The sequence below is a fragment of the Curtobacterium sp. MCLR17_058 genome (assembly GCF_003234705.2).
In the GTDB taxonomy this organism is placed as follows: Bacteria; Actinomycetota; Actinomycetes; order Actinomycetales; family Microbacteriaceae; genus Curtobacterium; species Curtobacterium flaccumfaciens.
The window spans coordinates 226624-450163 of sequence record NZ_CP126262.1; the positions used below are offsets into that span (position 1 = coordinate 226624).

The 223540-nt window shown below is 71.1% G+C and carries 225 protein-coding genes and 1 tRNA gene (2 of these 226 running past the window's edge); 137 read left to right on the forward strand and 89 right to left on the reverse strand.

Annotation, left to right across the window (positions count from 1 at the left end):
- The 6 genes from DEJ11_RS01140 to DEJ11_RS01165 all read left to right on the forward strand — a co-directional run.
- Positions 1–230: the final stretch of a HEAT repeat domain-containing protein gene (locus DEJ11_RS01140; protein ID WP_111103323.1), read on the forward strand. Its footprint begins 358 nt before the window's first position; only the last 230 of its 588 coding nucleotides appear in the window; its start codon lies off the left edge, out of view; it ends in the stop codon at positions 228–230.
- Positions 231–375: 145 nt separating this feature from the next.
- Positions 376–963, forward strand: coding sequence for a HEAT repeat domain-containing protein (locus DEJ11_RS01145; protein WP_111103323.1), 588 nt, complete (start codon positions 376–378; stop codon positions 961–963).
- A gap of 85 nt (positions 964–1048) precedes the next feature.
- Complete coding sequence (locus DEJ11_RS01150) at positions 1049–1525, forward strand: DUF4265 domain-containing protein (protein ID WP_171907792.1); 477 nt, start codon at positions 1049–1051, stop codon at positions 1523–1525.
- A gap of 28 nt (positions 1526–1553) precedes the next feature.
- A complete protein-coding gene (locus DEJ11_RS01155) occupies positions 1554–2009 on the forward strand; it encodes a hypothetical protein (RefSeq protein WP_111103325.1) in 456 nt (151 codons plus the stop codon).
- 54 nt (positions 2010–2063) lie between these two features.
- Complete coding sequence (locus DEJ11_RS01160) at positions 2064–2651, forward strand: HEAT repeat domain-containing protein (RefSeq protein WP_111103326.1); 588 nt, start codon at positions 2064–2066, stop codon at positions 2649–2651.
- A 32-nt stretch (positions 2652–2683) separates the two neighbouring features.
- Positions 2684–3145, forward strand: coding sequence for a DUF4265 domain-containing protein (locus DEJ11_RS01165; protein WP_181440813.1), 462 nt, complete (start codon positions 2684–2686; stop codon positions 3143–3145).
- Positions 3146–3253: 108 nt separating this feature from the next.
- On the opposite strand, the gene DEJ11_RS01170 is transcribed toward DEJ11_RS01165, so the two are convergent.
- Positions 3254–4075, reverse strand: coding sequence for an aldo/keto reductase (locus DEJ11_RS01170; protein WP_111103328.1), 822 nt, complete (start codon positions 4073–4075; stop codon positions 3254–3256).
- A gap of 89 nt (positions 4076–4164) precedes the next feature.
- Between DEJ11_RS01170 and DEJ11_RS01175 the strand changes: the two genes are divergently transcribed.
- Positions 4165–4896 carry an OBAP family protein gene (locus tag DEJ11_RS01175; RefSeq protein WP_111029083.1) on the forward strand — a complete coding sequence of 244 codons (732 nt, stop codon included), beginning with the start codon at positions 4165–4167 and terminating at the stop codon, positions 4894–4896.
- A gap of 61 nt (positions 4897–4957) precedes the next feature.
- On the opposite strand, the gene DEJ11_RS01180 is transcribed toward DEJ11_RS01175, so the two are convergent.
- Together DEJ11_RS01180 and DEJ11_RS01185 are read right to left on the reverse strand one after the other, a co-directional pair.
- Complete coding sequence (locus DEJ11_RS01180) at positions 4958–5419, reverse strand: DUF4383 domain-containing protein (RefSeq protein WP_111103329.1); 462 nt, start codon at positions 5417–5419, stop codon at positions 4958–4960.
- 78 nt (positions 5420–5497) lie between these two features.
- The gene (locus DEJ11_RS01185) at positions 5498–6130 is read right to left on the reverse strand and encodes a TetR family transcriptional regulator (protein ID WP_181440814.1); all 633 of its coding nucleotides are present in this window, start codon (positions 6128–6130) and stop codon (positions 5498–5500) included.
- Positions 6131–6197: 67 nt separating this feature from the next.
- Between DEJ11_RS01185 and DEJ11_RS01190 the strand changes: the two genes are divergently transcribed.
- A complete protein-coding gene (locus tag DEJ11_RS01190) occupies positions 6198–6833 on the forward strand; it encodes a GNAT family N-acetyltransferase (protein WP_258375349.1) in 636 nt (211 codons plus the stop codon).
- An 85-nt stretch (positions 6834–6918) separates the two neighbouring features.
- Positions 6919–7275, forward strand: a complete 357-nt coding sequence (locus DEJ11_RS01195; protein WP_027467232.1) for a VOC family protein — start codon at positions 6919–6921, stop codon at positions 7273–7275.
- An 84-nt stretch (positions 7276–7359) separates the two neighbouring features.
- Here the strand turns inward: DEJ11_RS01195 and DEJ11_RS01200 are convergent, their stop codons facing one another.
- A complete protein-coding gene (locus DEJ11_RS01200; protein ID WP_071245173.1) occupies positions 7360–8382 on the reverse strand; it encodes a LacI family DNA-binding transcriptional regulator in 1023 nt (340 codons plus the stop codon).
- A gap of 216 nt (positions 8383–8598) precedes the next feature.
- Between DEJ11_RS01200 and DEJ11_RS01205 the strand changes: the two genes are divergently transcribed.
- From DEJ11_RS01205 to DEJ11_RS01220, 4 genes are all read left to right on the forward strand, one after another.
- Positions 8599–10632, forward strand: a complete 2034-nt coding sequence (locus DEJ11_RS01205) for a beta-galactosidase (protein WP_111103332.1) — start codon at positions 8599–8601, stop codon at positions 10630–10632.
- Complete coding sequence (locus DEJ11_RS01210; RefSeq protein ID WP_027467229.1) at positions 10629–11543, forward strand: carbohydrate ABC transporter permease; 915 nt, start codon at positions 10629–10631, stop codon at positions 11541–11543. Before DEJ11_RS01205 ends, DEJ11_RS01210 begins: the two co-directional genes overlap by 4 nt.
- On the forward strand, positions 11540–12490 hold the full coding sequence (locus DEJ11_RS01215) for a carbohydrate ABC transporter permease (RefSeq protein WP_228516621.1): 951 nt from the start codon (positions 11540–11542) through the stop codon (positions 12488–12490). The genes DEJ11_RS01210 and DEJ11_RS01215 overlap by 4 nt, the downstream gene beginning before the upstream one ends.
- 62 nt (positions 12491–12552) lie before the next feature.
- Complete coding sequence (locus DEJ11_RS01220) at positions 12553–13890, forward strand: ABC transporter substrate-binding protein (protein WP_111054776.1); 1338 nt, start codon at positions 12553–12555, stop codon at positions 13888–13890.
- 102 nt (positions 13891–13992) lie between these two features.
- On the opposite strand, the gene DEJ11_RS01225 is transcribed toward DEJ11_RS01220, so the two are convergent.
- From DEJ11_RS01225 to aztB, 4 genes are read right to left on the reverse strand one after another with little or no spacing between them, the layout of a single operon-like run.
- Positions 13993–15171 (reverse strand): hypothetical protein, encoded by a 1179-nt coding sequence (locus tag DEJ11_RS01225; RefSeq protein WP_111054828.1) that lies wholly within the window; start codon positions 15169–15171, stop codon positions 13993–13995.
- A 26-nt stretch (positions 15172–15197) separates the two neighbouring features.
- Positions 15198–16100, reverse strand: coding sequence for a metal ABC transporter solute-binding protein, Zn/Mn family (locus DEJ11_RS01230; RefSeq protein ID WP_502866906.1), 903 nt, complete (start codon positions 16098–16100; stop codon positions 15198–15200).
- A complete protein-coding gene (locus DEJ11_RS01235) occupies positions 16097–17296 on the reverse strand; it encodes a YncE family protein (protein ID WP_111103333.1) in 1200 nt (399 codons plus the stop codon). The genes DEJ11_RS01230 and DEJ11_RS01235 overlap by 4 nt, the downstream gene beginning before the upstream one ends.
- Positions 17293–18186 (reverse strand): zinc ABC transporter permease AztB, encoded by an 894-nt coding sequence (gene aztB / locus DEJ11_RS01240; RefSeq protein ID WP_111103334.1) that lies wholly within the window; start codon positions 18184–18186, stop codon positions 17293–17295. Before aztB ends, DEJ11_RS01235 begins: the two co-directional genes overlap by 4 nt.
- A 50-nt stretch (positions 18187–18236) precedes the next feature.
- On the opposite strand from aztB, the gene DEJ11_RS01245 reads away from it, so the two are divergent.
- Together DEJ11_RS01245 and DEJ11_RS01250 are read left to right on the forward strand one after the other, a co-directional pair.
- Entirely contained in the window at positions 18237–18881 is a 645-nt protein-coding gene (locus DEJ11_RS01245) for an ATP-binding cassette domain-containing protein (protein ID WP_258375350.1), read from the forward strand.
- Positions 18882–18995: 114 nt separating this feature from the next.
- Positions 18996–20177 (forward strand): Fic family protein, encoded by a 1182-nt coding sequence (locus DEJ11_RS01250; RefSeq protein ID WP_258375351.1) that lies wholly within the window; start codon positions 18996–18998, stop codon positions 20175–20177.
- 15 nt (positions 20178–20192) lie between these two features.
- On the opposite strand, the gene DEJ11_RS01255 is transcribed toward DEJ11_RS01250, so the two are convergent.
- The 5 genes from DEJ11_RS01255 to DEJ11_RS01275 all read right to left on the reverse strand — a co-directional run bounded on the left by DEJ11_RS01255 (position 20193) and on the right by DEJ11_RS01275 (position 26508).
- Positions 20193–21425 carry an MFS transporter gene (locus DEJ11_RS01255; RefSeq protein WP_111103336.1) on the reverse strand — a complete coding sequence of 411 codons (1233 nt, stop codon included), beginning with the start codon at positions 21423–21425 and terminating at the stop codon, positions 20193–20195.
- Between the two features lie 7 nt (positions 21426–21432).
- Positions 21433–22863 (reverse strand): M20/M25/M40 family metallo-hydrolase, encoded by a 1431-nt coding sequence (locus tag DEJ11_RS01260; protein WP_111103337.1) that lies wholly within the window; start codon positions 22861–22863, stop codon positions 21433–21435.
- Positions 22864–23040: 177 nt separating this feature from the next.
- Positions 23041–23778, reverse strand: coding sequence for a copper homeostasis protein CutC (locus tag DEJ11_RS01265; protein WP_071245156.1), 738 nt, complete (start codon positions 23776–23778; stop codon positions 23041–23043).
- Positions 23775–25331 carry a M81 family metallopeptidase gene (locus DEJ11_RS01270; protein ID WP_111103338.1) on the reverse strand — a complete coding sequence of 519 codons (1557 nt, stop codon included), beginning with the start codon at positions 25329–25331 and terminating at the stop codon, positions 23775–23777. Before DEJ11_RS01270 ends, DEJ11_RS01265 begins: the two co-directional genes overlap by 4 nt.
- A complete protein-coding gene (locus DEJ11_RS01275; RefSeq protein WP_083404204.1) occupies positions 25324–26508 on the reverse strand; it encodes an ROK family protein in 1185 nt (394 codons plus the stop codon). The genes DEJ11_RS01270 and DEJ11_RS01275 overlap by 8 nt, the downstream gene beginning before the upstream one ends.
- Before the next feature lie 227 nt (positions 26509–26735).
- Here DEJ11_RS01275 and DEJ11_RS01280 point away from each other — a divergent pair, with 227 nt between their 5' ends.
- The 5 genes from DEJ11_RS01280 (at position 26736) to DEJ11_RS01300 (ending at position 33131) form a co-directional block, all read left to right on the forward strand.
- Positions 26736–28529 carry a peptide ABC transporter substrate-binding protein gene (locus DEJ11_RS01280; RefSeq protein ID WP_111103340.1) on the forward strand — a complete coding sequence of 598 codons (1794 nt, stop codon included), beginning with the start codon at positions 26736–26738 and terminating at the stop codon, positions 28527–28529.
- Between the two features lie 88 nt (positions 28530–28617).
- Entirely contained in the window at positions 28618–29577 is a 960-nt protein-coding gene (locus DEJ11_RS01285) for an ABC transporter permease (RefSeq protein WP_027467218.1), read from the forward strand.
- Between the two features lie 55 nt (positions 29578–29632).
- On the forward strand, positions 29633–30526 hold the full coding sequence (locus DEJ11_RS01290; protein ID WP_111039709.1) for an ABC transporter permease: 894 nt from the start codon (positions 29633–29635) through the stop codon (positions 30524–30526).
- Positions 30526–32211 (forward strand): dipeptide ABC transporter ATP-binding protein, encoded by a 1686-nt coding sequence (locus DEJ11_RS01295; RefSeq protein ID WP_111054782.1) that lies wholly within the window; start codon positions 30526–30528, stop codon positions 32209–32211. The genes DEJ11_RS01290 and DEJ11_RS01295 overlap by 1 nt, the downstream gene beginning before the upstream one ends.
- A complete protein-coding gene (locus DEJ11_RS01300) occupies positions 32208–33131 on the forward strand; it encodes an ROK family protein (protein WP_027467215.1) in 924 nt (307 codons plus the stop codon). The genes DEJ11_RS01295 and DEJ11_RS01300 overlap by 4 nt, the downstream gene beginning before the upstream one ends.
- A 15-nt stretch (positions 33132–33146) precedes the next feature.
- Here DEJ11_RS01300 and DEJ11_RS01305 read toward each other — a convergent pair whose 3' ends face one another.
- The gene (locus DEJ11_RS01305) at positions 33147–33869 is read right to left on the reverse strand and encodes a type 1 periplasmic-binding domain-containing protein (protein WP_111054783.1); all 723 of its coding nucleotides are present in this window, start codon (positions 33867–33869) and stop codon (positions 33147–33149) included.
- Positions 33870–33991: 122 nt separating this feature from the next.
- On the opposite strand from DEJ11_RS01305, the gene DEJ11_RS01310 reads away from it, so the two are divergent.
- From DEJ11_RS01310 to DEJ11_RS01325, 4 genes are all read left to right on the forward strand, one after another.
- Entirely contained in the window at positions 33992–35278 is a 1287-nt protein-coding gene (locus DEJ11_RS01310; RefSeq protein WP_111054784.1) for a HupE/UreJ family protein, read from the forward strand.
- Between the two features lie 138 nt (positions 35279–35416).
- Positions 35417–37549 (forward strand): Ig-like domain repeat protein, encoded by a 2133-nt coding sequence (locus DEJ11_RS01315; RefSeq protein WP_111028678.1) that lies wholly within the window; start codon positions 35417–35419, stop codon positions 37547–37549.
- Positions 37550–37926: 377 nt separating this feature from the next.
- Positions 37927–39141, forward strand: coding sequence for an ice-binding family protein (locus DEJ11_RS01320; RefSeq protein WP_239001383.1), 1215 nt, complete (start codon positions 37927–37929; stop codon positions 39139–39141).
- 206 nt (positions 39142–39347) lie between these two features.
- Positions 39348–42149, forward strand: a complete 2802-nt coding sequence (locus tag DEJ11_RS01325) for an alpha/beta hydrolase (protein WP_111103341.1) — start codon at positions 39348–39350, stop codon at positions 42147–42149.
- 33 nt (positions 42150–42182) lie between these two features.
- Here the strand turns inward: DEJ11_RS01325 and DEJ11_RS01330 are convergent, their stop codons facing one another.
- Positions 42183–42920: a GAF and ANTAR domain-containing protein gene (locus DEJ11_RS01330; protein WP_111054787.1), complete on the reverse strand. Its 738-nt coding sequence runs from the start codon at positions 42918–42920 to the stop codon at positions 42183–42185.
- Positions 42921–43086: 166 nt separating this feature from the next.
- Between DEJ11_RS01330 and DEJ11_RS01335 the strand changes: the two genes are divergently transcribed.
- Both DEJ11_RS01335 and DEJ11_RS01340 read left to right on the forward strand, forming a co-directional pair.
- A complete protein-coding gene (locus DEJ11_RS01335) occupies positions 43087–44238 on the forward strand; it encodes a fatty acid desaturase family protein (RefSeq protein WP_111054788.1) in 1152 nt (383 codons plus the stop codon).
- 10 nt (positions 44239–44248) lie between these two features.
- Positions 44249–45253, forward strand: coding sequence for a diacylglycerol/lipid kinase family protein (locus DEJ11_RS01340; protein WP_111054789.1), 1005 nt, complete (start codon positions 44249–44251; stop codon positions 45251–45253).
- Here the strand turns inward: DEJ11_RS01340 and DEJ11_RS01345 are convergent.
- Entirely contained in the window at positions 45250–45963 is a 714-nt protein-coding gene (locus tag DEJ11_RS01345; RefSeq protein WP_111047968.1) for a GAF and ANTAR domain-containing protein, read from the reverse strand. The genes DEJ11_RS01340 and DEJ11_RS01345 overlap by 4 nt on opposite strands.
- A 188-nt stretch (positions 45964–46151) precedes the next feature.
- Between DEJ11_RS01345 and DEJ11_RS01350 the strand changes: the two genes are divergently transcribed.
- The 6 genes from DEJ11_RS01350 (at position 46152) to DEJ11_RS01375 (ending at position 49814) form a co-directional block, all read left to right on the forward strand.
- Positions 46152–46883 (forward strand): S1 family peptidase, encoded by a 732-nt coding sequence (locus tag DEJ11_RS01350; RefSeq protein ID WP_084740785.1) that lies wholly within the window; start codon positions 46152–46154, stop codon positions 46881–46883.
- 145 nt (positions 46884–47028) lie between these two features.
- Positions 47029–47916 (forward strand): SDR family oxidoreductase, encoded by an 888-nt coding sequence (locus DEJ11_RS01355; protein WP_110858568.1) that lies wholly within the window; start codon positions 47029–47031, stop codon positions 47914–47916.
- A gap of 57 nt (positions 47917–47973) precedes the next feature.
- Positions 47974–48273, forward strand: coding sequence for a Dabb family protein (locus DEJ11_RS01360; RefSeq protein WP_181439011.1), 300 nt, complete (start codon positions 47974–47976; stop codon positions 48271–48273).
- Between the two features lie 207 nt (positions 48274–48480).
- The gene (locus DEJ11_RS01365; RefSeq protein ID WP_071404793.1) at positions 48481–48675 is read left to right on the forward strand and encodes a hypothetical protein; all 195 of its coding nucleotides are present in this window, start codon (positions 48481–48483) and stop codon (positions 48673–48675) included.
- Complete coding sequence (locus tag DEJ11_RS01370) at positions 48672–49352, forward strand: hypothetical protein (RefSeq protein ID WP_111054791.1); 681 nt, start codon at positions 48672–48674, stop codon at positions 49350–49352. The genes DEJ11_RS01365 and DEJ11_RS01370 overlap by 4 nt, the downstream gene beginning before the upstream one ends.
- A gap of 42 nt (positions 49353–49394) precedes the next feature.
- The gene (locus DEJ11_RS01375) at positions 49395–49814 is read left to right on the forward strand and encodes a RidA family protein (RefSeq protein WP_111103342.1); all 420 of its coding nucleotides are present in this window, start codon (positions 49395–49397) and stop codon (positions 49812–49814) included.
- 51 nt (positions 49815–49865) lie between these two features.
- On the opposite strand, the gene DEJ11_RS01380 is transcribed toward DEJ11_RS01375, so the two are convergent.
- From DEJ11_RS01380 to DEJ11_RS01390, 3 genes are all read right to left on the reverse strand, one after another.
- Complete coding sequence (locus DEJ11_RS01380; protein ID WP_258375353.1) at positions 49866–50366, reverse strand: hypothetical protein; 501 nt, start codon at positions 50364–50366, stop codon at positions 49866–49868.
- 20 nt (positions 50367–50386) lie between these two features.
- The gene (locus DEJ11_RS01385) at positions 50387–51184 is read right to left on the reverse strand and encodes an L-threonylcarbamoyladenylate synthase (protein ID WP_111103343.1); all 798 of its coding nucleotides are present in this window, start codon (positions 51182–51184) and stop codon (positions 50387–50389) included.
- A 187-nt stretch (positions 51185–51371) separates the two neighbouring features.
- Positions 51372–52886 carry a putative Ig domain-containing protein gene (locus DEJ11_RS01390; protein ID WP_111103344.1) on the reverse strand — a complete coding sequence of 505 codons (1515 nt, stop codon included), beginning with the start codon at positions 52884–52886 and terminating at the stop codon, positions 51372–51374.
- A gap of 211 nt (positions 52887–53097) precedes the next feature.
- Here DEJ11_RS01390 and DEJ11_RS01395 point away from each other — a divergent pair, with 211 nt between their 5' ends.
- Entirely contained in the window at positions 53098–53448 is a 351-nt protein-coding gene (locus DEJ11_RS01395) for a PadR family transcriptional regulator (RefSeq protein WP_071404801.1), read from the forward strand.
- Positions 53445–54392: a hypothetical protein gene (locus DEJ11_RS01400; protein WP_111103345.1), complete on the forward strand. Its 948-nt coding sequence runs from the start codon at positions 53445–53447 to the stop codon at positions 54390–54392. The genes DEJ11_RS01395 and DEJ11_RS01400 overlap by 4 nt, the downstream gene beginning before the upstream one ends.
- A 44-nt stretch (positions 54393–54436) precedes the next feature.
- Here DEJ11_RS01400 and DEJ11_RS01405 read toward each other — a convergent pair whose 3' ends face one another.
- Positions 54437–55279, reverse strand: a complete 843-nt coding sequence (locus DEJ11_RS01405) for a helix-turn-helix transcriptional regulator (protein WP_111103346.1) — start codon at positions 55277–55279, stop codon at positions 54437–54439.
- A gap of 101 nt (positions 55280–55380) precedes the next feature.
- On the opposite strand from DEJ11_RS01405, the gene DEJ11_RS01410 reads away from it, so the two are divergent.
- Positions 55381–56064 carry an SDR family NAD(P)-dependent oxidoreductase gene (locus DEJ11_RS01410; RefSeq protein WP_111103347.1) on the forward strand — a complete coding sequence of 228 codons (684 nt, stop codon included), beginning with the start codon at positions 55381–55383 and terminating at the stop codon, positions 56062–56064.
- Between the two features lie 66 nt (positions 56065–56130).
- Here the strand turns inward: DEJ11_RS01410 and poxB are convergent, their stop codons facing one another.
- A complete protein-coding gene (gene poxB, locus DEJ11_RS01415) occupies positions 56131–57855 on the reverse strand; it encodes a ubiquinone-dependent pyruvate dehydrogenase (RefSeq protein ID WP_111039725.1) in 1725 nt (574 codons plus the stop codon).
- Between the two features lie 98 nt (positions 57856–57953).
- Between poxB and DEJ11_RS01420 the strand changes: the two genes are divergently transcribed.
- Complete coding sequence (locus tag DEJ11_RS01420; RefSeq protein WP_181440815.1) at positions 57954–58661, forward strand: phosphatase PAP2 family protein; 708 nt, start codon at positions 57954–57956, stop codon at positions 58659–58661.
- Positions 58662–58798: 137 nt separating this feature from the next.
- Here the strand turns inward: DEJ11_RS01420 and DEJ11_RS01425 are convergent, their stop codons facing one another.
- Complete coding sequence (locus tag DEJ11_RS01425) at positions 58799–60052, reverse strand: multidrug effflux MFS transporter (protein WP_111103350.1); 1254 nt, start codon at positions 60050–60052, stop codon at positions 58799–58801.
- Between the two features lie 46 nt (positions 60053–60098).
- On the opposite strand from DEJ11_RS01425, the gene DEJ11_RS01430 reads away from it, so the two are divergent.
- Positions 60099–60539: a MarR family winged helix-turn-helix transcriptional regulator gene (locus DEJ11_RS01430; protein ID WP_216852147.1), complete on the forward strand. Its 441-nt coding sequence runs from the start codon at positions 60099–60101 to the stop codon at positions 60537–60539.
- Here the strand turns inward: DEJ11_RS01430 and soxR are convergent.
- The 3 genes from soxR to DEJ11_RS01445 form a co-directional block, all read right to left on the reverse strand.
- Entirely contained in the window at positions 60536–61048 is a 513-nt protein-coding gene (soxR, locus tag DEJ11_RS01435; RefSeq protein WP_111103352.1) for a redox-sensitive transcriptional activator SoxR, read from the reverse strand. The genes DEJ11_RS01430 and soxR overlap by 4 nt on opposite strands.
- Before the next feature lie 79 nt (positions 61049–61127).
- On the reverse strand, positions 61128–62174 hold the full coding sequence (locus tag DEJ11_RS01440; protein ID WP_258375355.1) for a YdcF family protein: 1047 nt from the start codon (positions 62172–62174) through the stop codon (positions 61128–61130).
- Positions 62175–62176: 2 nt separating this feature from the next.
- Entirely contained in the window at positions 62177–62632 is a 456-nt protein-coding gene (locus DEJ11_RS01445; RefSeq protein ID WP_196783353.1) for an iron chaperone, read from the reverse strand.
- A gap of 90 nt (positions 62633–62722) precedes the next feature.
- Here DEJ11_RS01445 and mgrA point away from each other — a divergent pair, with 90 nt between their 5' ends.
- Together mgrA and DEJ11_RS01455 are read left to right on the forward strand one after the other, a co-directional pair.
- Positions 62723–63766, forward strand: coding sequence for an L-glyceraldehyde 3-phosphate reductase (mgrA, locus tag DEJ11_RS01450; RefSeq protein ID WP_071245810.1), 1044 nt, complete (start codon positions 62723–62725; stop codon positions 63764–63766).
- Positions 63767–64326: 560 nt separating this feature from the next.
- A complete protein-coding gene (locus tag DEJ11_RS01455; RefSeq protein WP_111103354.1) occupies positions 64327–65568 on the forward strand; it encodes an MFS transporter in 1242 nt (413 codons plus the stop codon).
- 77 nt (positions 65569–65645) lie between these two features.
- Here DEJ11_RS01455 and mnhG read toward each other — a convergent pair whose 3' ends face one another.
- The 7 genes from mnhG to DEJ11_RS01490 all read right to left on the reverse strand — a co-directional run bounded on the left by mnhG (position 65646) and on the right by DEJ11_RS01490 (position 72773).
- Positions 65646–66002, reverse strand: coding sequence for a monovalent cation/H(+) antiporter subunit G (mnhG, locus tag DEJ11_RS01460; protein ID WP_071245814.1), 357 nt, complete (start codon positions 66000–66002; stop codon positions 65646–65648).
- Entirely contained in the window at positions 65999–66337 is a 339-nt protein-coding gene (locus DEJ11_RS01465) for an MrpF/PhaF family protein (protein WP_111103356.1), read from the reverse strand. Before DEJ11_RS01465 ends, mnhG begins: the two co-directional genes overlap by 4 nt.
- Positions 66334–66915: a Na+/H+ antiporter subunit E gene (locus tag DEJ11_RS01470; RefSeq protein WP_071404815.1), complete on the reverse strand. Its 582-nt coding sequence runs from the start codon at positions 66913–66915 to the stop codon at positions 66334–66336. Before DEJ11_RS01470 ends, DEJ11_RS01465 begins: the two co-directional genes overlap by 4 nt.
- Positions 66912–68603: a Na+/H+ antiporter subunit D gene (locus DEJ11_RS01475; protein ID WP_017887554.1), complete on the reverse strand. Its 1692-nt coding sequence runs from the start codon at positions 68601–68603 to the stop codon at positions 66912–66914. The genes DEJ11_RS01470 and DEJ11_RS01475 overlap by 4 nt, the downstream gene beginning before the upstream one ends.
- On the reverse strand, positions 68600–69010 hold the full coding sequence (locus tag DEJ11_RS01480) for a Na(+)/H(+) antiporter subunit C (RefSeq protein ID WP_110865552.1): 411 nt from the start codon (positions 69008–69010) through the stop codon (positions 68600–68602). The genes DEJ11_RS01475 and DEJ11_RS01480 overlap by 4 nt, the downstream gene beginning before the upstream one ends.
- Positions 69007–71919, reverse strand: a complete 2913-nt coding sequence (locus DEJ11_RS01485) for a Na+/H+ antiporter subunit A (RefSeq protein ID WP_111103357.1) — start codon at positions 71917–71919, stop codon at positions 69007–69009. Before DEJ11_RS01485 ends, DEJ11_RS01480 begins: the two co-directional genes overlap by 4 nt.
- A gap of 101 nt (positions 71920–72020) precedes the next feature.
- Positions 72021–72773: an SDR family NAD(P)-dependent oxidoreductase gene (locus DEJ11_RS01490; protein WP_111103359.1), complete on the reverse strand. Its 753-nt coding sequence runs from the start codon at positions 72771–72773 to the stop codon at positions 72021–72023.
- Positions 72774–72818: 45 nt separating this feature from the next.
- On the opposite strand from DEJ11_RS01490, the gene DEJ11_RS01495 reads away from it, so the two are divergent.
- The 6 genes from DEJ11_RS01495 to DEJ11_RS01520 all read left to right on the forward strand — a co-directional run bounded on the left by DEJ11_RS01495 (position 72819) and on the right by DEJ11_RS01520 (position 77958).
- The gene (locus tag DEJ11_RS01495) at positions 72819–73541 is read left to right on the forward strand and encodes an SDR family oxidoreductase (protein ID WP_111103361.1); all 723 of its coding nucleotides are present in this window, start codon (positions 72819–72821) and stop codon (positions 73539–73541) included.
- Positions 73538–74197: a FadR/GntR family transcriptional regulator gene (locus DEJ11_RS01500; protein ID WP_181440816.1), complete on the forward strand. Its 660-nt coding sequence runs from the start codon at positions 73538–73540 to the stop codon at positions 74195–74197. Before DEJ11_RS01495 ends, DEJ11_RS01500 begins: the two co-directional genes overlap by 4 nt.
- Before the next feature lie 67 nt (positions 74198–74264).
- Complete coding sequence (locus tag DEJ11_RS01505; RefSeq protein WP_111103365.1) at positions 74265–74885, forward strand: DedA family protein; 621 nt, start codon at positions 74265–74267, stop codon at positions 74883–74885.
- Positions 74886–74925: 40 nt separating this feature from the next.
- A complete protein-coding gene (locus DEJ11_RS01510) occupies positions 74926–75792 on the forward strand; it encodes an SMP-30/gluconolactonase/LRE family protein (protein WP_502866920.1) in 867 nt (288 codons plus the stop codon).
- A gap of 7 nt (positions 75793–75799) precedes the next feature.
- Positions 75800–76951 (forward strand): 23S rRNA (uracil(747)-C(5))-methyltransferase RlmC, encoded by a 1152-nt coding sequence (gene rlmC, locus DEJ11_RS01515; protein WP_111103367.1) that lies wholly within the window; start codon positions 75800–75802, stop codon positions 76949–76951.
- Between the two features lie 302 nt (positions 76952–77253).
- A complete protein-coding gene (locus DEJ11_RS01520; RefSeq protein WP_111032656.1) occupies positions 77254–77958 on the forward strand; it encodes a LysM peptidoglycan-binding domain-containing protein in 705 nt (234 codons plus the stop codon).
- 74 nt (positions 77959–78032) lie between these two features.
- Here the strand turns inward: DEJ11_RS01520 and DEJ11_RS01525 are convergent, their stop codons facing one another.
- Both DEJ11_RS01525 and DEJ11_RS01530 read right to left on the reverse strand, forming a co-directional pair.
- Positions 78033–79073, reverse strand: a complete 1041-nt coding sequence (locus DEJ11_RS01525; RefSeq protein ID WP_111103369.1) for an LCP family protein — start codon at positions 79071–79073, stop codon at positions 78033–78035.
- A 75-nt stretch (positions 79074–79148) separates the two neighbouring features.
- Complete coding sequence (locus DEJ11_RS01530) at positions 79149–79556, reverse strand: MarR family winged helix-turn-helix transcriptional regulator (protein ID WP_111103371.1); 408 nt, start codon at positions 79554–79556, stop codon at positions 79149–79151.
- A 77-nt stretch (positions 79557–79633) separates the two neighbouring features.
- On the opposite strand from DEJ11_RS01530, the gene DEJ11_RS01535 reads away from it, so the two are divergent.
- The 4 genes from DEJ11_RS01535 to DEJ11_RS01550 all read left to right on the forward strand — a co-directional run bounded on the left by DEJ11_RS01535 (position 79634) and on the right by DEJ11_RS01550 (position 84872).
- The gene (locus DEJ11_RS01535; RefSeq protein WP_111103372.1) at positions 79634–81748 is read left to right on the forward strand and encodes an MMPL family transporter; all 2115 of its coding nucleotides are present in this window, start codon (positions 79634–79636) and stop codon (positions 81746–81748) included.
- A 12-nt stretch (positions 81749–81760) separates the two neighbouring features.
- On the forward strand, positions 81761–82411 hold the full coding sequence (locus DEJ11_RS01540; RefSeq protein WP_111040062.1) for a GntR family transcriptional regulator: 651 nt from the start codon (positions 81761–81763) through the stop codon (positions 82409–82411).
- Between the two features lie 137 nt (positions 82412–82548).
- Entirely contained in the window at positions 82549–84051 is a 1503-nt protein-coding gene (locus DEJ11_RS01545; RefSeq protein ID WP_111103374.1) for an LCP family protein, read from the forward strand.
- Between the two features lie 38 nt (positions 84052–84089).
- Positions 84090–84872: an endonuclease/exonuclease/phosphatase family protein gene (locus DEJ11_RS01550; protein WP_111103375.1), complete on the forward strand. Its 783-nt coding sequence runs from the start codon at positions 84090–84092 to the stop codon at positions 84870–84872.
- Positions 84873–84878: 6 nt separating this feature from the next.
- Here the strand turns inward: DEJ11_RS01550 and DEJ11_RS01555 are convergent, their stop codons facing one another.
- Positions 84879–85619, reverse strand: coding sequence for a hypothetical protein (locus tag DEJ11_RS01555; protein ID WP_111103377.1), 741 nt, complete (start codon positions 85617–85619; stop codon positions 84879–84881).
- A 198-nt stretch (positions 85620–85817) separates the two neighbouring features.
- On the opposite strand from DEJ11_RS01555, the gene DEJ11_RS01560 reads away from it, so the two are divergent.
- Positions 85818–86744, forward strand: coding sequence for an SDR family oxidoreductase (locus tag DEJ11_RS01560; protein WP_111103379.1), 927 nt, complete (start codon positions 85818–85820; stop codon positions 86742–86744).
- Positions 86745–86842: 98 nt separating this feature from the next.
- Here DEJ11_RS01560 and DEJ11_RS01565 read toward each other — a convergent pair whose 3' ends face one another.
- Positions 86843–87160, reverse strand: coding sequence for a hypothetical protein (locus tag DEJ11_RS01565; RefSeq protein WP_027467174.1), 318 nt, complete (start codon positions 87158–87160; stop codon positions 86843–86845).
- Positions 87161–87329: 169 nt separating this feature from the next.
- Here DEJ11_RS01565 and DEJ11_RS01570 point away from each other — a divergent pair, with 169 nt between their 5' ends.
- Both DEJ11_RS01570 and DEJ11_RS01575 read left to right on the forward strand, forming a co-directional pair.
- Entirely contained in the window at positions 87330–88013 is a 684-nt protein-coding gene (locus tag DEJ11_RS01570) for a TetR/AcrR family transcriptional regulator (protein WP_027467173.1), read from the forward strand.
- Between the two features lie 91 nt (positions 88014–88104).
- A complete protein-coding gene (locus DEJ11_RS01575; RefSeq protein WP_027467172.1) occupies positions 88105–88299 on the forward strand; it encodes a DUF2795 domain-containing protein in 195 nt (64 codons plus the stop codon).
- A 103-nt stretch (positions 88300–88402) separates the two neighbouring features.
- On the opposite strand, the gene DEJ11_RS01580 is transcribed toward DEJ11_RS01575, so the two are convergent.
- From DEJ11_RS01580 to DEJ11_RS01590, 3 genes are all read right to left on the reverse strand, one after another.
- Positions 88403–89920, reverse strand: coding sequence for a threonine/serine exporter family protein (locus DEJ11_RS01580; protein WP_111040059.1), 1518 nt, complete (start codon positions 89918–89920; stop codon positions 88403–88405).
- A gap of 58 nt (positions 89921–89978) precedes the next feature.
- Complete coding sequence (locus tag DEJ11_RS01585) at positions 89979–90233, reverse strand: hypothetical protein (RefSeq protein WP_111047698.1); 255 nt, start codon at positions 90231–90233, stop codon at positions 89979–89981.
- Between the two features lie 113 nt (positions 90234–90346).
- Positions 90347–90787: an OsmC family peroxiredoxin gene (locus DEJ11_RS01590; RefSeq protein ID WP_027467170.1), complete on the reverse strand. Its 441-nt coding sequence runs from the start codon at positions 90785–90787 to the stop codon at positions 90347–90349.
- Between the two features lie 123 nt (positions 90788–90910).
- Here DEJ11_RS01590 and DEJ11_RS01595 point away from each other — a divergent pair, with 123 nt between their 5' ends.
- Both DEJ11_RS01595 and DEJ11_RS01600 read left to right on the forward strand, forming a co-directional pair.
- Positions 90911–91525, forward strand: coding sequence for a DUF805 domain-containing protein (locus DEJ11_RS01595; protein WP_111103381.1), 615 nt, complete (start codon positions 90911–90913; stop codon positions 91523–91525).
- Between the two features lie 22 nt (positions 91526–91547).
- Positions 91548–92591 (forward strand): NAD(P)-dependent alcohol dehydrogenase, encoded by a 1044-nt coding sequence (locus tag DEJ11_RS01600; RefSeq protein ID WP_111103383.1) that lies wholly within the window; start codon positions 91548–91550, stop codon positions 92589–92591.
- 457 nt (positions 92592–93048) lie between these two features.
- Here the strand turns inward: DEJ11_RS01600 and DEJ11_RS01605 are convergent, their stop codons facing one another.
- The 3 genes from DEJ11_RS01605 to DEJ11_RS01615 all read right to left on the reverse strand — a co-directional run bounded on the left by DEJ11_RS01605 (position 93049) and on the right by DEJ11_RS01615 (position 99349).
- On the reverse strand, positions 93049–94899 hold the full coding sequence (locus DEJ11_RS01605) for a UvrD-helicase domain-containing protein (RefSeq protein ID WP_258375358.1): 1851 nt from the start codon (positions 94897–94899) through the stop codon (positions 93049–93051).
- Positions 94836–97073, reverse strand: a complete 2238-nt coding sequence (locus DEJ11_RS01610; RefSeq protein WP_181440817.1) for an AAA family ATPase — start codon at positions 97071–97073, stop codon at positions 94836–94838. Before DEJ11_RS01610 ends, DEJ11_RS01605 begins: the two co-directional genes overlap by 64 nt.
- Positions 97074–97468: 395 nt before the next feature.
- The gene (locus tag DEJ11_RS01615; protein ID WP_111103389.1) at positions 97469–99349 is read right to left on the reverse strand and encodes a gamma-glutamyltransferase; all 1881 of its coding nucleotides are present in this window, start codon (positions 99347–99349) and stop codon (positions 97469–97471) included.
- Positions 99350–99509: 160 nt separating this feature from the next.
- Between DEJ11_RS01615 and DEJ11_RS01620 the strand changes: the two genes are divergently transcribed.
- From DEJ11_RS01620 to DEJ11_RS01680, 13 genes are all read left to right on the forward strand, one after another.
- On the forward strand, positions 99510–100706 hold the full coding sequence (locus tag DEJ11_RS01620; RefSeq protein WP_110865535.1) for a peptidoglycan DD-metalloendopeptidase family protein: 1197 nt from the start codon (positions 99510–99512) through the stop codon (positions 100704–100706).
- A 175-nt stretch (positions 100707–100881) separates the two neighbouring features.
- On the forward strand, positions 100882–101364 hold the full coding sequence (locus DEJ11_RS01625; protein WP_220038353.1) for a hypothetical protein: 483 nt from the start codon (positions 100882–100884) through the stop codon (positions 101362–101364).
- A gap of 26 nt (positions 101365–101390) precedes the next feature.
- Positions 101391–102194, forward strand: a complete 804-nt coding sequence (locus DEJ11_RS01630; RefSeq protein WP_111105233.1) for a sulfite exporter TauE/SafE family protein — start codon at positions 101391–101393, stop codon at positions 102192–102194.
- Positions 102191–102826, forward strand: a complete 636-nt coding sequence (locus DEJ11_RS01635) for a DNA alkylation repair protein (protein WP_181440208.1) — start codon at positions 102191–102193, stop codon at positions 102824–102826. The genes DEJ11_RS01630 and DEJ11_RS01635 overlap by 4 nt, the downstream gene beginning before the upstream one ends.
- Before the next feature lie 77 nt (positions 102827–102903).
- Entirely contained in the window at positions 102904–104424 is a 1521-nt protein-coding gene (locus DEJ11_RS01640; protein ID WP_111033973.1) for an MFS transporter, read from the forward strand.
- A complete protein-coding gene (locus DEJ11_RS01645) occupies positions 104414–105001 on the forward strand; it encodes a TetR/AcrR family transcriptional regulator (RefSeq protein WP_111105236.1) in 588 nt (195 codons plus the stop codon). The genes DEJ11_RS01640 and DEJ11_RS01645 overlap by 11 nt, the downstream gene beginning before the upstream one ends.
- 98 nt (positions 105002–105099) lie before the next feature.
- Positions 105100–106008, forward strand: coding sequence for an aminoglycoside phosphotransferase family protein (locus DEJ11_RS01650; RefSeq protein ID WP_111105231.1), 909 nt, complete (start codon positions 105100–105102; stop codon positions 106006–106008).
- Between the two features lie 145 nt (positions 106009–106153).
- Complete coding sequence (locus tag DEJ11_RS01655; RefSeq protein ID WP_111105230.1) at positions 106154–107347, forward strand: zinc-dependent alcohol dehydrogenase; 1194 nt, start codon at positions 106154–106156, stop codon at positions 107345–107347.
- Positions 107347–108459 carry an NAD-dependent epimerase/dehydratase family protein gene (locus DEJ11_RS01660; RefSeq protein WP_111105229.1) on the forward strand — a complete coding sequence of 371 codons (1113 nt, stop codon included), beginning with the start codon at positions 107347–107349 and terminating at the stop codon, positions 108457–108459. Before DEJ11_RS01655 ends, DEJ11_RS01660 begins: the two co-directional genes overlap by 1 nt.
- 233 nt (positions 108460–108692) lie before the next feature.
- Positions 108693–109049, forward strand: a complete 357-nt coding sequence (locus DEJ11_RS01665; RefSeq protein ID WP_071404844.1) for an SHOCT domain-containing protein — start codon at positions 108693–108695, stop codon at positions 109047–109049.
- Positions 109049–109300, forward strand: coding sequence for a hypothetical protein (locus DEJ11_RS01670; protein WP_111024922.1), 252 nt, complete (start codon positions 109049–109051; stop codon positions 109298–109300). The genes DEJ11_RS01665 and DEJ11_RS01670 overlap by 1 nt, the downstream gene beginning before the upstream one ends.
- Positions 109301–109309: 9 nt before the next feature.
- Positions 109310–109741, forward strand: coding sequence for a DUF6314 family protein (locus DEJ11_RS01675; protein ID WP_111055542.1), 432 nt, complete (start codon positions 109310–109312; stop codon positions 109739–109741).
- 34 nt (positions 109742–109775) lie between these two features.
- Positions 109776–110441, forward strand: a complete 666-nt coding sequence (locus tag DEJ11_RS01680; RefSeq protein WP_111105228.1) for a pentapeptide repeat-containing protein — start codon at positions 109776–109778, stop codon at positions 110439–110441.
- A gap of 60 nt (positions 110442–110501) precedes the next feature.
- On the opposite strand, the gene DEJ11_RS01685 is transcribed toward DEJ11_RS01680, so the two are convergent.
- Positions 110502–111515 carry an NAD(P)/FAD-dependent oxidoreductase gene (locus DEJ11_RS01685; protein ID WP_111105227.1) on the reverse strand — a complete coding sequence of 338 codons (1014 nt, stop codon included), beginning with the start codon at positions 111513–111515 and terminating at the stop codon, positions 110502–110504.
- Positions 111516–111573: 58 nt separating this feature from the next.
- Here DEJ11_RS01685 and DEJ11_RS01690 point away from each other — a divergent pair, with 58 nt between their 5' ends.
- Positions 111574–112191, forward strand: a complete 618-nt coding sequence (locus tag DEJ11_RS01690) for a helix-turn-helix domain-containing protein (RefSeq protein ID WP_111039782.1) — start codon at positions 111574–111576, stop codon at positions 112189–112191.
- A 9-nt stretch (positions 112192–112200) separates the two neighbouring features.
- Here DEJ11_RS01690 and DEJ11_RS01695 read toward each other — a convergent pair whose 3' ends face one another.
- Positions 112201–112845, reverse strand: a complete 645-nt coding sequence (locus tag DEJ11_RS01695; RefSeq protein ID WP_111105226.1) for a hypothetical protein — start codon at positions 112843–112845, stop codon at positions 112201–112203.
- Positions 112846–112957: 112 nt separating this feature from the next.
- On the reverse strand, positions 112958–113713 hold the full coding sequence (locus DEJ11_RS01700; protein WP_111105225.1) for a glycosyltransferase family 2 protein: 756 nt from the start codon (positions 113711–113713) through the stop codon (positions 112958–112960).
- A gap of 146 nt (positions 113714–113859) precedes the next feature.
- Between DEJ11_RS01700 and DEJ11_RS01705 the strand changes: the two genes are divergently transcribed.
- The 9 genes from DEJ11_RS01705 to DEJ11_RS01745 all read left to right on the forward strand — a co-directional run bounded on the left by DEJ11_RS01705 (position 113860) and on the right by DEJ11_RS01745 (position 120602).
- The gene (locus tag DEJ11_RS01705; RefSeq protein ID WP_111105224.1) at positions 113860–114699 is read left to right on the forward strand and encodes a hypothetical protein; all 840 of its coding nucleotides are present in this window, start codon (positions 113860–113862) and stop codon (positions 114697–114699) included.
- The gene (locus DEJ11_RS01710) at positions 114696–115139 is read left to right on the forward strand and encodes a phage holin family protein (protein WP_051597109.1); all 444 of its coding nucleotides are present in this window, start codon (positions 114696–114698) and stop codon (positions 115137–115139) included. Before DEJ11_RS01705 ends, DEJ11_RS01710 begins: the two co-directional genes overlap by 4 nt.
- Positions 115136–115708, forward strand: coding sequence for a DUF3618 domain-containing protein (locus DEJ11_RS01715; RefSeq protein WP_027467152.1), 573 nt, complete (start codon positions 115136–115138; stop codon positions 115706–115708). Before DEJ11_RS01710 ends, DEJ11_RS01715 begins: the two co-directional genes overlap by 4 nt.
- Before the next feature lie 79 nt (positions 115709–115787).
- Positions 115788–116213: a MarR family winged helix-turn-helix transcriptional regulator gene (locus tag DEJ11_RS01720; protein WP_111105223.1), complete on the forward strand. Its 426-nt coding sequence runs from the start codon at positions 115788–115790 to the stop codon at positions 116211–116213.
- 58 nt (positions 116214–116271) lie between these two features.
- On the forward strand, positions 116272–116913 hold the full coding sequence (locus tag DEJ11_RS01725) for an MBL fold metallo-hydrolase (protein ID WP_111105222.1): 642 nt from the start codon (positions 116272–116274) through the stop codon (positions 116911–116913).
- 54 nt (positions 116914–116967) lie between these two features.
- The gene (locus DEJ11_RS01730) at positions 116968–117657 is read left to right on the forward strand and encodes an HAD family hydrolase (protein WP_111039777.1); all 690 of its coding nucleotides are present in this window, start codon (positions 116968–116970) and stop codon (positions 117655–117657) included.
- A gap of 120 nt (positions 117658–117777) precedes the next feature.
- Positions 117778–118260 carry a GNAT family N-acetyltransferase gene (locus tag DEJ11_RS01735; RefSeq protein ID WP_258375572.1) on the forward strand — a complete coding sequence of 161 codons (483 nt, stop codon included), beginning with the start codon at positions 117778–117780 and terminating at the stop codon, positions 118258–118260.
- 51 nt (positions 118261–118311) lie between these two features.
- Positions 118312–118932, forward strand: a complete 621-nt coding sequence (locus DEJ11_RS01740) for a TetR/AcrR family transcriptional regulator (RefSeq protein WP_258375570.1) — start codon at positions 118312–118314, stop codon at positions 118930–118932.
- Positions 118929–120602 (forward strand): MDR family MFS transporter, encoded by a 1674-nt coding sequence (locus tag DEJ11_RS01745; protein WP_111092039.1) that lies wholly within the window; start codon positions 118929–118931, stop codon positions 120600–120602. Before DEJ11_RS01740 ends, DEJ11_RS01745 begins: the two co-directional genes overlap by 4 nt.
- Before the next feature lie 324 nt (positions 120603–120926).
- Here the strand turns inward: DEJ11_RS01745 and DEJ11_RS01750 are convergent, their stop codons facing one another.
- On the reverse strand, positions 120927–121925 hold the full coding sequence (locus DEJ11_RS01750; protein WP_258373941.1) for a LacI family DNA-binding transcriptional regulator: 999 nt from the start codon (positions 121923–121925) through the stop codon (positions 120927–120929).
- Between the two features lie 162 nt (positions 121926–122087).
- Between DEJ11_RS01750 and uriH the strand changes: the two genes are divergently transcribed.
- From uriH to DEJ11_RS01770, 4 genes are read left to right on the forward strand one after another with little or no spacing between them, the layout of a single operon-like run.
- Positions 122088–123119: a uridine-preferring nucleoside hydrolase UriH gene (gene uriH / locus DEJ11_RS01755; protein ID WP_071251777.1), complete on the forward strand. Its 1032-nt coding sequence runs from the start codon at positions 122088–122090 to the stop codon at positions 123117–123119.
- Between the two features lie 5 nt (positions 123120–123124).
- On the forward strand, positions 123125–124555 hold the full coding sequence (uriT, locus tag DEJ11_RS01760) for a uridine transporter UriT (RefSeq protein WP_111039774.1): 1431 nt from the start codon (positions 123125–123127) through the stop codon (positions 124553–124555).
- A complete protein-coding gene (locus tag DEJ11_RS01765; protein ID WP_111105221.1) occupies positions 124552–125412 on the forward strand; it encodes a ribokinase in 861 nt (286 codons plus the stop codon). The genes uriT and DEJ11_RS01765 overlap by 4 nt, the downstream gene beginning before the upstream one ends.
- Before the next feature lie 51 nt (positions 125413–125463).
- Complete coding sequence (locus tag DEJ11_RS01770) at positions 125464–126405, forward strand: Ppx/GppA family phosphatase (protein ID WP_042538327.1); 942 nt, start codon at positions 125464–125466, stop codon at positions 126403–126405.
- A 12-nt stretch (positions 126406–126417) separates the two neighbouring features.
- On the opposite strand, the gene DEJ11_RS01775 is transcribed toward DEJ11_RS01770, so the two are convergent.
- Entirely contained in the window at positions 126418–127050 is a 633-nt protein-coding gene (locus DEJ11_RS01775) for an antibiotic biosynthesis monooxygenase (protein WP_111105220.1), read from the reverse strand.
- Between the two features lie 142 nt (positions 127051–127192).
- On the opposite strand from DEJ11_RS01775, the gene DEJ11_RS01780 reads away from it, so the two are divergent.
- Complete coding sequence (locus tag DEJ11_RS01780; protein WP_111105219.1) at positions 127193–128002, forward strand: cupin domain-containing protein; 810 nt, start codon at positions 127193–127195, stop codon at positions 128000–128002.
- Between the two features lie 4 nt (positions 128003–128006).
- On the opposite strand, the gene ku is transcribed toward DEJ11_RS01780, so the two are convergent.
- Positions 128007–129017, reverse strand: coding sequence for a non-homologous end joining protein Ku (gene ku / locus DEJ11_RS01785; protein WP_111105218.1), 1011 nt, complete (start codon positions 129015–129017; stop codon positions 128007–128009).
- A 135-nt stretch (positions 129018–129152) separates the two neighbouring features.
- Between ku and DEJ11_RS01790 the strand changes: the two genes are divergently transcribed.
- The 3 genes from DEJ11_RS01790 to DEJ11_RS01800 all read left to right on the forward strand — a co-directional run bounded on the left by DEJ11_RS01790 (position 129153) and on the right by DEJ11_RS01800 (position 132888).
- Positions 129153–130043 carry an SDR family oxidoreductase gene (locus tag DEJ11_RS01790; RefSeq protein ID WP_111105217.1) on the forward strand — a complete coding sequence of 297 codons (891 nt, stop codon included), beginning with the start codon at positions 129153–129155 and terminating at the stop codon, positions 130041–130043.
- Entirely contained in the window at positions 130040–132574 is a 2535-nt protein-coding gene (locus DEJ11_RS01795) for an ATP-dependent DNA ligase (protein WP_111105216.1), read from the forward strand. Before DEJ11_RS01790 ends, DEJ11_RS01795 begins: the two co-directional genes overlap by 4 nt.
- A 158-nt stretch (positions 132575–132732) precedes the next feature.
- Complete coding sequence (locus tag DEJ11_RS01800) at positions 132733–132888, forward strand: hypothetical protein (protein ID WP_164941141.1); 156 nt, start codon at positions 132733–132735, stop codon at positions 132886–132888.
- Positions 132889–133182: 294 nt separating this feature from the next.
- Here the strand turns inward: DEJ11_RS01800 and DEJ11_RS01805 are convergent, their stop codons facing one another.
- The 6 genes from DEJ11_RS01805 to DEJ11_RS01830 all read right to left on the reverse strand — a co-directional run bounded on the left by DEJ11_RS01805 (position 133183) and on the right by DEJ11_RS01830 (position 138290).
- Positions 133183–133359, reverse strand: a complete 177-nt coding sequence (locus tag DEJ11_RS01805; protein WP_181440750.1) for a hypothetical protein — start codon at positions 133357–133359, stop codon at positions 133183–133185.
- Between the two features lie 10 nt (positions 133360–133369).
- Entirely contained in the window at positions 133370–134344 is a 975-nt protein-coding gene (locus tag DEJ11_RS01810; RefSeq protein WP_146248751.1) for a sugar phosphate isomerase/epimerase family protein, read from the reverse strand.
- A 153-nt stretch (positions 134345–134497) separates the two neighbouring features.
- Positions 134498–135181, reverse strand: coding sequence for a fumarylacetoacetate hydrolase family protein (locus DEJ11_RS01815; protein ID WP_111047861.1), 684 nt, complete (start codon positions 135179–135181; stop codon positions 134498–134500).
- Between the two features lie 33 nt (positions 135182–135214).
- Positions 135215–135430, reverse strand: coding sequence for a hypothetical protein (locus tag DEJ11_RS01820; RefSeq protein ID WP_111047860.1), 216 nt, complete (start codon positions 135428–135430; stop codon positions 135215–135217).
- Positions 135411–135740 (reverse strand): hypothetical protein, encoded by a 330-nt coding sequence (locus DEJ11_RS01825; RefSeq protein WP_111047859.1) that lies wholly within the window; start codon positions 135738–135740, stop codon positions 135411–135413. Before DEJ11_RS01825 ends, DEJ11_RS01820 begins: the two co-directional genes overlap by 20 nt.
- A 93-nt stretch (positions 135741–135833) precedes the next feature.
- Complete coding sequence (locus DEJ11_RS01830; RefSeq protein WP_111105214.1) at positions 135834–138290, reverse strand: phosphoketolase family protein; 2457 nt, start codon at positions 138288–138290, stop codon at positions 135834–135836.
- Positions 138291–138485: 195 nt separating this feature from the next.
- Here DEJ11_RS01830 and DEJ11_RS01835 point away from each other — a divergent pair, with 195 nt between their 5' ends.
- A complete protein-coding gene (locus tag DEJ11_RS01835) occupies positions 138486–139166 on the forward strand; it encodes a hypothetical protein (protein ID WP_071247112.1) in 681 nt (226 codons plus the stop codon).
- Between the two features lie 420 nt (positions 139167–139586).
- Here the strand turns inward: DEJ11_RS01835 and DEJ11_RS01840 are convergent, their stop codons facing one another.
- Both DEJ11_RS01840 and DEJ11_RS01845 read right to left on the reverse strand, forming a co-directional pair.
- Entirely contained in the window at positions 139587–140192 is a 606-nt protein-coding gene (locus tag DEJ11_RS01840; RefSeq protein WP_111105029.1) for a DnaJ family domain-containing protein, read from the reverse strand.
- Positions 140193–140238: 46 nt separating this feature from the next.
- A complete protein-coding gene (locus tag DEJ11_RS01845) occupies positions 140239–142059 on the reverse strand; it encodes a glycoside hydrolase family 15 protein (protein ID WP_111105027.1) in 1821 nt (606 codons plus the stop codon).
- A gap of 504 nt (positions 142060–142563) precedes the next feature.
- Here DEJ11_RS01845 and DEJ11_RS01850 point away from each other — a divergent pair.
- From DEJ11_RS01850 to DEJ11_RS01865, 4 genes are all read left to right on the forward strand, one after another.
- Complete coding sequence (locus DEJ11_RS01850) at positions 142564–143730, forward strand: RtcB family protein (protein ID WP_111105024.1); 1167 nt, start codon at positions 142564–142566, stop codon at positions 143728–143730.
- 127 nt (positions 143731–143857) lie between these two features.
- Positions 143858–144691 (forward strand): DUF1206 domain-containing protein, encoded by an 834-nt coding sequence (locus DEJ11_RS01855; RefSeq protein ID WP_111105022.1) that lies wholly within the window; start codon positions 143858–143860, stop codon positions 144689–144691.
- 162 nt (positions 144692–144853) lie between these two features.
- Entirely contained in the window at positions 144854–145729 is an 876-nt protein-coding gene (locus tag DEJ11_RS01860) for an SMP-30/gluconolactonase/LRE family protein (RefSeq protein ID WP_111105020.1), read from the forward strand.
- Between the two features lie 70 nt (positions 145730–145799).
- Positions 145800–146870 (forward strand): alpha/beta fold hydrolase, encoded by a 1071-nt coding sequence (locus DEJ11_RS01865; RefSeq protein ID WP_111039756.1) that lies wholly within the window; start codon positions 145800–145802, stop codon positions 146868–146870.
- Positions 146871–146990: 120 nt separating this feature from the next.
- Here DEJ11_RS01865 and DEJ11_RS01870 read toward each other — a convergent pair whose 3' ends face one another.
- The 5 genes from DEJ11_RS01870 to DEJ11_RS01890 all read right to left on the reverse strand — a co-directional run bounded on the left by DEJ11_RS01870 (position 146991) and on the right by DEJ11_RS01890 (position 150871).
- The gene (locus tag DEJ11_RS01870; protein ID WP_111024713.1) at positions 146991–148184 is read right to left on the reverse strand and encodes an NAD(P)/FAD-dependent oxidoreductase; all 1194 of its coding nucleotides are present in this window, start codon (positions 148182–148184) and stop codon (positions 146991–146993) included.
- A 31-nt stretch (positions 148185–148215) separates the two neighbouring features.
- Positions 148216–149016, reverse strand: a complete 801-nt coding sequence (locus DEJ11_RS01875) for an SDR family NAD(P)-dependent oxidoreductase (RefSeq protein WP_111046250.1) — start codon at positions 149014–149016, stop codon at positions 148216–148218.
- Between the two features lie 8 nt (positions 149017–149024).
- Entirely contained in the window at positions 149025–149531 is a 507-nt protein-coding gene (locus DEJ11_RS01880) for a Dps family protein (protein ID WP_071404882.1), read from the reverse strand.
- Positions 149532–149644: 113 nt separating this feature from the next.
- Positions 149645–150157, reverse strand: a complete 513-nt coding sequence (locus tag DEJ11_RS01885) for a MarR family winged helix-turn-helix transcriptional regulator (protein ID WP_111024711.1) — start codon at positions 150155–150157, stop codon at positions 149645–149647.
- Between the two features lie 147 nt (positions 150158–150304).
- Positions 150305–150871 (reverse strand): NADPH-dependent FMN reductase, encoded by a 567-nt coding sequence (locus tag DEJ11_RS01890; RefSeq protein ID WP_027464982.1) that lies wholly within the window; start codon positions 150869–150871, stop codon positions 150305–150307.
- 106 nt (positions 150872–150977) lie between these two features.
- On the opposite strand from DEJ11_RS01890, the gene DEJ11_RS01895 reads away from it, so the two are divergent.
- The 6 genes from DEJ11_RS01895 (at position 150978) to DEJ11_RS01920 (ending at position 157230) form a co-directional block, all read left to right on the forward strand.
- Positions 150978–152624 carry a glycoside hydrolase family 13 protein gene (locus DEJ11_RS01895; RefSeq protein ID WP_111105018.1) on the forward strand — a complete coding sequence of 549 codons (1647 nt, stop codon included), beginning with the start codon at positions 150978–150980 and terminating at the stop codon, positions 152622–152624.
- Positions 152625–152733: 109 nt separating this feature from the next.
- Positions 152734–154737, forward strand: coding sequence for a lectin-like domain-containing protein (locus DEJ11_RS01900; protein ID WP_111105017.1), 2004 nt, complete (start codon positions 152734–152736; stop codon positions 154735–154737).
- A 144-nt stretch (positions 154738–154881) separates the two neighbouring features.
- A complete protein-coding gene (locus DEJ11_RS01905) occupies positions 154882–155541 on the forward strand; it encodes a DUF308 domain-containing protein (protein WP_111105016.1) in 660 nt (219 codons plus the stop codon).
- A complete protein-coding gene (locus DEJ11_RS01910; protein ID WP_071404886.1) occupies positions 155538–155801 on the forward strand; it encodes a hypothetical protein in 264 nt (87 codons plus the stop codon). Before DEJ11_RS01905 ends, DEJ11_RS01910 begins: the two co-directional genes overlap by 4 nt.
- Before the next feature lie 135 nt (positions 155802–155936).
- Entirely contained in the window at positions 155937–156476 is a 540-nt protein-coding gene (locus tag DEJ11_RS01915; RefSeq protein WP_017886488.1) for an RNA polymerase sigma factor, read from the forward strand.
- Positions 156466–157230 carry a hypothetical protein gene (locus DEJ11_RS01920; protein ID WP_146250101.1) on the forward strand — a complete coding sequence of 255 codons (765 nt, stop codon included), beginning with the start codon at positions 156466–156468 and terminating at the stop codon, positions 157228–157230. Before DEJ11_RS01915 ends, DEJ11_RS01920 begins: the two co-directional genes overlap by 11 nt.
- Before the next feature lie 133 nt (positions 157231–157363).
- On the opposite strand, the gene DEJ11_RS01925 is transcribed toward DEJ11_RS01920, so the two are convergent.
- Positions 157364–158242, reverse strand: coding sequence for a LysR family transcriptional regulator (locus tag DEJ11_RS01925; protein WP_181440732.1), 879 nt, complete (start codon positions 158240–158242; stop codon positions 157364–157366).
- A gap of 81 nt (positions 158243–158323) precedes the next feature.
- Between DEJ11_RS01925 and DEJ11_RS01930 the strand changes: the two genes are divergently transcribed.
- Together DEJ11_RS01930 and DEJ11_RS01935 are read left to right on the forward strand one after the other, a co-directional pair.
- Positions 158324–159613 (forward strand): MFS transporter, encoded by a 1290-nt coding sequence (locus DEJ11_RS01930; protein WP_111105010.1) that lies wholly within the window; start codon positions 158324–158326, stop codon positions 159611–159613.
- Positions 159614–159733: 120 nt separating this feature from the next.
- Positions 159734–160339, forward strand: a complete 606-nt coding sequence (locus DEJ11_RS01935; protein WP_111105008.1) for a hypothetical protein — start codon at positions 159734–159736, stop codon at positions 160337–160339.
- Between the two features lie 101 nt (positions 160340–160440).
- Here the strand turns inward: DEJ11_RS01935 and DEJ11_RS01940 are convergent, their stop codons facing one another.
- On the reverse strand, positions 160441–161355 hold the full coding sequence (locus tag DEJ11_RS01940) for a cation diffusion facilitator family transporter (RefSeq protein WP_111046242.1): 915 nt from the start codon (positions 161353–161355) through the stop codon (positions 160441–160443).
- A gap of 47 nt (positions 161356–161402) precedes the next feature.
- Between DEJ11_RS01940 and DEJ11_RS01945 the strand changes: the two genes are divergently transcribed.
- A complete protein-coding gene (locus tag DEJ11_RS01945) occupies positions 161403–162071 on the forward strand; it encodes a DUF4166 domain-containing protein (RefSeq protein WP_111105006.1) in 669 nt (222 codons plus the stop codon).
- 1 nt (position 162072) lies between these two features.
- On the forward strand, positions 162073–163050 hold the full coding sequence (locus DEJ11_RS01950) for an epimerase (RefSeq protein WP_111105004.1): 978 nt from the start codon (positions 162073–162075) through the stop codon (positions 163048–163050).
- Here the strand turns inward: DEJ11_RS01950 and DEJ11_RS01955 are convergent.
- Positions 163019–164041, reverse strand: a complete 1023-nt coding sequence (locus DEJ11_RS01955) for an EamA family transporter (protein ID WP_258375537.1) — start codon at positions 164039–164041, stop codon at positions 163019–163021. The genes DEJ11_RS01950 and DEJ11_RS01955 overlap by 32 nt on opposite strands.
- A 72-nt stretch (positions 164042–164113) precedes the next feature.
- On the opposite strand from DEJ11_RS01955, the gene DEJ11_RS01960 reads away from it, so the two are divergent.
- Complete coding sequence (locus DEJ11_RS01960) at positions 164114–165028, forward strand: LysR family transcriptional regulator (RefSeq protein WP_017886480.1); 915 nt, start codon at positions 164114–164116, stop codon at positions 165026–165028.
- A 65-nt stretch (positions 165029–165093) separates the two neighbouring features.
- Here the strand turns inward: DEJ11_RS01960 and DEJ11_RS01965 are convergent, their stop codons facing one another.
- The 5 genes from DEJ11_RS01965 to DEJ11_RS01985 form a co-directional block, all read right to left on the reverse strand.
- The gene (locus tag DEJ11_RS01965) at positions 165094–165900 is read right to left on the reverse strand and encodes a L,D-transpeptidase family protein (protein WP_258375536.1); all 807 of its coding nucleotides are present in this window, start codon (positions 165898–165900) and stop codon (positions 165094–165096) included.
- A 2-nt stretch (positions 165901–165902) separates the two neighbouring features.
- Positions 165903–167132 (reverse strand): hypothetical protein, encoded by a 1230-nt coding sequence (locus DEJ11_RS01970; RefSeq protein WP_111104999.1) that lies wholly within the window; start codon positions 167130–167132, stop codon positions 165903–165905.
- A 150-nt stretch (positions 167133–167282) separates the two neighbouring features.
- Positions 167283–168668, reverse strand: coding sequence for an adenylosuccinate lyase (gene purB, locus DEJ11_RS01975; protein ID WP_111104997.1), 1386 nt, complete (start codon positions 168666–168668; stop codon positions 167283–167285).
- Positions 168665–169177: a low molecular weight protein-tyrosine-phosphatase gene (locus DEJ11_RS01980; RefSeq protein ID WP_017886476.1), complete on the reverse strand. Its 513-nt coding sequence runs from the start codon at positions 169175–169177 to the stop codon at positions 168665–168667. Before DEJ11_RS01980 ends, purB begins: the two co-directional genes overlap by 4 nt.
- Positions 169178–169224: 47 nt before the next feature.
- The gene (locus DEJ11_RS01985; RefSeq protein ID WP_027464967.1) at positions 169225–169623 is read right to left on the reverse strand and encodes a phage holin family protein; all 399 of its coding nucleotides are present in this window, start codon (positions 169621–169623) and stop codon (positions 169225–169227) included.
- 60 nt (positions 169624–169683) lie between these two features.
- Here DEJ11_RS01985 and DEJ11_RS01990 point away from each other — a divergent pair, with 60 nt between their 5' ends.
- From DEJ11_RS01990 to DEJ11_RS02010, 5 genes are all read left to right on the forward strand, one after another.
- The gene (locus tag DEJ11_RS01990) at positions 169684–170763 is read left to right on the forward strand and encodes a histidinol-phosphate transaminase (RefSeq protein ID WP_071404899.1); all 1080 of its coding nucleotides are present in this window, start codon (positions 169684–169686) and stop codon (positions 170761–170763) included.
- Positions 170764–170786: 23 nt separating this feature from the next.
- Positions 170787–171923: a thiamine pyrophosphate-dependent dehydrogenase E1 component subunit alpha gene (locus DEJ11_RS01995; RefSeq protein WP_071404900.1), complete on the forward strand. Its 1137-nt coding sequence runs from the start codon at positions 170787–170789 to the stop codon at positions 171921–171923.
- 86 nt (positions 171924–172009) lie between these two features.
- Complete coding sequence (locus DEJ11_RS02000; RefSeq protein WP_110864996.1) at positions 172010–172969, forward strand: alpha-ketoacid dehydrogenase subunit beta; 960 nt, start codon at positions 172010–172012, stop codon at positions 172967–172969.
- Positions 172970–173010: 41 nt separating this feature from the next.
- The gene (locus DEJ11_RS02005; protein ID WP_111104995.1) at positions 173011–174609 is read left to right on the forward strand and encodes a dihydrolipoamide acetyltransferase family protein; all 1599 of its coding nucleotides are present in this window, start codon (positions 173011–173013) and stop codon (positions 174607–174609) included.
- 139 nt (positions 174610–174748) lie between these two features.
- Positions 174749–175330 (forward strand): GNAT family N-acetyltransferase, encoded by a 582-nt coding sequence (locus DEJ11_RS02010; protein WP_111030920.1) that lies wholly within the window; start codon positions 174749–174751, stop codon positions 175328–175330.
- Positions 175331–175334: 4 nt separating this feature from the next.
- Here DEJ11_RS02010 and DEJ11_RS02015 read toward each other — a convergent pair whose 3' ends face one another.
- The 3 genes from DEJ11_RS02015 to DEJ11_RS02025 form a co-directional block, all read right to left on the reverse strand.
- Complete coding sequence (locus DEJ11_RS02015; protein WP_111104993.1) at positions 175335–175973, reverse strand: ABC transporter ATP-binding protein; 639 nt, start codon at positions 175971–175973, stop codon at positions 175335–175337.
- Entirely contained in the window at positions 175970–177997 is a 2028-nt protein-coding gene (locus DEJ11_RS02020) for a bacteriocin-associated integral membrane family protein (RefSeq protein WP_111104991.1), read from the reverse strand. Before DEJ11_RS02020 ends, DEJ11_RS02015 begins: the two co-directional genes overlap by 4 nt.
- A gap of 62 nt (positions 177998–178059) precedes the next feature.
- Entirely contained in the window at positions 178060–178452 is a 393-nt protein-coding gene (locus DEJ11_RS02025) for a lactococcin 972 family bacteriocin (protein ID WP_111104989.1), read from the reverse strand.
- Between the two features lie 206 nt (positions 178453–178658).
- Between DEJ11_RS02025 and DEJ11_RS02030 the strand changes: the two genes are divergently transcribed.
- Positions 178659–179393 (forward strand): GntR family transcriptional regulator, encoded by a 735-nt coding sequence (locus DEJ11_RS02030; protein ID WP_017886466.1) that lies wholly within the window; start codon positions 178659–178661, stop codon positions 179391–179393.
- A gap of 78 nt (positions 179394–179471) precedes the next feature.
- On the opposite strand, the gene DEJ11_RS02035 is transcribed toward DEJ11_RS02030, so the two are convergent.
- Positions 179472–179924: a PTS sugar transporter subunit IIA gene (locus tag DEJ11_RS02035; protein ID WP_111104986.1), complete on the reverse strand. Its 453-nt coding sequence runs from the start codon at positions 179922–179924 to the stop codon at positions 179472–179474.
- Positions 179921–180157 carry a PTS sugar transporter subunit IIB gene (locus DEJ11_RS02040; RefSeq protein WP_027464959.1) on the reverse strand — a complete coding sequence of 79 codons (237 nt, stop codon included), beginning with the start codon at positions 180155–180157 and terminating at the stop codon, positions 179921–179923. The genes DEJ11_RS02035 and DEJ11_RS02040 overlap by 4 nt, the downstream gene beginning before the upstream one ends.
- A gap of 178 nt (positions 180158–180335) precedes the next feature.
- On the opposite strand from DEJ11_RS02040, the gene DEJ11_RS02045 reads away from it, so the two are divergent.
- The 12 genes from DEJ11_RS02045 (at position 180336) to DEJ11_RS02100 (ending at position 190833) form a co-directional block, all read left to right on the forward strand.
- Positions 180336–181604 (forward strand): PTS transporter subunit EIIC, encoded by a 1269-nt coding sequence (locus tag DEJ11_RS02045; RefSeq protein ID WP_071246249.1) that lies wholly within the window; start codon positions 180336–180338, stop codon positions 181602–181604.
- 128 nt (positions 181605–181732) lie between these two features.
- A complete protein-coding gene (locus DEJ11_RS02050; RefSeq protein WP_071404907.1) occupies positions 181733–182644 on the forward strand; it encodes a metal ABC transporter solute-binding protein, Zn/Mn family in 912 nt (303 codons plus the stop codon).
- A gap of 47 nt (positions 182645–182691) precedes the next feature.
- Positions 182692–183537, forward strand: coding sequence for a metal ABC transporter ATP-binding protein (locus DEJ11_RS02055; protein WP_051596603.1), 846 nt, complete (start codon positions 182692–182694; stop codon positions 183535–183537).
- A complete protein-coding gene (locus tag DEJ11_RS02060; RefSeq protein WP_111104984.1) occupies positions 183537–184475 on the forward strand; it encodes a metal ABC transporter permease in 939 nt (312 codons plus the stop codon). The genes DEJ11_RS02055 and DEJ11_RS02060 overlap by 1 nt, the downstream gene beginning before the upstream one ends.
- The gene (locus tag DEJ11_RS02065; RefSeq protein WP_027464954.1) at positions 184472–184897 is read left to right on the forward strand and encodes a Fur family transcriptional regulator; all 426 of its coding nucleotides are present in this window, start codon (positions 184472–184474) and stop codon (positions 184895–184897) included. The genes DEJ11_RS02060 and DEJ11_RS02065 overlap by 4 nt, the downstream gene beginning before the upstream one ends.
- Positions 184898–184907: 10 nt before the next feature.
- Entirely contained in the window at positions 184908–185603 is a 696-nt protein-coding gene (locus DEJ11_RS02070; protein WP_111104982.1) for an alpha/beta fold hydrolase, read from the forward strand.
- Between the two features lie 400 nt (positions 185604–186003).
- A complete protein-coding gene (rpmB, locus tag DEJ11_RS02075) occupies positions 186004–186240 on the forward strand; it encodes a 50S ribosomal protein L28 (protein ID WP_027464952.1) in 237 nt (78 codons plus the stop codon).
- The gene (gene rpmG / locus DEJ11_RS02080) at positions 186240–186410 is read left to right on the forward strand and encodes a 50S ribosomal protein L33 (RefSeq protein ID WP_017886456.1); all 171 of its coding nucleotides are present in this window, start codon (positions 186240–186242) and stop codon (positions 186408–186410) included. Before rpmB ends, rpmG begins: the two co-directional genes overlap by 1 nt.
- Positions 186411–186412: 2 nt before the next feature.
- The gene (gene rpsN, locus DEJ11_RS02085; protein ID WP_017886455.1) at positions 186413–186718 is read left to right on the forward strand and encodes a 30S ribosomal protein S14; all 306 of its coding nucleotides are present in this window, start codon (positions 186413–186415) and stop codon (positions 186716–186718) included.
- A 290-nt stretch (positions 186719–187008) separates the two neighbouring features.
- Positions 187009–187296, forward strand: a complete 288-nt coding sequence (locus tag DEJ11_RS02090; protein WP_017886454.1) for an HU family DNA-binding protein — start codon at positions 187009–187011, stop codon at positions 187294–187296.
- A 163-nt stretch (positions 187297–187459) separates the two neighbouring features.
- On the forward strand, positions 187460–189502 hold the full coding sequence (locus DEJ11_RS02095; RefSeq protein WP_111104980.1) for a bifunctional copper resistance protein CopD/cytochrome c oxidase assembly protein: 2043 nt from the start codon (positions 187460–187462) through the stop codon (positions 189500–189502).
- Complete coding sequence (locus tag DEJ11_RS02100; protein ID WP_111104978.1) at positions 189499–190833, forward strand: ATP-dependent DNA helicase; 1335 nt, start codon at positions 189499–189501, stop codon at positions 190831–190833. The genes DEJ11_RS02095 and DEJ11_RS02100 overlap by 4 nt, the downstream gene beginning before the upstream one ends.
- A 322-nt stretch (positions 190834–191155) precedes the next feature.
- Here the strand turns inward: DEJ11_RS02100 and DEJ11_RS02105 are convergent, their stop codons facing one another.
- A complete protein-coding gene (locus tag DEJ11_RS02105) occupies positions 191156–191602 on the reverse strand; it encodes a DUF4383 domain-containing protein (protein WP_171907796.1) in 447 nt (148 codons plus the stop codon).
- A gap of 340 nt (positions 191603–191942) precedes the next feature.
- On the opposite strand from DEJ11_RS02105, the gene DEJ11_RS02110 reads away from it, so the two are divergent.
- Together DEJ11_RS02110 and DEJ11_RS02115 are read left to right on the forward strand one after the other, a co-directional pair.
- Positions 191943–192737, forward strand: coding sequence for a phosphatase PAP2 family protein (locus DEJ11_RS02110; protein ID WP_259488178.1), 795 nt, complete (start codon positions 191943–191945; stop codon positions 192735–192737).
- Between the two features lie 160 nt (positions 192738–192897).
- Positions 192898–194037 (forward strand): CE1758 family FMN-dependent luciferase-like monooxygenase, encoded by a 1140-nt coding sequence (locus DEJ11_RS02115; protein ID WP_111104709.1) that lies wholly within the window; start codon positions 192898–192900, stop codon positions 194035–194037.
- A 229-nt stretch (positions 194038–194266) separates the two neighbouring features.
- On the opposite strand, the gene DEJ11_RS02120 is transcribed toward DEJ11_RS02115, so the two are convergent.
- Positions 194267–194608, reverse strand: a complete 342-nt coding sequence (locus DEJ11_RS02120; protein WP_111046227.1) for a DMT family transporter — start codon at positions 194606–194608, stop codon at positions 194267–194269.
- A 1-nt stretch (position 194609) separates the two neighbouring features.
- Positions 194610–194924 carry a DMT family transporter gene (locus tag DEJ11_RS02125; RefSeq protein ID WP_027464946.1) on the reverse strand — a complete coding sequence of 105 codons (315 nt, stop codon included), beginning with the start codon at positions 194922–194924 and terminating at the stop codon, positions 194610–194612.
- 106 nt (positions 194925–195030) lie between these two features.
- Here DEJ11_RS02125 and DEJ11_RS02130 point away from each other — a divergent pair, with 106 nt between their 5' ends.
- The 4 genes from DEJ11_RS02130 to DEJ11_RS02145 are packed head-to-tail and all read left to right on the forward strand — an operon-like array spanning position 195031 to position 198906.
- A complete protein-coding gene (locus DEJ11_RS02130) occupies positions 195031–195609 on the forward strand; it encodes a TetR/AcrR family transcriptional regulator (protein WP_258375520.1) in 579 nt (192 codons plus the stop codon).
- A gap of 49 nt (positions 195610–195658) precedes the next feature.
- On the forward strand, positions 195659–196672 hold the full coding sequence (locus DEJ11_RS02135) for a permease (RefSeq protein ID WP_071246228.1): 1014 nt from the start codon (positions 195659–195661) through the stop codon (positions 196670–196672).
- Positions 196659–197480: a TIGR03943 family putative permease subunit gene (locus tag DEJ11_RS02140; protein ID WP_111104715.1), complete on the forward strand. Its 822-nt coding sequence runs from the start codon at positions 196659–196661 to the stop codon at positions 197478–197480. Before DEJ11_RS02135 ends, DEJ11_RS02140 begins: the two co-directional genes overlap by 14 nt.
- The gene (locus DEJ11_RS02145; RefSeq protein WP_111104718.1) at positions 197470–198906 is read left to right on the forward strand and encodes a hypothetical protein; all 1437 of its coding nucleotides are present in this window, start codon (positions 197470–197472) and stop codon (positions 198904–198906) included. The genes DEJ11_RS02140 and DEJ11_RS02145 overlap by 11 nt, the downstream gene beginning before the upstream one ends.
- A gap of 72 nt (positions 198907–198978) precedes the next feature.
- On the opposite strand, the gene DEJ11_RS02150 is transcribed toward DEJ11_RS02145, so the two are convergent.
- The 4 genes from DEJ11_RS02150 to DEJ11_RS02165 form a co-directional block, all read right to left on the reverse strand.
- Positions 198979–200025, reverse strand: coding sequence for an NAD(P)-dependent alcohol dehydrogenase (locus DEJ11_RS02150; RefSeq protein WP_071404920.1), 1047 nt, complete (start codon positions 200023–200025; stop codon positions 198979–198981).
- A gap of 135 nt (positions 200026–200160) precedes the next feature.
- Complete coding sequence (locus DEJ11_RS02155; RefSeq protein ID WP_111104721.1) at positions 200161–201240, reverse strand: glycerate kinase; 1080 nt, start codon at positions 201238–201240, stop codon at positions 200161–200163.
- 194 nt (positions 201241–201434) lie between these two features.
- Positions 201435–202571, reverse strand: coding sequence for an FAD-dependent oxidoreductase (locus DEJ11_RS02160; protein ID WP_111104724.1), 1137 nt, complete (start codon positions 202569–202571; stop codon positions 201435–201437).
- 22 nt (positions 202572–202593) lie between these two features.
- Positions 202594–202664 (reverse strand) — tRNA-Gly (locus tag DEJ11_RS02165).
- 195 nt (positions 202665–202859) lie between these two features.
- Between DEJ11_RS02165 and DEJ11_RS02170 the strand changes: the two genes are divergently transcribed.
- Together DEJ11_RS02170 and DEJ11_RS02175 are read left to right on the forward strand one after the other, a co-directional pair.
- Positions 202860–203969: a DUF6177 family protein gene (locus DEJ11_RS02170; RefSeq protein ID WP_071404923.1), complete on the forward strand. Its 1110-nt coding sequence runs from the start codon at positions 202860–202862 to the stop codon at positions 203967–203969.
- A gap of 25 nt (positions 203970–203994) precedes the next feature.
- A complete protein-coding gene (locus tag DEJ11_RS02175) occupies positions 203995–204306 on the forward strand; it encodes a hypothetical protein (RefSeq protein WP_146243392.1) in 312 nt (103 codons plus the stop codon).
- A gap of 36 nt (positions 204307–204342) precedes the next feature.
- Here the strand turns inward: DEJ11_RS02175 and DEJ11_RS02180 are convergent, their stop codons facing one another.
- Both DEJ11_RS02180 and DEJ11_RS02185 read right to left on the reverse strand, forming a co-directional pair.
- On the reverse strand, positions 204343–206388 hold the full coding sequence (locus tag DEJ11_RS02180; protein ID WP_111104727.1) for a bifunctional copper resistance protein CopD/cytochrome c oxidase assembly protein: 2046 nt from the start codon (positions 206386–206388) through the stop codon (positions 204343–204345).
- Positions 206389–206440: 52 nt separating this feature from the next.
- Positions 206441–207532 (reverse strand): GNAT family N-acetyltransferase, encoded by a 1092-nt coding sequence (locus DEJ11_RS02185; protein WP_111104730.1) that lies wholly within the window; start codon positions 207530–207532, stop codon positions 206441–206443.
- Between the two features lie 83 nt (positions 207533–207615).
- Between DEJ11_RS02185 and dcd the strand changes: the two genes are divergently transcribed.
- From dcd to DEJ11_RS02200, 3 genes are read left to right on the forward strand one after another with little or no spacing between them, the layout of a single operon-like run.
- Positions 207616–208203, forward strand: coding sequence for a dCTP deaminase (gene dcd, locus DEJ11_RS02190; RefSeq protein ID WP_111104733.1), 588 nt, complete (start codon positions 207616–207618; stop codon positions 208201–208203).
- Positions 208204–208257: 54 nt separating this feature from the next.
- A complete protein-coding gene (locus DEJ11_RS02195; protein WP_111029679.1) occupies positions 208258–208773 on the forward strand; it encodes a helix-turn-helix domain-containing protein in 516 nt (171 codons plus the stop codon).
- Positions 208770–209120 (forward strand): HepT-like ribonuclease domain-containing protein, encoded by a 351-nt coding sequence (locus DEJ11_RS02200; RefSeq protein WP_111033041.1) that lies wholly within the window; start codon positions 208770–208772, stop codon positions 209118–209120. Before DEJ11_RS02195 ends, DEJ11_RS02200 begins: the two co-directional genes overlap by 4 nt.
- A 177-nt stretch (positions 209121–209297) precedes the next feature.
- On the opposite strand, the gene DEJ11_RS02205 is transcribed toward DEJ11_RS02200, so the two are convergent.
- From DEJ11_RS02205 to idi, 6 genes are all read right to left on the reverse strand, one after another.
- Positions 209298–210401, reverse strand: coding sequence for a substrate-binding domain-containing protein (locus DEJ11_RS02205; protein ID WP_110864942.1), 1104 nt, complete (start codon positions 210399–210401; stop codon positions 209298–209300).
- Positions 210402–210462: 61 nt separating this feature from the next.
- Positions 210463–211755: a multiple monosaccharide ABC transporter permease gene (gene mmsB / locus DEJ11_RS02210; RefSeq protein ID WP_111022693.1), complete on the reverse strand. Its 1293-nt coding sequence runs from the start codon at positions 211753–211755 to the stop codon at positions 210463–210465.
- On the reverse strand, positions 211752–213275 hold the full coding sequence (gene mmsA / locus DEJ11_RS02215; protein ID WP_111104781.1) for a multiple monosaccharide ABC transporter ATP-binding protein: 1524 nt from the start codon (positions 213273–213275) through the stop codon (positions 211752–211754). Before mmsA ends, mmsB begins: the two co-directional genes overlap by 4 nt.
- An 848-nt stretch (positions 213276–214123) precedes the next feature.
- Complete coding sequence (locus DEJ11_RS02220; protein WP_017886425.1) at positions 214124–215143, reverse strand: LacI family DNA-binding transcriptional regulator; 1020 nt, start codon at positions 215141–215143, stop codon at positions 214124–214126.
- A gap of 116 nt (positions 215144–215259) precedes the next feature.
- On the reverse strand, positions 215260–216309 hold the full coding sequence (locus tag DEJ11_RS02225) for a magnesium and cobalt transport protein CorA (protein WP_111022694.1): 1050 nt from the start codon (positions 216307–216309) through the stop codon (positions 215260–215262).
- A gap of 245 nt (positions 216310–216554) precedes the next feature.
- Positions 216555–217097, reverse strand: coding sequence for an isopentenyl-diphosphate Delta-isomerase (idi, locus tag DEJ11_RS02230; RefSeq protein ID WP_110864939.1), 543 nt, complete (start codon positions 217095–217097; stop codon positions 216555–216557).
- 21 nt (positions 217098–217118) lie between these two features.
- Here idi and DEJ11_RS02235 point away from each other — a divergent pair, with 21 nt between their 5' ends.
- From DEJ11_RS02235 to DEJ11_RS02265, 7 genes are all read left to right on the forward strand, one after another.
- On the forward strand, positions 217119–218177 hold the full coding sequence (locus DEJ11_RS02235; protein ID WP_071404931.1) for a polyprenyl synthetase family protein: 1059 nt from the start codon (positions 217119–217121) through the stop codon (positions 218175–218177).
- Positions 218174–219112, forward strand: a complete 939-nt coding sequence (locus DEJ11_RS02240) for a phytoene/squalene synthase family protein (protein WP_111104736.1) — start codon at positions 218174–218176, stop codon at positions 219110–219112. Before DEJ11_RS02235 ends, DEJ11_RS02240 begins: the two co-directional genes overlap by 4 nt.
- Positions 219109–220749, forward strand: a complete 1641-nt coding sequence (gene crtI, locus DEJ11_RS02245; protein ID WP_111104739.1) for a phytoene desaturase family protein — start codon at positions 219109–219111, stop codon at positions 220747–220749. The genes DEJ11_RS02240 and crtI overlap by 4 nt, the downstream gene beginning before the upstream one ends.
- On the forward strand, positions 220749–221081 hold the full coding sequence (locus DEJ11_RS02250) for a lycopene cyclase domain-containing protein (RefSeq protein WP_027464925.1): 333 nt from the start codon (positions 220749–220751) through the stop codon (positions 221079–221081). Before crtI ends, DEJ11_RS02250 begins: the two co-directional genes overlap by 1 nt.
- Positions 221078–221512, forward strand: coding sequence for a lycopene cyclase domain-containing protein (locus DEJ11_RS02255; RefSeq protein WP_181440706.1), 435 nt, complete (start codon positions 221078–221080; stop codon positions 221510–221512). The genes DEJ11_RS02250 and DEJ11_RS02255 overlap by 4 nt, the downstream gene beginning before the upstream one ends.
- Positions 221509–222435 carry a prenyltransferase gene (locus tag DEJ11_RS02260; protein WP_071404934.1) on the forward strand — a complete coding sequence of 309 codons (927 nt, stop codon included), beginning with the start codon at positions 221509–221511 and terminating at the stop codon, positions 222433–222435. The genes DEJ11_RS02255 and DEJ11_RS02260 overlap by 4 nt, the downstream gene beginning before the upstream one ends.
- A gap of 73 nt (positions 222436–222508) precedes the next feature.
- Positions 222509–223540, forward strand: partial view of a Gfo/Idh/MocA family protein gene (locus DEJ11_RS02265; RefSeq protein ID WP_027464923.1) — the 5' portion only. 12 nt of this gene lie beyond the right edge of the window; 1032 of the gene's 1044 nt are visible here — the first part of the coding sequence; it begins with the start codon at positions 222509–222511; its stop codon lies beyond the right edge, outside the window.

Below are 223540 nucleotides of genomic sequence, written 5' to 3' on the forward strand. Positions count from 1 at the left end.
ACGGCGATGCTCGCCAGATGGTGGCCCTCGCGCTCGGGAAGTCGAAGCGGCCCGAAGCGGTCGATGTCCTCCTGCAACTCATGGACGACCACGACATCAGCGGGCATGCGGTGTTCGCGCTGAGCAAGCGGCCGAACCCGCGAGCGCGGGCGGCGTTCGAGGAGAAGTTGACCGACGATCGCCCGTGGGTGCGGAAGAAGGCTGCGCTCGGGCTGCGGAAGATCGGGTAGTTCTGACCCCGCTCGTTGCGGGAGACTCCTCTTCGCGTCGAGTCTCGTCGCGGAGTGCTTCCAGCAAGCCGAAGCGGCGTCGATCGACCTGCGGTGATCGAGACCAAGGAATGGCGCTCGACGCCATCACCCTCCCGAGGACCTGATGCCGTTCCCTCCAGAAGAAGCCGCCGAGCAGTCGGCGATCCTGGCCGACCTCCGAGCGCTGGGGTACGACTTCTCGAACCTGTCCGCCTTCGCTCAGTCGGGTATCCGGTACAAGGACGCGGTACCGACGCTGATCGAGTGGTTAGGGAAGGCGCGGACGCCGATGATGCAGCGGGCAGTCGCTCACACGCTGACGAACCCGTCGGCAAAGGGCACAGCCATGCCCGCGCTGGTCGAGGCGTTCCGGAACTTCACCGACGAAGCGGATACACGCTGGGCGGTGGGGGCCTCGATCGAATCAGCGTACGTGGACACGTACTTCGATGACGTGGCAGCGCTCGCGCTTGACCGGAAGTACGGCGATGCTCGCCAGATGGTGGCCCTCGCGCTCGGGAAGTCGAAGCGGCCCGAAGCGGTCGATGTCCTCCTGCAACTCATGGACGACCACGACATCAGCGGGCATGCGGTGTTCGCGCTGAGCAAGCGGCCGAACCCGCGAGCGCGGGCGGCGTTCGAGGAGAAGTTGACCGACGATCGCCCGTGGGTGCGGAAGAAGGCTGCGCTCGGGCTGCGGAAGATCGGGTGATACGGTCAGGCCGCGTGAAGCGGTCATCCATCCACGACGAGGGTCAGCGCCCGTGTGTTCGTGGCGTCTCGCTGGAGAAGGTCGCTTGACTGCACCCGATCCAGCTCGATGGGCGTTGCACCCGAACCCGGTGTGGGCTGGCCGAGTCGACTTCGTCGCGGACGCGACGATCGCTGAAGATCCGACGAGTCCTCTGCAGTTCGAGCAGCTCCTCTTCCGGGACCTCGGTGACGGCACCCACCAGCTCTGCTGCATCCCGTTCTTCACGTACGGCTGGTCGCTCGGTGACAGAGTGCGTCTCGAGGAGCGTGACGGAGTCGGTCCCACGCCGACTGCAGTTCTCGAACGAAGCGCATTCTGGGTTCTCCGAGCATTCGTTGAGCGTGATGACGCAGCCGCAGCACTCCTGGAGCTGTTGCAGCGAAATGACGCGCTCGTGGAAACGCGCGGGCGTCTGGTCGCGTTCGCGGTCGAGGGCACCCAGAGACTCGCTGCTGTTCGAGAAGCACTGGAAGCTCTGCAGCGTCCGGACTTTCTGTCCTACGAGACCGGCTGGCTCTGACCCGCCTCGTTGCAGGAGACTGCTCTTCGTGTCGATCTTCATGGAGGAGCGCTTCCGGCAAGCCGGAGCAGCGTCGATCGATCTGCGGGGCACGACGGTCTGGGCGATCCTCGACCTTCCGCCCGGGATCGCACGGGGACGGATCGTGTTCGAGGCGGCCCGTGGTGATCGAGACCAAGGAATGGCGCTCGACGCCAAGGGGGCGACGGTGACGATCAACCATCTGAGCGGGCGCGGGTTCCGGCTCTGGACGGATACGGCACCGCCGGTCATCGAGTTCGCGGTCTACGACCCGTCACGCCTCGAGCGGATGCGGGTGTGGAACGTCTGGCGCTCCCCGTACGGCTCGGAGGATGCATGGACGGGGAACTTCGGCATGATCGTCGAGCAGGAGGTCGACGCGATGGTCGTTCGGTGCAGCAACGGACTGGGCGACGTCGACTTCGAGGACTTCCGCTTCCGCATCGAGTTCTCGCATGCATGAGGCGGCACAGCCGTTCCTGAACCGAGCTCGCCGCCCTGCGCTCCGGAGGACCTGATGCCGTTCCCTCCAGAAGAAGCCGCCGAGCAGTCGGCGATCCTGGCGGACCTCCGAGCGCTGGGGTACGACTTCTCGAACCTGTCCGTCTTCGCCCAGGCCGGGATTCGTTACAAGGACGCGATCCCCCTGCTGATCGAGTGGCTGCGGAAGGCGCGGACGCCGGCCATGCAACAGGACCTCGCTCATGCGCTGTCGAACCCGTCGGCAAAGGGCACGGCCATGCCTGCGCTGGTCGAGGCGTTCCGGAACTTCACCGACGAAGCGGGTACGCGCTGGGCGGTGGGGGCCTCGATCGAATCAGCGTACGTGGACACGTACTTCGATGACGTGGCAGCGCTCGCGCTCGATCCTCAGTACGGAGGAGCACGGCAGATGGTGGCCCTCGCGCTGGGGAAGTCGAAGCGGCCCGAAGCGGTCGATGTCCTCCTGCAGCTCATGGACGACCACGACATCAGCGGGCATGCGGTGTTCGCGTTGAGCAAGCGGCCGAACCCGCGAGCGCGCGAGGCCTTCGAGGAGAAGTTGACCGACGACCGCCCCTGGGTGCGGAAGAAGGCTGCGCTCGGGCTGCGGAAGATCGGATGAAGCGCGCCGCGCTTGCGAAAGGAACCGTAGGAATGCCGGATGACACCGTCGTCACGCACGACAACCCAGTGCTCGGAGTCGAGAAGGTCGTCCGTGTGGAGCTCGATCCGTCGTGGGACCCGATCCGCTACGAAGACCTGACGATCATCGTCCTCGACGACGGCCGCAACGTCGTCAGCTGCGTCCCCTTGTTCGCGAAGGACGTCCATCTCGAAGACATCATCGACACGGTCGAGAACACTTCGACCGGACAGCTTGAGTACGGAGGTCGTGTCGAACGGGGACAGTCGTGGGTCTTCAGGATCAGCCCTCGTGATGCACGCGCCTTCCGCATCGCTCACGATGTCATCCACGAATTCGGCGGAGCCGTCGAGACGTGGGGCTCGATCACAGGAGTAGCGATCCGAGGGGATGCGGCCGCCGACCAGTTCGCGGACCGGTTGCAGCGGCTGGAAGACGACGGACTCATCGAGTACGACACCGCAGAGCGCTGAGCGGGAGGGCGCGCCACGGGCTGGCGAGCCCTTGAATCGGTGCAGGGACGCCGGACCGGAGGCGCGGTGCCAGCTGGCACCGCGCCTCCAGTCCGGGGTGGGGTCGCGTCAGCTCGCGGTGTCCTCGAGTGCGTCGAGTGCGGCCACGTCCTCGGCGGCGAGCACGAAGTTGACGTCGGCGTTCTCGGCGATGCGTGACGGGGTCGTGGACTTCGGCAGGGGCAGGACGTCCTTCTCGAGCAGGTAGCGGATCGCGACCTGGGCGACGGTCTTGTCGTACTTCGCCGCGATCTCGGCGATCTGCTCGTTCTCGAGCAGGCCTCCGGTGGCGAGCGGGGAGTAGCCCTCGGTCAGGATGTCGTGCTCGCGGTCGAAGGCGGTCGTCTCGTCCTGGGTGTTGCCGATGAACCAGCGGATCTGGTTGGCGTGCGGGACGACGTCCGTGCGTCCGAGCAGGTCCTCGAGGTCGGCGACGGCGAAGTTCGAGACGCCGATGCTCTTGGTGCGGCCGGCGTCGTAGAGCTCCTCGAAGACCTTCCAGACCTCGACGTTGCCGTCGCGGTGGTCGGAGCCCATGTCGCTCCAGGGCCACGGCGCGTGGATCAGGTACAGGTCGACGTGTCCGAGGTCGAGGTTGCGGCTCGACTCCTCGAAGGCGTCGCGGGCGCCCGAAGCCGTCTTGATCTCGGCCGGCAGCTTCGTGGTGATGAAGAGTTCGTCGCGGGGGATGCCGCTGTCGCGGACGGCCTCGCCGACGCTCGCCTCGTTGCCGTACGCCAGGGCGGTGTCGATGTGGCGGTAGCCGAGGTCGAGGGCGGTCTTCGTGGCGTCGTACGCGTCGGAGCCGGACGGGATCTGCCAGGTGCCGAAGCCGATCTTCGGGATGTGCAGACCGTTGGACAGGGTGAACGTGTCGATGAGTGCGGGCATGCAGCGGACAGTACGCCGCAACCGCACAGCGTTCCGAGGGGCTGCCGGGTTGCATGGCGCCCACCTCGAACGGACGGAAGGACGCCCCCATGCCCCTGAACCCCACCGTGCACGACCGGAAGACCGGTGTCACCCCGCCCGGAGCGGCCGGCGGCTTCGAGCTCGCCCTGCTCGACCGCGGCGCCGCCGTGCTGCAGACCTCGGCGCCGCTGCGGGGCTTCGACGTCTACGTGGTCGGGTTCCACTGCGTGAAGGGCGAGCCCGACGTGCAGATGGAGGCGCACCACTTCTGCAAGGTGGTGAACGCCGAGATGTTGCAGTGCGTGCTCTTCGACGGCAACACCGCCGACGCGAACCTGATCGGCATCGAGTACATCGTGTCCGAGCGGCTGTTCGACTCCCTGCCCGAGGACGAGCAGGCGTCGTGGCACCCGCACAACCACGAGGTGTTCTCCGGTGAACTCGTCGCTCCGGGCCTGCCGATCGCGGTGGAGACCGAGCTGATGGGGCACCTGGTGAACTCGTACGGCAAGACCTGGCACACCTGGCACAGCACCCCGATGGGCTCGCAGCCCGCACACGACCTGCCGATCGGCGATCCGATGCTCATGTGGTCGTTCAACCGCGAGGGCGAGGTGGACAGCGCGCTGCAGCAGGACCGGAACCAGGCGATGCGCACCGATCCGGAACCGCGCAAGGAGTCGCGGGCCAAGTACCTCGACCGCGCCCACCCGCAGCGCGGTGTCGGCACGATGCGCGACGCCTTCACGGGCACGACCCCGACCCCGGGTGTCGTCGACGCGGACGACGGACGCCCCTGACGACGGACGGGAGGCCCGTGGCGGTGTCGCCACGGGCCTCCCGTCCGTCATGTGGTGCGGTTCAGCGCGCGGTGCGCGTCCCGATCCGCGGCAGGACGAAGCCGAGCACGATCATCGCGACGGCCAGGAAGGCGTGCAGCACGTTGTCCGCGCTGTTCAGCGGCACGAAGTTCGCGCCACCGGCCATGCCCGCGGTGAAGAGCCCGTAGACGAAGAGCACCGCGTAGACGATGCCGCCGGCGACGAGGTACAGGCGTGCGGAGGCTGCACGGCGGGCGGCGAGCAGCCCGACGACGCCGAAGAGCAGGTGCACGATGTTGTGCAGGACGGACACCTGGAACAGGCCCAGGAGCAGGGCCATGGAGCCGTGGCCGGCCATGGACATCGAGCCCATGTCCATGGTGAGTCCGGGGATGAACCCGGCGATGCCGACGATCAGGAAGACGACACCGAAGACGAACGCGCCCCGCTGGGTCCACGTCGAACCGGAGGCGGTGCGTGCGGTTGCTGCGCTGCTGGTCATGATCAGCCCTCTTTTCTGTACGCGCCGCAGTGTGCGGCACACATGACATTCGGAGCGCTTCCCCGGTCGGTTTGCAGGTCAGTGCTCGGCGGTCTCGACGGCGGTCACCGCGGCGGTCAATCCGCGCACCAGCAACGCCCGCGATCGGGCGGTCGCGGTGCCGTCCGGATCGCTCCACGCGGCGCGGGCGAGCCCGTCCACCAGGGTGATCACGGCCTCGGCGACGACGGGCACCGGCTCGGACGGCGTCGCCCCGTGCCGTGCGGTCCAGCGGTCGATCCCGGCGACCACGCCGTCGCGCCAGAGCCGTCGTTCGGCGTCGAGCAGGTCCCCGTCGCCGTCCGGGGCGAGGGACGTCGCGCTCAGGGCCTCGAGCACCCGGAACCGCTCGGGCTCGCGCCGCACCAGGTCGAGGTACGCGGAGATCCCCGCCTCGAGCGCGGCGGCGAGGTCGGCGTGCTCGTCGGCGGCCGCGAGCACCGGCGGTAGGACCGCACGTGCCTGCCGTTCGAGCAGCGCGACGACCAGGTTGCGTCGAGCACCGAAGACGTAGTGCACGACACCGTGTGCGACGCCGGCTCGAGCGGCGACGGCCCGGGTGGTGAGGCCGCGCAGGCCGTCGTCCCGCACGACCAGAGCGGCGGCGTCGAGCAGTTCCGCACGCCGGTCCTGTCGGCTGCGGTACCCGCGCGTCTGCTGCTCGTCGGTCATCACAGGAAGCGTACGGGGCGCGTGCAGGACCGGCCGCGAAGATGAAGTCGGCCAAGTGGCCAAATCATTGAGCACCCGAGGAGTCAGCATAGAGACCGTCGTCCGAGCAGCAGGACCCGCCGAGCTCGAGGCGGCCGCGGCCGTCCTCGCCGAGGCCTTCGCCGACGACCCGGTGCTCGCCGAGTTCCGGCCACCGCGATCCGGCGAGAACCGCCCCGCTGTGCTGACCGGGCTGTTCGCCGCGCTCATCCGGTCGGTGCCGATGCCCGCGCGGCGGGTGGACGTCGCCACGATCGGTGACCGCGTGGTCGGCGCCGCCTTCTGGCAGGCACCCGGTCGGCAGCCCGGTGGCGTCCGCGCCTTCGTGCGGCAGGTGCCGGCGTTCCTCCGGACCCTGGGGCTCGGCGGGGCACTCCGCGCGGTGGCCCACCTGCGCCGCATGGAGCGCGCCCGACCGGTCGCCCCGCACTGGTACCTCGCCGAGATCGGGGTGTCGGCGTCAGCACGTGGTCGGGGCATCGGCGGACTGCTGCTCGGCCACGCACTCGAGCGCGCGGACCGGACGTCGGACGGCGCGTACCTGGAGTCCTCCACCCCGGTGAACCGCCGGCTGTACCGACGGCACGGGTTCGCGGACGGCGCGCCGATCGCGGGGTTCCGGGCGGCGACCCCGATCAGCATGTGGCGTCCGGCCGCCGGCTGACCCGACGCCGGGGGACACCGACCCTGTACCGGCGTGCACGAGCGCTGCCTACCGTCCACGGCACACCACGACGAGAGGAAACACCATGGCAAGTGGAGTCGCAGCAGTCTGGGTCCCGGTCAGCGACATGGAGCGCGCCGTCGCGTTCTACCGCGACACGCTCGGTCTCACCGTCAAGGACCAGTCCGACGACTGGAGCGAGATCGACGCCGGCGGCCTGATGATCGGCCTGAACGGGCGCGAGTCCGCCAGCCAGGCGAGCGACGGCGGCGCCGTCGTGTCGTTCCAGCCGGACGGCAGCATCGAGGACGAGGTCGCCGCGCTCAAGGAGCGCGGTGCGGACATCCAGGGCGAGATCAGCGAGCACCCGTGGGGCAAGATCATCCCCTTCAAGGACAGCGAGGGCAACGACCTGCAGCTCTACTCGCCGCCGCAGGGCTGACCCAGCGGGTGCGGGACGCACCCACGGACGGACGGGAGGCCCGTGGCGACGCCGCCACGGGCCTCCCGTCCGTCCTGCGGCCGGCTACGCGGACCCGCGCCAGACGACCTCCGTCGGCAACAGCAGACCGCGTGGACCGTCGTCGGTGCCGCCGATCTGCTCGAGCACCTGGTGCGCCGCCTGCTCGCCGAGCAGGCGCGCCGGCTGCCGCACCGTCGACAGCTGCGGGTCGCACCGCAGCGCCCAGGCGCTGTCGTCGAACCCGACCACGCCGACGTCACCCGGCACGCTCCGGCCGCTGCGCTGCAGGACGTCCATCGCGCCGGCGGCGACCGCGTCCGACGCGGCGAACACCCCGTCGATGTCCGGGGCCCGCTCGAGCAGCTCGCGCATGCCCTCGGCGCCGGCGGTGTAGCTGAACAGGGGGTTCCGGGCGACGAGGTCGGGGTCGAAGCGCTCGCCGAGTGCCGCGGTGAACCCCGCCAGACGGTCCTGGCCGGAGTCGCGGTCGAGCCCGGACGCGAGCATCCCGATCCGGCGTCGACCGGTGTCGACCAGCCGTCGGGTGATCTGCTCGGCGGCGGCGCGGTTGTCGATGCCGATGTACGAGATGTTCGCGGCGTCGGACGGGTGCCCGACGAAGCACGCGGGCATGCCGATCTCCTCGATCGCGCCGGTGATCGGGTCGCCGTCACGGGCGGACAGCACGATAGCGCCGTCGACGAAGCCGCCGCGCAGGTACTCGACCACGCGCTCGCTGTCGCGGGCGGAGTCGACCATGATCGTGACGAGCTGCTGGTCGGCGTCGGACAGCACGGCGTTCGTGCCGATCAGGATGTTGCCGATGTTGGGGTCGTCGAGCACCACGACCGAGGGTTCGTGGACGATGAGCGCGATCGCCCCGGACCGCCGGGTGACCAGGCTGCGGGCGGCGGCGCTGCGCACGTAGCCGACGCGTCGGACGGCGTCCTGCACGGCCTCGCGCGCCTTCGGTGACACGTACGGCTCGTCGTTGAGCACCCGTGAGACGGTGCCGCGGGACATCCCCGCTTCGTCGGCGACGTCCTGGATCGTGGCGCGCTGACGAGCGGATCGGACCTCGGACATGGGGCAACCATATCCGCCGCTGAGGAGCCCTCGGAACGCCTCGCAGTTGACAGGGTCCGGCCGCTGGTGTTTGATCTGGGAGCGCTCCCAGAAACATCCGGCCCCGATCGGCCGGTGCGGACTGGGAGCGCTCCCAGAACACTGGGTGGCCTTCGCCGTCGAAGGGGTCGCACGCGACCGAGGCGGCCGGGGTCGCCCCGATCAGCGAGGATCCCCGTGACGACCACCACCCTGCCGACGACCGCCACCGGCGCGCTCGGCCTCGGCTCGACGGGCCTCGCGTTCGGGTGCGACTACAACCCCGAGCAGTGGGACCCCGAGGTGTGGGTCGAGGACGTCCGGCTCATGCGCGAGGCCGGCGTGAACCTCGTCGCGATCAACGTCTTCGGCTGGTCGCACGTCGAACCGCGGCAGGGCGAGTACGACTTCGCTGCGCTCGACACCGTCATCGAGCTGCTGCACGGCGCGGGCATCGGGGTCGACCTGGGCACCGGCACCGCCTCGACCCCGCCGTGGCTCACCACCCGGTACCCCGAGGTCCTGCCCGTCGTCGCCGACGGCACCACCCGCTGGCCCGGCGGCCGCCAGGCGTTCTGCCCGAGCTCGCCGATCTACCGCGAGCACGCCCTCGCCCTGGTCCGCGCCACCGCCGAGCGCTACGGCGACCACCCCGCCGTGCGGCTCTGGCACGTGTCGAACGAACTCGGCTGCCACAACGCGCACTGCTACTGCGACGTCTCCGCCCAGGCGTTCCGCGGCTGGCTGCAGGCCCGGTACGGCACGGTCGACGCACTCAACGCCGCCTGGGGCACCTCGTTCTGGAGCCAGCGCTACTCCGCGTGGGAGCAGGTGCTGCCGCCCCGCGCGACGCTGTCGTTCACGAACCCGGCGCAGACCATCGACTTCGACCGGTTCTCGTCCGACGAACTCCTCGGCCACCACCGCGCCGAGGCCGCCGTCCTGCGCGAGCTGAGCGACAAGCCCGTCACGACGAACTTCATGGTCGCCGCGCACATCACGGCGCTCGACTACTGGTCGTGGGCCGGCGACATGGACGTCATCGCGAACGACCACTACCTGGACCACCGCCTGCCCCGGCCGCACGTCGAGCTCGCCTTCGCCGCCGACACCACCCGTGGCCTGGCCGGCGGCGCCCCCTGGCTGCTCATGGAGCACTCGACGGGCGCCGTCAACTGGCAGCCGCACAACGTCGCGAAGGCCCCGGGGGAGATGCTCCGGAACACCGCGGCGCACATCGCCCGCGGCGCCGACGGGGTCTGCTTCTTCCAGTGGCGCGCGTCCGTGCAGGGCAGCGAGAAGTTCCACTCCGCGCTGCTGCCGCACGCCGGGACCGAGTCGGGGACCTGGCACGACGTGGTCGCGCTCGGCGCCCTGGTCGAGCGGCTCGGCGAGCTGCGCGGCTCACGCGTGGTCGCCGACGTCGCGCTCGTCTTCAGCTGGGAGAACCAGTGGGCGGCCGACCTGGAGGCCCACCCCAGCACCGCGCTCCGCTACCTGGAGCAGGTCCACGCGTTCCACGCTGCGCTCTGGGACCTCGGCGTGACCGTCGACGTCGTCGCCCCCGGGGCACCGCTCGACGGGTACGCGCTCGTCGTCGTCCCCGAGCTGTACCTGGTCCGCGACGAGCACGCGGCCGTCATCGCCGACCACGTCGCCGGCGGCGGACACACGATCGTCAGCTGCTTCAGCGGCATCGTCGACGAGCGCGACCGCGTCCGCACCGGCGGCTACCCCGGCGCCTTCCGTGAGCTGCTCGGCGTGCGGGTGGACGAGTTCCTCCCGCTCGCCGCCGACGCCACGATCGCGCTGTCCGACGGCACGACCGGCAGCGTCTGGTCGGAGCCGGTCGAGCTGCGCGGTGCGACGAGCGTCGTCGACTACGCCGAGGGCTCGCTCGCCGGCCGTCCGGCCGTGACCCGCAACGAGCACGGCGCCGGGACCGCCTGGTACACGTCCACGGTGCTCGACGCCGGTGCGCTGGGCGGGTTCGTCCACCGCGTCCTCGACGAGGCCGGGGTGCGCGCCGACCCCGCCGTCCGCCCCGGACTCGAGGTCGTGCGTCGCCGGGACGACACCCACGAGTGGGTCTTCCTGCTGAACCACTCCGACCGCCCCGTCGAGCACCACGAGGTCGGCCACGAGCTCGTCGCCGACCGCCCCGTCACCGGGACCACCGCCATCGCCCCCGGCGGGACCCAGATCATCCGCACCGACAGGAACCGCTCATGACCACCACCGCACAGTCGCCCAGCGCGACCCGACGACGCCGGGGCGGCGGGTTCCGCTACCGCCGCGCCATCGCGATCTTCGTCCTGCCGTTCGCCGTCCTGTTCACGGCGTTCTACCTGGTCCCCATCCTCTACGCCGTGTGGGAGTCGCTGCAGAAGATCGAGCGGCAGGGCACGTTCGGCGCCCCGACGCAGGTGTTCGGCGGCCTGAGCCAGTACGCCCTGGTGTTCCAGGACGGCGAGTTCTGGAGCTCCGTGCTCCGCGTGCTGCTGTTCGGTGTCGTGCAGGTGCCGGTGATGCTCGGGCTCGCGCTCCTGTTCGCGCTGCTGCTCGACTCCCCGCTGCTGCGCGGCAAGCGGTTCTTCCGCCTGGCGTTCTTCGCGCCGTACGCGGTGCCCGGCGTCATCGCCGCGATCATGTGGGGCTACCTCTACGCCCCCGACCTGTCGCCGTTCTCCGCGGTGACCTCGCGGGTCGACCTGCTCGGCGGCAGCACCGTGCTGTGGGCCGTGGCCAACGTCGTGACCTGGGTCTACGTCGGCTACAACATGCTCATCATCTACTCGTCGCTCCTCGCGATCCCCGCCGAGGTGTACGAGGCGGCGAAGCTCGACGGTGCGTCCCAGCTCCGGATCGCCCTGTCGATCAAGATCCCGCTCGTGGTGCCGGCCATCGTCCTCACCGCGGTGTTCTCCGTCATCGGCACCCTGCAGCTGCTGACCGAGCCGACCGTGTTCCGCCAGTTCACCTCGACCATCTCGTCGACGTTCACGCCGAACATGCTCGTCTACTCGACGTCCTCGGTGCCGAACTTCAACCTCGCCGCGGCGTTCTCGGTCGTGCTCGCCGTCGCCACGTTCGTCCTGTCGATCGGGTTCCTCCGACTGACCCAGCGGAAGGCCGCCGAATGACCGTCAACGCCCCGTCCCAAGGTGACCTCGTCCGCGACGTCGGCCGACCACTCGAGCCGAACCGGGCCTCCCGTCCGCACCAGCGCGGAGCGCGTGGTCCCCGTGAGAGCGTCATCTCGCGCAGCGCCGCGATGATCGTGATGGGGGTCTTCACCCTCTACTTCCTGCTGCCGATCTTCTGGCTGCTGGTCTCGTCCACCAAGACCGCCGCGAACTTCAACTCGACGTTCTCGCTGTGGTTCAGCGCCACCTCGGTGCAGGACTTCTTCGGCAACCTCGTCGAGCTGTTCACGCGGCAGGACGGCATCTACCTGCGCTGGCTGCTGAACAGCATCGCCTACGCCGGGGTGGCCGGCCTGCTCGGTACCGTGCTCTCCGCGATGTGCGGGTACGCCCTGGCCAAGTACCGGTTCCGCGGCCGCGAGGTCCTGTTCAACGTGTTCCTCGGCGGCGTGCTCGTGCCGGCGACCGCCCTGGCCCTGCCGCTGTTCCTCATCTTCAGCCAGGTCGACCTGACCGACACGTTCTGGTCGGTGTTCCTGCCGAGCATCGTCAGCCCGTTCGGCGTCTACCTGTCACGGCTGTTCGCGGCGTCGAGCGTGCCGGACGAGATCATCGAAGCGGCCCGCATCGACGGCTCCGGCGAGGTCCGCACGTTCTTCACCGTGGCCGTCCGACTGATGTCGCCCGCGCTCGTGACGATCTTCCTGTTCCAGTTCGTCGCCGTGTGGAACAACTTCTTCCTGCCGCTCGTGATGCTCCGCGACTCGTCGCTGTTCCCCGTCACCCTCGGCCTCTACACGTGGAACTCGAGCGTGAACCAGTACCCGGACCTGCGCACCCTCGTGCTCATCGGGTCGTTCGTCTCGATCATCCCGCTGCTCATCGCCTTCCTGAGCCTGCAGCGCTTCTGGCGCTCCGGCCTGGGCTCCGGCGGCCTGAAGTAGCCCCTCGACCCGCACCCCTTCCCGCACCAGCTCTCCCCACACCACATCCGAACGGAAACAGCATGAAGACAACGAAGTTCCTCAGCGTCGCCGCGATCGCCGTGGCCGCCACCGTGGCCCTCGCCGGCTGCAGCACCGGTGGCAGCAGCAGCGGCGGTGGATCCGACACCGCCGCCGCCAGCTGCAAGCCCTCGGACGGCAAGGTCACCCTCGACTTCACGACCTGGGTGCCGAACATGGACAAGGTCGTCGCGATCTGGAACAAGGCCAACCCGGACATCCAGGTCAAGGTCTCGATCGTCGCGAACGGCAACAGCGGCACCTACCAGAACTTCTTCAACCAGCTGAAGGCCAAGCAGGCGCCGGACATCGGCCAGGTCGAGTACGACACCCTGCCGGCGTTCCGCGTGCAGGGCGGCCTCGAGGACATCGGCGCGTGCGCCGGCATCAGCGACGCGAAGAAGGACTTCTCCGACGGCCTGTGGAACCAGGTCACCTTCGGCGAAGGGAAGTCGGTCTACGCCGTGCCGCAGGACTCCGGTCCGATGGCGCTGTACTACCGCAAGGACCTGTTCGAGAAGGCCGGCCTCGACGCCCCGAAGACGTGGGAGGAGTACGCCGAGGACGCCGTCAAGATCAAGAAGCTCGGCGGCAACATCACCAACTTCGCCAAGGGTGACGTCAACCAGTTCGCCGGGCTCGTCTCGCAGGCCGGCGGCCAGTGGTTCGAGAACTCCGGCCAGGACTGGAAGGTCAACCTGGACGACGCCGCGTCGAAGAAGGTCGCCGACTACTGGCAGGACCTGATCGACAAGAAGCTCGTCAACACCCTGCCGAGCTTCACCGACCAATGGAACAACGCCTACGACAGCGGCAAGGACTGGACCTGGGTCTCCGCGGTCTGGGGTGCGAACACCATCTCGAGCGGTGCGCCGTCGACCTCGGGCAAGTGGGCCGTCGCTCCGATGCCGCAGTGGAAGTCCGGCGAGACCAAGTCGGCCGCCTGGGGCGGTTCGTCGAACGTCGTCTTCGCGGGCAGCAAGCACCCTGCCGAGGCGTCGAAGTTCCTGGTCTGGCTGAACACCTCGACCGAGGCGCTCTCCGCACTGAACAAGGAGGCCAACCTGTACCCGGCCTCGACCACCGGCGCCGACCTGCCGGCCCTGACCGAGGGGCTCGACTTCTACGGTGGCCAGAAGATCTACGAGGAGTTCGCCACCGCGGCGAAGGACATCCAGCCCTTCACCTGGGGTCCGACGATGACGCAGACCTACTCGGACGTCTCCGACGGCTTCGGGCAGGCGGCGTCCGGCTCGGGCACCCTGAGCGAGGCGCTCGAGTCCGGGCAGTCGAAGACCATCGCGGCGCTCAAGGCGCAGTCGATCCCGGTCAAGGGCTGACGGACGGCGGCTGACGTCGCGCGGTCCACGCGTTGACGACGGACAGGAGGCCCGTGGCGGGATCGCCACGGGCCTCCTGTCCGTCTCGGGTCGTTTCCAGCCCTACGCGACCGCGATCTCGTTGGGCACGCCCGGCAGCTCGTCGCTCGAGGCGATGACCTTGCCGGTGGTCAGGTCGACGGCGTGGATCTTCTGCTCGGCGGGGTCGGTGACGTAGGCGATGTCACCCTCGACCTTCAGGGCCGGGTGGGCGTCCTGCCACTCGGTCGGGCCCTCCCACGCGTCGATCACCGGGTACGACTCCAGCTGCTCGCCGGTGGTCTCGTCGAAGGTGTGCAGGGCACCGTCGTCGCCGAGCACGACGGCCTCGTCACCGGGGCCGCGGGCGAGGTCGCGGAACGTGAAGCCGACGCCGTCGGGCATGTCCGCGACCGTGTACTTCCCCGAAGCCGCGTCGATCAGGGCGATCTGGTCGAGCAGGTACCCCTCGCTGTCGGGGTCGTCGTTGTAGTCGCCGACGGCGACGGACGAGTCATCGGTGGTGAACAGGTTGCCGGTGCGGCCGTACTCGGTCGGGGCGTCGATCTTCTCGAACGCGCCGTCCTGGTAGACCAGGGCGCCGTCGGTGCAGCCGAACACCGCGACCTCACCCTTGACCGCACCCTCGCCGTGCACGTCGGGGCACTCCTCGGACCGGGTGATCTCCGTGCCGTCGGCGTCCAGGGCGCGCACGCCGGAGCGGCTCTCCTCGGTGCCGATGGTCGTCAGGAGCGTGCCGTCCTCGAGCTCGATCGCGACGCCGTGGTGGGCGGCCTCGGACTTCGTCGTCTCGACCTCGGGCAGGTCGGCTCCGTCGAGCTCGGTGTGGTCGAACGTCGTCACGTCGCCGGTGCCGTCGGCGAACAGGGCGGTGCGGTCGCCGTGGACGACCGCGTGGCCACCGGTGTCGGCGGGGAAGACCGCGTCGGTCAGGGCCGGCTCGGCCTGGGTGTCGAGGACCCGGAAGCCCTCGGGCACGGTGACGAGCACGTGGCGTCCGTCGCCGGCGGGGTTGACCCGGGTGAAGCCGTCGATCGCGTCGTCGGCCACCACCTGCAGGTCCTGGTCGAGGACGAGCAGGCCGCCGTCGTAGGTGAGGGTGATGCGGGTCCCGTCGGCCTTCGGGGTCGCAGCGGTGTCGGACCCGGCGTCGGTGTTCGTGGCGCACCCGGTCAGGGCCAGGGCGGCCGCGCCGAGCAGGGCGGCGGGCCACGCGGCCCGGAGCGTCTTCGTGTTCGTCATGTCGCTCACTGTATTGATTCTCATTCTCAATTACCAGTCGACAGGCCGTCGACGATGGCCTCGGTGTTCGAGCGCATCATGCCGAGGTAGGTGGAGGCGTCGCCGTCCTCCGTGAGGGACTCCGTCGCCAGCGGTCGGATCTCGACGTGCAGGTCGACCTCTTCCGCGAGTACCTCGGCCAGTCGCGCGGGCTGCGAGGCGTCGGCGAAGATCGTCCGGACCCCCGCCTCGTCGATGGCGTCGGCCAGGTCGCGCAGGTCGGCGGCGCTCGGAGAGGCCAGGGTGGTCCCGCTCGGGATCACCGCCCCGACGACCCGGAACCCGTAGTGGTCGGCCAGGTACCCGAACACGTGGTGGTTCGTGACGAGCGCCCGGCGTTCCTCGGGCACGGTCCGGAACGCGGTCGTCATCGTGTCGTCCAGGTCGCGGAGCTCGTCCAGGTAGGCATCGGTGCCGGTCGGCTCGATGCCGGCGTCGCGCAGGTCCTGGTCGAGGGCCTCGACCACGTCGACCATCCGGGCGGGGTCGGTCCAGAAGTGCGGGTCGGGGCCGCTGTCGTCCTCGGTGGTCCACTCCAGCGGATCGAACGCGTCCCCGGCGGTGGAGACCGGCACGCCGTCCGCGGCCGCCGCCGCGACGTGACGGGCGACCCCTTCTTCGAGCCCGAGCCCGTTCTCGACCACCAGGTCGGCGCTCCGCAGTCGTGCGGCTTCCTGCGCGGAGACCTCGAACGAGTGGGGGTCGGCGCCCGGGGGCATGAGGACCATGACGTCGGCCTGGTCCCCGACGACTTCGCTGACGACGTCGCCGAGGATGTTCGTCGTCACCGCGACGAGGGGTCGGTCGGAGCCGGCGGTGGTGCAACCCGTGGCGACGAGGGCGACGATCGCGGCGACGAGACCCGCGGTCAGGGCCCTGGTGCCGGTCACAGTCCGACCTCGGCGAAGGCGACGGGGGCGACGGGGAGTTCGATCGTGCGGGCGACCCGGGCGCCGTCGGCGTAGTCGATCTCGTGCACGGTGCCGTCCGCGGGATCGGCCAGGTAGGCGCGCTGGGCGTCGAGCTGCAGCATCGGCGCGGGGTCGTCTGCGCCGATGTCGATGAGCGCCGTCGTCGTGGACACCTTCCCCGTCGAGGCGGTCACGACGACCACCCGCCCGGAGTCGTCGACCCCGACGACGTGCTCGTCCTCGTCGTCCACCGCGACCACGGCGCGCAGGGGCCGTTCGGTCGGCACGAGCCGCCAGGAGCGCTCGCGCACGTCGAGCAGCCAGAACCCGGTGGTGCCGGCCAGTCCGGCGACGGTGGGCCGTCCGGCGCGGGCGGCGAAGGCGGTCGGACGCTCGGCGCCGTCGGGCAGGTCGACGAACGAGGTCTCGCCGGCGTCGTCCACCACGACCGCTCCGTCGGCGCAGCCCACGACGGCACCGGCGCGGGTGACGATCCCGCCGGCGGGGTCGGTGCAGGTCTGCGCGGTGTCGGCGGCGTCGGTCGCCTCGCCGTCCGCGTCGAGCACGCGGACCGTGTCGCCGTCGGCCGCCACGAGCTGCTCGCCCATCGGCAGCAGGACGCTCGCGTCGATCCGGGCGGTCTCGTCGACCTTGCCCTGGCCCAGTGCCTCGCGGTCGAGCACGACGGCCTCGGCGCGGTCCGGCCAGGTGATCGTCGTCATGGTCTCGGACGAGTGCACCTCGACCCGGCCACCGCCGTCGATCGTGCCGACGACCCGGGGCTCGGCTGCGTAGTAGTGCGTGTGGTCGCCGTGGTCGACGGTCCAGGACCCGCCGTCGACGATCGTCGTGCGGTCGGCATCGCTCGTCACGAGGAACCGGCCGTCGGTCGCCGAGTGCTCCGGTGCGTTCACGTCGTCGAGTTCGGTGGTCTCCTCGGTGAGCAGGTCGTGCAGCGCGGTCGCGCCGGTCGCCGACACGGCCAGGAGGCGCACCTGGGGTTCCTGGGACTCGCTCGCGCCCGCCACGTAACCGTGGGGACGGGCGGTGCCGGTCGAGCTGTCGGCCGACGGGGCGCCCGGGGAACAGGCGGTGACGGTGAGGGCCAGGCCGGTGGCGAGGCCGATGGTGGACAGGAGGCGCGCGGGGGCGCGGCTGGTGGTCGAGTGCTTCATGCTCCCTCTCGAGACGGTGCGGCGGATCGTGGTGCCGCCGGCGCGGCCGCGCGCGCCGGTGTCGGGATCGGGGTGCGCCGCAGGACGACGGCGGCCAGGGCGCGTGAGACCACGACGCTGGCGACGGCGACCGCGGCGATGCTCGCGCCGGCGGCGGTGCCGGCATGCCAGGAGACGAGCAGCCCGACGAGGACGGCGGCGGCACCGATGCCGGCGCCGAGGAGCATCGTCGAGGCCACGTGCCGGGTCCAGGCGCGGGCGGCGGCCGCCGGCGCGAGCAGCAGGCCCACGACCAGCAGGGTGCCGACGGCCCGGTACGAGGCGACGACCGCCAGGGTGACGAGCCCGATGAGCACGACTTCGGCCAGTCGTGGGTGCAGTCCGAGCGTCGTGGCCTTGCGGGTGTCGAACGCCAGTGCGGTGAAGGGCCGGTGGAACGCCACGGCGACGGCCAGGGCCACGGCTGCGGCGATCGCGAGGCCGCCGACGTCGGCCCGGGTGACGGCGAGGACGTCGCCGAACAGGATCGCGGTGACGTCGGTGGCGAACGACCGCGAGGACGACACGATGATCACGCCGAGTGCGAGCATCCCGACGAAGAGCAGGCCGATCGAGGTGTCGTACGACAGTCGTGCACGACGACGCAGTGCCCCGACGCCGAGCACCATCACGCCCGCGCTCACCGCGGCACCGAGCACCGGCGGGATCCCGGTGAGGGTGGCGATCGCGACGCCGGGCAGCATGCCGTGCGAGAGCGCCTCGCCCAGGAACGCCATGCCCCGGACCAGCACCCAGGTGCCGACCACGGCGCAGAGGACCGCCGCCAGGGAGCCGCCGACCAGGGCGCGCACCATGAAGTCGACGGAGAACGGATCGGTCAGCCAGGTCACGGTCCGAGACGCTACATGAAAACGAGTATCGATACTGATAGCGTGCTCAGGTGCCTGCGACCGAGCCGACCGACCCCGCCGAGCCCCGATCTCCCGTCCACCTGGACCGGGTGACGGCCGTCCTCGGCGACCGGACCGTCCTCGACATGCTCGATGTGACGTTCCCCGCCGGGGTCGTGACCGCGCTCACCGGACCGAACGGCTCCGGCAAGTCGACGCTGCTCGACGTGGTCGCCGACGTCGTGCGGCCGACCGCCGGGCGGGTGACGGGCCTCCCGTTCGACGGTGTCGCCTACGTGACCCAGTCCGTGCCGCCGACCACGCTCCCGCTCACCGTCCGCGCGGCCGTCACGATGGGGCGGTGGCGGCACCGCGCGTGGTGGCGGCCGCTCGGACGCGTCGACCGAGCGGTCGTCGACGCGCAGCTCGAGCGGATGGCGATCACGGAGCTCGCCGACCGGCCGATCGAGGAGCTCTCGGGCGGGCAGCGGCAGCGCACGCTCGTCGCGCTCGGGCTGGCGCAGCGTGCCGGGGTGCTGCTGGTGGACGAACCGACCGCCGGCGTGGACGCCGAATCAGCGGCGCTCGTGGTGGCGGCGCTCGCCGACGAGGCCGCGGCCGGCGTCGTGGTCGTGCACGCGGCCCACGACCCGGCCGCGATCGCCGTAGCCGACCGCATCGTCACCCTGACCTGACCCTGCCCGCGGGGGCGTGACGGTGTCGATCTCAGAATGCGGGCGCCAGATTTTCTGAGATGATGGCTTATGTCAGAAAATCTGACGGACCGAGTCTGGCTTCAGGGAGTGATCGTGACCACGTGGCCCGCGCTGCAGTACGAGGAACTCGACTGGGAGCGCCGCGACGCCGAGTACGGTCCGCGGGCGGCTCGACGCGGCACGGTTCGGGAATCGTACGCTGCAGCGGTTCCGCCCGCGATCACGGGACTCCCGATCGAGCTGAGCGACGACGTGGCGACCCTCGTTGACGAAGCCTCGACCGCGCTCGTGCGGTTCGACAGTGAACTCGGTGGTGAGGTGGCTTCGTTCGCCTCGCTCCTGCTGCGCTCGGAAGCAGCAGCGTCGTCGCAGATCGAGCACCTCACGGCGAGCGCTCGGCAGGTGTTCGCCGCCGAGATCGGTGCCCCCGGCAAGCGCAACGCAACCGCGATCGTCTCGAACACGCGTGCGATGCGGACCGCGATCGAACTGTCCGATCAATTGACCTCCGACACCGTGCTCGCGATGCACGAGGTCCTGCTCGAACACGACCCCCATCACGATGCTGGAGCGTTCCGGCGTGAACCCGTGTGGATCGGCACCGATGGTCGCAGCCCGGTCGGAGCCGACTTCGTCGCCCCGGCATGGGAACGGGTTCCGGGACTGGTCGACGACGTCATGGCCTTCGCGCGGCGACTGGACCTGCCTCGGCTGGCGCAGGTTGCCGTGGCCCACGCGCAGTTCGAGACCATCCACCCGTTCACCGACGGGAACGGTCGCACCGGGCGTGCACTGTTGCAGGCCATGCTGCGGTCGAACGAGTTGACGCGCAACGTGACGGTCCCGGTCTCAGCAGGCCTCCTGATCGACACTGCGGGCTACGTCGAGGCGCTGACGGCGTACCGCCGTGGCGATGTCGAACCGATCATCCGGCGGGTGGCCGAAGCCGCGTTCGCCGCGATCGGGAACGCGACGGAGCTCGTCGAGGACATCCGCAGGATCCGGAGGAGCTGGCAGGACCGGATCGAGGCTCGACGAGACTCCGGCGTCTGGGACGCGCTCGACGTGGTCGCACGGCAGCCCGTGTTGAACGCGACGGTGCTCGCCGCCGAGATGGGTGTCGTGACGAGGAACGTGTACCCGCACCTCCAGAAGCTCGTCGACGCCGGCATCCTGCTGTCGAAGAACGAGTACCGGCACGGCGTCCTGTACCGCAACGACGAAGTGCTCTCGGCGCTCGACGAGTTCGCCGCGCGGTCCGGTCGCCGGGGCTGACGCGGGCTCAGGCGGTCAGGGGCAGGCGACGGCCACCGGGCCGGTCGGCGTCGGGTCGGCCGCGACCGGCTCGACCGCCAGCACGGCGCTCGACTTCCGCAGCCCCATCGCGACGAGCACCACGGCACCGACGATCGCGACCCCGCCCGCCAGCCAGAAGTCGGCAGCCAGACCGAACGACGACACCGCGGCCCCACCGAGCACCGAACCGGCGGCGATCGCGAGCTGGATCGTCGTGACGAACAGCGCGAGCCCGTTCTCGGACCCGGCCGGCGACGCCGTCGACATCCACGTCTGCATCCCGAGCGGCAGCGCACCCCACACCAGGCCCCACACGACGAGCAGCACGAAGACCCCCACGACGGAGTGGGCGAGCAGCGGGAGCAGCACGACGGCCGCCGCGAGCACGAACTTCGACGCCCCGATGGTGCCGAGGACACTGCGGTCGAGCGTGAAGCCCGCGGCGAAGTTCCCGATGATGCCCGCGACGCCGAACACCAGCAGCGCGATCGTCACGGTGTCCGGGCCGACGCCGACGAGCTGCTGCAGGTACGGCGCGATGTAGGTGTAGGCGGCGAACTGGGCCGCGAAGACGAAGGCTGCGGCGATGAGCCCGACCCGGGCACGGGGGACGCGGAGCAGCGACCCGAGCGTGGCGAACCGCACCCGCTGCTGCGCGGGGATCCTCGGCAGCATCGCCAGCTGCAGGACGAGCGCGACGACACCGAGCGCCCCACCGATCACGAAGCCGAGGCGCCAGCTGGCGAGCGACGACACCAGGGCGCCGAGCGGCAGGCTCACGACGGTCGCGACGGAGACGCCGGCCGTGATGAGCGAGGTCGCGCGGATGGTCAGCTCGGGCCGGACGAGTCGCCCGGCGATCCCCGCGCCGATGGCCCAGAAGCCCCCGATGCCGACCCCGAGCAGCATCCGTGCGATGAGCAGCACCCAGAACGAGGGCGCGATCGCGGCGAGGCCGTCGGCGACGACGAGCAGCACGGTCAGGGACACGAGCACCACCCGGCGGTCGAGCCGCGAAGTCAGGACGGTGACGACCGGTGCCGCGACGGCGCCGACGAGTCCGGTGGCGACGACCATCAGGCCCGCGGTGCCGATGCCGACGTCCAGGTCGTCGGCGATGGCGGGGAGGAGCCCGATGGGCAGGAACTCGGACAGGACGAGCACGAACGACCCGAGTGCGACGGACGTGACGCTGAGCCACCCGCGGCGCGCTGCTGACGATGTCATGGGGGCATCAAGCCCCGGAGTGCGACGATCCATTCCCGGCCTCGCCGAGTCCGCTCCACAGGTGCGCGATCGTCGCCGCACCGTCGAGCAGGGTGCGCAGGTCGGCGCTCTCGTCGCTGGCGTGCCAGTGGTCCTCCGGCAGCCCCGTGCCGACGAACAGGACGGGGGCGTCGAACACCCGGCCGAGCAGCTCCGCGGGACCGCCCCCGGCGTTGCCCATCCGCCCGGCGGTCTCGGTGCCGTGCCCGAGCTCCATCGCCCGCACGAGCGCGTCGAGTTCGGGGCCCGACGGGGTCACGTACGGGTCCTGCCCGGTCTCCTCGGGGATCGTGAGCTCGTAGGTCACTCCGTCGGGCATCGTGTCCCGGACGAACCGGCGCAGCTGCTCGGCGACGGCCTGCACCCGCTGCCCCGGCACGGTCCGGATGCTGATCTCGGCCGTTGCCTCACGCGGGACCACGGCTCGTGGGAACCCGGTGGGGTCGCCTGCGAGCAGGGTCAGCACCTCGATCGACGGTCGTGCCCAGAGCCGCTCCTCGACCGAGTACCCCGCCTCGCCGGTGATCGCCCGGGTCTCGGTTCGCTCGACCCAGACGTCGGGGTCGAAGTCGAGTGCCTGCAGCTCGGCACGGCGTTCGTCCGTGAGCGCGTCGACGTCGTCCAGGAATCCGGGGATCGTGATGCGGCCCTGGTCGTCGTGCAGGGCCGCAAGCACGGTGACGAGCGCGTGCACCGGGTTCGGCGCGGGGCCGGACACGGCGCCGCTGTGGACGTCGCGCGCTGGCCCGGTGACGGTGAGGGTCGCGCCCGTCATGCCACGCATCGACGTGACGACGGCGGGGTTGCCGGCCTTCCACTGCAGCGTGTCCGAGAACACGACGACGTCGCACGCCAGCCGCTCCTGCTCGGCGTCGAGCAGGTCGGCGAAGTGGCTGGAGCCGAGCTCCTCTTCTCCTTCGACGAGGAACTTGAGGTTCACGGCCGGGGTGCCGTCCGGTCGGGTGGCGAGGTGCGCGCGCAGCCCCCACAGGTGGGCGAGCACCTGCCCCTTCGCGTCGGACGCCCCGCGCCCGTACAGGCGTCCGTCACGGAACACGGGTTCCCACGGCGAGGTCTCGTGCCACTCCTCGGGCTTCGCGTGCCGCACGTCGTGGTGGCTGTAGACGAGCACGGTCGGCAGCGCCGGGTCGACGAGCAGCTCGGCGTACACGGCCGGTGCGGGACCGGCCTGCAGGATCTCGGTCTCGAGGCCGAGCTCGCGCATCGCTCCGGCCAGCCAGTGCGCGGACCGGTCGACGTCGATCGCGCGCTCGGGTTGCGATGCGACGGACGGGATCCGCACCCACTCGCTGAGTTGCCGCACCAGGTGTTCGCGGTGCTCCTCGAGGAACCGCGCGACCTCGGCGCGACGGGTGTCGGGTTCGGTGCTGTCGGTCACGGGAGCGGACACGGTTCTCCGTTCGGTCAGGTGGTGCCGACCGTAGGAGCGGGTCCCTCCGGGTGGACCCGGATTGGCCTGGAGGCGCGGTGTGCGTCCGCTACGCGCCGCACCTCGGACCCGGTGCGGGTCCGGAGCCCGGTGTGGGTCCGGGACTCGGTGCGGGTCTGGAACGACTCAGGCGTCGAGCGCGCGCCGCGCGGCCGCGACGACCTCGGCGTCGGTGACGAAGTGCGCGGAGCCGTCGTCCCCGGCGCCCATCGGCACCCCGGCGTGCGTGCTGTCCGCGGCCGGACGCTTGGCCGACAGGTGCACGGCGGCGGCACCGGTGGCGAGCAGTGCGCGGACGTCGGCGGGGGTGACCCCGGCGCCGGCCATCACCTGCACGGGCCCGGCGGCTTCGACCATGCGCGCGATCGTCTCGGCACCGGCGACCGCGGTGGGGGCGGCGCCCGAGGTCAGGACGCGGGTGAACCCGAGCGCGGCGAGCGATCCGGCGGCGGCGACGGGGTCGGTCGCGTGGTCGATCGCGCGGTGCAGGGTGACCTCGGCGGTGGCGCTGACCGACCGGGCGGCGTCCACGAAGCGGCGGAGGGCGTCCTCGTCCAGGGTCCGGTCGGGGCGCAGGGCTCCGACCACGACGCCGGCGGCCCCGGAGCGCAGGACCGTGCGGACCTCGCGCACCATGAGCTCGACCTCGTCGGGGGAGTGCACGAACCCGCCCGGACGGCAGCGGACCAGCGCGTGCGCGGGGATCCCGGTCTCGTGGGTCGTCTCGACCAGGGCCTGGGACGGGGTGAGCCCGCCGAGCTCGAGCCCGACGCAGAGTTCGACGCGGTCGGCGCCGCCGTCCCGCGCGGTGATCGCACCCGCCGGAGAGGTGACGGCGATCTCGAGTGCGGCGGTGGTGCTCATGCAGGGGCTCCGAGCGGTTCGTTGGAGGCGGGGACGATGCGGGCGCGGAGGTCCGGTGCCGTCGGGAACACTCGATCGTAGGGGAACATCGGCCGCTCGATCCTGTGGTGCCCGAGGCGCAGCAGGTCCTGGTCGACACCGCCCGGGGTGAGCGCGAGCATCCAGTCGGCGGACATGTCGAACAGCTCCGGTTCGAGGTACCCGATCTTCACGATGACGACGTCCGCCTGCCGCGGCGCCAGGTCGAGGTCGGTGAAGTCGTGCTCGTGGTGGTACGGCTTCCGCAGCTTCGTCAGGATCGCGAAGACGCTGCCGACCTGCAGCACGACCTCGGTCTCGGCGTCTCGGTCGCCGTGCTTGATCGCGTGCACCCGGCCGGTCATCGTGATCGGGCCGGCATGCACGTGGTCGACCTCGGCACCGGCGGTCACGGTGATCGTCGCACCGACGCCGGCGTCCACCGCCGCGGCGACCGCGGCCGGTCCGGGCACGCTCGCGTAGATGACGGTCGGGCCGGACGGGTCCTGGAACTCCGGGCGGGCGAGCACCTGCGTCAGGCCCCAGGTCATGTCCCCGGAGCCGCCCGCCGTGGGGTTGTCGCCCGAGTCCGAGACGAAGTACGGCTTCGCGGCGCCCGGGGCGAGCGCGGCGTCGAGGCACTCCTCGAACGTGCCGGTGGGGGCGACGAACACGAAGTCCTCGCGGACGTCCCAGAACGCCGCCGCGAGCCGTTCGGCACCGGCGGCGACGGCGGCCTCGTCCCACCCGGTGACGACGGTGACGGCCTGGTCGCGGGGCTGGTCGGCCCACGCGTACCCGACCCAGATCGCGGCGTCGAGCACGCCCTCGGTCTGCTCGACGAGCGGGACCTGCGCGTACAGGGACTTCGCCGGCTCGAGACGGGTCGAGGTCTGCTCGCCGGGCAGCAGGACGGGGATCGGGATCCAGGCCTTCACGGGTCGCTGCGCACCGACGGGTCGTTCGGTGAGCACGTCGACGAGGTTCCGGACGGCACGCTCCTTCGTCTCGAGGGTGTCCTCGTGCGGGGCCATCCGGTAGCAGGTGACGAGGTCGACCTGGTGGGCGAGCTCGCGCGTGACGTTGCCGTGCAGGTCCATCGACGCGGACACGATGACGTCGGAGCCGACGACCGCGCGGATGCGACCGAGCAGGTCCGTCTCGGCGTCGTCGAGCCCCTCGACCACCATCGCGCCGTGGATGTCGTACCAGAGCCCGTCGACCGGACCCATCGCACGGAGCCGCTCGACGATCTCGTCGGCCAGGGCTTCGTACGACGCCCGGTCGACGATCCCGCCGGGTAGCGCGTGCCCGATGAGCGCCCCGCGGAAGTCCGCCCGGTCGGCCATGGTCGCCAGGAACGGGTACCGGGCGACGGCCTCGTCGCCGCGGTCCGGGTGGAACGCGGGGGCGTGGGTCCGGGTCGGCGTGAACGTCGACGTCTCGATGGCGAGCCCGGCGATGGCGATGACCGGGCGACGGGCACCAGCGGTGCTGGCGGGGGCGGCGGGGGTGACGGGACCGGTCTCAGACACGGACGCTCCTGTTCCTGGTGGTGGACTGGGGGATGGGCGCGGAGAGCTCCTCGAGCGAGGCGGCGAGGCCCCGCTGCAGCGCGAACTGCCCGGCGCCGACGAGCCCGGCATCGGCACCGAGCGACACCGGCTCGATGGCCAGGTGCTGGGTCATCAGCGGGTGGCAGCTCTCGTAGAGCTGGCTCCGCACGGCGGCGATGAACGGGTCGAGGGTCGACAGGATGCCGCCCAGGTACACGGCGTCCGGGTTGAAGAAGTTCACGTTGGCGGCGAGCACCTCGCCGAGGTACTTGCCCGCCATCCGCACGGCACGGGTGGCCTCGGGGTGTGCGTCCGAGGCGAGCCGGACGACGTCGGCGGTCGAGGCGACGTCGACCCCGGCGTTCGACAGGATCCGGACCAGGGCGGCACCGGACGCCACCGTCTCCAGGCATCCGGTGTTGCCGCACGAGCACGGGGTGTCCCCGGCGGCGTCGATCCGCACGTGCGTGATGTCCCCGGCCGCACCGGTCGACCCGCGGTAGAGCCGACCGTCGATGACGATGCCCGCGCCGATCGCCGAGCCGGCCTTGATCGTGATGGTCTGGCGTCGAGCCGGATCCTGCACGGTCTGCTCACCCGCCGCCATGCAGTTCGCGTCGTTGTCGACGATCGCCGGCAGGCCGAACCGGTCGCTCAGCCACGCGGCCACGGGGAACCCGTTCCACCCCGGCATCCGGCTCGGCAGGTCCACGACCCCGGCGACGACGTCGACGGGCCCGGGCAGGCTGAGCCCGACGCCCCGCAGCCCTTCGCGACCACGGTCGTCGGCGAGCCGCTCGAGCAGCGCGGCCAGGCGCTGGAGCCCGGCGGTCGGACCGTCGGAGAGCGCGAACGGGACGTTGGCGACCGACTCGAGCGCGCCTCCAGGCAGGACCACGCCGATGCGCGCGTGCCCGCCACCGACGTCCGCGGCGACCGCGTACTCGTCGACGCCGCCGATGCGGAGCACCTTGCGGGGGCGCCCGCCGGTCGAGACGTCCGTACCTTCCTCGGCGAGGATCCCGTGCTCCAGGAGCTGGCCGACGACGTGCGAGACGGTCGACGGGGCGGCTCCGAGCACCTTCGCGATCTCGGTCCGGCTGGCGGCCTGCCCCGAGGCGACGAGCTCGAGGACGCGGGCGCTGAGATCGGCCACGACTTTCTCCAATCCGGGCGGAACGGGAACGGAACACCGGTCGATGGTCCGTTCTGCCGCGAGCCTACGGGGCGGATCGAGCGGTCCACCCTTTCGTCCGTTCCGCAGTAACGCAGTTTTTACATCGAGATGTTTGTTTTTCCAATCGCTTTGGTCCTTGACTGTCCTCGTGCCGCTCGGCACCCGTGCTCCACCTCCCCGAAGTCCCTCGCACAAGGAGACACCGCATGTCCAAGCCCCGTCGCTGGGCGCTCCTCACCGGAGCTGCGATCGCCGTGAGCGCGCTGCTCGCCGGCTGTTCCGGAGGCGGCAACGCCTCGCAGGGATCGACCGACGAGATCGACTACGCGCTCCCCGCCAACTTCACGCCGAACTGGATCCTGCCGATCGGCACCGCCGCGCACCTCAACACGAACAACGGCTCCATCGCCCAGTCGCTGTACGAGCCGCTCGTCGCCTACGACGGCTCCACCGGCAAGATCGCGTGGAACAAGGCCGGCTCCGTCGCCACCGACGCGAAGTTCGCCGACGACGGCAAGAGCGTCACCGTGACGCTCGGCGACCGGCACTGGTCGGACGGCGAGGCGATCACGAGCCGCGACGTCGGGTTCTGGTTCCACCTGATCAAGGCGAACAAGGACCAGTGGGGCTCGTACTCCAAGGGCAAGGCACCGGACAACTGGACGTCGTTCAAGGCCGTCGACGACACGCACTTCACCATCACGTTCGACAAGGCCTACAACTCGGACTGGATGCTCGCCAACCAGCTGAGCCACATCATCCCGCTGCCCCAGCACGCCTGGGACAAGACCAGCGCGACCGCGAAGGTGACCGACGCCGACGAGACCACCGCCGGCGCGAAGCAGGTGTGGAAGTACCTCAACACCGCCGCCGGCAAGATCTCCGACTACGCCACCGACGACCTGTGGAAGACCATCTCCGGCCCGTACGGGGTCAAGACCTTCACCACGGCCGGCAAGGTCACCCTGACGGCGAACAAGAAGTACGACGGTGGTGAGAAGCCGTCGATCACCACGGTGAACCTGCTGCCCTTCACCACGGCCGACGCCGAGGTGAACGCCGTCCGCTCGGGCGAGGTCGACTACGGGTACATCAACGCCACCGACATGGACCAGAAGGCGTCCTTCACCGGGAAGGGCTACTCCGTGGAGCCCTGGACCGGCTGGGCCATCACGTACATGCCGTACAACTTCAACAACCCGACGATGGGCGCCGTCTTCAAGCAGCTGTACGCCCGTCAGGCCGTCCAGATGTCGATCGACCAGACGTCGCTGTCGAAGGTCGTCTTCAACGGCACCGCCACCTCGACCTACGGTCCGATCCCGCAGGCGCAGGAGTCCGACTACGTCTCCGACGTGCAGAAGTCGAACCCGTACCCGTTCAGCACCTCGAAGGCCAAGGACCTGCTGACCAGCCACGGCTGGGAGGAGCAGGGCGGCACGATGGTCTGCACCGACCCGGGCACGTCCGCCAGCCAGTGCGGCGAGGGTGTCAAGCAGGGCACGAAGTTCTCGATGCAGGTGCTGTCGCAGTCCGGTTCGACCGTGACCGACAACATGATGAGCGCGATCCAGTCCTCGCTCGCGAAGACCGGCATCGACTTCACCATCAAGACCGCCCCGGTGTCGAGCGTGCTGTCGCAGACCCCGACCTGCACCTCGGACGAGGCCAGCTGCGACTGGGACCTGTCGTTCTTCGGCACGGCGGGCAGCTGGTACTTCCCGGCCTACCCGACCGGTGAGTCGCTGTTCCAGACCGGCGGTTCGGCGAACTTCGGCAGCTACTCGAACAAGGAGGTCGACTCCCTGATCGACGCGACCACCACCTCGACCGACGCCACCGCCGTGCAGGACTACAGCGCCGCGGTCGCGAAGGACCTGCCGGTGATCTGGCTGCCGAGCCCCGACTACCAGATCTCGGTGGTCAAGAAGGGCCTGTCCGGCTTCGACCAGGACTCGCTCGCCAACTTCCACCCGGCCCAGTGGAAGTGGACCAAGTAGGAAACCGACCCTGGAGGCGCGGTGCGCGACCGACGCGCACCGCGCCTCCTCCCCGGCTCACGTCTCCAATCCGACCATCGGAAGCCGCATGACCACAGCTCTCTACCTCACCAGGCGCGTCCTGCAGGCGCTCGCGGTGATCCTCATCGTCACCGTCGTGGTGTTCTGCCTGCTGCACGCGCTGCCCGGCGGCCCCGCCCGCGGCGTGCTCGGCGTCTCCGCGACCCCCACGCAGATCGCCCAGTTCAACCAGGCGCAGGGGCTCGACCAGCCGCTGCCCGTGCAGTACCTGCGGTTCCTCGGTCGCCTGCTCACCGGCGACCTCGGCACCTCGTACACCCTCAACGAGCCGGTCTCGCAGCTCATCGCCGAGCGCCTGCCGAAGACCCTCGTGCTCACCGGCATCTCCGCGGTGCTCGGACTCGTCGTCGCGATCCCGGTCGGGATGCTCCAGGCGGCCCGCCGCAACGGTGCGGTCGACTACGCCGCCACCGCCCTGGCGTTCGTCTTCTACTCGACGCCGGCGTTCTTCCTCGGCCTCGTCCTGATCATCGTCTTCAGCCAGCAGCTGCCGTGGCTGCCGTCCCAGGCCCCGAGCGGCACCACCCTGGCCGAGGTGTTCCAGGACCCGGCCGGACTCGTGCTGCCCGTGGTGACCGGAGCCCTCGCGATGATCGCGGTGTTCAGTCGGTACATGCGCGCCTCGACGCTCGAGAACCTGCAGGAGGACTACGTCCGCACCGCCCGTGCCGGCGGCGCCTCGACCGCGACGATCCTGCGACGGCACGTGTTCCGGAACTCGCTGACCCCGGTCGTCGCGATGCTCGGGTACTACCTGCCGGTGCTGTTCGGCGGCGCGCTGGTGACCGAGCAGCTGTTCAACTACCCCGGCATGGGGCTGCTGTTCTGGAACGCCGCACAGTCCTCCGACTACCCGACGCTGCTCGGCTGCGTGCTCGTCATCTCCATCGCGACCGTCATCGGCACCCTGCTCGCCGACGTCGCACAGTCCCTCATCGATCCCAGAGTGAAGGCGAGCCGCGCATGACCGCCACGTCAGCCATCGATGCTGCGTCCACCCATGACGTGAAGGCGAGCCGCGTATGACCGCCGTCCAGATGGCCCCCGAAGCCCCGGGCGCCCCCGTCACCGTCGCGGCCACCGGGTTCCGGCTCGCCGCCCGCCGGTTCCGGAGCAACACCCTCGCCGTGATCGGCCTCGCCCTGATCGTCGTCATCGTGCTGTTCTGCTTCGTCGGCCCGTTCGTGTACCCGACCGACCAGACCCACACGCTGCTCGAGCAGGCCAACCAGGGCCCGAGCGCCGCGCACTGGCTCGGCACCGACGCCGTCGGCCACGACGTCCTCGGCCGCCTGATGTACGGCGGCAAGGTCTCCCTGATGGTGGGCATCGCCGCCGGGGTCCTGGCCACCGTCGTCGGCACCCTGTGGGGTTCCGTCGCCGGGTACGTCGGCGGCTGGATCGACGCCCTGATGATGCGCGTCGTCGACGCCGGCATCGCGATCCCGGCCCTGTTCATCCTGCTCGTCATCTCGGCGATCACGAACCCCGGTGTCGGCGGCCTCATCGTCATCCTCGGCCTGGTGTCCTGGCTCGTGCCGTCCCGCCTGATCCGCGCCGAGACCCTGACGCTCAAGAACCGCGACTACGTCCTGACCCTGCGCGCGATCGGTGGCTCGCACGCCCGCGCCATCGGCAAGCACCTGCTGCCGAACTCGGTGTCGACGATCGTCGTCGCGGCGACGTTCCAGGTCGCCGACGCGATCCTGCTGGTCGCCTACGTCTCGTACCTCGGGCTCGGTGTGCAGCCGCCCGCGACGGACTGGGGCGGCATGCTCTCGGCGGGACTCACCGCCGCCTACTCCGGACGCTGGTGGCTCATCGTGCCGCCGGGTCTGGCCGTGATCCTGGTCGTCTGCGCGTTCAACGCGGTGGGCGACGGACTGCGGGACGCCTTCGACGTGCGGGGCCGCTGATGACCAACGAACCGATCCTGCGGACGACCGACCTCGGCGTCTCCTTCAGCACCGAGTCCGGCACCGTCGACGCCGTGCGCGGGGTGTCCCTGTCGGTCGCCCCCGGCGAGACCCTCGCCCTGGTCGGCGAGTCCGGCTCCGGCAAGTCCACCGTCGCCCTCGCCGCGATGGGCCTGCTCTCCGGCAACGCGACGGCCTCGGGCAGCGCCGTCGTCGCCGGACACGAGGTCGTCGGCGCCCCCGAGCCCGAACTCCGGGCCCTGCGCGGCTCGACCGTCTCGATGGTCTTCCAGGAGCCCGCGACCGCCCTCGACCCGCTCACCCGCGTCGGTGCCCAGATCGCCGAGGTGATCCGGAACCACCGTGACGTCTCCGCGTCCGCCGCCGCGGCCGAGGCCGTCGACCTGCTGCGCCGGGTCGGCATCCCCGACCCCGAGTCGCGCACCCGGTCGTTCCCGTTCCAGCTGTCGGGTGGGCAGCGTCAGCGCGTGGTCATCGCGATGGCGATCGCGAACGCGCCGAAGCTGCTCATCGCGGACGAGCCGACCACCGCCCTCGACGTCACCGTGCAGGCCGAGATCCTCGAGCTCCTCCGTGCGCTCGCCGTCGAGACCGGCACCGGCGTGCTGCTCGTCACGCACAACATGGGGGTCGTCGCGGACTTCGCCGACCGGGTCGCGGTCATGCTCCAGGGCGAGATCGTCGAGACCGGTGGGGTCGAGGACGTCCTGCTCCGCCCCGAGCACGAGTACACCAAGCGGCTCCTCGCGGCGGTGCCGCGGCTCGACGTGGCGGGCGATCGTCCGTCGGCTCCCGTCACCGACGCGGAGACCGAGCCGGCCGGGAGGCCCGGTGCGGCCCCGGTGGTCGACCTGCGGGACGTCTCGGTGACGTTCGGGCGCGGGGCGCGCGCCGTCCACGCGCTCGCGGGCATCGACATCGCGGTGCACGCCGGTGAGACCGTCGGCCTGGTCGGCGAGTCCGGCTCCGGCAAGTCGACCGCGGCCCGGGTGGCGCTCGGGCTCGTCAAGCCGACGTCCGGCACGGTGTCGCTGTTCGGGCAGGACCTGCGGACCGCGAAGGGCCGTGACCGACGTGCACTCCGCTCCGGCATCGGCGTCGTGCTGCAGGACCCGGTGGCGTCCCTCGACGCCCGGATGTCGGTGGCCGAGTGCATCGCGGAGCCCCTCGCCGTGCACCGTCGCGGGATGTCCTCGGCCGATCGTCGTCGTCGCATCGACGAGGTGCTCGACGCCGTCCGGCTGCCGCGGACCCTGGCGTCCCGTGCCCCCCGAGAGCTCTCCGGCGGGCAGCGCCAGCGGGTCTCGCTCGCTCGGGCTCTGGTGCTCGAACCGCGGTTGCTCGTCGCCGACGAACCGACGTCGGCGCTCGACGTCAGCGTGCAGGAGACCGTGCTCGAGGTCCTCGGCGAGCTGCAGGACGACCTCGGCTTCGCGTGCCTGTTCGTCTCGCACGACCTGGCCGTCGTGCAGCACTTCGCCGAGCGCGTCGTCGTGATGCGCCAGGGCGTCGTCGAGGAGCAGGGCACCACCGGCACGACGCTGCTGCACCCCACCACCGACTACACCCGGCGTCTGCTCGCCGCGGTGCCGGTGCCCGACCCCGTGCTGCAACGGCAGCGTCGGACGGAGCGCCTCGCCTCACTCGCGGCGGTGACCGCGTGACCCGGGTCCTGGCCGGGGTCGACGTCGGCGGTACGAACACGAAGGTCGTCCTGACCACGCCCGACCTCGAGGTCATCGACCGCCTCGACCTGCCGACGCCCGCCCACGCGGGCGGGGCGGCGATCGTGACGGCCGCACTCGGGGCCGTGACGGGTCTGCTCGAGACGCACCGGGCCTCCTTGGCGGGTGTCGGGGTGGGCGCGGCCGGCGTCGTCGACCGGACCACGGGGACCGTCCTGGTCACCGGCAACTCGTTCACGGGATGGGCCGGGTACGGCGTGACCCGCGCGGTGACGGACGCCCTCGGCGTCCCCGCGACCCTGGACAACGACGTGAACGCGTTCCTGCTCGGCGAGATCGCCACCGGCGCGGTCGTGGGGGAGTCCGACGTGCTCGGGATGACCCTCGGCACCGGCGTCGGCGGCGCGCTCGTGCTCGACGGGCGGCTCTTCGCCGGCCCGCGCGGTGCCGCCGGCGAGATCGGCCACGTCCCCGGCTTCGGCGACGCCCGGTGCACCTGCGGGCAGACCGGGCACCTGGAGACCATCGCGGGCGCGCGCGGCATCGCCGACCGCTACGCCGAACGCTCCGGGCGGATGCTCTCGGCACGGGACGTCGCCGTCGCCGCACGCGGTGGGGACGCCGACGCGGCCGCCGTCTTCGCCACCGCGGGGTGGGGCCTGGCCCGTGCTGCACTGCTGACCGCGGGGATCCTCGACGTCACCACCGTCCTGATCGGCGGCGGGATCGCACGGTCCTGGGACCTGCTCGAACCGGCCATCACGGCGGCGATCGCCGCGGAACCGCCGGTCAGCGGGGCGACGATCCGGCTCGCGCAGTCGACGCTCGGGTCTGACGCCGTGGCACTCGGCGCCGCGGCGCAGGTGCGGGCGCGCGTCCTGGAGCCGGAGACCGCGTAGCGGGGGAGCGCCCGGTCAGGGCACCCAGACGACGATGCCGCGCAGGTCGTGGAGCACGGCGGCGAGTCCGGCGCGCAGGCCGCGGGCCGCGCGGTCCTCGGTGAAGGTCTCCGGGTCGTAGTGACTCGACGGCCCGAGGCCCTCGCCGCGGAACCCGCCGCCCGTCCAGTCCGCCGCCGTGACGTTCGACGTCGGCTCCGCGATCTCGGCACCGACGACCAGGAACTGCTGGTGGAGTGCGGTCGGCGAGACCGCCGCGAGCGGGTCGACCATGTGGTTGCCGACGGTGATGACCAGGTCGGGCTCGGCGTCGACGGCGCGCAGGACCGCGGCGATCCGGTCGTCGGGGCCCTTCGCCGAGACCGGGGTGACGGTGACGTCCTCGTCCGCGGCCCACGACTCGACGGCGTCGAGCAGGGTCCGGGTCGGAGCGTCGGCGGCGTCACCCGCGTCGGAGAGCAGCACGACGTCGTAGCCGGCGGGGGCGTGCACCCCGGACCACGAACCGGGCTCGGGGTGGATGGTTGCCTCGGGCGCCGGCGGCTGGTCGGGGTCGGAGAACCCGGTGCCCAGGACCCCGGCCGAGGCGTGCGCCGACGCGGTCGCCGTCGGGGCGGTGCCGGTACCGCCGGTGGCGCCGTCCGACGCCCCGGAGCAGCCGGCCAGCAGAGCGGTGCCGGCCGCGGCGAGGGCGACGGCGGTCAACAGGGAGGTCGTCCGGGTGGCGGGGCGGATCACGGCACCATGCAAGCACGCCCGACGGCCGCTCCGGGCCGGTCCGGGGACCTGTCCGACCGCCGTCCCGTTGCTGGTCACCGGTTGTTCACCTGCCGGTCGTCTGCGGGCCGGATCGTCTGCGCGTGCCCTCCGGAACCACCGCCGCGCTCCTGCGCGCCCGCCCTGCCCGCTCCCTCCCCCTGTTCGCGCTCGTCGCACGCATCGTCGCCGCGCTCGTGCTGCTCGGGGTGGTCGTGATCGGCGTGCTCGCGGGCGCGGCACCGGCGTCGGCGCACGGCTTCAGCTCGGTGGTCTACGCCGACGTCACGTCCACGAAGCCGACCGTCGTGCAGGCGAAGCTCGGGCTCGAGTACGACCTGATGCTCGTCTCGGTGGCCACGAGCGAGCACGACGACGCGCTGCACGAGCAGGGGCAGCAGGCCTGGGACAACGGGGACTTCCCCGGCATGGTCTCGGCTGCCGAAGCCCACACCGACGCGATCGGGAAGTACGTGTTCGACCGGTTCCGGGTGACCGGAGCCGGTGGGCAGGCCTGCACCGGCACGCTCGACGACACGGTCACCGTCGACCTGCAGGACGAGGTGCCGTACGCCCACGTGACCGCGGACTTCGCCTGTCCGGAACCGTCGGAGACGCAGTCCGGGCACGTGGTGTCGTCGGAGCTCTTCCCCGACGACGAGACCTTCGTGCGCGACACCAAGACGATCGTCACCTACGACGTCGACGACCGGACGGGTTCGGCCACCCTCGACGCCTCGCAGCGCACGTTCTCGACCGAGCAGTCGGCGGGTGCGCGCTTCTGGGAGTTCTTCCGCCTCGGCGCCGAGCACCTGCTCACCGGGATCGACCACATCCTGTTCCTCGTGGCGCTCATCGCCGGGTCGCGTCGCCTGCGCGAGGTCGTCTACACGGCGTCCGCGTTCACGATCGCCCACTCGATCACGTTCATCCTCGCCGCCCTCGGTGTGGTCAGCCCGCCCGCGATCGTCGTCGAGCCGCTCATCGCCCTGTCGATCGCCGCGGTCGCCGGCTGGTACCTGTGGCGGCTCTGGCGTCGTCGATCGCGGGCCGACGAACTGGTGGTCGGCGAGCACGGACACTTCTCGCTCGACCGCGCCGGCTGGACCCGCCTGGCCGTCGTCTTCGCCTTCGGGCTCATCCACGGGCTCGGGTTCGCCGGGGCCCTCGGCATCCACGAGGCGTTCTCGTGGCAGCTGCTGGTCTCGCTCCTCATCTTCAACGTCGGCATCGAGGCCGTGCAGCTCGCGATCATCGTCATCGTCTTCCCGCCGCTCTCGCTGCTGCGGCGGAAGGCGCACCGGGTGTCGCTCTGGGTGACGGGCGCCGTGACCGCCGGCGTGTTCGTGATGGGGATGATCTGGTTCGTCGAGCGGCTCGCGGCTGGCTGATGCTCGCCACCGAACTGCTGGCACGTCGCGTTCGTTCCTGAACAGCGACGAACTGTCACTCAGCGTTTACCAAGACGTTTTGCAGTGCATGCAGAGTCTTCCGTGCTGCACCATCCCACGTCTGAGAAACGGACCAACATGAGTCTCCTGTCCGGCGCCACTACCCGGCGCAGAACCACCACCCTCCGCGTCTGCGGGGCCGTCCTCGGGGCCGCGCTCATCGCCGGTGCCTCGATGGTCGGCACGAACGCCGCCACCGCTGCGACGAACACCCCCACCACCAACATCTCGACCGGTGGCCCGATCCACATCCTGCTCGGCGTCGGCGCGACCGAGAGCCAGCGCATCGCCTCGTGGTACTTCCCCACGAACGTCGCGCAGTCGCTCGAGATCCAGAAGACCGCGTCCATGACGGACGGCGTCTTCACGGACGCCAAGCAGACGGTCGCCGCCTCGGAGGCCGCGAACACCGCAGCCGACTCGAGCGCGACCGACTCGAACACCAAGAGCATCCCGGGCATCGCCGCCGAGTCGGGCTACATCAACGCCCACGCGACGATCTCGGCCCTCGAGCCGAACACCTCGTACACATACCACGTCGGTGCGGCGGACGGCTCGGCCTGGTCCGCGTCGTACACCTTCACCACGAAGAGCTTCTCCGGCGACTTCGACTTCCTGTTCTTCGGTGACCCGCAGATCGGTTCGTCCGGCTTCACCGACGACGACGGCGCCGGCTGGGCGGACACGCTCAAGTACGCCACGTCGACCGAGCCGGACGCCGAGCTCCTGGTCTCCGGTGGTGACCAGGTCGAGCACGCCAACAACGAGTACGAGTGGGGCGCGTTCGCGGACAGCAGCGACGTGCTGAAGCGTTACCCGTGGGCCTCGACCATCGGCAACCACGACGTGGGCGGCAAGGCCTACGAGCAGCACAACCAGGTGCCGAACTCCCTCAAGGTGCCGGACTTCTACCCGGGAGGCAACACCACCGCGAACTCGGGTGGCGACTACTGGTACATGTACAAGGGCGTCCTGTTCATCGACATCAACTCGAACGCCTACGCGGCCGGTTCGGACGCTGCCCACGTGAACTACGTGCGCGACGTCATCAACCGCTACGGCGACGACGCGAAGTGGACGACGCTGGTCTACCACCACTCGATCTACTCGCCGGCCGACCACGCAAACGACCGTGACAACCAGCAGCGCCGGTTCGACTTCACGCGTTCGTTCTCGGACATGGGTGTCGACCTCGTCCTGCAGGGCCACGACCACTCCTACTCGCGCAGCTACGCGATCAAGAACGGCAAGAAGGCCAACGTCAACGAGCAGCCCGCTGCTCCCGAGGTCTTCTCCGGCCCCGGCGGCGTCATCTACATGACGGCGAACTCGGCCTCCGGTTCGAAGTACTACGACCTCACCACCCCGGACGCCACCCAGGGCTACGGCGCGGACCCGCTCGACCCCAAGGGTGAGCGTCACTTCGCCAACTCGGTCGAGAACCAGGAGCACGTCCGCACCTTCGTGAAGGTCTCGGTCACCGACGACAAGCTCGCCGTCGAGAACATCCGCGCCAGCGACTGCACCACGCTCAACTCGGCGGTGCAGCACGGCAAGGTGGACAGCTGCGGTGTGACCCTCCAGCCGACGGCCACGGCCGACCCGGCTGCGATCGGTTCGACGGTCGACAAGTTCAACCTGCACGCCACGCTGCCGACGACGACCACCACGCTCACCGCGTCGGCCGCCGAGCAGACCTACGGCACCGCCAAGCCGGCCACGGTCACCGCGACCATCGCCGGTGGCATCGGTACCCAGCAGGGCACGGTGACGTTCAAGGACGGCAGCAAGGTCCTCGGCACCGCCCCGGTCAAGGACGGCGCGGCCAGCATGACGCTGCCGAAGACGCTCGCCATCGGCAAGCACGCGGTCACGGCCTCGTTCGTCAACGCGGACCCGGTCTACTCGGGAACGAACTCGAAGACGGCGAAGGCCATGACGGTCACCGTCGAGAAGGCCCCGTCCCGCACCGCCATCAAGTACAGCGGTGGCAAGGCGACCGTCCAGGTGAAGGCCACCGGCTTCAGCGTCGACGGCACCGCCCGGATCTACCAGGGCTCGAAGCGCCTCGCCACCGTCACGGTGGAGAACGGCGTGGTCACGTCGAAGCTCCCGCTGAAGAAGGGCACGCACAACCTGCACGCCGTCTTCGCCGGGACCTCGGAGCTCAGCACGAGCACCAGCCCGACCATCAAGGTCGTCATCAAGTAGCACCCGGCACCAGCAAGGGCCCCGCGATCCCGATCGCGGGGCCCTTCGCCGTGTGTCCGGGGGGTGGGCGACCGGTCCTACCCGGGACCGGCGCCGCACCGGCTGACGGGAGACCCGAACTCCCTACCCGTCCGCTGGTGAGAGCGGCCGGTCAACCTGTGGTGAGCATGCGCTCACAGGCCGGGATCGCCTAGGCAGCCAGGCCAACTGCCAGGCTTTGGGCGAATGTTCAGACATTCCTAGGTAATCACTGTGGAGAAGCGCATACTTCGAGCCACCGAGAATGCGCGCTCGTCGCCGACGTCACCCCGCCTCTCCTTGCAGGAAGCGGTCGGACCGTGCAGGCTCGCCATCTCAGACGCAGTTCCCTCCTGGTCGTGTCGGCGGCTGCCGTCGCCGCGCTGGTCACCCTCGGGACCGGTGGCGGAGCATCCGCCGCGACGGTCATCGACGGTCCGGTCAACCTCGGCACCGCATCGACCTACGGTGTCCTCGGCGCGAGCGCGGTCACGAACACCGGCCCCTCCGTGATCAACGGCGACCTCGGGTTGTCGCCGGGCACGTCCATCACCGGCTTCGGCGGCGCACCGAACGGCGTCGTCAACGGCACCACGCACCAGACCGACGCCGCGGCCGCACAGGCCCAGCGCGACACCACCACCGCGTACAACGTCGCCGCGTCGCTCTCCCCGACCCAGACCGGTCTCACCGAGCTGAACGGCCTCTCGCTCTCACCCGGCGTGTACTCCGGCGGCGCCCTCGCCCTGGCGAACAACGGTGCGCTGACCCTCGCCGGCAGCGCGAACTCCGTCTGGGTGTTCCAGGCCGCGTCGACCCTGACCATCGGGTCCGCCAGCCAGATCGTGATCACCGGCGGCGCCAGCTCGTGCAACGTGTTCTGGCAGGTCGGCAGCTCCGCCACCGTCGGCACCGGCGCCCAGTTCCAGGGCACCGTCCTGGCGCAGCAGTCCGTGACCGCCACCACCGGCGCGACCGTGCAGGGCCGACTGCTGGCCCGCACCGGCGCGGTCACCCTCGACACGAACACGATCACGGCCTCCAACGGCTGCCCCGCACCGGGCACGCCGTCCGAGTCGCCCACCATCACCTCGGGCACCCCGTCCGACGGCACCGTGGACGTGCCCTACTCGTCCACCGTCACCGCGACCGGCACCCCGAACCCGACCTTCACCGCCACGGGCCTGCCCGACGGCCTGACGATCGACAGCACCACCGGCGTCATCTCCGGCACCCCGACCACCCCGGGCACCTCGACCGTGACGATCACCGCCTCGAACGGCACCAGCCCGGACGACACCCAGACGGTCACCATCACGGTCCGCGCCCCGGCACCGGTGCCCACCGCGACACCCACCCCGACGGCACCCGCAGTGGTGCCCACCGCCACCCCGAGCGGCCCCGCAGGCGCCGGCGGCGGCGGTGGCGGCGGAACCGACCAGCCCACCGGTGAGCTCGCGTTCACCGGCTCGGACCCGACCGTCCCGCTGAGCATCGCCGCCGCACTGCTCGCCGCGGGTGCAACGCTCATGGTCCTGCTGCGTCGTCGTCGCCGCACCGTCGGCCGCATCTGATCGACCCGCACGATCGACGGCCCCGCGACCCTGGTCGCGGGGCCGTCTGCGTGCCGTCGGGCACCCGGTGGTCGCACCCGTGAGGACCCTCAGGGACTGAGCCGTCACCTCATCCTCCAGGACGATCCGCGGTGAGCAGCGCGCTCCCTACTGTTGGCGACGGAGCGTGCGGTGGCGCATGCCCGTCGCACCAGGGGAGATCCGACGTGAACCGTTCGCCGAGACGCCGTTCCACCATCGCGCTGCAGATCGCGTGTTCGACACTCATCGCCGGGGCGCTCGCCGTCTCCGGCACGATCGCGGCGTTGCCGGCCACGGCCGCGCCGGGCGACGGGTCCACCGCCGCGACGGGGACGACCACGATCACGACCCCGGGCACGCCCGTCGCGCAGGGTGACGACTGGACGGTCACGCCGACCGACGGCGGGTACACCGTCGTCCTGACCCTCGCCGACCCCCTGCCGCTCCGTGCGGCGGCCCCCGTCCTGCTCGTGGACGGCACCGACATCGGCGTCGCGCAGACGAGCCTCGACCAGCGGCAGCTGACGGTCACCACGACCGACCCCGCGGTCGCCGATGCCCGCAGCGTCGAGCTCGGCTGGACGGGCGAGACCGACCTGCAGGGCAACCGGCAGGCCGCCACCGCGCCGCAGACGGTCGCGCCGAGCGAAGCCCCTGCGCCCCTGACCGACGACCCGGCGGCCGCGGGCCAGTACGCGGTCACCCGGGCCGACTACGACCTGGGCAACGAAGCCGAGACGATCAAGGGCTTCGGGCGCAAGGGCGAGATGCGTGCCGCGGTCTTCGTGCCGAAGGACGCCCCGGGCAAGCGTCCGGTCGTGGTGTTCCTGCACGGCCGCCACGAGGCCTGCTACGGCGGCACGTACAACCCGAAGGCGTGGCCGTGTGGGAAGGGACAGACCGACATCCCGAGCTACCTCGGCTACAACGCAGCAGCGACCGCGCTGGCGAGCCACGGCAACGTCGTCGTGTCGATCTCCGCGAACGCGATCAACGCCCTCGACGGCAGCTACTCGGACGACGGCGGAGCGGTGGCCCGCGGGCAGCTCGTCCTCGACCACCTCAGCCTGCTGCAGCGCGCGGACGCCGGACAGGAGCCCCGGCTCTCGCCGCTGCTCACCGGCAAGCTCGACCTGCAGGACGTCGGCCTCATGGGCCACTCGCGCGGCGGTGACGGCGTGGTCCGCGCGGCCCTGCTCAACACGCAGCGCACGAACCCCTTCGGCATCCGTGCCGTCCTGCCCCTGGCGCCGACCGACTTCGGGCGCATGACCCTGCCGGACACGAACACGGCGGTCGTCCTGCCGTACTGCGACGGCGACGTGTCCGACCTGCAGGGACAGCACTTCTACGACGACTCCCGCACCGCCTTCGGGGACGACGTGCTGCGCTCCTCGGTGCTGGTGATGGGTGCGAACCACAACTTCTTCAACACGACGTGGACGCCCGGCAAGTACGCGAAGGCGTCGTCGGACGACTGGTACGACGAGTCCGACGCGGTCTGCGGGGCGAAGGCGAAGCACACCACGCGGCTGTCGTCCGACCAGCAGTACGCCATCGGCACGAGCCTGATCAGCGGCTTCTTCCGCCTGACGCTCGACGGTGAGCAGCAGTTCCTGCCGATGTTCGACGGCACCAACCGCCAGCCCGCCGCCCTGGGCACGGCCGACATCCGGGTGAGCGCCTCCCAGCCCGGCGCGAGCCGGCGTGACCTCGCCCTGTTCGACACCGCGAACCCGGCGATCACCACGACCGGGGCCCTGACGGCGAAGACCTGCGCGAGCACCGACAACCTGCCCGCGAAGCAGATCCTGCCGGCGTGCGTCTCGATCTCGTCCAACGCCCCGGACTACACCCCGGCCTACCTGGCGTCGTCGGTGCCGGCCACCCCCGCCCTGCACGTCTCACCCACCAAGGCGGCGACCGGCGGACAGGTGCACGTCCCGGTGGCTCCGGCGACCGGTGACTTCACGGGGTTCCAGGCGCTGTCGCTCCGCCTCACCCCGGACGACACCGCGACGACGAACGCGAACGTCTCGATCACCCTCCGCGACGCGACCGGTGCCGTGGCGACCCGCCGCCTGTCCGACACCAGCCGTGCCGGACAGCTGCTCCCCGGTACCCGGATGGCCCCGCGCAAGACGATCCTGCAGCAGGCGCGCATCCCCCTCGACACGTTCACCGGCATCGACCTGACGTCGGTGCGCGAGGTGACGATCGACGTCCCGCAGAAGAACAGCGGGGTCCTGCTGAGCGACCTGTCGCTCGTGCCCGCTGCGACCCTCGGCACCCCGGTGGTCACGAAGCGTCCTGCCGCACGCATCGCGGACCGGTTCGTCGACGAGGGCCGCACGCGCACGGTGGTGCGGGCAGCGGTCGTGCTCTCCCGACCGGCCGAGCAGGCCACCACCGTGTACTTCGACCTCGACCAGGCGTACGACGGGCGCATCCGCCCGGCGGTGCAGCCCGTCACGTTCCAGCCCGGTGAGGTCTGCCGCACGGTCGCGGTCTCGGTGAACGGTGACCGCACCCCGTCGTTCTCGCGGACGTCGGACTACGCGATGACCCTCAGCAACACCCAGGGCGGTTCGGTGATCGGTGACTCGGTCGGCACGATGCGCATCCGCGAGGACGACGGCGTGCGCAGCGTGAACGGACGGCCGACCGCGTCCGCTCCGGCGGTCGGGACCCCGGGTGACGCGTGTGCCGAGGCGCAGGCGTCCAGCACGGCCATCGCCGTGACGCCGACGAGCAGCCGGAAGGGTGCCAAGGTCGCGATCTCGGCGACGGGGTTCCGTGCCGGCGAGTCGGTCACCGTCAGCATCGACGGCGGTCGGGCCACCCGCACGACTGCCAACGCCGCCGGCAAGGTCCGCCTGAAGATCACGAAGACCGTGGCGGCGCTGGCGCCGGGCACGCACGTGGTGCACGCCCGTGGCTACGGCTCGGACCAGCGGGCCCGGGGCACCTTCACGACGACGAAGTAGTCGTGCGCGGTCCGGAGCGTCCCGAGCGAACCCTCAGGACGCTCCGGCCCCGATGAGGTCGGCGAGCGGGACGTCGTCGCGCGCCACGGCGGCGGCGACCTGGCTCAGCGAGCGCTGGTGGGCGCGGGCGTAGCGACGGATCATGCCGAAGGCCTGCTCGACGTCGACCCCGGCCGCACGTGCGAGGTACCCCTTGGCCTGCTCGATGGCGACCCGGCTGTCGAGCGCACGCTGGAGCTGCTCCGCGGTGAGGGTCGCGTGCTCGAGGGTCCGTTGCTGCAACAGGCTGATGGTCGCGACGTCGGCGAGGGCCTGCGCGGCTCGGGCATCGGCTCCGTTCAGCGCCCCCTCGGTCTCGCGGAACAGGTTCAGCGACCCGACGGTGGTGTCCCGCAGCCGGAGCGGGATGGCGTGGACCCCCGCGTACCCGCGCGCCCGCGAGGCCTCGGCGAACCGCGGCCAGTGCTGCCGCAGGTCGTCGGCGTTCTCCGACGTCACCAACCGGCCGGTGGTCACGGCGGTGATGCAGGGCCCCTCGCCGGCGTTGAGCTGGAGCAGACCGATGAAGCTGCTGCGCTCGCTCGTCGAGGCGACGACCCGCAGCTCGTCGTGCTTGTCGAGCAGGTGGATGGCACCCGCGGCGGCGTCGAACAGCTCGACGGCCCGGTCGACCAGCGTCTGCAGGACGTCGACCACGTCGTAGTCCGCCACCAGGCTGTCGGTGAGGGTCACGAACGTCTCGACCAGTCGTGCTTCGCGTACCTCGGTCATGTGGGGAACGGTCCTTCCGTCGAGCAGGCGGGACAACCGTAGCCGAGCAGCGGACACGCGGACCTGTGGCTTGCACCGAGGAGCGCGGCGGCTCTAGCGTTGGACCAGCAGCCCCAGACCCCGGCCGCCGGAACGATCCTCCATTCCGATGACGACCAGGGAATCCATGACCACGCAGCACGCCGGTACCAGCCCGCAGCGGGAGACCAGCTCGAAACCCCTCACCGGCGGCTACCGGAAGACCGGCTCCCCGGCCGGGCCGCGCACCGGCGGCACCTCGTCGTACTCCGCGCTGCTGGCGCAGGTGAAGGAAGCCGGGCTGCTCGAGCGCCGTCGGGGGTTCTACTGGGCGCTGTTCTCCGCGCTCGTCGTGGCGACGGCCGCGTGCTGGGTCGCGTTCGCGTTCCTGGGTGACTCGTGGTTCCAGCTGATCGTGGCCGGTGCGCTGGGCGTGCTGTTCACGCAGTTCGCGTTCCTGTCGCACGAGGCCGCGCACCGTCAGGTGTTCGCGTCCCAGAAGTGGAACGACCGTGCTGGCCGCTGGGTCGGGACGTTCCTCGTTGGGCTCAGCTACTCGTGGTGGATGAACAAGCACACCCGCCACCACGGCAACCCGAACACCGTCGGGAAGGACCCGGACATCGCGCCGGACGTGATCCGGTTCCTGCCGGAGGACGCCGCCGCCGTCAAGAACGGGCCGCTCCGGGTGTTCGTGCAGTACCAGGGCTGGTTGTTCTTCCCGTTGCTCACGCTCGAGGGCATCAACCTGCACCGGGCTGCGGTCATGTCGGTGCTCCGCGGGACGGGTGGGCGCAGTGACGTCCGGGGGCGGGTCCTCGAGGGCGCCCTGCTGGTGGCGCGTTTCGCGATCTACCTGACGGTGGTGTTCTGGTTCCTGCCGTTCGGGATGGCGTGTGCGTTCCTCGGGGTGCAGCTGGCCGTGTTCGGCGTGATGATGGGTGCCTCGTTCGCCCCGAACCACAAGGGCATGCCGACCATCGCCCACGACGCGAAGGTCGACTTCTTCTCCCGCCAGGTGCGCACCTCGCGCAACATCCGTGGCGGCTGGTGGGTGTCGTTCCTGATGGGTGGCCTGAACTACCAGGTCGAGCACCACCTGTTCCCGTCGATGCCGCGTCCGGCGCTGAAGCAGGCTCGCCTGCTCGTCCGTGACCACTGCGACACCCTCGACGTGCCGTACACCGAGACCACGCTGCTGCGCTCCTACGGGATCGTCGTCCGGTACCTCAACCGCGTCGGCCTCGGCGCCCGCGACCCCTTCGTCTGCCCGATGGTGTCCGAGCTCCGGATCCACTGACTGCCGCCCCGTGCCGAACCTCCCGGACGAACCGCAGCAGCTCCGAGCGGCGGTGGTCGTGAACCCGACCAAGATCGACCAGGCCCGCCTCCGAGCGGTGCTCGGCGCCGAGGAGCGCGCGCACGGATGGGCCGAGTCGCTCTGGTTCGAGACGAGCGCTGACGACGACGGACGGGCGGCTGCCCGGGCTGCGCGCGACGCCCACCCGAGCGTCGTCCTCGTCGCCGGTGGTGACGGCACGCTCCGGGTCGTCGCCGCGGAACTCCGCGGCACCGGGATCCCGGTGGCGCTCCTCCCCAGCGGCACCGGCAACCTGTTCGCGCGGAACCTCGGTCTGCCCCTCGGCGACCTGGTGCGGTCCGTCCGTGCGGGCTTCAGCGGGACGGACCGCCCGATCGACGTCGGGCTGGCCGACCTGACCGACCCGGCGGGCACCACGACGTCGCACGCGTTCCTGGTGATGACCGGCATCGGGCTCGATGCGAGCATGGCCGCGGACACGAACGCGTGGGTGAAGAAGCGGTTCGGATGGGTGGCCTACTCGGATCCCATCGCCCGGTCCGTGATCGGCAACCGGCAGATCCCCGTGCACTACGGGATCGACGACGGCCCGCTCCGCAGCATGAGCGCACACACGATCATCGTCGGGAACTGCGGCACCCTGACCGCGGGCATCCTGCTGCTCCCCGCGGCGCGACCGGACGACGGCATCCTCGACGCCGTGGCGTTCCGGCCGGCCGGGTGGTTCGGCTGGACCAAGGTCGGGTACGCCCTGACGCTCAACCGCTTCTTCGCGCGCACCCGGTTCGGGCGACTCCTCGCTCGCGTGTTGCCGACCTCACGCGCACTCCGGTACACCCGGGCACGGACGCTGCGGCTGACCGTCGACACCCCGGAGCTGGTGCAGCTCGACGGCGACGCGTTCGGCGAGGTGGTCGCGGTGACGCTCACCACCGACCACCACGGCCTGGTGCTGCGGACGGAGCCGGACGGGCCGCGGACCCGACGGGCCTAGCCGGTGCTGCCGAGGTCGGCGCCCCGGTGCACGACGTCCTCCGCCATGGCCCGGATCCCGCGGCCCGCACCGGCAGCAGCACGTCGCAGGATCTGGAACGCCTCGTCCATCCGGATGCCCCGTCGGTACGCGAGTGCGCCCTTGGCCTGTTCGAGGAGCTCCCGGGCCTCGAGCGCGTCCTCGACCTGTTCCTCGATCGTGGTCGACACCCCGCGGTCGCGCTGTCGGACCAGGGCAGCCGAAGCCGCGTCGGCGAGCAGCTGGAGCAGCACGACGTCCTGGTCGCTGTGCCCGCGGGTGTGGTCGGCGAAGACGCACAGGGAGCCGATGGTCCGGTCCCGCAGACGGATCGGCTCGGCGAACGTGCCCTGCAGCCCGCGTTCGCGCATCGTCGCCGCGAACGTCGGCCACTCCGACTCGTGCGTCGACACGTCGGGCACGTCGATCGTCTCGCCGGTCCGGTAGCAGTCGAGGCACGAGCCCTCGTTCGTCCCGAGCTGCGCTTCTTCGGCCTCACTGCTGCGCTCGCTCGTCGAGGCGATGACCTGCAACGCACCGGACCGGTCCGCGAGCACGACCCCCGCCTCCGTCGCCGAGGTCCCCTCCACGCACGCCGCGATGACACGGTCCATGGCGTCGAGCACCTCGAGGTCAGGGTCCAGGGCCGGAGTCAACCGATCCGGCAGGTTGATCGCGTCACTGGTCGTCATGCTTCGACGCTACGACCAGACCGATGGCGCACGGCTCAGCCAGTTCGCGTACCGGATCACGGCGTTCGGGTCCGCAAGCAGCCGCGTCCGTCGAAGTGCGGACTGGTGCGACCCCTGGACAGGGGGTCAGGATGACGCATCAGTTGCACAGAGCAACTGGCAGGTGCTTCACCGACAGAGGAGTCGTCATGAAGAAGTCCATCGCAGCCGCGTTCGCCGCGGTCGCCGTCATCACCGCCGGCGTGTTCGCCGCTTCGCCCGCGTCCGCGCTGCCCGTCAGCACGAAGGTCGTCGGCGGCGAGAAGGCCCCCACCACCTCGTGGGCGGTGCAGCTCGAAGCCTCCGGCGGCTCCATCCCCTCCGGCTACGTCAGCAACTGCACCGGCGAGCAGCTCAACGCCTCGTGGATCCTCACCGCCCGGCACTGCATCGACGGCATCGGTGCGATGAACGTCTACCACTCCAACTCCACCGTCAACCGCGGTACGGCCGTCGCCGTCGACCGCGTCAGCGCCTCGCCGGCGGGTGACATCGCGCTCGTGCACCTGCGGACCGCCTACTCGCTGTCCACCTACGCACCCCTCGACCTCACCGCGACCGCCAAGTCGAGCGGCACCGGCACCATCCAGGGCTACGGCCTGCGTGCCAACGCGACCCAGTCCGACGGCCTGTACCAGGCCACCGTCTCGCTCACCGGCGCGAGCACCGACGCCTTCAGCGGTCGTGCCCAGCACCTCACCGGCGTGACCGGCGCATCGAACCACGGCGACTCGGGCGGCCCGCTGCTCGTCAACGGCAAGGTCGTCGCCGTCTGCTCCACCGGCGACAGCGCCGACCCCGGCGCGAACACCAAGGCCGGCTCGAACTACGCCCTGCTGTCGCAGGCCTCGTCCTGGATCCGGACCACGGCCGGCGTCTGAACCACCTGACGGACTGGAGGCGCGGTTTCAGCTGGCACCGCGCCTCCAGCCCGTCCCCACCCGTCTCCAGAACCGGGGTCGCCTGCTCGGCGTCCGTCACCCACCAGCTGAGCGCCCGTGCGGGCGCCGCGACGACAGTGGGGCCATGAGCCAGTACGAGAAGCGCGATCCGAACACCCTCTACCCGGCACCGCCGTACCCGAAGCAGGAGCAGTCGCTGCCGGGCGCCGCGTGGAAGATGGACCCGAAGCCCGACCACGGCGAGGAGAGCTACGTCGGGCTCGGACGGCTGAAGGGGTACCGCGGCATCGTCACCGGTGCCGATTCCGGCATCGGCCGTGCCGCCGCCATCGCCCTGTCGCGCGAAGGTGCGGACCTGGTGCTCTCGTACCTGCCGGACGAGCAGGAGGACGCGGAACAGGTCCGCGACCTGCTCGAGTCCGAGGGCCGTCGCGCCGTGCTGTTCCCCGGGGACATCTCCGACGAGCAGTACTGCACGGACCTGGTGCAGAAGGGCGTCGACGAGTTCGGCGGTCTCGACACCCTGGTCATGGTCGCGGGGCGCATGGAGAGCAACGAGGACATCCTCACGCTCGACACGTCGATGTTCGACTCCACCTTCAAGACCAACATCTACTCGCTGTTCTGGCTGACCAAGGCCGCCGTGCCGCACCTCGAGCCCGGTTCGACCATCGTGACGACCGGCTCGATCCAGGCGTCCACGCCCTCGCCGGACAAGATCGACTACGCCGTGTCGAAGGGCGCGATCAAGCTCTTCACCGAGGCCGTCGCGCAGCAGCTCGCCCCGAAGGGCATCCGGGTGAACTCCGTCGCGCCGGGGCCGGTGTGGACGCCGCTGCAGCCGGGTTCCGACGACGCCGAGACGGTGTCGCACTTCGGTGAGAGCTCGCCGTTCGGCCGTCCCGGGCAGCCCGCTGAGCTCGGTGCCGCCTACGTGCACCTGGTCAGCCCTGAGTCGAGCTACCAGTCCGGGTCGACGATCACGATCGCTGGCGGGACGCCGGCGTTCTGATCTGCCGTTCTGGGCTTTTGGCGTTTTCGCATTCTTGCGTTCGAGGAAGGGGACCACGTGTCCGGAGTGACGCACACCGTGCTGGTCGAGTGGGACGGGGAGGACCGGTCGTCCGAGGCCTCGGCCCTGTCGCGTGAGCACCTGCCGCGGGTCGAGGGGGTCGAGTCGGTGCAGGCCGGCACGAGCGTGAGCACCGAGGGGTTGGAGGGCGGGTTCCACTGGATGCTCGTCGTCCGGTTCCGCGATCGGGCAGCGCTCTCCGGGTACCTGCCGCACCCGGAGCACCGGCCGGTGGCCGAGTTCATCGGTGCGGCGAGTGCGCGGGTCGTCGTGTTCGACGTCGAGGACGCCGCCTGATCGCTGCGCCGGAAGCTGTGTAACGCTCTGGTTGCGATGGGGGACGAGGGGTTCCGTTCCTCGTGGAGGCTCGACGTACGGTGGATCGGCCATCGCAACGGCGCGGGGGTCATCGGCTGGCGCTGCGGCTCTCCGGAGCGCGCGCCGGTCGGGTCCCCGCCTGCGGGCGGGGACCCTTCGACATCCGCCGACGGAGGGAAACAGACGATGCCCGGCAACCCGAACCCGTTCGTCCACGACGGCGCGAAGATCCTGCTCGGCGAGGCGGGAGCGGCGCACTGCGACGAGTGCGGTGACGCCGTCCGGCTCGACCCGCGGATCGGCAGCTGGAGGACCGTGCAGCAACCCGGCCCCCAGCTCCCACCGGATCGGCAGCGGCGCAGTGCGGCGGGGGCCGCGTGAACGGCACCGCCCGGACCGCGGGGGTGGCCCTCGGGCTCATCGCAGCGATGGCGCTGACCGCCTGTTCCGGCTCACCGGCTGCGACGCCGACCCGGACCGTGACCGCGACTGCCACCGCGACCCCGGAGGCGCCGGCTGACCCCGACACTGCGACCCCCGCTGCGACCCCGACCGCGACGGACACGGCCTTCAGCCTGTCGGACCCCGCGACGTGGACCATCTCGACCGAGGAGGTCGGACCGATCGCCCTCGGTGGTCCGGTGCAGGGCGAGATCGACGACCTGGCAGCCGCCTACACCCGGAGTACGGATGCGTGCCCGGCCAGCCCGGAGACGACGTTCTGGGAGCGATCCGACGCCCCCGGGCTCATCGTCATCCCCCGCGACGGGAAGGTCGCCGGGGTGACCATCGGTGGGGTGGGGTCGGACCCGGTGACGACGAACTCGCCCGAGACCGACGCCGGGATCGGCATCGGAGCGCCCCTGACCGAGGTGCGCTCCGCGTACCCGGACCTGCAGTACACCGGCACCTACGGTGAGGACCAGGGGCCGTACTCGATGTGGAGCGTGCAGGCCGACGGGCGCTACATGACGTTCCAGCTGGGGACGGACGGCACCACCGTGGGTGCTATCTGGGTGGGGTCGGTCGCGATGTTGCCGTACGAGTACTGCGCCTGACGCCGCCGAGGGTCGAACGTCGCTGCTGGCAGGATGACCGGTATGGCCAGCGCTGTCCGTCTCATCCGGTCCGACGTCCTGAGCGATGCGGCGCAGTACGCGTACGCGTCCACCGTGCCGGCCGGGACGCGGCTCGTGTTCCTCGCCGGTGCCTGCCCGCTGGCCCCGGACGGGTCGACCGTCGCGGTCGGCGACTACGCGGGCCAGGCTGCCCGGTGCATCGAGACGATGCAGGAGGCGCTGCGTGCCGCAGGTGCGTCCATCGAGGACGTCGTGAGCACCCGGGTGCTCGTGGCGTCCTCGCGGCAGGCCGACCTCGTCACCGCATGGCAGGTGGTGCACGATGCCTTCGGCGAGCACGACGTGCCGAGCACCCTGCTCGGGGTCACGGTGCTCGGCTACGACGACCAGCTGGTCGAGATCGAAGCCGTCGCGGCCGTCGCGGACGGTCAGCCCACGTGACGACGCGAGGTGTCGAGGTTCCCGCGCTCGCGCGCCTCGCGCACGCTCGCCTCAGAAGCCCGGACCTGCTTTGACCAGGGCGATGCCGACACCGACGAGCGCGAGGACGAGGCCGGCCACGAACGTCCGCGGGGACGGGTTCTCTCCGCGGAGTCTGGCCACGACGGGCCCGAGGAGCGCGAGCCGGAGCACGAGGTACGCGATCGCGATGATCTCGGCCGCGAGCCCGGACGTGCCGGTCAGCCAGGCGTAGGCGAGGACGGCCGCCGGCAGGAGACCGGAGGTGAGGATGGGCAGCGAATCTCGCAGCTCGGCGCGGACGGTCTCCCCGGTGAGGCGGTGGTCGCTCCGCGCACGTCGTCCGACCGATTCGGCGAAGGTGTGTGCGAGGAAGGTCGAGGACGCGGTGGCGAGGACGTACCAGAGCCCCCGACCGCTCTCGGCGGTGTCCGGGAGCATGGGTGCGATCGTGCCGAGGATCACGATGTTGCCGTACACGAACGCGGTGATGCGGCTCGAGGCGTCCTCACGCGACAGGCGGCTCCTGCCCACGGAAGTCCTCTCGTGCGGGCTCAGTAGTACTCACCCTGCCGGTAGTCCCAGCTCGTGAACGTGGCCGCGAGCAGCCCCATGATCCGGTCGACGTCGAGCCCCTTGCGGATCAGCGTCGGTGCGGGGACGACCGATCGGCGTCCGTCCTGCAGCGGGATCAGGGCTCCGGCGCTGTCGACCATCGACACCATGACGCCCTGCTCGTAGCGGGTCTCGGCACTCTGCTCCGGCTGGATGGACGCGACGTAGTCGTCCGCCTCGACGATCACGTCGGCGCGCTCGGCGATGCGCTCGCCGATGCCGTCGACCACGCCACGGTTGCCGGTGCCCGACGGGTTGGCCGAGCTCGCGAAGGCGAACCTGCCGTGCTCGGTCCAGAGTTCGCGGGCGGCGAGCTCACCGGGGACGCCGAACTTGATGACGAAGCAGGACGTCCCGCGGGTGTCCATCATGAGTTCGTCGGAGCCGTCCGCCGGCAACGCCGCTCGGCCCTCGTCACTCCAGGGCAGGATGCACCCGAGCAGGACGTCCTCGTCCCAGCACCGCTGGTACAGGGCGTCGATCTCGGGGGTGAGCTGCGCGATGCTCCGGAGCATCTCGAGCGAGCTCACGAGCACGACGCCCGGCTTGTTGCGGTTGCGTTCCTTCGCGTCGAACTTCCGCTCCAGACCCGCGCGGTCCGAGGTCATCAGGATGTAGCCGACCTTCGTCGGGACCACCGCCAGCCCGCCGTCGTGCAGCAGCGCGTCCACCGCACTGCGCGGCACGCCACCGTCCCAGTGCACCCGGTTCATGCTGACCTGCGTGTCGTCGTTCATGCCCGTCCTCGTCCCGTTCTGGAGCCAGACGATCGTCTGACAGCGGGAGCCTATGGACGGCGTCCGAGCCGGACAAGGGCGAAGGACCCGACCTGTGGGCCTTCTCCGAAGGGTTCAGGCGGGCTCGCAGTGAACGGCCGAGGGGCCCAGCACGCGCTGGGCCCCTCGGTCGTTCATCGGTGGTGGGTCAGGATCGCTTCCGACGACGGGCCTGCAGCGCGATCACGCCGACGCCGGTCAGCGCGAGTCCCGCAGCCCACGGCAGCAGGTGCATCGCGTCGCTCCCGGTGTATGCCAGCTGGCCGGTCGGGACGGCGGCGGAGACCGCGCTCGTCGGAGCGACAGGGGTCGCCACCGTCGAAGCGGTCGGACGGACGTCCACCGTGAACGCCGTCGCGAAGCTGCTCGACGCCACGGTCAGGGCATGGGTGGACGCGTGCGGGAACGTCACTTCGGCACCTGCCCACGGGTCGGTGTTCGGGACGATGACGTCAGAGGTGTGGTCGGACGTCACCGTGAACGGTGCCGGGTAGCCGTCGGCGCCGTCGACCTCGTTGCCGAAACGGTCGACGAGGCTCCCGCCGACCAGGAGCGTGCCGCCCTGGTCGATGGTCGGCTGCCCACCCTCGAAGCCCACGCCCAAGGTGCTGTAACCGCCGTCGGGCTCGGGCGTGGTCTCGTTCTGGAAGGTCCAGACGGTGCCGTCGCGCTCGATGACCCAGCTCGTGGAATGAGCGGTGAGGAACGTGTCCTTGTCCTCGGCCGTCACCCGCACGCCGAGCGGTGTCGAGGCGTCCGTCGTGAGGTTCACGTACTGCGATGCGGTCGTCGTGCCGCTGGTCGCGACGATGCGGAAGGCGTACGTGCCCGAGTAGTCAGAGGTGCCGGACAGCACCCCGGTGGAGTGGTCGAGCGACAGCCCGTAGGGGAGGTAACCGGATTCGTCTTGATCGGTCTCGTCGGCGTACGGGTCGTCGAGCGAGAAGTACTCCACCGAGTACGTCGGCTTCGGGAACCCGTCCGCGGCGAACGTGTGGGTGAACCGTTCCCCGGCCGTCGTGGACAGCATGACCGGCTCGTCTTCGGTGGTCGCCTCGGGGAACGAGGCGGCCTGTGTCACCGCAGCGGTCGACGCCGTTGCTGTCTGGTCGTCATCGCCCGTGATCGTGACGGCGATGACCTTGCCGGCGTCCGAAGGGAGGACGAGGTAGGACTCGGTCGTGACGGGGAGTGTGGTGCCGTCACCAGTCCACACGTAGGAGAGCGTGCCGGTGAAGCCCGTCCCCGTCGCGGTGAGGGTGCTGCCCACGGTCGCATCCCCGGCGATGGTCGCGGTGGGGTCGGCGACGGCGGGAGCAGACGTCGCCGGGGCGGCCGGAGCGCTGCTGGGCGCGGTGGTCTCGTCCGCGGGCGCCTCCGTGTCCTCGGCGGCCGGAACCGGGACCACAGGAGCCGCCGCGTCGGGCGACGCTGCTGCGGTCTCCTCATCGGCGCCGGTGCCGGTGTCGGGGTCCGTGCCGGTTCCGGGCGCGGTGTCCTCGGTGGGGGCCGCGGTCGAACTTGCCGACGCGCTCGCCGGTCCTGCTGTCGGCAGTTCTGCTGCCGAGGCAGACAGCGCCCCGAAGCCGGTGCTCAGGCCGATGACGGCGATCGTCGCGCCGATCGCGCATGCGCGTCGGAGTGTTGCGGTGCTGTGTGGCACGGGTTGTCCCCTCGGGTGTGCCGTCCGACAACGGCCGGACGAGTGCGATCGCCGGAAGCCGGCGCCCTCGGATCGTAGCCAACCTGTGAGGCGTCTTTGAGCCCGAGGGCGGGCATCACCCGCGAAGTGGGGGAGCGGCATCGCGCCGCAGTCGTCGCAGCGCTCATCTGGAGAGGTGGAAATATTCCCATTTCGGGCATATGGTCTCACCATGCGAACAGCAGAGTTGCGAGAGCCGGCGTTCTGGGTCATGACCACCCTCGCCCGGGGACGGCTCCACGGGTACGGCATCATCCAGGCCGTCACCGAGCTCACGGAGGGCGACGTCAGCCTGCCGGTGACGACGCTGTACAAGACACTGGAACGTCTCGAACAGGACGGACTGGTGACCGGCGCCGGAGACGAAGTCGTTGGGGGGCGTCTGCGGCGCTACTTCGCCCTCACCACCCAGGGCGAACAGCGGCTCGCGCTGGAGACCGAGCGACTCGAGGTCAGGCTGCGCGCGGTGCGTGCCCGTCTGCCGCGCACGTCGAGCATCTCCGGCAAGGTTGCCGGAGCATGAGTGCCGAACTCGAAGCTCGGTACCGGCGACTGCTCGCCTGGTACCCGGCTGCGTGGCGGTCCGCGAACGCCGACGCGCTCGTCGGGACACTCCTCGACGTCGCCGAGGGCGAAGGCCGAGAGCGTCCGACCCGCCAGGAACGTCGGGCCATCGCTGAGCACGGCGTGGGCCTGCGGCTCGACGGGCTCGTGGTGGCCGATGTGCGGAACCCCGCGAGCACGGTGGCCCTGACCCTCGGCACCGGGCTTGCTCTCGCCGAGTTCCTGTTCTCGAGTTGGGCGCCGTGGATCACCGGCAACCCGGCTCCGGGATCGATGGTGCAGGTCGGACCCTTCCGCGACACGGGCTTCGTGTTCGCGGCGCTCTGGGTGATCGCCCTCGTCACTGCGCTCTCCGGCCGGTGGAACGTCGGGCGCGTCGTCCTGCTGGTGTCCGTGCTGCTCGGGACCGTGTCGCCGTACCTCCTGAACCGGTACCCGGGCGTCTGGAGTGTCGACCGGGCGACCTTGCTCCTGCTCAGCGCGTGTGCGGTCGTCGCGGTCCTCGGGCGCCCGCACCGCTCCCAGCACACCGCGGCAGCAGCCGTCGGGTGGTTCCTGCTCGGCGCCCTCAGCTACTGCAGCGTCAGCGATCCCGGACAGTGGCAGTACAGCCGGTCCCTGTGGGACGGGAACCTCTACGCCTGGTACGGGACGGCAGTGCTCGAGATCAGCGCCGTCGTCCTCGCGATCATGCGGTGGTGGCGGACAGCGTTCACGATCGTCCTGAGTCTCGTCCCGTACGTCGGGGCGCTCGCAGTGAACGAAGTCCGCGCGATCGACGTCGGGAGCGGGTCCGTCGAGTTGGTGGCACTCCCGGTGGCCCTCGGGCTGGTCCTGCTCGTCCTCCACAGTCGTGGTTCCCTTGCGCTCCCACCACGGAAACGTTCGCGGCCCGCTCACTAGTCCGGCCGCGTCGGAGTCGGGGCACACAGAAATCGAACCCCGCCTCACTCCACCAACGACTGCGTCCCCACCACGATCGCCAGGGTCAGCCGCTCCGCGTCCACCGATCCGGGCTCGGCCGTGTACGCCAGGATCCGCAGGTCCTCCGGCCCGACGACCAGGGTGTCGCAGTCGAGCGTGATCAGCCCGACGTCCGGGTGGTCGATCACCTTCCGGCGGGCGGTCTCGCCGAGCGCGGTCGCGCCCGAGTCCCACAGCTCGACGAACCGCGGGCTCGCCGACCGCAGTTCCCGCACGAGCTGCTGCAGCTGGCGGTCGAGCGGGTAGCGCGCCGCGGTCATCCGGAGCCCCGCCACCAGGTTCGCTTCGAACGCCGCCTGCTCCTCGGGCGTGTGCACGGCGCGGCTGCCGGACCCCACCAGGTGCCGCCACGCGGTGTTCCGGTCGTTCCCGCGCAGCGCCCCGATCGGCCCCATCAGGGCGTCGTACGGGGCGTTGGCGACGAGCAGGTTCCCCGCGGCGTCGAGCACCGCGACCGGGGTGTCCGCCAGGCGGTCGAGCAGTCGCTGCACGCTCGGCGGGATCCTCGACGGCACCACGTCGGCGCCGGGGACCGCGTGCCCGGCGAGCCGGTAGAGCAGCTCGCGGTCGGCATCGGCGACCCGCAGCGCCCGCGCGAGCGCCTCGACGACCTGGGCGGACGGCGAGGTCGCCCGCCCCTGCTCGAGCCGGGTCAGGTAGTCGGCGGAGATCCCCGCGAGCCCGGCCAGTTCCTCTCGCCGCAGACCGGACGCACGCCGACGGGGCCCGACGACCACGCCCGCCGCCTCGGGGGAGACGTGGTCGCGCAGCCGCCGCAGGGTGTGCCCGAAGTCCGTGTCCGCCATGTCCCCAGTCTGCGCGCGACGGTCGACCGGGTCCTGGCCCTGCCGGTCCTACGACAACGGGGTGACTCCCTGCGGTCGTCGCCGAGCGTGACGCTGGACCCATGACAACGACACTCATCACCGGGGCCACCCGCGGCCTCGGCAAGGAAACCGCCCGCCAGCTCGTCGAGGCGGGCCACACCGTCTGGATCGGCGCACGTGACGCCGACCAGGGCGCCGCGGTCGCCGCCGAGATCGGCGCCCGCTCCGTCCAGCTCGACGTCCGCGACGACGACTCGGTCGCCGCGGCCTTCGCCCACGTCGACGCGAACGGCGGACTCGACGTACTGGTCAACAACGCCGGCATCGCCGTCTGGGGGCAGAGCGGGCCCGAGGCGCTCGCGGTCTTCGACACGAACGCCGTCGGCACGATCCGCGCGACCGAGGCCGCGCTGCCGCTCCTGCGTCGCTCCGCGAGCCCGATCGTGGTGAACCTGTCGAGTGCGCTCGGCTCCTTCACCGCCACCCACGACCCGTCGAAGCCGGCGTTCACCGTGCCTGCCGTGGTCTACGGCGCTTCCAAGGCCGCCGTCTCGATGCTGACGGTGCAGTACGCGCGCGTCGTGCCCGAGGTGCACTTCGTCGCGATCGAGCCCGGCTACACGGGCACCGAGTTCGGTGGCATGCCGAACCCGCACGGTCGCCCCGTCGAGGTCAGCGCTGCGACGATCGCGGCCGCCGCGAGCGCGGGCCCGGAGGGCCCCACCGGCGTGTTCCTGGAGGACGGCCAGACGCTCGGGTGGTGACGGGAAGGCGGCCTGGAGGCGCGGTGCCAGCTGGCACCGCGCCTCCAGGCCGTCATCCGCTCGCGTCTACAGCAGCTGCCGCGCGTTGGTGGACGCGAGGTCCAGCAGCTCGTCGCCGCGACCCGACAGCACCGTGCGGATGGCGTAGAGCGTGAAGCCCTTCGCCTGCTCGAGCGTGACCGCCGGGGGCATGGAGAGCTCCTGGCGGTTCGCGCGGACCGACACGAGTGCGGGGCCGTCGTGCGCGAGCGCGGCGGCCATCGCGTCCTCGAAGTCGTCGGACACGTCGACGTGGAAGCCCTTGATGCCGATCGCCTCGGCGACGGCGGCGAAGTCCGGGTTCTGCAGCTCGGTGCCGTAGTTCACGAAGCCGGCGGCCTTCATCTCGAGCTCGACGAAGTTGAGCGACGAGTTGTCGAACACGACGATCTTCACCGGCAGCTTGTTCTGCACGATCGTGATGAGCTCACCGAGGAGCATCGTCAGCCCGCCGTCACCGGCCAGGGCGATCACCTGCCGGTCCGGGAACGCGGTCTGCGCACCGATCGCCTGCGGGACGGCGTTCGCCATCGTGCCGTGCACGAACGAGCCGATCAGCCGACGCTTGCCGTTCATGGTGAGGTAGCGCGAGGCCCAGACGACGGGGGAGCCGACGTCGGGGATGAAGACGGCGTCCTCGGCGGCGAGCCGGTCGAGCACCCGGGCGACGTACTGCGGGTGCAGCGGCTTCTTCTTCCCGGCGGGGACCGCCAGGTCGTCGAGCTTCTCGCGGGTCTTGCGGTAGTGCTTGAGCGAGTCCTCGAGGTGCTTCGTCGGGTGCGAGCCGGTCAGCAGCGGGATGAGCGCGAGGGCGGTGTCCTTGACGGTGCCGACCAGCCCGATGTCGACGGGGTGCCGGCGGCCGAGCTGCGAGCCGCGGATGTCGACCTGCACGTGCTTCGCCTTGGCCGGGAAGAACTGCTGGTACGGGAAGTCGGTGCCGAGCATGAGCACGACGTCGGCGTCCTCCATCGCGCGGTACCCGGAAGCGAAGCCGAGCAGTCCCGTCATGCCGACGTCGTACGGGTTGTCGTACTCGATGTACTCCTTGCCGCGCAGCGCGTGCACGATCGGGGCCTGCAGTCGCTCGGCCAGGGCGACGACCTCGTCGTGGGCGTCCGCGACGCCGGCCCCGGCCAGGATCGTGATCCGGTCGGCACCGTTCAGCAGGTCGGCGGTGCGCTGCAGCTCCGCCTCGCTCGGCACGATGCGCGGGGTGGCCCGCTCGATGCGGGTGGTGCGGTCGTCCTTCGCCTCGGCGAGCAGCACGTCGCCCGGGATCACGAGCACCGCGACGCCGCGCTTCTCGATCGCCTCGCGCATCGCGATCTCGAGCAGGCGGGGCATCTGGACGGGGTCGGCGACGTACTCGACGTAGACGGAGCACTCGCGGAACAGCTCCTGCGGGTGCGTCTCCTGGAAGTAACCGGAGCCGATCTCCGCCGTGGGGATGTGGGCGGCGATCGCCAGCACCGGCACCCGCGAACGGTTCGCGTCGTACAGGCCATTGATCAGGTGCAGGTTGCCGGGCCCGCAGCTGCCGGCGCAGACGGTCAGGTCACCGGTCAGGGCGGCCTCGGCAGAGGCGGCGAACGCGGCCGCCTCCTCGTGACGGACGTGCTCCCACCGCATCGTGCCGTCCTTGCGCAGGGCGTCGGTGAAGCCGTTCAGGGAGTCCCCGGGCAGGCCGTAGACCCGGTGGATGTCGTTGGCGCGGAGGGTGGCGACGATGTTCTCGGCAACGGTTGGCATGCGTCCTGTCTACTCCCGACCGCCGCGCTGAACGCTTTCGGAGTTTTGTGAGGCTGACTCGCCCTGGGATGCCGGGGTCGGACTGCGACGATGGCGGGATGACCGACGACGCGCCGCTCCTCCGTCCCCGCCGACGGGAGCCCGCCGCGTACGGGATCCTCGAGCGCTCGCCGTACCCGCTCGTCTCGGTGGCGATCGCCGTCATCGCGGTCGTCGTCATCACCATCGTCGGGTTCACCCTCGGCACCGTGGACCTCGGGCTGTCGAAGGCCCTCAACGCGCTGCACACCGGGTTCATCGGTGCGTTCAGCACGGCGGTCTACCACGTGATCAGTCCGGCACCGGCGATCGGGATCACGGTCGTCGTCGTCGCCGTGATCTGGTGGCGCACGCGCGACCTGCGACCGGCCCTGGCGTTCGGCGGCACCATCGCGATCACGTGGGTGCCGTCCGCGATCGTGAAGGAGATCGTGCACCGCGCCCGGCCCGACGTCGCCGTGCTGCCGCACCCGTTCCCCGTGCAGCCCGACCCCGGGTACCCGAGCGGGCACACGGTCTACATCACGGCGTTCGTCATCGCCCTGATCTGGCTGCTTCGCGAGACGCGGTGGCACCGGCTCGCCCTGACGCTCGGGGTCGTGGCCATCGTGATCGTGTTCTTCGCGGTGTCGATCGACGCGGTCCACTACCCGACCGACGCCGCTGCCTCGATCCTGTGGGCGCTCGCCGTGGCGCCGGGGGTGCGGGTGGTGTGGGTCGACTGGCTCATGCCGCGGGTGCCGTTCCTGCGGGCCGGGCGGGGCTGACGCCGGGCGGGTTCGGGCCGGGTCGGGGGCGGTCTGGTCGACGCGGAACGACACTGTCGATGTCGGGCGACGTCGACAGTGTCGTTGCGGGTCAGCGGGCGGTGCCGTTCCGGGTCAGCGGCCGGTGTCCTTTCGGGTCAGCTGAGCGTGCTGGTCCGGCTGGTCCGGCCCCGCGCCGCGAGCAGCGCCACGACGGCCACCACGGCGGCGGCGAGCATCACGATCGCCAGCGGCGCCGCGGTGTCCGAGCCGCCGATGCTGACGAGCGGGGACACGAGCGCGGCGAGCCCGAACTGCAGCGCACCGAGCACGGCCGAGGCGCTGCCGGCAGCCGAGGGCACGGCACCGAGGGCGAGTGCCGTGGCGTTGCCGAGCACCAGACCGAGCGAGCCCACCGCGGTGAACAGCGGCACGGCGAGCCAGATGACCGGCGCCCCGGAGACGACGAGCAGCGCGAACGCCACGGTCGACGCGAGCACCAGCACGATGCCGAGCGACAGCACGCCCGTGACCGAACGGGTCGCGGTGAGCTTGGCGGACAGGATGCTGACGCCCATCAGCGCCAGGGCGTTCAGCCCGAAGGCCAGGCCGTAGCCGACCGTGCCGAAGCCGATCATGTCCTGGTACAGGAACGGCGACGCGGAGATGTAGGCCATCATCACGGCGAACGCGAAGCCGAACACGGCGGTGTAGCCGAGGAACGTGCGGGAGCGTAGGGCACGCAGGGCTGAGCCCGAGCCACGGCGTTCCTCGCGCAGGGCGTCGCGGTGTTCCTTCAGGTGGGTCTCGCGGATCACGGCGAGGACCGCGATGAGCATGACGACCGACAGGCCGAGCACGATCGAGAGCAGGCCGCGCCAGCCGATCGGGCCGGTGAGCAGGCCACCGAGCAGCGGTGCGACGACGGGGGCGACCCCGCCGACGATCATCATGAGCGAGAACGCGCGGGCGGCGGACTTGCCGGTCGCCAGGTCGGAGATGACCGCACGGCTGATCACCATGCCGGCCGCACCGCCGAGGCCCTGCAGCAGGCGGGCGGCGATCAGCACGCCGATGTTCGGCGCGAGCACCGCGGCGATGCTGGCGAGCACGCACACCGCGGCACCGGCGATGAGCGGCGGCACGCGGCCGAACCGGTCGGACAGCGGACCGAACACGAGCTGGCCCGCGGTCACGCCCACCAGGAACGCGGTCAGGGTGAGCTGGACGGCGGTGGCGCTCGCCCCGAGCTCGGTGGTCATCTGCGGGAACGCCGGCAGGTACAGGTCGGTGGCGAAGGGGGCGACGGCACTGAGCAGGCCGAGCACCAGGAGCAGCGCGGTCGTGATGTCCTGCTGCTTGGTCGTGGGTGTCGCGATCGTCGCGCGGATGGTTCCGGTGTCCGTGGTCATTGTTATGAAAGCATAACTCATCGCCCGAGATCGGTACAGTACGGTCATGCACTCCGCCGTGTCCGACCACGTCCTCGCCGAGTTCGCGGACGTCCTGCTCCGGATCGCGCGTGACATCGACCCGCACGGCTCGGAGACCCTCGACATCGTGCCGCTGACCGGCACCGAGGCGCTCGTGATGCGCTGGATCAACCGCAACCCCGGCACCTCGCCCAGTGCCACCGCCGAGGCCACGGCCCTCCAGCGCAGCAACCTCAGCGTCGCGCTCCGGTCGCTCGTGGCGAAGGGCATGGTCGAACGGCGCCAGGACCCGGCGGACGCCCGGACCGTGCAGCTGCACTCGACCGCCCTGGCCCAGGAGAGCGTCGACCGGCTCTACCGGCACTGGTCGGGCAAGCTCCGCACGGCCCTCGGTGGCGACGAGCGGGGTGCGGTCGAGGCGCTGGAGCTGCTGCAGCGGATCGACGACGGACTGCGCGCGGGCTAGGCGACAGCGTCCTCGGCAGCGGTGTCGGCATCGTCGGCCGCCTCGTCCTGGATCGGCAGCAGGCGACGCGCGCCGTGCCCCTCGTCGCCCAGGGCATCACCGGGGTTCACGACCGAGCAGGCCCCGAGCGAGACGCAGCCGCAGCCGATGCACTGCGTCATCTCCTGCTGCAGGCGCTCGAGCTCCAGCTGGCGGGCCCGCAGTCGTGCGCGCCACCGCTCGTTCAGCCGGTTCCAGTCGCGCAGCGAGGGCATCCGGTCGGCGGGCAGGGCCTCGAACTGCTCGGCGACCTCGCTGAGTGGGATGCCGAGGCGCTTGGCCACCTGGATGATCGCGATCCGCCGTTCGACGTGCCGCGGGTACATCCGCGTGCCACCGTCGGTGCGCTCCGGGTGGATCAGCCCCTTGCGCTCGTAGAAGTGCAGGGCCGAGGCGGCCACGCCCGTGCGGCGCACGATCTCGCCGATGGGCAGCAGGTCGGTGGGACGTGGCGGCTGGATCTCGACCATGGTCGAGATCTTACGGCGGCTCGGACTGGAGGCCCGTGGCGGGCCCGCCACGGGCCTCCAGTCCGTCCGTGGGTCGCGTCTACCGCTGCTGGAACGACTCCCAGAGCAGGAACCCGGTGAACAGCACGAACGGCGTGCAGGCGACCACGTTGAGCCAGCGGTGCTCGACGATCACCGCGGCGAACTCCCGCAGGAACGCACTCGGGACGTAGTACGCCGCCGTGCGGACGCCGACGACCTGAGCGGGCAGATCGAGGCGACGGGCCAGGGTCGCGGCCCGCAGCACGTGGTAGTTGTTCGTGACCACGACCATCTGGCCGTCCCGGCCGGCGCCCGTCTGCACGTCCCGCGAGAACCGCAGGTTCTCGCGGGTGTTCCGCGACGCGGTCTCCGCCACGACGTCGTCCGCGTCGGCACCGTGCGCCACCAGGTACTCGGCCATCGCGGTGCCCTCGGGGCGGGGCTCGTCGTCGCCCTGTCCGCCGGACGGCACGAGGAGCGGTCGGCGTCCGGCGGCTCGTTCGGCGCGGTAGACGCCGAGCGCGCGGTCGAGCCGGCTCTGCAGCAGGGGCGGGACCTCGCCGTGCACGAGCCCGGAGCCGAGGACCACGATCGTGTCGGGGACGATGCCGTGTCGTGTCCGCCCGTAGACCACGGAGTACAGGGCGAACGCGACCAGCGACAGTGCGAAGTACCCGCAGACGAACACCATCAGCACGGCGACCGCGATCTTCGTGCCGTCCCACAGCGTGAAGCCCTCACCGCTGCCCGAGACGAGCAGGGCGATGGCGATCGTCGGCAGCACGAACACGGCCACCCCGGCGGCGAGCGACAGCAGGTTGCCGACGCTGCGCCCCTCGGCCCGGAGCATCTGCAGGCCGTTCGCGACCAACGCGACGCCGAGCACCACCACGGCGAGCGGCACGAGCAGCAGCACCACGGCGACGAGCAGGCTGAACCCGGGGACCACCCTGGTCAGCACGGCCACGACCGTCGCGAGCCCGAACAGCACGGCCGCCGTCAGGAACACCCCGTTGCGGAGCATCCGCGGGTCCCGTCGCCGCCCCAGGACGTACAGCACCAGGAACAGCAGGGCGAAGACGGGAGCGGCGCCCAGCCCGAGCACCGTCAGCCGACCGCGCGACGGATCAGGTCGGCCACCCGTGCCTCGTCGGCCTCGGAGAACTCGGGGCTGATCGCCCACGACGTGGGCCAGAACGTGCCGTCGTCGAGCGCGGCCGAGTCCTGGAACCCGAGTGTCGCGTAGCGGGCCTTGAACTTGGCGGCGTCCTGGAAGAAGAACACCGCCTTGCCGTCCCGCGCGTAGGCGGGCATGCCGTACCAGAGCTTCGGCGCGAGCTCAGGCGCGACCTCGAGCGCGATGCGGTGGATGCGCTCCGCCAGACCGCGGTCCGGCTGGGGCATCTCGGCGATCTTCGCCTCGACCGCAGCGGCGTCGGCCGCTGCCTTCTCGGCCTTGGTGCCCTTCGTGCCGCGGGCGCGCTTGACCTCTGCGGCGTGCTCCTGCATCGCCGCGCGCTCCTCGTCGGTGAAGGTGGTCTCGGTCTTCGTCGTCCGTGCCATCGTCGTCTCCTCGTGGTCTCGTGCACCCATCATGGGTCCGGGAAGCGAAGCATGCGAGGCCAGGGCTCGAACGAGTGCCAGGCTCGTCCCATGACCTACATCGCCAGTGACGACCGCTACGACTCGATGACGTACCGCCGGACCGGCCGCTCGGGCCTCGACCTGCCGCTGCTCTCCCTGGGGTACTGGCACAACTTCGGGGACGACATGCCCTTCGAGAACCAGCGCGCCATCAGCCGCCGGGCGTTCGACCTCGGGATCACCCACCACGACCTCGCGAACAACTACGGCCCGCCCTACGGTGCCGCCGAGGTGAACTTCGGCCGCCTGATGCGCGAGGACTTCCGGCCCTACCGCGACGAGATGGTCATCTCGACGAAGGCCGGCTGGGACATGTGGCCGGGGCCGTACGGGCAGGGCGGTGGCTCGCGCAAGTACGTGCTCGCCTCGCTCGACCAGTCGCTGCAGCGCACGGGCCTGGACTACGTCGACGTCTTCTACTCGCATCGTCTCGACGCCTCGACCCCGCTCGAGGAGACGATGGGCGCCCTGCACACCGCGGTCCAGCAGGGCAAGGCGCTGTACGTCGGCATCTCGTCGTACGACGCCGAGCGCAGCCGGCAGGCGGCCGAGATCCTCCGCGACCTCGGCACCCCGCTCCTGATCCACCAGCCCTCGTACTCGATGCTCAACCGCTGGATCGAGACCGAGGGGCTGCTCGACGCCGCCGGCGAGCTCGGCTTCGGCGTGATCGGCTTCACCGCGCTGGCGCAGGGGCTCCTGACCGGCAAGTACCTGAACGGTGTGCCCGAGGACTCCCGCGCGGCAGCGGGCAAGTCCCTCGACGCGTCGAGCATCACGCCCGAGGTCGTCGAGCACCTCCGCGCCCTGAACGACGTCGCGGCCGCCCGCGGACAGTCCCTCGCGCAGCTCGCCCTCGCCTGGGCACTCCGCGACGAGCGGGTGACCTCACTCGTCATCGGTGCGTCACGGGTGTCGCAGCTCGAGGACAACGTCGCCGCGCTGTCGAACACGTCGTTCACCGACGAGGAACTCCGCGTCATCGACGAGCACTCGGTCGGCATCACGGACGTCGACCTGTGGGCGGGAGCCCGCGCGGGCGAGGTCTCCTGACCCGAGCGCCGCGCCGCACCAGTCCCTCGGCTGGTCGCATCTCGTTGCTCGGCGGATCTCGCCGGCTGGTCGCGACACGTCGCGGGTCGCCCGCCGACCGGTCACGAACCGTCGGCTGGCGGCGCCGCAGGCGACGGTCTGCGACCGCGCCACGCACGGCCGGCGGGGTGTCGTGACCGGTGCGGGGCCCTGGGCGCGCGGCACGGCGGCCGGGAGGCGCGGGGCACCCCGCCACGCGCCTCCCGTCCGTCGTCCGGTCGCGTTGCGTCGCGCGGCCGGCCCGCGCCGACTGGTCACGACACGTCGCGTGTCGCCCGCCGAGCGGTCACGAACTGTCGGCTGGCGGCGCCGCAGGCGACGGTCTGCGACCGCACCGCGGCTGACCGCCGGGACGGCGCCCGGAGCGAACTCCTCCGGGGCGCGGCGGCCGGTTGGTACCATCGACAGCGTTCGACAACACGCAGTGTGTATCTACCGGCCGCCGGCATCCCGGCGGACAACGGCGGCACCCGATGGGTCCGCCGCCACCGAACCGGGCGGGCCGAGAAGGCACAACCCCGATGCTCCAGACCCGTTCCACCGACGCCCCGCCCGCTCCGGACCGCTCACTCGTCTCCCTCGCCGGCCGCTGGTACTTCCCCGTGGCGTTCATCGCCCGGCTCCCGTTCGCGATGATGGTGGTCGGCGTCCTGACCCTCGTCGTCGCCGCCCGTGACTCCGTCGCCCTCGGCGGCATCAACTCCGCCGCCGTCGGCATCGGCTCCGCGATCTTCGGCCCGATGGTCGGCGCCGCGGCCGACCGATACGGCCAGCGGGCGGTGCTCGTCCCCGTCGGCCTGGTGAACGCGGCGCTGCTCGGGTTCTTCCCGTTCGTCGTCAGCGGCACCGCGCCCGACCTCGCCGTCCTCGCGGTCGCGTTCTGCATCGGTGCCTCGGCCCCGCAGGTCGCCCCGATGTCCCGCACCCGGCTCGTCGCGATCATCCGGCAGCGCATGGCCCCGGCGCGGCGCGAGAAGACCCTCAGCGGCACGATGGCCTACGAGTCCGCCGCCGACGAGACCGTGTTCATCATCGGTCCGTTCCTGGTCGGCATCCTCGCCAGCGCGATCGCCCCGTGGGTGGCCGTCGCCGGCGCCTCGGTCCTGACGTTCGTGTTCGTCACGGCGTTCGCGCTGCACCCGACCGGCAAGCTCGTGGTCGGCCAGCACGCGGAGCCGACGCAGGCACCCGCGCGGCAGCTCCTGCGCCCGAGGCTCGTCGTCGTGGTCGTCGGCATCCTCGGCATCGGGCTGTTCTTCGGCTCGACGCTCACCTCGCTGACGGCGTTCATGGAGACCCACGGCGAGGCCTCGCAGGCCGGCCTGCTCTACGGCCTGATGGGCATCGGTTCCGCCGGGTTGGCGCTCGGGTCGGCAGCGTTCCCCCGGGCCTTCGGCCTCGGCTGGCGCTGGCTCGTGTTCGGCGTCGTGCTCCTCGGCGGTGCGATCGCGTTCGCCAGCGCCGACTCCGTCGTCGCCGCGGGCATCGTCCTCGCGATCATGGGCATCGGGATCGGGCCGACCCTGGTCGCCCAGTACAGCCTCGGCTCCGACCGCTCACCGGTCGGCCGGTCCGCGACCACGATGACGATCCTCGGGTCGGCCGTGATCGTCGGGCAGTCGATCGCATCCGCCATCACCGGGGACGTCGCCGAGCACCACGGCACCACCGCAGCGATGCTGCTGCCGGCGGTCTCCGCCGCGATCGTCGTGGTCGCCGCGGTCGGCAACCTGCTGCTCCCGCGCCGGGCCGCGACCGCCTGACCGCGAACGTGACCACCTGACGGACCGGAGGCCCGTGGCGACGCCGCCACGGGCCTCCGGTCCGTCAGGTCGGTGCGTCAGGACTCCGTGTCGTCGACCAGCAGGTCCTCGTGCCGGTAGTCGTCGGCGCGCAGGCCGGCGCGGGCGATCATGTGCGTCGACACGGGTACCAGGAACAGCTGGAACACCATGATCGGCAGCACGACCCAGAACGCCGTCCACGTCCACACCGCGACCACGATGGCGGCCAGCGCGAGTGCGAGCCCGAGCACCTGCGGCTTCGCCATGGCGTGCAGACGGACGAGCGGGTCCGGGAACCGGACGATGCCGACCCCGGCGCCGAGCGACAGCAGCGACCCGACGAGCAGCAGCCCGATGGCGATCCAGGCGCGGATGCCGGCGTCGTCGACGAACGACTCGATGATCTCGATCACGACTGGTCCTCCTCGGCGCGCTCGGGGGTGGTGACGGTCAGTCCCTCGTCGGCCGGGTCGGCCGAGGGCGTGACGGCCCGGGCGACGGCGACCGTGGCGAACACACTCGTCGCCGAGATCACCACGAGCACGGGGATGCCGGTCAGGTCCTGGCGGATGACCATCGCGGCGGCGATCACCACGAGCACGGTGGTCAGCACCATGTCGGAGCCGATCATGCGGTCGAGGATGGTCGGGCCGCGCACGATGCGGAACACCGCGAGGGCGAACGTCGCCCCGAGGAGCGCGAGCACGAGCGCGACGGCGATGCCCATCACGACGACGGCGGGGCTCACCGGGTCACCTCCGGCAGGGGCTCGGACAGCTCGGAGACGTCCTGCTTGGATCCCAGTGCGCGGATGACCATGGCCTCGATCCGGAGTGCGACGCGGCGTTCGTCCTCGACCTGCTCGAGGCGCTCGGTGTCGAGTACGTGGAGCAGCAGGCGACGGCGCCGCAGGTCCACGTCGGCGACGTACGAGCCGGGCACGAGCGAGATCGCGAGCGTGGCCAGGGTGAAGGTCATCTCGGAGGTCGAGTGCAGCTGCACGAGCGTGATCGAGCTCCGCCGCACACCGCGAGGACGGAACGCGACCCAGGCGACCCGGAAGGACGCCACGACGACGAGCCCGGACCACACCACCAGGAACCGCAGCACGTGCACGATCGAGAACCGTGCGGACAGGGGGACCGGCGGGAGCGGCAGCGCCTGGGTGACGATGAGCGCCACGACGATGCCGCACAGCAGCGTCAGCGGGGTCCACGACCCCCAGAGCAGCGCCCACAGCACGGTGAGCCCCGCGACCAGGGGCACGTCGTAGCGCCACGCCAGCGCGATCCGGCGGGCGTTCGAGATGCGGCGGACGTCGGTCATCGCTCACCTCCGAGCACGGCCTGCACGTAGCGGTCGGGCGACTCCAGCGACTCCGCTGCGCGGGTCGCGTAGCCGTAGAGCGGGCCGGCGACGACCGTCAGGGCGACGGACCCGAGCACCGCGACGGTCGTCACGCCGACGAGCATGCGCGGCAGGCGCACCTTCTCGGGAGCCTCGCCGACCGCCTCGGTCGCGCCGGTGGTCGGACTGGAGGCGGTGGCCGCGTGCGGTGCGTCGGTGACCGTCACCGAGCCTCCCGGGTGGTACGCCTCGCCCGTTTCCTCGGAGACGGTGAGCGGCGCCGGTTCCGGGGAGCGCAGGTGGGCGTGCGGTTCGGCGCTGGTCGCGTGCGGAGCCGCGGCCTCGGCCGCCGGCTTCGGCCGCCAGAAGGCGGCGTCCCAGACCCGCATGAGCGCGTACAGGGTGAGCAGTGAGGTGACGACGCCGGCGCCGATGGTGACGTACGCCATCGGGGAACCGTCCTCGGCGGCGGCGCGGAACAGGCCGAGCTTGCCGATGAAGCCGGAGAACGGCGGGATCCCGCCCAGGTTGAACGCGGGGATCAGGTACAGGGCGGCCAGCAGCGGTGCGGCCTTCAGCAGTCCGCCGAGCGACCGGGTCGAGGTCGTCCCGCCGACGCGCTCCATCAGACCGGACACCAGGAACAGCGTGGTCTGCACGACGATGTGGTGCACCGTGTAGAACACCGCTGCCGCCGTCCCCGCGACGGTGCCGAGTCCGACGCCCATCACCATGAAGCCGATGTGGCTGATCAGCGTGAAGGACAGCAGCCGTTTCACGTCGGTCTGCGACACCGCGCCGAGCACCCCGACCACCATCGTCAGTGCGGCGACGACGAGCAGCACCTCGTTGAGCTGTGGTCGTGGGAAGATCACCGTCTCGAGCCGGATGATCGCGTAGATGCCGACCTTGGTCAGCAGGCCCGCGAACACCGCGGTGACCGGCGCCGGGGCCGTCGGGTACGAGTCCGGCAGCCAGAACGCCAGTGGGAACACGGCGGCCTTGATGCCGAACCCGATCAGCAGCATCGTGTGCAGGAGCAGCTGGACGTGCTCCGGCAGGTCGGCGACGCGCTCGCTGATCTGGGCGATGTTCACCGTGCCGGTGGCGCCGTAGACCAGCCCGATGGCGGCGAGGAAGATCGCCGACGCGATCAGGCTCGTGACGATGTACGTCGTGCCGGCCCGGACGCGCTGTTCGCTGCCGCCCAGCGTGATGAGCACGTAGCTCGCCACCAGCAGCATCTCGAACGCGACGTACAGGTTGAACAGGTCACCGGCGATGAACGAGTCGAGCACACCGGCCGCGAGCACCAGGTACGTCGGGTAGAAGATCGTGACCGGGGCGTCCTCGTCGTCGGCGGCCAGGCCCTGCCCGATCGAGAACAGCAGGACGAGCAGCAGGACGCTCGCACTGACGGTGAGCAGCAGTGCGCTGAGCCGGTCGACGACGAGCGAGATGCCGTACGGGGCGTCCCAGCCGCCGACCTGCACCACGATCGTGCCGTGCCGGTCGACCAGGACCATGAGCGTGGCGGCGACGGCCAAGGCCACGACGAGCACCACGACGGTGATCGCACGCTGGAGCTTCTGGTGCCGGAGGAGTCCGAGCGCGACCGCGGCACCGAGCAGCGGGACGAGGACGAGGAGCGGGACGAGCCAGGTCATCGGGTCGCCTCCTGTTCTGCGTCGGTGGTGGTCTCCGGGTCCTCGTCGGCCGCCTCGTCGCGGTCGCGGCCGATCGCGGCGTCGGCTTCGTCGACCTCGACCTCGTCGGCGCGGGACAGCTGCCACGACCGGTGGATCAGGGCCAGCAGGAACGCACTGACGGCGAAGGTGATCACGATCGCGGTCAGGGCGAACGCCTGGGGGAGCGGGTCGGTGATGCCCTCGGCGCTCTTGCCGATCGGCGGATCGCCCGCGGCGCCGGACATCACCAGCAGCAGCAGGTTGAGCGAGTTGCCGAGCAGCAGGAAGCCGAGGAGCATCCGGGTCAGGGAGCGTTCGAGCAGCAGGTAGACGCCGCACGAGAACAACACCGCCATGGCGATCACGAGGACGAGGGTGACGGTCACGTGGCGCTCCCTTCCGGGGTGGGGGCATCGAGGGCGTCGCTGACGGACCCCTCGGTGGTGTCGCGGGTCGGGGTCGAGGCGTCCTCGAGGCGCTGCCGGTCGACCTCGGCGCCGAGGCTGCGGAGGACGTCGAGCACCAGACCGACGACGACCAGGTAGACGCCGATGTCGAAGAACGTGGCGGTGACGAACTCGACGTGCCCGAGGATCGGGACGGTGGCCTCGAAGAACTCGGAGTACAGGGCTTCACGGCCGAAGAACAGCGGCACGATCGCGGTGATCGCTGCCGTCGCGACACCGAGCCCGAGCAGTCGACCGGCACGCACCGGGGCCGCTGCACCGAGTTCGGCCGGGCCGCCGGCCAGGTAGCGGGCCGCGAGTGCGATGCCGGCGACCAGGCCACCGGCGAACCCGCCACCGGCCGAGTTGTGCCCGGCGAACAGCAGGTACACCGACAGCACGATCAGGCCGTGGAACAGCAGGCGGACGACCACGTCGAGCAGTGCCGAACGGCCGGTCGGGATCGCGGCGCTCGTCGGCAGCCAGGCGCGGGGCTCGCCGTCGGTGCGCTCGCCGTTCGCGGTCAGGGTCTCCGGCAGGTCCCGCAGCCGGGGCAGGGTGTCCTCGCGCGAGTTCACGAAGATCAGGCTCGCGACGCCGGTGGCCGCGGCGACCACGACGGTGAGCTCACCGAGGGTGTCCCAGCCGCGCAGGTCGACGAGGGCGACGTTCACGACGTTCAGACCGTGCCCGAACGAGCTCGTCAGTGCGGGCAGGTCGGGCCAGAGGGGGCGTGCCGTTCGGGCCGAGGCAGCAACGACGACGACGATCGCCAGCGTCAGCCCCGCCAGCCCGGCGAAGAGCGCCCGCACGACCCGGAACCGCGACGGGTTGGTCGTGGCGATGCGCGGGGGCAGCCGTCGGAGCACCAGGACGAAGGCGATCAGGGTGACCGTCTCGACCACGAGCTGCGTCAGGGCGAGGTCGACGGCGCCGTGCAGGACGAACAGCACCGAGAGGCCGTAGCCGGTGACGCCGACCAGGACCGCGGCGGCGAACCGGGTCTTCGCCGTGAGCACCGCGATGCCCGCGATCGACATCACGATCATCACCGGGATCTGGCCCCACGAGTCGGCGAACCGGACGTGGAACTCCCACGGCCCGCCGAGCACCAGGTTGGCGAGCGCCCCGGCGACGAAGACCGACAGGATCACGGTCAGGTAGTAGGGGAGCGAGCCGCGCTGCAGGCTCGCGGTGAGTCCGGTCGCCCCGCGGTCGAGCAGTCGCATGCCGTGCCGGTACGTCCCCGCAGCGCTCGGGAACCCCGCGAGCCGGTGCTGGAGCGCTTCGACCGGACGACGCAGGGCGAACAGTGCGAGGCCGCCGACCAGGGTGATCGCGGACAGGCCGAGCGCGGGTTCGAGGCCGTGCCAGAGCGCGAGGTGCGGGACCTCCTGTCCGCCGAGTGCGGCGGTCGTGGCAGCGGGCTCGATGCCGTGCGCGACCACCGGGGTGAGCAGGCCGAGTGCGAGCCCGGCCAGCGCGAGCACCGAGGGCACGACGGCGAGGCCGTGCAGGGCGTGCGGCTCGGTGGTCGCGACGCCGGGCTTGCGGGCGAAGGCGCCCCACAGGAACCGCAGCGAGTAGGCCACGGTGAGCACCGATCCGACGGTCACGCCGATCAGGGCGAACCAGGCCCAGCCGGCGTCGGGGCCGTGCAGGGACTCGGTGAACCCGGTCAGCACGGCTTCCTTCGCGACGAACCCGATCGTCGGCGGGATCCCGGCCATCGACAGCAGCGCGAGCACCGCGACGACCGCCAGCCACGGGCGGGCACGGCCGAGCCCGCTGAGCTGACCGAGGTCACGCGTGCCGGTGACGTGGTCGATCGCGCCGACGACCAGGAAGAGCGTCGACTTGAAGGCGGCGTGGGCCACGAGGAGCGCGACCCCGCCCAGGGCGACCGCGGGGGCACCCCAGCCGGCGGCGAGCACGAGGAACCCGAGCTGGGCCACGGTGCCGTAGGCGAGCAGGAGCTTGAGGTCGGTCTGCCGCAGGGCCCGGTACCCGCCGACGAGCATCCCGGCGACGCCGAGCAGCGTGATCGTCTCGCGCCAGCCGTCGAGCAGCGCGAACGCGGGGGCGAGCCGGGCCACCAGGTAGATGCCGGCCTTCACCATCGCCGCGGCGTGCAAGTACGCGCTGACCGGGGTCGGTGCGGCCATCGCGGCGGGGAGCCAGAAGTGGAACGGCACGATCGCCGACTTCGTGAGCGCCCCGAGCAGCACGAGGACCACCGACACCGAGACGACCGTGCCGCTCGGGGGATCGGCGACGATCGCGGACAGCGAGGTCGTGCCCGCCGTGACCGAGAGCATCACGAGGCCCGCGAGCATCGCCAGACCACCCGCGGTGGTGACGACGAGCGCCTGCATGGCGGCGGCGCGACTGGCACGCTTCGCGGCGTCGTGCCCGATGAGCAGGTAGGAGAAGACCGTCGTGGCCTCCCACAGGACGAACAGCACGATGACGTCGTCGGCGATCACGAGCCCGTACATCGAGCCGGCGAAGGCGGTCAGGACCCCGGCGAACCGACCGAGCCCGGGTTCGTCCCGCTCGAAGTACGAGGCGCAGTAGACCAGCACCAACGCGCCGACGACCGACACCACGAGGGCGAGCACCCACGACAGGGCGTCCATCCGCAGCGTGACGTCGAGGTCGAGCTGGGGGACCCACTGGTGCCGTTCGACGACGCTGCCGTGCAGGGCGGCGTCGGTCTGCGCGATCGTCAGCACCGCCGCCGCGGCGGGGGCGAGGGCCGCCACGTAGAAGGCGCGGCGGCCGAGGACGGGGGTCAGGGCGGGGACGATCAGGGCGACGATCGCGAACGCGACGAGGACGAGGACCATCGGGCACCTCCTCGGGGTCGGGCTGCAGTCCGGCTCACTGGGCTTTCACAGCCTACGGAGGACGCCATGTGGAGAACCTGTGCGGCCGGACAGCAGTCCGCTCAGGTCCGGCCGTGCGCGCGAGCGGGGATCTGGGTTGCGAGCTTGCCGCCGGAGACGTCGAGCAGGGTGCCGGTGATGTACCCGGAGGCGTCGCTCGCCACGAAGACGAGCAGGTCGGCGACGTCGTCCGGCGTCTCCCACCGGCGGAGCGACAGCGTGTCGAGCAGGCGGTCCTGCGCCTCGGCCGGCATCGACGCGAAGCCGTTCATCGCCGTCGGCACCATGCCCGGTGCGTAGGCGTTCACGGTGATCCCCCACGGGCCGAGCTCCGACGCCAGGACCCGGGTGAACGAGACGACGGCGGCCTTCGACGCCGCGTAGGCAGCGCTCCCGACGCTGGGCACGATCGCCGCGAACGATGCGGCGTTGATGATCCGCCCGCGCCCGGCGGCCTGCATCACCGGAGCCACGGCCTGGCTCATCAGGAACGTGCCGCCGAGGTTGACGTCCATGCAGCGGCGCCAGGCGTCCCACTCCAGTTCGGCGACCGTGCCCGTGACGTTGATGCCGGCGTTGTTCACCAGCACGTCGATCGTGCCGTGTCGCCGGACGACCTCGTCCACGGCGACGCGGACCGACGGCGGGTCGGCGACGTTGCACACGACGTGGTCGAGCGGGAAGTCCGGCTCGAAGGCCAGGTCGAGCGCGACGACGCGACACCCCTCGCTGACGAAGCGGTCGGCGAGCGTGCGGCCGATCCCGCGCGCTGCGCCGGTCACGACCACCACGCGGTCGGTCAGGTCGAGGTGCATCGTTGCTCCCGTCGTCGGTGCCTTGAATAGGCATACTATTCGAGCATGACGGATCAGCGTGTGCTCTGGGTCACGGGTGGCGGCAGCGGCATGGGGGCTGCGAGCGCCGAGGCAGCGGCGCGGGACGGCTGGACCGTGGTCCTCAGCGGGCGCCGTGCCGAGCGGCTCGAGCAGGTCGCACGCACCATCCGCGACGCCGGGGGAACCGCGGACGTCCTGCCCCTCGACGCGAACGACACCGACGCCGTCACCGCCGCGCGGGACACCGTGCTCGACCGGCACGGGCGGCTCGACGGGCTCGTGCTGGCGGCCGGGCTCAACGCCCCGAGGCGCCGGTGGGACGACCAGTCGCTGACCGACTTCCGCGCGATCGTGGACACGAACCTCACCGCCGTCGTCTCGCTGGTGGACGCCGCGCTGCCGGCACTCCGCGCGGCCGGCGGCGTGGTCGTCGTCGTGTCGTCGTACGCCGGGTGGTCCTTCCAGCCCGGGGCGGGTGTCGCGTACTCGGCGAGCAAGTCCGCGCTCGCGTCGGTCGTCCGGACGCTCAACCAGCAGGAGGCCGAGCACGGCGTGCGTGCCACCCACCTGTGCCCGGGTGACGTCGCGACGGACTTCCTCGACCAGCGGCCGGAGGTCCCCGACGCGGCCGCGCGGCAGCGCATGCTCCAACCGGAGGACATCGGGTGGACGGTCGCCTTCGTGCTCGGGTCGCCGGCACACGTGCGCATCGACGAGCTCGTGCTGTCGCCGGTCTCGCAGCGGTGACGAGCACCTTCGAACGGGTCCTCGACCAGGTCGGTGCCGCCGTCGTCTCCGGTGCGGTCGCCGTGGGCAGCCGCCGGAGCGTCGACGACCTGGTGACCTGGACGGGCGCCAGTCGCAGCATCGTCCGCGAGGCCGTCCGCGTCCTCGTCGCGCTCGGCCTGCTCAGCGCGCGGCGCCGGGTCGGCGTGACCGTCCTCGGCGTGTGGGAGTGGGACGTCCTGGACCCGCGCGTGGTGCGGTGGCGTCTGCGGGGCCCCGACGGCGAGCGCGTGGCGGCCGAGCTCCGCGAGCTGCGGGCGGCGGTCGAACCCGCCGCCGCTGCCGCAGCGGCCCGGCGAGCGGCGCTCGACGCGTGCGCGGACCGACGGGAGGCCCTCCGCACCACCGCGGACGAGCTCGCCGCCGCCGCGACCCGCGACGACCGCCTCGACTTCGTGGCCGCGGACGTGCGGTTCCACGCGCTCGTGCTCGGCCTGTCCGGCAACGCCCTGTACCGACGCCTGCACCAGGTCGTCGGCCAGGTGCTGCGCGAACGCGGGAGCATCCGCCCGGACCGGCACGACGTCGGCCTCCACCTGGCACTCGCCGACGCCGTCCTCGACGGCCGCCCGGACGACGCGGCCTCGACCATGCGGGCGATCGTCGACCGCACGTGAGCGGGGCGCGCCGGACCTGCGAGGATGGACCCCGGCGCGCCCCTCCGGCGCCCGTGGAGGGTGAGTCGTGGACGCAGCACAGGACCTGGTCGTCCAGCTCGTCGGCACCCCGTGGGCGTTCTTCGTGGTCGGCCTCGTGCTCGCCGTGGGCAGCGTCGCGGTCTTCCTGCCCAGCCAGGCACTCGTCGTCGCGATCGGCACGCTCCTGGTGGGCGGTGACGGCGGTCTCCTGCCGGTCCTCTTCCTCGTCGTCGCGGCGTCGATCGGGATGGTCCTCGGCGACCTCGGGCTCTACCACCTGGCGCGGTCGGTCGACCTCGGCTCGAGGTCGTGGTTCGCGCGTCCGAAGGTCCGCGCGGCCCGGGACGCCATCGACGGCCGCTACCGTGCCGCTCCCGGGCGCATCGCGGTGCTCGGACGCTTCATCCCGATGGGCCGGTTGACGACGAACCTGGTCGGCGCGGACAGCGGGCTCGACCTCCGACGGTTCCTGCTCAGCTGTGTGCTCGCCGACGTCGTGTGGGCCGCGTACTGCGTCGGCATCGCCTCGGCCACCGGGCGCTGGAGCCGCGAGCAGCCCTTCCTCGTCACGACCCTCGCGGTCGTGGCGTCGATCCTGCTCGGCCTCGCGATCTCCGCGATCGAGAAGGCCGTCCGACGACGCGCCGAGGCTGCGGCCGCGGCCTGACGAACGTAGGCTGAGCACCCCGTTCGAAGGAGAACCCGTGCTGCTCGACGACCTCGTACCGGACCCCGACGCGATCGAGCGCATCGCCACCGGCAGCACCTGGGCCGAGGGGCCCTGCTGGATCCCGTCGACGCGCACGCTGCGGTGGTCCGACATCCCGGGTGACCGGATCCTGCAGTGGCACGCGGACTCGAGGGAGACCTCGGTGTACGCGGACGGTGTCGAGTTCACCAACGGCCGCACGCTCGACCGGGACGGCAGCGTCGTGCAGTGCTCGCACGGGCTGCGTCGGGTCGAGCGGGACCGCGACGGCGTCGTCACGCCGATCGTCGACACGTGGGACGGGGGCCGGTTCAACTCCCCGAACGACGTGGTGGTCGCGCGGGACGGCGGCGTCTGGTTCACCGACCCCGCCTACGGCATCACCCAGCCGCGCGAGGGACACCCGGGCGTGCGTGAGTACGGCGACCACTGGGTGTTCCGGTGCGGCCCGGCGGGCGAGGACCTGCGACCAGTGGCGACCGACCTGGACGAGCCGAACGGCCTGGCCTTCGACCCGGACGAGCGGGTGCTGTACATCGCGAGTTCGTCGGGCGACGAGCCGGTCATCCGCGCCTACGACCGACGTGGCGACCTGCTGAAGAACGGTCGGGTGTTCGCGCGGCTCGAACCCGGAGAGGGTGCGCCGGACGGCATCCGGGTCGACGTGCGCGGAAACGTCTGGTCGTCCTCGCACCGCGGCGTCGTCGTGTTCGACCCGGCGGGTGCCCGGATCGGTGCGGTCGCCGTGCCGGAGGTCACGTCGAACCTGTGCTTCGGCGGCGACGACGGCACGACGCTCTTCCTGACCGCGACGACGTCGGTGTACCGGATCGCCACGACGACGCGGGACGCTGCCGTATCCTGACTCGGCCATGCAGTGCGACTACTTCGACCGCGGGGTGTGCCGGTCGTGCACGCTCATGGGCCAGCCCTACGCCGACCAGGTCCTCGACAAGGAACTCCGCACGCGCGAGCTCCTGCACGCCGCGGTCGAGGCCGCCGGGGGCCCCGGAGCGGTCTCCTGGTCGCCCGCGATCACGAGCCCGGAGTCGGGGTACCGGAACAAGGCGAAGATGGTCGTGGGTGGGACCGTCCAGCACGCCACCGTCGGCATCCTCGACCACCGGCAGCGCGGGGTTGACCTGCGGCACTGCGGGATCTGCACGCCCGGCATCCGGCACGCGTTGCCCGTGCTGGCCGAGTTCGTCTCGACCGCCGGGCTGATCCCGTACGACGTCGCCGCGCGCCGGGGTGAGCTCAAGTACGTCCTGGTCACCGAGTCGCCCGACGGCGAGCTGATGATCCGGTTCGTGCTGCGTTCCGAGGGGCAGCTCCCGCGGCTCCGCCAACACCTCGACGCCCTGCGTGCCGCACTGCCGAACGCGGTCGTGGTGACCGCCAACCTGCTGCCCGAGCACAAGGCCGTCACCGAGGGCGACCGCGAGATCGTGCTGACCGAGCAGGAGACCCTGCCGATGCGGCTCGGCGGGATCACGATGCACCTGCGGCCGCAGAGCTTCTTCCAGACGAACACCGGCGTCGCGACCGAGCTGTACGCGCAGGCGACGGCCTGGATCGACGAGCTCGACCCGGCGTCGATGTGGGACCTGTACTGCGGCGTCGGCGGGTTCGCGCTGCACGCTGCCCGTCCCGGCCGCGTGGTGACCGGCATCGAGACGAGCGCCGAGGCGATCCGCTCCGCGAAGCAGTCCGCTCGTGAGGCCGGCCTCGAAGGCCTCCGGTTCGCCGCCGACGACGCGACCGAGCACGCCCTCCGGGCTCGTCCGGACGCGGTGCCCGAGCTCGTCGTCGTGAACCCTCCGCGTCGCGGGATCGGGGAGCGGTTGTCGACCTGGCTCGAGGAGTCGGACGTCCAGCACGTCGTCTACTCGAGCTGCAACCCGGTGACCCTGGCGAAGGACCTGGCACGCATGCCGTCGTTCCGGCTGCGCCGGGCCAGGGTGCTCGACATGTTCCCGCAGACCGGGCACCTCGAGGCCGTGACCCTGCTCACGCGGGCCTGATCCCGACCGTCGATCGGCATTGCCAGGGAATTGCCAAGGACACGTACCCGGGTACGCCTCGATCACCATGGCCATGGGCATCGAGCCGTTCAGGTTCTGGGGCGGGGTACATAGCATGCACGGGTAGAACCGTTTGTCTCGGTTTGATAACGGTCAAGAGTTTCCTATGGTTGCCGACCGAGGTGCCGCCGGCCCGATGACCACTGCCCCCGGTGGCGCACCCCCACAACTGACCGCGATCGGTCGGGGTGGGCAGTGGATCCCGCAACAGATGCGGCTCGTGACCCCGGTGGAGCAATCACATGAAGAAGCTTTCCCGTACCCGCACCATCGTCGGTGGCCTGGCGTTCGCCGGCATCGCCGCGACCGGTGTCGGCCTCGCGGCAGCCCCCGCGAACGCAGCGTCCGGTTCGACCTGGGACCAGCTCGCGCAGTGCGAGTCCGGCGGCAACTGGGCCATCAACACCGGCAACGGCTACTACGGCGGCCTGCAGTTCAACCTCGGTACCTGGCAGGCGAACGGTGGCGCGGGCAACCCCGCCTCCGCCAGCCGCGAGGCCCAGATCGCCGTCGCCGAGCGTGTCCTCGCCTCGCAGGGCTGGGGTGCCTGGCCTGCCTGCTCCGCCCAGCTCGGGCTGAGCGGCACCAGCGGTGCAGCGCCCGCCGCGGCGGCTCCGGCCCCCGCACCGGCTCCGGCGCCCGCACAGCAGGCTGCCCCGCAGCCCGCCGCTCCGGCACCGGCTCCCGCCGAGCAGGCCGCCCCGCAGCCGGCCGCGCCGAGCACGACCGAGTCGACGCCCGCCCCGGCAGCGACGACGCCGAGCAAGCCCGCCCCGGTCAAGACGAGTGGCAAGACGTACACGATCGCCTCGGGCGACACGCTCGACACGATCGCGACGAAGCTCGGGATCGACGGCGGCTGGAAGCAGCTCTGGGCCGCGAACACGTCGACCATCGACGACGCGAACCTGATCTACGCCGGCCAGGAGCTCCAGCTCCCCGCCTGATCTCTCCGCAGACCGAACACGACGACGCCCCACGACCTCGAGTCGTGGGGCGTCGTCGTGCGTGCGGAGCCGGGCTACTGCGGGTTGTCCGCGAGCCAGCCGGCGACGTCGTCGGACCGGAGCGCCTGGGACAGGGACCCGACCGCGAGCTGGTTCAGCGTCACGATCGACTGTCCGTCCGGTGACGTCCCGGAGCCCGCCGTCGGCACCGTGAAGGTCACGAGGTCGTCGGCCCGGACCGCGCGGAGCGACCACCCGAGTTCCGCCATCCGAGCGAAGGTGAACCCCGCGTCGACCGACAGGTGCGCACTGGTCGCGGCGACGAAGTCCTGGATGCGCCCGGGGTTGGTGACCGTGCCGCTGGACAGCAGTCCGTCCACGACGCCGCGCATGAACGCCTGCTGGTTGCGGACCCGGGTGTGATCGGCGTCGGCGAAGGCGTGACGCTCCCGCACGAAGGCGAGTGCGTCGGCGCCGTCGAGGCGGTTCGTCCCCGCCACGAAGTCGTGGTGGGCGGTCGAGAAGGCCTGCGGGGAGGACACGGACACGCCGCCGAGGGCATCGGTCATGTCCTCGAACCCGGTGAAGTCGATCTCGGCCACGTGGTCGACCCGGACGTCCAGGAGCTGCTCGACGGTCTGCACGGTCAGGGGTACCCCGCCCCAGGCGTACGCGGCGTTCATCTTGGCGCGCCCGTGCCCGGGGACCTCGACCCAGGAGTCCCGCATGATCGACATCAGGTAGACGTGCTGACGATCGGCGGGCACGTGCGCCAGCATCAGGGTGTCCGAACGCCCGCCGGACGTCGAAGGGCCACCATCGGGGTTGCCCTGCGCCCGGGAGTCGGAACCGATGAGCAGGACGTTCTCACCTGACGTCGGCGTCGGTCGGGTGCCGCTCGGAAACGGGTTCGTGATGGTCTCGCGTCTGGCGTCGAAGCTCCGAGCGAGTCCGCCGACGAACACACTCGCCACGACGGCGACGACCAGGGCGACACCGACGAGCGAGCCGAGCGTCGTGATCAGCGCGACGAGGAATGGCCGCCGCCGCCGTCTGCTGCTGGCGGCGTGGTGAGCGTGTGCAACGGCCGCGCGGGCGGCTCGGCGTTCGGACATGCGGGGCTCCTGTGGTCAGGTCGGCACGGACCGACCACGGGATCTTATCGCATGTGGTATTTCATGAACAGTGTTTCACCCGGACTGCGGCTTGGCGAGCAGTTCGCCCAGTGCCGTCCGGAGCGCCGGATCCTCCGGCAGGACCTCGCGCTCGATGTGCCGTGCGGTCTCCCAGGCGGACCGGCCAGCGGACGTCACGCTCACCACGCGGCGCCGGCGATCCGCGGGATGCGGGGTGCGCTCGACCAGGCCGTCCCGCTCCATGCGCTCGAGCGTGCGGGACATCGTCTGCGGCTGGACCCGGGCCGTGCGGGCGATGGTGTCCGCGCCGGTCGGACCGGTCCGGATGAGGATGTCGATCGCGACGACCGCGGCGTGCGAGAGCCCGATGGCGCGGAGTCGTTCGTCCCAGTCCCGCTCGACGGACCGTGCAGCCGCGGACAGCAGGCGCCCGAGGGGCCACTGCTCGCTCGTGTCCTGCATGCCGTGATTCTATGGTCGTCAGCAGCGCTCGACCGTCAAGTGATCAGCATGCTGACGATCGGTGTACGCTCACCGACGTGTCCCGCTTCCTCCGCATCGTCCTCCCCGCGCTCGTCATCGTGGTCTGGCTCGGCATCGCCTCGGTCGGCGGTCCCTTCTTCGGCAAGATCTCCGAGGTCTCCACCAACGACCAGACCTCGTTCCTGCCCGCCTCGGCCGACGCCACGAAGGTGCAGGAGCGGTCCTCCGAGTTCCGCGACGAGTCCGGAGCGCCCGCGATCATCGTCCTCGAGCGCGACGGCGGACTGACGTCGACCGACCTCGCCGACGCGAAGACACTCGCCACGACGCTGTCCGACCGCGCCGACGTCGATGCCGTCAGCCCCGTGATCCCGAGCGAGGACGGCGACGCGGTCGAGATCGTCGCCACACTCACGCAGGACGCCGAGACCGGAGATGCGGTCGAGGCCATCCGGGCCGACGTCGACGACGCACTGCCGTCCGGTGTGAGCGGCTACGTCACCGGCCCCGCCGGGTTCACCGCGGACCTGACCGAGGCCTTCGCCGGCATCGACGGGCTGCTGCTCGGGGTGGCGCTCGCCGCGGTGTTCGTGATCCTGATCATCGTCTACCGATCACCCCTGCTGCCCGTCCTCGTGCTCGGGACCGCCACGTTCGCCCTGTGCGCCTCGATCCTCGTGGTCTGGTGGCTCGCCAAGGCCGACATCGTGACGGTCAACGGGCAGGTGCAGGGCATCCTGTCGATCCTGGTGATCGGCGCGGCGACGGACTACGCGCTCCTGTACACCTCGCGCTTCCGGGAGGCGCTGCGCGACCACCGCACCGGCTGGGACGCGACGAAGGCCGCCCTGCGGGGGAGCCTCGAGCCGATCCTGGCCTCGGGCGGCACGGTGATCGTCGGGGTGCTCTGCCTGCTGCTCTCCGACCTCAACTCGAACAAGGCGCTCGGCCCCGTCGCGGCCATCGGCATCGCGTTCAGCCTGCTCGCCGCCCTGACGCTGCTGCCCGCGCTGCTGCTCGCGTTCCGCCGCGCGGCGTTCTGGCCGCTGCGTCCCGCGTTCGGCAGCGCCCACCCCGTGCTCACCGGTCCGGACGCCCGCGGCATCTGGGCGCGCGTCGGCCGGCTCGTCGCCCGGCGGTCGCGGGTGGTGTGGATCGTCTGCACGGTCGGCCTGCTCGCGATGGGTGCCGGCCTGTTCGGACTCAAGGCGGACGGAGTGCCGCAGAGCGACCTGATCATCGGGTCGTCGCAGGCCCGTGACGGTCAGGACGTGCTGGCCGACCACTTCCCGGGCGGCTCGGGCAGCCCCGCGCAGGTCATCGGAGCGGAGCGCGACCTCGACCAGCTCGTCGACGCGATCACCGCGGTGGACGGGGTCGACGGTGTCGTCGCCGCAGCGAAGGACAGCCCCGCCGGGACCGTCCCGGTGACCGGGTCCGCCGCCGGCAGCAGCACGCCGACCGTCTCCCGCGGTGACGTCCTGCTCGAGGCGACGCTGTCCGATGCCGCCGACTCGGACGCCGCCGAGCAGACCGTCCGCGACCTCCGCACCGCCGTCGAACGGGTCGACCCGGGAGCGATCGTCGGTGGCGTCACCGCGACGGCGGTCGACACGAACGACACCGGCATCCGTGACCGCACCCTGATCATCCCCGTGGTGCTCGTCGTGATCCTGCTGATCCTGATGCTCCTGCTCCGCAGCATCGTCGCGCCGCTCGTGCTGATCGGCAGCGTGATCGTGTCCTTCGCGGCGGCCCTCGGCGTCGGAGCGCTCGTGTTCGACCACGTGTTCCACTTCCCGGGCGCGGACCCGAGCGTGCCGCTGTACTCGTTCGTGTTCCTGGTGGCACTCGGCGTCGACTACAACATCTTCCTCATGACGCGAGTGCGTGAGGAGGCGCTGCGGCACGGTCCACGCGAGGGTGTCCTGCGCGGACTCGGCGTGACCGGCGGAGTGATCACGTCGGCGGGCGTCGTGCTCGCCGCCACGTTCGCCGCCCTCGGCGTGATCCCGATCCTGTTCCTCGTGCAGATCGCGTTCGTCGTCGCGTTCGGCGTCCTGCTCGACACGATCGTGGTTCGTTCGCTGCTCGTGCCGGCGCTGGCCTACGACCTCGGGCACCGGGCCTGGTGGCCGTCGCGCCTCTCGCGCACGAACCCTGACATGTGACACGCTGGACCCATGCCAGTTCCCTCGACGCAGCCCGCTGCCGAGCGCAAGCTCCTCCGTGACACGGTGCAGGACAAGATCCGCGACGCCATCATGGACGGCACGCTCGAGCCCGGGGAACGGCTCAACGACGACGACCTGATCGCCTGGCTCGGGGTCTCCCGCACCCCGATCCGTGAGGCCCTCGCCGAGCTCGCCCGGGCCGGCCTCATCGAGATGGCACCGAACCGCTACACCCGGGTCGCGGCGCCGACGAAGGGGGAACTCCTCGACGCGTACCGCACCCTCGGCGTGATCTACGGCGGCGTCGTGCGGCTCGCGGTGCCACGGTTCACGGACGCGCAGCGCAAGAAGATCGTGAAGATGCTCGACGACGTGCACGCGCGGGTGAGCGCCGACGAGCAGGACCAGGTGGCGCGCGACGGAGCCGGCATCTACGCCATGTGGGCGGATGCGTGCGGCAACCCCTCGCTCGTGCAGCTCTGCAACTCGACCACGGACGGGCTCTCCTTCAAGCTCCGCGTGCCGGAGCTCGCCGAGCTCCTGCCGGCCGACGTGATCCTGCCCGAGCTGACGAAGCTCAAGGACGCCGTCGTCGCGAAGGACCCCATCGCTGCCGAACTCGCCATGGAGGCGATCCACCTGCTCCCGTCGCGCGGCTAGCGCGACCAAGAGCCGGACTGGAGGCCCGTGGGGACGCCGCCACGGGCCTCCAGCCCGTCACGGGGTGACGGCGAGTACGGGGCGACCTTCCAGGCGCATCCCATGTCCGTTCCCCGCGTGGCGGTTATGGTTTCCCGGTGAGCAACGAACCCGAGCAGACGACCGAGCCCGCACACCGCGGTGCTGCGACGCCGCGCCACGGGCGCCAGAAGCGACGCGCAGGCGTCGTGTTCCCGGCCGTCGCGGGGGTGCTCACGATGGCCCTCCTGCTGGGCGTCGGGTACGCCGGGTACGCGTACAACCAGCTGTCCGACGGCGTCACGATCGTCAACGCGATCACCGGCAAGAAGGACACGAAGGACGACGTCGACGGCAAGGCGCAGAACATCCTGCTCGTCGGCGACGACCATCGGCCGGAGAACGCCACCCCCGAGCAGATGGCGGAACTCAGCACGACGTCGGACGGTGGTGCGACGAACACCGACACGATGATCGTGCTGCACATCAACGCCGACGGCAGCCAGGCGACGATGATCTCGTTCCCCCGTGACTCCTACGTCGACATCCCGGACGTCGGCAAGGGCAAGCTCAACAGCGCCTTCTACTACGGCACGCTCAACGGCGGTGGCGACACCGGCGGTGCGAAGATGCTCATCAAGACGATCGAGAACCTGAGCGGCCTGCAGATCGACCACTACGTCCGCGTCTCGCTGCTCGGCTTCTACCAGGTCGTCAAGGAACTCGGCCCGGTGCAGGTCTGCCTCAACCAGGCGACCAGCGACCCGTACTCCGGCGTCGACCTGCCGGCGGGCAAGTCCTCGCTCAACGCGAAGGAGGCGCTGTCCTTCGTGCGACAGCGCCACGGCCTGCCGAACGGTGACCTGGACCGCAACGTCCGCCAGCAGTACTTCCTGTCGCAGGAGGCCCGGAAGGTCACGTCGGCGGGGACGTTGCTCAACCCGGTGAAGATGGGGAACATCCTCAAGGCCGTCGGCGGATCGATCCAGACCGACACCGACCTCATCGACCTGGCGTCACAGATGCGCAACCTGCGGCCCGGCAACATCCAGTCCGCCACCATCCCGACGCTCGGCACGCCGACCATCTACGTGAACGGCTCCGCCCTGTCGATCGTCGAGGTCGACACCGTCGGCCTGCCCGCGTTCGTGCAGGGCCTGGTCGGCGAACCCGAGGCGTACACGAAGGCCGGCCGCGCACAGCCGGCGAACACCTCGGTCACCGTGCTGAACGGCAGCGGGGTCGAGGGCGCCGCGACGGCTGCGGGGCAGGTCCTGACCGCCCGCGGCTTCCAGGTCGCCCCGGCCGGCTCGTCCGCGACGACGAAGACCACCCAGGTGCAGTACCCCGCCGGTCAGGAGTCGCAGGCCAAGGCCATCGCGTCCGTGGTGCCCGGTGCCGTCGCCGTCCGCACCAGTGCGGTCACCGGTGTCACGCTCGTGCTCGGCACCGACGGCAAGACCGCGAAGCCGATCGCGACCGAGCCGAGCGCCGGGGCGTCGACGCCGTCGACCGGCGGTTCGAGCACCGGCTCGAAGCCGACGAAGAAGCCCTCGAAGGAGCCGACGGCCAAGTCGACCGACGTGCACAACTACGGCACCGAGGGCACCTGCATCAACTGATGGGAACCCGCCGGGCAACCGGTCGGTAGGTTCTCGGTGTGACCAGCGCCGCACGCCCGATCGTCCTGATGACCTACAACATCAAGAACCCGGACCCCGCGCACGACTGGCCGGCCCGCCTGCCGGTCGTGCTCGATCTGATCCGCCGGCACGACCCCGACCTGCTGTGCGTGCAGGAGGCCTTCGCGCACCAGATGGACGACCTGCGTGCCGGCCTGCCGGACCACGCCGACGTCGGACAGGGGCGCGAGGGCGGTGACGCCGGCGAACACGCGGCCGTCTTCTACCGCCGCGACCGGTTCCGGCCGTCCGACGAGGGGTCGTTCTGGCTGTCGGACACCCCGGACGAGCCCGTCTCCAACACCTGGGGCAGCCTGTACCCGCGGATCGCGAACCACGCCCGGTTCCTCGACGCCGAGGGGCCCGCGTTCACGCTGCTCACCACGCACCTGGACCACGAGCCCGGTGCGCACGGTGACGAGGTCCGCGGCCGGAGTGCCGCGCTCATCGCCGAACGACTGGCTGGCACCACCGGCCCGGTCGTGTTCGCGGGGGACTGCAACGAACCCGCGGGCAGCGGGACGGCCTCGCGGGTGTTCGCCGAGGCCGGGTTCGCCGACGCCTGGCTCGCCGCGGGGGACCCCGACGACCGCACCGCCACGTTCAACGACTGGCAGCCGCCGGTCGACTCGGGCGAGCGGATCGACTGGGTGCTCACCCGCGACGTCAGCGCCGTGGACCGCATCGTCATCGACCACGACGGCCCCGAGACCTGGTTCGCCAGCGACCACTTCCCGGTGATCGCGACACTGCGGGTCTGAGTCGCTTCAGCAGCTGCGCTGCGCGTGGACGGGCATCGGTGAACCGAGCACCGTGACGGTCGTCTCGTTCGTCAGGGCGGAGACCCCGTTGGTGCCGGCGTCGTCGGAGTGCTCGCTCGACTCGTCGTCGTCGTCGTGCCGGTCGGCCCAGCCCTCGCGGAGCAGGAGCTGCCAGGCGCGCGAGTCGTCCGAGCCGTAGGACACTCGCTCCGAACCGGGAGCGTCGGCGATCTCGTCCGCGATGTCGTCGCCCACCCGGACACCGCCCGGGCCGGTCAGCTCGATCTGCCGGCCGAGCACGCTGCGGACCGAGTCGCGCAGCACCCGGATCTCGACGGCGTTGCCGGCCGCCGCGTCGGTCGTCAGGGCTGCGACGCGGATGGCACCTCCCCAGGTGTAGGTGGTGCCTGCGGGGAAGCACGCCCCGCCGTCGCCCTCGGCCGTCTGCGTGCGGGACGGTGTGCCGAGCAGACGGTTCAGGACGCTCACGGTCAGCCCGGAGTCGCGCATCGAGGACTCGACCACGGTGTCGTCGCCGTTCCGGAGCACGAGTGCCTCGGCGTCGAGCTCGATCGAGTCCACCCGGCGGAGTTCCGCCTTCGTCACGTGCACCGGAGCGGCGTCGTGCGAGGTCTCGGCGGCCACGGCCACGTCGGCCCCGAGCCCGGCGGTGCCGTCGAACGCGAGCGCACCGGCCGAGAAGGCCAGCACGGCGGCGCCGAGCGCCAGCAGGGTCCGAGGAGTCACCGTTCGACGGTAGGGCCTCGATCGGAACAGAACGACAGGTGTTACCGAATCGGAGCCTGCCCGTCACCGGACCGTGACAAACGAGGATCACGCACCTGCGGCCCTGGAGCGGTGCGGTCGACGGGCGCAGGCCGCTCCGCGCAACGGGGGACAGCCTCCTGGACGGCCCGCAGCGACCCCCTGCGTACCGTCGGCGGCATGACGGACCAGCAGAACGACCAGACCGGGCCTGACCAGTACGTGATGCAGGACCCCACGAAGATGTACGCCGACAAGAAGCCCGACGAGCAGTACCTCGAGGGTGCCGGCACCGACGCGGAGATGGCGCAGAACGTCCCCGCCGACCACGGTGAGGACACCTACCGCGGCTCGGGTCGTCTGACCGGCCGCAAGGCGCTCGTCACCGGCGGCGACTCCGGCATCGGTGCCGCCGTCGCCATCGCCTACGCCCGCGAGGGTGCGGACGTCGCGATCTCGTACCTGCCCGAGGAGCAGGAGGACGCCGACCGCATCGTCGGGCTCGTCGAGGCCGCCGGACGCAAGGCCGTCGCACTGCCGGGCGACATCACCTCGCTCGAGGTCTGCGAGCAGCTCGTGGCCGACGCGGTCGAGCAGCTCGGTGGCCTCGACATCCTGGTGAACAACGCCGGCAAGCAGCAGAACGTCGACGACATCACGAAGATCTCCGACGAGGAGTTCGACGAGACCTTCAAGACGAACGCCTACGCGACGTTCCGGATCACGAAGGCTGCCGTGCCGCACCTGCAGCCCGGCTCCACGATCATCAACACGACGTCGATCCAGGCGTACGCCCCGTCGCCCCACCTGGTGCACTACGCGGCCACGAAGGCGACCGTGAACAACATGGCGAAGGGCCTGGCCGCGCAGCTCGCGCCGAAGGGGATCCGCGTCAACGCGGTCGCCCCTGGCCCGATCTGGACGCCGCTGCAGCCGGCCGGCGGTCAGCCGCCGGAGGCGCTGCCGAGCGCGGGCGAGCAGACCTACCTGGGTCGCTGGGGCCAGCCGGCCGAGCTCGCGCCGGCCTACGTGTTCCTGGCGAGCGGTGAGTCGTCGTACGTCGTGGGCGAGACGCTGCACGTCGACGGTGGGATGCCGACGCCGTAGGGCGCCTGTTCCTGACGGGACTCTGACGGGAGGCGCGGTGCCGGTGGGTACCGCGCCTCCCGTCGTCCCTGTGGTCGGGTCCAGGGCGCCTGGTCGCGTCAGCAGCTGACGGAGCGCGCCATCCGCTCGAGGAGCTCGCGCGCCGACATCGCGGCGGCCAGCTCGACCTCGACGGGGTTGATGCCGATCGCCTGCTCGAACGCGCGACGGCGGGCCTGGTCGGCGATCGGCACCTCGGGGCGCTGGGGCAGCACGGCGATGGCCCGGGCCGCCGCCTCGAACGCACCGGCAGGGCGTCCGAGCTGTTCCCACATGGCCCGGACGTCGTGCGCCACCTGGTCGGGGTCGCCGCCGAACTCGAAGCCGGTCGAGGCCATGGTCGCGAGTCCCTGGGCAGTGGGGTCGTTCGGGGTCATGCCCGCATGGTCGCACGGACGGCCGCGAACCGGCTCGACGTCGTGGTCTGTCCCCCCTTGTGCCGACACCCGTACCGGGGATTCTGGTGTCCCCCGTTCTGCGTTTGGATGGAGGTACCCCGGATCCGGGGTGACACGGACAGGACGTCCGGGGACGACGGAGGGCACGATGCTCGAACACACCAGCGCCGACACGCAGGCCGCAGCGGCCGCGGCGGCCACGCTGCACCTGCGGATCACGATCGTGGGGGCCACCGTCGACCTGCTCCGGGACGTCCCCTTCCACGAAGCCCGGCCGGTGCAGGTCGCCGAGCGGATGGGCATCAGCGTCGCCGAGCTGGAGCAGCACTTCCCGTCGTGGGACGGCCTGGTCCTCGCCGCACTGGACCGCTGGAACGGTGCCCGGATGGACGAGGTCACGCACGAGGTCGGTGACGGCTCGACCGTGGACCTGCTCCGCGCCATCGTCGCCTCGAACGCCGAGGACCCCGCCCTGATGCGCCTGCTCGTCGCCCTGCTGTCCGTCGCGGGCAACCCGGCGCACCCGATGGCGACCTACCTGCGGTCGCGGTACCAGCTCTTCTTCGCGCAGATCAAGCGCGGCCTGGAGCACGACGTCGCGATCGGCCGTGCCCCGCACACGATGGACCCCCGCCGCGGTGCCGAGCAGCTCATCGCCCTGTACGAGGGGCTGCAGCTCCAGGCCCTGCTGCGCGCCGAGCTCGACCTGGTGGCGGCGTTCGACCGCGCGGTCGCCCGGCTCGAGCGCGGCTGGATGGAACGGTACGAGCCGCAGGCCGCCCGCCGTCTGGCGATGTGGGACGACGACGACTCGGGCAGCTGGGAGATCTGACCGGCGGTTCGTCCGCGGAGCGCGATCCTTGCGCCGTCGTGCAGCGCCCCGCGGGTACTCCGGGAGGCGCAACCTGACGGAAGGAACCGACATGGCAGCACCGAACCCCATCCAGGTCCAGAAGTACCTGAGCGGCATCGACTACCCGGCGTCCAAGGACGACGTGGTCTCGACGGCCGAGCAAGAGGGCGCCCCGGACGACGTCCTCGAGGCGCTCCGCGCGATCCCGGACGGCGAGTACGACGCCCCGACCGCGGTGTCGAGCGCGGTGTCCGACGCCGGCTGAGCGCGGCGGACCCACTCGGTGAGCAGAAGAGGTCGGGTGCGTGCGTCGCACTCGACCTCTTCTGCTCACGAAGCGCCTGACGGAGCGGTGCCGGCCGCGCCGCTCACGAAGCGCCGTTCGAGCGCGACCCGCGCGGCACCGAACCGTCGCCGGGGTCGTACCCGGTGTCACGGATGACACGCAGCGCCGTGGTGTCGTTGTGGACCGAGTGCACGACGACCCGACGCGTCCGGCGGAGCGCTCGACGGGCACCGGGCGTCGCGAAGAGCCCGCCGAGCACCAGGCCCGCGCCGATCCCGAGTGCCACGGACACCGCCGCCACGAAGTCGAGCGCGGCGCTCGACGACCCGGACATGAAGTTCAGCAGGGCGTTCGACACGGCGACACCGGGCAGCAGCGCCCCGCAGAACGCCGGCACCGCGATCGCCGCCACGGCCGTGCGCATCCGGACGGCCGCGTAGGTCGAGAGCACCCCGAGCAGCACCGCCGCCAGGAACGTCGCCCCGAGGAGCGGCAGCCCGGCCTGCCGCAGCGCCCACAGCGCGGCACCGGCGGCGACCGAGAACACCACGGCGACCGGGATCACCCGGGCGCTCGCCTGCTGCACGAAGCAGTTCGCGCCCGCCGACACCACGGTCAGCGACAGCGACGCCCAGAGCGGCAGGGTCTGCGTCACGATGCCGGACGGGTCGACCTCGATCCGCAGCCAGTGCGTCATCGCGATCCCGGCCGGTACCCCGACCACGATCGCCGCGATGACCAGCCCGATGTAGAACGCCCGGGCCACGGCCATCGCCCGGAACCCCGAGATGGCGTCCTGCGCCCAGGTCACCAGGGACGGGTGCGGCAGCAGGAGCACCACGAGTGCAGCCACCATCGTCGCCGCACCGTTCGCGTTCAGCACCCCGGCCCAGATGGCCAGCGTGCCGATCGCCGACGCCACCGCGCCCTGTGCCCCGGACACGAAGAACTGCGGGTACCCCCGGTCGGTCAGCCAGCGCCCGGAGACGATGATCCCGAGCATCAGCACGAACGCCCCGAGTCCGGCCCGCCACCCGCCTCCGGCCTGCACGGCGATCGAGATGCCGAGGATCGACAGGCCGACGTCGGACAGCCACATCGGCCATCGCGGCGGGAGTCGCAGCACGGCGACCAGGGCGCTCACCGCCGAGGTCATGTCGCGGTCGTCGTGGATCAGGTCGTCGACGATCTGGTTCGCACGCGCGAGCTTGTCGAGGTCGGAGCCGTCCGACCGCACGGTGCGGACCTTGACGAGCGGCGGGACGTCGGCCGGGGCGTACTGGATCGTCACCGAGCTGCCGGAGAAGTCGAGGTCGAGCGGCGCGAGGTTCCACTTCGTCGAGACCGCGACGACGGCCGTCTCGACGCTGCGGGTGTCGGCACCCGAGGCGAGCATGACCTCGGCCAGGTCGAGGCAGAAGTCGACGATCTGGGTCGCCGTGTACTGGTCGCGCCCCTTGGCGTCGGGCTCGACGTGCTCGTAGATCGTCCCGCGCAGGCGGGCTCGTGCGTCGCGCAGGTCGTGCTGCGCGAGGCTGCGGCGTCGTGGCCGGGGTGGGCGGCCCGGCTTGTGCGGGCCCGGGGGGTGCTGCTCGGCCATCACGCCATGGTGCCAGTCGACGGCGGCCGAGTCCGGACGTCCGCTGGACGCCTTCGGATCAGCCCCGGCGGCGCGTGCTCAGACGACCGAGGGCGAAGGCCGCGACGACCGCGCCCACCAGCACGAGGACCGGTCCGGCGGTCAGCTGCCACGGTCGGCCATTGGCGACGAACGCGTAGTCGGACAGTGGGGCGTACGCGAACCACCCGAAGGACGACGGCGGAGTCGTCAGCACGAACACGATCCCGACGACGACGGCCAGCAGGCCGAGCCAGAGGGCGACGAGGGTCGGGGTGGCGAGGAAGCGGGGCACGGCACCCAGCGTAGGTGGACGACGGACGGGAGGCCCGTGGCGGGGTCGCCACGGGCCTCCCGTCCGTCAGGTGGTGACGGTTCCTGCTTCGCGCGCCTACTGCGCTGCGTTCGCTACTGCTCGAAGGTCGCGTGCAGCGTGATCTCGACGCCGGTCAGCGCCTTGCTGACGGGGCAGGTCGCCTTGGCGTCCTCGGCTGCCTTGAGGAAGGCGGCCTCGTCGATGCCGGAGACCTCGCCGCTGACGGTCAGGACGATGCCGGTGAGGCGGAAGCCGCCGGCCGGGTCCGGGCCGAGCGAGACGTCGGCCTTGACGTCGAGGGCCTCGACCGTGCCGCCGGCCTCGCCGAGGACCGCGGAGAACTGCATGGCGTAGCAGGCCGAGTGTGCGGCGGCGATGAGCTCCTCGGGGCTCGTGGTGCCCCCGGCGTCCTCGGCGGTGCGCTTCGGGAACGAGACGTCGTACGTGCCGACCTTCGAGCTCGAGAGTTCGACCTGGCCGGAACCGTCCTCGAGGCCGCCGTTCCAGGCGGTGCGTGCGGTGCGAGTGGGCATGCCCGCTCCTTTCGTGTGGGGGAGCGGCCCCGAACGGGACCACCGCTCCTGAGTCAATCGGAGAACGAGCGTTCTCGCAACGGGCTCACGGCGAAGACGCAGGTCTGCCCTACGATCTGGCACATGGGGGACAGCAGCGTGACGGGTTTCCGGGAGTCCGTACTCGAGCAGGGGCCGGCCGACGTGACGAACCCGGTGGTCGCCTGGCTCCGGTTCTGGACGCAGGGGTGGCGGTTCCACGGGCGGGCAAGTCGCTCGGAGTTCTGGTGGGTGATCGCGCTCGAGCTCGCGCTGGTCGGGGTCGCGCTCTGGGTCGTCGGCGTGCACGGGACCGCAGGGCGGTGGGAGATGTACGTCGACCCGTTCGGGGTCGTTCCGTCACCGCGGGTCTCGTTCCACCTGATCGACCGCGGGCAGGATGGGTGGTTCGGTTGGGGGGCCGGCGACCGCGAGCTCCGGCCGGACGCGTGGGACCTGGCGCTGCTCGTCCCGACGATCCTGACCATCGTGCCGCGGTGGTCGCTGCTCGTGCGGCGACTGCACGACCGGGACCACGCCGGGCTGTGGATCCTGCTCCTCGTCTTCACCGGACCGCTCGGCGCGGTCGTGCTGGGTGTCATGGTGGCGCGGTCGTCGCGCCCTGGTGGGGCACGGTTCGACCGCGGACTGTTCGCGGGAGGGCGTGGTCCCGAGGCAACTGGACGACACCTGTCGTCCTCGACGACAGGTGTAGCGTGAAGGGCGATCAAAGGAGAACCCCATGCGCGCCGTCGTGTTCGAGCAGTACCAGACCTTCCCGTCCCTGACCGAGGTCCCGAAGCCCGCACCCGGGCCCGGTGAGGTCCTGCTCAAGGTCGCCGGCGCCGGTGCCTGTCACTCGGACGTCGCCGTGTACCGCGAGTTCCAGCAGGGGCAGCCGGGAGCCCAGGCGCCCGCGTTCGTGCTCGGCCACGAGAACTCCGGCTGGGTCGAGGCCGTCGGTGACGGGGTCACCGGCTTCGCCGAGGGCGACGCCTACCTGGTCTACGGGCCGGTCGGCTGTGGGCACTGCTCGTACTGCTCGAAGGGGCAGGACACCTACTGCGAGAACGCCGCGACGAACCCGTACATGGGGATCGGCCTCGGGCGCGACGGCGGCATGGCGGAGTACGTGAGCGTCCCGGCGCGGAACCTCGTGCCGCTCGGCGACGCCGACCCGGTCGCCGCCGCACCGCTGAGCGACGCCGCGCTCACGCCGTACCACGCGATCAAGAACTCCCTGCCGAACCTGGCTGGTGGCGGTCGCTTTGCGCTCGTCGTCGGGCTCGGTGGCCTCGGGCAGATCGCCGTGCAGATCCTCACGGCGCTCACCGGTGCCACGGTCATCGCGACCGACATGAAGCAGGACGCGATGGACCGCGCCGCAGCCCGGGGCGCGATCACCGTCCCCGGCGGCCCGGACCAGGCGGAGCGCATCCGCGAGATCACCGGCGGACGTGGCGTCGACGCGGCCTTCGACTTCGTCGGTGCCACCCCCACGATCAAGGTCGCGCAGGCCTTGATGGCGGTCGGCGGGCGGTTCACCGTCGTCGGGATCGCCGGCGGCACCACCGAGTGGAACTTCTTCGCGACGCCGTACGAGTCGACGATCACGAACACCTACTGGGGCACCATCGAGGACCTGCACGAGGTCGTCGCGATGTACCGCGCCGGGCAGATCGTCCCCGACGTCGAGCGCTACGCGCTGTCCGACGCGCTCGAGGCGTACCGGAAGCTCGAGGCCGGGGAGCTCTCGGGTCGCGCGGTGGTCGTCCCGACGCTCTGAACCGGGCGTACCTGGTCGATTTGGGCGTACCTGGTCGGATCGGGCGTACCTGGTGGAATCGGGCGTACCTGGTGGAATCGGGCGTACCTGGTGGAATCGGGCGTACCTGGTCGGAAGTTTCGACCAGGTACGCCCGATTCCACTTGCCAGTGCGGGTGTTCTGGGAAGGAACGGGCGTCGGTCAGCGTCCCGCCGCGTACCCCTGCGCGCCGCGATGGCCTCGTCGCCGCAGCGGTCCTCGACGACTAGACCCGCGGGCTCTCACGTGCGCGGCCAGAACGACCCAGGGAACGATGTGGTGTGGACCGCCGGGGCGTCGATGGCCTGCTGCGGGGAGTAGCCGCCGACGATCCAGCGCAGCAGGAACAGCAGCTGCCGCTGGTCCTGCTGGTCATCGCCAAAGGAAGCGACTGCCGGCTCTTCTTTCGGCCTTCTTCAAACCGCCTCGTAAGGACGACTACTCGCTGACGGCTATTTCTGCAGGCGAGAACCAACCCTTCTCGACGGCCGTCTTGCGGGCGGTGGCCGGGTCGCTAGTGAACATCACGACAGCTAGGCGCGTGCGCGCGCGACTGCACGCAACATAGAAAAGACGGAGGGTACGGGACAGGACGTTATCGTTCGCATTCTCGAGATTCTCCTCGTCTCGAGCGGACAGCTTCTCGACCTCAAAAAGCTTCCCGTATCGGTACAAAAAGCCCTTGGCCTTACCGTCGTCGAGCACCACTAAAACGGAGTCAAACTCGAGACCTTTAGTTCCCTGTTGCGTGTCGACGGACGACAGCCCCAGGGCATATTCGGCGAGAGCTTCAAGTTCAAGTAAAGGTCTGCTTAGAGCTTCGGACCACGCGAGAGCGCGTTCTACCTGCCGGCTATCTTCTCCCGGCTCGGTCGGAAGCGACTCGTCTACCACGCTCGCGTCTTCGAGTAGCTGGGGTATTTGGAAGAGACGAGATTTGATTGCTGCGTCGACAGCTTCCCGCCCCGATAAACCGGTCGCGCTCAACGTCTCATACAACCCCCGTGCCCGCTTCGGCATCGTTGACGAGTCGCCATCGAAAACGGTGGCCATGCGGGCAGGCTCCTGAAGGAATCTATTAGCCTTTGATCGCTCGCCATTTCGAGCCAGGTTGGCGAAGGGGGCCAGAACTTCGGACAGGAACGTCAGAGTCGGAGATGTGATTGACTCGGCGTCGAATATCTCAGACCGGATGGCGGAATCCTTAGCTGAGAAAATTCCCCACAAGGATTCGAACCCCAAGCGATGTGAGGCAAGAGCATGTTCCAGAATGAGAACCTTTGGCTCGGCAATCTCTGAAAGCCAGTTCATCGCGTCGCTCTCAGCGTGAGGATGCATCGTTGTGGGGCTTTCAAGGAAAAGACGTATTCCTCCAGCGGTCCCGGTGATGGCGGTCTGTTGAAGGCCGTCTGTGCCGGACCGCAACGTGTTTAGCAGCGTGACGATCCGTTTCGCCGACCGGTAGTTCAGCGGTAGAACGGGGCGATCCCAGGTGGCGGGTACCAGAGCATTCAGGTCCATGGGACCCTCGTTGTAGACGCGCTGCATCGAATCACCGAATAGGCCCAGTGACAGACGATTGGGCAGCCTTACTGCTGCAGTAATCAGCGCCTGGAGAACGTCAGTCCTGGTGTCTTGGACCTCGTCGACGAAAATGAATGGGTGTGACGAAGCGATCAAATCGTGCATAAGTGGGCTTTTTTCTGATATCCAGGAGAAAGCAGATAGCACATCCGAATGAGATAATTCAGCAGCACCCTGGTCGCCCCCCGTTGCGCTGTAGATGAAGTGCTCCACGCGATCGAGTTCCATGAGCGCGCGCTCCTTATGCTCAATAGATCGCAATCTCTGCGCGGACGCTTGGGTCCCCACTCGTCCCTGTTGCTCCTTCGTACGGAGGTCCTCAAGATCACTTTGGAGACGATCTCGACGCCAGACTTTCAGATCTGCAGTGAGCGGTGCGATCATCCGCCAAGCAAAGCTGTGAATAGTGGAAACTGTTACAACGGGCGTCTCTCCGATTCGGTGCTTGGCCTCCAGCGCAGCTGCTTTTGTGAATGTAATCACGGCAAGCGTGCTGCCCCGTCGCTTCAGTTCGTCTCGCCTGTGGCTTAGGACCGACCTCACGCACGCGACAAGCGCCCCAGTCTTGCCAGCACCCGCTCCGGCGGTCATGAGGAAGCTCCGCGAGAGCAAAGAAGGCCCAACTGATGTCTCATAGATGTTCAACTCGTCGCCTCCGTTACGCTTTTGAGGTTCGGGAATCTGCGCAGGACGTCGTCGAGCCACGTTAATCCATCTGCGACGTAAGACGGCGGAACTAGCGCGTCCTGTTCGAGGAGGGCATCTAGGGCAAAGCGGCTTTTGTCTGCACTCTTCAGAGCGGCGAATAGTGTGGCGGCGAGGGAGGTGAGATCATTTCGTTCTAAGGCTGCATCGGCGGCATCGAAAATCTTTCGACTGAATCCGTGGCCCTTTTCCGCATGAAACAATGCGAGGTTATCGAAGGCGATCGCATCCTCAAACGTGCTCGCGATCAGTTCGCCGTTTAGGGACTTATAGTTATATTCGCGCGGATTCTGGTGGGCGAAGTAGACCAAACTTCCGTCAAGTGCCTCTTGCCCGGTGTGTAAATATTCCTTGCTCTCAAATTTGAATAGTTCATCGAGGCTGGGCTTGCTTCCTAGCCATGAAGTAAGCGAGGAATTGGTTGTTACATGACCAGCATTTCGCCGTGGTGCACATTGTTCAGAAGAATTTCCTGGGTCGGCTGCGTCAATGTCTGTTATGACCAATGTCGGGATGCCGAGGGTCTCGATGAGAGGCTTCAGCCGATGCGCGTGAGCGCCGCCGATTTCTACAATCTCGATGTAGTTGCTCGCGAGAGTGGGGAATGTAGTCTCGAGGAAGTGCGGCAGCAGAAGTCGTTCCGCGTTACCCTCCACAATAATGAGCGCGTCGGCAAAAAGCGTGTTGCTATGGTGGAGCTTCAGATATCGCGTGACGAACTGTTTTGTGCGTTTGTCCTTCCCGAAAGTATCCTTGAGGTTGACCACCTGAACGCTTGATTGCGAGGAGGGGGTTCGTTTGAAGTATCGAATAGCTTCGAAGTCGAGTTCATGCGCTAGGTGGGACGAGTGCGTACTCACTAGGAGCTGCGCCCCCAGTAGCTCGTCTCCAATGCCAGTAAGGGCCCGGTGGGCATGGCGGACAAATACCTGCTGGACCTGCGGGTGCAGGTGTGCTTCCGGCTCCTCGAGGAGGACCAGATGTAGCGGCGGTGCCGGTCGGTTCGTGAGAGGGGATTGGCTATCCGCTCGTCGAGCGAGTCGGAAGCTCATCAATCGGAACATCATCAGTACCAAGTTTCGGTACCCTAAGCCATTGAACGTTTCCGGAAGCTCGGAGTGCGGGGCGGCGTCTGCGCTGGCGGCGTATTTGAGCACGGACGTGTGATTCAGAGTGTTCGCGATGTCTATGTCGGTCCGGATGACAAGTTCTGGGTTGCCGACTCCCGGGTAGCCGACTGCCCGAACCTCGTCCAGGGGGTTTCTGAACGCGGCTTTCAGTACTACATCGAACGCCCCTTGCGCTCGTAGCGCTGCTGCGATCGCCGAGATGTCTTCGTCGCTGGACCGGCTTGGGTCATGGAGGTAGGAGCGATAGAACGAGTTGACGATTTGTGAGAGTGACGCTTCCTCGGTGCCTGCTGAAAGGCGTTGCGCATTGACGAAGTCGACTTGGAGCAACTCGGCGAGCGGGTCGGAGGGGAGACCTGGCGATTCGTCAGAGATCGGCTCCACTGCTGGGGGCTCGTTTGGGGTCGTGGCCTCAGATTCATCCTCCGGCTTGTCTTGATCCGATGTTGGTTTATCGCTGAGCGGTGACCACTCCGGATCCAGGGGGTGATACTGCACGACGAAGTACTTCGCGAAGTCTTTCTGGAGAAAGTCGGTTAGGTTGGCGGGCCAGAAGATCGGCGGTTCGCCTTCCTGAAGGTCGGTTGCTCGTTTTTCGAGCCTTATTGCTTCGCTTCGTGCATTGCAGAACGATTCCCTTAGGGCTTCCCCGTTGCGCGGAAATAGTCGATATCGCACGCCGACCTTGTTCGTGAAGTCGTTGAGTAGTGGCAAGATGGGGCGAAGCAGTGCCGCTTCGGTTGTATCTGCTTCGATCCATAGATCGAGACTGGGGAGGATGTCCCCCCAAGAGGCTGAATACTTATGCCTGTCGTTGTCGCTGCCTTCCCAGACGGCCCCCATTTCGTTGAGTTGTTCCAGATCAGTGATTGCGATGTCGGACACGGAGAACGACTTTGTTCCCGTAAATCCTGCGATGCATTCCATTGCTGAGGATTTACCACTATTGTTGGCTCCTACGAGTAGGGTTACGTCCTGTTCTAAATCTATGCGAACTTGCTTCAGCTTACGAAAATTCGAGATATTCAGCGAGGCGATGTGCAAAGGTTCCCCCAGGTTCTGATGGCTGCCGACATATTATGTCGCTTTGGGGGCCGCTCGCGAGCGGATTTCTACCCCCGTTCGGAGGCCTCTCGCCCCGGGCCGGCCGTGCGAATCAAGTCGCTGGCGACGGTTGACTCATCGGCCGGTTTGCTGTCGATTCCGCCTTCAACGGTGGGCGATTTTGGCGTCCAAGGGTGCCGACAAGTTGAACGGGCTCAGCGGAGGGCTCATGGTTGTCGGGATCGCCGACTCTGCATCAGCGGCACATCGTCGCGACTTCGCACGAGTCGGAAGTGGCGGAGGCCTATGCGCAATACGAGAGGATCTGCATGACGTGGAGGCGACCTCATGGGCTGTGTAGCTCGTCGCCGATGACGAACGCTGGCCTGTGCGGGTCAGCGTCCCGCCGCGTACCCCTGCGCGCCGCGGGGGTTCGCGGCAGCGCCGAGGATCCCGGTGTCCGGGTCACGGGTGACGCACGACAGCCGGCCCAGGCTCCAGTCACCGCCGCGGGTCACGACGTGTCCGCGGGCCTCGAGCGCCGCGATGACCTCCTCACCCAGGCGGTCCTCGACGACCAGTCCGGCGGGCTCCCACGTGCGCGGCCAGAACGACCCCGGGAAGGACGTGGTGTGCAGCGCCGGTGCGTCGATGGCCTGCTGCGGGGAGTAGCCGCCGACGATCCAGCGCAGCAGGAACAGCAGCTGCCACTGGTCCTGCTGGTCACCGCCGGGGGAACCGAGCGCGGCGACCGGCTGCCCGTCGCGGAGCACCAGGGTCGGGGTCAGCGTCGTGCGGGGGCGCTCGCCGGGCCGCAGGGTCGAGGCCGTGCCCGGTTCGAGCCACGTCATCTGCAGTCGGGTGCCGAGGCAGAACCCGAGCTCGGGGATCGTCGGCGACGACTGCAGCCACCCGCCGGACGGGGTCGCGCTGACGATGTTGCCCCAGCGGTCCACGACGTCGATGTGGCACGTGTCGCCGCGGGTCTCGCCGTCGGGGGTGACGAACGGCTCGCCGCGGTCCTCGAGCGGAGCGGCGGGCGGGGCCTCGGTGTCGGCTTCTGCCTCGCGGGCGACCTGCACGGTCGGCTCGCCCACCCCGACCGACCCGGCGGAGTCGTACGAGGTCCGGACCGGCGGCAGCGCGTGCTCGGCCCCGGCGATCGTGCCGGGTCGGAGCTCGGCCGAAGCACGCTCGCCGATCAACGTACGACGTTCGTCGGCGTATGCGTCGGAGAGCAGGACGTCCATCGGGACCTCGCCGTCGCCGTAGAACGCCTCACGATCGGCGAGGGCGAGCTTCTGCGCCTCGACGATCGTGTGCGCACCGAGCTCGGTCGACGGGTCGAGCAGGGCGTCGTCGAGCGGTTCGAGCAGCCGCAGGGTCTGCAGCAGCGCCGGCCCCTGGCCCCACGGCCCGGTCTTGGCGATCGTGCAGCCACGGAACTCGGCGGTCGTCGCGGGTTCGTACGACGCGCGGAACGCCGCCAGGTCCGACGCCCGGATGACCCCGGCGTGGTCGGTGCCCGACGCGTGCCGGTGCGGTTCGCGGACGAACCGGTCGATCGCCTCGGCGACGGACCCCTCCGCCCACTCGGACCGAGCCGCATCGATGCGGCCGGTCCGGCTGCCAGCACCGGCGCCGGCCTCGACCAGCCGGTCGAGCACTGCAGCGAGTGCCTCGTTGCGCACCAGGTCCCCGGGGACCGGCACCGTGCCTCCCGGCATCCACTGGGTGGCGGAGGTGGGCCAGTGCTGCTCGAACAGGCCGCGCACGGCGGTGATCGTCCGGACCACCGCAGGTGCGACCGGGTGTCCGTCGCGGGCGTACCCGATCGCGGGGGCGAGGACGTCGGCCAGCTCCCACGTGCCGTGGTCGCGGAGCAGGAGCAGCCAGGCGTCGACCGCGCCGGGGACGGTCGCGGCCAGCGCGCCGGAGCCGGGGACCAGGTCGAGGCCCTCGGCGCGGTAGTGCTCCGGGGTCGCGCCCTCGGGCGCGGGACCCTGACCGACCAGCACCGTCGGCACGGGGTTGACTGCCGTCGCGAAGACCGCCGTCAGGTCGCCCCCGGGGCCGTTCAGGTGGGGCTCCACGACCTGCAGGACGAAGGCCCCGGCGACGGCCGCGTCGAAGGCGTTGCCGCCGCGCTCGAGCACCGACTGAGCGGTCGCCGTCGCGATCCAGTGCGTCGAGGCCGCCATCCCGAACGTGCCCTGCAGGTCCGGACGGGTGGTCTGCGCAGCGGGCGGGACGAAGGCGGGGTTCGGCGTCGACATGGTCCCATCCTGTCCCGCGGCGAATACTCCCGTGCTGTAGACCCCCCCGTCCAAGGGGTTGTGCACCCCGCGCAGAAAAGCGAACATCGTTCGGCGACTCGTGCAGGGCGAGCGCCGAACGACCGCGCGCTCGCACGGTCGGTTCCAGGGCAGGGGATCCATGACCACCACTCCGTCGACCGTCGCACGTGCGCGCCGACTCCCACGCATCGCCGGCGCCGTGACGGCACTGGCCCTGGCGGCGGGGGCGCTTGTGGCGACAGCCGAACCGGCAGCGGCCTCTGCGGTCTGGGTCGGGTCGGCCCCGGCCGGCACGAAGATCCTGCCCGGCGACCAGGTCACGTCGCCGAACGGCCAGTTCAAGCTCATCATGCAGGGCGACGGCAACCTGGTCGAGTACGGCATCGGCAACCGTGTGCTGTGGGCGTCGAACACCGCCGGCAACTCCGGCGCGATCGCCGTGGTCGGCAAGAACCGCGCCCTCGACATCACGAAGAACGGCAAGCGTGTGGCCCGCTGGGCCTCGGCCGGCACCGTGAACTCGACCGCACTGAAGGTGCGCGCCGACGGCACGATGGCGCTGCTCGCCGGCAAGACCGTGGTCGTGAGCTGGAACGGCTACCAGGACCGCGTCCCGTCGGGGAACACCATCCTGGGCGGCACCGTGCTGCGATCCGACACCTCGAACACGCGCATCCTCAACATGCGCACCGACGGCAACCTGGTGCAGAAGGTCAGCGGCCGCGTGGTCTGGCAGTCGCGCACCGGCGGACACCCGGGCGCCTGGGCCGAGCTGCAGGCCAAGGGCAACTTCGTCATCTGGACCCGTGACGCGTCGCGCAAGAAGGTCGCGCTCTGGAGCTCGCGCACCAGCACCGCCGGGTCGGGCAACCTGCTCGTCCAGGTCGACGGCAACGTCGTGCTCTACGGCGCGAAGGACACCCGGGTCTGGTCGAGCCGACCGGTCACCGGCCTGGCCTGGCCCGTCAACGGCACGAAGATCACCGGCCGGTACGGCGACGACCGCGGCGCCGGGCACGTCCCGCGCTACCACCAGGGCACCGACGCCCCGGTGCCGGTGGGGACGGCCGTGTACGGCTCCGGGACGGGGACGGTCACCAAGACCATCGCGAACGACGCGGCCTACGGCAACTACATCGTCGTCACGTACGGCATGACGGCGGTGCTGACGGCGCACCTCAGCAAGATCGAGGTGAAGCAGGGGCAGATCGTGAAGCTCGGCACCGAGATCGCGAAGTCCGGCAACACCGGGCAGTCGACGGGGCCGCACGTGCACGTCGAGACGCGGCGGAACGGCACCCTCGTCGACCCGCTGAAGAACATGCACTTCCGCTGAGGCGGGGAGGGGTCGCGGGGTCGCGGGGCGGGGCGCGGGGCGCACGCGTCCCCGCCCCGCGCATCGGGTGAGCAGAAAAGGTCGGGTGGCTTGAGGTCACTCGACCTTTTCTGCTCACTCGTTGGCCGCCCCCGCTAAGTGCGAGGGTGGCGACATCCCGCTCTGTCTATGTCGCTTGCCTTGGGGAATCAAGGGCAGTAGACGGTGCAACACCGGGATCGTCGTCGGGTCGACTCGGAGCACCGTCGGACGGCACTCCGAGATCGCCGACGGCACCGCTTGGGCGTTCTTCAAGCAGTTCGAGCAGAACGACCAGTTCCCCGGCGCGATCTCGCAGGTCCGTCGGCTCGACCTCGCTGCCGATGCCCAGCGTGAAGCGATCGCCTTCGTCGCCGAGGTCGATCAGGACGACGTCACCGTGGTCATCCGTGCCGAGCTCGAACCAGCCCTGGCGCGCTCGCTCGAAGAGGCGACCGCGCTGCGCGCCGAGGCCGAGGTGAAGGAGGCCCGCGCGCTCTCGCTCCGCAGGGCGATCGCTGTCTCGCTGAAGGACGACGGTCTCACCCTGCGGGACATCGCGGTCGTCCTCGGCGTCTCGTACCAGCGGGTGCACCAGCTCGTGCACGAGGGTGAGCCGGCGGCGCTCGCTGCGTCGTAGCCCGCGGCGCGGATAGCCTGGGCGGGATGAGGAAGCGCGGCGGAACGGTGCTCGTGTTGGTGGCGATCGGGGTCCTGGCGGGCGTGCTGTCCGGGCTGTTCGGCGTCGGCGGTGGGGTCATCGTGGTGCCGGCGCTCATGGCCTTCGCGCAGATGGACCAGCGTCGGGCCTCGGCCACCTCGCTCGTGGCCATCGCCCCCGCGGCCGTCGTCGGCGCGGTCACCTACGCCGTGCAGGGCGAGGTGCACTGGCTCGCGGCCCTGACCCTGGCGGTCGGCAGCGTCATCGGCGCCCCGATCGGTGCCCGGCTGCTCCGTGCCCTGCCGCTCCGCGCGCTGCCGTGGATCTTCGTCGGGTTCATCGCCGTCGTGCTCGTGTCGCTGTTCACGACGGTGCCGACCCGCGGTGGCGAGGTGCACTTCGGCGTCGTCGAGGCGATCGTCCTGCTGCTGCTCGGGCTGCTGTCGGGCGTGTTGTCCGGGCTCGTCGGCGTCGGCGGCGGGGTCGTCATCGTGCCGGGGCTCGAGGTCGTGCTCGGTGCCGGTGACCTGCTGGCGAAGGGCACGTCGCTGCTCACGATGGTGCCGACGTCGGTGTCCGGGACGGTCGCGAACCTCCGGCGCCGCGCGGTCGACCTGCGGGTCGGGCTGACGGTCGGCATCACCGCTGCCGTGTGCTCGCCGGGTGGTGCCGTGCTGGCGCGCCTGGTGGATCCGCAGGTGGGCACCTGGTTGTTCGCGGCATTCCTGGTGGTCGTCGCGGTCATCGTGCTCAGCCGCGGGCGTCGGAGGGCACCACAGAACGACGCGAGCGACGGGGAGGTCGCGTGACGGGCCTCCAGGCAGGGCGCGACGCGGAAGCCGTGCTGGCGGCGTTCGCCCGCACCACCGGCGACGTCGCCGCGGCCCGCCGGGTCGCGCGGCAGTTCCACGACCTCGACGAGGGGGAGCGCTCGGCGCTGCTCTGGAGCGAGGACGACGGCGCGAAGCTCGTCGCCGTCCTGCTGCTCGTGCAGGCGATGCGGGCGCAGCCGGACCCGGAGCTCACCGACGAGTACCTGTCCGCGGCGAAGGCCGAGCGGCTCGAAGACCCGGTGCTCGTCGACCTGGCCGCCGAGGAACTCGTCGGCGCCCCGTTGGTGGGCGCCTCGACCGGTCCGCTGTTCGCGCTGGCGAAGTCCGACGTCGCGATGGTCCGCCGGATCGCGGTCGTGGCGACCCTGGCGTTCGCGAAGCAGGGCGACGCCGAGGTGCCGCTCGGGATCGCCGGGCGCCTTGTTCGGGAGCGCAGCGAGACGGTGCAGTCGGCGCTCGGTCTCGTCCTGCGCGAGACGGGGAAGCGGGCGTCCGAGCCGGCACTCGTGGCGTTCCTCGAGCAGAGCGGCCGGTTCCTCAGCCCGGCGGCCCGCCGGACGGCGACCGAGCACCTGCCGCCAGGGGAGCGTGACCGGCTGCGGGGCTGACCGAGCGGCGCTGTACTGTGCTGTGAACCGACTGTGCAGTCTGCCCAACCGACCAAATGGTCGGTTACGGTCGACCGATGACCACGACCAGCACCACCCCGACCCACCGCGCCTCCGTCCGTGAGTGGGCGTCCCTCGGCGTCCTCACCCTGGCCGTGGTGCTCCTGGCGATCGACGGCACCGTGCTGGCCCTGGCGGTGCCGTCCCTGACCGCCGACCTCGACCCGACCGCGACCCAGGTGCTCTGGATCGGCGACGTCTACTCGTTCGCACTCGCCGGGTTGCTCGTCACGATGGGCAACGTCGCCGATCGGATCGGTCGGAAGCGCCTGCTGCTCCTCGGCTCCGTCGCGTTCGGACTGGCATCGGCCGCTGCGGCCTTCGCCTCGAGCCCGGAGCTGCTCATCGCCGCACGGGCACTCCTCGGCGTCGCCGGCGCCACCCTGATGCCCTCGACGCTGTCGCTGGTGCGCACGATCTTCCGCGACCCGCGGCAGCGCACCACCGCCATCGCGGTGTGGTCCGCGGGCGCGACCGGTGGTGCCGCGGCCGGACCACTCGTCGGCGGGGCGCTGCTGGAACACTTCTGGTGGGGATCGGTGTTCCTCATCAACATCCCCGTCATCGCGGTGATCGTCGTCGCCGGGGCGTTCCTGCTGCCGGAGTCCCGCGGCGGCGCCCGGACCCCGATCGACCTGCTCTCCGCGGTGCTCTCGGTGCTCGCGATCGTGCCGCTGGTCTACGCCGTGAAGCACGTCGCCGGGCACGGGTTCGACTGGACGGTGCCGGCGACCGCGTTGCTCGGGCTCGCGTCGGGCTGGTGGTTCGTCCGGCGGCAGAAACGCCTGACCACGCCGCTCATCGACCTGCAGCTGTTCCGGATCCCGGCGTTCTCCGGTGCGGTGGTCGCGAACTCGCTGTCCGTCTTCGCGCTGAGCGGTCTGCTGTTCTTCTTCTCGCAGTACCTGCAGCTGGTGCGCGGGTTCACCCCGCTGCTCGCCGGAGCCGCGGAGCTGCCGGCCACCCTGGCGTCCATCGCGGTCATCGCCGTGATCGGCCTGCTCTCCCGTCGCGTCGGCCCAGGTCGCTCCATCGGCCTCGGGCTGGCGGTCGCCGCGGTCGGCATGGCCGGACTCGCCTTCGCCGAGGGGCTGCCGACGTACTGGGGGATCGCCATCGCGCTCGCCGTGGTCGGCCTCGGCGTCGGGGTGTCGATGACGCTGGCGACGGACGCGGTCGTCGCCGCGGCTCCGCGGGAGCGTGCGGGCGCCGCCTCGGCGATCTCGGAGACCGGGTACGAGCTCGGCGTCGCGCTCGGCATCGCGGTGCTCGGGTCGCTGCAGACCGCGTTCTACCGGTCGAACCTCGACCTCACGGGCGACAGCCTGGGCGCGGGGGTCGCGGACCGGGTCCGGGAGTCGCTGGCGTCGGCGAGCCAGGTACTGCAACCGGGGTCGCCGGTGCTCGAGCACGCCCGTGAGGCGTTCACCGGTGGCATGCAACTCGCCTCCGTCTGCGCCGCGGTGCTGCTCGCGGTCGCCGCCGTGGTCGCGCTCCGGGTCATCCCGAACCGGCAGGATGGACCGCATGACCACTGACCGCAGCACGGGCCCCGGAACCGGCACCGACGGCTCCCGCGACCGCGAGCGCACGCGGCAGGCCGTGCTCGAGTCCGCACGCCGATTGCTCGCCGAGCGCGGTACGCGGGTGAGCGTCGCCGAGATCGCGACCGAAGCCGGCGTCTCGAAGAGCGGGCTGCTGCACCACTTCCCGTCGAAGGACGAACTCCTGCTCGCGGTCGTCGAGCACGGGTTGGCCGCGTTCACGGACGAGGTCATGCAGCACGTGGACCTCGCCGAGAACCGACCGGGCAAGGTCCTGCGCGCCTACGTCCGGACGCTCTGCGGCGGCAGCGAGCAGGCGATGGACCTGTTCGCACCGTCGTCGCACTGGCCCGGTCTGATGGCCGTCCCGGGGATCGCCGCGGCCGTCGCCACCGACGCCGAGCACTGGCGGACGCTGTTCGGACGCGACGGCCTGCCCGAGGACCGCGCACTGGTGGTCCGGCACGCGGCCGAGGGCCTCGCGGCCGCGGTCGGCATGCCGCCCTACCTGGACGAGCGGGAGCTCGCGGTCGCGCGCGACGCCTTGCTCGCCCTGGCAGAACCCGCCTGAGGCGACGGCCGGGAGGCCCGGTGCGAGTCCGCCCCGCCGCTGGCCGCCCGCGCGCACCGGCCCCACCGCTGGCCCGGTCCGACGCCTAGGCTGCGGGCATGCACACCGAGGTGCCCCGGATCGACGCCGGACTCGTCGAACGACTCGTCGCGGAGCAGTTCCCCGACTGGGCCGACCTGCCCGTGCACGAGGTCGACCACCAGGGCTGGGACAACCGCACCTACCGGCTCGGGGACGCCCTGTCGGTGCGACTGCCGAGCGCGGCCGGCTACGTGCCCGCGGTCGAGAAGGAGCAGGACGTCCTGCCGTACCTCGCCCGGCGGCTGGACGTCGCCGTCCCAGAGCCCGTGGCGCTCGGGGAACCGGGCCAGGGGTACCCGTTCCCGTGGTCGGTGCGGCGGTGGCTCGACGGGGTGCCCGCCGTGCAGGTCGACGACCTCGACCACGAGCGCTTCGCTGCCGGGGTCGGTGCCGTGCTCCGGCAGCTCCGGAGCGTCCCGGCGACGGGCGGCCCCACCGCCGGCGCGCACTCGTTCCACCGCGGCGAGCACCCGTCCGTGTACGACGCCGAGGTGCGGACGGCGCTCGACACGCTCGGCGGCGGCGGCGGCGGCAGCGGCAGGACCGGTGGCACCGTCGTCGACCGCGGCGCGTGCGAAGCGGTCTGGGCCGAGGCCCTCGCCAGCCGGTGGGAGGCGCCGGCCGTCTGGTTCCACGGCGACGTCGCCCCGGGCAACCTGCTCGTCGACGACACCGGCCGGCTGTGCGCGGTGATCGACTTCGGCACGTGCGGCGTGGGGGACCCGGCGTGCGACATCGTGCTCGCGTGGACGATGCTGGACGGCCCGGCGCGACGGGTGTTCCGGCAGGCCGTCGACCTGGACGACGACACGTGGGCGCGTGCACGGGGATGGGCGCTGTGGAAGGCGCTCATCATGCTCGCCGGCAGCGCCGGACCGGGCGGTCGCGACGAGCACGAGCGGGTCCTCACGGCCGTCCTCGCCTGAGGTCGCGGCCACGGCTGCCGACCCGCGCCGACGTGCGCGAGGGGGACGTGGGGCTGGGAGCGTCCACGGGGCGGGCGCGTACCGAGGAGGGGAACGCGAGTCGTGCCTCCAGGCAGGCTCGAAGCGACCACGAGAGGAACGCAACGTGCGCGCACTGACCTACCAGGGCACCGAGAAGGTGTCCGTCGAGACCGTCCCCGACCCGACCATCCAGGAGCCGACCGACGCGATCGTGCGGATCACCTCCACGGCGATCTGCGGCTCCGACCTGCACCTGTACCGCGTGCTCGGCCCGTACATCGACCGCGGCGACGTCCTCGGCCACGAGCCGATGGGCATCGTGGAAGAGGTCGGATCCGGCGTCACGAACCTGAAGGTCGGCGACCGGGTCGTCATCCCCTTCAACATCTCCTGCGGCCACTGCTGGATGTGCCAGCACGGCCTGCAGTCGCAGTGCGAGACCACCCAGGTGACCGAGTACGGCACCGGTGCCTCGCTGTTCGGCTACACCAAGATGTACGGCCAGGTCCCCGGTGGCCAGGCCGAGTACCTGCGCGTGCCGCACGCCGACTACGGCCCCATCGTCGTTCCGGACGACGGCACCCCCGACGACCGCTGGCTGTTCCTGAGCGACATCCTGCCGACCGCGTGGCAGGCCGTGCAGTACGCCCAGGTGCCCGAGGGTGGCACGCTCGCCGTGCTCGGTCTCGGTCCGGTCGGCCAGTTCGCCGCCCGCATCGGCAAGCACCTCGGCTACCGCGTGCTCGCCGTCGACCCCGAGCAGGTCCGCCGTGACCTCGGGGCGAAGCACGGTGCCGAGGTGTTCGACCTGACGAAGGACTTGGTGCCCGAGCTCGTCGACCTGACCGACGGCCGCGGCCCCGACGGGGTCGTCGACGCCGTCGGCATGGAGGCCCACGGCAACCCGATGGCGGGCTTCGCCCAGCGCGCCGCCGGCCTGCTGCCCGACAAGCTCGCGCAGAAGGCGATCGAGACCGCCGGTGTCGACCGCCTGGCGGCCGTGCACGCGGCCATCGACCTGGTCCGCCGCGGCGGCACCGTCTCGCTGAGCGGTGTCTACGGCGGCATGGCCGACCCGATGCCGATGATGACGCTGTTCGACAAGCAGATCACCATCCGCGAGGGCCAGTGCAACGTGAAGCGCTGGATCGACGACATCATGCCGCTCGTCTCCGACCCGTCGGACCCGCTCGGCACGCTCGACCTGACCACCCACCGCGTCTCGCTCGAGGACGCCCCGCACATGTACGAGATCTTCCAGAAGAAGCAGGACGACTGCGTCAAGGTCGTGCTCGACCCCGCGATGGCCGCAGCCTGATGCGCATCGTCGTCGTCGGTGCGACCGGCAACGTGGGGACGGCGGTGCTCCGTCGGCTCGCGGCCGTGCGCGCTGACGGCGACGGGGCCACCGGCCGTGACGGCGCCAGCGGTGACACCGGCCGTCACGCCGCCGGTGACGCCGCCGGTGACGGCGTCGGCGTCCAGATCGTCGGTGTCGCCCGGCGGCTGCCGGACCTGCGCGCGGAGCCGTACGCCGCCGCCGTCTGGCACGCCGTCGACGTCGGTGCCGCGGACGCCGTGGACCAGCTCATGGCCGTGTTCCAGGGCGCCGACGCCGTCATCCACCTGGCGTGGGCGCTGCAACCGACGCACGACATCCCCGCGCAGCACCGCACGAACGTGACCGGGACGGCGAACGTCTTGGCGGCGGTCGCGCGCGCCGAGGTGCCCCAGGTCGTCGTCGCGTCGTCGGTCGGTGCCTACCGCGGGGTGGACGTCGACGGCAAGCGCACCCCCGTGGACGAGAGCTGGCCGACGGACGGGATCCCGACGGCGACGTACTCGATCCACAAGGCCGCCAACGAGGCTGCGATGGACGCGTTTGAGGCCGAACACCCCTCCGTGACCGTCACCCGGCTGCGCCCGGGACTGATCTTCCAGCGGGACGCCGCCGCCGAGATCCGCGCGCTGTTCCTCGGACACCTCGTGCCGATGTCGATCGTGCGGTGGATCCGCTGGCTCGTGCTGCCGCTGCCGTACCCGTTCGTGTTCCAGGCCGTGCACGCCGACGACGTCGCCGACGCCTACTGGCGCGCGGTCGACCGACGGGCAGCGGGGGCGTTCAACATCGCCGCGTCGCCCGTGCTCAACCCGCCGCGACTGGCGCGCGCCTTCGGCATGCTCGGTGCCGTCCGGATCCCGCTGCGGCTGCTGCGCGGGATCGTCACGGTGACGTGGCGGCTGCGGTTGCAGCCGACGGACGCCGGGTGGATCGACATCGCCGCCGGCGTGCCGATCATGCGGACCGACCGTGCCCGGTCGGTGCTCGGATGGGAGGCCCGACACACCTCCGAAGAAGCGTTGCGTGCACTCGTGGCCGGCTTCGCGGACGGTGCGAACGTTCCGGGGTCGGGGCCGCTGCGCGGCTGAGCGGGCCGGGGCTGGCCGGGGTGCGTGGCGCGCTGGGTGGGGCTCGCGCTGCCTGGGGTCGCGTTGCCTGGTCGAATCGGGCGTACCGGGTGATTTCGGGCGTACCGGGTCGAAAGTTCCGACCAGGTACGCCCGGTTCCACATTCCATCGCGGGCGTTCTGGGAAGGAACGCCCGCTCGTGTTCCCCGTCTCGCGCTACGCTTCGCTCGTCGTTGTGAGAAGGGGGAGCGCGATGGTGCTCAGTTGGTCCGCGTTCAGTGAGCTCGAGGGTCCGGGGGAGTCGGGGATGCCCGACCTGTTCGACGGCTGGTTCGGCATCGCGTTCGGGGTCGTCGCCGCGTTGGCGATCCTCACGACCCTGACGATCGTCATCCTGGCGCTCTACCGCGGCAAGCGGATGGCCGACCGCGGTCAGAACCCGCTCACCATGCAGGAGGACATCGCGTACCAGGCGATGCAGAGCCGCACGTTCGCACCGGACAAGCCACTCGAACAGCGGCTCGCCGAACTCGACGACCTGCACGCCCGCGGCGTGATCTCCGACGAGGAGCACCGCAGCGCCCGAGCCGAAGCGCTGCGTGGACGATGATGGCCTCCGAAGAAGTGCAGAACCCCCTGATCCCGCCGGTCTACGACCTCGTCTGGACCCTGCTGATGGCGCTCATCGTCATCGCGGTCATCGTCGCCGTGTGCATCGCGGTCGTCCGCAGCCGGCGCCCGCACGGTGCCCGTCGGAGCTCGCCGGAGCAGCGGCTCCTCGAACTCGACGAGCTGCACGCCCGCGGGGTCATCACCGACGACGAGCGTCGAGCCGCGCGGGCCGAGGCCCTGCGCGGTTAGCCTGGTCGGGTGCTGCTGCCGACGGACCTGCTCGGGGTGTGGGACCTGCACCGCACCGTGCACGACCACCGCGCCGGTGCCACGGGGACCGTCACCGGGACCACCACCCTGACCCGGGTCGGCGACGACGAGGTGCGCTGGGACGAGTCGGGCGTGATGACCTTCGACGGTCGGACGACGCCCGTGTCCCGGACCCTCGTCCTGCGGCGGACGAGTACCGGCGTGGCGCACCGCGCCGCCGGCGGCTGGACCGTGCACTTCTCCGACGGTCGGGTCTTCCACGACTGGGTCTGGGGCACGAGCGTCGCCCACGCCTGCACCCCGGACGACTACACGGGTGCCTTCGACGGCGACGAAGACCGCTGGACGGTGCGGTGGGAAGCGCGCGGCCCGGCGAAGGACTACCGGCTGGACAGCGTCCTCACCCGACCCGGGTCGTGACCCGCGGGTCGGCGGTCACCGCCAGACTGGGGGCATGGCACGCTCCTCCGGCACCGACGCCCCGCGCATCACCCTGACCGAACCCACGAACCTCGAGGACTGGGTGCCAGCACCCGGTGACGTCCTGACGGGTGACCGCATCGAGGGCAAGCGCATCGACGTCCTCGACCTGGCCGGCGAGCGACTGCCCGACCTGGAGATCGAGGAGTGCGTCATCGACACGTTCCGCGGCGACGACGCGGACTTCCGTGGGCTCCGGGTCCGTGACTCGATCATCGACTCGCTCGACGCCCCGACCCTGCGGGCGTCGAGTAGCACGTGGCGCGAGGTCCGGGTCTCCGGCGGGCGCGTCGGCTCGGCGGAGCTGTACGACTCCGGGCTGAACGGCGTGGAGTTCGTCGGCATGAAGTTCGGGTTCGTGAACCTGCGCGGCTCGACGATCACCGACGTGGTGTTCCGTGACTGCGTCATCGACGAGCTCGACATCGCCGACGCGAAGCTGCTGCGGGTGTCGTTCGACGGCAGCAGCCTCCGCGCCGCCGAGGGGTCGAACACCCGCATCGACCACGTGGACCTGCGTGGAGCGGACCTCGATCGGGTCGAGCGGCTCGAGGGGTTCCGCGGGGCCACGATCGGCGCCGACCAGTTGTACACGCTCGCACCGCTGCTGGCCGCGCAGGCCGGCTACCGCGTCGACTGACCGACCCCGGGTTTCGCGCTCACCGACACTCCACGCCCGCCCGGCCCCGCGAACTGTCGCTCAGCCCGAAACATCGGCTGCAGGGACGCCCGCACCGACGCCCGCGCCCGCGCCGACCCCGGCCAGCGCCGCCGCCAGGTCGGCCTGCACCAGGTCGCCGTGCACCGCCGCACCCGTCTGGGTGCCGGCAGCCGCCGACGCGATGACCGTCGCCATCGGGGCCGTCACGTTGCCGGCTGCGTAGACCCCGCGCACGGCGGTCTGCCCGGCGGCGTCCACGGTCAGCGCGGTCGCGAACCGGTGGTCACCCATGAACTGGTCGGTGGCGGCGAGGCCGAGCCCGGACAGGAACGCCACCCGCGCCTCGGGCCGGCTCGCCGTGGCCAGGGCATCGAGCTCGACGAACGACCCGTCGCCGAGCCGGACCCCGGTCAACCGGTCACCATCGGAGACCACGGCGGCGACCGGTGCCTGAGCCACCGAGATGCCACGGGCCGCCAAACCGGCCAGGGCGGTGTCGTCCATCAGCGCCGGATCGGTCAGGAACACGATCACCCGATCGCTCAGCGCCCGGAACATGAGCGCGTGGTGTGCGCCGTTCGGCGTCGTGACGAGGACCCCGATCCGCTGGTCGCGGATCTCCCACCCGTGGCAGAACGGGCAGTGCACGACCCCGCGCCCCCACTGCTCGGCCAGGCCCGGGACCTCCGGCAGGACGTCCACGGCGCCGGAGGCGACGACCAGCCTGCGCGCCGTGACGACCTCGCCCGAGTCCAGCGTGACCGAGAAGCCGACCGGGTCGTGACCGTCACCGGTCGTGGCGGACGTGGCCACGATCCTCCCGGCCGTGACCTGGACGCCGTAGGCGGCGACCTCGTCGCGACCGATGCGGAGCAGCTCGGCGGGCGCGACGCCCTCGTGGCCGAGGTAGTTGTGCGCGCCGGCCGCCGGGGCGTTGCGGGGCTCGCCGGAGTCGACGACGAGCACCGAGCGCCGCGAACGGCCGAGGATGAGGGCGGTGGAGAGGCCGGCGGCGGAGCCGCCGATGACGATGACGTCGAAGTGTGCAGGCATGCGCTGATCATGCGGCGGGTCGAGCGTGAACAGCAACGAAGTTTGCCGGTGTGGCAACATGGCCGCCATGGGACACGGCAACCAGGACGCGACCACACCGCGCACGACGGCCGAGGTCGTCGACGGGGTCGGCCCCCGCCTGCGCGCGCTGCGTGCCCACCGCGACGTCACGCTCGCCGCCCTGTCCGAGCAGACGGGGGTCTCGGTGAGCACGCTGTCGCGGCTCGAGTCTGGGCAACGGAAGCCGACGCTCGAACTGCTGCTGCCCCTCGCGCGGGCGTACCAGGTGCCCCTCGACGACCTGGTCGGCGCACCGCAGACCGGCGACCCGCGCGTGCACATGAAGCCCGAGGTGCACGGCGGCCGCGTCGTCGTGCCGCTGACGAAGCGGACCGGCGGGGTGCGCTCGTTCAAGCAGCTGTTCCCGCCGAACACCCCGGGTGGGGAGCCGTCGCTCAAGACGCACGAGGGCTACGAGTGGCTCTACGTGCTGTCCGGACGGCTCCGACTGGTGCTGGGGGAGCACGACCTCGACCTCGGACCCGGTGAGGTCGCCGAGTTCGACACCCACACCCCGCACTGGATGGGCAACGTGACCGACTCCGTCACCGAGGTGCTGTGCCTGTACGGGCCGCAGGGTGAGCGGGCGCACGTGCGGTCTCGACCCGCCCGCTGACCCGATGCGTCAGTCCGTGAAGACGTTCGCCACGACGTCGTCGAGCAGATCGGTCGTCTCGATGTTCGACTGCTGGATGTGGATGCCGAGGTCACCCCGCGTGAAGTACGTGTCGCCGTCCGTGACCGGGTACTGCGAGTTCTTCGAGACCTTCTGGCACAGGTACCCGTCGGACTCGTCGCCGCAGTCGTAGCCCTTCGCGCTGAGCTGCTCGAGCGCGTCGCGGGCTGCGGTCGGGTCGACGGCGTCGACCGCGATGGACAGGTACGAGATGTCGGCCTGCGGCTCCCGCCACACGCAGTACAGGCGCTTGCCGTCGCCCTGCAGTGCCGGGGTGAACGAGCTCTTCGGGATCGCGATCGGGTCGCCGACGACCGACGGGTCGTTGAGCGGTGCCGATGCGAACGCCTTGTCCCACTTGCCAGGGGTGATCAGGTCGGTGCAGCTGGCCGGGACGGTGACGGTCTCGTCGCTCGGGGCCCCGGTGTCGGTGGGGCTCGGAGCGGTCGTGGTGTCGGTGGGGCTCGGTGCCGTCGTCGGGTCGGCTGCGGTGGTCGCGGTGTCGCTCGCCGGTCCGGCCGGTCCGGCCTGTGCGCAGCCGGTCAGGGCGAGGCCCGCCGCCAGCAGGGCAGCGAGCGTGATCGTGTGGCGCATGGTTCCCCCTTCGTCCGGTCGCGTCAGGTCGTGACCGTCGCTCACGAACGTACCGACCGAGGGCCGCGGTGGCTGAGACCGTCACCGATTCGTTGTCCCCCGACCCCGTCGGTCAGCGGCTGCGCCACCACCGCCGCGACCGCGACTGCGATCGCAGCCGTCGCGCCCACCGGCGCACCGGGTTCGCCCGCCGGCCGTTCACGCGGAACGTGTGGAAGGCGCGTCGCGTCCGCACCCAGACGGACGGGAGGCCCGCCAACGGTCGCGCGGACACCTGCACGGTGAGCACGGGGTCGGCAACCACCCGCCAGGCCGGGTCGAGCTGCATGCTCAGGTCGACGTCGTCGTGCACCTCGGCGTCGTCGCGGTGCGCTCGCCCACCGACCGCGGCCCAGGTCGACCGGCGCATCGCCATGGCGGACCCGAACAGCGGCGGGTGCCCGAGCGCGCTCCACATCAGGACGAAGTACGGGCCCATGTACACGGCGTTCCACAGTCGGCGCACCACGGCGCCACCGTTCCGCGGCCGGCCCGGACCGGTGACCGCGACGACCTCGGGGTCGGCGAGCAGCCGGACCGCGTTGGCGATCCACGTCGGCGGTGGGACGGAGTCGGCGTCGAGCCGCACGACGACGTCGCCGGACGCACGGTCGTAGCCGCGCGCCGAGGCCCGGGCGATCCCGCGCACCGGCTCCGTGAGCACGACCGCACCGGCGTCCCGGGCGACCGCCGCGCTGTCGTCGGAGCTGCCGTTGTCGACCACGACGACCTCGTCGGCCGGCCGGGTCTGGGCCGCGAGGGCGGCGAGGCACCGGCGCAGGTGCACGGCGTCGTCCCGCACGGGGATCACGACCGAGACACGGAGCACCCGTCGATCCAACCGGCTTCCACCTGTGCGGATTGCCGGACCGCGTTTCCCGGTGATCCTGGGACCGGACCAAGAGGGCGCGGCGCAAGTTCGTTGCGAAACGCCCCCGGTGCACGCCGGGGACGACGACAACCGGAAGGCCGACCATGACCACGAACCCACCCGGGAACGACTCCGGGACGCCCATCCACGACCGCACCGCAGCCTCCGAGGGCCACGAGGTCGCCCCCGGCGTGACCGTGCCGTCGTACGCCAGCGGTACCCCCGCTGCGCGACCCACCGACCCCGGTGCGCCGCAGACCTACGACCCGTACGGCGACAGCGCCGCCGAGGTGCCGTTCGACGCACCCCTCGACGCCGTCCCGGCCGACGAGCAGCTCCCCGCCGTCCCGTCCGCGGCATCCGCCGGCAGCGTTGGTGGCTCCGGCAGCACCGGCAGCGCCAGCGGCGCCGGCAGTGACTCGGGCAGCGGCTCCGGCAAGGCCGACGCGGCCAAGGGTGCCGCGCAGGACGTCGCCGGCGACGCCAAGGAGAAGGCCGCGAACGTCGCGGGCACCGCCAAGGAGCAGGCGTCGAAGGTCGCCTCCGAGGCGACCGACCACGCCAAGCAGCTCTACGGCCAGGCGTCCGAGAACCTCAAGCAGCAGGCCGGCGAACAGCAGCAGCGCGCTGCCGGCGGACTCCGCTCCCTCGGCGAGCAGCTCGGTCGCATGGCCGAGAACGACGACGAGCAGGGCGTCGCCTCGAAGGTCGTCCGCGACCTGTCGGGCCGCGCGACCTCGGCCGCCGGGTTCCTCGAGAACCGCGACCCGGGCTCGCTGCTCGACGAGGTGAAGACCTTCGCCGCGAAGCGCCCCGGCACCTTCATCGCGATCGCCGCCGGTGCTGGCCTGCTCGCCGGACGCCTGACCAAGGCGCTCGCGACCGAGGTCAAGCACGAGAAGGAGGCCGGCGACGGCACCACCGGATCGGGGAGTGGCGTATGAGCCAGTCCGTCCCCGGCGCGACACCCCTGGGCGAACCGACGCCCGAGGAGCGCGCTGCGACCACACCGCTCGGTGAGCTGCTGTCCGACGTGTCGCGTGACCTCTCCAGTCTGTTCCGGCAGGAGGTCGCCCTCGCGAAGGCCGAGCTGACCGACTCCGCGAAGAAGGCCGGCAAGGCGGGCGGGATGTTCGGCGGCGCCGGACTCACCGCCGTGTTCGCCCTGCTGTTCCTGTCGATCGCCGCGTGGTGGGGCCTCGGTTACCTGATCGGCAACGCCTGGTCCGCCCTGATCATCGCGGTCGTCTACGCGATCGTCGCCGCGATCCTGGCCGTCCGCGGGCGCAAGGAGATCAAGGAGATCAAGGGCGCCCCGCAGACGGTCGAGACCGCCAAGGAAGTCCCCGAGACACTCAAGCCCAACACCGGGAGGAAGCCATGAGCACCCCAGACGAGATCCGCGCCGACATCGAGCGCACCCGCGGCGAACTCGGCTCCGACGTCGACGCCCTCGCCGACAAGGTCAGCCCGTCGTCCATCGCCCACCGCCAGAGCGAGAAGGTGAAGGGCCGGTTCCAGGACGTCCGTGAGTCCGTGATGGGCGCGGCCCAGTCGGCCCGCTCGAGCGCCTCCGGTTCCGCCTCGGGCGCGACCGGCCAGGCGAAGGACGTCGCGCAGAAGGGCGTCGAGAAGGCGAAGGGCAACCCCCTGGCCGTCGGCCTCATCGCGTTCGGTGCCGGTTGGCTCGTGTCGTCGCTCCTGCCGACCACCGAGAAGGAAGAAGAGCTCGCCGGTGAGCTGAAGGACAAGGCTGCACCGCTCGTCGACGAGGTCAAGGAGCAGGCGAAGGACGTCGGCTCGCAGCTCGGCGACGTGGCGAAGGAGCACGCGCAGGACCTCAAGGGGACCGCGCAGGACGCCGCGCAGGCGGTCAAGGGCGAGGCGCAGGGGGCCGCGTCCGACGTCAAGGACAACGCGCAGGGTGCGGCGGACGACGTCCGCAGCAGCTGAGCGGAACCCCGTGACGGACAGGAGGCGCGGCGCCAGCTGGCACCGCGCCTCCTGTCCGTGAAGCGGTAGCGTTCCGGGCATGGACCCGATCGACGAGCTCGCTGCGGAGCTCCGACAGTCCATCGGCCGGGTGGTGCGTGCCGCACGACGCGAGGCGGACGCGCTGCCGGCCACGCACACTACCACCCTCGGGTTCCTGCACCGCGAGGGCCCGATGACGATCGCGGAACTCGCGCGCCGCCGCGGGGTGAAGCACCAGGGGCAGTCCCGCACGGTCGCCGAACTCGCCGAACTCGGGTACGTCGACCGGACGGCGTCGGACACCGACCGCCGAGCCTCGGTGATCCGGATCACGGACGCCGGCCGGGCCGTACTGCAGCGCGACATGGACGCCCGCACGGACTGGCTGGCCGATGCGATCCGCGAGGAGACCGACGCCGAGGAGCGTGCGCTGCTGCGCCGACTGCCCGAGCTGTTCGAGCGGGTCGCGCGCCGGGCCGACTGAACGACTCCTCACCTCCTGGGCGATCGCAGAAGTACAACACGGCTGTACAGTTGTGCGCATGGAGTTGACGAAGTGCAACCACGCCACCGTCGTCCTCGAGCAGGACGGCGTCACCCTCGTCATCGACCCCGGGGTGTTCACTCCCGAGGCCGTCGACCTCGTCCGCGGCGCCGCGGGTGTCCTCGTCACGCACGACCACCCCGACCACTTCGACATCGACGCCCTGCGCGCGGGGCTCGCCGCGAACCCGGACCTCGTCGTCCGCGGTCCGGAGACCGTCGTCGAGCAGCTCGGCGAACACCACGGCCGGGTCGCAGCGGTGCACGCCGGCGACACGATCACCGTCGGACCGTTCTCCGTCCGGGTCTTCGGCGAGCAGCACGCGGTCATCCACCCCGACATCCCCTCCACTGCGAACGTCGGCTACCTGGTGGACGACGCGGTGTTCCACCCGGGCGACGCGTACCTCGAGCCCGGCGTCCCGGTGCCGACCCTGCTGCTGCCGACGAGCGGCCCGTGGACGAACACCGCCCAGGCCGTCGACTACGTGCGCGCCGTGGCGCCGGAGCGGGCCGTGCAGATCCACGAGGCGATGCTGAGCGAACTCGGCCAGCAGTCCGCCGCGCGCTTCCTCGGTCCGGACGGTCTCGGGCCGGTGCCCGTCCTGATCCTGCCGGCGGGGGAGACGATCACCGTCTGACGGACGCGGGCGGCCCCTGGGAGGCGATCCGGGCCTCCCGAGCAGCATGGACGGATGGCCGACGCACCCACGACAGCAGTCCTCTTCGACATCGACGGCACCCTCGCCGACTCGAACTACGCGCACATCGACGCGTGGTGGCGGGCGTTCCTGGCGGCGGGGGAGTCCGTCGACGCCTGGCGGATCCACCGCGCGATCGGGATGGACTCGGCGAAGCTGCTCGAGACGCTGCTGCCGGACGCGTCCCAGGAGACCCGCGACACCGCGAAGCAGTTCCACACCGCCTACTACGCCGAGCAGATGCCGCGGCTCCGGCTGCTGCCGGGTGCGCGCGAACTCCTGCAGGCCGTCGCCGAGGCCGGGCACGCCGTGGTCCTGGCGACCAGTGCGCCCGAGCACGAACTCGCCCGCCTGCGCGACCTGCTCGACGCGGGCGAGTGGGTCACCGCCGAGACCAGCTCCGAGGACGTCGAACAGGCGAAGCCGGACCCCGGCATCATCCGGGTCGCGCTCGACAAGGCCGGGGTCTCCGCCGACGACGCCGTGATGGTCGGGGATGCCATGTGGGACGTCGAGTCCGCCGGCAAGGTGGGGGTGCCGTGCGTCGGCGTGATGACCGGCGGCATCGGCGGCGACGAGCTCCGCGGTGCCGGGGCGGCCGAGGTGTACGACGACGCGGCGGCCGTGCTCGCGGCGTTCCGCGCCGGCGAGGGCCCGATCGCGGCACTCGGCCAGCGCGCCTGACGGGCGGTGGCGGTCGCGACTGACGGGCGGCGCCGGTCGCGCCTGACGGACGTCGCCGGTCGCGCCCGACGGGCGCCTCGGTTTCCGCGTCGTCGGTCGCCCGTGCCAGGATCGACGTTCGTGATCACGATCGAACGCGTGTCCTGGGACGACCCCCGCAGCGTGGTGCTCCGCGCCCGCATGGACGACGAGATGCACGAGCGCTACGGGTCGGCCAACGCCGGCGAGGACCCGGCGATCACCGCCGAGCGGAGTCGTGCGCTGAGCGTCGACCCATCGACCGTCGTCACGTCGATCCTGGCTCTCGACGAGTCCGGCGACCCGATCGGGCACATCGCCGTCCGACGTCTGGGCGACGAGGTCGAACTGAAGCGCCTCATCGTGCTGGCCTCCGCGCGTGGCAAGGGTGCGGCCACCGCGCTGCTCGACGAGTGCGAGCGCGTCGGCCGTGAACTCGGCGCCCCGCGGCTCATCCTGCAGACCGGCGACAAGCAGCCCGACGCCGTGGCGCTCTACCGCAAGACCGGCTGGGACCAGATCGACGTCTACGAGCCCTACGTCGCGACCATGCCGTGGTCGTTCTGCTTCGAGAAGACGCTCTAACTCGACCCGATCCAGATTGCACTTTCAGCAGGAGAGTGCAATTCTTGCTCGGTGAGCACCACCGAACGCACCCGCGCGCTGCGCCGACGCATGATCGTCGAGGCACGTCGGGCGACGGTCGAACACGGGCTGCACGGCTTCACGATCGAGCAGCTCTGCGAGACCGTCGGGGTGTCGCGCCGCACGTTCTTCAACCACTTCGGGTCGAAGGACGACGCCGTGCTCGGCATCGAGCTCAACGCCGACGTCGAGGCGATCGACGCCTACGCCGCGGGCGGGATCGTCCCCGGCGAGCTGGACCCCCTCGGCTCGATCGTGGCGCTGGCGATCGACCAGTTCCACCGGGTCGGCATCGCCCGCGCCGACGAGGCCCTGGTCCGCCGGGTGTTCGAGCGGGAGCCGGCACTCGTCGCACGGTTCCTGTCGGCGACCGACGTGCAGCTCGCCCGGATCACCGTGGCCCTGCGGCGACGGTTCGGGTGGGACGACCCCGCCGACCGCCGACCGCGCCTGGTCACCGAGGCCGCGGCCGCCTTGATGAAGGCCACCGCGACCGAGTACTTCGACGACGCGTTCGACGAGGCCACCGGGCCGGCGTTCGACGAGCTGCTCACCGAGAACCTCCGCCTGCTCAGGGCGGTCACCACGACCGAACGGGAACACACCACATGAGCGCCACCGCGCCGGGTACCACCAAGCGTGCCCGCCCAGGCTCCGACGGCCCGCTGCTCCTGACGCAGCGTCGCATCTGGATCATCTTCTCTGCCCTGATCGCGGGGATGCTGCTCTCCAGCCTCGACCAGACCATCGTCTCCACCGCGATGCCGACGATCGTCGGCGAGCTCGGTGGCGTCGCGCACCAGGCTTGGCTGACGACCGGGTACCTGCTCGCCTCCACCATCGTGATGCCCGTCTACGGCAAGTTCGGCGACGTCCTCGGCCGACGCAACCTGTTCCTCATCGCGATCGCGCTGTTCACCATCGCGTCGGCCGGGTGCGCGTTCGCCACGGACTTCACGCAGCTCGTGGCGTTCCGCGCCATGCAGGGGCTCGGCGGCGGTGGCCTGATGATCCTGTCGCAGGCGATCATCGCGGACATCGTCCCGGCCTCGCAGCGCGGCAAGTACCTCGGCCCGCTCGGTGCGATCTTCGGCCTGTCCGCCATCGGTGGCCCGCTGCTCGGTGGTTTCTTCGTGGACCACCTCACCTGGAACTGGGCGTTCTACATCAACATCCCGGTCGGCATCGCGGCGTTCTTCGTGGCGTGGTTCGCGCTGACCCTGCCGAACAAGAAGGCGACGAAGCGCATCGACGTCCTCGGCGTGCTGTTCATGTCCGCCGCGACCACGTGCCTGGTGTTCTTCTCGGAGTTCGGCGGCAGCAAGGACCACGGCTGGGACGCCCCCGAGACCTGGGCCTGGTTCGCCGGTCTCGTCGTCTCGGCAGCGCTGCTGGTGTTCGTCGAGTCCCGTGCGCAGGACCCGGTGCTCCCGCTGTCGTTCTTCCGCAACCGCACCTTCCTGCTGGCGACCGGCATCGGCCTCGTGCTCGGCATCGGCATGTTCGCCGCGATCGGCTTCGTCCCGACGTTCCTGCAGATGGCCTCCGGCACCTCGGCTGCGGTCTCCGGCCTGCTGATGCTGCCGATGATGGCCGGTCTGATCGGCACCTCGATCGCCTCGGGTGTCCTGATCACCAAGACCGGCCGCTACCGGATGTTCCCGATCGTCGGCACGGTCCTGGTGGCCATCGCGATGCTCGCGATGACCCAGCTGGCGGCGGACACCCCGATCTGGCTCATCTGCGCGTACCTGTTCGTCTTCGGTGCCGGGCTCGGCCTGATCATGCAGGTGGTCGTCCTCGTCGCGCAGAACGCCGTGCCCGCCGAGCAGGTCGGTACCGCCACGTCGACGAACAACTACTTCCGCGAGGTCGGCGCCTCCCTCGGCACGGCCGTCTTCGGCGCGCTCTTCACCGCGCGGCTCACGACGTCGCTGACCGACGTGTTCCGCGGTGCCGGTGGTTCGGCGACCGATGCGGCGTCGTCGGCGGGCAGCATCGACCCGTCGACCGTCGCCGGGCTGCCGCCGGCGGTGCAGGACGGCGTCGTGAACGCCTACGCCGACTCGCTCGCACCGGTGTTCTGGTACCTCCTGCCGTTCATCGCGGTGGCGTTCCTGCTCGCGCTCTTCCTGCCGCAGATCACGCTCTCCGACACGGCCGGCATGGTCGCCCGTGGCGAGGCCGTCGGCGGCGAGGAGGCCGACGAGCTCGAGCGCGCGCAGCGTGCTGCGCGCGCGGAGCACGCGGCGGCGGAGCCGACGGACCGCACGCAGCAGTAGCCCGCCTCGCGAAAGCGACAGATCTGCGCGCAACGTCCCCGGACATCTGTCGCTTTCGCGGTCCTGCCGGTCGGTGGGCGGCGAGATCTGTCGCCATGGCGGGGTGGTCGCGCCCGTCGCTCCCTGGAGGCGCGGTGCGGGCTGGCACCGGGCCTCCAGGCCGGCGCGTCCGCGCCCACGGCGCGTGGCCAGCCCGCCTCCTTCGCGAAAGCGACAGTTCTCCGCGGAACATCCGCGTCGAACTGTCGCTTTCGCGGACCTGCCGCCTCGGACGTGCGAGATGTGTCGCTTTCGCGGGCCCCGGCTCGGGCGACGCGTGCCGCGCTACGCGCCGGTGCTCGCGCGCGGCACGAGCCGCGTCGGCAGGGCCGCGGGCTCGGCGGCCGTGCCGTCGAGCGTCGCGAGGAGCCGCAGTGCCGCAGCCCGACCGAGGTCGGCGCCGGGCAGCGCCACGCTCGTCAGGGCCGGCGCGGTGACCGACGACGACGGCAGGTCGTCGAAGCCCGCGACCGCGAGTGCTCCGGGGACGGCGATGCCGAGCGCACCGGCGACCCGCAGGACTCCGTAGGCCAGGGTGTCGGCTGCCGCAACGACGGCGGTGACGTCGTCGTCCTGCCAGGCCTCGATGACGTGCTCGGTGGCCGAGGCCGCGGCCTCCACGGTGAGGTCGGCGCGGGCGGTGACCTCGGAGACCGTGATGCCGGCGTCCGCGCAGGCCTGCTCGAACAGTTCGCGGCGCACGCCGAACGTCGCCGCCCGTGAGGTGCCGTCGAGGTAGCCCACGTGCCGGTGCCCCTGGTCGTGCAGGTGGGCGACGAGGTCGTGCACGCCGGTGGAGAGGTCGTAGTTGACGGCCTCGGGGCCGCCGGGGGCGTCGAGCAGCACCACGGGGACGCTCGCCGACATCGGCTCGTCGGCGGCGGGGGCGTCAACCAGGATGCCGGCCGGCCGGAGCCGTTCGAAGCGGCGGACGTCGGCCGCGACCGGCTGCGCACCCCGTTCGGTGACGGAGAGCACGAGCTGGAACCGGTCGCCCAGGGTGTCGCGGACGCCACGGATGACCTCGGCGAAGAACGGGTTCGACAGGTCGGGGGCGATGAACACGACGAGGTCGCCGCTGCCGCGCGCCAGCGAACTCGCGGCGTGGTCGACGACGTAGCCGAGGTCGTCCACGGCGTCGCGGACCCGTGCGGCGATGGGTGCTGAGACCCGCCCGCGGTCCTTGCCGTTCACGACGAGGGAGACCGTGGCGATGCTCGTGCCCGCACGCTCGGCCACCATCGCAGCGGTCACACGACGGCTCGGGGCGGCGGGGGAGGGCACTCGTCGATGCTAGCGAGCGCGATGGTCGAACTTGACGTCAAGCGTTTGACGTGTTTCGATGTCAAACGCTTGACGCGCCGCGTCGCCAGCACTCTGCCGGCCCGTGGATCCCCACCACGTCGAGCACTCACCTCGATTCCCCGAAGAAGTGGAGCGCCCAGCGTGCCCGATGCGACCCAGCCCGCCGCGAAGATCATCCTCGACTGCGACCCCGGCCACGACGACGCCGTGGCGCTCCTGCTCGCCCACGGCAGCCCCGCCATCGACCTGCTCGCGGTGACCACCGTCGTCGGCAACCAGACCCTGCCGAAGGTCACCCGCAACGCCCTGGCCGTCGCGCGCATCGCCGGCATCACCGGGGTGCCGTTCGCCGCCGGAGCCGCCCGCCCGCTGCTGCGCCAGATCGAGGTCGCACCGGACATCCACGGTGAGAGCGGCCTGGACGGCCCGATGCTCCCCGAGCCGTCGTTCGACCTCGACGAGCGCCACGCCGTCGACCTGATCATCGACACCGTGATGGCCCACGAGCCCGGCACGGTCACCCTCGTGCCGACCGGCGGCCTGACGAACATCGCCCTCGCCGCCCGGAAGGAGCCCCGCATCGTCGAGCGCGTCAAGCAGGTCGTGCTCATGGGTGGCGGCGTGCACGTCGGCAACTGGAGCCCGGTCGCCGAGTTCAACATCGTCATCGACCCCGAGGCCGCGGCCATCGTGTTCGAGGCCGGCTGGGACGTCGTGATGGTCGGCCTCGACCTGACGCACCAGGCCCTCGCCACCCCCGAGGTCGCCGCGCGCATCGCCGGCGTCGGCACCGCCCCCGCCGCGTTCGTCGGCGAGCTGCTCGACTTCTTCGGCCAGACCTACAAGGACGCCCAGGGCTTCGACGCCCCGCCGGTCCACGACCCCTGCGCCGTCGCGTACGTGATCGACCCCACGATCGTCCGCGCCGTGAAGGTCCCGATCCACGTCGAGACCCAGGGCGCGCTGACCCTCGGCATGACCGTCGCCGACTTCCGCGCCCCCGCACCCGAGGACTGCCGCACGAGCGCCGCGATGGAGCTCGACCACGGCCGGTTCTGGGACCTCGTCGTCGACGCCCTCGAGCGCATCGGCGAGACGGCCGACACCGGCTGGACCCCACGTGCCGCCGCCGACGCCGTCGAAGCCGGCATCACCACGACCCCGGAGCACTGAACCCCATGACCACCACCTCGACGAAGAAGTCGATCGGCGCCCTCACCGCCGCGCTCCTCGCCGCGTGCATCGCGTTCCAGCTGAACGCGAGCATGCTCAGCCCCGCCCTCGTCACGATGGCTCGCGAGCTGAACACCGACGACGCCACGATCGGGCTGTCGCAGACCCTGTACTTCACGCTCGCGGCGCTGTTCTCGCTGTTCCTGCCGCGGCTGTCCGACATCGTCGGTCGCAAGCGCGTGCTGATCGGCATGCTCGCCGTGATGCTCGTCGGCAGCATCGTCGCCGCGCTCGCGGTGAACGTGCCGATGCTGTTCGCCGGTCGCATCATCCAGGGCGTCACCGGTCCGGTCGTCCCGATCTGCCTGCTCGTCCTGCGCAACGAGATCAGCGACCCGAAGCGCTACGGCGCCGCCCTCGGGCTGCTCACCGCGGTGAACGGCGGCATCGCGGGTGTCGACGCCCTGGCCGGCGGCTGGATCGCGACGAACTTCGGGTTCCGCGGGATCTTCTGGGTCATCGCCGTCGTCACCGTCCTCGCCCTGTTCCTGGTCGCCGTCTGGGGTGTCGAGTCGAAGCCCTCGGCCGGCACCCGGATGGACTGGATCGGCGTCGTCCCCCTCGTGGTGAGCGTCGGTGCGCTGCTCACGGCGTTCAACGAGGCCGGCAAACTCGGCGCGGCGAACCCCGTGCTCGTGGTCGGTGGCGTCGTGGTCGCGCTCGTCGCCTTCGCCGTGTTCTGGGCCGTCGAGTCGCGGGTTCGGGAACCCCTGGTCGAGACCCGGTTCCTGAAGCGCCGCGCGACATGGGCGCTCCTCGCCACGACGTTCCTCACCATGACCGGCGTCTTCGCCGTCGTCAACGGTCTGGTCACGTCGCTCGCGCAGAACGGGGACGCCGGCTTCGGGATGGAGGCCGACCTGGCCTCGCTCGTGTTCCTCACCCCGTACGCGCTGGTCGGCTGGATCGTCGGACCCTTCGCCGGACGCCTCGCCCCGACCATCGGGTACCGCGCGGTCCTGCGCTTCGGACTCATCGGCAGCATCGTCTCGACGGTCCTGATGGCGCTCGTCGGCGTGCATTCGCTGCCGGTGCTGGTCACCGCGACGGTGCTGATCGGCATCACCTACGCCGGCATCGCGAACATCATCCTGAACGGCCTGGGCATCGTGCTGTCGCCGGAGTCGAACCCCGGGTTCCTGCCCGGGCTGAACGCCGGTGCGTTCAACCTCGGCGCCGGGGTCAGCTTCGCGGTCCTGCCCGCGCTGCAGATCGCGCTCGGCGTCGGCGGTTCCGCGGGCACCGCCGGGTACTCCGGTGGCATGCTGCTCGGGGCCGCGATCACGACTGTCGCACTCGCGATCTCGTTCCTCATCCCCCGTCCGGAGGGCGCCGAGACCACGTCCGTCGCCCCGCAGAAGGAGACCGTCCGTTGACCGAGAGCATCGTCGTCGTCGGGTCGCTCAACGCGGACCTGGTGGTCCGCACCGCGCGCTTCCCCCAGCCCGGTGAGACCCTGCAGGGCTCCGACCTCGCGATCCTGCCCGGGGGCAAGTCCGCCAACCAGGCGGTGGCTGCCGGGAGGCTCGGGGGCACGGTGCGCATGATCGGTGCGGTCGGCGACGACGGGAACGGTGCGCTGCTCCGCGACTCCGTCGCGGCTGCGGGTGTCGACACGACGCACGTCGCGATCCGGGAGGGCGTCGCGACCGGCACCGCCGTCATCACGGTCGACGCCGCAGGCGAGAACACCATCGTGATCTCCGCCGGGGCGAACGGCACGCTGACGCCGGACGACGTGCCGGCCGACGTCTTCGCCGGCGCCGCGGTGCTGGGGCTCTGCCTCGAGGTGTCGATCGACGTCGTCCTCGCCGCCGCCCGGGCCGCGCACGCTGCCGGGGTCACGGTGCTCACGAACCTGTCGCCGTTCGGCGCCGTGCCGGCCGAGCTCCTCGAGCTGACCGACGTCCTGCTGGTGAACGAGCACGAGGCCGCGGCGCTCGGGGACCACGGCGTCGCGCGGTCGATCGTCACCCGCGGTGGTGCCGGCTGCGTCGTGCACGACGGGGACGCCGAGCCGGTGCCGATCGACGCCGTGCGGGTCGAGCCGGTGGACACCACGGGCTGCGGCGACGCCTTCATGGGGGCGGTGGCGCTGCGTCTGGCCGCGGGGGACACCCTCGTCGACGCCGCTCGGTTCGCGGTGGGGGTCGGGGCGTACGCCGCGACCAAGCCGGGCGCACAGGCCTCGTACCCGACCATCGCCGAGCTGGAGGCGTTCCTGCGGGCGTAGGGCGGGCCTCCCGGTCCTCTCGGTACCAGCAAGGCCGTTAGCGTTGTCCCCATGCGCGTGGGAGTCCTCGACATCGGGTCCAACACCGGCCACCTGCTCGTGGTGGACGCCCACGGCGGAGCTGCGCCGCTGCCGGCGTCCTCGTTCAAGCAGCCGCTGCGGCTGGCCGAGCACCTGGACGACTCGGGCGCGGTGACCCAGCAGGGGATCGATGCCCTGACCACCTTCGTCGCCGACGCCGTCCGCGTCGCCGAGGAGCGCGGTTGCGAGGACATGCTCGCGTTCGCCACCTCGGCGGTGCGCGACGCCGGCAACTCCGAGGCCGTGCTCGCCCACGTCGAGGCCTCCACCGGGGTCGAACTGGCAGTCCTGTCCGGCTCCGACGAGGCCCGGCTGACGTTCCTGGCCGTGCGCCGCTGGTTCGGCTGGTCCGCCGGTCGCCTGGCGGTCTTCGACATCGGCGGTGGCTCGCTCGAGATCGCTGGTGGCGCCGACGAGGCACCGGACGTCGCGTGGTCGATGCCGATCGGCGCCGCACGCCTGGCGCGCTCCTACTTCGCGGCCGGCACCCCGACCGAGGACGACGTCCGCCGCATCCGGCACGAGATCCGTGTGGAGATCGCCCGGGACGCCGGACGGCTGCTCCGGTCGGGCCGCCCGGACCGGGCCGTGGCGACGTCGAAGACGTTCCGGTCGATCGCCCGCATCTGCGGTGCCGCCCCGTCGGCCGCCGGGCCCCTGGTGCCGCGCGCGCTCGACGGCGCGGTGCTGCGGCAGCGGCTGCCGGAACTGCTCACGATGTCGGTCGACGAGCTCGCGGCGCTGCCCGGCGTCTCACCGAGCCGGGCGCACCAGGTCGTGCCCGGGGCGCTCGTCGCCGAGGCGTGCCTGGACATCTTCGACCTGCCGGCCCTCGAGATCTGCCCGTGGGCGCTGCGCGAGGGCGTCATCCTCGAGCGGCTCGACCAGCTGTCGGTGCTCGGGACCCCGTAGCGCCCCGTCGGTCTAGCCGTTTGGCTGCGGGTCCGGCTGCCGTCGCTGCCTCGGCGGTGCGAGCAGCCACGGACGGATCAGCTTCGTCACGAACGGCAGCACCCAGAACGTCATGATCGGCGTGAGCACGACGGTCGTGATGAGCACCCGGGGCAGGATCGCGACGTGCGCGAACGCGGGGACGAGCCAGGCCATCAGGTACGTGAACGCGAGGTTGACCGGGAAGAAGCCGAGCCAGATGCTCACGGACTGTTTCCACCGCGGGGGAGCGCTCGAGGCCGGGGCGTGCTGCGGGACGTCGAACCACCCCTCGATGCCGGTGCGCTTCTCGACGCGGGACTCCACCACCAGGTCACGGCCGAGGTCGAGCCAGCGCAGCCGGTCGTCGGAGTTCTCCCACGTCGCCAGGGAGTCGTGGTCGGCGAACCGGTAGAGCATGTGCCACTCGCGGGACTGCGCGGTGGAACGCACCCACCCCGAGCCGAGGAAGCCGGGGTAGCGGTTCGCCAGGTTCACCCCGGACTGCACCCAGCGGGTGACCTCGGGGATGCGGTCGGGTTCGACCAGGCGGGTGACGGAGACGGTGACGGGCGGGCCTGCGGTCTCGGATGACGACTGCAGGCTCCCAGGCTCTTGTGGAGTCATCCGACCAGTGTCCCGGACCCGTGTTTCCGGCTCGTGACACGTGCCGCGCGCGCCGGCTGAACGGATCCGCGTCGTCCTTCGACCACCGTCCCAGGCGGGTGCAAGACGATCATCTGGCGAACGCACCACCGAGAGGACCCAGATGCACCCCGAGCCCACCACCACCCTCATCGCCACCGTCGACGGGCCCGACGGCGGCACGTACGAGGTGCGGCGGCTGACGCTCCCGGTGGGTGCGTCGACCGGCTGGCACCAGCACGACGCACGCCAGACGGGTCTCGTGGTGCGCGGTGCGCTGACGCACGTCACCGAAGAGGCCACTCGGGTCGTCGGGCCGGGGCAGGCCCTGGTCGAGGAGCCGCGCATCGTGCACGACGGCCGCAGCACCGGCACGGAGGACGCCGAGCTGCTCTACGTCGCCCACCTGCCGGCAGGCGCAGCGGCGTCGACCCCGGGCGAGGCGCCACCGAGCGAGGGGCCGGCCCGCAGCGCGCTCGTGACGGTCCCGCTGGGGCGGCCGCAGTTCGTCCACGCCCTGCGCTACACCGCGATGTACGCACCGAAGCCCTTCGCCGAGGCCCTGCTCGTCTACCGGGACAACGGCACGTACACGATCCTGTCCCCGGGTGAGGACCACCACGGCTGCTACGTCTCGGCGACCGATCCCGCCGAGGGGATGCGGCACGTCGCGTTCATGTCGTGGCCGTCCGCGGACTGGGGCCGGAACATCGCATCGCACACCCTGACCTTCGAGGCCGCGAGCGGCGCGTTCACCCAGGAGCTCCGGTTGTCGGGTGACCCGGTCCCGCGGGCGCAGTACGGGTACGCGGTGGCCGTCGAGGACCCGGAGTCGATCGACACCGGCGCCGGGTGGGCAGCGCTCCGCCAGCAGTACGCCGAGGTGTTCACCACGCTCGAGCGCCTGGCGGGCGGCGGGTCGACCGCGGCCTGAGCGGTCAGCTCGCCTGCTTCTTGGCGGCGGGCTTCTTGGCTGGCGCCTTCTTGGCCGGTGCCTTCTTCGGCGCCGACTTCGCGGGGGCTTTCTCCGTCGCGCTCTCGGCAGCCTTCTTGGCCGGGGCCTTCTTCGCCGGCGCCTTCCTGCCGGAGCCGGACGTGCCCGAGCCGGAACCGGTCGACGACCGTGAGGTCGACGACGAACGCGACCCCGAGCCTCCTGTCCGCTTCTTGTCGACGGACGCACGCAGGGCGGCCATCAGGTCGAGCACGTCACCGCCCTCGTCGTCGTCGTCCTCGTCGTCCTGCGCGCCGAAGGTCTTCTCGGTGTCGATGTCGTCGCCCGCCTCGAGCTTGGCGTCGATCAGCTGCTGCAGTTCCTCCTGGTAGGAGTCGGTGTAGCGGTCGGGATCGAAGTCGGTGGACATGCTCTCGACGAGCGAGGACGACATCTTCAGCTCGTTGGCGCTGACCTTCACCGTCGTGTCGAGGGTCTTGAAGTCGGCAGCGCGGACCTCGTCGCCCCAGAGCAGCCCCTGCAGCAGGATGACCTCGTCGTGCACCCGGAGCACCCCGAGCCGGGTCTTCTGCCGCAGGGTGAACTGGACGATCGCCAGGCGGTCGGTCTTCGCCAGGGTCTCGCGCAGCAGCACGTACGCCTTCGGCGAGCGCGAGTCGGGCTCCAGGTAGTAGGTCTTCTCGAACATCATCGGGTCGACCTGCTCGACGGGGACGAACTCGAGCACCTCGACCTCGTGCGACTGCTCCTCGGGGAGCTGCTTGAAGTCGTCCGCGGTGAGCACCACGGTCTTGTCACCGTCGTCGTAGGCACGCTGGATGTCCGCGTACTCGACCTCGTGGCCGAACTCGCACACCCGCTTGTACCGGATGCGGCCCTTGTCGTCGTCGTGGACCTGGTGCAGGGACACGTCGTGCGTCTCGGTGGCCGCGTAGACCTTGATGGGCACGTTGACGAGCCCGAACGCGATGGAGCCCTTCCAGATCGACCTCATGCGCACATGATGCCCGCCCGCACGCGTGCGTGCCCGGAGCCGACGGTTCCTCCACAGGTCCGCCGTCCGGGGGATCGTTCCACGGATGTCCGGTTCGCTGGACCGCCGCGAGGCCGGCGCGAGCACGATGGGCCCATGAGCCAGCTCGACAAGCAGGACCCGCGCGACCAGTTCCCCCGTCCGCCGTTCCCCGCGCAGACGCAGCAGGGGTCCGGGCTGGCGAGTGCGATGGACCCCGCCCCCGACCACGGCGAGACGAGCTACCTGGGCACCGGGCGGATGCGCGGGTACCGGGTGCTCGTCACGGGCGCGGACTCCGGCATCGGGCGCGCTGCGGCGATCGCGATGGCGAAGGAGGGTGCCGACGTCGCCCTGAACGCCCTGCCCGAAGAGCGCGAGGACCTCGAACAGGTCCGCGACGTCATCGGTGACCTCGGGCGCAAGGCGGTGCTGCTGCCCGGCGACCTGACGGACGAGGCCTTCTGCGACGTCCTGGTGCAGGACGCCGTCAGCGAGCTCGGTGGACTGGACGCGCTCGTGCTGGTCGCGGGCCACCAGCAGGTGCACGAGGACGTCACCGTGCAGAGCACCGAGGACTTCGACCGCACGATGAAGGTCAACCTGTACTCGCTGTTCTGGCTCGTCCGTGCTGCGGTCCCGCACATGGCGCCGGGCAGCTCGATCGTCACGACCAGCTCGGTGTCCGCGTACCAGCCCCAGGACCGCATGATCGACTACGCCGCGACGAAGGCCGCGATCATCACCTACACGAACGGGCTCGCGCGGCAGCTCGCCGGCAAGGGCATCCGCGCCAACACGGTGGTGCCCGGGCCGGTGTGGACGCCCCTGCAGCCGATCAGCTACCCGGGCGACGAGATCGCGGCGTACGGCCAGGACACCCCGTTCGGTCGTCCCGCCCAGCCCGTCGAGCTCGGCAGCGCCTACGTCTACCTGGCCGGGCCCGAGTCGTCGTACACGTCCGGCACGACCCTGACGGTGGCGGGAGCGACCGGGGTGGCGCTGTGAGTCCCGCCTCGCGCAAGACCGTCGTCCTGGTCGGGGACCGGCGGCTCGCCCTCACGAACACCGACAAGGTGCTCTACCCCGAGACCGGCACCACGAAGGGTCGGGTGATCGAGTACTACGAGCGGGTCGCGCCGTGGATGATCCCGCACGTCAAGGACCGCCCGGTGACCCGGAAGCGCTGGGCCAACGGTGTCGAGGGCAAGGTCTTCTTCGAGAAGAACCTGCCCGACTCGGCCCCCGACTGGGTGCGGCACCACACCATCCACCACTCGGAGCAGGACAACGAGTACCCGATCGTCGACGACCTGCCGACCCTGGTGTGGATGGCGCAGCAGGCCGCGCTCGAACTGCACGTCCCGCAGTGGCGGTTCGGCCCACGCGGCGCGCAGCAGAACCCGGACCGGCTCGTCCTCGACCTCGACCCGGGTGACGGCGTCGGGCTGCCCGAGTGCGTCGAGGTCGCCGTGGCCGCGCGCGAGATCCTGCACGGCATGGGGCTCGACCCGTACCCGGTGACGTCCGGCTCCAAGGGCATCCACCTGTACGCGGCCCTCGACGGCAAGGCGACGACGGCGCAGGTCTCCGACGTCGCCCACGAGCTGGCCAAGGCCCTCGAGACGGACCTGCCGGACCTGGTGCTGTCGTCGATGAGCCGTGCCGAGCGGAAGGGCAAGGTCTTCGTCGACTGGTCGCAGAACAACGGCAACAAGACGACCATCGCCCCGTACTCGCTGCGCGGCCGCGAGCGGCCGACGGTCGCGGCGCCCCGCACCTGGAAGGAGCTCGAGGAACGCGGGCTCGCGCAGCTCACGTTGGACGAGGTCCTCGAACGCCTGGAGGCCCGTGGGGACTTCCTGCACCCGGTCGCCTCCGCCTCGCTGGCCGTCGGGCGCGACGACCACGGTCACTGGGACAGCGACCGGACCGAGCGCGCGAACGACGCCGAGCAGCCCGCACGTGACCGGCTCGCCGCCTACCGGGCGAAGCGGGACGCCTCGAAGACGCCGGAGCCCGTGCCCGAGGGAGCGCCCACCGTGCGGAAGGACGGCACACCGACCTTCGTCATCCAGGAGCACCACGCCACCCGCGACCACTACGACTTCCGGCTCGAGCACGACGGGGTGCTGGTGAGCTGGGCCCTGCCGAAGGGCGAGCCGACCGACCCGGGCAAGAACCACCTGGCCGTGCAGACCGAGGACCACCCGCTCGAGTACGGGTCGTTCGAGGGCACGATCCCGAAGGACGAGTACGGCGGCGGCACGGTCACGATCTGGGACGACGGCACCTACGAGCTCGAGAAGTGGCGCGAGGGGCAGGAGGTCATCGTCACCCTGCACGGTCGGGCCGGCGGCGCTCGCCGTCTCGCGCTGTTGCACACCCGCGGCCGTGGCGGCGGGGACGAGAAGAACTGGCTCATCCACCGCACGAAGGAGCAACCCGAACGGCTGGCGGACGGCGGCGGCTCTGCCGGGCCGACGGTGGCGCGACGGTCGGACCGGCCGTCGGACGGGCACGGCGATGCGCAGCGCACCCCGCAGCGACGGATCAGCGGGGCCGCGGACGCTGAGACCCCGCCGTCGGAGCGCCGGACGATGCAGGCGACCCTGGCCAAGGGGGAGCCCCGGCTGGACCCGTCCGACTGGGCCTTCGAGATGAAGTGGGACGGGGTGCGCGCGTTGGCGACGGTCCGCGACGGGTCGGTGACCCTGCGCAGCCGCAACGACAACGACCTGACGGCCCAGTACCCCGAGCTGCAGGAACTGGGCGAGCGGGCCGGCGTGGACGGCGTGTTCGACGGTGAGATCGTGGCCGTCGACGATCGTGGCCGACCCTCGTTCCAGCTGCTCCAGAACCGCATGGGCCTGACGAAGGCGCGCGAGGTCCGGAGCGCGCAGGAGACGACGCCCGTGCGGTTCCTGCTGTTCGACGTGCTCGAGGCGGACGGGCACGAGCTGACGCGGCTCGGCTACGACGCCCGGCGGCAGGCACTCGAGACGGTCGTGGAGCCGGGCGGCGCGATCGACGTGCCGCCGGCGGTGCAGGGCGACCTCGACGCGGTGTTGGCCGCATCGCGCGAGCAGGGCCTCGAGGGCGTGGTCGCGAAGAAGCGGTCGTCGAAGTACGCCGAGGGGCGGCGGTCCGAGGCCTGGCTGAAGCTGAAGCACCACGCCACGCAGGAAGTCGTCGTCGGCGGCTGGAAACCGGGCAGCGGTCGACGTGCCGGCGGGATCGGGTCGCTGTTGCTCGGGGTGCCCGGCCCCGACGGGCTGGAGTACGTCGGCAAGGTCGGCACCGGGTTCCGTGACGGCGACCTCGACGAGATCGCCGGTGTTCTCGCACCGCTGGAACGGAAGACCCCGCCGTTCGTCGACGTCCCACGACCCGACGCGCGGGATGCGCACTGGGTCACGCCGAAGCGCGTCGGTGAGGTCGAGTTCGCCGAGTGGACCGGCGACGGACGGCTCCGGCAGCCGTCGTGGCGCGGGTGGCGCGTGGACAAGGACCCGGACGACGTCGTGCGGGAGACCTGACCCGCGCTCCGGCCTCGGCTCCACATGCGTGCGCATGGGGTCCGCCGCTGGCGAACATCCGTCCCCCGTACCGAGTCTGCGCGGGGGACAGTATCGGCACCGCTGGCCACGATCGGCCATCGGCTGTTACGTTCGCCGGGACGAAGGGGGCTTCGAAGATGAACTCGAGCAAGTACCTGCCGCCCTACACGGCCGCAGAACGCGTCGCGATCACGGGGGACGACCTGTCACAGCGGACCGTCGAACCGGGCAGCGGCGCCACGGAGACCGAGGTCCGGTACGCGGACTTCCTGGCCGACGAGGACGACGACTGACCGGGGCGGTCTGAGCGGCTGACCGCCCGGCGGGCGGGACAGACCCGACGGCCCGCACGCTGGATCAGGGAGCGCACGGACCGTCGCCGGGGCACGTGACCGGCCGGTTCAGGGAGACCGACCACGAGGCCCCGCACCGGGCTCGCCGAAGCGCGACCGGTGGGTCCACTGGTGAGACGTGCCGAATGACCGGATCGTCACACGAGCGGCAAGAAGAATCGCCGGGCGACCTCGATGGTCGCCCGGCGATCCCGTCTGTCCCGGGGGGGGGGATCCTGTCGGATCAGGACGGGGTCAGGCCGCGGGTGCAGGGCCGTCGGAGGGCACCGCGTGGTCGGCCACTGGTGCGTCTTCCTCGATGAGCTCGTCCTCTTCCGGCTCGACCACCTCGGCCGCGGCGGCCTTGGCCTCGTCGATGGACGCCTGGGAACGGCGGAGCAGGTCGTCGTCGTGTGCTGCCTGATCGGTCATGCCCAGCAACCTACGCGGGCGTCCCTGTGTCGGCGTCCCGACGGCGGGCTCCGTGCGTCGGGTCGTGCCGGCCGGTGTGCGGTGGCTCGAAGTCCACCGCGGACGTCGGTGCGGGCGTCGAGGGCATCGCCGGGGCGGCCGGTGAGCCGAACGCGTCGGCGGCGTCGAGCACCGCACGGGTGGCGGCCACGGCCGTCCGGAGTGCATCGCGGACGGGCATCGCCCGGTGTGCCGGGGTCCGGACCTCGACGCCCCACGGCTCGTCGAACCCGAGTTCGCGCACGGTCCGCACGAAGCCGGGCAGGTCCCACGCTCCGGCACCGGGCAGGTACCGTGCCGTCCGGGACTCCTCGGCGAGGGTCATCCCGCTCGGGGTGTGCAGCAGCCCGTCGCTCAGCTCGACGGCTGCGAGGACCCCCGGTGCGACGCCCTGCCGGATCGACGCGAGCGTGGAGCCGCCGCGGAGTGCGTGCATGGCGTCGATGAGCAGGCCGCCGTTGGGGTGCCCGGCAGCGGCGACGAAGCGGGAGGCCCGTTCGATCGTGGGCAGGTTCGACCACGGTTCCGGTTCGAGCACGAGCTGCGCTCCGACCGCTTCGGCCTGGTCGGCGAGCACGACCCAGTCGTCGGCCATCGTCGCGGGGGAGGCTCCGGGCAACGAGGTGTCGGCGCGCGCCACCACCTGCCAGGCGCTCAGCGTCGCCGCGGCCTCGAGCACGACCCCGCGGTCGGCGTCCTCGTCCTGGGTGCGGCTCGTGCACGTCCACCACCGGTCGAGTGGTCCGAGCTGGACCCAGACGATGCCGGCGGCGTCGAGCATGCGGCGCAGTTCGGCGAAGCCCGTCGTCGCGCGGACCTCGTGCAGGTCGTCGAGGGACAGCGACAGGCCGGCGAACCCGGCGGCACCGACGGCGTGCACGCGGTCGCGGATGCTCTCGTCGCCCGCCCACGTCCAGGACGTGGCGAGCAGGTCGTGTTCCAGCACGGTGGTACCTCCGGCAGTCCCGAGGTGTCCGCGTCGCCCCGTCGCGATGCGCCGCCCCGTGTCCGCCGCGGGCCCCACCCGCGACGATGCCCAAGATCTACCCGAGCTGCCTGCGAACGCTCCCAGCCCGTCGACACATCGCCGACACGTGCTTCAGACGATCCGGGTCCGGACCTCGCCGACGCCGGCGATCGTGCCGACGAGCACGGCGCCGCGTTCGAGCACGCCGACACCGTCAGGAGTGCCGGTCATCACGAGGTCGCCGGGCGCGAGCGCCACGGACCGTGACAGCGCCGCGATCGTCTCGGCGACCGACCAGATCTGGTCGGTCAGGTCGCCCGACTGCCGGAGTTCCCCGTCCACCGTCAGCTCGATCGCCCCGCTGGTCGGGTCGACCTCGGCCGCCGGGGTGAGCACGCCGATCGGTGCCGAGGCGTCGAAGCCCTTGGCCGTGTCCCACGGGCGCCCGAGTCGCTTCGCCTCGGCCTGCAGGTCGCGGCGGGTGAGGTCGATCCCGACGGCGTACCCCCAGACGTGTGCGAGGGCGTCGGCGACGGCGATGTCCGTGCCGCCGGTGCCGATCGCGACGACGAGCTCGACCTCGTGCTCCAGTTGCTGCGTCAGCGGCGGGTACGGGGTGTCGGCCCCGTCGACCACGACCGCGTCTGCCGGCTTGGTGAAGAAGAACGGCGGCTCGCGGTCCGGGTCGTGGCCCATCTCGCGGGCGTGCGCGGCGTAGTTCCGTCCGACGCAGAACACACGGCGGACGGGGAAACGCGCGCCCGTCGTCGTGGGCACGGTCGGGAGGCTCGGGGCCGGGATGACGAGTTCGGTCACGGTCCCAGCGTGGCAGGCTCGCAGGGCATCGGTTCAGCTCTCACCGAAGGACGCCTCGTACTTGAGCTTCCGCGCCCGTGCGCGCTCCTGGCGTTCGCGCCATTCGATGCGCGCCTGACGGAGCTCTTCCTCGGCGCCCTTCGCCCGCATCATGGGCCCGTAGTGCGGGTCCGCCAGCAGTGCGGGCGTCGTCAGTTCACGTCCGTCGAGCCAGCGCTTGAAGTCCTTGTCACTCAGCTTCGAGATCATCGTTCGCTCCTTCGATCGTCGCTGCGGTCAGGTCGTCGAGTGCCTGGCCGACCCAGCGGTCGTCCGCGGTCGTCCAACTGCGGGTCACCAGCGCAACCGACATCACACCGGCGGCCGCGCGCTGTCCTTCGTCGTCCGAGGTCGCCCGGTCGGCGACCCACGACCAACGCTGCCACCACAGGTCGCGGTGCACCGAGAACTCTGCATTTCGCCGTCCTGCGCGCCCGTCGAGCACCGAGGCGACGAGCGCACCCAGCGCGACGGTCGCGCTCGTGACCGACACGAGCGCGCTGATCCAGCCGATGTCCATGCCGGAACCCTGACAGCACGGAACCGGCCACGCGGCGGGCGTGACCGGTCCTGTGGACGGCGCTCCGGGCCTCCAGGCCTGTGGAGGAGTGCGTCAGTTGCCGGGCGCGGCCGCCTCGGTCTCGCCCGCACCCGGGTCGCCGCCGGTCCCGCCGCTGGCGGGCTCGTCCTGCGGCCAGCCCGCGAACTCCCAGCCCGCGAGGGACGGGTGGTCCTCGCCCTTCGTGTACGCGAACGTCCGCGCGGCGTCACGCGCCTCGGAGAGCTTCGTGAGCAGGTCGGCGTGCGCCTCGGCGTCCACCCGCGTCAGGGCGTCGTGGGCCAGGGCGAAGCGGTCCATCTCGTTGCGCATGAGCATGTCGAACGGCGAGGTCGTCGTGCCCTGCTCGAGGAACCCGTGCACGTGCAGGTCGTCGTGCCCGTTCCGGCGGTACGTCAGCTGGTGCACGAGGGTCGGGTACCCGTGGAACGCGAAGACCGTGGGCGTGCCGGGCAGGAAGAGCGCGTCGTACTGCTCGTCCGGGATCGGGTGCTCGTGCTTGCGCGGGTCACCGAGCGCCAGCAGGTCGACGACGTTGAGCACGCGGACCCCGACGCCGGGAGCGTGCTTCCGGATGATGTCGGTGGCGGCGATCGCCTCGACCGTGGGGACGTCACCGGCGCAGGCGAGCACGACGTCGACCTTCCCGACGGCCTGCTCCGTGCCGGCGAAGTCCCACACGCCGAGTCCGGCCTGCGCGTGCGCGACCGCGTCGTCGAGGGACAGGAAGACCGGCTCCGGGTGCTTGCCCGCGACGATCACCTCGATGCGGTCCGTGGTCTCCATCGCGTGCGCGGCGACGGCGAGCAGCGTGTTGGCGTCGGCCGGCAGCTTGATCCGGACGAGGTCCTGCTGCTTCGACGCGACGACGTCCAGGAACCCGGGGTCCTGGTGGGAGAACCCGTTGTGGTCCTGTCGCCAGACGTGCGACGAGAGCAGGAGCGACAGGTTGGACACCGGCACGCGCCAGTCGATGTCGGTCGAGGACTCCAGCCACTTGGCGTACTGCCCGACCATCGAGTCGATGATGTGGGCGAATGCCTCGTAGGTGTTGAGCATCCCGTGCCGACCGGACAGCACGTACCCCTCGAGCATCCCCTCCAGCAGGTGCTCGGACAGGACCTCGGTGACCCGTCCGCGTGCGGCGAGGTGCTCGTCGCCTGCGGCGCGCTGGGCTCGCCAGACGCGCGAGGTCACGTCGAAGACCGCGTCGAGCTTGTTCGAGATCGTCTCGTCCGGGCCGAACAGCCGGAAGGTCGAGGCGTTCTTCTCGATGAGTGCGGCGAGCCAGGGGCCGAGCGTGCCCGTGGCCGACGCCGTGGAACCGGCCTCGACCGCGTACGGCTCGAGCGGCGGCCGGTCGAGCGCGGTCCGCAGCCGACCGCCGTTGCCGTGCGGGGTGGCACTCATCCGCTCGTCACCGGTCGGACGGATCGTGGTCATGATGCCGACGGGGTGGCCGTCCTCGTCGAAGAGCTCCTCGGGGCGGTACGAGCGCATCCACTCCTCGAGCTGCGCACGGTGGCCGTCGTCCTCGCGCACCGCGGGCAGCGGCACCTGGTGCGCGCGGAAGGTCCCCTCGACCTGCTCGCCGTCGACCTCCTTCGGGCCGGTCCAGCCCTTCGGGGTGCGCAGCACGATCATCGGCCAGCGCGGACGCAGGTCCGCGGCGCCGGCGGGCTGCCCCGCGGCGGCACGGGCGGCCTGGGCGCGGGCAGCGGCCTGGATGTCGTCGATGCCGGCGAGGGCGCGTCGCAGGGCACCGTCGAACAGGGCGTGGACCGCGTACGGGTCGTCGTCGACGCGGCGGGAGTTGACCACGATCGGGTCGTAGCCGAGCCCGCGGAAGTACGCGGTGAGGTCCTCGTCGGGTATGCGGGCCAGGACGGTCGGGTTCGCGATCTTCCAGCCGTTGAGGTTGAGGATCGGCAGCACGGCGCCGTCGGAGACCGGGTCGAGGAACGTGTGCGCCTGCCACGAACCGGCGAGCGGACCGGTCTCGGCCTCACCGTCACCGACCACGCACGCGACGACGAGGTCCGGGTTGTCGAGCGCCGCACCGTAGGCGTGCGACAGCGAGTAGCCGAGCTCACCGCCCTCGTTGATGGAGCCGGGGGTCTCCGGGGCGGCGTGCGAGGGGATGCCGCCGGGGAACGAGAACTGGCGGAAGAACCGCTGCAGGTCGACGTCCTGGTACAGCTCGTTCCACGTGCCGTCCAGCCAGGCGTTCGCGTTCATCGCCGGACCGCCGTGCCCCGGGCCGCAGATGTACAGGAACTCGCGACCGGTCTCCGTGATCAGCGCGTTGCAGTGCGCGTACACGAGGTTCAGTGCGGGGGAGGTGCCCCAGTGGCCGAGCAGCCGTGGCTTGACGTCGTCGGGTTCGATCGGCCGGCTGAGCAGCGGGTTGTCCAGCAGGTAGATCTGCCCGACCGTCAGGTAGTTGGCGGCGCGCCACCAGGCGTCGACCGCCCGGAGCCGGTCGGTGGTGGAGATGTGTGCTGGAGCCATGGGTACACGGTACGAAACACCGGGTTGCGGCACCTCAGGAAACTCGTCCCAAACCGATCGGGCGGGGGCGCCGAATGACTTGCACAGGGCAAAAGCCCAGGGCGCTCTCCGGTCACAGTTGGCCGGTACTCAGTGTGTGCACAGTGCACATTCGGCCACCGGCCGGAGCGCCTCCAGAGCAAAGGACTGATCACGATGCGTAAGAGCCTCAAGACCTCCATCACCCTCGCCACGACCGGCGCCCTCGTCCTCGGCGGTGCCGCGTTCGGGATCTCCTCCGCCCAGGCCGCGACCCCGAACGTGCACACGGTGTCGTCGTCGTCGTCGAAGATCCCCGCACCCGTCGCCTCGGTCCCCGAGGTCCTCGGTGGCTCCACCGCCGTGAAGCTCGACTCCGGCTTCACCGACGCCCTCACCGCCCTGAAGCTCACCCCCGGCGTCTCCGGTGACGCGACCCTGGCTGACGGGTCGGTGTCGTTCCCGATCACCGCCGGGTCGGTCACCTACTGGTCGCCCGATGGCAACTACCGCCCGTACGTGCAGGGCCTGCTGAACCACGACGACTCGGGGCTGACCCTGAAGGCCGGCGACACCACCGTCACGCTGGAGAACTTCGTCGTGAACCCGGGCTCGTCCAAGCTCTACGGTGACGTCCTCGTCAACGGCAAGGTCGCCGCGGCCAACGCGTTCCTGTTCGAGCTGCACGGCGGCTCCCTCAAGCCCCTCCAGCTCGAGGGCGACAACGCCATCCTCACCGGCACCACCGTCCACATCTCCGAAGACGCCGCCGGCCTGCTGAACAAGACCTTCGGCACCGACGCCGTCAAGCGCGGCCTGCTCGTCGGCACCGCCACCATCACCGCACAGATCAAGTAACACCCCGCACCACCGCAATCGGCCCGGACCACGCAGCAGCGTGGCCCGGGCCGACGTGCGTTGCACGACGTGCGTCGTGCGGTACCTGGCGGAACCGGGCGTACCTGGTGGAATCGGGCGTACCTGGTGGAACCGGGCGTACCTGGCGGAAAAGGGCGTACCTGGCGAGTTCTTTCGACCAGGTACGCCCGTTCTTGCGAACCATCGCGCGCGCGATGGGAAAGAACGTACGCACACGAGGGACGGGAGGCCCAGTGCCAGCTGGCACCGGGCCTCCCGTCCGTCATGTGCGGACGCCGGGCCGGCGGCCGCCGTCATTACGGGCTGGGCGACACCTCACGGGCTCACATCCGCGAGAACTGTCGCTCAGCGCGAAATCGCGCCCGGACCCCACCGCGCCGCACCGCACCGCGGCACCGCTCAGCGGCGGCGCCGCCACCACCGCCGCGGCTTCGCCTCGAGCCGCGCCTGCTCCGCAGCCCGCGCGGCCGAAGCCATGCGCACCTCGCGGCGCTCCCGCCAGGCGAGCACCTCGGCCTCGACGTCGCGCATCGGCGTCACCACCGGCGGCCCGCCGAGCAGCTGCCGCCGTGCCTCTTTCACCCGCGCGTTGAAGTCCACCAGGACGTCCCGCACGTCGGACTCCAGCGACAGCGCGTCGAGTGCGTCGTCGAGTTCGGCGTCCTCGGTCCGCAGCGCCAGGGCCGGCGGAGCGATGCCCCGGATGTCCTCACGCTCGATCTTCGACTTGATCCACCAGTCCGGGTCGTGCTGCCCGTCGAGTCCCGGCAGTGGCTTCCCGTGGTACGGGTTGCCCTCGAAGACCCCGTGGCGCTCGGCCTCCGCGATCTGGGCCCGGGCGTGCGCGGCGACGTCGGCGGCCTTGAGCAGCCGACGTTCCTCACGTTCCGATCGCACCTCGTCGGGGTCGAGCGACCCCCGCTCGATCTCCTGGTCGACGAGCTGCTGGTAGCGGTAGCGCGCGGCTCTGCGGAGCCGGTCCATCCGTGCATCGACGTCGTTCATCGTCAGACCATGATGCCCCGCGCCCCCGACGGTTCGTCCAGCCCGGTCAGGACTTCTCTGAGACTTCTTCGATGGTCAGCGCGGCCTGGATGAGGGCCAGGTGCGACAGACCCTGGGGGATGTTGCCCATGAAGTCCCCGTCGACGGCACTGAGCATCTCGCTGAACAGGCCGACGTCGTTCGCCTGCGCGACCATGTCGTCCATCAGCTGCTTCGCGTCGTCGACCCGTCCGACGCAGGCCAGGGCCGCAGCGAGCCAGAACGAGCACGCCACGAACGGCGATTCCTCGTCCTGGATGCCGGAGTACCGGTACACGAGCGGGCCGTGCTGCAGCTGCTCCTCGATCGCCCGGATCGTGGACTCCATGCGCGGTCCGCGGTCGAACGCCGACATCGCGTGCAGCAGGATCGAGCAGTCGAGCGCGTCGGTGCCCGGGTACATGACGTAGTGGCCGAGTTCCTCGTTCCACCCGTTCTCGGCGACCCAGTCCTCGATGAGCTCGCGGTTCTCGATCCACTTCTCGCGCGGGCCGTCGATCATCCCCGCGTCGTGCAGCTCGACTGCGGCGTCGAGCGCCTGCCAGCAGCCGATCTTGCTCGTCGTGTAGTGCTGCGCCTCCTGCAGCTCCCACATGCCCGAGTCGGGCTCCACCCAGCGGTGGCACGCGTCGTCGGCCAGGTCCTGCAGCACCGAGGCCGTCTTGCGGTCGAGCACGTTGCCGGCTCGGACGTACTGCCGCATGATCTCGAACACGTCGCCCCAGACCCCGAGCTGCAGCTGGTCACCCGCGCGGTTGCCGATCGTGACCGGCCCGATGCCGTTCCAGCCCGGGACGTCGCGCTCCTCGACGGTGTCGCTCTTCGACCCGTCGAGTCCGTAGAAGATCGGCATCGTCTCGTCGTGCTCGGCGATCGTGCGCATCACCCACGACACGGCGGCGTGCGTCTCCTCGCGCAGGCCGAAGCGGGTGAGCGCGTGCACCGTGTACGCCAGGTCGCGCACCCAGGCGAACCGGTAGTCCCAGTTCTTCCCGCCGGTGCGGTCCTCGGGCAGGCTCGTCGTCGGGGCTGCGGCGATGGCGCCGGTGGGGGCGAAGATCAGGAGCTTCAGGGCGAGGGCGCTGCGCTGGACGGCGTCCGACCAGGGGCCGTCGTAGCTGAACTCCTTCGACCAGGTCGACCAGTTCTCGATCGTGCGGTCGACCCCTTCGAGGGTGCGCTCCGGCTCGGGCAGGAAGATCGGCTCGTCGTAGGTGCCGACGATGGTCAGGATCGACTTCGAGCCCTCGGTCGTCGTGAACCGCCCCGAGAACCGGGGGCCGTCGTCGTGCACCGGTTCGAAGCCCTGCTCGACGATCGCGATGGTCACGCCGTCGATGCCGATCACCGTGCCGTTCGCGGTGTCGAGTCGGCGCGGTTCGGCGGTGTTCAGGATCGTGCCGGGCACGACCGCCCACTCCATCTCGACCGAACCGTCGATCCCCTGCACGCAGCGGCCGATCTCGGCCCACGGCAGGCGTCCGGCCACACCGGTGACCATGGCGTCGGTCACGGTGGCGGTGCCGGACGGGGTCGTCCACGTCGTCACGAGCACGTTCGTCCCCGGCAGGTAGGCGCGGGACACCTGCGCCCGGTCGTCCACCGGCCGCAGGGCGACGTGTCCGCCGTGCTCGGCGTCGACGATGCTCGCGAACACCGGCGGCGAGTCCATCGACGGGATCGGCAGCCAGTCGATCCGGCCGTCGAGCGCGATGAGGGCGACCGTCCGCCCGTCGCCGATCGCACCGTACGAACGGAGCGGGACGTACCCGTTCGTCCGTTCCTCGTTCTCGGTCGCGTCGGGGGTGTCTCGCGTGCGCTCGGTCATGCGTCCAGCCTGCCCCCGCCCCGGTGGCGACCATCAGGCGGACGTACCCCTCGTGGAGAACGCACGCCGGGCCTCCCGCCTGTGGAGAACCACCGGCGAACCGCCGGAGCACCCCAGGACAGCCGCCGGCGAACCCTCGGCGCCCAGCCGACACGCCCACGCGACTTGCGTGTCCCGGGCGTGTCGCACTAGCGTCGTCCTCCTGCCGATCGGCAGACCGCCCGCCCCGGGCACACCCGGAAGGACCGCGCATGCGCGCCGTGCAGCACAACGAGGAACGCGTCGAGCTCCAGCTCGCCGCGGCCGCCGTGCTGCCCGAGCAGCAGTGGTCCCTCCGCTATCCCGCGTAGGCACGCGACGTCCCACGACGCCCCGTGCCCACCCGGCCCGGGGCGTTCGTCAGCACCGCTTCCTTCCGTCCGCCACGTCCGGCGACGACCAGGAGGCTCGGCGTACGACCGTCTCGGACCGTCACCTCGACCGTCACGAAAGCGAGACGACTCCATGAAGAAGATCAACGACCGATTGCTCAGCTGGGCCTCGATGCTCGAGGACAACACCGAGCAGCAGGCCCGCACGACCGCGCGCATGCCGTTCGTGTTCCCGCACCTGGCCCTCATGCCCGACGCACACCTCGGCCTCGGGGCCACCGTCGGGTCCGTCATCCCGACCCTCGGCGCGATCATGCCGGCGGCCGTCGGCGTGGACATCGGCTGCGGCATGATCGCGGTCCGCACGCAGTTCACCGCCACCGACCTGCCCGCCGACCTGCAGGGCCTGCGCGAGCAGATCGAGCGAGCGATCCCGCTGTCGGCCGGTGCGTCGAACCGGAAGATCGTGGCGACCGCCGCTCCCCGGATCGCCGCGCTCGAGGCGATGGCCGAGACCGCCGGGTTCGACCCCGACGGCGTGCACGGCGGGTGGCGGAACCAGCTCGGCACGCTCGGGTCCGGCAACCACTTCATCGAGGTCTCCCTCGACGAGCAGGACCGGGTCTGGCTCTTCCTGCACTCCGGGTCGCGGGGTGTCGGCAACAAGATCGCGCAGCGGCACATCAAGGTCGCCAAGAAGGCCATGGAGCGGTGGTGGATCCAGCTGGCGGACCCCGACCTGGCGTACCTGGTCGAGGGCACACCGGAGTTCGACCGGTACATCGCCGAGCTGCGGTGGGCCCAGCACTTCGCGCTGCTCAACCGCGAGGAGATGATGGACCGCGTCGTGCGGCAGCTGTCCGAGGCCGTCGGCACGCCCGTCGACGAGCGCGAGCGGATCAACTGCCACCACAACTTCACGCAGCGTGAGACGCACTGGGGCAAGTCCGTGTGGGTCTCACGCAAGGGTGCGATCCAGGCGAAGGCCGGTCAGCCCGGCCTGATCCCCGGGTCGATGGGCACCGCGTCGTACGTGGTCGAGGGACTCGGCAACAAGCCCTCGCTCGAGTCGTCCCCGCACGGTGCCGGCCGGCTGTTCTCGCGGAGCGCTGCCCGGCGGACCTTCACCCACGAGCAGCTGCGCGAGGCGATGGCCGGCATCGAGTACCGCGACACCGACGCGTTCCTCGACGAGATCCCGGCCGCCTACAAGCCGATCGACCAGGTCATGGCGGACGCCGAGGACCTCGTGTCGATCCGGCACACCCTGCGGCAGGTCGTCAACGTGAAGGGCGACTGAGACGCGCCCACCGACGGACGGGAGGCCCGTGGCGGCACCGCCACGGGCCTCCCGTCCGCCACGTGGCGGACCGCACGGCCCGGCGCGCCCCGGACAGGACGGCACGCGTCGGGCACGCTGGGCCGTGATGAGCGACACGGCGGAACACGCAGCGAAGGAAACCGGACGACAGGTTCGGCGGGCGGCCGACAGCCGCTGGTTCGAGGTCACGGCACGCGCCGGGTTCGTCGGCAGCGGCATCGTCCACCTGCTGATCGGGTACCTGGCGATCCTGCTCGGGATCGGCAACGCGTCCTCGGGCGGCGAGACGGACCAGTCCGGTGCGCTGCAGCAGATCGCCGCGGTCCCCGGCGGGGTGTTCCTGCTCTGGCTGATCGCCGTCGGCACGGCCGCACTCACCGTGCGCCTGGTCGTCGAGGCGATCGTCGGCGGCCGTTCCGACACCACGCGGGGCTGGCTCGCCCGGCTGAAGGACGTCGCGAAGGCCGTGGTCTACGGCGTGATCGCGTACTCGGCGGCCTCGTACGCGCTCGGTGCCGGGTCGAGCTCGAGCAGCTCGTCGCAGAGTGCCGCGGCGAAGACCCTGGCGACACCGGGCGGAGTGTTCGTGCTGGTCCTGGTCGGGGCGATCGCGGTCGCGGTCGGCATCGGCCTCGTGGTGATCGGCTGCCGCCGGTCCTTCCGGAAGCAGATCACGCGACCGTCGGGTCAGCTCGACCGCGTGGTCACCGTGCTCGGCGTCGTCGGGTACGTCGGCAAGGGCGTCGCCGTGGTCATCGTGGGCGTGCTCATCGCCGTCGCGGGGCTGCAGAGCGACCCCGACCAGGCCACCGGCCTCGACGCCGCGTTCGACGCGGTGCGGAGCATGCCCGGTGGGGTGTTCGTCCTCGTCGCGATCGGCATCGGGTTCCTGGCCTTCGGCGTCTACAGCTTCTTCCGCGCGCGGTTCGCCCGCCTCTGACCCGCGGGCGCCACCGCGGACTTTCGCGCTGGGCGACACCTCACGGGGCAAAGCGGGCGTGAGGTGTCGCTGAGCCCGTGAACTCGCCGCCGCGCCACGCGCGACCGCGCCGCGGCGCCACGCCTGAGCGAGCACGGACCGCCCCCGCGGTAGACGGGGTCGATGAGCACCAACGTCACGACCGGCCCCGCGACCGTCTTCGCCGACGCCCGAGCGGTCCTCGCCGAGAGCATCGTCTGGGACCCGTCCGCACAGCTGCTCCGGTGGGCCGACATCACCCTCGGCACCCTCAACACCGCCGAGGCCGACGGCACCGTGCGCTCGAGCGTGCCGCTGCCGCCCCCGCTGGCGAGCTTCCAGCCCCGGGCCTCCGGCGGGTTCGTCGCGGCCCTCGGCGACACCGTCGTGGTGACGGACGAGCAGGGATCCGTGGAGCGTGAGATCGCCCGCGTCACCCACAGCACCTCGGGCAACCGGTTCAACGAGGGCAAGTGCGACCCGTTCGGCCGGTTCCTGGTCGGCAGCATGAACGTGACGACCGGCGAACCCGACGCGGCGCTCTACTCGATCGAGGCCGACGGCACGACCCGGGTGCTCCGCGGCGGCTTCGGCGTGACGAACGGCATGGAGTGGTCGGAGGACGGCAGCACGATGTACGTCACCGACACCAGCGCCTCGACGGTCTTCCGCGGGTCGTACGGCCCGGACGGCGAGCTCGGCGAACTCGAGCCGTTCATCGTCGGTCAGGCGCACGACGGCCTGGTCCGCGACGACGAGGGCTGCTTCTGGAGCGCGATCTACGGCGGGTCCCGCGTCGAGCGCTACGGGCCGGACGGCTCGCACCTGGAGACGGTGGAGCTCCCCGTCGCCAACCCGACGTCGGTGGCGTTCGGCGGCCCGGACATGTCGACGCTCTTCGTCGGGACGGCCCGCGAGAACCTCACCGAGCAGGAGCTGGAGCAGGCGCCCCGGTCCGGCGCGGTCTTCGCGGTGCCGACGACGGTGCACGGGTTCCCCGCGAACACCTTCAGCGGCTGAGCACGTCGTCGCCGCCCGCGCGGACGGCGGCCGGGTATCCTGGGCGACCGCCCGACCGGAGGAGACCCACGTGGACGACGAACGCCAGGCACCGCGGCCGGACCCGGCCGGCGAGCTCGCCCAGGCCGAGGACGCTGACGTCACGGTGCAGGTGGACCGGGTCGCGGTCGACGGCACCTACGTCCGGGTGAGCTCGATCGGTGAGCCGGGCGAGCGGGCCTTCCTGCTCGTCGCGGGGCTCGGCATCGCCTCGACCTACTACGAGCGGCTCGCCCCGCACCTCAACGAGAACGGGCCGGTGCACGCGCTCGACCTGCCGGGCTTCGCCGGAGTCCCGCGGTTCCGCGGCAAGGTCTCGATCGAGCGCTACGCCGACGCGGTCGAGCGGGTCATCGACGACCTCGGGCTCCAGGACCCGGTCCTGGTCGGGCACTCGATGGGCACCCAGGTCGTCACCGAGGTCGCCGCCCGCCGTCCGGGGATCTCCGACCTCGTGCTCATCAGCCCGGTGGTCGACTCGTCGGCACGGACGGTGCGGCAGTCGGCGTTCCGGTTCCTGCGGTCGACGCTGCACGAGCCCGCCGCGGTCCGCTGGCACGGCATCACGGCGTACGCACTGTGCGGCTGGCACTGGTTCCGGAAGGTCCTGCCGCGGATGATCGCGTTCCCGATCGAGGAGCGCGCCGCCCACGTGCAGGCCCGCACCCTGATCGTCCGCGGTGAACACGACGCGATGGTGCCGCGGGACTGGGTCCGTCGGCTGGCGCGGGTGTTCCCGTACGCGGTCCTCCGCGAGGTCGTCGACGGCGCACACTCGGTCATGCACGCACAGGCCGACGCGGTCGCACGGCTCGCGGTGGCGCACGTCGACCACCGGATCCCCGACCGGGGCGTGTCGTCGCTGCAGCGGGTGCGCGACGACTCGACGTCGTCGGACCTGGCGCGGCTCAGCCCGGGGGACGCCTGGTTGCTGGTCAAGTCGCGGTTCATCGAGCTGTTCGGGATGGCCCGGAACGACGACGAGACGCTCGAGGCGGCCAAGTCCGCACACGCCGTCGCGATGGCGGACGGCGACGACCTGCCGGTCGACCCGGCGGATCGCCGGGCGGTCGTCGACGAGGTCGCGCCGGAGTCGAAGTAGCCAGCACCGTCGAAGCAGCGGGCGTCGCGATCTGCGGGCGACCGCCTGGAGGCCCGGTGCCGGTACGACGGACGGGCACCGGGCCTCCAGGCAGTCGCGACCACCGCGACGGGCGAGCGGTCAGGGCGTGATGCGGCCCGGCAGCATGTCGGGCGTCAGCGCGTTCGCCTCGGCGAGGACCTTGCGGGCCTCGTCGGTCTTGTCCCACACGTTCCAGAGCAGCACGCCCCGGACCGTGTCGTCGTCGTCCAGGTAGTAGACGACGCCGGTGACGGTGGGGTCCTGCCAGTCCTCGACCGTGCGGAGCTTCGAGCTGACCTGTCCGACGGCCTCGTACCCCATGTCGAAGACGTCGGAGTAGAACATCGGCGTGTGGTCGTAGGTCTCGTCGGCGTCCGCGAGGTTGCGGCCTGCCTGACGACCCTGCTGCTGGGCGTTGTCGACGTGCTCCACCCGGCGGGTGCCGAGGATCCGGTCCGGGTACTCGGCGACGTCACCGGCGGCGAACACCGAGTCGTCGTCGGTGAGCAGCGTCGAGGTCACCACGATGCCGTCGCGGACGGTGAGTCCGGCGTCGGCGGCGAGCTGCGTGGCGGGTTCGATGCCGAGTCCGGCGACGACCGCGTCGGCCTCGACCACGGACCCGTCGTCGAGCGTCAGTCGCACGCCGTCGGCCGTCTCGGTGCCCTCGGACACCCGACGACCGGTGCGGAGCTCGACGCCGTGGTCGACGAAGCGCTGCTGGAACGCCCGAGCCAGGTCGTCCGGGAACATCCGTCCGCCGACGACCTCGTCCGGGTCGACCAGCGTGACGCGTGCACCGTTCTGCACGATCCCCGCCGTGATCTCCTGGCCGATGTACCCGCCGCCCACGACGGCGACGTGCGCTCCGGCGTCCGCGAGTTCGCGCAGCCGGCGGTAGTCCGACGCGCTGCGGTAGTCGAGCACGCGTGCCGACGGGGACAGCCCCGGCAGCCCCCGGGGCTTCCCGCCGGTCGCGAGCAGGAGCCGCTCGTAGCCGTGCGTCGCGCCGTCGGCCGTCGTGACGGTCTTCGCGGCACGGTCGATCGCGGTGACCGCGGTGCCCAGGACGAACTGCGCCCCGGTCTCCTCGGTGTGCAGGTCGACCTTGTCGTCCCAGCTGAAGTCCGGGTCGGTCCAGAGCTTCTTCGAGAGCGCGGGCCGGGCGTAGGGCCGGTCGACGTCCTCGCTGAGGATGCCGATCGACCCGTCGGTGTCGAGCTCGCGGATGCCACGGGCAGCAGCGTCGGCGACCATCCCGCCGCCGACGATGAGGTAGCGGAAGTCGGTCATGACGCCTCCTGGCGGTGCTGTGGTGCCACGATCAGATCGTGGCGACCGAGCCGGAGTCGACCCGGTAGTTGGCGCCGTTCACGAAGCTGGCCAGGTCCGAGCACAGGAAGGCCACCACGTTCGCGACCTCTTCCGGCTCGCCGCGGCGCTTGAGCTCCATGTACGGCCGCTCCTCTTCGAGGAAGCTGCCGATGGCCTCGTCGAACGAGGTCCCGCGCTGCTTGGCCCGCTTGTCCATCATCGCGTCCGTCATCGGCGTGTGGATGAACGCGGGGGAGACCGTGTTCACCAGCAGCCCCTCGGAGGCGTAGGAGCGCGACAGGCCCTTGGCGAACGAGAGCACCCCGGCCTTGGCGGCGCAGTAGGGCAGCTCGTCGTCGTACGGCTGCGAGGCGTCCTCGGACACCAGGTAGACGATGCGTCCCCAGCCGCCCTGGCGCAGGTCGCCGATGAACTCGCGGGTGATCCGCACCGGCCCCATCAGGTCGATGTCGATCGTCTCCACCCAGCCGGCCTCGTCGATCTCGTGGAACATGCCCTGGGCGCCGGTGACGCCCGAGGACTGCACCAGGATGTCGATCTCGCCGACCGCTTCACGCACCTTGTCGTGCAGGGAGGCGAGGCTCTCGGCGCTCCGGACGTCGGCGGCGAAGGCGTGCAGCTTGCCGAGCGGCGCCTCGAGCTGGTCCGCACTGGTGTCCAGACGGCTCTGGTCGATGTCGGTGACGACCACGGTCGCACCCTCTGCCAGGAGGATGCGCGCCGTGTTCCAGCCGATGCCGGAGTCGCCGCCGAAGACGAGTGCGGTCTTGCCCTGGATACCGAGGTCCACCCGGGCCCCTACGCGTGTGCCGACGCGTCGGCGACGGCAGGCGTGGTCGCGGAGGCCAGCGGGGTGCTGGGCGCGCGGTTCTCGGCGGAGACCATCCACGCGAGCTGCTCGAGGCGCTCGATGAAGCCGTGGAGCAGGTCCGCGGTCGTCGGGTCCTCGTCGTCGACCTCGTCGTGGACATCGCGCATGGTGCCGGTCGCCTGGTACAGCCGGAGCGTGACCTGGTCGATGGCGTCGTGCGTGGTGATCTCGCCCGAGGGGAACGCGTCGAGGTGGCTGCCCGCGGAGACGGTCGCCGAGCGGCCGTCCGGCACGAGGTACAGCGCACGCATGCGCTCGGCGGTGTCGTCGGCGAACTCACGAGCTGCGTCGACGATCTCGTCGAGCTGCAGGTGGAGGTCGCGGAAGTTGGTGCCCAGGATGTTCCAGTGGGCCTGCTTGCCCTGCAGGTGCAGGTCGATGAGGTCCACGAGGACCGCCTGGAGGTTCTTGGCCATCTTGTCCGAAGCGTGCATGGTTGTGGCTCCTTTCGCGTCGGTGTGACCGTTCCGGTCTACGCGGTGCCGCAGTGCACGCTCTCAGTGCGCTCGGAGGCAGCGTCCCCCGAGGTCGTCCGGTGCAGGGCTGCTCAGTGCGACGGCGCGGGGTCGACCTGGTCGACTGCGTCGCGCATCTGCTCCAGGAACCCGGCGACGATCCGCGCCTCGGACGCGGGGAGCCCCTCGGCGATCGACATCATCCGGCGGTGCATCACGCCGAGCGTGGCGCGGACCTCGTCGTCGGTCTCGGTCGTCGGCGTGATGACGAGGGCCCGGCGGTCGGTGGGGTGCGGGTCGCGGCGGACGTGGTTCGACTTGACCAGGCGGTCGATGAGGATGGTCGTCGAGGCCGACGAGATCTTGAGGTACGCGGCGAGGTCCTTCGGGCTCACGGCGGTGCCGGAGCGCTGCGCCTGCAGCAGGAAGCGCACGGCGAGCAGGTCGGTCTCGCCCATGCCCATCGAGTCACGGGTCCGGCGGCGCATGGCCGTCTCGGCGGATCGGTACCGGCGCAGGGCGTTCAGCACCGCGACCCCGCGTTGGGTCGCGTCGTCGTCCGGGAACCAGTACCCGGACGCCTCGGTGATCTCCTGCGTCGACATGGCGTTCAGGGTAACCCGTCTCGTATCTCGGCCGTCTAGTGAACTCCCGGGTTCTGCGGCGTCCGATGCGTCCGATGCGTCCGCACCGGACGGACAGGAGGCCCGTGGCGGGGTCGCCACGGGCCTCCTGTCCGATGGTTCGTCGCGTTACGCGGCTGCCTGCTCGTCCGTGCCGGCTGCGGCCTCGGCGAGCGCGGTGAGCGCGCCCTGCACGAGCGTCGTGACCTCGGCGTCCTCACGCGGGTGGGTCTCCGCGAAGCGGACGACCGACTGCGGGATGGCGACCTTGACGTCCTCCAGGACCTTCGCGCCGGCGATGCCGGCGGCCTTGCGGGCGTCGTCGTGGGCCCAGACGCCGCCGTACTGGCCGAACGCCGAGCCGATCACGGCGAGGGGCTTGCCGGACAGCGGCGAGGCACCGAACGGACGCGAACCCCAGTCGAGCGCGTTCTTCAGGACGGCGGGGATGGTGCCGTTGTACTCGGGGGTGATCAGCAGGACGGCGTCCGCGGTGGCGACGGCGTCGCGGAAGGCGACGGCAGCGGCGGGCGGGGTGTCGCCGTCGATGTCCTCGTTGTAGAACGGCAGGTCGACGATGCCGTCGAAGGTGTGCAGCTCGATGCCCTCCGGCGCGTGGTGCGCGGCGGCCTCGGCGAGCTTGCGGTTGATGGAGTCGGCGCGCAGGCTGCCGACGAGGACGAGGACGTTCGTCATGGAGCTCCTTCTGTTGCGGGATGCTGTTGCTGGACGGAAAGGTGTCAGCGACAACCAATGCGATCGTAGGGGGCGCTATTCCCAGCACCCTGGGTACGGTGGCGACGTGACCACGCTTCGGACCCCGGCCAGCACGCCACGAACCACCGACCCGACCTGGTGGCGCGATGCCGTCGTCTACCAGGTCTACCCGCGCAGCTTCGCCGACACGGACGGCGACGGGCTCGGTGACGTCGCGGGCATCACGAGCCGGGTGCCGTACCTGGCAGCGCTGGGCGTCGATGCCCTGTGGCTCTCCCCGTTCTTCCCGTCGCCGCTCGCCGACGGTGGTTACGACGTCGCCGACTACCGCGCCGTCGACCCGAAGCTCGGGTCCCTCGACGACCTGGACGCCCTGGTCAGGGCCGCCCACGAGCACGACCTCAAGGTCATCGTCGACATCGTGCCGAACCACACCTCGGTCCAGCACGAGTGGTTCCGGGCCGCGTTGGCGTCCGCGCCGGGGTCGGCCGAGCGTGCGCGGTACGTGTTCCGTGAGGGCTCGGGCGCCTCCGGGGAACTGCCGCCGAGCGACTGGGTGTCGAACTTCGGTGGCAGCGCGTGGACCCGAGTGCCCGACGGGCAGTGGTACCTGCACCTGTTCGCCCCCGAGCAGCCCGACCTGGACTGGTCGAACCCCGAGGTCCGCGCCGACTTCGAGGACACGCTGCGCTTCTGGTCCGACCGCGGTGTCGACGGGTTCCGCGTGGACGTCGCGCACGGGCTGGCGAAGGACCTGTCGACCCCGTACCGGCCGTCGAACGAGCAGGACCTGCCGCTCGACGGCTCCGACCCGCTGTACGACCGCGACGAGGTGCACGAGATCTTCGCCACCTGGCGCCGGGTGCTCGACGAGTACGACCCGCCCCGTGCCGCGGTCGCCGAGGCCTGGGCCCCGGCACCCCGCCGCGTCCTGTACGCCCGGCCGACGGAGCTCGGGCAGGCCTTCAACTTCGACCTGCTCGAGGCTCCGTTCGAGCCCGATGTGTTCCGTCGGATCATCGAGCGGAACCTGGCCGCCTCGGAGCAGTCCGGCGCCTCGAGCACCTGGGTGCTGTCGAACCACGACGTCGTGCGGCACCCCACCCGCTACGGCCTGCCGGACGGCACCGACACCGACGCCTGGCTCATGACGGACGGCACGACGCCGGAGCTCGACCGTGCACGGGGGCTCCGTCGGGCCCGAGCGGCGACGATGCTGATGCTGGCGCTGCCCGGGTCGTCGTACGTCTACCAGGGCGAGGAGCTCGGGTTGCACGAGGCCGCCGCGATCCCGCGCGACCTGCTGCAGGACCCGAAGTGGCTCCGCACCGGGCACACCGTCAAGGGCCGGGACGGCTGCCGTGTACCGATCCCGTGGACGCGCTCCGGACCGTCGTTCGGCTTCGGGGACGTCGCACCGCACCTGCCGCAGCCGCAGGACTTCGGGGAGTCCTCGGTCGAGGCCGAGGACGGCGATCCCGAGTCGACCCTGTCGCTGTACCGCCGGGCACTGGCCGCACGGCGTCGCCTGCAGCAGGGGGAGGCGCTGACGTGGCTGGAGTCCGGCTCCGAGGTCGTGGCGTTCGCGCGGCACGACGGCTGGCGGTCGGTCACGAACTTCGGCACCGCGCCGGTGCCCCTGCCGGCCGGGACCGTCGTCGTCGCGTCCGGGCCGCTCGACGGGGTCGCACCGGGGCTGCTGCCGGGTGAGACGACGGTGTGGCTGGCCTGAGCGGTCCGCTCGCGTCGTTCTTCCTCCACAGCCGGGAGGCCCGTGGGGGCGTTCCACAGATCGTCTCCCCGCCGCCCGGGGGTGACGTCCCGGTCGCGAGCATCGGGGCATGACAGATCCCACTGCATCAGCTCCAGCTCCAGCTCCTGCCCCAGCGCCTTCCCTCGACCGGCGGTCGTTCCGCTCGCGGGTCGTCCGCCGTCTCGCTGCGGCGTGCGCCACCCTGACCGCGATCGGCGTGCTCGCGGCACCCGCGGTCCTGCCGTCCGGGTCGAGTGCGGCCGCCCTCGACTTCCCGTACGTCAACCAGTTCTCCAGTGCGTCCGGCGGTGCCCTGCACGGTGACGCCGCGGTGTCCGGCGGCCGACTGCGGCTCACCGACGACGTCCGGAACCAGGCGGGGGCGTGGTCGACGAACGACACGTTCCCGTCCGACACCGGGCTCGAGATCGAGTTCACGTACGCGATGCACACCGAGAAGGACGACCCCGGCGCCGACGGCCTGCTGCTGTACCTGGCCGACGGGGCCTCCGCGCAGGGCGTCGGGTCCTTCGGCGCCGGTCTCGGGTACGCATGCCGCAAGGAAGCGACCGAGGGCGGTGGCCGGGAGTGCGACCTGCCGGGCGTCCCCGGTGGCTTCGCGGCCGTCGCGATCGACCACTACGGCAACTTCTCGTCACGCATCAACGGGTCCGGCCCCGGAGCACAGCCCGACCACGTGGTGGTCCGGGGCTCCGGCAACGGGACCGAGGGCTACCGGTACGTCGCCGGTGCCGCGGCACCTGGTGGCACCGTGACGGCCGGTTCGACGCCCCGGACGGTCCGGATCACCCTGCTGCCCGACGACGACGGCGGGCTCGCGGTCTCCGTCCGGCTGCAGGTCGGCTCGACCATGCGCACCGTGCTCGACTCGGTCCCGCTGCACGGCGACGGGCAGGCCGCGCTGCCGAGCACGCTGCGCCTCGGGTTCGCCGGGGCCACCGGCAGCCACGTCGACAAGCACGAGGTCGACGCGCTCCGGGTCTGGAAGCCGGCGGACCTGTCCGTCGAGCACGACCTGCCCGCGACCGCGACGGCGGGCGAACCGCTCCGCTACACCGTGACGGCGCGGAACCCCGGCCCGAACGCCGCCGACCCGAGTCCGCTGCAGGTCGACGTGCCCGACGGCGTCGAGGACGTCACCTGGACCTGCACGGCCGCGGACGGCTCCGCCTGTGCGACCGGGTCGGGCACCGGTGACGTCGCGACCGACCTGTCGTTGCCCCGAGGGGGTTCCGCCGTCGTCACGATCGAGGGCCGGGTGGCCGAGGGCACGTCCGGAGCGCTGGAGAGCGTTGCGACCATCGCCCCGCCGACCTCGTTGTCCGACACGAACGAGGCCGACAACGCCTCGCGGGCGACCACCACGGTCACTGCCCCCGTGATCGCCGCCGACGTCGAGACGGACAAGTCGGTGTCGCCGTCGACCGTCCGGCCCGGTGACGAGGTCGAGTACCTCGTGACGGCCCGGAACCGGGGGCCGTCGGCGGCGCAGCAGGTCGGGGCGGTCGACGACCTGCCCCAGGCCATGCGGTTCGTGGGCTCCGAGGACGGGTGCACGGCCGAGGGGCAGCGGGTGACCTGCAGCTCCGACGTGTCGCTCGAGGTGGGCGAGACCCTGGACTTCCGGATCCGCGCCGAGCTCGACCCCGCGTACCAGGGGGACGGCTCCGACGTGGTGAACGTGGCGACGGCGACCTCGCCGACCGACGCGGACGGCGGCGACCCGTCCACCGGCGTCGCGATCGTCGTGGGCCCGGACGACGAGGGGCCCACGCCGAGCCCCGTGCCGACGAGCGGGCCGGCTCCGGACGACGGGGACGACGGTGGTGACGGTTCCGGTGGTGACGACGGTGACGGCGCCGGTGTCGACGACGACGGCGGAGCCGGTGACCCCGCAGTCGACCGTCGTGCGGCTGCCCCCGTCGGAGCCCTCGCCTACACCGGCGCCGAAGGGCTCGGCCTCGCCGCGGCGCTCGCCGCCCTGGCCGCCGCCGCCGGATCCGTGTGCTGGTGGCTCGCCCGACGTCGTGCTCGCCGGAACGCGCCGTCCGACGACCCGCAGCAGCCCTGACACCGCCGGGACGGCACCCGGAGGCGGTGTCGTCCCGGTGCACGGGTGTGGACGTCCACAGGGGGTCGAGTCCGCTCCCGGTCGGGCGTCCACCCCACCGGCGGTAGGATCGGATCCACGATCCGCAAGCCCGAAAGAGGTCTCGTGTCCGACACCGTGGACGACGCCACCACCGTGGAAGACGCGACCCAGCGCGCGCGGTACTGGCCGATCCCGATCCTCCGGGCGGTCCCCGCAGCGGTCGTCGCGATGGTGATCACCTTCTCGACCAACCACGCCGCGGGCTACGGTCTCCTGCTGTTCGGCGGCTTCGCCCTGGTCGACGGCCTCGTGCTCCTGTTCGGCGGGATCTCCCGACTGCCCCTCGACGGTCGATCGCGTCGCACGACCCTGCTGCAGGCCGTCATCACCCTGCTCGCCGCCGTCGCCGCGTTCGCGTGCAACGGGTTCGGGCTGCCGGCCTTCATCACGGTCATCGTCGCGTTCGCGGTGCTGACCGGGGCCCTCGAGCTGTCGCAGGGGCTCCGTGCCCGGCGACGCTCGCCCTTCGCTCGCGACTGGACGACGATCGGCGGCCTCACGCTGCTGCTCGCGGTCGCCTTCCTCGTCACGCCGCCGGACTACTCCCAGCAGCTCGGTGGCGTGGAGCAGGTCACCGGCACCCTCGACGCCTCGATCGTGCTCGTCGGCCTGCTCGGCGCGTACCTCGCCATCACGGCCGTCTTCCACGTGATCGCCGGCCTCTCGCACAAGTGGGGCACGGCCACGCCGGCCGTCGCCCCGGACGGAGCACCACACGCATGACCACCCCCAGCCGTCGTGACCGTCTGCGCCCGGTCGAGCTCCTCGGGATCTCCGCGATCATCGCGGTGTTCACCGGGCTCGTCGTGCTGTTCTCGACGCGGGAACTGCAGCTGGCCGTGATCTTCCTCGGCGTCGCGTTCATCGTGGTCGTCGTCGTGCTCGCGATGCTGCAGCTCGCCTCGTCGAGCGAGCAGGACGACAACGACATGCTCGGCGGGCACAAGACGCCGGGCGAGGGCGACGGCGACGACTTCCACTGACCGCTGATGTCTGACAGCTGACGGCTGACAGCTGACGGCTCCGGTCGGACACGCCCGAGATCACGAATCCGCCACGGTCCTGTCAGGATCGCGGGTCCTGCCGACACCTCTGAGTGAAGGAGGTGGGATGTGGACGTGACGACCGGCACCGACACGGACGAAGGACTCGTCCGTGCGATGGCACAGGGAGACACCGGCGCGCTCGCCCGGGCGTTCGACCGGTACGCCGCCACCCTCACCCGCTACGCGTGGGCGCTCGTCGACGACCGGTCCGACGTCGAGGAGATCGTGCAGGACGCGTTCCTGACGCTCTGGCAGCGCGCCGCGACCCTCGAGCTGCCGGCGGACACGGTGCTGCCGTGGCTGCTCGTCGTGTGCCGCAACCACGCCTTCAACACCGGGCGCAAGCAGGCCCGGCGCCGCACGGACGAGCTCCCGGAGCACCTCGCCTCGCCCGCCGACCACGACGAGGCCCGCGAGACCCTGCGCTGGGTCCGCGCCGAGATCGCCGCGCTCCCCGACCTCGACCGCCGCATCTGCGAGCTCTGCCTGCTCGAGGGGCACTCGTACGCCGAGGCCGCCGAACTCCTCGGACTCACGGTCGGCGCGGTCACCCAGCGGGTGTCCCGCAACCGTCGACGACTCAAGAAGGTGGTGATGCACGATGAACACTGAGCCTCCGCAGGGAGACGACCTGCAGCGCATGCTCGTCTCGATGAAGCAGAACGTCCTCGAACGTGCCACCCCGCTCCCGAAGCGTCGTCGTGGCCGGTCCGGCATCGTCATCGGTGTCGTCGCGCTGCTCGCCGTCGGCACCGCGACCGGCGCGGTCGCCCTGACCCTGTCGCAGCAGAACGCCGACCCGGTCGCCGCTCCCACCCAGACCCAGCAGCCCGAGCCCGCGCCGTCCTCCACGACGCCGAGCTCCGCCCCGATCACGGGTGCCCCGGTGCCGAAGCCCACCCCGACGTCGACACCGACCCCCGCTGCGGCGACCATCCCGGCGACGTGCCGCGACATGGTCCCGGCAGAGGACTACACCCGGCTCTTCGGGGAGACTCCGCTGACCGAGATCTCGAAGGCGAAGGACGGGACGGCCGGCGGCGATGGGGAGGACGTCACCTGGGCGAACGGCGAGTCGAAGATCATCTGCACGTGGGCCGATCCCCGAGCCGACGTCAGTGGGCTCACCTTGACCGTCGGGACGGCAGGGCCCGGGGCCGCGGACGTGCTCGCCACCAGTCCGCTGGAGTGCGAGGACCGCGACGGCGGGCGGGTGTGCCAGTCGTCCGTCCCGGCCGAGGCTGCCCCGGTGGACCAGGTCTCCACCTTCTTCCTGCGCGACGACACCTTCATCGTGATCCGGCAGGCGAACTTCCCGACGAACGGACTGCTGGACGCCGTCGTCGGGGAGATCTGGGGGGACTGACGGCCCGGAGGCACGTGGCGGACCCGACCCGTGCCTCCAGTCCGTCGGTGGTCAGATCGTGAGCAGGAACGGTCGCCTCGCGCACCGTGACGCGACCATTCCTGCTCACGAAGCACAGCGAGCGCGCCCAGCGTCACCCGACCCGCGCCGCCACGATGTCGCGCGCCAGCGTCCGGACCGCACGGCTCGGCTCCGGGGACGTCCGGACCGCCAGGCCGATGCGGAGCGGGTCGACCTCGTCCTCCAGGTCGAGCACCGCCCCGTCGTACCGCACGCCCGAGTCCGGCACGACCCCGACGCCGAGCCCGGCCGAGGCGAACCGGATCACGGCGGGCATGTCGTTCATCTCCGCGACGATGCGCCGACGGATGCCGAGCCGCTCGAGTGCCCCGTCGAGGATGATCCGGTTGCCGAACCCGTGCGCCGTGTCGACGAAGGGCTCGTCGGCGAGTTCGGCGAGCGACACCGACGACCGGCCGGCGAGCGGGTGGTCCGCCGCGGTGAACACCCGGAACGGCATCTCCCGCAGCGGCTCCACGACGACGCCGGCGGGCACGGTGGGCAGGCCCGTGTAGGCGATGTCGAGCCGCCCGGCGACCAGGTCCTGCACGAGGCCGGTCGTCCCCGACGGTGAGGTCATCAGCTCCACGGCGACGAGCGGGTGCTGCCGCCGGAACCGCTGCAGCACGCCCGTCAGGTCGACGATGTCCATGCTCGTGAAGATGCCGAGCCGCACCCGGCCCCGCAGGTCGGCGTCGTCGGCGGTGGCCAGGTCGCGCATCCGGTCGAGGGACTCGAGCACTGCGCGGGCGTGGGGGAGCAGGTCCTCGCCAGCGGGGGTCAGGACGAGCTGTCGGCCGGTGCGATCGAAGAGCCGCACGCCGAAGCTGCGCTCGAGCGAGGCGATGCCCGCGGACACCGTGGACTGCGCGGCCCAGAGCCGTTCCGCCGCCCGGGTGACGCTGCCCTCGGCGGCGACGGTGACGAACTGTTCGAGCAGTCGGGTCTCCATCGTCCGAGTATCGAGCAGATCGATCGTGCACATCAAGCGCCTCCGTTGGACTCGATGCACCGCGAGCGCGATCATCGGAGCATGTCAACCGTCACCGACACCCCGACGGGCACCGTCCCCGCCACCACCGCCGCTCCCGCATCCGCGAGCGACCGTGTCATCGCCCCGCGCGGACGCCGTGTCCACACCCGTCGGCGCCACGGTTTCGGCTTCTGGGTCGTCGCCTTCGCGTTCCTCGCGGTGATGGCCTTCGCGACCGTCCCCGCACCCCTGTACGTCATCTACCAGGCCCGCGACGGCTTCCCGACCTTCACCACGACGGTGATCTTCGCGGCGTACGGGGTCGGGGTCGTCGGGTCGCTGTACCTGGCGGGGCACCTCAGCGACGTGCACGGACGCCGTCCGCTCATCCTGGTGTCGATCGCCCTCGAACTCGTCGCCGCCGTGCTGTTCCTGCTCTGGAACGACGTCACCGGCCTCATCGTCGCCCGGCTCGTGACCGGCCTCGGCGTCGGGACGCTGACGGCGACCGCGACGGCGCACCTCGGTGAGCTCCGGGTCCGTGCCACCGGGTCGAGCGACTCCGCGAAGGGCGCGAGCGTCGCCGCCGGAGCCGTGAACCTCGGGGGGCTGTCGCTCGGCGCCCTGGTCGGCGGAGCGCTCGCCGAGTTCGTCGGGCAGCCGCTCATGGTCCCGTACGTGGTGTTCGTGATCGCGCTGGCCGTCGCGTTCGTGCTCGTGCTGGCTGCACCGGAGACGGTCGACCGTCCCGAGCAGCCCGTGGCCTACCGCCCACAGCGCATGCAGGCGCCGGAGGGGCAGGGTGCGGCGTTCTGGGCAGCCGGCGCAGCCGCGTTCGCCGCGCTCGCCGTGCAGGGCCTCTTCACCTCGGTCGCGCCGAGCTTCCTCGGCACCACCTTCCACGTCACCGACCGCCTGGCCGCCGGGGCCACGACCTTCGGGGTCTTCGCCGCGAGCGCGCTGTCGCAGATCGTCTTCGCCCGACTGTCGCAGCGTGCGCAGATCCGGCTCGGCATGGTGCTCCTGGTCGTCGGACTGGTCGTCCTCGCCGTCGCCGCGGTCCTGCTGCAGGTCGCCGGGTTCATCGGCGGCGGGGTCGTCGCGGGAGCCGGCGTCGGCCTGCTGTTCCGCGCGGCGATCGGCAGCGCCGCAGCACTGGTCGGCCCGGAGCGTCGGGGCGGCGTGCTCGCCGCCACGTTCCTCATCGCCTACGCCGGGCTCACGGTGCCGGTCGTGGCCGTCGGGGCGGCGCTGCTGGTGATCCCGACGCTCCCCGTCCTGATCGGGTACGTGGTGCTCGTCGCCGTCCTGGCCGTCGTCGCCGGCACCCGGCTGGCCGCGCGCGCCTGACGCGTGGCGGGCCTCCCCTCCGCCCGGAACCAGGTTCCGGACACCGCACCGCGCGATCGCGCGGTGCCGTGTCCGGAGCCTGGTTCCGTCGTGCGGTCGAACTCCCGGCATACTGGGCGCGTGCCCCGGAACCGCAACCGTCCCGTGATCACCGGCGTCGCGGCCGTGGTGGCCGCCGGTCTCCTCGCCGGCGGGTTGTTCCTGACGGCACGGCAGGGCGCGGACGACCCCACCATCGGTGCCGGCTCGGCCTCACGGACGCCGAGCGACGCGCCGCCGGCCGCCGGTGACGGCACCGTCACGATCACCCGCACCGGGCCGGACATGCCCGGCAGCACCGCGCTCGGCCGATGCGACACCACGACCCAGGCGGCCGTCGCGCAGTACGAGACCGAGGCCCTGGGCCGCGTCACCCTGCAGTGCGGCACCGTTGCCCAGGGCTACGAGCACATCCGGGTGCGGCACACCGCCGACTGGCAGGACGTCGTCACCGGGCACGGCTCGCGCGACTGGGACGACGCCATGCTCACCGCGGTGCAGACGGCGCTCGAGGACCCGCGCCCCGGGTTCCCGCTCGACGCCGGCGACGGCAAGGTCTGCTACGCCGCACCCGTCCGGTTCGACGACGGTTCACGCCCCGACGACGAGCCCTGGGTGAAGGTGATCGTCTCGGCCACCACCGACCGGGTGATCACGGCCTACCCCACGCGCACCGACGACTGCTGACGCGGGCACCCGCGGACACCCGTTCTGCGACAGACCACGCGTCGATCACCTGGTGGATCGTCGCGAAGCCGCAGCGACGCCCACACGCCCGAGCGCGGACCCTACGCGTGCACCTCGTACTCGTGCCGCCGGTGTGACACCGGCTCCAACTGGAACGTCGAGTGCTCCACCGGCACGTCGAAGTGCTCCGCCACGCACCGCTGCAGCTCGTCGAGGATCGCGGGGGCGTGCGCCGTCGAGAAGCAGTGGTCGTCGACGACCACGTGCGCGGTCAGGTTCGGCACCCCGGTCGCCACGAGCGTGGCGTGCAGGTCGTGCACCGCGATGACGTGGTCGAGTTCGAGGATGTGGCCACGCACGTCGTCGAGGTCGAGCCCCGGCGGCGTCGACTCGAGCAGCACGTTCGCGGTCTCGCGCAGGAGCCGGATCGCCCGCGGCAGGATGAGCAGGCCGATCAGGATCGCGGCGACGGAGTCCGCCCGCTCCCACCCGGTCAGCATGAGCACGATCGCGGCGATGATGACGGCGACCGAGCCGAGGGTGTCGTTGAGGACCTCGAGCCGGGCGGCGCGCGAGGTGAACCCCTCGCCCGAGGCCCGCAGCAGCACCGCGTAGGCCACCAGGTTGCCGACGAGGCCGACGATGCCGAAGACGAGCAGCGGCCCGGAGTGGATCTCCTCGGGCACGAACAGCCGCTGCACCGCCGAGATGATCACGTAGACCCCGACGGCGAGCAGGATCGCGGCCTGTGCGGTGGCCCCGAGGACCTCGGCCCGCTGGAAGCCCCAGGTGCGCTGCGCGGTCGGGGACCGGCGGGCGAGCCGCGTCGCGACGAGCCCGATGCCGAGTCCGCCGGTGTCGACGACCATGTGCCCGGCATCGACGAGCAGCGCGAGCGAACCCGTGACCACGGCGCCCACGACCTCGGCGAGCAGGATGCCCGCCGAGATGCAGAACGCGATGAGCAGGGCGCGCTCCGAGGCGTGCCCGACGCCGTGCCCGTGGTCGTGTCCCATGTGCGACATCGTAGGGATCCGCACTGACGACATGCCAGGATCGAACCGTGAGCCGGTCGCCCTACGAGCTGTCCACACCGCCGGACGTGCTGGCTCGGCTGCACCCGCGGCTCCGCACGTACTTCGGCCCCGTCCCGCCCGGGCACGTCGGCCGCGGCGAGGGCGTCTTCGACGTCGTCGGCACCCCACGTCGGTGGCTCTGGCCGGTGCTCGCGGTGTTCGCCCGCGATTCCGTCATGTTCCCGGTCTGGGAGCGGGACGTTCCGTTCACGGTCGAGAACCGGCCGGCTCGCGTCCGCCGCGGGTCAGGGGTCAGCCTGGAGGCCCGGGTCGCCGTCCGCGCGCACCGCACCTTCCGGTTCCGCTCCGGGAGCCGCACGATGGTGGACGCCATCACCGCCGAACCCGACGGCCTGGTCGACCACCTGGGTCGCCACGGGCGCGTCAGCGCCCGGCTCCGGGCGCAGGTCGACGCCGACGGTCCCGACGCGGGCGCCCTGCGCCTGGTCTCCACGCGCGTGACGTTCCGTGCGCTGGGACGCGATCTGCGCCTCCCGGCCGCCCTGAGCCCGCGTGTGACGCTGATGGAACGATTCGATGACGAAGCGGACCTCCAGCGCGTGTCCCTGGTGCTCACGGCGCCGGTGCTCGGCACGCTGTACCGGTACGAGGGGGCGTTCCGGTACGAGATCGCGCCGGACACAGAACGGGGATGAGATGAGCGACCAGAAGGGCCGCGTCGTGATCGCGGGAGCGAGCGGCTTCGTGGGGCGGTACCTGCGGGACGCCTTCACGGAAGAGGGGTACCGGGTCGTCACCATCGGCCGGACCGGCGACGCCGTGTGGGGCAACACCATGCGCATCCGGGAACTCGTCGACGGCGCCGCGATGGTCGTGAACATGGCGGGCAAGAGCGTCAACTGCCGCTACGGCCGACGCAACCGTGCGGAGATCATGCGCTCGCGGGTGGACACCACGCTCGAGCTCGCCGAGGCCATCCGCACGTCCGAGGACCCGACGCCGCTGTGGATGAACGCCTCGACCGCGACGATCTACCGGCACGCCGACGACCGACCGCAGGACGAAGCGACGGGGGAGATCGGCGAGGGGTTCTCGGTCTCCGTCGCCCGCGCGTGGGAGGACGCCTTCTTCGGCGCCGACCTGCCCGGCACCCGTCGTGTGGCGCTCCGGATGGCGATCGTGTTCGGCGACGGCAGCGCTCTGCTGCCGCTCCTCCGGCTCGCGCAGGCAGGCCTCGGCGGGCCGCAGTACGACGGACCGTGGGTGCCGACGCGCTCCCGGCTCCGCGCCGGCACGTACCACCACCACCGGCCCACGCACGGTCGGCAGCGCTTCAGCTGGGTGCACATCGCCGACGTCCTCGGGTCGATCCGGTTCCTCCGCGACCACCCGGAGATCGAGGGGCCGGTGAACATCTCGAGCCCGAACCCGTCCGACAACCGCACCGTGATGGCGACCCTCCGCGACGCCGTCGGGCGCCGGTTGGGCGTGCCGACCTGGCGGTGGATGCTCGAGCTCGGGTCGTTCGCGATCCGCACCGAGACCGAACTCGTGCTGAAGAGCCGGTGGGTGGTGCCGACCCGGTTGACCCAGGCCGGCTACGAGTTCCGGTACCCGCACCTGCGCGGGGCGCTCGCCGGGATCATCGCGGCTCGTCGCCAGCACCGGGGCTGAGCGCCGGGTCGAGGTCGCGCGGACTGCCGCTCGCGAGCGGTCCGTGCGGCACGTCGTGCGACCTCGGCGACACGGCAGCGGCGCGTCGTGCGACCTCGTCGACGGGGGCCGGCCGCGGCCCGCGGTCCCGCACCGGTCGCGACGACCACAGCACGGCGGCCACGACGACCGCGCCGGCGAGCACCTCGACCAGGTCGGGCACCTCGCCGAAGGCCGCCCACGACGCGAGCACCCCGACCACGGGCACGAGCATCGAGAACGGCGCGACCGTGCTCGACGGGTAGGCCGCCAGCAGCCGTGACCAGATGCCGTAGCCCACCAGGGTGGCGACGACCACGATGTAGAGCAGGCCGAGGTCGGCGGGCAGCGCGGCCGCCGTGAACGCCGAACCGAGAGCGGTGCCGATGCGGTCCGGGCCCTCGACCACGAGCGACAGCACGACCATCGGGACCGGCGGCACGACGGACCACCACAGGGTCAGGTGCAGCGGGTTCGCGGCCCCCGCGCGCCGGGTCGCGACGTTGCCGATCGCCCACCCGAGCGCACCGCACAGCGCGAGCACGACGGGCAGCAGCGCGGCGGTCTGGGAACGGTGCAGGGCGATCGCGGCGAGGGCGGCCACGGCGACGGTGACCCCGACGACCTGCCGGCCGGTCAGCCGCTCGCGCAGGAACACCCCGGCCAGCACCACCGTGAACGGCGCGGAGGCCTGCAGCACGAGTGAGGCCAGCCCCGACGGCATGCCGGACGCCATGCTGAGGTACAGGAACGAGAACTGCAGCACGCCGAGCCCGAGACCGACGAGCAGGAGCCGCCCGAACGGGATCCGCGGCCGCGGCACGAACAGCAGCGTCGGGACCGCCAGGATCGTGAACCGCAGCGCTGCGAGCAGGAACGGTGGGAAGTGCTCGAGCGCGAGTGCCGTCGCGGGGAAGTTCAGTCCCCAGACCACGGCGACGACGACGGCGAGGAGGCGGTCTCGGGTGGTCATGCTCCTCATCGTCCCGGGCGCGACGTTGTAGGTCCATCGAAACCTTCGCGAACCACGATGTAGGGTCCCTGCATGGTCGACTTCGACGTGCAGCTGCTGGCGGTCCTGCGGGAGCTCGCCGAGCGCGGCAGCGTCACGGCCGTCGCCGAGGCCACCCACCGCACACCGAGCGCCGTCTCCCAGCAGCTGCAGACGCTGCAGCGGCAGGTCGGCGTCCCGCTGGTCGAACGCGTCGGGCGCGGGGTCCGGCTGACCCCGCACGGCGAAGTGCTCGCGGGCCTGGCATCCGGGGTCGCGACCGCCATCGCCCGGGTGGACGCCGCCTGGCAGGAGCACCTCGGCGGCACGACCGGACCGGTGTCGCTGGCGATCTTCCCGTCGGCGGCGGAACTGCTGCTGCCCGGCGTGCTCACCCGGATGCAGGCGCACCCGGGCATCGCGCTGACCCTGGTCGACGTGGACGTCAGCGAGGGGGAGTTCGCACCGCTCGCGGCCGACCACGACGTGGTCGTCGGGCACCGGTCGGACGGCGTCCGCCCGGCGGACCAGGGATCGGTCGACACCGTGCCGCTGCTCCGCGAACCCCTCGACGTGGCCCTGCCGCCCGGGCACGCCCTGGCCGGCCGCGCACGCGTGGGCATCGACGAGGTCGTCGGGGAACGCTGGATCGGCGTGCCGGAGGGCTACCCGATCGACCGGGTGCTGCACGCGATGGCCGCAGCGACGGACACCCCGCCGAGTGTCGCGTTCCGCACGATCCACCTGCCGGTCATCGAGAACCTGGTGGCGGGCGGCCACGGCATCGCACTCGTCCCGCGGTACACGTCGGGGACGCGGGCGGCCGGGCGCTTCCACCTGGCGGAGCTCGCCGACGTCCGTGCCGGACGCCGCATCGAGGCGCTGGTCCGCCCCGACCGTGCCGTCCGTCCCGTGGTGCGCACCGTCCTGGAGGCGCTGGTCGCCGTCGCCCTGGACGTCACCACCTGAGACGGTGGCGCCCACTGCCGGGCTCACGCCGTGCCTCCAGGCCGCCTGTCAGCGCACCTGGAACGTCAGCGCACCTGGAACGGCGTGCCGAGCGGCAGGCGCTCCGCCAGCGCCGTGATGTCGTCGTTGTGCATGCGGATGCAGCCGTGCGAGGCGGCGGTGCCGATGCTCGACGTGTCCTCCGTGCCGTGCAGCCCGATCTGGCCAGGGCCACCACCGAACGAGTTGAGCACGTCCGAGAACGCCGTCGTGCCGTACGCGTACGGGCCGTAGCCCTCGTTGGTCGGTGCGAGCAGCTCGGTCAGCGCGAACCGGCCGGTCGGTGACGGTGTGCCGCCGGTGCCGGTGGCGACGGGGTAGCTGTCGACGACCTTGCCGTCCTTGTACAGGTCGAGCGTCTTCGTCGAGCGGGTGACGACGATCGCGTACGGGTCCTCGGTCAGGGTGACGGCGCTGGTCGGCACCCAGCCGGTGCTGCCGTTCGGGCGCTGTGCGAGCTGCACCTCCGCCCAGCCGTCCTGCTGGTCGACGACCCGGAAGACGAGCGGGGCACCGGACGCCTGCGGGTTCTCGAGGGTCTGTGTCGCTGTGCCGCCCGCGCTCGCGCTGACCGGGACGGACGCGCCGGTCACGGCGGCGACCGTGGTGCTGGCCGGGGCGTCGAGCGCGTCGACGGGTGCTGCCGACCGGGTCGGCTCCGGTGTCGTCGTCGGGGTGGGCGTCGGCGCCGCGACGGACCGGGTCGGTGTCGGGGCGGGCGCGGCTGACAGGGGACCGAGCGCGACGAACGCGACGGCCCCCGCACAGACGACCGCCACGGCGGCGGCGATCACAGTCGCACGCCGCCGTGGCTCGGTCGGGAGGATCGGCAAGATCAGCCCGTGAAGTTCGCCGTTCCGGGCACCGGGACGGCGACCGGTGCCGTGCCCGGGTCACCGGCAGCGGCCGGGTCGGCCGTGACGGTGAGCGCGGCCTGCGCGGCCTGCGCCGACGAGGCGCCGACGAGACCGACGCTGTACGCGCCGGCGGTGTTCACGAAGTCGGCGGGCAGGACGATGGTGCCGGAGACGTTGCCGTCGGCGTCGGCGCGGAACGCGACCCCGGGGATGTCGGTGCCCTGTGCGCCGGTGCCGACTCCGGCGCCGACGAGCTCGTTCGGAGCGAAGCCCGAGCCCTGGATGCGGACTCCGGTGGTGGTGGCCTCGGTCAGCGTGGCCGTCGGGGTGAGGAGCTCGGCGGCCGCGGTGGGCTGCGGCGTGAAGTAGGTCGTGGTGTCGTCGACGCGGAGCGCGGAGATCGAACCGCTGGCGTCGGCGGCGAGCGACTGACCGTTCGCCTCGAGCGGGGCGGCGAGGCTCTTCAGCTCGCTGCTGGGCAGCGCGCTCGGTGCCGGGGTGCCGTCGACGGTCGGGGCCGGGGTGGGCTCGTCGGTCGGAGCGGGCGTCTCGGTCGGCTCGGGCGTCGGCGGGGCCGTGGTGTCGGCGGCGACGTCGATGCCGACGTAGACGACGTACCCGACGACCTGCGCGTCGGCGGCCTCGAGGTCGGCCGTGAGCTCCGTCGTCGACTCGACCTCGCCGGTCGCGGGGTCGATCCAGTTGCTGGTGCCGTCGGAGATGCCGACGCCGTCACCGGTCTCGGGCGCGTCCGTGGCGAAGACCACGGTCTGCGCGCTGGTGTCGCCGCCCTCCTGGACCGCGAGACCGAAGCTCGTCGCGCCGGTGGTCGTCATGCTGATGCCGGCGGCGAGGGCGGGGACGCTGCTCGCGGGCACGGGCTTGTTCAGGCCGCGGACCAGGCCGACGGCCTCGCCCTCGGAGACGGACAGGCCGTCCTCGTCCAGCGTGGCGTGGTCGGTGATCGAACCGCCACCGTCCAGGTCGGTCACGGACGCCCAGTACCACTGGTCGGTCAGCGGGAAGGTGCCGGTCGGCGCGGCGGTGAAGTCGTCGGCCGAGTCGGTCCAGGTGACGATGGCCGAAGCAGCGGTGCTCGTCACCAGGGCGGTCGAGACCGTCGGGACGAGGGCGGCGGAGACGCCGAGCACGGTGGCGCCGACGGCGGCCGCGGTGATGCGAGAACGAAGCACGGTGTGGAGATCCATCCGGTCAGTGGACAGGGTGCATCCACTGCGACGCCCCCCGTGCTGAGATGTACTCAGCGATACGAACCTATCGAACCGCTCAGGATTCCGCACCCCCGGACGCGGATCCGATGACGGACCGACGACCGTCCGGCCGCCGGTCCGTCGTGCTCAGACGTCGAGGTGGTCGACCAGCTCGTCCGCCAGGCCCGTGTAGGTCGCCGGCGTCAGGTTGGTCAGCCGGGCCTTCGCGCCGTCGGAGATGTCCAGACGGTTCACGAACACGATGAGGTCCCGCTGGCTCACCCGCTTCCCCCGCGTGAGCTCCTTGAGCATCGCGTAGGGGTCCTCGATGTTCGACTGCCCGGCGGTGACCTCGGCACGGATGACCGTCTGGATGGCCTCGGCGAGGACCTCCCAGTTGTGGTCGAGGTCGTCGGCGAGCTTGGCCTCGTTCACGGCGATCTCGCCCAGTCCGCGGCGCAGGTTGTCGAGCGCGAGCAGCGAGTGCCCGAACGCGACGCCGATGTTCCGCTGCGTGGTGGAGTCGGTCAGGTCGCGCTGCAGTCGGCTCGTCACGAGGGTCTCGGACAGCGTCGAGAAGAGCGCCGACGAGATCTCGAGGTTCGCCTCGGCGTTCTCGAACTTGATCGGGTTGATCTTGTGGGGCATCGTCGACGACCCGGTGGCACCCGCCACGGGGATCTGCGTGAAGTACCCCATCGAGATGTAGGTCCACACGTCGGTGGCCAGGTTGTGCAGGATCCGGTTGGCGTGACGCACCCGGTCGTAGAGCTCGGCCTGCCAGTCGTGCGACTCGATCTGCGTGGTGAGCGGGTTCCACGTCAGGCCGAGGCCCTCGACGAACTCGCGGGACAGCGCGGGCCAGTCGGCCTCGGGGTCGGCGGCGAGGTGCGCCGAGAAGGTGCCGGTCGCGCCGGAGAACTTACCGAGGTACTCGCCGCCCTCGATCTGGGCGAGCACGCGCTCGAGTCGGTAGACGACGACCGCGAGCTCCTTGCCGAGCGTCGTCGGGGTGGCCGGCTGACCGTGGGTGTGCGAGAGCATCGGCACGCTCTTCAGCTCGACGGCGAGCGTCCGGAGCTTCTCGAGCACGGCACGGAAGCCGGGGAGCCAGACCTGGTCGACGGTGTCCCGCACGGTGAGTGCGTAGGACAGGTTGTTGACGTCCTCGCTCGTGGCGGCGAAGTGGGTGAGCTCGGCGATCGCGTCGAGCCCGAGCTCGGACAGTCGGCGGCGCACGAAGTACTCGACGGCCTTGACGTCGTGACGGGTCGTCGCCTCGATCTCGGCGAGCTCCGCGATCTGGTCCTGGCCGAAGGTCTCGACGATCCGGCGCAGTGCTGCCTTGTCGTCGACGCTGAGCGGCGAGGTGGTGAACATCGCGTGGTCGGTCAGGAAGATGAGCCACTCGACCTCGACCACGATGCGCGCGCGGTTGAGGCCGGCCTCGGAGAGGTGCTCGCCCACCGTGTGCACGATCGGGTAGTAGCGCCCGTCGAGCGGGCTGATCGGCTGCGGGGGAAGGGGGGTCATGGGGCTCCCTGACGGACTGCCGGCTCGAGCTGGTGGAAGAGCGCCCGGCAGGCCCGTTCGACGGTCGAGAGCACTCGGTCGAACTCGTGCCGGTCCGCGTAATACGGATCCGGCACGTCGGCCTGCTGGGGCCAGGCGGCGTCGTACCGCAACAGGAGCGTCACCTTGGCGGAGTCGTCCATGGTCGGGGCCCACGAACGCAGGATGCGCTCGTGGGAGCGGTCGAGTGCGACCACCAGGTCGAGGTCCGGGAACCGGTCCGGGTCGAACTGACGGGCGCGATGCCTGCTGCCATCGTATCCGCGCGCCGCCAGCGCTGCGATCGTGCGCTCGTCGGCGGGTTCGCCGACGTGCCAGTCACCGGTGCCGGCCGACTCCACCTGGAACCGGTCAGCCAAGCCGGCGTCCGCGGCGATCTGCGCGAACACGACCCCGGCCATGGGGGAGCGGCAGATGTTGCCGCTGCAGACGAACGAGACGCGGAACGGGGCGTCGACGTCCTGGGTCATGAGCACATCATGACGCAGGGCGGGGTCCTCCGCGAGGTCCGCCGGGGTCACGCCCGCTGGCGGTTGAGCACCGGGCGGGCGAAGAGCCCGATCAGCCAGGCGAAGACCGCGAGCACGAAGGCACCGACGATGCCCCAGCCGAAGGAGTCGACCTCGAGCCCGAAGCCGAACGCGTCCGAGATGCCCGCGACGATGAGCAGGAGGATCGCGTTCACGACGAACGAGATGAGCCCGAGCGTGAGGATGTAGATCGGGAACGCCACGATCCGGATGACCGTGCCGATCACCGCGTTCACGAGACCGAACACGAACGCCACGAGCAGGAAGGTGAGGACGGTCGCAGTGGTCCCGCCGTCGCCGAACGGCGTCACGGAGACGCCGCTGACGATGAGCGTGGTGAGCCAGAGCGCGAGGGCGTTGACGACGAGGCGGACGAGGAATCGCATGCGCCCATGATGCCCTCGTTCCCCTCGTGGGTCCCGTGGGCCTGCCGGTAGCCTGGACCCGTGAGCGAGCAGCGTGTGCACATCCGGCCCGAGGTGGCCGTCCTCCCCGCGTACAAGCAGGGGCGACAGGCGTCTGACTCCGCCTTCAAGCTGTCGAGCAACGAGAACCCGTTCCCGCCGCTCCCCGGGGTCGTCGAGGCCGTGCAGGCCCAGACCTCGTACAACCGCTACCCCGACGCCACCGCCCTCGCCCTGCGTGCCGTGCTGGCCAACCGCTTCGGGCTGACCGCCGAGCAGGTGCACGTCGCCCCGGGCAGTGTCGCGATCCTGCACGAGCTCGCCCGCGCGACCTCCGGCCCGGGCGACGAGATCGTCTACGCCTGGCGCTCGTTCGAGGCGTACCCCGGGGTCGTCACGGTCGCCGGCGCCACGAGCGTGCAGGTGCCGAACCGCGCCGACGGCGGGCACGACCTCGACGCGATGGCCGCGGCCGTCACCGAACGCACCCGCATGGTGCTCGTCTGCTCGCCGAACAACCCGACGGGGCCGATCGTGACCGCCGCGGAGTTCGACGCGTTCATGGCCGCGGTGCCGCAGTCGGTGCTGGTCGTGCTCGACGAGGCATACGCCGAGTTCGTGACCGACGAGGCCGCCGTGCACGGTCACCCGCTGCTCGCCGCGCACCCCAACCTCGTGGTCCTCCGTACCTTCTCGAAGGCGTACGGGCTCGCCGGGCTCCGGGTGGGCTACGCGCTCGGTCCGGACTACGTGCTCGACGCCGTCCGGGCCTGCGCCATCCCGCTGTCCGTGACCGCCCAGGGCCAGGCGGCGGCGCTCGCCAGCCTGGAACGCGAGGCCGAACTGCTCGGACGCGTGACCGAGATCGCCACCCTGCGCGACCGGATCGTCGTCGAGCTCCGGGCCCAGGGCTGGGACGTCCCGGACGCCCAGGGCAACTTCCTCTGGCTGCCGACGGGCGAGCGGACGGCCACCGCGGCGGCCGCGTTCGAGGACGCCGGCATCATCGTCCGGGCCTTCCCGCCAGAGGGCATCCGCATCTCGATCGGCGAGCACGAAGCTGTGGAAACGCTCCTCCAAACAGCCCGCTCACTTGTGGGGGACCTCCAGGTGGCCGACTAGTGCCTGGCGCTACGCTGGCCCGCATGTCATTCCGCGCCGCGGCTCCCGCGACGACCACCGTCCGGCTCCTCGACCCCGAGGGTCGGTTCGTGGAGACCGACGAGAACGCCGAGTTCGCCGCCGCCGCGCGGGCGATCCCCGACGAGACCCTGCTGGCGATGCACCGCCGCATGGTGCTCACCCGTCGGTTCGACCACGCCGGCCACAACCTCCAGCGCACCGGGCAGCTCGGCCTGTGGGTGCCCAGCCACGGGCAAGAGGCGGCACAGACCGGCTCGGCCTTCGCCCTGCGCGCCCAGGACCACGTGTTCCCGTCCTACCGCGAGCACGCCGTCACGATGCACCGCGGCGTCGAGCCGATGGAGATCATCGCGATGTACCGCGGGCAGACCCACGGCGGGTGGGACCCGGACCAGCGCGGCAACACGCACATCTCCACCCTGGTGATCGGCTCGCAGACCCTGCACGCCACCGGGTACGCGCTCGGCCAGAAGCTCGACGGCGACGTCGGCACGGGCGACCCGGACCGCGACGCCTGCTCGATCGTCTACTTCGGCGACGGCGCCACCAGCCAGGGCGACGTGAACGAGGCCTTCGTGTTCTCCGCGTCGACCAAGGCGCCGGTGGTCTTCTTCCTGCAGAACAACCACTGGGCCATCTCGGTGCCGGTGTCGGTGCAGTCTCCGACGCCGCTCGTCGACCGCCCGCGCGGCTTCGGGATCCCGAGCGTCCTGATCGACGGCAACGACATCCTCGCCTCCTACACGGCCTCGGTCGTCGCGACCGAGCACGCCCGCAGCGGCCAGGGCCCGGCCTTCATCGAGGCCGACACCTACCGCATCGGTGCGCACACCAGCTCCGACGACCCGAGCCGGTACCGCGCCGACGGCGAGCTCGAGGAGTGGGTCCTGCGCGACCCGATCGTCCGGTCCGAGGCGTACCTGCGCTCGAAGGGTGCGACGGACGAGCAGTTCGCCGCGTTCGACGAAGAGGGCGAGGACATCGCCGCCGACGTCCGACGCCGCACCGTCGCCCTGACCGCACCGTCCGTCGACGTCATGTTCGACAACGTGTACCGCGAACCGCACCCGCGGATCACCGAGCAGAAGGCCTGGCTCGCCCAGTACGAGGCCGGCTTCGAAGGGGGCGCCCACGCATGAGCACCACCGAGCAGCTCTTCGACTACACCCTGCGCTCCCACCCGGGCGCCGGTGAGGTCCCGAGCGACCCCACCCCGACCCTGCCGATGGCCAAGGCCCTCAACGCCGGGCTCGCCGCGGCCATGGAAGCGGACGACAAGGTCCTGCTGATGGGCGAGGACATCGGCCAGCTGGGCGGCGTCTTCCGCATCACCGAGGGCCTGCAGGACCGTTTCGGCGCCGAGCGTGTGCGGGACACCCCGCTCGCCGAGGCCGGCATCATCGGCACCGCGATCGGCCTCGCCCTGCGCGGCTACCGCCCGGTCGTCGAGATCCAGTTCGACGGCTTCGTGTGGCCCGGGTTCGACCAGATCACCTCGCAGCTCGCGAAGATGGCGAACCGCCTGCCGGCACACATGTCGCTGCCCGTCGTCATCCGCATCCCCTACGGCGGCCACATCGGCGCCGTGGAGCACCACCAGGAGTCCCCCGAGGCGTACTTCGCGCACACCCCGGGTCTGCGGGTCGTCAGCCCGAGCACCCCGAACGACGCCTACTGGATGATCCAGGAGGCCATCGCGTCGAAGGACCCGGTGGTCTTCCTCGAGCCGAAGTCCCGCTACTGGCCCAAGGGCCAGGTGGACCTGGTCGACGGCCACGTCCCGATGCACACCACCCGCGTCGCCCGCACCGGCACCGAGGTCACCCTGGTCGGGCACGGCGCCATGGTCGCCACCCTGATGCAGGCGGCGGACATCGCCGAGGCCGAGGGCACCAGCTGCGAGGTCATCGACCTCCGCTCGATCTCGCCGATCGACTGGGAGCCGCTGCTCGCCTCCGTCCGCAAGACCGGTCGCCTGGTCATCGCACAAGAGGCCTCCGGCTTCGTCAGCGTCGGCAGCGAGATCGCCGCGACCGTCGCCGAGCGGGCGTTCTACACGATGCAGGCACCGCCGCTGCGGGTCTCCGGCTTCGACGTGCCGTTCCCGGTCTCGAAGCTCGAGCACCTGCACCTGCCGGATGCCGACCGCATCCTCGAGGCCGTCGACCGCGCCCTCGCCTACTGACCCGTCCGACCGAGCACGACCAGATCCGCGAAGGAGCCGTAGTGGCCGCCGCCGAATTCCCCCTGCCCGACGTGGGTGAAGGTCTCACCGAGGCCGAGATCGTGCAGTGGCGCGTCGCGATCGGGGACGAGATCGCCGTCGACCAGGTGCTCGTCGAGATCGAGACCGCGAAGTCGCTCGTCGAGCTGCCGTCGCCGTTCGCCGGTACCGTCACGGGTCTGCTCGTGTCCGAGGGAGACACGGTCGAGGTCGGCAAGCCGATCATCCGCGTCGACTCGGACGCGTCGGTCGCCTCCGGTGCGGCCCTCACGCCGCCTGCGGAACAGCCTGGAGGCGCGGCACCCGTCGCCCAGACCGCCCCGGTCTCGCCCGTGGTCGCGTCCACCCCGCCGGCCCTTGCCGCCCCGTCGGCCCCGGTCGCGCAGACCCCGCCCGCTCCGGCGCGCGCTGCTGCCCCCGCTCCGGTCGCAGCGGCGCCGACCCCCGCTGCTGCCCCTGCACCGGCGGCGCCGGTGCAGCCGGTCGCCGTCGACGCGACCGTCCAGGGCACCGACGAGTCCTCCGGTGCCGTCCTCGTCGGCTACGGCTCGGCGACCTCGTCGCCCTCCCGTCGCAAGCCGGGCGCCCGCCGGGCCGCAGCGCTCGCGGCCGAGGCGAGCCGCGCCTCCAGTGTGGACACCGCCGCGGCGGCCGAAGCCTCCGTCGACCCGGGCGAGGAGAGCACCGCCGAGGCGATCAGCGCCCTCGGCACGGGCTCCGCGCACAAGCAGAGCACCGCGACCAACGTGCTGGCGAAGCCGCCGATCCGGAAGCTCGCGAAGGACCTCGGCGTCGAACTGACCGAGATCGTCGCGACCGGTCTGGCCGGCGAGGTCACCCGCGACGACGTCATCCGGCACGCGAAGCAGGCCAGCGTCTTCCGGAACATCGAGACGCCCGAGTGGGGTGAGGTCCGCAGCGAGACGATCCCGGTCAAGGGCGTCCGCAAGGCCATCGCCACCGCGATGACCACGTCCGCGTTCACGGCACCGCACGTGTCGCTGTTCGTCGACGTCGACGCGACCCACACGATGGAGTTCGTCAAGCGCCTCAAGGCCTCGCCGACGTTCGCCGGCGTCAAGGTCTCGCCGCTGCTCATCGTTGCGAAGGCCGTCATCTGGGCCGTCCGCCGGAACCGCTCGGTGAACTCGACCTGGACCGACCGCGAGATCATCGTCCACCACTTCGTGAACCTCGGCATCGCCGCGGCGACCCCGCGCGGGCTCATCGTGCCGAACATCAAGGACGCGCAGGACATGTCGCTGCTCGAGCTGGCGCAGGCGCTCGAGGAACTCACCCTGACCGCCCGCGACGGCAAGACCACGCCGAAGCAGATGGCGAACGGCACCGTGTCGATCACGAACATCGGCGTGTTCGGCATGGACACCGGGACCCCGATCCTCAACCCCGGCGAGGTCGCGATCGTCGCCATGGGCACGATCAAGCCGAAGCCGTGGGTCGTCGACGGCGAGGTCCGCTCGCGCATGGTGACGACCATCGGTGCCTCGTTCGACCACCGGGTCGTCGACGGTGACGTGGCGTCCCGCTTCGTGCACGACGTCGCCTCGGTGCTCGAGGAGCCCGCGCTCCTGCTCGACTAGCGTCGGTCGTTCCGCTTCGTGAGCAGAAGTGGTCGGGTTGCTTCGAGCCACTCGACCATTCCTGCTCACCATCTGCGGGCTTCCGCAAACGTCGCGTGGTGTTCACACGGATGTCGGGGGTCGGCGGCATGATCGGTGCATGGTCCACCAGCTCCTGACCCCCTCGCAGGAGATCCGAACGGATCGCCTCCTGCTCACCCCGCTGACCCCGGCCGACATCGACGACGTGCACGCGCTCTTCTCGGACGCCCGCACGTGGCAGCACCTGCCCACGGGTCGGCACGTGGCGCGGAGCTCGAGCGTGGACATGGTGCAGCGCAAGATCGGCGGTCGTGCACGCCACGGCCTCGGGTCCTGGGCGGTCCGGAGCGCCTCCGACCACGCCTTCGTCGGTGTGGGCGGGGTCGACATGACCGCCGGTGGGGTCTGGAACCTCGGCTACCGCCTGGCGCCCGCGGCATGGGGGCAGGGCTTCGCGTCCGAGATCGCCCTCGCTGCCGTGCGGGCCGCCGCCGACACCGCTCCGGACGTCCCGGTGACCGGCCGCGTGCTCACGAACAACCCTGCTTCTGCAGCCGTGCTGCGTCGTGCCGGGCTGTCGCTGGTGTGGCAGGGGGCTCCCGCCGCACAGAACCGTGCGGCCGCCGGCGTCGAGGGGCAGGTCTGGACCGATCGGCTGCTCTCCGACGAGCAGTTCGCCTGGCTCGTCGCCAACGCCTGACCCGTCAGCCAGCGGGTCCGCTGAGCGTGATGCTCCGTGCGGCGCGCGCTTCGACCGATGACGAGTGTGTCGCGATCAGGACGGCCGCTCCGCCAGCCGCCAGCTCGCCCAGTAGGTCGAGCACCATCGCCGCGTTGTCGTCGTCGAGGGCACTCGTCGGTTCATCGGCGAGGATGACCGACGGACGCTTCACCAGGAGCCGCGCCATCGCGACGCGTTGCTGCTCGCCGCCGCTGAGTTCGTGGACGCGGTCCGTTCCGCGTCCAGCCAGACCGACACGGTCGAGGGCCTCGCCCGTCCGGATGCCTCGGTGTCTGCGCCGTCCGTCCGGCAGGCGAACCACGTCGACGTTCGACTGGACCGTCATGTCGGGTACCAACCCGAAGTCCTGGAACAGGTACCCGAGGTGGCGCCGCCGGATCAGTCGTGCCCGCCGCTCGTTCGAGCCCGCCGACTCTCCGTTGATCCGGATCGTGCCGCCGTCGAGCGCATCGACGTGCCCGACACAGTCGAGCAGCGTCGACTTCCCGCAGCCGCTCGGCCCGACCAAGCCGACGATCTCTCCGCCTGCCACCTCGAACGTCAGGTCGTGCCACAGTGCACGGCCTCCGCGACGCTTCGATGCGTTCCGTACCTCGATCATCGTGATCCGTTCCCTCGGTTGCGTGCAGTGCTCCGTGCCGTGACGGCCATGACGACGAGGCTCGTGGCGCTCACCGCCGCGAGCGTCACGAGCGCGAGCGCCCCGGCGACTCCGGCCGACTGCGCGACCGGGTCGAGTGACGATCTGAGACCGCTCCCGTCCGGGCGTTGCGACCACCAGGTGTTGACGACGGCGATGACGGAGATCGAGACCAGACCGGCTTCGATCGTCAGCAGGCCAGCATCGGTGCGGACGGGCGAGACGCCACTGGTGAACTTCGCGAACAGCGCACGGCCGTGACGGCGTCGGTGCGCGATCGTGGCGACCAACCCGAGCATGACGCTGACGGCGAGGGTGCTGACCATGGTGCCCGTCCCGATCGCCACGGTCGTCGCTGCGTGCCGTGCCTGTTCCGCCGCAGACTGACCCACCGCGACGACCGCGCTGAACTCGGCGCGGAGGCCCGACGCGCCGATCGACCGCTCAGCGGCAGCACGGGACGTGAAGACGACGTCTCCGGTCGACAACCACGATCCGAGTTCATCGGCCGAGAAGACGTCGACCGGCGCGGGGACGACCACGATCACGGCATCGTCGAGCCACGCGCGCGACGACGCGTCGTCCGGGTACGAGTAGACCTGCTGGCGGGCCAGCGTGCCGCCGGTGACGTGCTCGAGGAGGGCGTCGGGTGCATCCCGCAACTGCCAGTCGGTCAGACCCTCGACGAGCCGATCGCGGGAGAGCTCACTGTCGGCAGGCATCCACACGGCGATCTCCGCGCCGTCGGTGGTGATGCGGGCCCCGTCCTCGGAACGGACGTCCTGCAGGTCGAGGTAGCCCTGGTCGACGACGAGCGCAGGAACCGTCGACTTCCCTCGGCCACTCGACACCTCGACCGCGGCGGCGAGGAACGCATCACGCCGCTCGAGCGCCCCACCGGCGAAATCGCCGATGCGGTCCCAGTAGGCCTGCTCCTCGACCGGGCGCGGATCCGGGGTGACCCAGAGCTGGACGGTTTCGCCGGCCGCCCGAAGATCCCGTTCTGCCGTTCCCTGTCGCGCGGTGGTCACCGCCCCGGTCAGTTCGAAGACGGCCGCGACGAGCAACAGCAGCGCGGGCACCCGTGCGATCTGTGCGACGAGCAGGAGCGCGCCCGCTGGTCGAGCGCCCCGAAGTGCGCCAGCCAACGGCTGTCGACACGCGACCACCGTGCCGATCGTGTGCGCGACGACGACCGGAACGAGCAGCCCCACGCAGAACACCGAGATCGCGGCGGCGAGGGTCGCTGCCGAAGCGAGCCCGTTGTAGAACCAGAGCCCGATGGCGGCGACGGGTGCTCCGATGGCGATGACGAGCACGGCCGTCCGGAGCTCAGCCAGCTCCTGGATGACGATGGCGGCTGTGGTGTCTCCGTGCAGTCGGCGGACTGCGCTGCGGCGAGGGGCCCCGACGGTCGTCATCAGGCAGAGCGCCACGCATCCCGAGACGAGTGCTCCGACCAGGGCCAAGGTCTGATCCAAGCCGTCGGTGACGCCGATGCGTTGCAGGAGCGGCACGCGCTCCACGCTGACCTCGTACCCGGCGTCTGTCAGTGCGCTCACGACGGCTCGCCGAGCGTCGTCGTCCCCGAAGACCGAGTACGAGCCGGTTGGGTCGAACTGGTCGAGTTCCGACATCGGACGAACGGTGGTGGCCATCGACCTCGTGAAGTCCTCGTACCCGTCGAGGAGCCAGCCGGCACCGCGGCTCGAGGGCGCGTCGGTGACGAGCGCCACGCGCCGCGTCGTCGGAGCTTCGCGGTCCGCCACCACCCGTGCGATCGTCGCGTGCTCGGCCTCGGCGACCTGCTCGAGTGCGGTCGCGACCCGCTGGTTCGATCCGGTCTCAGCACCGGCGGCAGCGGTCACCACGGACGAGGCGCCCACTATGCCGGCTTCGCTGACCTGCACCAGGCCGATGAAGCCCAGGACGGCAGCCAGGAGGGGCGGGACGAGGTAGGCGAGCGTCACCGATCGGATGTTCATGGTCCCCCTTGCGGCGAGCGTGAGCCGGAGCGGACGGTCTCTCGGACCGCCCGCTCCCGGTCTCAGCAGTTGTGGTAGTACGCCTTGTTGCCGCTGCGCGCCTTCGGTGTCATCGCCATCGCGTACCGGCCGCCTGGCACGTTCGTGACGCGCTTCGACTTCTTGCCGACCGCGGTCGCGCCGTGGCACCGCTTCTCGCGGAAGTAGTTCGACCAGGTGTCGTCCTTGCCGACGCCCCATTGCCAGAAGCTCCCGCCCCCGCCGTCGTTGTCGGTACCGATGCCGCTGGTCTCACCGCTCGCACTTGCGCCGGACGCAGCGACGGCCACTCCGCCGGCTTCCGACCCCGATCCCATGACCTCGAACTGCGCAGCTGATGCCGCCGTCGCAGTGCCCGTGATCAGGCCGACGGTGAGACCGAGGCCGACGAGCATCTTCGTTCTGGACTTGTGCATGACTGTTTCCTCCCATGTGCCCCCCAATGAGGCTCGACCGATCGTGGCAGCGGCGCAGCACTGATGTCAAGAATGTGGAACTCATGTATAACCGACTCTGATCCGCCCGACGTTGGTCTTCCCGGCCTGACTCGCTACTGTGATGGGAACTGGTCATGTCCGCGCATGACCACCCCCCAGGACCAGCAACGGAGCACGAGGGACGCATGACGAGCCGCATCACCGAGGGTGCCGAACCGAAGCACCAGCAGCTGCGGCGCATCCTGCTCGACCTCGTCACCACGCGACTGGCTCCCGGTGCTGCGATCCCGTCCGAACGGCAGCTCATCGCCGAGTACGGCGTCTCGCGGATCACCGTGCGTGAAGCCCTCGGGCAGCTGGTCAACGAGGGCTACCTGGAGCGCGTCCGCGGCAAGGGCACCTTCGTCGCGCACCGGCCCGTGCAGTCGACGCTGCACCTCGCCTCGTTCACCGAGGAGATGCGGGCGATGGGGCACGAGCCGACCACCGTGGTGCTCGTGCGCGAAGAGCGGGTACCGCCGGCCGACACCGCCGCAGCCCTGCGGATCGACCCGGACGTGCCGGCCTTCCACGTGAAGCGCCTGCGGATGGCCGACGGCGCCCCGGTGTCGATCGACGACGCCTGGCTCGTAGCCGACGCGTTCCCGGGCCTGCTCGACCACGACCTGTCGGGGTCGGTGTACTCGATCATCGCCACGGAGTACGGCACCCCGATCGACCGCGCGCAGCAGACCGTCGCGGCGAACCCGGCGGCCGACGACGTCGCGACCCTGCTCGGGACGAAGACCGGAGCACCGGTCCTCGAGTTCGACCGGGTGTCGTACGCGGGGGAACGACCCGTGGAGCACACCCGCAGCTGGTACCGATCGGACCGCTACCGGGTGCAGATGGAGGTCACCGCGACCCCCGCGGTCGCGTAGTCCGCCCGACAACACGAAAGCGACTGTGCGCTGCGGGTGTTCCGCAGTACACAGTCGCTCTCGAAGGGGGAAGTGGCCCTAGACCTCGAAGAGGGTGTCGCCGTCGAGCACCGTGGTGCCGACCGTCCCCTGGTCGACACTGTCCGGCGTCGAACCGAGCACGACGACCGGGCAGATCGGCGAGTACCCGGCTGCTGTGATCACCGAGGGGGTGAACCGGACGACGGGGTCACCGGCGGTGACGGTGTCGCCCTCGGTCGCGAGGAGCTCGAAGCCCTCGCCGGAGAGCTTCACGGTGTCGATGCCGACGTGCACCAGGACGTCGGTGCCAGCGGCGCCCTGCAGGGCGAACGCGTGCGGGTGCAGCTTGACGATGGTGCCGTCGACCGGGGCCACCGCGGTGATCGCACCCTCGACGCCCGTCGGGTCGACCGCGACGCCGGCGCCGACCAGCTGTCCGGCGAACACCGGGTCGGGCACGTCGGCGAGGGCGACGACCGGGCCGCCGAACGGGGTGCGGACGACGGTCACAGTTCGTCCTGGATGTCCTGGGCGAGGTTGTCGGCGACCGTGCCGACGATGACCTGCCAGCCGGTGCCGCCACCGATGACCGCCTGGGCTCCGGCTGCCTGCAGGGCGGCCTTGTCGACCAGGTCCCCGTCCTCGACCTCGACGCGGAGGCGCGTGATGCAGCCCTCGACCTCTTCGATGTTCTCGGCACCGCCGAGTGCGGCGATGATGTCGGCTGCCTTGATGTCGGCCATCGTTTCCTCCTCGTTAAGGGTTTGCGTCGCAGGTTGACACTGGACCGCTCTCGGATCAGACTACGGAACTGGTCATGACCGGACAGGACCGGACCTGGCGACACCGCCGAGGTTACCTGCGCTGGCTGCACGACTCAACTCACCCCGACAGCTCCACCCAATGACGAGAGGACCTCCGATGAGCGCCACCACTGCCACGGATGTGCCGGAGAAGAAGAAGCCGAAGAAGCAGTCACGGCTGTTCGCACAGGCCCAGCGCCTCGGACGGAGCCTGCTCCTGCCGATCGCGGTCATGCCTGCAGCGGGCATCCTGCTCCGCATCGGCCAGCCCGACCTCCTCGGGGCGATCCCCGGCTTCGGCCAGTGGGCCGGAGTCATCTCGGCGGCCGGAAACGGTGTCTTCAACTGGCTGCCGCTGCTCTTCGCGGTGGGCATCGCGATCGGCTGGGCGAAGAAGTCCGACGGCACCACCGCGCTCGCGGCGGTCGTCGGCTACATGGTCATGTTCGAGGTCTGGAAGGTGATGTCGCCGATCGTCCTCGACGGTGTGAAGGACGCCAACGGCGACCAGGCGATGATCAACTTCGGGGTGCTCGGCGGCATCGTGATGGGGCTCGTCTCCGCGGTCATGTGGGAGAAGTTCCACCGCACGAAGATGCCCGACTTCCTCGGGTTCTTCTCGGGCCGTCGCCTCGTCCCCATCCTCACCGCGGTCGCGGGTCTCGTCATCGCCGTCGCGATGTCGTTCGTGTACCGCTACTTCGACATCGCGCTGACCGCGGCGGGTACGGCCGTGGCCGACAACGCCGTGATCGGTGGCGGCATCTTCGGCTTCGTGAACCGCATGCTCATCCCGATCGGGCTGCACCAGCTGCTCAACTTCTTCCCGTGGTTCCAGCTCGGCAGCTTCACCGGCGCGGACGGCGTGATCTACCACGGCGACATCGCACGCTTCCTCAACGGCGACCCGACCGCCGGCATCTTCCAGACCGGCTTCTTCCCGATCATGATGTTCGCGCTGCCCGCCGGTGCCCTCGCGATCTGGCGCAACGCCAAGCCGCAGAACCGCAAGCTCGTCGGCGGCATCATGATCTCCGCCGCACTGACCTCGTTCGTCACGGGCATCACCGAGCCGCTCGAGTACTCGTTCATGTTCGTCGCGTTCCCGCTCTACGTGATCCACGCGGTGCTCACGGGTACCTCGCTCGCCCTGGTGAACGCCCTCGGGATCCACGACGGGTTCTCGTTCTCGGCTGGCGCGATCGACTACGTGCTGAACTTCGGCAAGGCGGACGGGGCGATCTGGCTCATCCCGATCGGCCTCGGCTACGCGGTCGTCTACTACTTCCTGTTCAGTTTCGTGATCAAGAAGTGGAACCTCCGCACCCCCGGGCGTGAAGAGGACACGATCGCCGAGAACACGATCGACGCGGCCACCAAGCCGTAGACGCGAGCGTCTCCATGACGGGAGGCCCGGTGCCAGCTGGCACCGGGCCTCCCGTCCGTCTCCCGGTCGCGCTGAGAGCCCTCATAGCGGTTTTGACAATCGTTATCAGTAGGCGTTAGCGTCGTGCCATGCACAACCGCCTCCTCGCCCTCCCGCTCGTCGCCGGCGCCGCCGCGCTCGCCCTGACCGGGTGCGCCACCTCGTCCGCCTCGGGGGAGGCCAGCGGTGACGGCACGATCAACGTCGTCGCCTCCACCAACGTCTACGGCTCGATCGTCAAGACCATCGGTGGCGACGCCGTCACCGTGACGAGCATCCTGAGCGACCCGTCGCAGGACCCGCACTCGTTCGAGTCGAGCGCCCGCACGCAGCTCTCCGTCTCCAAGGCCGACCTGCTCATCGAGAACGGTGGCGGCTACGACGACTTCATGACGACGCTCGCGAACGCCTCGGACACCAAGGCGGACACGATCAACGTCGTGAAGCTCTCCGGGCTCGACAAGGGCGGCAGCGCCGAGTTCAACGAGCACGTCTTCTACAGCTACCCGACGATGGTGAAGCTGGTCGAGGCGGTCACGAAGGACCTCAGCGCGCTCGACGAGAGCGGCAAGGACGCCTTCGAGAAGAACGCCGCCACGCTCACCACCAAGCTCGAGGACCTCGAGTCCCAGACCGACGCCGTCAAGAAGCAGGACTCCGGCGACAAGGTGGCGTACACGGAGCCGGTGCCCGGGTACCTGTTCGACGCGATGGGGCTCGAGAACGAGACCCCGCCGGACTTCTCCGAGGCAATCGAGGAAGGCGACGACGTCCCGCCGGCGGCCCTCCGCGACACCCTCGCGCTGTTCACCGGCAAGCGCGTGCAGCTCCTCGCCTACAACAACCAGGCGTCCAGCCCCGAGACCGAGCAGGTCCAGAAGGCGGCCGAGCAGAACGACATCCCCGTCGTCGGTGTCACGGAGACGCTCCCCAAGGGGCAGGATTACGTCTCGTGGCAGCAGGCGAACATCGACGCGGTGAAGGCAGCGCTCCAGAAGTGACGACCTCGACCGCAGCAGCGGCGACCCCCAGCCCGGCGACCACCACGGTGGACGACCGGGCTGCGGCTCGTCCGGTCCTCGCGCTCCGCGACGCCGGGTTGTCCTACGGCGCCCGGAAGCTCTGGGCAGGCCTCGACCTCGACCTCGCGCCGGGGGAGTTCGTCGCGGTCCTCGGCCCGAACGGCGCCGGCAAGACCTCACTGCTCCGCACCGTCCTCGGGCAGCAGCGGCTCACGAGCGGCACGATGTCGTTCCTCGGGCAGCCGGTGCACCGCGGCCACCGGAAGATCGGCTACATCCCGCAGCAGCGCCTGATGGAGGCGGGGACGCCCCTGCGCGCGCGGGACATGATCGCCCAGGGCGTGACCGGGCACCGGTGGGGGATCCGACGGGCGTCGAAGGCCGACCGGATGCGCATCGACCGGGTCCTCGACGAGGTCGGCGCCACCGCCTTCGCGGACGCCCCCGTCGCCGAGCTCTCCGGCGGCGAGCAGCAGCGCACCCGCGTCGGGCAGGCCATCGCCGCCGACCCCGCCCTGCTGCTGTGCGACGAACCCCTCATCTCGCTCGACCTGCGGCACCAGCGCGGGATCACCGAGCTCATCGACCGTGAGCGCCGACAGCGCGAGGCCGCCGTGCTCTTCGTGACGCACGACGTCAACCCGATCCTCGACGTCGTCGACCGGGTCCTCTACATCGCCGGCGGTCGGTTCCGGATCGGTTCACCAGACGAGGTCTTGCGTGCCGACGTGCTCAGCGACCTGTACGGCACGCCCGTCGACGTCGTCCGCACCATGGGACGCATCGTCATCGTCGGGGCCAACGAGGCCCACGAGCACCACCCGGGCGAGGTCGACCCGCACGCCGACCAGCCCGACGAAGGGCGGATCTGATGGACCTGCTGTCGACCGTCTTCTCGTTCCAGGACTACGGCGAGCTCCTCGTGCTCGTGCAGAACTCGATCTGGGCCGGCGCGGTGCTCGGCATCGTCGGCGGCCTCATCGGCCCGTTCGTCGTCGCCCGGAACATGCCGTTCGCCGTGCACGGCATCTCGGAGCTCTCGTTCGCCGGGGCCAGCGCCTCGCTGCTGCTCGGGGTGAACGTGGTGTCCGGATCGCTCGTCGGGTCGGTCATCGCCGCCCTGCTCATCGGTCTCCTCGGGTCGCGTGCCCGGGAACGAAACTCGATCATCGCCGTCCTCATGCCGTTCGGGCTCGGGCTCGGCATCCTCTGCCTGGCGCTCTACAAGGGCCGGGCCGCCAACAAGTTCGGGCTGCTCACCGGGCAGATCGTCTCGGTCGACAACCCGCAGCTGACGTTCCTGATCGTGGTCGCCGCGATCGTCGTGGCGACGCTGCTCGTCATCTGGCGCCCGCTGATGTTCGCCTCGGTCGATCCCGACGTGGCTGCGGCCGCGGGGATCCCGGTGCGGACCCTCGCGATCGTGTTCATGCTCGTGCTCGGGCTGGCCACCGCCGTGTCGGTGCAGATCGTCGGAGCGTTGCTCGTGCTCTCCCTGCTCGTCACCCCGGCGGCCGCTGCCCTGCGCCTCAGCTCGCACCCGGTCGTCGTGCCGGTGCTGTCGACGGTGTTCGCGGTGACGTCGGTCGTCGGTGGCATCCTGCTCGCACTGGGCGGCGGCCTGCCGATCAGCCCGTACGTGACGACCATCTCGTTCGCGATCTGGGTGGTCTGCCGGATCATCGGGTCGCGACGCGACAAGCGGGGACGCAACCGCGTCGCCGGCCGGAGCCAGCGTGGCCGGGGCGAGCCGGGCCTCCAGGCCGGGACGACGTCGACAGCCGGTCGGAAGGAAGAGGTGTCAGCATGAACGCCGTGCAGAAGACCAAGCGGAACACGTGGCAGCGCGAAGCGGTGCGCGGAGCCCTCGACTCGACCGAGGGGTTCGTCAGTGCGCAGGCGCTGCACCAGCACCTGCGGGACGAGGGATCGACCATCGGTCTGGCCACCGTCTACCGGGCGCTCGCCGACCTGGCCACCGAGGGCGACGCCGACTCGCTGCAGCAGGACGGCGAATCGCTGTACCGGGCGTGCACGACGGACGCGCACCACCACCACCTGATCTGCCGGAACTGCGGCCGGACCGTCGAGATCGAGGCGGACCCGGTGGAGCAGTGGGCGCAGGACGTCGCCGCCGCCAACGGGTTCACCAACGCCAGCCACGTCGTCGACATCTTCGGCGAGTGCGCCGTCTGCACGGCAGCCCGCGCGACCGCCGCCACCGACGAGTAACCTGCCCCGCATGCACGTCATCCTGGTCCCCGGGTTCTGGCTCGACGCGAGCGCATGGGACGACGTCGCCCCCGTGCTCCGGGAAGCCGGGCACTCGGTGCAGGCCGTCACGCGCGACGGCGACACGCTCGACGAGCAGGTCGCCGCGTTGGTCGCGATCCTGGACGACGTCGCGTCCGCCGACGAACCCGTCGTGCTCGCCGGACACTCGGGTGCCGGGCCGATCGCGTACATGGCAGCCGACCAGCGCCCGTCGCTCGTCGCGCACCTGCTCTACGTCGACACGTTCCCGGGGCCCGAGGGCGGGTGCGTCAACGACGAGCTGCCCGTGGTCGACGGGGTCGTACCGCTGCCGTCGTGGGACATCTGGGAACCCGCCACCGTCCGGGGCATGACGCCCGAGATCCGGCATGACGTCGAGCACCGGGCGATCCCCGAGCCCGCCTCGGTGCCGTCGGACCGCTTCCACTACGCCGACCCGGAACGGCACACGATCCCCGCGACGATCATCACCTGCGAGATCCCCGCCGCCGAGCTGCTGGCGATGGTGGCGGACCACCAGGCCTGGGCGGCGGAGCTCGTCGCGACCGAGGAGCTCTCCATCGTCGGGCTCGAGACCGGCCACTGGCCGATGTTCACGGCGCCGCAGCAGCTCGGGGAGCTGATGGTGCAGGCGCTCGCGCCCAAGCCGACGCAGGCGCCGTAGGCTCGTCGCCGTCGAGTGAGCAGAAGACGTCGGGTCCGCCTCCGGCACCCGGCGTCTTCTGCACACTCGAACGCCGTGGGGTGACCAACGGGGCCACGTGAGCGGGGCGGTCGGCCGCCACGGGCCTCCAGGCCTGGAGGCGCGGCTTGCGACACGCCCGGTCCTCGCGTAACGTGGACCCCTGGTTCTCCGCGTCCGCGCGGCGGACCCGTTGTTCCAAGCCCTCCGACCGTCGCGAACGCCGCGGTCGCGCGGTGTCCGGCTCTCCTTCGACAGGGGAAGCGGACCTGGGCGGTGCACACAACCCCCTCGCACGGCCACCCCGGTGGCACTGCGCGTGTGCACCAGGCAAGTGAACTTGGGTGCGGCCGTCCGGTCGCACGGTACTCAGGAGGAAACCATGGCAGCAGTGTGCCAGGTGACCGGCGCCGTTCCCGGCTTCGGTCACAACATCTCGCACTCGCACCGCCGGACGAAGCGTCGCTTCGACCCGAACGTGCAGAAGAAGACGTACTACGTGCCCTCGCTTCGTCGTAACGTCACGCTCACGCTCAGCGCGAAGGGCATCAAGGTGATCGACGCACGTGGCATCGAGTCCGTCGTCAAGGATCTCCTCGCCCGTGGGGAGAAGATCTGATGGCGAAAAAGGGTCAGGACATCCGTCCGATCATCAAGCTCCGCTCGACGGCGGGCACCGGGTTCACCTACGTGACCAAGAAGAACCGTCGGAACAACCCCGACCGACTCGTGCTGAAGAAGTACGACCCGGTGATCCGCAAGCACGTCGACTTCCGTGAGGAGCGCTAAGCATGGCGAAGAAGAGCAAGATCGCGAAGAACAACCAGCGTGCCGTCATCATCGCGCGCTACGCCGAGCGTCGTCTCGAGCTGAAGAAGGCCCTCGTGGACCCGAACGGCACCGACGAGTCGCGTGAGGCCGCCCGCGTGGGCCTGCAGAAGCTGCCCCGCGACGCATCGCCCATCCGCTACCGCAACCGCGACGCCATCGACGGCCGCCCCCGTGGCCACCTCGGTGAGTTCGGCATCAGCCGTGTCCGTTTCCGTGACATGGCCCACCGCGGCGAGCTCCCCGGCATCACGAAGAGCTCCTGGTAAGCACTCGCAGTACACGACGCCCCGTCACCTCCTGGTGGCGGGGCGTTCGCTGTGTACGGGGTACATGCGAGCCGTCATTCGTCACATCTGCCCCTCCAGCACCCCCTCGGAGCCCCGACAACCCCGGAAATCCGGGCGAGTCGGCGGTTTTCACCCCCGGCGGCTGGTAGGTTCAACTCCGGTTCCGCCGGGCCCTCGGCCCACTGGCACCGTGGCACGGGGCAACCGCTCCGGGCGCCGGACGACACGTGCGTCCGACCGATACTGCAAGAAGTCCGAGGAGGACATCCATGGCTGACAAGTCACTGAACCGCACCGAGCTCGTCGCTGCCGTCGCCGCTGAGTCCGGCCAGAGCCAGGCCACCGTCAACGGCGTCGTCGACGCGCTCTTCAGCGTCGTCTCGTCGTCCGTCGCCGACGGCACGAAGGTCACGATCCCCGGTTGGATCGCCTTCGAGAAGACGCACCGCGCCGCCCGCACCGGCCGCAACCCGCAGACGGGTGACGCCATCGAGATCGCCGCGAGCGACTCGGTCAAGGTCAGCGCCGGCTCGAAGCTCAAGGCTGCGGTCAAGTAAGACTGTTCCGCGCATCGGGAGGGACGGCTTCGGCCGTCCCTTTCGTCGTTCCCGGGGCGCGCGGGCGCGTGGTGCGCGGGTCCTGGCCTGGAGGCCCGAGCCGGTTTGCACAGATCGGCCCGCCCCGTCCGTCGGCCGGGTGGGCACCGCCTAGGCTTGACGGGTGAATCGGATCGCGCGCATCGCCGGTCCCGCCGTGCTCCTGCTCGTCGGGTTCGTGGCGCTGCTCACGGCACTCGTCATCGGTGGGGGCGCGAACCCCGCACTCATCGCCGACCCGGGGCCCGTCGTCCGCTTCGGGCTGCCGATCGCCCGGCTCGTCGTCGACCTGTCCGCGGCCGCCACGATCGGTGGGCTCGCGCTGGCGACCGTCGGCCTCTCGCGCTCCGGCCCCGAGTGGAACCGCGCGATCGACGTCGCCGCCGGGGCCAGTGGTGTCTGGACGGTCGCGTCGGCCGTCGCCACGTTCTGCACGTTCCTCAGCGTCGCCGGTTCGCGCATCAGCATCGACGAGCAGTTCGGGCAGTCGATGGGGGTCTTCCTCACCGGCACCGAGCTCGGGCTCGCCTGGCTCGTGACCGTCCTCGTCGCCGCGGCCGTCACGGTGCTCTGCTTCGCCGTCCGTTCGCGGGGCATGGTCGCCCTGACCGCCGGCGTCTCGATGATCGGCCTCATCCCGCTCGCGCAGCAGGGCCACGCCGCCGGCACCGCCAGCCACGACGCCGCCGTGACGGCACTGGGGCTGCACCTGGTCGGTGCGGCGCTGTGGGTCGGTGGGCTCGTCATGCTCGTGCTGCTGCGCGGGGTGCTGCCCGGCGACCGGCTGCCCGTGGTCGTGGCCCGGTACTCGAGCATCGCCCTCGGCTGCTTCGTGCTCGTCGCCGTCTCGGGCACCGCGTCGGCGCAGATCCGCGTCGGGGCGCTGTCGAACCTGTTCACCCCGTACGGCACGCTCGTCCTGGTGAAGATCGGCGCGATCGTCGCCATCGGGGTCCTCGGCGCGGTGCAGCGCCGTCGAGCCATCCGTGCGCTGACCACCTCGCCCGGTCGACAGCGGCCCTTCTGGACCCTCATCGTCGTCGAACTCGCGGTGATGGGTGTGGCGTCGGGGTTCGCCGCGGCACTCGGACGGACCGCCACCCCGGTCGACCAGATCGCCCTGAGCAAGACCACCGACCCGAGCCCGGCGGAGCTCCTGACCGACGACCTGCTGCCGCACGCGCCCGGGGCGTGGGGCTGGCTGACCCAGTGGAACATCGACCTGTTCTGGCTGATGGCCGCCGTCCTGCTCGCTGCGACCTACTTGGCCGGCGTCGTGCGACTGCGGAGGGGCGGCGTGCGGTGGCCGGCGCGTCGCTCGATCGCCGCGGCCCTGGCGGTCGTGTCCCTGGTGGTCGCGACCTCGGGCTCGCTGCACCAGTACGACCGGTTCCTGGTCTCGGCGAACGTCGGCGCCCACGTGCTGCTCGGCCTGGTGGTCCCCGCCCTGGTGTGGGCGGCGGCACCCGTCGCGCTGATCCGCGCCGCCGTGCACCCCCGGAACGACGACAGCACGGGGGTGCGTGAGTGGACCGACGTCATCGTCGAGCACCCCTCCGTGCGGTACCTGGCCCAGCCGTTCCCCGCGTTCCTGCTCGCGGCAGCCCTGTGGTGGGCCTTCTTCGCCACCGATGCCGTCCGGTGGTCCGTGAGCGACCCCACCGGTCGTACCGTCAGCGACGCCGTGTTCCTGCTGGTCGGGCTGCTGGCCGTCCCGACGCTCTGCACACCGATCCCCGCCGGGCACCGCCGCCCGACCACGGCTGCCGCCGTCGTCCGGATCGTCGGGGCGCTGGTGATCGCGGCGGGCACCGTCTCGCTCGGGATCGCGATGCGCGGGCCGCTCGGGCTGCTGCAGGCATCGTGGTTCGGTGCGATGGGCCGGACGTGGGGGCCGGATCCGCTCGTCGACCAGGCCCGGGCCGGGCTCGTGCTGATCGTCGCCGGGGTGCTGCTCCTGGTGACCGTGGTCGTGGTGGTGCTCGTGCGGCTGCGGCGTGACGGGGGAGACCCGGCCCACGCCGTTGACGCAGTTGCTGCCGGCGACGCAGCTGTGGCCGGTCCGACCGCTGCCGCCGAGCCCGCTTCCCAGGTTGACCAGGACGACCTGGACTTCGACGACGGCAGCGACGACCTCGAACCCTCGCCCGGGGCGGACGCCCGATGAGCATCGAGCTCAGCGAAGAACAGCGCGCCGTCTTCGAGTACATCGAGCACACCCGAGACCACGTGTTCATCACCGGCCGGGCCGGCACAGGCAAGTCCACGCTGCTCAACCACCTGTCGTGGAACACCGAGAAGCAGGTCGTCATCTGCGCCCCAACGGGGGTCGCCGCGCTCAACGTCGGCGGCCAGACGATCCACTCGCTGTTCCGGCTGCCGATCGGACTCATCGCGGACGCCGAGCTGCGGCAGGGCCCGGACACCCGCAAGCTGCTCAACACGATCGACACCCTGGTCATCGACGAGGTCTCGATGGTCAACGCCGACCTGCTCGACGGCATGGACCGGTCGCTCCGCAAGGCCCGTGGACGGCAGTTCGAGGCGTTCGGCGGCGTGCAGGTCGTGATGTTCGGCGACCCGTACCAGCTGCCCCCGGTGCCCGGCGACGCCGACGAGCGCGCCTACTTCACCGACCACTACCGGTCGATGTGGTTCTTCGACGCCAAGGTGTGGCTCGAGGCCGAGCTCAACATCATCGAGCTCGCCACGGTGCACCGGCAGCGCGACGACGCCTTCGCCGCGATGCTCACCGCCGTCCGGCACGGCCGGGTCACCGCGGACATCGCCGAGCAGCTGAACACCGCGGGGGCCCGCCCGGCCCCGGACGACGCCATCACCCTGGCGACTCGCAACGACACGGTCGCCCGGATCAACAAGGCTGCCCTCGAGCGGCTGCCCGGCAAGGTGAAGACCGCCAAGGCCGACGTGAACGGCGACTTCGGTGGACGGAACTTCCCGGCCGACGAAGCCCTCGAGCTGAAGCCCGGCGCGCACGTGATGTTCCTGCGCAACGACGCCGACCAGCGCTGGGTGAACGGCACCCTGGGCATCGTGACGGCCATCCGCGACACGGTGTGGGTCGACGTCGACGGTGAGTCGTTCGAGGTCCAGCCGTCGGTGTGGGAGAAGTTCAAGTACTCGTACGACGCGGACAAGAAGGAACTCAAGAAGGACACCGTCGGGGAGTTCCAGCAGTTCCCGCTCCGGCTCGCCTGGGCCGTGACCATCCACAAGTCGCAGGGCAGCACCTACGACCGGGCCGTGGTCGACCTCGGCAACCGGGTGTTCAGCGCGGGCCAGACGTACGTGGCGCTGTCGCGGCTGACCTCGCTCGAGGGGCTGTTCCTCACCCGGCCGCTCCGGCCGCAGGACATCATCGTCGACCTGGACGTCCGGCGCTTCATGTCCGAGGCGCCCCGCATCGTCGCCACCGAGCTCGAGGCCCCGAAGAAGCAGCCGGACGCCGACTCCGATGCCGACTCCGACGCCGACTGACGCGTCCGACTGACCCGTTGGGTCCGCTTCGGCCACACGCCGCCGGGCACGCGCGGTTGCATGCCCGGACGCACGCTGCCGAGCGGTCACGACTCCCCGTCGGTCCTGCGCCGAGCGGTCACTCGTCGTCGCCTGGACACTCCGCATCCGACAGTTCGTGACCGGCCGACGCACCTGAGCGGGGAGTCGTGACCGCACGACACCCCCGCCGCACGACACCGCCGCCGGACCACCCCGCCCCCCCCCCCCCCCCCCCCGCACACGACGACGCCCGCCTGCCGGAGCGGCAGACGGGCGTCGGGAGTGCAGTCGAGCGGGAGCGTCAGGCGCGCGCCGCACGCAGTGCGCGGAGGTTCTCCTTGTCGGCGCCGAGCGCGGTGAGCAGCAGGAGCACACCGACGATCGCGTGGAACACGTTGTCCGTGGTGTTCAGCGCGAAGACGTTGGCCGAGGTGTCGACGAAGACGAAGCCGTACACCGCGAAGAGGACGAGCAGGACCCCGACGAGCAGGTTGCCGTTGCGCGAACCGACGGTGTTGCCGAGGCCGGTGATGAGCAGCACCGCGGCGAGCAGCACCCACACCAGGCAGAGCGCCGGGTTCACGCCGAACGCGTTCCACAGCATGCCGCCCTGGCGGTTGAAGAAGCCCGGGTCGCCGTCGGCGGCGAAGAAGAAGCCCAGGACGCCCCAGAGTGCGAGGACGCCGCCGGCCGTGAGTGCGAGACCCCGGTTCGGCGAGGCGATGATGCCCGGTTCCTTGATGGCCACTTCGGTTTCCTCCTCGTACACTGCCGACGCGACGTGCGTCGGTCCCGCGTGGTGCGACGGCCCGGCGGGGATCACCGATCCCCTCGTGTCAGCGCGCAGTGCACGGCCGACGGGGGTGCGGTTCCCAGCCTCCGGCCGGTGCTCCAACGGTATCGTGTCGGACCCCGACCGACCCAATCGCAGCGCCGCCGCCAGTCGTGCGACGAGCCCGACGACGACCACTCCCAGGAGGACCAGCCCGGTGACCTTGACACCCGAGCGCAGTGCATCCGAGTCGCGCGGACCGTGGGTCTCGCGGCGGGGGCGGTGGGCTGCGCTGGCGGCTCTGGGGTTCGTGATCGTGCCTCTCGTCTACGGGGTCGCGGTGCTGACCCCGGTCGGTCAGAAAGCGGAGGACGCCGCGCTCGGCGGGGTCCGGGAGTCCGACCTGTTCAGCTCGGACACTGCGCTCAACGTCATCTCGGTGCCGGTGATCCTGTTGCTCGTCGTCGTGATCGTCGCCGTGGCGTTCGCCAGACGGCGGCTCTCGGTGGGACTCGGCGCGGGGGTCGTGGTGCTCGCGTCGGCGGCCACCTCGACGCTCGTCAAGCGTATCGCCGTGCGCCCTGAGATCGCTCAGTCGACGACGCCGAACTCGTTCCCGTCCGGACACGCGACGATCGCACTGGCGGCGCTCTTCGCGGTCCTGATGGTCACGCCTCGTCGGTTCCGCCCGCTGGTGACCATCGTCGGCGTCGGGTACGCGGTCTTCGTGGCGAACCAGACCGTGGTCTACGGCTGGCACCGCGTCAGCGACATCATCGGCGCCTGCGCGATCGCGATGTTCTGGCTCGGGATCGTCCGCGCGGTCGGACCCCGGGTCGACCGCGGGCTCCGGGGCGACCGTGACGGTCGGCGGGGGCCGCGGCGGGTGGTGAGCGTCGTGCTCCTCGTCGCGACCGGGCTCACGCTGGTGATCGGTGTCGCGGCGCTCGTGGTCGGCCTGACCGGTGACGGCGCGTACGACCACGCCGCGATCCTGGTGGCGGGGCGGTTGGCGTCCAGCGCGAGCGTCCTGGCGGTCGTGACCGTCGTGTGGTTCCTCGACGGGATGCACCACGCCGCGCGCACCGACCCGGCCACGCTCGCCCCCTGACCCGGCCACGCTGCCGACCGCCCGCTGACCCGGGGAGTCGAGCCGGGCCTCCAGGCCGCCCGCCCGACGGGCGCGAGCCTGGCGGGAATGCCACGCCGTGCGCTACGTTGTACCCAGCAAGTCGATGCAAACGCATCGATATCGCGAAAGGCGGCGCATCATGCAGTTCGGCATCTTCACGGTCAGTGACGTCACGACCGACCCCACGACCGGCACCACGCCGGACGACACCCGGCGCGTCCGCGACATCCTGACGATCGCCGAGCACGCCGACCAGGCCGGGCTCGACGTCTTCGCGACCGGTGAGCACCACAACCCGCCGTTCGTGGCCTCGTCGCCGACCACGCTGCTCGCCTACCTGGCGGCGAAGACGAAGGACATCACCCTGTCCACGTCGACGACCCTGATCACCACGAACGACCCGGTGCGCATCGCCGAGGAGTACGCGATGCTCCAGGTCGTGTCCGACGGCCGCATGGACCTGATGATGGGCCGCGGCAACACCGGCCCCGTCTACCCGTGGTTCGGGCAGGACATCCGCCAGGGCGTCAACCTGGCGATCGAGAACTACGCGCTCGTCCGCCAGCTCTGGGAGAACGACGTCGTCAACTGGCAGGGCAAGTTCCGCACGCCGCTGCAGGGCTTCACCTCGACCCCGCGTCCGCTCGACGGTGTCCCGCCGTTCGTCTGGCACGGCTCGATCCGCACGCCGGAGATCGCCGAGCAGGCGGCCTACTACGGTGACGGGTTCTTCCACAACAACATCTTCTGGCCGATCCAGCACACCGAGCAGATGGTCGGCCTGTACCGCCAGCGCTTCGAGCACTACGGGCACGGCCGCGCCGACCAGGCGATCGTCGGGCTCGGTGGGCAGTTCTTCGCGCGGAAGAACTCGCAGGACGCGATCAACGAGTTCCGGCCCTACTTCGACAACGCCCCGGTCTACGGTCACGGCCCCTCGATGGAGGACTTCACCGCCCAGACCCCGCTCACCGTCGGTTCGCCGCAGCAGGTCATCGACCGGTACGCCGCGATGAAGGACCACGTCGGCCACTACCAGCGCCAGCTGTTCCTCATCGACCACGCCGGCCTGCCGCTCAAGACGGTGCTCGAGCAGATCGACGTCCTGGCCACGGACATCGTGCCGGAACTGCGCAAGCTGAACGACGAGGGTCGCCCCGCCGATGTCCCGTCGGACCCGCCGTCGCACGCGGCACGTGCTGCTGCCGCGATGGCGGCCGGCACGGTCGGCAGCGACCACGTCGCCGCCGAGGACGAGTGGACGGGCGCGTCCGTCTGACGCTCCCAGCGCTCCCAGCGCTCGCTTCGTGAGCAGGAACGGTCGGGTCCCGCGAGGTGACCCGACCATTGCTGCTCACCATGCGCGGTGGGCGCGACCCCAGATCGGACGGGAGGCCCGGTGCCAGCTGGCACCGGGCCTCCCGTCCGTCTCGGCGCGCGTGCTCGGACCGCACTCGCCTCACGGGGTCAGCGACACCTCACGGGATCGCTGGTGCGTGAGCTGTCGCTCAGCGCGTGAGGTCGGCGACGGGGCGGGCCGGCACGAGCTTGAGGCCCACGACGCACCCGACGATGCCGGCGATGAACAGCAGGCGCAGGACGGTGACGGGCTCCGCGCCGGTGGCCATGCCCCAGAGCACGGTGAGGGCGGCGCCGGTCCCGGTCCACACCGCGTACGCCGTGCTGATCGGGATGTGCTTCAAGACGTAGCCGAAGGCGACCAGGCTGATCACGATCGTGACGGCGAACACGACCGTCGGGCGGAGCTCGGTGAAACCGTCGCTCTCGCCGAGGGCGGTCGCCCAGACGGTCTCGAGCGCGGCGCTGACGAACAGGACGATCCAGGCCACGTCAGCTCACCACCTTGAGGCCGATGACGCACGCCACCAGGCCGAAGACCAGGGCGAGGCGGGCGAAGGACGCGGCCTCCTGTCGACGGAGGATCGCGACGACCACGGTCAGGGACGCCCCGATGCCGACCCAGACGGCGTAGGCGGTGCCGACCGGGATGCTCTTCATCGCGAAGGCCAGCCCCACCATGCTCAGCGCCATCCCGGCGACGAACACGATCGTGGGGACGACCTTCTTGAAGCCGTTCGAGGCGCTGAGGGCGGTGGCCCAGACGGCCTCGAGCACGCCGCTGAGCACGAGGATTGCCCATGCCATGACGATGTCCTTTCCTGCGGGAGTCGTTCGTTCTCGTTGTCGTACGACTGTGCGACAACGACCTCGACGGTAGCACGAGTTCGTACGACTGTGCGAGTATGGCGTCGTGGCCAGGAGCATGGACGTCGACGAACGGCGCCGCACCGTGTCCGAGGCGGCGTGCCGGGTCCTCGTGCGCGACGGGCTCGGAGCGTTGAGCGTGCGGAACGTCGCCGCCGAGGCCGGACTGCCGCCGAGCACGGTCCGCTACACGTTCCCGACCCAGGCGAGCGTCCGCGAGCACACCATCACGCTCGTGTTCGACCAGATCCGCGAGCGCATCGACGCCATCCCCGACGACCTCACGCCGGCCCGACGCGCACGCCGGATCGTGCTCGAGCTGCTGCCCCTCGACGAGGAGCGGGTCGTCGAGCTCGAGGTCTACCTGGCACTCGGCAACGCCGCGCTCACCGACGTCGGGCTCCGGCCGACGCTCGACCGGACCGTCGCGGCGATGCGGACGTGGTGCGAGGAGGTCCTCCGGTTGCTCGGCGTGCCGGCGGACGACCGGGAGTACGAGGCCTGCCGTCTGCACGCGCTCCTGGACGGGCTCGCGATGCAGGTCGTCCGACTGGCTCCGGGGGAGTCCGGCGACTGGGCGATCGACGTGCTCGACCGGCACCTCGACGGCGTCACCGCGGGTTGAGCCGCCCCGTGCGCAGCCCCGGGCAGGAGGCGTCACCTATCCTGTCCCGGTGACGACGACCACGCGGCCGCCGCAGCGCACCCGGAGCCTCACCGGCCCCGGCCTGGTGCTGCTCGCCGTCGTCGTCCTGCTGGGCATCCGGCTGTTCTCCCCGAGCATCGGGTCGACCGGGCTGCCGGACGTCGTGCAGGACTTCCTCACACTGGCGATCAGCGTCGTCGTCGAGTCCCTGCCGTTCGTGGTGCTCGGCATCGTGCTGTCGATCGTCGTCGAGGTCTGGGTGCCGGTCGGCGCGCTCGAGAAGGTCCTGCCGCAGAACGCCTTCGGCCGTCGCGCCGTGATCTCCCTGATCGGCATGCTCTTCCCGGTGTGCGAGTGCGGCAACGTGCCCCTCGCCCGCGGCCTGATGATGCGTGGGTTCACGCCGGCCGAGGCCGTCACGTTCCTCGTCGCGGCCCCGATCCTCAACCCGCTCGTCATCATCAGCACCGCGCAGGCGTTCGGTTGGTCCGGGTGGATCCTGCCGGTGCGCATCGTCGGCGGGTTCGTCATCGCGAACCTCGTCGGCTGGATCGTCGCCGCGCACCGCCGTCCGGCCGACCTGCTGCTGCCCGCCTTCGAGGCCCGGTGCCGTGCGGCCGTCGGAGCGCCCCGCGGCCTGCACCGCTGGCGGCAGAGCGCCGCGCAGTTCGGCGGCGAGACGGCGACGATGATGCCGGCACTGTTCGTCGGTGCCGGCCTGGCCGCGGCGATCCAGGTCGCCGTGCCCCGATCGACCCTGGTGGCCGTCGGCTCGAACCCGGTGCTATCCGTCGCGGCGATGATGCTGCTGGCGATGACGGTGTCGCTCTGCTCGAACGTCGACGCCTTCTTCGCGCTGTCCTTCGCGTCGACGTTCCTGCCCGGGTCGATCACGGCCTTCCTGATCATCGGGCCGATCATCGACGTCAAGATGATCGCCCTGCTGCGCACGACGTTCCGGGTCCGCTTCCTGGTGCTGCTGTCCGTCGTGTGCGTCCTGTTCGCCGGAGCCGTCGGGTTGGTGATGAATGTCCTCGTCTGATGCACGCAGCAACGCGGCCGCGTACCTGGGTCTCGGGTCGGTGCTGGCCGCCGCCCTCTGCACGCTGTGGCTCGCGCTGGTCGGGCACCTCGACCTGTACATCAACCCGCGGTACTCGGTGTTCACGGTCGTGCTCGCCGCCGTCGGGGTGCCCGCGTCGGTCGCCGCACTCGTCGTCATCGCCCGGGGCCACGGCCACACCCACGGCGACGACGAGGACGACCTCGATCTGCACCAGCAGCAGCGGACGGGAGGCCGTCGTAGCGCCGTCCGCCTCGCCCTCGGCGGAGCCGCCGCCGTCGTCACGATCGGTGTCACCGTCGCGATGCTCGTCCTGCCCCCGACGACGCTGTCCGCCCGCACCGCCCAGCAGCGGAGCGTGGACTCCGCGACCCTGTCCAACGCCACCGGCTCGGAGTCCGCGGTGCAGCTGCTCGGCAGCGAGGGCGTCGACACCTCGGAGTACGGCGTCAAGGACTGGGCCGCGCTGATCCGGCAGACCACGGACACCACGGCCCTGGTCGGCAAGCAGGTCGAACTGACGGGCTTCGTGGTGCCGGGCGACGACGGGTCCTTCACCCTCACCCGCTTCGTGATCAGCTGCTGCGCCGTGGACGCACAACCGGTCGGCCTCGGTGTCGTGACCGGCGACGGCGACGGCACCGGGACCGTCCCCGACGAGGGCCAGTGGGTCACCGTCCGCGGAGCCCTGGCCGCCAACCCCGACCAGTCCGCCGACGCCCGCATCGTCGTGAAGGCCGCGAAGATCACCGACATCGCGCAGCCCGAGGACCCGTATGAGTTCTGAGCGCCGCGGAGACCAGCACCACGGTGACCAGCGCCGCGAGCGCCGCCCCGTCGCACACCGCTTCCACCGCCGGTACGTCGCCGTCGTGGTGGTCCTCGCCGTGGTCGCCGCGCTCGCCGCGGTCGTCGGCTCGCAGCAGGGCCCGCGGCTCCGCGACGTGTCCTACGACGCGACCGGTCTCGTCACCCGTCCGGCCCAGCGGGTGATCCTGACGGCGAACCAGGCGCTGCAGAAGGTCGCCGCCGCCGACGTCCGGGTCAGCCCGGCTGCGGCGCACACCGTGACCTCGAGCGGCAACACCATCGCCGTCGAGTTCGCCGGACCACTGGCCTACGACCGCGAGTACACCGTGACGGTCGCGGGCGTGCGGGCACCCGGGCAGCGTGCCACGTCCGACCTGACGGCGGCGATCCGCACGGGCAGCACCGACGTGCTCGCGCTCGTGCCGGGGCAGGCCGGGGCGAAGGACCGCATCGTCCGGCGATCCCTCGACGCGGGCGGCGCCACCACCGTCTACGAGGGCACCGCGATCTCCGAGTACGCCCGGCTCGGCCGCTCCCTGGTGGTCGTGAGCGGCACGGACGCCAGCTCGTCCGTGGACATCGTGGCGCTGAGCGGTGGTGTGCAGGACGCCGACGCCCCCGTCGAACACCTCACCCTGCCGACCGCCGAGGGTCGCGTCACGGCGCTCCACGTCGCCGACGACGGTGCCTCGTTCGGGTTCGAGTACGCCGACACCTCGACCGGGCAGTCCCGGAACACCGGCCTGTACGTGGTCGACATGACGGGCACGCACATGCCCACGGCGATCGCGGCGAACGGCAAGCCGAAGACGGGGGCCGTGCCGATGACGGTCGGGCAGTGGGCCTACGTGCCGCGCACCGAGAGCGCACTGGTCCGGACGGGCAGCGACGACCTGGTGCTCGTCGACCTGAGCGGGCGTGCCGACCCGGTCCGGCTCGGCAGCGCCACCTACCTGCACGGTTTCGTCGGCACCGGCACCACCGCCGTCGTCGAGACGGGCACCGGGATCGAGCGGCTGGACCTGACCGACGGGTCGAAGTCGGCGCTGCAGGCGCCCGCCGCGAGCACCGATGCGGCCGTCCTCGGCCGCATCGCCCAGCTGTCCGACGACACGTACCTGCGGGTGCTGGGGGACGTGCGGTCGGACGGCACCATCGCGGCACGGATCGTGCGTGTGGACGGGGGACGGGCCTCCCGGCTGCCGGTGACGATCCCCGACGACGCGAGCGTCACCGCGGTCTGCCCGTCCCCGAACAGCCAGTTCGTCGCGGTCGCGACGAAGTCGGCGACCGGCGAGCTCGTGAGCATCGTCGACGCGGCCTCCGGCGCGCTCGAGGCGAGCATCGACGCGGGCTCCGTCGACTGGTGCGGCGCGCTGCCGTCCGGTGACGAGGTCGGCTGACGGAACCGAGACGACAGACTGGAGGCCCGGTACCAGCTGGTACCGGGCCTCCAGTCGTTCAGGTGGTGGCGACTACGCCAGCGTGGCCGCGTCGATCACGAAGCGGTAGCGGACGTCCGAGGACAGCACGCGCTCGTAGGCCTCGTTGATCTGGTCGGCGCTGATGAGCTCGGTCTCCGGGAGGATCCCGTGCTCGGCGCAGAAGTCGAGCATCTCCTGGGTCTCCTGGATGCCGCCGATGGCGGAACCCGCCCAGCTGAGCCGACGCGGGATGAGCGCGAAGGCCGGCACCTCGAGCGGCTCGGACGGAGCGCCCACGTTGACGAGCGTGCCGTCGACCTTGAGCAGGCCCAGGTAGGCGCCCATCGGGATCTTCGCCGAGACGGTGTTGATGATCAGCTCGAAGGAGTTCGCGAGCTTCTCGAACGTCTCCGGGTCCTTCGTCGCGTAGTGGGCCTTCGCGCCGTAGCGGAGCGAGTCCTCCTGCTTCGAGGTGGTCTGCGACAGGACGGTGACCTCGGCGCCGAGCGCGACGGCGATCTTGACGGCCATGTGACCGAGCCCGCCCATGCCGACGACGGCGACCTTGGTGCCGGGGCCGGCGTTCCAGTGGTGCAGCGGCGAGTAGGTGGTGATGCCGGCGCAGAGCAGCGGCGCGACTTTCTCGATGTCGAGCGACTCGGGGACACGGAGGACGAAGTCCTCGTTCACCACGACGGCCTGCGAGTAGCCGCCCTGGGTGATCGAGCCGTCGGCCGGGTCGACGCTGGCGTAGGTGCCGATGTTGCCCTTGAGGCAGTACTGCTCCTGGCCGGCGACGCAGTTCTCGCACTCGCCGCACGAGTTCACCATGCAGCCGACGCCGACGCGGTCGCCGACCTTGTGCTTGGTGACGTTCTCGCCGACCTCGGTCACGTGGCCGACGATCTCGTGGCCGACGACCTGCGGGTACTGGATGGGGCCCCACTCACCGCGGACGGTGTGGATGTCCGAGTGGCAGATGCCGGCGTAGGCGATGTCGATCGCGACGTCGTCCGGGCCGACGTCCCGACGGGTGATGGTGGTCTTGACGAGCGGCTCGGTCGCTGACGGTGCCGCGTACGCGTTGACGGTGCGCAATGATCTCCTCGTGGGGTGGTGCGTTGCGGGCCGGTTCCGGCCCGGAACCAGTGTGCGCGCAGCCGCGGCCGGGTGGGAGGTACAACCAGGACACCCCTGTGCCCGCGGACGGGCGCGTCGCGGCGTTCTGCTCGCTCAGGCGAGCCGGGCCAGCCGCTGCCCGGCGATCGTGGCGAAGCGCAGCGGGTCGGCGAGGGCGTCGTCGGGCTCGCCGGTGGTCTGCGTCGCGAGCACGGTGAGCGACGCGGCGGCCGTGTAGTCGTCGAGCGGGGCCTCGATCGCGCCGGCGACGAGCATCGAGCGGGCTCCGGGAGCGTGCGCCGCGGTCAGGTCGCGGACCACCGAGGGCACCTTGCCGACGGCGCTCTGCCCGTCGAAGCGCCCTTCGCCGCTGATCACGACGTCGGCCCCGTTCGCTCCACCGGCCCCGTTCACGTCGGACCCCTCGAGCAGCGCCGGCAAACCGAGGACCTCGGCGAGGGCCGCGGCCCCACCGGCGAGCGTGGCGCCCCACACCAGCAGGCCGAACCCGACACCGCCGGCGGCTCCGGCACCCGGGGTGTCCGGGTCGACGTCGGGGAACCGCGCGGCCCAGGTGGCGAGCCGGTCGTCGAAGGACGCCACACGGTCGGGCGTGATGCCCTTCTGCGGGCCGAAGACGGCTGCGGCACCGGTCGGACCGAGCAGCGGAGAGGTCACGTCGGTGAGCACGGTGACGCCGAGCGGGGGGAGTGCCCGGAGGCCGTCGGTGTCGGCTCCTTCGCTGTCGAGTCCGAGCGCCTCGAGCACCGGTCGCCCACCGTCGGTGGACGCGCTGCCCCCGATGCCGAGCACGAGTCCCGTGGCCCCGGCGTCGAGCGCGGCGGCGATCGCCTCGCCGAACCCGCGGCTCGTCGCCGTCTCCGGCATCGGTGCGTCGAGCAGGGGGAGGCCGCTCGTCGCCGCGAGCTCCACCACCGCGCGGCCGTCGGGCAGCCGCAGCCAGTGGGTGTCGACCGGCGTGCCGGCCGGCCCGGTGACGGTGACGGGGACCCGGACTGATGCGGGGACGGCGGTCTCGAAGGCGTCGAGCGTGCCCTCGCCGCCGTCGGCCATCGGGACGAGCACCACGTCGTCGTCGGGGCGTTCGGTCAGCCAGCCGTCGCGGACCGCCGCAGCGATCGACGCCGCCGTCGCGGTGCCCTTGAACGAGTCCGGAGCCACGATGATGCGCACGGCTCCCACCGTAGCGGCCGGTCGCGAGACGCCGGCGTGTGCAGAACACGACGGCGTGTGCGCGGGAGTGAGACGCCGATGTGTGCGCAGGACGCCGCGTCGTCCGCGAGACGCCTCCGGATTCGGCGGCGTCTCGACGACATGACGGCGTCGAACGAACACGCCGGCGTCTCGCGAACGATCGCGCGCTGGCGTCAGGACGCGGGCGCCGGCTCCGGCAGTGCGAAGCGCGGATGCGGCACGCCGCCCATGGCGAGGTCCGCGAGCATCTCGCCGAGCAGCGGCGCGAACTTGAAGCCGTGCCCGGAGAACCCCGTCGCCACGGTCAGCGGTCCGACCCGGTCGATGACGAAGTCCTCGTCGGGGGAGTTGTCGTACAGGCAGCTGATGAACGTCGGCTTCGTCGCGTCGACCCCCGGCACGTACCGAGCGACGTACGCCTGCAGTCGCTCGGCCTCGGCCGGCACGGGAGTGAAGTCCCGGTGGTCCGGGTCGACGACCGGCCCGGTGCCGTGGAACCCGACCTTGACGCCCTCACCCGGCGTCAGCAGCCCGTACACGTCGTCGCCGTCGGCCCAGTGCACGAAGCTCGGCCAGGCCGCGTCCGGCAGGTGGCTGGGGAAGTGGGCCGGCTGCTCCTGGGTCACGCGGATGGCCGGGAGGCCCGCCCCGCGTCCGGCGAGCAGCTCGCCGACCAGCGTGGGGGCCCACGAGCCCACCGCGGCCACCACGGACGCGGTGCGGACCGCGCTGCCGTCGGACAGCGTCACGGTGACGTCGTCACCGTGGTCCTCGAGCCCGGTGACCCGGGTGTCGAACCGCAGGTCGGCGAGACCGGTCGCTTCGGCCAGCGTCAGGAACACCTCGATCGTCCGGTCCGAGCGGATGCGTCCTGCCGACGGGTGGGTCAGCACGTGCCCCTCGAACGCGATGCCGGGCCAACGTGCTGCCGCCTGCTCCGGCGTGAGTGACTCGTGGGGGATGTCCGCGTCGGCGAGGGCCGCGGCGATCGCGTCGACGACCTCGGGCCGACCGTGGTCGACGGCACCCGTGCGGACGATGAGCTCCTCGCCGGCAGCGGCCTCGAGCGCTCCCCACAGTTCGAGCGCCCGGGTGGTCAGCGCGACGTACTCGGGGTCGGCGTAGCCCTGCCGGAAGATCCGGGTCGCACCGTGCGAGGAACCGAGGTGGTGGCCGCGGGCGTGCTGTTCCACGAGCAGGACGCGCTCGCCGTGGGCGGTGAGGGCGTACGCGGTCGCGGCGCCGACGACCCCGGCACCGATGACGACCACGGGTGCGCTGTGTTCGGGGGAACCGGAGGAGGAGGACATGCGGCGAGCGTACGTCCGACGGAGCGAGTGACGGGAATCGAACCCGCGCTACCAGCTTGGGAAGCTGGAGTTCTACCATTGAACTACACTCGCGCGCCCCGCAGAACGGGACTCGGCAAGCCTAGCGGATTCTCGCCTGGAAGCCAGCCGACCGCGCACCGTACGCCGTCTCGCGGGCGCGTGTCGCGCCTCCCGAGTCTCCGCTGTGAGGGTGCGAGCCTGACGGACAGGTGTCGCCCCCGTGTGTACCGTCCAGGGAGTTCCAGCCCCGAACCGAGGAGGACCCGGATGGTCAGGCATCCCCTCATCGACGACGTGGTCGGCTCGGCGATCGTGGTCGAGTCCGCCTCGCCCGTCGTGTGGCTGACGGACGCGCTCGCCTCGCTGCTCCGTCGGTCGGCGGACGCCGGACGGACGGTCGTGCTCCGCACCGGCCGGGCCGCGGCGATCACCCCGGCACTCCGGCACGCGCTCGGCGCGTACGGCGCCGCGTGGGCGGTGTCCGACTTCGACGGCACGCTGCGTGACGGCCGGACCGGCGTCGCCGCATCGGACATCGAGGACTTCGTGCACCGCGGCCCCGAACTCGTGGGCACCCCGTCGCCCGAGCACCCCGTCTCGGCCGACTCGGTGCGACAGATCAGCATCGACCTGACCCTCCGCCACCACCCCGGCCGCGCGGTCGACATGGGCTCCGCGATCGAGGCGCTGTGCCACACCGTCGGCACCTGCCCGACCCGGTGGGGCACCGCCGAACCGCTCACCGTGCCGTGGGACCGCTGGGTCGTCACGCAGTACGCGAAGCACGAGGCGCCCGGCATCTCGACCTCGTACGCCGTCGGCGAGGGGTTCTCCGCGACGATGACCGCGCACCTGGTCGGCGGAGTCGTCGTCGAGACGATGTCCGCCGTGCTCACCGTGCCCGAGGAGAACACCGACCCGGGCCTGGCGAACCGGATGTTCGACGCCGTGCAGCGGGTCGCCGACCAGGTCGTCCCCGTGTTCGGCGTCGTCATGCAGCGCCGCGGCGACGCCGACCACCTGGTCCGGGCCGTCTCGCACGGCGAACCGTCGCCGCTCGCCGTCGTCGTGGGCCCCGAGGCCGCCGGCTTCCTGGACCGCGACGGCGTCTGGCCGCCACCGCGCACCACCACCGCGACCTTCGCAGCCGGCTCAGGCTCGGCCGCCCGTCCGGATGCCGACGCCGCTGACGACGGCGGCATGATCGTCCGCTTCGAGGACGGCTGGGAAGCGCTCGAGTCGTTCCTCGACCGCATCGACGAGGACCGCTTCCTGCAGCTGGTCGGCGGCGCACCGCTCGACCCCGCGCACGACGAGGGCACGCTCGACGGCCACGTCCGCGACGACCGGATGGTGGGCGGTCAGGGTGCCGCGTGACGTCACCATCCTCTGCCGCCAGCCGGTGGAGACGCGCGAGGTGGCGGAGGCGCTCCTGCTGCACGACGAGACCTGGGGTGTCCGGGCGCTCGACGACGGCCCGATGATGCAGGTCTGCCGTGACGCCACCCACCCGGTGATCACCGTGCTCGGCGTGCGCCGAGTGGACTCCTTCGACGAGGTCGAGCGGATCCTGCCGGACGCCCCGACCCTGGCGACACCGCTGTGGTGGGTCGACACCGTGACCCCCGCCGGCCCCGACGGGGAATCGGGGATCTCGGCCGCGCTCGAGGCCGCGATGGACCTGGACGCGGTCTGCATCGTCCACGGGGACTGACCGAGGCGGCGCCCGCCGTGTGACCGGTGCTGCGGGTCAGTCCCGCTTGCTCATCGCCGCCAGGCGCTCGTTGTACGCCTTGAGGTCGGCGTCACCGTCCCGGTCGGCCTTGCGGTCGAGGCGCTTCGCGTCGCGCTTGTCCGAGCGCATCCAGTTCCGGACGACGAGCAGGGCCACGAACACCATCGGGAGCTCCGACGCACCCCAGGCGATGCCGCCGCCGGTGTGCTGGTCGTCGAGCAGTGCGGCGTCGTTCGTCTGGCCCAGCGCGTGGAACCAGTCGACCGCGAACACCGACTGCGACGTCATGACCGCGACGCCGAAGAACGCGTGGAACGCCAGGGTGGCCAGCAGGGTGATGATGAGCATCGGGTACGGCGGGCGCTGCGGGCCCGGGTCGACACCGACGAAGACCCAGAAGAACAGGTAGCCGCTCAGGACGAAGTGGATGATCATCGCGACGTGCCACTCGTGCGACTGCATCGCGGCCTGGTACGCCGGCGTGAAGTAGAACACCACGAGGGACCCGGCGAAGATGATCCCGGCGACGGCGGGCTTGCCGAGGAACTGCATCCAGCGGGAGTGCACGAAGAGCATGAGCCACTCGCGGGCGCCGCGTGAGCCGTCGTTCCGGACCGGCAGAGTGCGGAGCGCGAGCAGCACCGGGCCGCCGAGCACGAGCGGCAGCGGGACGAACATCATCAGGAGCATGTGCTGGAGCATGTGCGACGAGAAGTGGATCATGCCGTACACGGCGGGGCCGGCCGACGTGGTCCAGATGAACAGGGCGCAGCCGATCAGCCAGGCGATGGTGCGCCCGACGGGCCAGGCGTCGCCGCGCTTCCGGAGCTTGCGCACCGCCAGCAGGTACCAGACGGCCCCGACGACGGCCAGGCCGAGCCACACCCAGTCGATGTGCCACTGGGTCAGGTAGGTCTGCGTGGTCTGTGCCGGCGGGAATGGGAACCCGATCAGGCCGGAGCGGGTGTCCTCGCCCGTCGCGGGGGTCTGCGGGATCGGCGGCTGCGAGCGGGACACGGCGACCGAGACGCCGATGGCCACGGCCATGAACACGATCTCGGCCAGGGCGAACCGGGTGAACAGGCGGCGGTCGAGCGGCGCGCGGAGGAGCCCGGGTACGAGCTTCCGGCGCTGCACGATGCCCGCGACGCCGAGCAGCACGAGGATGAGCGCCTTGACGGTGATGAGCCAGCCGTACGTGGTCGTGAACAGGTCGAGCGGGCCGGTCAGGCGGAGCGACGCGTTGACGATGCCGGAGAACGCCACGGCCCCGAACGACCAGCCGGCGAGCGTCGAGTACCGGGCGATCACGCGTCCGGTCGCGCCCTTGGTGCGGGTGCGGAGCAGGACCACGGCGACCAGGCCGCCGGCCCACACGCACACCCCGACCAGGTGGATCGCGAGCGAGTTCACCGCGTTCGCGTGCTCGAGCGACCCGGCGGCGTGCCCGGACAGGGCCAGGGGGAGCAGGGCGAACAGGCCGATCACGGTGGCGAACGCCAGGGTCGTCACCCGGGTGGCGAAGGCGGCGACCACCGTGGCGACGAGGATCGCGGCAGCCGACACCACGAGCGCCTGGCCGATCTCGACCTGGAACGCGAAGAGCATGAAGTTGCGGGCGAACACCGGACTGGTGAGCGGGACACCGAGGGTGTTCGCGCCGGTCAGGACGATGCTCACCGCGGCGGCCAGGAACCAGACGGCGCCGGTCGCTGCAGCCCACCGGGTCGCGCGGTGCTGCACGCTGGACAGGGCACCGTGGTCCTTCTTCTGCGCGGGCAGCGCGAAGGCGGCGACGATGAGGAGCCCGATGGTCAGCGCCGCCATCGTGTCGTGCACGACGCGGGCGATCGGCAGGCCGTACTCGACGACCTCGCCGGCGGACACCAGCTGCTGACTCGCGCTGAAGGCACCGGTGATCGTCAGCCCGAGGATCGAGCACGCGACGGCCAGCGGGATCGCGATGACGAGGACCGTCGCGACGGTGGACGAGCGCCCGGTGGTGGGGGCGGCGTCCGGCGCTGACCCCGTGGGCTGGGTTTCGGGTGACGTGACGGTCATGACCGTCCAATCGTAGGCGTGTCGGCTGGACGGCGGCCCCTCGGATGCGCGCTCAGACCCGCCGTTCCCAGATGCCCTCGCAGCCGACGCCGACGAACCCGACGGCCTCGTTCACGTCGAGCATGTGGCGGTTCTCCTCCGCGTTGAACGTGATGATCGAGGGACGCCCCGGGAACCGCCGCTCGAGCTCCTGGATCCCGACGACCTTGAGCAGCCAGCCGAGCCGGTGGCCGCGGTGCTCGCGGAGCACCAGGGTGTCCCACTGCTGTGCCGGCCGTGCGGGGTCGTCCGGCACGGACAGCTGCGTGAAACCGGCCAGGGTGGTCGTCGGCACGTGCTCGACGGCCACGGTGAGCAGGGTGCGCGGTGCCCGGGCGAGCTCGTCCTCGTGCTCCCGGAGTCGTTCGGCGGTCCAGACGTCCTCGGGCTCCTCCATGTCCCCGGCGGGCGCGTCGGTGCTCATCCGGGTCTCGAGCAGGGCGATGCCGTCGAGCCACTGCTCCGGCGTGCGACCGGTCCAGGCGTGCACGCGGTACTCGGGACCGGCGGCAGCAGACGCCCGCTCGTGCAGTCCGCGCACCACGGATGCGTCGGCGGGCAGCGGGAGCCGGCTGATCCGGTTCACCTGGCCGAAGTGCCAGCCGCGGGCGGTCAGGAACCGCACCGCGGCCTCGTCCTCCGGGACGGCGCCGAACCCCGTCGGGGCCTGCACGTACCCGGGACCGGACGCGGGCCCGACCTGCCGCGAGACGGCGTACGTCTTCCACTGCGTGCGGCCGTCGGCGCGGGCCATCGACTCCAGGTGGTCGGCGAGCAGCGTCCCGACACCGCGGCGCTGGTGCTCGGGGACGACGCCGACCGACAGCCAGCAGTTGGTGGTGCCGGGCTCCTGCTTCGTGTCGTACGAGCCCGCACCGACGACGGTGCCGCGGTCGTCTCGGGCGACGACGAGCCGGCTCGGGGCGCCCGGCTCGCGGCACAGCGGCAGGTACTCCTCCGGCGTCCAGGCCAACTCGTGCAGCCCGTGCACGGCGGCTTCGGCGCCGTCGGACACCGCGAGCCACTCGGCGAAGGTCGCGACGGTCGCCGGGTCGTCGTCCATGGTGGCGGGCACCGTGATCTCGTCGACGGTGTACGTGGTCATCACTGCTCCGAACGCCGCCCGCCCGGACGGTGGGCAGCCTGGCAGCATACCGGCGCGACGCCCGCTGCCGCTAGGCTTCGTCCGTGCTGCTCTCCGACCGCGACATCACCGCCCAGCTCGCTGCAGGCCGGATCGGCCTCGACCCGTACGACGCCTCGCTCGTGCAGCCGTCGAGCATCGACGTCCGGCTCGACAAGTTCTTCCGGCTGTTCGACAACCACAAGTACCCGCACATCGATCCCGCGGTGGACCAGCCCGACCTGACCCGTCTGGTCGAGACCGACCCGGACGAGGCGTTCGTGCTGCACCCGGGCGAGTTCGTCCTCGGCTCCACGTTCGAGGTCGTGACGCTGCCCGACGACATCGCCGCTCGGCTCGAGGGCAAGAGCTCGCTCGGTCGCCTCGGCCTCCTGACCCACTCGACCGCGGGCTTCATCGACCCCGGGTTCTCCGGGCACGTGACGCTCGAGCTGTCGAACGTCGCGACGCTGCCCATCAAGCTGTGGCCGGGGATGAAGATCGGACAGCTGTGCTTCTTCCAGCTGTCGAGCCCGGCCGAGAAGCCCTACGGTTCCGCCGAGTACCAGTCCCGCTACCAGGGTCAGCGCGGCCCGACCGCGTCGCGCTCGGCGCAGAACTTCCTCCGGGCGGACGTCTCCGACCTCCGCTGAGCGTGCGCCGCTCCGGCGGCGGACGAAATGTTGGATGCTGTGTATCGTTGCAGCATGTCCGCTGTTCCCCCACGGTCCGCCCCGCCACTGTCGGCCGCGGTGCTCATCCGCGACGCCCGTGAACGCGCCGAACTGACCCAGGTCCAGCTCGCCCAGCGCGCCGGCGTCACGCAGAGCGTCATCAGCACGTACGAGAACGGTCGGCGCGAACCGTCGCTCGCAGCCCTGCAGCGGATGCTCCGTGCGGCGGGCTTCACGACGACGATCGACCTGCAGCCGGTCGAGGAACCCCCGCCGCTCCTCGAGCGCGTGGTCGCGGCCCGGCAGGACCTCCTCGAGATCGTGCAGCGGTTCGGCGGGCGGAATCCCCGCATCTTCGGCAGCGTCGCCCGGGGTGAGGACGGTCCGGACAGCGACGTCGACCTGATGGTCGACGTCGACGCGGGGCTCGGCATCTTCGCGCTGATGCGCATCCAGGACGCCGCCGAACGGTTGCTCGGGGTCCGGGTCGACGTGGTCGACGCCGCGGGCATGCGCCCAGGGGTCGTCCGGACCGCGGTGCCGCTGTGAGTGCCCAGCCCGGCGGTGTCCGCCGTGCCGTTGCCGACCGCCTCGACGACGTCATCCGGGCGTGCGAGGCGATCCGGCGCTACATCGACGACGAGCGGGTGCCCGAGGACCTGGTGCACGACGCGGTCCGGATGCGCCTGGTCGAGATCGGTGAGGCGGTCCGGGTGCTCCCCGCCGGGGTCACCGCGAGCGAGCCCGGCATCCCGTGGTCGCGCGTGTCCGACCTGGGGGAGCGGCTGACCCGGCGGTACTTCGACACGACGCGCGCGCTGGTGTTCGGCACCGCCCGCACCGACGTCCCGCACCTCGCCGACGCCGCGCGCCGGTTGCGCGCGGCCCACCCCTGACGGACGCGGGCGCGGACCGGACGCGGCCACGTGCCCTGGGCGGACCACACGGCGGACTGGAGGCACGGATCACGACGTGCACCGAGCCTCCCGTCCGCCGTGTGGCCGGCCCCCGGACGACGCAGGACGGCCCCGTCTCGCCGAGGCGAGACGGGGCCGTCCGTGGTGCTGGGGAGATCAGCCCTTCTTGGCGAGCTCCTCGAGGGTGTCGTTGCCCTTGTAGGCCTCGACGGCGTTGTCCTTGGTGACCAGGACCGGCGTGAGCTCGATCGCGGGGACCGTCTTCTTGCCGTTGTAATTGTTCGTCTTGTCCATCTTCGTGTCGGGCTTGTCGCCCTTCGACAGCGTGGAGACGAGGTCGACGGCCGCCTGGGCCTCCTTCGACGTGTCCTTGAAGATCGTCGAGTACTGCGTGCCCTGCATGATGAGCGGGATGGACGCGGTCTCCGAGTCCTGGCCCGTCACGACGGGGTTGTCCTTGCCGGCGGCCTTGGTCGCGGTGAGGATCGCACGGGCGAGGGTGTCGTTCGGCGACAGGACGCCGTCGAGCTCGGTGTCACCCGTGTAGTACTGCGAGAGCAGGTCGGTCATGCGCGACTGGGCCTTCTGCGCGAGCCAGCCCTGCGTGACGACCTTCTGGAACGTGGTCTGACCGGAGACGACCTTGATCGTGCCGTCGTCGATCTTCGGCTGCAGGACGTCCATCGCACCGTTGAAGAACACGGTCGCGTTGGCGTCGTCCGGCGAACCGGCGAAGAGCTCGACGTTGTACGGCTTGTCGCCCTTCTTCTCCTCGAGGCCCTTGAGCAGCGCCTCGGCCTGGAGCTGGCCGACCTTGAAGTTGTTGAACGCCACGTAGTAGTCGACGTTCTTCGTGTTCAGGATGTTGCGGTCCCAGGCGATGACGACGGCGCCACGGTCCTTGGCGGACTTGACCTGCGCGGTCAGCTGCGAACCGTCGGCGGCACCGATGATGACGGCCTTGGCGCCCTTGGTGATCATGCCCGAGATCTGCGACTGCTGGTCGGGCACCGGGTTGCCGGCGTTGGCGTACTGGATGTCGGCCTTGAAGCCGGCGTCCTCGATCGACTTCTTGAACGCGGCGCCCGCGAGGACCCAGTTCTGCGAGGTCTTGGCCGGCAGGGCGACGCCGATGAGGTCGCCCTTCTTGATGGTGCTGGTGCTGCCGGCGTCGTCGGACGAGCCGCGTGCCGAGCAACCGCTGAGGGCGAGGCCCGCGATGAGCGCCAGGCTGAGGCCGGCGACGATCTTCTTGCGCATGTGAGTGCTTTCTCTTCGTTGAGGAGGTGTGGGGCCGAGGCCCCGGTGTGGGGAGTTGGGACTAGGGGAGGGTGATCTTGTCCGGCTGGTCCTCGATGGACCGCGGCTGCTGGGCGGCCACCGTGTTCTGCTCGGTGTCCTTCCGCTGGAACTGCCGCATCATGCCGCCGATCAGCGACGGGCGTCCCTGCGACTTCGAGTAGACGTCGAAGGCGACGGCGACGAGCAGGACCAGGCCGCGGATGATCTGCACCTGGTTCGACTCGAGGCCCATGAGCTGCAGACCGTTCGACAGCAGCGCCATCACGAGACCACCGATGATCGAGCCGGAGATCGTGCCGACACCACCGGCGACCGCCGCGCCACCGACGAACACGGCGGCGATCGCGTCGAGCTCCCAGCCGGTGCCGTCCGCGGGGCCCGAGGCGCCGGAGTAGGCGACGAACACCATGCCGGCGATCGCGGCGAGGACCGACATGTTCATCATGACGAAGAAGTTGACCTTCTTCGCGGAGACACCGGACAGGACGGCGGCGTTCGCGTTGCCACCGACGGCGTAGACCTGGCGACCGAAGATCGTGTTCTTCGTGACGAAGCCGTAGACGATGGTCAGGACACCGAGGATGATCGCGACGATCGGGACCGAGGTGCCGACCGGGCCGGCACCGAACAGGTACGTCGCGACGAGCGTGACGGCGACCAGGATGCCGGTGCGGACGATCGAGACCCACAGCGGCGGGACCTCTGCCTGCATCTTCCGGCGGCGGGCGCGGCCGCGGGCCTCGATGATGATGAGTGCGAGGATCGTGACGAGCCCGATGAGCAGCGTGCCGTTGCTGTAGCCGAAGTCGGGGCCGAAGTCACCGAGGAAGCCGGCGCCGATCGGGGTGAAGCCGTTCGGCACGGGGACGGACGTCGAGTTGCCGATGATCTGGTTCACGCCACGGAAGATGAGCTGACCGGCCAGCGTCACGATGAAGGCCGGGACCTTCACGAACGCGACCCAGAAGCCCTGCCACGCACCGATCAGGGCACCGCACGCGAGACCCAGGATGATGGCGGCCCACACCGGGAAGTCCCACACGGCCATGGACTGCGCCACGACGATGCCGACGACCGCTGCGACCGAACCCACCGACAGGTCGATGTGCCCCGCGATGATGACCATGACCATGCCGAGCGCCAGGATCAGGATGTAGGAGTACTGCAGGAACAGGTTGATGACGTTGGTCGGCTCGAGGATGAGCCCGTTCGTCGTGATCGAGAAGAAGATCAGCAGCACGATGAGGGCGATGATCATGCCGTACTGGCCGATGCTGTTGCCCTTGCCGAAGAGCAGTTTCAGGTTGTTCATGAGGCGGTGGCGCCCTTCCGCGCGGAGGTCATGCTGCGCATGAGCGATTCGGGATCGGCCTGGTCGGCCGGGAGGTCAGCGGTGATCTGGCCCTCGAAGATGGTGTAGATCCGGTCGGAGAGACCGAGGAGTTCGGGGAGCTCGGACGAGATGAGGATGATGCCCTTCCCCTCGGCCGCGAGCTGCTGGATGATCCCGTAGATCTCGAACTTGGCGCCCACGTCGATGCCGCGGGTGGGCTCGTCGAGGATCAGGATGTCCGGGTCGGTGAACATCCACTTGGACAGGACGACCTTCTGCTGGTTGCCACCAGAGAGCTTGCCGACGTTGTCCTCGACGCTCGGCACCTTGGTGCGGAGCATCTTGCGGTACTTCTCGGCGACCGAGTACTCCTCGAGCGAGTCGACGACACCGAGCTTCGAGATCTTCTGCAGGTCGGCGGCGACCGTCGAGCGTTTCACGGTGTCGAGCAGGTTCAGGCCGAGCGCCTTGCGGTCCTCGGAGACGTAGCCGAGGCCGTTCTCGATCGCCTGCTGGACGTTCGTGACCTTGATCTCGCGGCCGTCCTTGATGATCTGGCCGTCGAGCCAGGTGCCGTACGAGCGACCGAACAGGCTCATCGCGAGCTCGGTGCGTCCGGCGCCCATCAGGCCGGCGAAGCCGACGATCTCACCGCGGCGGACGTGGAAGTTCGAGGCCTTGCAGACCAGGCGCGACGAGTCGAGCGGGTGCTGCACGGTCCAGTTGCGGACCTCGAAGAAGGTCTCGCCGATCTTCGGGGTGCGGTCGGGGAAGCGCGACTCGAGCGAGCGGCCCACCATGCCGCGGATGATGCGGTCCTCGTTGACGCCGTCCGCCTTGACGTTGAGCGTCTCGATGGCCTTGCCGTCGCGGATGATCGTGATCTCGTCGGCGATCTGCTCGATCTCGTTGAGCTTGTGGCTGATGATGATGCTCGCGATGCCCTTGGCCTTCAGCCCGACGATCAGGTCGAGCAGGTGCTGCGAGTCGTTCTCGTTGAGCGCGGCGGTCGGCTCGTCGAGGATCAGGAGCTTGACGTCCTTGTGCAGGGCCTTCGCGATCTCGACGAGCTGCTGCTTGCCGACACCGAGGTTCTTGATCTGCGTGTCCGGGTCGTCGGCCAGGCCGACGCGGGCGAGCAGGTCCTGCGCACGCAGCTGCGCGGCGGTCCAGTCGATGCGCCCGAAGCGGCCCGGCTCGTTGCCGAGGAACAGGTTCTCGGTGATCGAGAGCTCCGGGATGAGCGCCAGCTCCTGGTGGATGATGACGATGCCGGCCTGCTCGGACTGCTTGATGTTCGAGAAGCGGACTTCCTCGCCCTCGTAGACGATCTCGCCGCTGTAGGTGCCGTACGGGTAGACGCCCGACAGGACCTTCATCAGGGTCGACTTGCCGGCGCCGTTCTCGCCGCAGATCGCGTGGATCTCGCCGGCGCGGACGCTGAGGGAGACGTCGGCCAGCGCCTTCACGCCAGGGAACTCCTTGGTGATCGAGCGCATCTCGAGGATCGTCTCGGGTGCGGTGATCGACCGGGTCTCGAGGCCGGTGTCGATCGGGGTTGACGCCACAGTGCATCTCCTTCTGCCGCTTCGGTGCGGCAGTGTGTTCGGGTGGTTCTGCTGCGGCAGCGAAAGCACAGGGGGCCTGTGTGGACTTCGTTGTCGCGTCCGGATCCGGCTCGGTGTGACGCTCATGTGAACGGTCACATCGGCTGGACGGAGGCAATTTACGCACAGCCTCGGTGCGGCTGTCAATTCGGATTGGTCGCGTTTTCGTAACGGCGTGCGTGATCCGGAGGGAACGTCCCCCGGGTTGGGGCCAGGGGGCTCGGGAGCGCGCGTTTCGTTGCGCGAATCCGCATGCGCGGACGGGAGGCCCGTGGCGGGCCCGCCACGGGCCTCCCGTCCGCTTCGTGGTCGCGTCCGGAGCCGCGCTCGCCTCGTCGGAGCGGGCGTGCCTGGCGCTTCCGGGCGTCCCTGGTCGGAAGTTCGTGGCAGGTATGCCCGTTTGTGGCAGGTACTGCGGGGCGGCCGGGTGGTTCCGGGCGTACCTGGTCGTTCCGGGCGTGCCTGGTCGGAAGTTCGTGGCAGGTACGCCCGTTTGTGGCAGGTACTCCGGGGTGGCCGGGTGGTTCCGGGCGTACCGAGACGTTTCGGGCGTCCCCAGTCGTTCCGGGCGTACCTGGTGTCTTCGGGCGTACCTGGTCGGAAGTTCGTGGCAGGTATGCCCGTTTGTGGCAGGTACTCCGGGGGCGCCGGGTGGTTCCGGGCGTGCCGGGTGTCTCCGGGCGTCCCTGGGCAGAAGTTCGTGGCAGGTACCCCGGTGCGCCGGACCAGCCCGAGGTGCGTCAGCGCGTACGGGGCGCGCTGGTGGAGGCGCGCACGACCAGCTGCGGGACGATGTCGATCGGGCGGAGCAGTTCGCCCTCGCTCGGCAGCAGCAGGTCCACGCAGCGCCGCCCGAGCTCGGCGAAGTCGACCTGCACCGTGGTGAGCGGTGGCCAGAAGTGCTTCGCCTCGGGGATGTCGTCGTAGCCGACCACGGACAGGTCACCCGGGACGTCGAGCCCGTACGAGCGCGCTGCGTGCATGACGCCGAGCGCCATCTGGTCGTTCGAGCAGAAGATCGCGGTGCAGTCCCGCCACCGCAGCAGCTCGCGGCCGGCGTGGTAGCCGAAGTCGGCGGTCCAGTCGCCCAGGATCGGCGGCGCGACGGCCATGTCGCGGTCGGACATCTCGCGCAGGAACCCCTGCATGCGGGCGTCGGCCTCGATCCAGTCCTGCGGTCCGGCGATGTGCCGCACGTACTCGTGACCCAGGTCGAGCAGGTGCGCGGTCGCGAGTCGTGCGCCCTCCATCTGGTCCACCCACAACGCCGTCGGATCCTCGCCGACGCTGGCGCGCATGGTGACGTAGGGGGTGCGGATACCGAGCTCCGCGATCAGGTCGAAGACCCGCTGCTGGGGCGCGATCACGACGATGCCCTCGACGTCGAGGTCGAGCAGGTGCCCGAGTCCCTCACGCACGGCGGCGTCGGTCGCCTCGGCGATGTTCGCCGTCGTGACCGAGTAGCCGCGGAGCATCGCGGCGTCCTCGATCGCCTGCAGCGCCACGGCGGGACCGTAGTGGGCGCGGCGGGCCGTCAGGACGCCGATCGTGTGGGTCCGGCTCGTGACCAGGGCGCGCGCGGCCCGGTTCGGCCGGTACTGCAGCTGCTCCATGGCCGCCAGGACCTTGTCGCGTGTCTCGGCCCGGATCGCGTCCGAGTTGTTCAGCACCCGCGAGACGGTCTGGTGCGAGACGCCCGCGATCCGTGCGACGTCACGGATGCTGGGCGAACGCGGTTGCTGTGTCCGCGATGACGCCATTGCTGCTCGTTTCCGCCCGGGTGTCGTGGCACATCGATGTGCACGTTCACATCCGGGCCAGATCATTATGCACGTCCGGCGGATCGACGCCACCTGTGCGCCGATCCGCCGTCCGCTCAGAGCCAGTTGCGCTTGCGGAAGATCGCCCAGAGCACGCCCATCAGCAGGAGCATGCCGAGGATCGCGACCGGGTAGCCGTAGTGCCAGTGCAGCTCGGGCATGTGGTCGAAGTTCATCCCGTAGACACCGGCGATCAGGCCCGGTGCGAACAGGATCGCCGCCCACGACGAGATCTTCTTGACCTCCTCGCCCTGGCGGTGTGCTGCCCGGGCGAGTTGCCGGCTCTCCTCACCCTGGGCCAGGCTCGCGCTGGTCATCCGGCGCATCGCCTCGTTCTGCTCCTGCGACACCAGGGTGGCGTGCAGGGTCAGGGCGTTCTCGAGCAGGGCGCGGAACGAGTCGACCCGCTCGGTGACACGGAGTGCGTGGTCGTGCACGTTGCGGAGCCGGTGCTGCACGTCGTCGTCGACGCCGTACTTGTCGGCACCGCGGAGCAGCCCCGTGACCATCGCCGGCACCGGGGTGGTGGCCCGCTGGAACGCCAGGACCTCGCTGAGCAGCTGGTAGATGCGCTTCGAGACCCCGGGGTCGACCTGCCCGGCGAACAGCTGGTCCTCGATGGCGTCGATCTGCTCCTGCAGCACCTGGACGACGGGGCCGTAGCCGTCGACGACCTCGTCGAGCACGGCCGCGGTCACGGCCTCGGACCCCTTCGCCAGGAACTCCGGGTCCGCCTCGACCTGTGCGCGCAGCACCGCCAGGTCGGGTCGTGCGGCGTGCCGGACGCTCACCACGAAGTGGTCGCCGACGAACAGGTGCACCTCGCCGAACTCGACGGTGCCCTCGGACGGGTCGAACCAGGCCGGCCGGAGCACCAGGAACAGGGTGTCGCCGTAGCGCTCGAGCTTGGCGCGCTGGTGTCCCTTGCGGGCGTCCTCGACGGCGTTCTCGTGCAGGTCGAACTCGGCGGCGACGGCCTCGAGCTCGTGCGGGTCGGGCCGGAGCAGCCCGATCCACGTCAGGTCGCCACGAGCCGGGCGCGACAGGGTCGACGGAGACTCCACGCGGCGTCCCCGGACGTAGATCGCGTTGTCGATCAGTGCCATGTGCGTGCTCCTTCGGTGGGGAGCAGGCGGGCGCGATGGCGCCCCGAGGCGAGCCGGGGCGGGGCAGGGTCAGCGAGCGGGCGCGACGACCGACACGGGCGGCCGGCCCGATCGAGGATGGTCACCCGACATCGCGCCTCACCTGCCCTTCTCGTCTCGTCGTGGCGGCGCCCAGAGCGCTGCCGACGGTCGAGCGTACGCCTGCGGCGCGGGTCGGACAACCCGTCGCGGCAGGCGCAGGAGCGTCAGCGCGTGACGTGCAGCCCGGCGGTCTCGAGTTCGGCGAGCTGCCACCCGAGCCACGGGCTCCAGGCGAACGGCGCGCCGGCGACGGCCTGTCTGAGAGAGTCCTCGGACACCCATGCCCACTCGGCGACCTCGTCGTCCGCGGGAGCCGGAGTGTCGTCGGTCACGGCACGGAAGACGGGGCAGACCTCGTTCTCCACGATGCCCGAGGCGTCGACCGCGCGGTACCGGAACTCCGGCAGCACGACCTCGACGTCGCGTACGGTGATGCCGAGCTCGCGAGAGGCCCGACGGCCGATGGCGTCCTCGAAGGACTCGTCCGGACCGGGGTGGCCGCAGAAGGTGTTCGTCCACACCCCCGGCCAGGTCTTCTTCGACAGTGCTCGTCGGGTCACCAGGACGTCGCCGTCGGTGTTCCGGACGTGGCACGAGAACGCCAGGTGCAGGGGCGTGTGGGCTGTGTGCACCGTGAACTTGTCCGCCGTGCCGATCGGGGTACGGTCGTCGGCCAGGAGGACCACGGATTCAGGGAAAGCGTTCATCTGTGTCGATAGGTTAGGCCAATGAGCGAGGAAGCGACCACCGTGCCGCACATCGACCTCGCGCTCGTCGACGACTGCCTCGAGCGCTTCTTCGCCGTGTCGTCGGCACGCGCCGAGCGCTACGGCCGACCGTCCGAAGAACTGTGGCGGGTGCTCCGCAAGGCGAGCATGGGCGGCAAGCGCTTCCGTCCCCGCATGGTCATGACCGCGTACGCCGGCATGGGCGGCACCGACGTGCACGCAGCCGCCAACGTCGCTGCGGCCTACGAACTCCTGCACACCGCACTGGTGGTGCACGACGACGTCATCGACCGTGACTGGTCGCGCCGCGGTCAGCCGAACGTCGCCGGGTCGTTCCGTGACAACGGGACGACGGGCGGCCTGCCGCTGCCGACGGCCGAGCACCGGGGGATGAGCGCCGCGGTCATCGCCGGCGACCTGGCACTCGCTGGTGCGCCCCGCTTCATCGAGGCTGCGGGCGTCGACGGCACCCGTCGCGAGCGGTTGCTCGAACTGCTCGACGAGGCGGTGTTCGCCAGCGCTGCCGGCGAGATGACCGACGTCGACCTGGCACTCGGCGTGATGCCGACGGTGGACGAGGTCCTGGCGATGGAGCGGGCGAAGACGAGCGTGTACTCGTTCGAGGCCCCGCTGCAGTCCGGTGCCGTCCTGGCCGGCGCCGACGAGGAGATCGTCACCGCCCTCGGGGCCTTCGGTCGCGAGATCGGCATCGCCTACCAGATCGTCGACGACCTGCTCGGGGTCTTCGGCGACGAGACCATGACCGGCAAGACCGTGCTCGGCGACCTGCGCGAGGGCAAGCGCACCATGCTGATCGCGTACGCGGCGACCACCGACTGCTGGCCGGACCTCGAGCCGTACCTCGGCGACCCGGACCTGACCGAGGCCCGTGCGGACGAGGTCCGTGCGACCCTGGTCTCCTGCGGTGCACGCGGCGCCGCGGAAGCACGCGTCGCCGACCACACCGCACTCGCCCGGGCCGAGCTCGCCCGGCTGCCGTACGACCTCGCCGACCGCCTGGAGGCCCTCGTGACCGAACTCGTGGAGCGCGCCCGGTGACCCACAGCACCACCACGGCGACCGGGTCCCGTCCGGCTCGCCTCCAGCTCTACGACGCCACGGCCGAGGCCGCGTCGGGTGTCGTCATCGACCGGTACTCCACCTCGTTCGGCCTGGCGAGCCGCATGCTGGCCCGCGACACGCGCGAGCACATCCGGAACGTCTACGCGCTGGTCCGCGTCGCCGACGAGGTCGTCGACGGCCCCGCGACCGAGGCCGGGCTCGACCGCGAGCTCGCCCGCACGGTGCTCGACGAGCTCGAGGCCGACACGGAACGGGCCATCGCGCTCGGCTTCTCGGTGAACCCGGTCGTCCACGCCTTCGCCCGCACCGCCCGTGCCACCGGCTTCGGTGCCGAGCTCACCGCCCCGTTCTTCGCCTCGATGCGCATGGACCTCGACCGCACCGAGCACGACGACGCCTCGTTCGACGCGTACGTGTACGGCTCCGCCGAGGTCGTCGGCCTGATGTGCCTGCGCGCGTTCGTGTACCGCGCCGGTCGGCCGACGTTCGACCAGGCCGAACTCGTCGCCGGTGCACGTGCGCTCGGCGCCGCGTTCCAGAAGGTGAACTTCCTGCGTGACCTGCACGCCGACTTCGAGGTGCTCGGTCGCTCGTACTTCCCGGGCGTCGACATCCGGTCGTTCGACGAGGCCACGAAGGACCGCCTGGTCGCCGACGTGCAGACCGACCTCGACCACGCCGCACGGACGATCCGGCTGCTGCCGGCCGACGCCCGCAACGCCGTCGGACTCGCGCACGCGCTGTTCCAGGAACTCAACGACCGACTCGCGCGCACCCCGGCGAGCCGCCTCGTCACGACGCGCGTGCGCGTCCCCAACCCGGTGAAGGTGCGCCTCGCGGCGCAGGTCCTCGCCGGACGCGCACCGCTCCGGTCGCGCGTCACCACCCACCGGCCGGGAGGCTCCTCATGACCCCGCCCCGCGCCTCCCGACCGACGACGGTCGCCACCACCACCCGGCGCAAGGTGCCCGCACGCCGCGCGGTCGTCATCGGCGGCGGCATCAGCGGCCTGGCGGCCGCTGCGCTGCTCGCACGCGACGGCTTCTCGGTGACGGTGCTCGAGCAGCGCACGCAGCTCGGCGGCCGTGCCGGTTCGTGGGAGCAGGACGGGTTCCGGTTCGACACCGGGCCGTCGTGGTACCTCATGCCCGAGGTCTTCGACCACTTCTTCCAGCTGCTGGGTACGTCGGCCGAGGCCGAACTCGACCTGGTGAAGCTCGACCCCGGCTACCGCGTCTACAGCGAGGGCCACGACGAGCCGATCGACCTGCGTGCCGACGCCGAGGCCAACATCGCGCTGTTCGAGTCCATCGAGCCCGGTGCCGGCGAGCGGATGCGGAAGTACCTCGCGTCTGCCGAGGACACCTACACGATGGCCGTGCGCCGGTTCCTCTACACGAGCTTCCAGGACCTCACGAAGCTCGCCGCACCCGACGTCCTGCGTCGTCTGCCCAAGCTCGCGCGCCTGCTGCTCGAGCCGCTCTCCACCTTCGCCGAAACCGCGGTGCGCGACCGTCGCCTGTGGCAGATCCTCGGCTACCCGGCGGTGTTCCTCGGCACGAGCCCGTACGCGGCACCGAGCATGTACCACCTGATGAGCCACCTGGACCTGGCCGACGGCGTGCTCTACCCGAAGGGCGGCATCACCGAGGTGATCTCCGCCGTCGAGCGGGTCGCCCGGGCCGAGGGCGCGAAGATCATCGCCGGTGCGAAGGTCGAGCGGATCGTCGTCGAGGACGGCGTCGCCACCGGGGTCGTCCACCGCGACCGCGACGGCGTGCAGCACACGGCCCCCGCCGACCTCGTGGTCAGCGCTGCCGACATGCAGCACACCGAGATGCAGCTGCTCGAGCGTGAGCACCGCACCCACGGCGCCGACCACTGGAAGAAGCGCGACCCGGGCCCGAGCGCGGTGCTCGTGTACCTCGGCATCGACGGTCCGACGCCGGGCCTGCTGCACCACACCCTGATGTTCACCGCGGACTGGAAGGCGAACTTCGGCGCGATCTTCGGCGACGACCGGCACGTGCCGGACCCCGCCTCGATCTACGTCTGCGCCCCGTCCGAGACCGACCCGAGCGTCTCGCCGCCCGGCACCAGCAACCTGTTCATCCTGGTGCCGCTGCCCGCCGACCTGTCGATCGGCAAGGGCGGCATCGACGGAGCCGGCGACTACCAGGTCGAGCAGATCGCCGACCGTGCCATCGACGTGCTGGCCGAGCGCGCCGGGGTGCCGGACCTGCGCGACCGCATCCGGGTCCGACGGACGATCGGCCCGCGCGACTTCGCCGACGACCTGAACGCCTGGAACGGCTCGATGCTCGGCCCGGCGCACACCCTGAAGCAGAGCGCGTTCTTCCGCGAGAAGAACGCGTCGAAGAAGGTCGAGGGGCTGTACTACGTCGGTGCCTCGACGATCCCGGGCATCGGTCTGCCGATGTGCCTGATCAGCGCCGAGGTCCTGCTCAAGCGCATCCACGGCGACCGGAGCACCGAGCCGCTGCCGACGCCCCTCGGGGCCCCGCGGGACCGGACCGAGACCGACTGATGCCCGGGGTCTACCTCGCCGGCCTGGTGGTGTCCCTGGTCGGCATGACCGTGCTGGACGCCCGCTTCCGGCTGTTCTTCTGGCGGGCACCGTGGCGGGCGGCTGCCGTGATGGTCGTCGGCGTCGCGTTCTTCATGGTGTGGGACGTCGCCGGTGTCGCTGCCGGCATCTTCTTCATCGGGCCGCAGAACCTGCTCACCGGGGTGCTCCTGGCGCCCGAGGTCCCGCTCGAGGAACTCTTCTTCCTGCTGCTGCTCTGCTACTCGACGATGGACCTGGTCGGCTTCGTCCGGCCCCTGGTGCAGCGGGCGACCGATCGGCGGCGCGCGTGAACGGCACCGGGGCGTACGCCCTCCTGGCTCTGCCGTTCTTCGGCGTCACGGCCGTCGTGGCCGTGGTCGCCGGCGTCGTCGCCGCCCGCCGGGCCCGTGCGGCGGGTCGACGGCCCGCCGTCGGGCGACGGGTGGCGGTGCTCACGTCCGTGATCGCCGGCGTCGCGTTGCTGGTGATGACGATGGTGTTCGACAACGTCATCGTCACGCTGCGGATCGTCGCGTACGACCCCTCGCTCATCAGCGGTGCGAAGATCGGTGCGATCCCGGTCGAGGACCTCGCCTACGCGATGTCCGCCATCGTGCTGCTGCCCAGCCTGTGGGTCCTGTTCGACCGGACGGGCGCACGCGACCGGACCGGCGCACGCGACCGGACGGGCGCGCGCCCCGCGCTCGGCCCGACCACAGCACCAGCAGAGGACATGAAGTGAACGCCAGCACCGCCTCCAGGCCGTCGACCCTGCGCGCCCTGTTCGTGTCGTCGCGCCCGATCAGCTGGGTGAACACCGCCTACCCGTTCGGCGCCGCGTACCTGCTCGGCAGCGGGGTCGGCGTCGAGGGCGGCGGCGGGTTCTCGCTCGTCGCGTTCCTGGTCGGTGTCGTGTACTTCCTGGTGCCCTACAACCTGGCGATGTACGGCATCAACGACGTCTTCGACTACGAGTCCGACCTGCGCAACCCGCGCAAGGGCGGCGTCGAGGGCGCCCTGCTCGACAAGAGCGTCCACCGCACCACGCTGTGGGCCGTCGTCGTCACGAACGTGCCCTTCCTCGTCGCGCTCGTGGTGCTCGGCGCGGTCAGCGGCAACGGGCCGTGGTCGTGGCTCGTCCTGGCGATCAGCGTGTTCGCGGTGATCGCGTACTCGGCACCGGGGCTGCGGTTCAAGGAGAAGCCGTTCCTCGACTCGCTCACGTCGAGCACCCACTTCGTGTCGCCGGCGATCTACGGCCTCGCCCTGGCGGGCCCGCACTGGACCGGCGAGCTCGTCGCCGTGTGCATCGCGTTCTTCCTGTGGGGCGTGGCCTCGCACGCGTTCGGTGCCGTGCAGGACGTCCTGGCCGACCGTGCCGGTGGCATCGGCTCCGTCGCGACCGTGATCGGCGCCCGGGCCACCGTCCGCCTGGCCTTCGTCGCCTACCTGGTCGCCGGCGTCGCGCTGCTGTTCTCGGCGTTCCCGGGGCCGATCGCCGCGATCGTCGTCATCCCGTACGCGCTCAACGTGCTGCCGTGGTGGAACATCACCGACCAGGGCGCCGAGGCCGCGAACGCCGGGTGGAAGCGCTTCCTCTGGATCAACTACCTGGCGGGCTTCATCGTCACGATGGCACTCATCGCGTACGCCTTCACGCACTGACAGACTGGACGCACGCACCGCGGCGTCCGTGGTGCGTCACCAGTCACGACGGCAGTCACGAAGGAGTGCGCGCATGAGCGTCCGGATCATCCACGTCGGTCTCGGAGGGTGGGGCGGCAACTGGGCCCGCACCGCCATCCCAGAGGTGTCGGAAGTCCAGGTGGTCGGGATCGTCGACCCGTCGGCGCCGACGCTCGAGGCCGTGCGGACCGACCTCGGGCTCCCGGCCTCCGCGGCGTTCGGGTCCCTGACCGAGGCGCTCGCCGCGGTGGAGGCCGACGCCGTCGTCATCACCGCCCCGGCCGTGACGCACGTGCCGCTCGCGCTCGAGGCCCTCGACGCCGGCAAGCACGTCCTGGTCGAGAAGCCGTTCGCCAACACCACCGACGAGGCCGTCACCGCGGTCCGTCGCGCCGAGGAGCTCGGCCTGGTGCTGCAGGTCAGCCAGAACTACCGCTGGTACCCGGCACCGCGGGTCGTGCAGGAGATGCTCGAGGCGGACGTCGTCGGCGAGGTCTCCGCGATCAACGTCGACTTCCGGCAGTGGGACAACGACCAGCCCGCCGAGACGTACCCGCACTACCGGTTCCCGCACGCGATGATCAACGACATGGCGATCCACCACTTCGACCTGCTCCGGATGATCACCGGGCAAGAGGCCGTCCGGGTCTTCGCCAAGGCCAGCTACCCCGCGTACAGCAAGTACCAGGACGAAGCGGTCGCCTCGATGATCATCGAGCTCGACGGCGGCACGGTCGTCAACTACCGCGGCAGCTGGCTGAGCCGCGGCCCGCGCACCGCCTGGGCCGGGGAGTGGAGCATCGAGGGCGAGGACGGCGAGCTCTGGTTCACGAGCCGCGATGGTGAACCGAACGCGGTCGACGGCGACCGGGTCACCGTCCGCCGCACGCAGGACGACGTCGCCGAGCCGGTCGAGCTGCCCGTGCTCGCGCACACCGACCGCCAGGGCGGGCTGCAGGCGTTCGCCCGATCGGTGCAGGGCGGCCCCGCCCCCGAGACGAGCGGTCGTGACAACCTGCGGAGCCTCGCGCTGATGGAGGCCGCCGGCCGCTCCGCGGCGTCCGGTCTGCCCGAGGACGTCGTC

What these genes read in the sequence shown, in the direction of transcription:
- DEJ11_RS02065 (WP_027464954.1), top strand. Translation starts at nt 184,472, where the DNA reads ATGAACGCCGTGCAGAAGACCAAGCGGAACACGTGGCAGCGCGAAGCG.
- DEJ11_RS01850 (WP_111105024.1), top strand. Translation starts at nt 142,564, where the DNA reads ATGAAGAAGATCAACGACCGATTGCTCAGCTGGGCCTCGATGCTCGAG.
- DEJ11_RS02045 (WP_071246249.1), top strand. Translation starts at nt 180,336, where the DNA reads ATGAGCGCCACCACTGCCACGGATGTGCCGGAGAAGAAGAAGCCGAAG.
- DEJ11_RS01295 (WP_111054782.1), top strand. Translation starts at nt 30,526, where the DNA reads ATGACCAACGAACCGATCCTGCGGACGACCGACCTCGGCGTCTCCTTC.
- DEJ11_RS01565 (WP_027467174.1), bottom strand. Translation starts at nt 87,160, where the DNA reads ATGACCCCGAACGACCCCACTGCCCAGGGACTCGCGACCATGGCCTCG.
- DEJ11_RS01490 (WP_111103359.1), bottom strand. Translation starts at nt 72,773, where the DNA reads ATGCACCTCGACCTGACCGACCGCGTGGTGGTCGTGACCGGCGCAGCG.
- DEJ11_RS01575 (WP_027467172.1), top strand. Translation starts at nt 88,105, where the DNA reads ATGGCAGCACCGAACCCCATCCAGGTCCAGAAGTACCTGAGCGGCATC.
- DEJ11_RS01180 (WP_111103329.1), bottom strand. Translation starts at nt 5,419, where the DNA reads ATGACCAGCAGCGCAGCAACCGCACGCACCGCCTCCGGTTCGACGTGG.
- DEJ11_RS01495 (WP_111103361.1), top strand. Translation starts at nt 72,819, where the DNA reads ATGACGGATCAGCGTGTGCTCTGGGTCACGGGTGGCGGCAGCGGCATG.
- DEJ11_RS01885 (WP_111024711.1), bottom strand. Translation starts at nt 150,157, where the DNA reads ATGTCGACGCAGGAGATCACCGAGGCGTCCGGGTACTGGTTCCCGGAC.
- DEJ11_RS01970 (WP_111104999.1), bottom strand. Translation starts at nt 167,132, where the DNA reads ATGGATCTCCACACCGTGCTTCGTTCTCGCATCACCGCGGCCGCCGTC.
- DEJ11_RS01420 (WP_181440815.1), top strand. Translation starts at nt 57,954, where the DNA reads ATGACCGACGACGCGCCGCTCCTCCGTCCCCGCCGACGGGAGCCCGCC.
- DEJ11_RS01200 (WP_071245173.1), bottom strand. Translation starts at nt 8,382, where the DNA reads ATGTCCGAGGTCCGATCCGCTCGTCAGCGCGCCACGATCCAGGACGTC.
- DEJ11_RS01710 (WP_051597109.1), top strand. Translation starts at nt 114,696, where the DNA reads ATGAGCCAGTCCGTCCCCGGCGCGACACCCCTGGGCGAACCGACGCCC.
- DEJ11_RS01690 (WP_111039782.1), top strand. Translation starts at nt 111,574, where the DNA reads ATGGCCGCCATGGGACACGGCAACCAGGACGCGACCACACCGCGCACG.
- DEJ11_RS02225 (WP_111022694.1), bottom strand. Translation starts at nt 216,309, where the DNA reads ATGGCACTGATCGACAACGCGATCTACGTCCGGGGACGCCGCGTGGAG.
- DEJ11_RS01820 (WP_111047860.1), bottom strand. Translation starts at nt 135,430, where the DNA reads ATGATCTCGAAGCTGAGTGACAAGGACTTCAAGCGCTGGCTCGACGGA.
- DEJ11_RS01685 (WP_111105227.1), bottom strand. Translation starts at nt 111,515, where the DNA reads ATGCCTGCACACTTCGACGTCATCGTCATCGGCGGCTCCGCCGCCGGC.
- DEJ11_RS01800 (WP_164941141.1), top strand. Translation starts at nt 132,733, where the DNA reads ATGAACTCGAGCAAGTACCTGCCGCCCTACACGGCCGCAGAACGCGTC.
- DEJ11_RS01940 (WP_111046242.1), bottom strand. Translation starts at nt 161,355, where the DNA reads ATGGGACACGACCACGGGCACGGCGTCGGGCACGCCTCGGAGCGCGCC.
- DEJ11_RS01445 (WP_196783353.1), bottom strand. Translation starts at nt 62,632, where the DNA reads ATGGCACGGACGACGAAGACCGAGACCACCTTCACCGACGAGGAGCGC.
- DEJ11_RS01660 (WP_111105229.1), top strand. Translation starts at nt 107,347, where the DNA reads ATGCGCATCGTCGTCGTCGGTGCGACCGGCAACGTGGGGACGGCGGTG.
- DEJ11_RS01825 (WP_111047859.1), bottom strand. Translation starts at nt 135,740, where the DNA reads ATGGACATCGGCTGGATCAGCGCGCTCGTGTCGGTCACGAGCGCGACC.
- DEJ11_RS01225 (WP_111054828.1), bottom strand. Translation starts at nt 15,171, where the DNA reads ATGACGAACACGAAGACGCTCCGGGCCGCGTGGCCCGCCGCCCTGCTC.
- poxB (WP_111039725.1), bottom strand. Translation starts at nt 57,855, where the DNA reads ATGCCAACCGTTGCCGAGAACATCGTCGCCACCCTCCGCGCCAACGAC.
- DEJ11_RS02000 (WP_110864996.1), top strand. Translation starts at nt 172,010, where the DNA reads ATGGCCAAGGCCCTCAACGCCGGGCTCGCCGCGGCCATGGAAGCGGAC.
- DEJ11_RS01650 (WP_111105231.1), top strand. Translation starts at nt 105,100, where the DNA reads ATGCACACCGAGGTGCCCCGGATCGACGCCGGACTCGTCGAACGACTC.
- DEJ11_RS02050 (WP_071404907.1), top strand. Translation starts at nt 181,733, where the DNA reads ATGCACAACCGCCTCCTCGCCCTCCCGCTCGTCGCCGGCGCCGCCGCG.
- rlmC (WP_111103367.1), top strand. Translation starts at nt 75,800, where the DNA reads ATGCAGTGCGACTACTTCGACCGCGGGGTGTGCCGGTCGTGCACGCTC.
- DEJ11_RS02025 (WP_111104989.1), bottom strand. Translation starts at nt 178,452, where the DNA reads ATGCACAAGTCCAGAACGAAGATGCTCGTCGGCCTCGGTCTCACCGTC.
- DEJ11_RS01540 (WP_111040062.1), top strand. Translation starts at nt 81,761, where the DNA reads ATGCCAGTTCCCTCGACGCAGCCCGCTGCCGAGCGCAAGCTCCTCCGT.
- DEJ11_RS01900 (WP_111105017.1), top strand. Translation starts at nt 152,734, where the DNA reads ATGACAGATCCCACTGCATCAGCTCCAGCTCCAGCTCCTGCCCCAGCG.
- DEJ11_RS01330 (WP_111054787.1), bottom strand. Translation starts at nt 42,920, where the DNA reads ATGACCGAGGTACGCGAAGCACGACTGGTCGAGACGTTCGTGACCCTC.
- DEJ11_RS01355 (WP_110858568.1), top strand. Translation starts at nt 47,029, where the DNA reads ATGAGCCAGTACGAGAAGCGCGATCCGAACACCCTCTACCCGGCACCG.
- DEJ11_RS01335 (WP_111054788.1), top strand. Translation starts at nt 43,087, where the DNA reads ATGACCACGCAGCACGCCGGTACCAGCCCGCAGCGGGAGACCAGCTCG.
- DEJ11_RS01640 (WP_111033973.1), top strand. Translation starts at nt 102,904, where the DNA reads ATGACCACGACCAGCACCACCCCGACCCACCGCGCCTCCGTCCGTGAG.
- DEJ11_RS01470 (WP_071404815.1), bottom strand. Translation starts at nt 66,915, where the DNA reads ATGACCGACGTCCGCCGCATCTCGAACGCCCGCCGGATCGCGCTGGCG.
- DEJ11_RS02060 (WP_111104984.1), top strand. Translation starts at nt 183,537, where the DNA reads ATGGACCTGCTGTCGACCGTCTTCTCGTTCCAGGACTACGGCGAGCTC.
- DEJ11_RS01695 (WP_111105226.1), bottom strand. Translation starts at nt 112,845, where the DNA reads ATGCGCCACACGATCACGCTCGCTGCCCTGCTGGCGGCGGGCCTCGCC.
- mmsB (WP_111022693.1), bottom strand. Translation starts at nt 211,755, where the DNA reads ATGAACAACCTGAAACTGCTCTTCGGCAAGGGCAACAGCATCGGCCAG.
- DEJ11_RS01255 (WP_111103336.1), bottom strand. Translation starts at nt 21,425, where the DNA reads ATGACATCGTCAGCAGCGCGCCGCGGGTGGCTCAGCGTCACGTCCGTC.
- DEJ11_RS01615 (WP_111103389.1), bottom strand. Translation starts at nt 99,349, where the DNA reads ATGTCGACGCCGAACCCCGCCTTCGTCCCGCCCGCTGCGCAGACCACC.
- DEJ11_RS02015 (WP_111104993.1), bottom strand. Translation starts at nt 175,973, where the DNA reads ATGATCGAGGTACGGAACGCATCGAAGCGTCGCGGAGGCCGTGCACTG.
- rpmB (WP_027464952.1), top strand. Translation starts at nt 186,004, where the DNA reads ATGGCAGCAGTGTGCCAGGTGACCGGCGCCGTTCCCGGCTTCGGTCAC.
- DEJ11_RS01980 (WP_017886476.1), bottom strand. Translation starts at nt 169,177, where the DNA reads ATGACCCAGGACGTCGACGCCCCGTTCCGCGTCTCGTTCGTCTGCAGC.
- DEJ11_RS01995 (WP_071404900.1), top strand. Translation starts at nt 170,787, where the DNA reads ATGTCATTCCGCGCCGCGGCTCCCGCGACGACCACCGTCCGGCTCCTC.
- DEJ11_RS01845 (WP_111105027.1), bottom strand. Translation starts at nt 142,059, where the DNA reads ATGACCGAGCGCACGCGAGACACCCCCGACGCGACCGAGAACGAGGAA.
- DEJ11_RS01315 (WP_111028678.1), top strand. Translation starts at nt 35,417, where the DNA reads ATGAGTCTCCTGTCCGGCGCCACTACCCGGCGCAGAACCACCACCCTC.
- DEJ11_RS01955 (WP_258375537.1), bottom strand. Translation starts at nt 164,041, where the DNA reads ATGACCACCCGAGACCGCCTCCTCGCCGTCGTCGTCGCCGTGGTCTGG.
- DEJ11_RS02115 (WP_111104709.1), top strand. Translation starts at nt 192,898, where the DNA reads ATGCAGTTCGGCATCTTCACGGTCAGTGACGTCACGACCGACCCCACG.
- DEJ11_RS01365 (WP_071404793.1), top strand. Translation starts at nt 48,481, where the DNA reads ATGCCCGGCAACCCGAACCCGTTCGTCCACGACGGCGCGAAGATCCTG.
- DEJ11_RS01215 (WP_228516621.1), top strand. Translation starts at nt 11,540, where the DNA reads ATGACCGTCAACGCCCCGTCCCAAGGTGACCTCGTCCGCGACGTCGGC.
- DEJ11_RS01670 (WP_111024922.1), top strand. Translation starts at nt 109,049, where the DNA reads ATGGCCTCCGAAGAAGTGCAGAACCCCCTGATCCCGCCGGTCTACGAC.
- DEJ11_RS02090 (WP_017886454.1), top strand. Translation starts at nt 187,009, where the DNA reads ATGGCTGACAAGTCACTGAACCGCACCGAGCTCGTCGCTGCCGTCGCC.
- DEJ11_RS01485 (WP_111103357.1), bottom strand. Translation starts at nt 71,919, where the DNA reads ATGGTCCTCGTCCTCGTCGCGTTCGCGATCGTCGCCCTGATCGTCCCC.
- DEJ11_RS01580 (WP_111040059.1), bottom strand. Translation starts at nt 89,920, where the DNA reads ATGGCCGAGCAGCACCCCCCGGGCCCGCACAAGCCGGGCCGCCCACCC.
- DEJ11_RS01770 (WP_042538327.1), top strand. Translation starts at nt 125,464, where the DNA reads ATGCGCGTGGGAGTCCTCGACATCGGGTCCAACACCGGCCACCTGCTC.
- DEJ11_RS01860 (WP_111105020.1), top strand. Translation starts at nt 144,854, where the DNA reads ATGAGCACCAACGTCACGACCGGCCCCGCGACCGTCTTCGCCGACGCC.
- mmsA (WP_111104781.1), bottom strand. Translation starts at nt 213,275, where the DNA reads ATGCGCTCGATCACCAAGGAGTTCCCTGGCGTGAAGGCGCTGGCCGAC.
- DEJ11_RS01985 (WP_027464967.1), bottom strand. Translation starts at nt 169,623, where the DNA reads ATGCGATTCCTCGTCCGCCTCGTCGTCAACGCCCTCGCGCTCTGGCTC.
- DEJ11_RS01385 (WP_111103343.1), bottom strand. Translation starts at nt 51,184, where the DNA reads ATGAACGACGACACGCAGGTCAGCATGAACCGGGTGCACTGGGACGGT.
- DEJ11_RS01405 (WP_111103346.1), bottom strand. Translation starts at nt 55,279, where the DNA reads ATGGCGGACACGGACTTCGGGCACACCCTGCGGCGGCTGCGCGACCAC.
- DEJ11_RS01855 (WP_111105022.1), top strand. Translation starts at nt 143,858, where the DNA reads ATGAGCGACACGGCGGAACACGCAGCGAAGGAAACCGGACGACAGGTT.
- DEJ11_RS01920 (WP_146250101.1), top strand. Translation starts at nt 156,466, where the DNA reads ATGAACACTGAGCCTCCGCAGGGAGACGACCTGCAGCGCATGCTCGTC.
- DEJ11_RS02205 (WP_110864942.1), bottom strand. Translation starts at nt 210,401, where the DNA reads ATGCGCAAGAAGATCGTCGCCGGCCTCAGCCTGGCGCTCATCGCGGGC.
- DEJ11_RS02040 (WP_027464959.1), bottom strand. Translation starts at nt 180,157, where the DNA reads ATGGCCGACATCAAGGCAGCCGACATCATCGCCGCACTCGGCGGTGCC.
- DEJ11_RS01475 (WP_017887554.1), bottom strand. Translation starts at nt 68,603, where the DNA reads ATGACCTGGCTCGTCCCGCTCCTCGTCCTCGTCCCGCTGCTCGGTGCC.
- DEJ11_RS02100 (WP_111104978.1), top strand. Translation starts at nt 189,499, where the DNA reads ATGAGCATCGAGCTCAGCGAAGAACAGCGCGCCGTCTTCGAGTACATC.
- DEJ11_RS01210 (WP_027467229.1), top strand. Translation starts at nt 10,629, where the DNA reads ATGACCACCACCGCACAGTCGCCCAGCGCGACCCGACGACGCCGGGGC.
- DEJ11_RS01730 (WP_111039777.1), top strand. Translation starts at nt 116,968, where the DNA reads ATGGCCGACGCACCCACGACAGCAGTCCTCTTCGACATCGACGGCACC.
- DEJ11_RS01840 (WP_111105029.1), bottom strand. Translation starts at nt 140,192, where the DNA reads ATGAACGACGTCGATGCACGGATGGACCGGCTCCGCAGAGCCGCGCGC.
- DEJ11_RS02145 (WP_111104718.1), top strand. Translation starts at nt 197,470, where the DNA reads ATGAGTTCTGAGCGCCGCGGAGACCAGCACCACGGTGACCAGCGCCGC.
- purB (WP_111104997.1), bottom strand. Translation starts at nt 168,668, where the DNA reads ATGACCCCCCTTCCCCCGCAGCCGATCAGCCCGCTCGACGGGCGCTAC.
- DEJ11_RS01410 (WP_111103347.1), top strand. Translation starts at nt 55,381, where the DNA reads ATGACAACGACACTCATCACCGGGGCCACCCGCGGCCTCGGCAAGGAA.
- DEJ11_RS01880 (WP_071404882.1), bottom strand. Translation starts at nt 149,531, where the DNA reads ATGCACGCTTCGGACAAGATGGCCAAGAACCTCCAGGCGGTCCTCGTG.
- DEJ11_RS02030 (WP_017886466.1), top strand. Translation starts at nt 178,659, where the DNA reads ATGACGAGCCGCATCACCGAGGGTGCCGAACCGAAGCACCAGCAGCTG.
- DEJ11_RS01590 (WP_027467170.1), bottom strand. Translation starts at nt 90,787, where the DNA reads ATGCCCACTCGCACCGCACGCACCGCCTGGAACGGCGGCCTCGAGGAC.
- DEJ11_RS02235 (WP_071404931.1), top strand. Translation starts at nt 217,119, where the DNA reads ATGAGCGAGGAAGCGACCACCGTGCCGCACATCGACCTCGCGCTCGTC.
- DEJ11_RS01870 (WP_111024713.1), bottom strand. Translation starts at nt 148,184, where the DNA reads ATGACCGACTTCCGCTACCTCATCGTCGGCGGCGGGATGGTCGCCGAC.
- DEJ11_RS02070 (WP_111104982.1), top strand. Translation starts at nt 184,908, where the DNA reads ATGCACGTCATCCTGGTCCCCGGGTTCTGGCTCGACGCGAGCGCATGG.
- DEJ11_RS01570 (WP_027467173.1), top strand. Translation starts at nt 87,330, where the DNA reads ATGCTCGAACACACCAGCGCCGACACGCAGGCCGCAGCGGCCGCGGCG.
- DEJ11_RS01525 (WP_111103369.1), bottom strand. Translation starts at nt 79,073, where the DNA reads ATGTCCGAACGCCGAGCCGCCCGCGCGGCCGTTGCACACGCTCACCAC.
- DEJ11_RS01195 (WP_027467232.1), top strand. Translation starts at nt 6,919, where the DNA reads ATGGCAAGTGGAGTCGCAGCAGTCTGGGTCCCGGTCAGCGACATGGAG.
- DEJ11_RS01630 (WP_111105233.1), top strand. Translation starts at nt 101,391, where the DNA reads ATGAGGAAGCGCGGCGGAACGGTGCTCGTGTTGGTGGCGATCGGGGTC.
- DEJ11_RS01620 (WP_110865535.1), top strand. Translation starts at nt 99,510, where the DNA reads ATGACCACCACTCCGTCGACCGTCGCACGTGCGCGCCGACTCCCACGC.
- DEJ11_RS01665 (WP_071404844.1), top strand. Translation starts at nt 108,693, where the DNA reads ATGGTGCTCAGTTGGTCCGCGTTCAGTGAGCTCGAGGGTCCGGGGGAG.
- DEJ11_RS01345 (WP_111047968.1), bottom strand. Translation starts at nt 45,963, where the DNA reads ATGACGACCAGTGACGCGATCAACCTGCCGGATCGGTTGACTCCGGCC.
- DEJ11_RS01290 (WP_111039709.1), top strand. Translation starts at nt 29,633, where the DNA reads ATGACCGCCGTCCAGATGGCCCCCGAAGCCCCGGGCGCCCCCGTCACC.
- DEJ11_RS01600 (WP_111103383.1), top strand. Translation starts at nt 91,548, where the DNA reads ATGCGCGCCGTCGTGTTCGAGCAGTACCAGACCTTCCCGTCCCTGACC.
- DEJ11_RS01715 (WP_027467152.1), top strand. Translation starts at nt 115,136, where the DNA reads ATGAGCACCCCAGACGAGATCCGCGCCGACATCGAGCGCACCCGCGGC.
- DEJ11_RS02125 (WP_027464946.1), bottom strand. Translation starts at nt 194,924, where the DNA reads ATGGCATGGGCAATCCTCGTGCTCAGCGGCGTGCTCGAGGCCGTCTGG.
- DEJ11_RS02020 (WP_111104991.1), bottom strand. Translation starts at nt 177,997, where the DNA reads ATGAACATCCGATCGGTGACGCTCGCCTACCTCGTCCCGCCCCTCCTG.
- DEJ11_RS01595 (WP_111103381.1), top strand. Translation starts at nt 90,911, where the DNA reads ATGGGGGACAGCAGCGTGACGGGTTTCCGGGAGTCCGTACTCGAGCAG.
- rpmG (WP_017886456.1), top strand. Translation starts at nt 186,240, where the DNA reads ATGGCGAAAAAGGGTCAGGACATCCGTCCGATCATCAAGCTCCGCTCG.
- DEJ11_RS01560 (WP_111103379.1), top strand. Translation starts at nt 85,818, where the DNA reads ATGACGGACCAGCAGAACGACCAGACCGGGCCTGACCAGTACGTGATG.
- DEJ11_RS02010 (WP_111030920.1), top strand. Translation starts at nt 174,749, where the DNA reads ATGGTCCACCAGCTCCTGACCCCCTCGCAGGAGATCCGAACGGATCGC.
- DEJ11_RS01530 (WP_111103371.1), bottom strand. Translation starts at nt 79,556, where the DNA reads ATGCAGGACACGAGCGAGCAGTGGCCCCTCGGGCGCCTGCTGTCCGCG.
- uriT (WP_111039774.1), top strand. Translation starts at nt 123,125, where the DNA reads ATGACCACCACCTCGACGAAGAAGTCGATCGGCGCCCTCACCGCCGCG.
- DEJ11_RS01890 (WP_027464982.1), bottom strand. Translation starts at nt 150,871, where the DNA reads ATGACGAACGTCCTCGTCCTCGTCGGCAGCCTGCGCGCCGACTCCATC.
- DEJ11_RS01145 (WP_111103323.1), top strand. Translation starts at nt 376, where the DNA reads ATGCCGTTCCCTCCAGAAGAAGCCGCCGAGCAGTCGGCGATCCTGGCC.
- DEJ11_RS01745 (WP_111092039.1), top strand. Translation starts at nt 118,929, where the DNA reads ATGAGCGCCACCGCGCCGGGTACCACCAAGCGTGCCCGCCCAGGCTCC.
- DEJ11_RS01170 (WP_111103328.1), bottom strand. Translation starts at nt 4,075, where the DNA reads ATGCCCGCACTCATCGACACGTTCACCCTGTCCAACGGTCTGCACATC.
- DEJ11_RS01910 (WP_071404886.1), top strand. Translation starts at nt 155,538, where the DNA reads ATGACCACCCCCAGCCGTCGTGACCGTCTGCGCCCGGTCGAGCTCCTC.
- DEJ11_RS01400 (WP_111103345.1), top strand. Translation starts at nt 53,445, where the DNA reads ATGAGTGCCGAACTCGAAGCTCGGTACCGGCGACTGCTCGCCTGGTAC.
- rpsN (WP_017886455.1), top strand. Translation starts at nt 186,413, where the DNA reads ATGGCGAAGAAGAGCAAGATCGCGAAGAACAACCAGCGTGCCGTCATC.
- DEJ11_RS02195 (WP_111029679.1), top strand. Translation starts at nt 208,258, where the DNA reads ATGTCCGCTGTTCCCCCACGGTCCGCCCCGCCACTGTCGGCCGCGGTG.
- DEJ11_RS02220 (WP_017886425.1), bottom strand. Translation starts at nt 215,143, where the DNA reads ATGGCGTCATCGCGGACACAGCAACCGCGTTCGCCCAGCATCCGTGAC.
- soxR (WP_111103352.1), bottom strand. Translation starts at nt 61,048, where the DNA reads ATGGTCGAGATCCAGCCGCCACGTCCCACCGACCTGCTGCCCATCGGC.
- DEJ11_RS01790 (WP_111105217.1), top strand. Translation starts at nt 129,153, where the DNA reads ATGAGCCAGCTCGACAAGCAGGACCCGCGCGACCAGTTCCCCCGTCCG.
- DEJ11_RS01175 (WP_111029083.1), top strand. Translation starts at nt 4,165, where the DNA reads ATGCCCCTGAACCCCACCGTGCACGACCGGAAGACCGGTGTCACCCCG.
- DEJ11_RS02170 (WP_071404923.1), top strand. Translation starts at nt 202,860, where the DNA reads ATGGTCAGGCATCCCCTCATCGACGACGTGGTCGGCTCGGCGATCGTG.
- DEJ11_RS01930 (WP_111105010.1), top strand. Translation starts at nt 158,324, where the DNA reads ATGTCAACCGTCACCGACACCCCGACGGGCACCGTCCCCGCCACCACC.
- DEJ11_RS01830 (WP_111105214.1), bottom strand. Translation starts at nt 138,290, where the DNA reads ATGGCTCCAGCACACATCTCCACCACCGACCGGCTCCGGGCGGTCGAC.
- DEJ11_RS02185 (WP_111104730.1), bottom strand. Translation starts at nt 207,532, where the DNA reads ATGACCACGTACACCGTCGACGAGATCACGGTGCCCGCCACCATGGAC.
- DEJ11_RS01925 (WP_181440732.1), bottom strand. Translation starts at nt 158,242, where the DNA reads ATGGAGACCCGACTGCTCGAACAGTTCGTCACCGTCGCCGCCGAGGGC.
- DEJ11_RS01220 (WP_111054776.1), top strand. Translation starts at nt 12,553, where the DNA reads ATGAAGACAACGAAGTTCCTCAGCGTCGCCGCGATCGCCGTGGCCGCC.
- DEJ11_RS01960 (WP_017886480.1), top strand. Translation starts at nt 164,114, where the DNA reads ATGGTCGACTTCGACGTGCAGCTGCTGGCGGTCCTGCGGGAGCTCGCC.
- DEJ11_RS01680 (WP_111105228.1), top strand. Translation starts at nt 109,776, where the DNA reads ATGGCACGCTCCTCCGGCACCGACGCCCCGCGCATCACCCTGACCGAA.
- crtI (WP_111104739.1), top strand. Translation starts at nt 219,109, where the DNA reads ATGACCCCGCCCCGCGCCTCCCGACCGACGACGGTCGCCACCACCACC.
- DEJ11_RS01430 (WP_216852147.1), top strand. Translation starts at nt 60,099, where the DNA reads ATGCACTCCGCCGTGTCCGACCACGTCCTCGCCGAGTTCGCGGACGTC.
- DEJ11_RS01395 (WP_071404801.1), top strand. Translation starts at nt 53,098, where the DNA reads ATGCGAACAGCAGAGTTGCGAGAGCCGGCGTTCTGGGTCATGACCACC.
- DEJ11_RS01455 (WP_111103354.1), top strand. Translation starts at nt 64,327, where the DNA reads ATGCTCCAGACCCGTTCCACCGACGCCCCGCCCGCTCCGGACCGCTCA.
- DEJ11_RS02140 (WP_111104715.1), top strand. Translation starts at nt 196,659, where the DNA reads ATGTCCTCGTCTGATGCACGCAGCAACGCGGCCGCGTACCTGGGTCTC.
- DEJ11_RS01280 (WP_111103340.1), top strand. Translation starts at nt 26,736, where the DNA reads ATGTCCAAGCCCCGTCGCTGGGCGCTCCTCACCGGAGCTGCGATCGCC.
- DEJ11_RS01520 (WP_111032656.1), top strand. Translation starts at nt 77,254, where the DNA reads ATGAAGAAGCTTTCCCGTACCCGCACCATCGTCGGTGGCCTGGCGTTC.
- DEJ11_RS01835 (WP_071247112.1), top strand. Translation starts at nt 138,486, where the DNA reads ATGCGTAAGAGCCTCAAGACCTCCATCACCCTCGCCACGACCGGCGCC.
- DEJ11_RS02160 (WP_111104724.1), bottom strand. Translation starts at nt 202,571, where the DNA reads ATGTCCTCCTCCTCCGGTTCCCCCGAACACAGCGCACCCGTGGTCGTC.
- DEJ11_RS02250 (WP_027464925.1), top strand. Translation starts at nt 220,749, where the DNA reads ATGCCCGGGGTCTACCTCGCCGGCCTGGTGGTGTCCCTGGTCGGCATG.
- DEJ11_RS01235 (WP_111103333.1), bottom strand. Translation starts at nt 17,296, where the DNA reads ATGAAGCACTCGACCACCAGCCGCGCCCCCGCGCGCCTCCTGTCCACC.
- idi (WP_110864939.1), bottom strand. Translation starts at nt 217,097, where the DNA reads ATGAACGCTTTCCCTGAATCCGTGGTCCTCCTGGCCGACGACCGTACC.
- DEJ11_RS01285 (WP_027467218.1), top strand. Translation starts at nt 28,618, where the DNA reads ATGACCACAGCTCTCTACCTCACCAGGCGCGTCCTGCAGGCGCTCGCG.
- DEJ11_RS01720 (WP_111105223.1), top strand. Translation starts at nt 115,788, where the DNA reads ATGGACCCGATCGACGAGCTCGCTGCGGAGCTCCGACAGTCCATCGGC.
- DEJ11_RS01725 (WP_111105222.1), top strand. Translation starts at nt 116,272, where the DNA reads ATGGAGTTGACGAAGTGCAACCACGCCACCGTCGTCCTCGAGCAGGAC.
- DEJ11_RS01645 (WP_111105236.1), top strand. Translation starts at nt 104,414, where the DNA reads ATGACCACTGACCGCAGCACGGGCCCCGGAACCGGCACCGACGGCTCC.
- DEJ11_RS01705 (WP_111105224.1), top strand. Translation starts at nt 113,860, where the DNA reads ATGACCACGAACCCACCCGGGAACGACTCCGGGACGCCCATCCACGAC.
- mgrA (WP_071245810.1), top strand. Translation starts at nt 62,723, where the DNA reads ATGACCTACATCGCCAGTGACGACCGCTACGACTCGATGACGTACCGC.
- DEJ11_RS01265 (WP_071245156.1), bottom strand. Translation starts at nt 23,778, where the DNA reads ATGAGCACCACCGCCGCACTCGAGATCGCCGTCACCTCTCCGGCGGGT.
- DEJ11_RS01775 (WP_111105220.1), bottom strand. Translation starts at nt 127,050, where the DNA reads ATGACTCCACAAGAGCCTGGGAGCCTGCAGTCGTCATCCGAGACCGCA.
- DEJ11_RS01350 (WP_084740785.1), top strand. Translation starts at nt 46,152, where the DNA reads ATGAAGAAGTCCATCGCAGCCGCGTTCGCCGCGGTCGCCGTCATCACC.
- DEJ11_RS01780 (WP_111105219.1), top strand. Translation starts at nt 127,193, where the DNA reads ATGCACCCCGAGCCCACCACCACCCTCATCGCCACCGTCGACGGGCCC.
- DEJ11_RS01160 (WP_111103326.1), top strand. Translation starts at nt 2,064, where the DNA reads ATGCCGTTCCCTCCAGAAGAAGCCGCCGAGCAGTCGGCGATCCTGGCG.
- DEJ11_RS02180 (WP_111104727.1), bottom strand. Translation starts at nt 206,388, where the DNA reads ATGACCGTCACGTCACCCGAAACCCAGCCCACGGGGTCAGCGCCGGAC.
- ku (WP_111105218.1), bottom strand. Translation starts at nt 129,017, where the DNA reads ATGAGGTCGATCTGGAAGGGCTCCATCGCGTTCGGGCTCGTCAACGTG.
- DEJ11_RS01375 (WP_111103342.1), top strand. Translation starts at nt 49,395, where the DNA reads ATGGCCAGCGCTGTCCGTCTCATCCGGTCCGACGTCCTGAGCGATGCG.
- DEJ11_RS01950 (WP_111105004.1), top strand. Translation starts at nt 162,073, where the DNA reads ATGAGCGACCAGAAGGGCCGCGTCGTGATCGCGGGAGCGAGCGGCTTC.
- DEJ11_RS01805 (WP_181440750.1), bottom strand. Translation starts at nt 133,359, where the DNA reads ATGACCGATCAGGCAGCACACGACGACGACCTGCTCCGCCGTTCCCAG.
- DEJ11_RS01185 (WP_181440814.1), bottom strand. Translation starts at nt 6,130, where the DNA reads ATGACCGACGAGCAGCAGACGCGCGGGTACCGCAGCCGACAGGACCGG.
- DEJ11_RS01425 (WP_111103350.1), bottom strand. Translation starts at nt 60,052, where the DNA reads ATGACCACGGACACCGGAACCATCCGCGCGACGATCGCGACACCCACG.
- DEJ11_RS01165 (WP_181440813.1), top strand. Translation starts at nt 2,684, where the DNA reads ATGCCGGATGACACCGTCGTCACGCACGACAACCCAGTGCTCGGAGTC.